The sequence below is a fragment of the Ruegeria sp. CI5 genome, from assembly GCF_056536885.1.
The window spans coordinates 842,335-1,069,161 of the sequence record NZ_JBQFQN010000001.1 but is presented as its reverse complement, the minus strand read 5'-3'; the positions used below and the strand labels follow the sequence as shown (position 1 = coordinate 1,069,161).

At 61.2% G+C, this 226,827-nt stretch carries 214 protein-coding genes, 3 tRNA genes and 1 pseudogene (2 of these 218 cut by a window edge); 104 read left to right on the top strand and 114 right to left on the bottom strand.

Going from position 1 to position 226,827, the window contains the following annotated elements; all coding sequences use genetic code 11:
• From ACR0BA_RS05330 to ACR0BA_RS05310, 5 genes are all read right to left on the bottom strand, one after another.
• Nucleotides 1–14, bottom strand: a tRNA-Glu gene (locus tag ACR0BA_RS05330); it reaches 61 nt to the left of the window's first position.
• A gap of 109 nt (nt 15–123) precedes the next feature.
• Nucleotides 124–1,866 carry a single-stranded-DNA-specific exonuclease RecJ gene (gene recJ / locus ACR0BA_RS05325; protein ID WP_480726793.1) on the bottom strand — a complete coding sequence of 581 codons (1,743 nt, stop codon included), beginning with the start codon at nt 1,864–1,866 and terminating at the stop codon, nt 124–126.
• 68 nt (nt 1,867–1,934) lie between these two features.
• Nucleotides 1,935–2,918 (bottom strand): class II fructose-bisphosphatase, encoded by a 984-nt coding sequence (gene glpX / locus ACR0BA_RS05320; RefSeq protein ID WP_170433255.1) that lies wholly within the window; start codon nt 2,916–2,918, stop codon nt 1,935–1,937.
• 72 nt (nt 2,919–2,990) lie between these two features.
• Nucleotides 2,991–4,277, bottom strand: a complete 1,287-nt coding sequence (locus ACR0BA_RS05315; RefSeq protein ID WP_170419341.1) for a homoserine dehydrogenase — start codon at nt 4,275–4,277, stop codon at nt 2,991–2,993.
• A 132-nt stretch (nt 4,278–4,409) separates the two neighbouring features.
• Entirely contained in the window at nt 4,410–4,658 is a 249-nt protein-coding gene (locus ACR0BA_RS05310; protein ID WP_480726791.1) for a hypothetical protein, read from the bottom strand.
• A 100-nt stretch (nt 4,659–4,758) separates the two neighbouring features.
• On the opposite strand from ACR0BA_RS05310, the gene ACR0BA_RS05305 reads away from it, so the two are divergent.
• Nucleotides 4,759–5,346: a TetR/AcrR family transcriptional regulator gene (locus tag ACR0BA_RS05305; RefSeq protein ID WP_480726790.1), complete on the top strand. Its 588-nt coding sequence runs from the start codon at nt 4,759–4,761 to the stop codon at nt 5,344–5,346.
• A gap of 31 nt (nt 5,347–5,377) precedes the next feature.
• Here ACR0BA_RS05305 and ACR0BA_RS05300 read toward each other — a convergent pair whose 3' ends face one another.
• The gene (locus ACR0BA_RS05300) at nt 5,378–6,289 is read right to left on the bottom strand and encodes a pirin family protein (RefSeq protein ID WP_480726788.1); all 912 of its coding nucleotides are present in this window, start codon (nt 6,287–6,289) and stop codon (nt 5,378–5,380) included.
• Between the two features lie 158 nt (nt 6,290–6,447).
• Here ACR0BA_RS05300 and ACR0BA_RS05295 point away from each other — a divergent pair, with 158 nt between their 5' ends.
• On the top strand, nt 6,448–6,918 hold the full coding sequence (locus ACR0BA_RS05295; RefSeq protein ID WP_170371479.1) for a hypothetical protein: 471 nt from the start codon (nt 6,448–6,450) through the stop codon (nt 6,916–6,918).
• A 3-nt stretch (nt 6,919–6,921) separates the two neighbouring features.
• Here ACR0BA_RS05295 and ACR0BA_RS05290 read toward each other — a convergent pair whose 3' ends face one another.
• The 3 genes from ACR0BA_RS05290 to ACR0BA_RS05280 are packed head-to-tail and all read right to left on the bottom strand — an operon-like array spanning nt 6,922 to nt 9,717.
• On the bottom strand, nt 6,922–7,506 hold the full coding sequence (locus tag ACR0BA_RS05290; RefSeq protein WP_480726786.1) for a TadE/TadG family type IV pilus assembly protein: 585 nt from the start codon (nt 7,504–7,506) through the stop codon (nt 6,922–6,924).
• Complete coding sequence (locus ACR0BA_RS05285; protein ID WP_254429306.1) at nt 7,493–7,999, bottom strand: TadE/TadG family type IV pilus assembly protein; 507 nt, start codon at nt 7,997–7,999, stop codon at nt 7,493–7,495. The genes ACR0BA_RS05290 and ACR0BA_RS05285 overlap by 14 nt, the downstream gene beginning before the upstream one ends.
• Before the next feature lie 50 nt (nt 8,000–8,049).
• Nucleotides 8,050–9,717 (bottom strand): Tad domain-containing protein, encoded by a 1,668-nt coding sequence (locus tag ACR0BA_RS05280; protein WP_480726784.1) that lies wholly within the window; start codon nt 9,715–9,717, stop codon nt 8,050–8,052.
• Between the two features lie 430 nt (nt 9,718–10,147).
• On the opposite strand from ACR0BA_RS05280, the gene ACR0BA_RS05275 reads away from it, so the two are divergent.
• The 9 genes from ACR0BA_RS05275 to rpoD all read left to right on the top strand — a co-directional run bounded on the left by ACR0BA_RS05275 (nt 10,148) and on the right by rpoD (nt 22,216).
• Entirely contained in the window at nt 10,148–11,578 is a 1,431-nt protein-coding gene (locus ACR0BA_RS05275; protein WP_093961747.1) for a Glu/Leu/Phe/Val family dehydrogenase, read from the top strand.
• A 93-nt stretch (nt 11,579–11,671) separates the two neighbouring features.
• Nucleotides 11,672–12,577: a hypothetical protein gene (locus ACR0BA_RS05270; RefSeq protein ID WP_480726783.1), complete on the top strand. Its 906-nt coding sequence runs from the start codon at nt 11,672–11,674 to the stop codon at nt 12,575–12,577.
• Nucleotides 12,578–12,711: 134 nt separating this feature from the next.
• Nucleotides 12,712–13,965 carry a sarcosine oxidase subunit beta family protein gene (locus ACR0BA_RS05265; RefSeq protein ID WP_480726782.1) on the top strand — a complete coding sequence of 418 codons (1,254 nt, stop codon included), beginning with the start codon at nt 12,712–12,714 and terminating at the stop codon, nt 13,963–13,965.
• A 53-nt stretch (nt 13,966–14,018) separates the two neighbouring features.
• Nucleotides 14,019–14,282, top strand: coding sequence for a sarcosine oxidase subunit delta (locus ACR0BA_RS05260; protein ID WP_149776784.1), 264 nt, complete (start codon nt 14,019–14,021; stop codon nt 14,280–14,282).
• Complete coding sequence (locus ACR0BA_RS05255; protein WP_480726781.1) at nt 14,279–17,212, top strand: sarcosine oxidase subunit alpha family protein; 2,934 nt, start codon at nt 14,279–14,281, stop codon at nt 17,210–17,212. Before ACR0BA_RS05260 ends, ACR0BA_RS05255 begins: the two co-directional genes overlap by 4 nt.
• Nucleotides 17,205–17,750, top strand: a complete 546-nt coding sequence (locus ACR0BA_RS05250; RefSeq protein WP_480726780.1) for a sarcosine oxidase subunit gamma — start codon at nt 17,205–17,207, stop codon at nt 17,748–17,750. Before ACR0BA_RS05255 ends, ACR0BA_RS05250 begins: the two co-directional genes overlap by 8 nt.
• Before the next feature lie 33 nt (nt 17,751–17,783).
• Entirely contained in the window at nt 17,784–18,080 is a 297-nt protein-coding gene (locus ACR0BA_RS05245) for a hypothetical protein (protein ID WP_170357503.1), read from the top strand.
• Between the two features lie 80 nt (nt 18,081–18,160).
• On the top strand, nt 18,161–20,113 hold the full coding sequence (gene dnaG, locus ACR0BA_RS05240) for a DNA primase (protein ID WP_480726778.1): 1,953 nt from the start codon (nt 18,161–18,163) through the stop codon (nt 20,111–20,113).
• A 114-nt stretch (nt 20,114–20,227) separates the two neighbouring features.
• The gene (gene rpoD / locus ACR0BA_RS05235; protein WP_170339724.1) at nt 20,228–22,216 is read left to right on the top strand and encodes an RNA polymerase sigma factor RpoD; all 1,989 of its coding nucleotides are present in this window, start codon (nt 20,228–20,230) and stop codon (nt 22,214–22,216) included.
• Nucleotides 22,217–22,403: 187 nt separating this feature from the next.
• Here rpoD and ACR0BA_RS05230 read toward each other — a convergent pair whose 3' ends face one another.
• Nucleotides 22,404–23,510: a helix-turn-helix domain-containing protein gene (locus ACR0BA_RS05230; protein WP_480726777.1), complete on the bottom strand. Its 1,107-nt coding sequence runs from the start codon at nt 23,508–23,510 to the stop codon at nt 22,404–22,406.
• A gap of 325 nt (nt 23,511–23,835) precedes the next feature.
• On the opposite strand from ACR0BA_RS05230, the gene ACR0BA_RS05225 reads away from it, so the two are divergent.
• From ACR0BA_RS05225 to ribD, 4 genes are all read left to right on the top strand, one after another.
• Complete coding sequence (locus ACR0BA_RS05225) at nt 23,836–24,237, top strand: hypothetical protein (RefSeq protein WP_480726775.1); 402 nt, start codon at nt 23,836–23,838, stop codon at nt 24,235–24,237.
• 22 nt (nt 24,238–24,259) lie between these two features.
• Nucleotides 24,260–24,673, top strand: coding sequence for a secondary thiamine-phosphate synthase enzyme YjbQ (locus ACR0BA_RS05220; RefSeq protein WP_170339147.1), 414 nt, complete (start codon nt 24,260–24,262; stop codon nt 24,671–24,673).
• A gap of 120 nt (nt 24,674–24,793) precedes the next feature.
• The gene (nrdR, locus tag ACR0BA_RS05215; protein ID WP_039534475.1) at nt 24,794–25,264 is read left to right on the top strand and encodes a transcriptional regulator NrdR; all 471 of its coding nucleotides are present in this window, start codon (nt 24,794–24,796) and stop codon (nt 25,262–25,264) included.
• On the top strand, nt 25,261–26,361 hold the full coding sequence (gene ribD / locus ACR0BA_RS05210; protein ID WP_170437163.1) for a bifunctional diaminohydroxyphosphoribosylaminopyrimidine deaminase/5-amino-6-(5-phosphoribosylamino)uracil reductase RibD: 1,101 nt from the start codon (nt 25,261–25,263) through the stop codon (nt 26,359–26,361). Before nrdR ends, ribD begins: the two co-directional genes overlap by 4 nt.
• Nucleotides 26,362–26,370: 9 nt before the next feature.
• Here ribD and ACR0BA_RS05205 read toward each other — a convergent pair whose 3' ends face one another.
• The 3 genes from ACR0BA_RS05205 to ACR0BA_RS05195 all read right to left on the bottom strand — a co-directional run bounded on the left by ACR0BA_RS05205 (nt 26,371) and on the right by ACR0BA_RS05195 (nt 30,899).
• On the bottom strand, nt 26,371–28,371 hold the full coding sequence (locus tag ACR0BA_RS05205; RefSeq protein ID WP_480726774.1) for a capsular polysaccharide biosynthesis protein: 2,001 nt from the start codon (nt 28,369–28,371) through the stop codon (nt 26,371–26,373).
• 3 nt (nt 28,372–28,374) lie between these two features.
• Nucleotides 28,375–29,508: a polysaccharide biosynthesis/export family protein gene (locus ACR0BA_RS05200; RefSeq protein ID WP_367646390.1), complete on the bottom strand. Its 1,134-nt coding sequence runs from the start codon at nt 29,506–29,508 to the stop codon at nt 28,375–28,377.
• 92 nt (nt 29,509–29,600) lie between these two features.
• On the bottom strand, nt 29,601–30,899 hold the full coding sequence (locus tag ACR0BA_RS05195) for a capsule biosynthesis protein (protein WP_480726773.1): 1,299 nt from the start codon (nt 30,897–30,899) through the stop codon (nt 29,601–29,603).
• Between the two features lie 152 nt (nt 30,900–31,051).
• Here ACR0BA_RS05195 and ACR0BA_RS05190 point away from each other — a divergent pair, with 152 nt between their 5' ends.
• From ACR0BA_RS05190 to ACR0BA_RS05160, 7 genes are all read left to right on the top strand, one after another.
• Complete coding sequence (locus ACR0BA_RS05190) at nt 31,052–31,639, top strand: riboflavin synthase (RefSeq protein ID WP_480726771.1); 588 nt, start codon at nt 31,052–31,054, stop codon at nt 31,637–31,639.
• A 116-nt stretch (nt 31,640–31,755) separates the two neighbouring features.
• Entirely contained in the window at nt 31,756–32,877 is a 1,122-nt protein-coding gene (ribB, locus tag ACR0BA_RS05185) for a 3,4-dihydroxy-2-butanone-4-phosphate synthase (RefSeq protein ID WP_005983875.1), read from the top strand.
• Nucleotides 32,878–32,879: 2 nt separating this feature from the next.
• Nucleotides 32,880–33,431: a 6,7-dimethyl-8-ribityllumazine synthase gene (locus tag ACR0BA_RS05180; RefSeq protein WP_480726770.1), complete on the top strand. Its 552-nt coding sequence runs from the start codon at nt 32,880–32,882 to the stop codon at nt 33,429–33,431.
• Nucleotides 33,428–33,910: a transcription antitermination factor NusB gene (gene nusB, locus ACR0BA_RS05175; protein WP_170363703.1), complete on the top strand. Its 483-nt coding sequence runs from the start codon at nt 33,428–33,430 to the stop codon at nt 33,908–33,910. The genes ACR0BA_RS05180 and nusB overlap by 4 nt, the downstream gene beginning before the upstream one ends.
• A 67-nt stretch (nt 33,911–33,977) precedes the next feature.
• The gene (locus tag ACR0BA_RS05170) at nt 33,978–34,274 is read left to right on the top strand and encodes a hypothetical protein (protein ID WP_170339706.1); all 297 of its coding nucleotides are present in this window, start codon (nt 33,978–33,980) and stop codon (nt 34,272–34,274) included.
• An 84-nt stretch (nt 34,275–34,358) separates the two neighbouring features.
• Nucleotides 34,359–35,741, top strand: a complete 1,383-nt coding sequence (locus ACR0BA_RS05165) for a PIG-L family deacetylase (RefSeq protein WP_480726767.1) — start codon at nt 34,359–34,361, stop codon at nt 35,739–35,741.
• A 349-nt stretch (nt 35,742–36,090) separates the two neighbouring features.
• Nucleotides 36,091–36,522 (top strand): MmcB family DNA repair protein, encoded by a 432-nt coding sequence (locus ACR0BA_RS05160; protein ID WP_170339701.1) that lies wholly within the window; start codon nt 36,091–36,093, stop codon nt 36,520–36,522.
• Between the two features lie 2 nt (nt 36,523–36,524).
• Here ACR0BA_RS05160 and ACR0BA_RS05155 read toward each other — a convergent pair whose 3' ends face one another.
• Nucleotides 36,525–36,713, bottom strand: coding sequence for a DUF6324 family protein (locus ACR0BA_RS05155; protein WP_093961768.1), 189 nt, complete (start codon nt 36,711–36,713; stop codon nt 36,525–36,527).
• 70 nt (nt 36,714–36,783) lie between these two features.
• Between ACR0BA_RS05155 and ACR0BA_RS05150 the strand changes: the two genes are divergently transcribed.
• The 7 genes from ACR0BA_RS05150 to ACR0BA_RS05120 all read left to right on the top strand — a co-directional run bounded on the left by ACR0BA_RS05150 (nt 36,784) and on the right by ACR0BA_RS05120 (nt 43,831).
• A complete protein-coding gene (locus tag ACR0BA_RS05150; protein ID WP_480726765.1) occupies nt 36,784–37,275 on the top strand; it encodes a GNAT family N-acetyltransferase in 492 nt (163 codons plus the stop codon).
• A 47-nt stretch (nt 37,276–37,322) separates the two neighbouring features.
• Nucleotides 37,323–37,399: transfer RNA gene (locus ACR0BA_RS05145), tRNA-His, on the top strand.
• Between the two features lie 364 nt (nt 37,400–37,763).
• Nucleotides 37,764–38,747 carry a glycosyltransferase family 2 protein gene (locus tag ACR0BA_RS05140; protein ID WP_170389751.1) on the top strand — a complete coding sequence of 328 codons (984 nt, stop codon included), beginning with the start codon at nt 37,764–37,766 and terminating at the stop codon, nt 38,745–38,747.
• 5 nt (nt 38,748–38,752) lie between these two features.
• A complete protein-coding gene (locus tag ACR0BA_RS05135; RefSeq protein WP_480726764.1) occupies nt 38,753–39,688 on the top strand; it encodes a hypothetical protein in 936 nt (311 codons plus the stop codon).
• Nucleotides 39,685–41,679 carry a hypothetical protein gene (locus ACR0BA_RS05130; RefSeq protein WP_480726762.1) on the top strand — a complete coding sequence of 665 codons (1,995 nt, stop codon included), beginning with the start codon at nt 39,685–39,687 and terminating at the stop codon, nt 41,677–41,679. The genes ACR0BA_RS05135 and ACR0BA_RS05130 overlap by 4 nt, the downstream gene beginning before the upstream one ends.
• 164 nt (nt 41,680–41,843) lie before the next feature.
• Nucleotides 41,844–42,848, top strand: a complete 1,005-nt coding sequence (locus tag ACR0BA_RS05125; RefSeq protein WP_480726760.1) for a glycosyltransferase family 2 protein — start codon at nt 41,844–41,846, stop codon at nt 42,846–42,848.
• The gene (locus tag ACR0BA_RS05120) at nt 42,848–43,831 is read left to right on the top strand and encodes a hypothetical protein (protein WP_480726759.1); all 984 of its coding nucleotides are present in this window, start codon (nt 42,848–42,850) and stop codon (nt 43,829–43,831) included. The genes ACR0BA_RS05125 and ACR0BA_RS05120 overlap by 1 nt, the downstream gene beginning before the upstream one ends.
• Before the next feature lie 18 nt (nt 43,832–43,849).
• On the opposite strand, the gene ACR0BA_RS05115 is transcribed toward ACR0BA_RS05120, so the two are convergent.
• Nucleotides 43,850–44,152: a DUF6476 family protein gene (locus ACR0BA_RS05115; protein ID WP_093961773.1), complete on the bottom strand. Its 303-nt coding sequence runs from the start codon at nt 44,150–44,152 to the stop codon at nt 43,850–43,852.
• On the opposite strand from ACR0BA_RS05115, the gene ACR0BA_RS05110 reads away from it, so the two are divergent.
• Nucleotides 44,151–45,194, top strand: coding sequence for an RluA family pseudouridine synthase (locus ACR0BA_RS05110; RefSeq protein WP_480726757.1), 1,044 nt, complete (start codon nt 44,151–44,153; stop codon nt 45,192–45,194). The genes ACR0BA_RS05115 and ACR0BA_RS05110 overlap by 2 nt on opposite strands.
• A gap of 124 nt (nt 45,195–45,318) precedes the next feature.
• A complete protein-coding gene (rpoH, locus tag ACR0BA_RS05105; RefSeq protein ID WP_170339682.1) occupies nt 45,319–46,215 on the top strand; it encodes an RNA polymerase sigma factor RpoH in 897 nt (298 codons plus the stop codon).
• 60 nt (nt 46,216–46,275) lie between these two features.
• Here rpoH and ACR0BA_RS05100 read toward each other — a convergent pair whose 3' ends face one another.
• Complete coding sequence (locus tag ACR0BA_RS05100) at nt 46,276–47,454, bottom strand: dipeptidase (RefSeq protein WP_480726756.1); 1,179 nt, start codon at nt 47,452–47,454, stop codon at nt 46,276–46,278.
• 147 nt (nt 47,455–47,601) lie between these two features.
• Here ACR0BA_RS05100 and ACR0BA_RS05095 point away from each other — a divergent pair, with 147 nt between their 5' ends.
• Genes ACR0BA_RS05095 through ACR0BA_RS05085 form a run of 3 tightly spaced genes read left to right on the top strand, consistent with a single transcriptional unit; the run spans nt 47,602 to nt 49,787 of the window.
• Nucleotides 47,602–48,576 (top strand): Gfo/Idh/MocA family protein, encoded by a 975-nt coding sequence (locus ACR0BA_RS05095; protein ID WP_480726754.1) that lies wholly within the window; start codon nt 47,602–47,604, stop codon nt 48,574–48,576.
• A 57-nt stretch (nt 48,577–48,633) separates the two neighbouring features.
• Complete coding sequence (locus ACR0BA_RS05090; protein ID WP_093961778.1) at nt 48,634–48,903, top strand: DksA/TraR family C4-type zinc finger protein; 270 nt, start codon at nt 48,634–48,636, stop codon at nt 48,901–48,903.
• Entirely contained in the window at nt 48,900–49,787 is an 888-nt protein-coding gene (locus ACR0BA_RS05085; RefSeq protein ID WP_480726752.1) for a DMT family transporter, read from the top strand. Before ACR0BA_RS05090 ends, ACR0BA_RS05085 begins: the two co-directional genes overlap by 4 nt.
• An 18-nt stretch (nt 49,788–49,805) precedes the next feature.
• Here the strand turns inward: ACR0BA_RS05085 and ACR0BA_RS05080 are convergent, their stop codons facing one another.
• From ACR0BA_RS05080 to ACR0BA_RS05065, 4 genes are all read right to left on the bottom strand, one after another.
• Nucleotides 49,806–50,042, bottom strand: a complete 237-nt coding sequence (locus ACR0BA_RS05080) for a hypothetical protein (protein ID WP_170339106.1) — start codon at nt 50,040–50,042, stop codon at nt 49,806–49,808.
• Nucleotides 50,039–51,859 (bottom strand): M3 family oligoendopeptidase, encoded by a 1,821-nt coding sequence (locus tag ACR0BA_RS05075; protein ID WP_480726750.1) that lies wholly within the window; start codon nt 51,857–51,859, stop codon nt 50,039–50,041. Before ACR0BA_RS05075 ends, ACR0BA_RS05080 begins: the two co-directional genes overlap by 4 nt.
• A 70-nt stretch (nt 51,860–51,929) precedes the next feature.
• A complete protein-coding gene (locus ACR0BA_RS05070) occupies nt 51,930–52,907 on the bottom strand; it encodes an alpha/beta fold hydrolase (protein ID WP_480726748.1) in 978 nt (325 codons plus the stop codon).
• Nucleotides 52,907–53,197: an SCP2 sterol-binding domain-containing protein gene (locus ACR0BA_RS05065; RefSeq protein ID WP_170403713.1), complete on the bottom strand. Its 291-nt coding sequence runs from the start codon at nt 53,195–53,197 to the stop codon at nt 52,907–52,909. Before ACR0BA_RS05065 ends, ACR0BA_RS05070 begins: the two co-directional genes overlap by 1 nt.
• A gap of 68 nt (nt 53,198–53,265) precedes the next feature.
• Between ACR0BA_RS05065 and ACR0BA_RS05060 the strand changes: the two genes are divergently transcribed.
• The 6 genes from ACR0BA_RS05060 (at nt 53,266) to ACR0BA_RS05035 (ending at nt 59,120) form a co-directional block, all read left to right on the top strand.
• Complete coding sequence (locus tag ACR0BA_RS05060) at nt 53,266–53,835, top strand: tetratricopeptide repeat protein (protein ID WP_480726745.1); 570 nt, start codon at nt 53,266–53,268, stop codon at nt 53,833–53,835.
• A 20-nt stretch (nt 53,836–53,855) separates the two neighbouring features.
• Entirely contained in the window at nt 53,856–56,657 is a 2,802-nt protein-coding gene (locus tag ACR0BA_RS05055; RefSeq protein WP_480726743.1) for a helicase-related protein, read from the top strand.
• 6 nt (nt 56,658–56,663) lie between these two features.
• Nucleotides 56,664–57,035: an RNA-binding S4 domain-containing protein gene (locus tag ACR0BA_RS05050; protein WP_480726741.1), complete on the top strand. Its 372-nt coding sequence runs from the start codon at nt 56,664–56,666 to the stop codon at nt 57,033–57,035.
• A 66-nt stretch (nt 57,036–57,101) separates the two neighbouring features.
• Nucleotides 57,102–57,440, top strand: coding sequence for a ferredoxin FdxA (fdxA, locus tag ACR0BA_RS05045; RefSeq protein ID WP_093961788.1), 339 nt, complete (start codon nt 57,102–57,104; stop codon nt 57,438–57,440).
• 282 nt (nt 57,441–57,722) lie between these two features.
• On the top strand, nt 57,723–58,232 hold the full coding sequence (locus ACR0BA_RS05040; RefSeq protein WP_093961789.1) for a CarD family transcriptional regulator: 510 nt from the start codon (nt 57,723–57,725) through the stop codon (nt 58,230–58,232).
• A 126-nt stretch (nt 58,233–58,358) separates the two neighbouring features.
• Nucleotides 58,359–59,120 carry an ion channel gene (locus tag ACR0BA_RS05035; protein ID WP_480726739.1) on the top strand — a complete coding sequence of 254 codons (762 nt, stop codon included), beginning with the start codon at nt 58,359–58,361 and terminating at the stop codon, nt 59,118–59,120.
• Here the strand turns inward: ACR0BA_RS05035 and cobS are convergent.
• Nucleotides 59,117–59,881 (bottom strand): adenosylcobinamide-GDP ribazoletransferase, encoded by a 765-nt coding sequence (gene cobS, locus ACR0BA_RS05030; RefSeq protein WP_480726737.1) that lies wholly within the window; start codon nt 59,879–59,881, stop codon nt 59,117–59,119. The two genes, ACR0BA_RS05035 and cobS, sit on opposite strands and share 4 nt — an antisense overlap.
• A 79-nt stretch (nt 59,882–59,960) precedes the next feature.
• On the opposite strand from cobS, the gene cobT reads away from it, so the two are divergent.
• Nucleotides 59,961–60,974 carry a nicotinate-nucleotide--dimethylbenzimidazole phosphoribosyltransferase gene (cobT, locus tag ACR0BA_RS05025; protein ID WP_480726735.1) on the top strand — a complete coding sequence of 338 codons (1,014 nt, stop codon included), beginning with the start codon at nt 59,961–59,963 and terminating at the stop codon, nt 60,972–60,974.
• A 27-nt stretch (nt 60,975–61,001) separates the two neighbouring features.
• Here cobT and ACR0BA_RS05020 read toward each other — a convergent pair whose 3' ends face one another.
• Nucleotides 61,002–62,879 carry a monovalent cation:proton antiporter-2 (CPA2) family protein gene (locus ACR0BA_RS05020; RefSeq protein ID WP_170339088.1) on the bottom strand — a complete coding sequence of 626 codons (1,878 nt, stop codon included), beginning with the start codon at nt 62,877–62,879 and terminating at the stop codon, nt 61,002–61,004.
• Nucleotides 62,880–62,898: 19 nt separating this feature from the next.
• On the bottom strand, nt 62,899–63,354 hold the full coding sequence (locus ACR0BA_RS05015; RefSeq protein WP_093961793.1) for an Lrp/AsnC family transcriptional regulator: 456 nt from the start codon (nt 63,352–63,354) through the stop codon (nt 62,899–62,901).
• Between the two features lie 145 nt (nt 63,355–63,499).
• On the opposite strand from ACR0BA_RS05015, the gene hppD reads away from it, so the two are divergent.
• A complete protein-coding gene (hppD, locus tag ACR0BA_RS05010; protein WP_170339652.1) occupies nt 63,500–64,597 on the top strand; it encodes a 4-hydroxyphenylpyruvate dioxygenase in 1,098 nt (365 codons plus the stop codon).
• A gap of 61 nt (nt 64,598–64,658) precedes the next feature.
• Here the strand turns inward: hppD and ACR0BA_RS05005 are convergent, their stop codons facing one another.
• Complete coding sequence (locus ACR0BA_RS05005) at nt 64,659–66,689, bottom strand: hypothetical protein (RefSeq protein ID WP_480726734.1); 2,031 nt, start codon at nt 66,687–66,689, stop codon at nt 64,659–64,661.
• A gap of 164 nt (nt 66,690–66,853) precedes the next feature.
• Here ACR0BA_RS05005 and ACR0BA_RS05000 point away from each other — a divergent pair, with 164 nt between their 5' ends.
• Nucleotides 66,854–67,549: an SIMPL domain-containing protein gene (locus ACR0BA_RS05000; RefSeq protein ID WP_480726732.1), complete on the top strand. Its 696-nt coding sequence runs from the start codon at nt 66,854–66,856 to the stop codon at nt 67,547–67,549.
• 8 nt (nt 67,550–67,557) lie between these two features.
• Here the strand turns inward: ACR0BA_RS05000 and ACR0BA_RS04995 are convergent, their stop codons facing one another.
• From ACR0BA_RS04995 to ACR0BA_RS04985, 3 genes are all read right to left on the bottom strand, one after another.
• The gene (locus tag ACR0BA_RS04995) at nt 67,558–68,262 is read right to left on the bottom strand and encodes a GNAT family N-acetyltransferase (protein WP_480726730.1); all 705 of its coding nucleotides are present in this window, start codon (nt 68,260–68,262) and stop codon (nt 67,558–67,560) included.
• A gap of 6 nt (nt 68,263–68,268) precedes the next feature.
• Nucleotides 68,269–69,561, bottom strand: a complete 1,293-nt coding sequence (locus tag ACR0BA_RS04990; RefSeq protein WP_170371240.1) for an O-acetylhomoserine aminocarboxypropyltransferase/cysteine synthase family protein — start codon at nt 69,559–69,561, stop codon at nt 68,269–68,271.
• 72 nt (nt 69,562–69,633) lie between these two features.
• Nucleotides 69,634–70,629, bottom strand: coding sequence for a hypothetical protein (locus tag ACR0BA_RS04985; protein ID WP_170371239.1), 996 nt, complete (start codon nt 70,627–70,629; stop codon nt 69,634–69,636).
• A gap of 151 nt (nt 70,630–70,780) precedes the next feature.
• Here ACR0BA_RS04985 and ACR0BA_RS04980 point away from each other — a divergent pair, with 151 nt between their 5' ends.
• The 3 genes from ACR0BA_RS04980 (at nt 70,781) to preA (ending at nt 74,282) form a co-directional block, all read left to right on the top strand.
• The gene (locus ACR0BA_RS04980; protein ID WP_480726728.1) at nt 70,781–71,413 is read left to right on the top strand and encodes a cupin domain-containing protein; all 633 of its coding nucleotides are present in this window, start codon (nt 70,781–70,783) and stop codon (nt 71,411–71,413) included.
• Between the two features lie 160 nt (nt 71,414–71,573).
• Nucleotides 71,574–72,908 (top strand): NAD(P)-dependent oxidoreductase, encoded by a 1,335-nt coding sequence (locus ACR0BA_RS04975; protein WP_170363675.1) that lies wholly within the window; start codon nt 71,574–71,576, stop codon nt 72,906–72,908.
• Nucleotides 72,909–72,977: 69 nt separating this feature from the next.
• Entirely contained in the window at nt 72,978–74,282 is a 1,305-nt protein-coding gene (preA, locus tag ACR0BA_RS04970) for an NAD-dependent dihydropyrimidine dehydrogenase subunit PreA (protein ID WP_170368317.1), read from the top strand.
• A 44-nt stretch (nt 74,283–74,326) separates the two neighbouring features.
• Here the strand turns inward: preA and ACR0BA_RS04965 are convergent, their stop codons facing one another.
• Nucleotides 74,327–74,935: a TetR family transcriptional regulator C-terminal domain-containing protein gene (locus ACR0BA_RS04965; protein ID WP_093961802.1), complete on the bottom strand. Its 609-nt coding sequence runs from the start codon at nt 74,933–74,935 to the stop codon at nt 74,327–74,329.
• A 171-nt stretch (nt 74,936–75,106) separates the two neighbouring features.
• On the opposite strand from ACR0BA_RS04965, the gene ACR0BA_RS04960 reads away from it, so the two are divergent.
• The 10 genes from ACR0BA_RS04960 to ACR0BA_RS04915 all read left to right on the top strand — a co-directional run bounded on the left by ACR0BA_RS04960 (nt 75,107) and on the right by ACR0BA_RS04915 (nt 84,405).
• Nucleotides 75,107–76,357, top strand: coding sequence for a Zn-dependent hydrolase (locus ACR0BA_RS04960; protein WP_480726726.1), 1,251 nt, complete (start codon nt 75,107–75,109; stop codon nt 76,355–76,357).
• A gap of 72 nt (nt 76,358–76,429) precedes the next feature.
• Nucleotides 76,430–77,884, top strand: a complete 1,455-nt coding sequence (hydA, locus tag ACR0BA_RS04955) for a dihydropyrimidinase (RefSeq protein WP_170339632.1) — start codon at nt 76,430–76,432, stop codon at nt 77,882–77,884.
• Nucleotides 77,885–77,935: 51 nt separating this feature from the next.
• On the top strand, nt 77,936–78,733 hold the full coding sequence (locus ACR0BA_RS04950; RefSeq protein ID WP_170339630.1) for an ABC transporter ATP-binding protein: 798 nt from the start codon (nt 77,936–77,938) through the stop codon (nt 78,731–78,733).
• Nucleotides 78,733–79,164, top strand: a complete 432-nt coding sequence (locus ACR0BA_RS04945; RefSeq protein WP_170339628.1) for a GNAT family N-acetyltransferase — start codon at nt 78,733–78,735, stop codon at nt 79,162–79,164. Before ACR0BA_RS04950 ends, ACR0BA_RS04945 begins: the two co-directional genes overlap by 1 nt.
• Nucleotides 79,161–80,078: an ABC transporter permease gene (locus ACR0BA_RS04940; RefSeq protein ID WP_170403668.1), complete on the top strand. Its 918-nt coding sequence runs from the start codon at nt 79,161–79,163 to the stop codon at nt 80,076–80,078. The genes ACR0BA_RS04945 and ACR0BA_RS04940 overlap by 4 nt, the downstream gene beginning before the upstream one ends.
• Entirely contained in the window at nt 80,075–80,920 is an 846-nt protein-coding gene (locus ACR0BA_RS04935; protein ID WP_480726724.1) for an ABC transporter permease, read from the top strand. Before ACR0BA_RS04940 ends, ACR0BA_RS04935 begins: the two co-directional genes overlap by 4 nt.
• Before the next feature lie 63 nt (nt 80,921–80,983).
• A complete protein-coding gene (locus ACR0BA_RS04930) occupies nt 80,984–81,973 on the top strand; it encodes an ABC transporter substrate-binding protein (RefSeq protein WP_093961809.1) in 990 nt (329 codons plus the stop codon).
• Nucleotides 81,974–82,126: 153 nt separating this feature from the next.
• Nucleotides 82,127–82,840, top strand: coding sequence for an ABC transporter permease (locus tag ACR0BA_RS04925; RefSeq protein WP_480726722.1), 714 nt, complete (start codon nt 82,127–82,129; stop codon nt 82,838–82,840).
• The gene (locus tag ACR0BA_RS04920) at nt 82,833–83,567 is read left to right on the top strand and encodes an ATP-binding cassette domain-containing protein (RefSeq protein ID WP_480726720.1); all 735 of its coding nucleotides are present in this window, start codon (nt 82,833–82,835) and stop codon (nt 83,565–83,567) included. The genes ACR0BA_RS04925 and ACR0BA_RS04920 overlap by 8 nt, the downstream gene beginning before the upstream one ends.
• A gap of 19 nt (nt 83,568–83,586) precedes the next feature.
• Nucleotides 83,587–84,405, top strand: a complete 819-nt coding sequence (locus ACR0BA_RS04915) for an ABC transporter substrate-binding protein (RefSeq protein WP_170339058.1) — start codon at nt 83,587–83,589, stop codon at nt 84,403–84,405.
• A 6-nt stretch (nt 84,406–84,411) separates the two neighbouring features.
• On the opposite strand, the gene ACR0BA_RS04910 is transcribed toward ACR0BA_RS04915, so the two are convergent.
• The 9 genes from ACR0BA_RS04910 to ACR0BA_RS04870 form a co-directional block, all read right to left on the bottom strand.
• Nucleotides 84,412–85,284, bottom strand: a complete 873-nt coding sequence (locus ACR0BA_RS04910; RefSeq protein WP_480726719.1) for a substrate-binding domain-containing protein — start codon at nt 85,282–85,284, stop codon at nt 84,412–84,414.
• A gap of 139 nt (nt 85,285–85,423) precedes the next feature.
• Nucleotides 85,424–86,686 (bottom strand): c-type cytochrome, encoded by a 1,263-nt coding sequence (locus ACR0BA_RS04905; protein ID WP_480726718.1) that lies wholly within the window; start codon nt 86,684–86,686, stop codon nt 85,424–85,426.
• The gene (locus tag ACR0BA_RS04900) at nt 86,687–87,895 is read right to left on the bottom strand and encodes a formate dehydrogenase subunit gamma (RefSeq protein ID WP_480726716.1); all 1,209 of its coding nucleotides are present in this window, start codon (nt 87,893–87,895) and stop codon (nt 86,687–86,689) included.
• A 71-nt stretch (nt 87,896–87,966) separates the two neighbouring features.
• Complete coding sequence (gene fdh3B / locus ACR0BA_RS04895) at nt 87,967–88,560, bottom strand: formate dehydrogenase FDH3 subunit beta (RefSeq protein WP_005983764.1); 594 nt, start codon at nt 88,558–88,560, stop codon at nt 87,967–87,969.
• 11 nt (nt 88,561–88,571) lie between these two features.
• Nucleotides 88,572–91,466 carry a formate dehydrogenase subunit alpha gene (locus ACR0BA_RS04890; protein ID WP_170371225.1) on the bottom strand — a complete coding sequence of 965 codons (2,895 nt, stop codon included), beginning with the start codon at nt 91,464–91,466 and terminating at the stop codon, nt 88,572–88,574.
• Nucleotides 91,467–91,595: 129 nt separating this feature from the next.
• Nucleotides 91,596–91,784 carry a twin-arginine translocation signal domain-containing protein gene (locus tag ACR0BA_RS04885; protein ID WP_005983760.1) on the bottom strand — a complete coding sequence of 63 codons (189 nt, stop codon included), beginning with the start codon at nt 91,782–91,784 and terminating at the stop codon, nt 91,596–91,598.
• A gap of 61 nt (nt 91,785–91,845) precedes the next feature.
• On the bottom strand, nt 91,846–92,457 hold the full coding sequence (locus ACR0BA_RS04880) for a TorD/DmsD family molecular chaperone (protein ID WP_170508648.1): 612 nt from the start codon (nt 92,455–92,457) through the stop codon (nt 91,846–91,848).
• 4 nt (nt 92,458–92,461) lie between these two features.
• Nucleotides 92,462–93,031 (bottom strand): DUF3306 domain-containing protein, encoded by a 570-nt coding sequence (locus ACR0BA_RS04875; protein WP_480726715.1) that lies wholly within the window; start codon nt 93,029–93,031, stop codon nt 92,462–92,464.
• Nucleotides 93,028–93,582, bottom strand: coding sequence for a DUF3305 domain-containing protein (locus ACR0BA_RS04870; protein ID WP_480726714.1), 555 nt, complete (start codon nt 93,580–93,582; stop codon nt 93,028–93,030). The genes ACR0BA_RS04875 and ACR0BA_RS04870 overlap by 4 nt, the downstream gene beginning before the upstream one ends.
• A 252-nt stretch (nt 93,583–93,834) precedes the next feature.
• Here ACR0BA_RS04870 and ACR0BA_RS04865 point away from each other — a divergent pair, with 252 nt between their 5' ends.
• Nucleotides 93,835–95,790, top strand: a complete 1,956-nt coding sequence (locus ACR0BA_RS04865; RefSeq protein WP_480726712.1) for a 4Fe-4S binding protein — start codon at nt 93,835–93,837, stop codon at nt 95,788–95,790.
• Here ACR0BA_RS04865 and ACR0BA_RS04860 read toward each other — a convergent pair.
• Nucleotides 95,784–96,512, bottom strand: a complete 729-nt coding sequence (locus ACR0BA_RS04860; protein WP_480632952.1) for a c-type cytochrome — start codon at nt 96,510–96,512, stop codon at nt 95,784–95,786. The genes ACR0BA_RS04865 and ACR0BA_RS04860 overlap by 7 nt on opposite strands.
• A 64-nt stretch (nt 96,513–96,576) precedes the next feature.
• Here ACR0BA_RS04860 and ACR0BA_RS04855 point away from each other — a divergent pair, with 64 nt between their 5' ends.
• The 4 genes from ACR0BA_RS04855 to ACR0BA_RS04840 are packed head-to-tail and all read left to right on the top strand — an operon-like array spanning nt 96,577 to nt 99,003.
• Entirely contained in the window at nt 96,577–96,774 is a 198-nt protein-coding gene (locus ACR0BA_RS04855; protein ID WP_005983748.1) for a DUF6494 family protein, read from the top strand.
• Nucleotides 96,771–97,832 carry an Mrp/NBP35 family ATP-binding protein gene (locus ACR0BA_RS04850; protein ID WP_480726710.1) on the top strand — a complete coding sequence of 354 codons (1,062 nt, stop codon included), beginning with the start codon at nt 96,771–96,773 and terminating at the stop codon, nt 97,830–97,832. Before ACR0BA_RS04855 ends, ACR0BA_RS04850 begins: the two co-directional genes overlap by 4 nt.
• Complete coding sequence (locus ACR0BA_RS04845; protein ID WP_480726708.1) at nt 97,829–98,527, top strand: biotin/lipoate--protein ligase family protein; 699 nt, start codon at nt 97,829–97,831, stop codon at nt 98,525–98,527. The genes ACR0BA_RS04850 and ACR0BA_RS04845 overlap by 4 nt, the downstream gene beginning before the upstream one ends.
• Nucleotides 98,524–99,003, top strand: a complete 480-nt coding sequence (locus ACR0BA_RS04840; protein WP_170437244.1) for a DUF6505 family protein — start codon at nt 98,524–98,526, stop codon at nt 99,001–99,003. Before ACR0BA_RS04845 ends, ACR0BA_RS04840 begins: the two co-directional genes overlap by 4 nt.
• On the opposite strand, the gene ACR0BA_RS04835 is transcribed toward ACR0BA_RS04840, so the two are convergent.
• The 8 genes from ACR0BA_RS04835 to acs form a co-directional block, all read right to left on the bottom strand.
• The gene (locus ACR0BA_RS04835; RefSeq protein ID WP_480726706.1) at nt 99,004–99,504 is read right to left on the bottom strand and encodes a flavin reductase family protein; all 501 of its coding nucleotides are present in this window, start codon (nt 99,502–99,504) and stop codon (nt 99,004–99,006) included.
• Between the two features lie 86 nt (nt 99,505–99,590).
• Nucleotides 99,591–101,003, bottom strand: a complete 1,413-nt coding sequence (locus ACR0BA_RS04830) for a 3'-5' exonuclease (protein ID WP_170339592.1) — start codon at nt 101,001–101,003, stop codon at nt 99,591–99,593.
• Between the two features lie 2 nt (nt 101,004–101,005).
• A complete protein-coding gene (locus ACR0BA_RS04825; RefSeq protein WP_480726704.1) occupies nt 101,006–101,524 on the bottom strand; it encodes a hypothetical protein in 519 nt (172 codons plus the stop codon).
• Between the two features lie 30 nt (nt 101,525–101,554).
• Nucleotides 101,555–103,378, bottom strand: a complete 1,824-nt coding sequence (locus ACR0BA_RS04820; RefSeq protein ID WP_480726703.1) for a DUF294 nucleotidyltransferase-like domain-containing protein — start codon at nt 103,376–103,378, stop codon at nt 101,555–101,557.
• A gap of 108 nt (nt 103,379–103,486) precedes the next feature.
• Nucleotides 103,487–105,271 (bottom strand): sodium:solute symporter family protein, encoded by a 1,785-nt coding sequence (locus tag ACR0BA_RS04815; RefSeq protein WP_480726701.1) that lies wholly within the window; start codon nt 105,269–105,271, stop codon nt 103,487–103,489.
• Between the two features lie 15 nt (nt 105,272–105,286).
• Nucleotides 105,287–105,571, bottom strand: coding sequence for a DUF4212 domain-containing protein (locus ACR0BA_RS04810; protein WP_093962930.1), 285 nt, complete (start codon nt 105,569–105,571; stop codon nt 105,287–105,289).
• Between the two features lie 183 nt (nt 105,572–105,754).
• The gene (locus ACR0BA_RS04805; RefSeq protein ID WP_170339585.1) at nt 105,755–106,438 is read right to left on the bottom strand and encodes an adenylate kinase; all 684 of its coding nucleotides are present in this window, start codon (nt 106,436–106,438) and stop codon (nt 105,755–105,757) included.
• Nucleotides 106,439–106,445: 7 nt separating this feature from the next.
• Nucleotides 106,446–108,410, bottom strand: coding sequence for an acetate--CoA ligase (gene acs / locus ACR0BA_RS04800; protein WP_480726700.1), 1,965 nt, complete (start codon nt 108,408–108,410; stop codon nt 106,446–106,448).
• 429 nt (nt 108,411–108,839) lie between these two features.
• Between acs and ACR0BA_RS04795 the strand changes: the two genes are divergently transcribed.
• The 3 genes from ACR0BA_RS04795 to ACR0BA_RS04785 are packed head-to-tail and all read left to right on the top strand — an operon-like array spanning nt 108,840 to nt 111,951.
• A complete protein-coding gene (locus ACR0BA_RS04795; protein WP_480727462.1) occupies nt 108,840–109,856 on the top strand; it encodes a C4-dicarboxylate TRAP transporter substrate-binding protein in 1,017 nt (338 codons plus the stop codon).
• A gap of 58 nt (nt 109,857–109,914) precedes the next feature.
• Nucleotides 109,915–110,544, top strand: a complete 630-nt coding sequence (locus ACR0BA_RS04790) for a TRAP transporter small permease subunit (protein ID WP_480726698.1) — start codon at nt 109,915–109,917, stop codon at nt 110,542–110,544.
• Nucleotides 110,545–110,547: 3 nt separating this feature from the next.
• Nucleotides 110,548–111,951: a TRAP transporter large permease gene (locus ACR0BA_RS04785; RefSeq protein ID WP_480726696.1), complete on the top strand. Its 1,404-nt coding sequence runs from the start codon at nt 110,548–110,550 to the stop codon at nt 111,949–111,951.
• A gap of 170 nt (nt 111,952–112,121) precedes the next feature.
• Here ACR0BA_RS04785 and ACR0BA_RS04780 read toward each other — a convergent pair whose 3' ends face one another.
• The 3 genes from ACR0BA_RS04780 to rocF are packed head-to-tail and all read right to left on the bottom strand — an operon-like array spanning nt 112,122 to nt 115,013.
• Complete coding sequence (locus tag ACR0BA_RS04780) at nt 112,122–113,162, bottom strand: ornithine cyclodeaminase (protein WP_260065778.1); 1,041 nt, start codon at nt 113,160–113,162, stop codon at nt 112,122–112,124.
• A 10-nt stretch (nt 113,163–113,172) separates the two neighbouring features.
• Complete coding sequence (gene ctlX / locus ACR0BA_RS04775; protein ID WP_480726694.1) at nt 113,173–114,093, bottom strand: citrulline utilization hydrolase CtlX; 921 nt, start codon at nt 114,091–114,093, stop codon at nt 113,173–113,175.
• Nucleotides 114,093–115,013, bottom strand: a complete 921-nt coding sequence (gene rocF / locus ACR0BA_RS04770) for an arginase (RefSeq protein WP_480726692.1) — start codon at nt 115,011–115,013, stop codon at nt 114,093–114,095. Before rocF ends, ctlX begins: the two co-directional genes overlap by 1 nt.
• Before the next feature lie 86 nt (nt 115,014–115,099).
• Here rocF and ACR0BA_RS04765 point away from each other — a divergent pair, with 86 nt between their 5' ends.
• Both ACR0BA_RS04765 and mprF read left to right on the top strand, forming a co-directional pair.
• Entirely contained in the window at nt 115,100–115,528 is a 429-nt protein-coding gene (locus ACR0BA_RS04765) for an Lrp/AsnC family transcriptional regulator (RefSeq protein ID WP_093961837.1), read from the top strand.
• A gap of 101 nt (nt 115,529–115,629) precedes the next feature.
• Entirely contained in the window at nt 115,630–118,239 is a 2,610-nt protein-coding gene (gene mprF, locus ACR0BA_RS04760; protein ID WP_480726690.1) for a bifunctional lysylphosphatidylglycerol flippase/synthetase MprF, read from the top strand.
• Nucleotides 118,240–118,242: 3 nt separating this feature from the next.
• On the opposite strand, the gene ACR0BA_RS04755 is transcribed toward mprF, so the two are convergent.
• The 6 genes from ACR0BA_RS04755 to ACR0BA_RS04730 all read right to left on the bottom strand — a co-directional run bounded on the left by ACR0BA_RS04755 (nt 118,243) and on the right by ACR0BA_RS04730 (nt 123,008).
• On the bottom strand, nt 118,243–119,835 hold the full coding sequence (locus ACR0BA_RS04755; RefSeq protein ID WP_480726689.1) for an efflux transporter outer membrane subunit: 1,593 nt from the start codon (nt 119,833–119,835) through the stop codon (nt 118,243–118,245).
• Nucleotides 119,836–119,837: 2 nt separating this feature from the next.
• Entirely contained in the window at nt 119,838–120,983 is a 1,146-nt protein-coding gene (locus ACR0BA_RS04750) for an HlyD family secretion protein (protein WP_170357580.1), read from the bottom strand.
• A gap of 21 nt (nt 120,984–121,004) precedes the next feature.
• Nucleotides 121,005–121,364, bottom strand: a complete 360-nt coding sequence (locus ACR0BA_RS04745) for a DUF3302 domain-containing protein (RefSeq protein WP_480726686.1) — start codon at nt 121,362–121,364, stop codon at nt 121,005–121,007.
• A 34-nt stretch (nt 121,365–121,398) separates the two neighbouring features.
• On the bottom strand, nt 121,399–121,968 hold the full coding sequence (locus ACR0BA_RS04740) for a disulfide bond formation protein B (RefSeq protein WP_480726685.1): 570 nt from the start codon (nt 121,966–121,968) through the stop codon (nt 121,399–121,401).
• 12 nt (nt 121,969–121,980) lie between these two features.
• Entirely contained in the window at nt 121,981–122,136 is a 156-nt protein-coding gene (locus tag ACR0BA_RS04735; RefSeq protein WP_170339565.1) for a DUF5993 family protein, read from the bottom strand.
• Nucleotides 122,137–122,246: 110 nt separating this feature from the next.
• Complete coding sequence (locus ACR0BA_RS04730) at nt 122,247–123,008, bottom strand: DeoR/GlpR family DNA-binding transcription regulator (RefSeq protein WP_170371205.1); 762 nt, start codon at nt 123,006–123,008, stop codon at nt 122,247–122,249.
• Between the two features lie 219 nt (nt 123,009–123,227).
• Here ACR0BA_RS04730 and glpD point away from each other — a divergent pair, with 219 nt between their 5' ends.
• On the top strand, nt 123,228–124,820 hold the full coding sequence (glpD, locus tag ACR0BA_RS04725) for a glycerol-3-phosphate dehydrogenase (RefSeq protein WP_480726683.1): 1,593 nt from the start codon (nt 123,228–123,230) through the stop codon (nt 124,818–124,820).
• A gap of 56 nt (nt 124,821–124,876) precedes the next feature.
• Here glpD and ACR0BA_RS04720 read toward each other — a convergent pair whose 3' ends face one another.
• From ACR0BA_RS04720 to ACR0BA_RS04675, 10 genes are all read right to left on the bottom strand, one after another.
• On the bottom strand, nt 124,877–128,014 hold the full coding sequence (locus ACR0BA_RS04720) for an efflux RND transporter permease subunit (RefSeq protein ID WP_170357584.1): 3,138 nt from the start codon (nt 128,012–128,014) through the stop codon (nt 124,877–124,879).
• A gap of 3 nt (nt 128,015–128,017) precedes the next feature.
• A complete protein-coding gene (locus tag ACR0BA_RS04715; protein WP_170339557.1) occupies nt 128,018–129,196 on the bottom strand; it encodes an efflux RND transporter periplasmic adaptor subunit in 1,179 nt (392 codons plus the stop codon).
• Between the two features lie 239 nt (nt 129,197–129,435).
• The gene (gene metG / locus ACR0BA_RS04710) at nt 129,436–131,154 is read right to left on the bottom strand and encodes a methionine--tRNA ligase (protein ID WP_170366967.1); all 1,719 of its coding nucleotides are present in this window, start codon (nt 131,152–131,154) and stop codon (nt 129,436–129,438) included.
• Between the two features lie 69 nt (nt 131,155–131,223).
• Nucleotides 131,224–132,447: an MFS transporter gene (locus ACR0BA_RS04705; protein ID WP_480726681.1), complete on the bottom strand. Its 1,224-nt coding sequence runs from the start codon at nt 132,445–132,447 to the stop codon at nt 131,224–131,226.
• A gap of 74 nt (nt 132,448–132,521) precedes the next feature.
• Nucleotides 132,522–133,118: a YceI family protein gene (locus ACR0BA_RS04700; RefSeq protein WP_480726680.1), complete on the bottom strand. Its 597-nt coding sequence runs from the start codon at nt 133,116–133,118 to the stop codon at nt 132,522–132,524.
• On the bottom strand, nt 133,115–134,329 hold the full coding sequence (locus ACR0BA_RS04695; protein ID WP_480726679.1) for an MFS transporter: 1,215 nt from the start codon (nt 134,327–134,329) through the stop codon (nt 133,115–133,117). Before ACR0BA_RS04695 ends, ACR0BA_RS04700 begins: the two co-directional genes overlap by 4 nt.
• Before the next feature lie 66 nt (nt 134,330–134,395).
• A complete protein-coding gene (locus ACR0BA_RS04690; RefSeq protein ID WP_480726677.1) occupies nt 134,396–135,016 on the bottom strand; it encodes an ImuA family protein in 621 nt (206 codons plus the stop codon).
• Nucleotides 135,017–135,067: 51 nt separating this feature from the next.
• Nucleotides 135,068–135,649: a retropepsin-like aspartic protease family protein gene (locus tag ACR0BA_RS04685; RefSeq protein WP_170338984.1), complete on the bottom strand. Its 582-nt coding sequence runs from the start codon at nt 135,647–135,649 to the stop codon at nt 135,068–135,070.
• Between the two features lie 42 nt (nt 135,650–135,691).
• Complete coding sequence (locus tag ACR0BA_RS04680) at nt 135,692–136,312, bottom strand: MarC family protein (protein ID WP_093961850.1); 621 nt, start codon at nt 136,310–136,312, stop codon at nt 135,692–135,694.
• A complete protein-coding gene (locus ACR0BA_RS04675) occupies nt 136,309–138,162 on the bottom strand; it encodes an ABC-F family ATP-binding cassette domain-containing protein (RefSeq protein WP_170598025.1) in 1,854 nt (617 codons plus the stop codon). Before ACR0BA_RS04675 ends, ACR0BA_RS04680 begins: the two co-directional genes overlap by 4 nt.
• Nucleotides 138,163–138,268: 106 nt before the next feature.
• Between ACR0BA_RS04675 and ACR0BA_RS04670 the strand changes: the two genes are divergently transcribed.
• Nucleotides 138,269–139,471 (top strand): multidrug effflux MFS transporter, encoded by a 1,203-nt coding sequence (locus ACR0BA_RS04670; protein WP_170528338.1) that lies wholly within the window; start codon nt 138,269–138,271, stop codon nt 139,469–139,471.
• A 119-nt stretch (nt 139,472–139,590) separates the two neighbouring features.
• Nucleotides 139,591–140,013 carry a nucleoside-diphosphate kinase gene (gene ndk / locus ACR0BA_RS04665; protein WP_027237357.1) on the top strand — a complete coding sequence of 141 codons (423 nt, stop codon included), beginning with the start codon at nt 139,591–139,593 and terminating at the stop codon, nt 140,011–140,013.
• A 60-nt stretch (nt 140,014–140,073) separates the two neighbouring features.
• Here the strand turns inward: ndk and ACR0BA_RS04660 are convergent, their stop codons facing one another.
• Nucleotides 140,074–140,421: a TfoX/Sxy family protein gene (locus ACR0BA_RS04660; protein ID WP_480726674.1), complete on the bottom strand. Its 348-nt coding sequence runs from the start codon at nt 140,419–140,421 to the stop codon at nt 140,074–140,076.
• Between the two features lie 142 nt (nt 140,422–140,563).
• Between ACR0BA_RS04660 and ACR0BA_RS04655 the strand changes: the two genes are divergently transcribed.
• Nucleotides 140,564–141,742 carry a cytochrome P450 gene (locus tag ACR0BA_RS04655; RefSeq protein WP_480727460.1) on the top strand — a complete coding sequence of 393 codons (1,179 nt, stop codon included), beginning with the start codon at nt 140,564–140,566 and terminating at the stop codon, nt 141,740–141,742.
• A gap of 25 nt (nt 141,743–141,767) precedes the next feature.
• Here ACR0BA_RS04655 and ACR0BA_RS04650 read toward each other — a convergent pair whose 3' ends face one another.
• The 9 genes from ACR0BA_RS04650 to ACR0BA_RS04610 form a co-directional block, all read right to left on the bottom strand.
• Complete coding sequence (locus tag ACR0BA_RS04650) at nt 141,768–143,093, bottom strand: sensor histidine kinase (protein WP_367647656.1); 1,326 nt, start codon at nt 143,091–143,093, stop codon at nt 141,768–141,770.
• Between the two features lie 37 nt (nt 143,094–143,130).
• Nucleotides 143,131–143,811 (bottom strand): response regulator transcription factor, encoded by a 681-nt coding sequence (locus ACR0BA_RS04645; protein ID WP_093961855.1) that lies wholly within the window; start codon nt 143,809–143,811, stop codon nt 143,131–143,133.
• 165 nt (nt 143,812–143,976) lie between these two features.
• Nucleotides 143,977–145,413, bottom strand: a complete 1,437-nt coding sequence (locus tag ACR0BA_RS04640; protein WP_480726673.1) for a DegQ family serine endoprotease — start codon at nt 145,411–145,413, stop codon at nt 143,977–143,979.
• Nucleotides 145,414–146,157: 744 nt separating this feature from the next.
• The gene (locus ACR0BA_RS04635; RefSeq protein WP_480726671.1) at nt 146,158–146,763 is read right to left on the bottom strand and encodes a nucleotidyltransferase family protein; all 606 of its coding nucleotides are present in this window, start codon (nt 146,761–146,763) and stop codon (nt 146,158–146,160) included.
• Between the two features lie 32 nt (nt 146,764–146,795).
• On the bottom strand, nt 146,796–149,213 hold the full coding sequence (locus tag ACR0BA_RS04630; protein ID WP_480726669.1) for a GcvT family protein: 2,418 nt from the start codon (nt 149,211–149,213) through the stop codon (nt 146,796–146,798).
• Nucleotides 149,214–149,307: 94 nt separating this feature from the next.
• The gene (locus ACR0BA_RS04625) at nt 149,308–150,615 is read right to left on the bottom strand and encodes an HlyC/CorC family transporter (protein ID WP_480726667.1); all 1,308 of its coding nucleotides are present in this window, start codon (nt 150,613–150,615) and stop codon (nt 149,308–149,310) included.
• 69 nt (nt 150,616–150,684) lie between these two features.
• Nucleotides 150,685–151,635: a site-specific tyrosine recombinase XerD gene (locus ACR0BA_RS04620; protein WP_480726666.1), complete on the bottom strand. Its 951-nt coding sequence runs from the start codon at nt 151,633–151,635 to the stop codon at nt 150,685–150,687.
• A 2-nt stretch (nt 151,636–151,637) separates the two neighbouring features.
• A complete protein-coding gene (locus tag ACR0BA_RS04615) occupies nt 151,638–153,164 on the bottom strand; it encodes a hypothetical protein (protein WP_480726664.1) in 1,527 nt (508 codons plus the stop codon).
• Nucleotides 153,154–153,303: a hypothetical protein gene (locus tag ACR0BA_RS04610; RefSeq protein ID WP_170338962.1), complete on the bottom strand. Its 150-nt coding sequence runs from the start codon at nt 153,301–153,303 to the stop codon at nt 153,154–153,156. The genes ACR0BA_RS04615 and ACR0BA_RS04610 overlap by 11 nt, the downstream gene beginning before the upstream one ends.
• Nucleotides 153,304–153,382: 79 nt before the next feature.
• Between ACR0BA_RS04610 and ACR0BA_RS04605 the strand changes: the two genes are divergently transcribed.
• Entirely contained in the window at nt 153,383–153,970 is a 588-nt protein-coding gene (locus ACR0BA_RS04605) for a shikimate kinase (RefSeq protein ID WP_170461954.1), read from the top strand.
• The gene (gene aroB, locus ACR0BA_RS04600; RefSeq protein ID WP_260065821.1) at nt 153,971–155,083 is read left to right on the top strand and encodes a 3-dehydroquinate synthase; all 1,113 of its coding nucleotides are present in this window, start codon (nt 153,971–153,973) and stop codon (nt 155,081–155,083) included.
• A gap of 9 nt (nt 155,084–155,092) precedes the next feature.
• Here the strand turns inward: aroB and ACR0BA_RS04595 are convergent, their stop codons facing one another.
• Together ACR0BA_RS04595 and ssb are read right to left on the bottom strand one after the other, a co-directional pair.
• Nucleotides 155,093–156,163 carry a site-2 protease family protein gene (locus tag ACR0BA_RS04595; protein ID WP_170538380.1) on the bottom strand — a complete coding sequence of 357 codons (1,071 nt, stop codon included), beginning with the start codon at nt 156,161–156,163 and terminating at the stop codon, nt 155,093–155,095.
• Nucleotides 156,164–156,181: 18 nt separating this feature from the next.
• Nucleotides 156,182–156,679: a single-stranded DNA-binding protein gene (gene ssb / locus ACR0BA_RS04590; protein ID WP_170338954.1), complete on the bottom strand. Its 498-nt coding sequence runs from the start codon at nt 156,677–156,679 to the stop codon at nt 156,182–156,184.
• A gap of 204 nt (nt 156,680–156,883) precedes the next feature.
• On the opposite strand from ssb, the gene ACR0BA_RS04585 reads away from it, so the two are divergent.
• Nucleotides 156,884–157,462, top strand: a complete 579-nt coding sequence (locus ACR0BA_RS04585; protein ID WP_093961864.1) for a lytic transglycosylase domain-containing protein — start codon at nt 156,884–156,886, stop codon at nt 157,460–157,462.
• Nucleotides 157,463–157,513: 51 nt separating this feature from the next.
• Here ACR0BA_RS04585 and ACR0BA_RS04580 read toward each other — a convergent pair whose 3' ends face one another.
• The 5 genes from ACR0BA_RS04580 to miaA all read right to left on the bottom strand — a co-directional run bounded on the left by ACR0BA_RS04580 (nt 157,514) and on the right by miaA (nt 165,264).
• Nucleotides 157,514–159,601, bottom strand: a complete 2,088-nt coding sequence (locus tag ACR0BA_RS04580; protein ID WP_480726660.1) for a dipeptide ABC transporter ATP-binding protein — start codon at nt 159,599–159,601, stop codon at nt 157,514–157,516.
• Between the two features lie 94 nt (nt 159,602–159,695).
• Nucleotides 159,696–161,159 carry an ABC transporter permease gene (locus ACR0BA_RS04575; RefSeq protein WP_093961866.1) on the bottom strand — a complete coding sequence of 488 codons (1,464 nt, stop codon included), beginning with the start codon at nt 161,157–161,159 and terminating at the stop codon, nt 159,696–159,698.
• 13 nt (nt 161,160–161,172) lie between these two features.
• Nucleotides 161,173–162,219 (bottom strand): ABC transporter permease, encoded by a 1,047-nt coding sequence (locus ACR0BA_RS04570; protein ID WP_093961867.1) that lies wholly within the window; start codon nt 162,217–162,219, stop codon nt 161,173–161,175.
• A 137-nt stretch (nt 162,220–162,356) separates the two neighbouring features.
• Entirely contained in the window at nt 162,357–164,027 is a 1,671-nt protein-coding gene (locus ACR0BA_RS04565) for an ABC transporter substrate-binding protein (protein WP_170419167.1), read from the bottom strand.
• Between the two features lie 340 nt (nt 164,028–164,367).
• The gene (gene miaA / locus ACR0BA_RS04560) at nt 164,368–165,264 is read right to left on the bottom strand and encodes a tRNA (adenosine(37)-N6)-dimethylallyltransferase MiaA (RefSeq protein ID WP_480726657.1); all 897 of its coding nucleotides are present in this window, start codon (nt 165,262–165,264) and stop codon (nt 164,368–164,370) included.
• Between the two features lie 98 nt (nt 165,265–165,362).
• Between miaA and pyrH the strand changes: the two genes are divergently transcribed.
• Together pyrH and ACR0BA_RS04550 are read left to right on the top strand one after the other, a co-directional pair.
• A complete protein-coding gene (gene pyrH / locus ACR0BA_RS04555; protein ID WP_480726656.1) occupies nt 165,363–166,115 on the top strand; it encodes a UMP kinase in 753 nt (250 codons plus the stop codon).
• Nucleotides 166,116–166,321: 206 nt separating this feature from the next.
• The gene (locus ACR0BA_RS04550; protein ID WP_480726654.1) at nt 166,322–167,908 is read left to right on the top strand and encodes a BCCT family transporter; all 1,587 of its coding nucleotides are present in this window, start codon (nt 166,322–166,324) and stop codon (nt 167,906–167,908) included.
• 50 nt (nt 167,909–167,958) lie between these two features.
• Here ACR0BA_RS04550 and ACR0BA_RS04545 read toward each other — a convergent pair whose 3' ends face one another.
• Nucleotides 167,959–168,342 (bottom strand): VOC family protein, encoded by a 384-nt coding sequence (locus tag ACR0BA_RS04545; protein ID WP_480726652.1) that lies wholly within the window; start codon nt 168,340–168,342, stop codon nt 167,959–167,961.
• A gap of 257 nt (nt 168,343–168,599) precedes the next feature.
• Between ACR0BA_RS04545 and ACR0BA_RS04540 the strand changes: the two genes are divergently transcribed.
• From ACR0BA_RS04540 to ACR0BA_RS04505, 8 genes are all read left to right on the top strand, one after another.
• Nucleotides 168,600–169,826: an aminotransferase class V-fold PLP-dependent enzyme gene (locus tag ACR0BA_RS04540; protein WP_480726650.1), complete on the top strand. Its 1,227-nt coding sequence runs from the start codon at nt 168,600–168,602 to the stop codon at nt 169,824–169,826.
• Between the two features lie 45 nt (nt 169,827–169,871).
• Nucleotides 169,872–171,296, top strand: a complete 1,425-nt coding sequence (locus ACR0BA_RS04535; protein ID WP_480726648.1) for a cryptochrome/photolyase family protein — start codon at nt 169,872–169,874, stop codon at nt 171,294–171,296.
• A 69-nt stretch (nt 171,297–171,365) separates the two neighbouring features.
• Nucleotides 171,366–172,574: an SAM-dependent methyltransferase gene (locus ACR0BA_RS04530; protein ID WP_170357606.1), complete on the top strand. Its 1,209-nt coding sequence runs from the start codon at nt 171,366–171,368 to the stop codon at nt 172,572–172,574.
• Nucleotides 172,575–172,591: 17 nt separating this feature from the next.
• Nucleotides 172,592–173,032: a TrgA family protein gene (locus ACR0BA_RS04525; protein WP_093961876.1), complete on the top strand. Its 441-nt coding sequence runs from the start codon at nt 172,592–172,594 to the stop codon at nt 173,030–173,032.
• A 21-nt stretch (nt 173,033–173,053) separates the two neighbouring features.
• Nucleotides 173,054–174,169 carry an NUDIX domain-containing protein gene (locus tag ACR0BA_RS04520; protein ID WP_480726646.1) on the top strand — a complete coding sequence of 372 codons (1,116 nt, stop codon included), beginning with the start codon at nt 173,054–173,056 and terminating at the stop codon, nt 174,167–174,169.
• Between the two features lie 69 nt (nt 174,170–174,238).
• Nucleotides 174,239–175,273 (top strand): cysteine synthase A, encoded by a 1,035-nt coding sequence (locus tag ACR0BA_RS04515; RefSeq protein WP_480726645.1) that lies wholly within the window; start codon nt 174,239–174,241, stop codon nt 175,271–175,273.
• Nucleotides 175,273–177,717 carry a DUF3772 domain-containing protein gene (locus ACR0BA_RS04510; RefSeq protein ID WP_480726644.1) on the top strand — a complete coding sequence of 815 codons (2,445 nt, stop codon included), beginning with the start codon at nt 175,273–175,275 and terminating at the stop codon, nt 177,715–177,717. Before ACR0BA_RS04515 ends, ACR0BA_RS04510 begins: the two co-directional genes overlap by 1 nt.
• Before the next feature lie 159 nt (nt 177,718–177,876).
• Nucleotides 177,877–177,966: transfer RNA gene (locus tag ACR0BA_RS04505), tRNA-Ser, on the top strand.
• Nucleotides 177,967–178,097: 131 nt separating this feature from the next.
• Here the strand turns inward: ACR0BA_RS04505 and ACR0BA_RS04500 are convergent.
• From ACR0BA_RS04500 to ACR0BA_RS04440, 13 genes are all read right to left on the bottom strand, one after another.
• The gene (locus ACR0BA_RS04500; RefSeq protein ID WP_480726642.1) at nt 178,098–179,159 is read right to left on the bottom strand and encodes a 2Fe-2S iron-sulfur cluster-binding protein; all 1,062 of its coding nucleotides are present in this window, start codon (nt 179,157–179,159) and stop codon (nt 178,098–178,100) included.
• 38 nt (nt 179,160–179,197) lie between these two features.
• A complete protein-coding gene (locus ACR0BA_RS04495) occupies nt 179,198–179,674 on the bottom strand; it encodes a hypothetical protein (RefSeq protein WP_480726640.1) in 477 nt (158 codons plus the stop codon).
• Nucleotides 179,675–179,762: 88 nt separating this feature from the next.
• Nucleotides 179,763–180,926, bottom strand: coding sequence for an aromatic ring-hydroxylating oxygenase subunit alpha (locus ACR0BA_RS04490; RefSeq protein ID WP_480726638.1), 1,164 nt, complete (start codon nt 180,924–180,926; stop codon nt 179,763–179,765).
• Between the two features lie 9 nt (nt 180,927–180,935).
• Entirely contained in the window at nt 180,936–181,205 is a 270-nt protein-coding gene (locus ACR0BA_RS04485) for a hypothetical protein (protein WP_480726636.1), read from the bottom strand.
• The gene (locus ACR0BA_RS04480) at nt 181,202–181,792 is read right to left on the bottom strand and encodes a TetR/AcrR family transcriptional regulator (RefSeq protein WP_480726634.1); all 591 of its coding nucleotides are present in this window, start codon (nt 181,790–181,792) and stop codon (nt 181,202–181,204) included. The genes ACR0BA_RS04485 and ACR0BA_RS04480 overlap by 4 nt, the downstream gene beginning before the upstream one ends.
• 152 nt (nt 181,793–181,944) lie before the next feature.
• Nucleotides 181,945–183,129 (bottom strand): glycosyltransferase family 4 protein, encoded by a 1,185-nt coding sequence (locus ACR0BA_RS04475; protein ID WP_480726632.1) that lies wholly within the window; start codon nt 183,127–183,129, stop codon nt 181,945–181,947.
• 63 nt (nt 183,130–183,192) lie between these two features.
• Nucleotides 183,193–183,837, bottom strand: coding sequence for a 3-oxo-tetronate 4-phosphate decarboxylase (otnC, locus tag ACR0BA_RS04470; protein ID WP_170366996.1), 645 nt, complete (start codon nt 183,835–183,837; stop codon nt 183,193–183,195).
• Nucleotides 183,834–185,063, bottom strand: a complete 1,230-nt coding sequence (gene otnK / locus ACR0BA_RS04465) for a 3-oxo-tetronate kinase (RefSeq protein ID WP_480726630.1) — start codon at nt 185,061–185,063, stop codon at nt 183,834–183,836. The genes otnC and otnK overlap by 4 nt, the downstream gene beginning before the upstream one ends.
• Nucleotides 185,060–185,857, bottom strand: coding sequence for an N-acyl homoserine lactonase family protein (locus ACR0BA_RS04460; protein WP_480726628.1), 798 nt, complete (start codon nt 185,855–185,857; stop codon nt 185,060–185,062). Before ACR0BA_RS04460 ends, otnK begins: the two co-directional genes overlap by 4 nt.
• Entirely contained in the window at nt 185,854–186,141 is a 288-nt protein-coding gene (locus tag ACR0BA_RS04455) for a putative quinol monooxygenase (protein ID WP_170586420.1), read from the bottom strand. The genes ACR0BA_RS04460 and ACR0BA_RS04455 overlap by 4 nt, the downstream gene beginning before the upstream one ends.
• Nucleotides 186,141–187,652, bottom strand: a complete 1,512-nt coding sequence (locus ACR0BA_RS04450; RefSeq protein ID WP_480726626.1) for a tripartite tricarboxylate transporter permease — start codon at nt 187,650–187,652, stop codon at nt 186,141–186,143. Before ACR0BA_RS04450 ends, ACR0BA_RS04455 begins: the two co-directional genes overlap by 1 nt.
• A 4-nt stretch (nt 187,653–187,656) precedes the next feature.
• Nucleotides 187,657–188,406 (bottom strand): hypothetical protein, encoded by a 750-nt coding sequence (locus ACR0BA_RS04445; RefSeq protein ID WP_480726625.1) that lies wholly within the window; start codon nt 188,404–188,406, stop codon nt 187,657–187,659.
• A 58-nt stretch (nt 188,407–188,464) separates the two neighbouring features.
• On the bottom strand, nt 188,465–189,472 hold the full coding sequence (locus tag ACR0BA_RS04440; RefSeq protein ID WP_480726624.1) for a tripartite tricarboxylate transporter substrate binding protein: 1,008 nt from the start codon (nt 189,470–189,472) through the stop codon (nt 188,465–188,467).
• A gap of 131 nt (nt 189,473–189,603) precedes the next feature.
• Here ACR0BA_RS04440 and ACR0BA_RS04435 point away from each other — a divergent pair, with 131 nt between their 5' ends.
• The 6 genes from ACR0BA_RS04435 (at nt 189,604) to ACR0BA_RS04410 (ending at nt 194,923) form a co-directional block, all read left to right on the top strand.
• Nucleotides 189,604–190,695, top strand: coding sequence for an isocitrate/isopropylmalate dehydrogenase family protein (locus ACR0BA_RS04435; RefSeq protein WP_480726622.1), 1,092 nt, complete (start codon nt 189,604–189,606; stop codon nt 190,693–190,695).
• A complete protein-coding gene (locus tag ACR0BA_RS04430) occupies nt 190,692–191,723 on the top strand; it encodes a Gfo/Idh/MocA family protein (protein ID WP_480726620.1) in 1,032 nt (343 codons plus the stop codon). Before ACR0BA_RS04435 ends, ACR0BA_RS04430 begins: the two co-directional genes overlap by 4 nt.
• Nucleotides 191,720–192,397, top strand: a complete 678-nt coding sequence (locus ACR0BA_RS04425; protein WP_170338904.1) for a GntR family transcriptional regulator — start codon at nt 191,720–191,722, stop codon at nt 192,395–192,397. Before ACR0BA_RS04430 ends, ACR0BA_RS04425 begins: the two co-directional genes overlap by 4 nt.
• A gap of 114 nt (nt 192,398–192,511) precedes the next feature.
• The gene (locus ACR0BA_RS04420) at nt 192,512–193,366 is read left to right on the top strand and encodes a glycosyltransferase family 25 protein (protein ID WP_480726619.1); all 855 of its coding nucleotides are present in this window, start codon (nt 192,512–192,514) and stop codon (nt 193,364–193,366) included.
• 133 nt (nt 193,367–193,499) lie between these two features.
• Nucleotides 193,500–193,868, top strand: coding sequence for a group I truncated hemoglobin (locus ACR0BA_RS04415; protein ID WP_170338900.1), 369 nt, complete (start codon nt 193,500–193,502; stop codon nt 193,866–193,868).
• Nucleotides 193,865–194,923, top strand: coding sequence for an adenylate/guanylate cyclase domain-containing protein (locus ACR0BA_RS04410; protein WP_093961896.1), 1,059 nt, complete (start codon nt 193,865–193,867; stop codon nt 194,921–194,923). The genes ACR0BA_RS04415 and ACR0BA_RS04410 overlap by 4 nt, the downstream gene beginning before the upstream one ends.
• Nucleotides 194,924–194,926: 3 nt before the next feature.
• On the opposite strand, the gene ACR0BA_RS04405 is transcribed toward ACR0BA_RS04410, so the two are convergent.
• From ACR0BA_RS04405 to guaA, 11 genes are all read right to left on the bottom strand, one after another.
• Nucleotides 194,927–195,541, bottom strand: a complete 615-nt coding sequence (locus tag ACR0BA_RS04405; RefSeq protein ID WP_093961897.1) for a TetR/AcrR family transcriptional regulator — start codon at nt 195,539–195,541, stop codon at nt 194,927–194,929.
• Nucleotides 195,542–195,664: 123 nt separating this feature from the next.
• The gene (gene ppk2, locus ACR0BA_RS04400; RefSeq protein ID WP_480726617.1) at nt 195,665–196,534 is read right to left on the bottom strand and encodes a polyphosphate kinase 2; all 870 of its coding nucleotides are present in this window, start codon (nt 196,532–196,534) and stop codon (nt 195,665–195,667) included.
• 49 nt (nt 196,535–196,583) lie between these two features.
• Complete coding sequence (locus tag ACR0BA_RS04395; RefSeq protein WP_480726615.1) at nt 196,584–197,513, bottom strand: alpha/beta fold hydrolase; 930 nt, start codon at nt 197,511–197,513, stop codon at nt 196,584–196,586.
• 13 nt (nt 197,514–197,526) lie between these two features.
• Entirely contained in the window at nt 197,527–198,444 is a 918-nt protein-coding gene (gene metA / locus ACR0BA_RS04390; RefSeq protein ID WP_480726614.1) for a homoserine O-acetyltransferase MetA, read from the bottom strand.
• Between the two features lie 37 nt (nt 198,445–198,481).
• Nucleotides 198,482–199,354, bottom strand: coding sequence for an ATPase (locus ACR0BA_RS04385; protein ID WP_170357629.1), 873 nt, complete (start codon nt 199,352–199,354; stop codon nt 198,482–198,484).
• Nucleotides 199,355–199,403: 49 nt separating this feature from the next.
• Complete coding sequence (locus ACR0BA_RS04380) at nt 199,404–200,300, bottom strand: DMT family transporter (RefSeq protein WP_480726612.1); 897 nt, start codon at nt 200,298–200,300, stop codon at nt 199,404–199,406.
• Between the two features lie 130 nt (nt 200,301–200,430).
• The gene (locus ACR0BA_RS04375) at nt 200,431–201,528 is read right to left on the bottom strand and encodes an OmpP1/FadL family transporter (RefSeq protein ID WP_480726611.1); all 1,098 of its coding nucleotides are present in this window, start codon (nt 201,526–201,528) and stop codon (nt 200,431–200,433) included.
• 142 nt (nt 201,529–201,670) lie between these two features.
• Complete coding sequence (locus tag ACR0BA_RS04370) at nt 201,671–202,564, bottom strand: DMT family transporter (protein ID WP_480727459.1); 894 nt, start codon at nt 202,562–202,564, stop codon at nt 201,671–201,673.
• A gap of 69 nt (nt 202,565–202,633) precedes the next feature.
• Nucleotides 202,634–203,647, bottom strand: a complete 1,014-nt coding sequence (locus ACR0BA_RS04365; RefSeq protein ID WP_480726610.1) for an O-fucosyltransferase family protein — start codon at nt 203,645–203,647, stop codon at nt 202,634–202,636.
• Nucleotides 203,644–204,420, bottom strand: coding sequence for a DUF268 domain-containing protein (locus ACR0BA_RS04360; RefSeq protein WP_480726609.1), 777 nt, complete (start codon nt 204,418–204,420; stop codon nt 203,644–203,646). The genes ACR0BA_RS04365 and ACR0BA_RS04360 overlap by 4 nt, the downstream gene beginning before the upstream one ends.
• Nucleotides 204,421–204,501: 81 nt before the next feature.
• Nucleotides 204,502–206,061 carry a glutamine-hydrolyzing GMP synthase gene (guaA, locus tag ACR0BA_RS04355; RefSeq protein ID WP_170339441.1) on the bottom strand — a complete coding sequence of 520 codons (1,560 nt, stop codon included), beginning with the start codon at nt 206,059–206,061 and terminating at the stop codon, nt 204,502–204,504.
• Between the two features lie 82 nt (nt 206,062–206,143).
• Here guaA and ACR0BA_RS04350 point away from each other — a divergent pair, with 82 nt between their 5' ends.
• Both ACR0BA_RS04350 and ACR0BA_RS04345 read left to right on the top strand, forming a co-directional pair.
• On the top strand, nt 206,144–206,581 hold the full coding sequence (locus ACR0BA_RS04350; RefSeq protein WP_480726607.1) for a GNAT family N-acetyltransferase: 438 nt from the start codon (nt 206,144–206,146) through the stop codon (nt 206,579–206,581).
• 140 nt (nt 206,582–206,721) lie between these two features.
• Nucleotides 206,722–208,266, top strand: coding sequence for a trimethylamine methyltransferase family protein (locus tag ACR0BA_RS04345; RefSeq protein ID WP_170357634.1), 1,545 nt, complete (start codon nt 206,722–206,724; stop codon nt 208,264–208,266).
• On the opposite strand, the gene ACR0BA_RS04340 is transcribed toward ACR0BA_RS04345, so the two are convergent.
• The gene (locus ACR0BA_RS04340) at nt 208,259–208,567 is read right to left on the bottom strand and encodes a DUF6477 family protein (RefSeq protein WP_093961906.1); all 309 of its coding nucleotides are present in this window, start codon (nt 208,565–208,567) and stop codon (nt 208,259–208,261) included. The genes ACR0BA_RS04345 and ACR0BA_RS04340 overlap by 8 nt on opposite strands.
• A gap of 238 nt (nt 208,568–208,805) precedes the next feature.
• Here ACR0BA_RS04340 and ACR0BA_RS04335 point away from each other — a divergent pair.
• Together ACR0BA_RS04335 and ACR0BA_RS04330 are read left to right on the top strand one after the other, a co-directional pair.
• Nucleotides 208,806–209,908 (top strand): annotated as a pseudogene (locus ACR0BA_RS04335) (DUF6456 domain-containing protein).
• A 60-nt stretch (nt 209,909–209,968) separates the two neighbouring features.
• Nucleotides 209,969–210,892, top strand: coding sequence for a LysR substrate-binding domain-containing protein (locus tag ACR0BA_RS04330; protein WP_480726605.1), 924 nt, complete (start codon nt 209,969–209,971; stop codon nt 210,890–210,892).
• 48 nt (nt 210,893–210,940) lie between these two features.
• On the opposite strand, the gene ACR0BA_RS04325 is transcribed toward ACR0BA_RS04330, so the two are convergent.
• Nucleotides 210,941–211,489, bottom strand: a complete 549-nt coding sequence (locus tag ACR0BA_RS04325) for a peroxiredoxin (RefSeq protein ID WP_170357637.1) — start codon at nt 211,487–211,489, stop codon at nt 210,941–210,943.
• Nucleotides 211,490–211,755: 266 nt separating this feature from the next.
• On the opposite strand from ACR0BA_RS04325, the gene lipA reads away from it, so the two are divergent.
• The gene (lipA, locus tag ACR0BA_RS04320; RefSeq protein ID WP_005983549.1) at nt 211,756–212,706 is read left to right on the top strand and encodes a lipoyl synthase; all 951 of its coding nucleotides are present in this window, start codon (nt 211,756–211,758) and stop codon (nt 212,704–212,706) included.
• Nucleotides 212,703–213,857 carry an amidohydrolase gene (locus ACR0BA_RS04315; protein ID WP_480726602.1) on the top strand — a complete coding sequence of 385 codons (1,155 nt, stop codon included), beginning with the start codon at nt 212,703–212,705 and terminating at the stop codon, nt 213,855–213,857. The genes lipA and ACR0BA_RS04315 overlap by 4 nt, the downstream gene beginning before the upstream one ends.
• Here ACR0BA_RS04315 and ACR0BA_RS04310 read toward each other — a convergent pair.
• The gene (locus tag ACR0BA_RS04310; RefSeq protein WP_170450157.1) at nt 213,847–214,020 is read right to left on the bottom strand and encodes a hypothetical protein; all 174 of its coding nucleotides are present in this window, start codon (nt 214,018–214,020) and stop codon (nt 213,847–213,849) included. The two genes, ACR0BA_RS04315 and ACR0BA_RS04310, sit on opposite strands and share 11 nt — an antisense overlap.
• 23 nt (nt 214,021–214,043) lie before the next feature.
• On the bottom strand, nt 214,044–214,586 hold the full coding sequence (gene hpt, locus ACR0BA_RS04305) for a hypoxanthine phosphoribosyltransferase (RefSeq protein WP_480726600.1): 543 nt from the start codon (nt 214,584–214,586) through the stop codon (nt 214,044–214,046).
• Between the two features lie 75 nt (nt 214,587–214,661).
• Here hpt and ACR0BA_RS04300 point away from each other — a divergent pair, with 75 nt between their 5' ends.
• Together ACR0BA_RS04300 and ACR0BA_RS04295 are read left to right on the top strand one after the other, a co-directional pair.
• Complete coding sequence (locus tag ACR0BA_RS04300; RefSeq protein ID WP_480726599.1) at nt 214,662–215,108, top strand: type II toxin-antitoxin system RatA family toxin; 447 nt, start codon at nt 214,662–214,664, stop codon at nt 215,106–215,108.
• A gap of 38 nt (nt 215,109–215,146) precedes the next feature.
• On the top strand, nt 215,147–216,442 hold the full coding sequence (locus tag ACR0BA_RS04295) for an MmgE/PrpD family protein (protein ID WP_480726597.1): 1,296 nt from the start codon (nt 215,147–215,149) through the stop codon (nt 216,440–216,442).
• Here the strand turns inward: ACR0BA_RS04295 and pyrC are convergent.
• On the bottom strand, nt 216,439–217,476 hold the full coding sequence (gene pyrC, locus ACR0BA_RS04290; protein WP_480726595.1) for a dihydroorotase: 1,038 nt from the start codon (nt 217,474–217,476) through the stop codon (nt 216,439–216,441). The two genes, ACR0BA_RS04295 and pyrC, sit on opposite strands and share 4 nt — an antisense overlap.
• A gap of 144 nt (nt 217,477–217,620) precedes the next feature.
• Here pyrC and ACR0BA_RS04285 point away from each other — a divergent pair, with 144 nt between their 5' ends.
• Together ACR0BA_RS04285 and ACR0BA_RS04280 are read left to right on the top strand one after the other, a co-directional pair.
• Entirely contained in the window at nt 217,621–218,529 is a 909-nt protein-coding gene (locus tag ACR0BA_RS04285) for an AAA family ATPase (RefSeq protein ID WP_480726593.1), read from the top strand.
• A gap of 37 nt (nt 218,530–218,566) precedes the next feature.
• Nucleotides 218,567–219,823, top strand: coding sequence for a vWA domain-containing protein (locus ACR0BA_RS04280; protein ID WP_480726591.1), 1,257 nt, complete (start codon nt 218,567–218,569; stop codon nt 219,821–219,823).
• Between the two features lie 2 nt (nt 219,824–219,825).
• On the opposite strand, the gene ACR0BA_RS04275 is transcribed toward ACR0BA_RS04280, so the two are convergent.
• Nucleotides 219,826–220,326 carry a hypothetical protein gene (locus ACR0BA_RS04275; RefSeq protein ID WP_170338859.1) on the bottom strand — a complete coding sequence of 167 codons (501 nt, stop codon included), beginning with the start codon at nt 220,324–220,326 and terminating at the stop codon, nt 219,826–219,828.
• A 256-nt stretch (nt 220,327–220,582) separates the two neighbouring features.
• On the opposite strand from ACR0BA_RS04275, the gene ACR0BA_RS04270 reads away from it, so the two are divergent.
• The 5 genes from ACR0BA_RS04270 (at nt 220,583) to ACR0BA_RS04250 (ending at nt 226,520) form a co-directional block, all read left to right on the top strand.
• Nucleotides 220,583–221,551: an XdhC family protein gene (locus ACR0BA_RS04270; RefSeq protein ID WP_480726590.1), complete on the top strand. Its 969-nt coding sequence runs from the start codon at nt 220,583–220,585 to the stop codon at nt 221,549–221,551.
• On the top strand, nt 221,548–222,552 hold the full coding sequence (locus ACR0BA_RS04265) for a molybdopterin-binding protein (protein WP_480726589.1): 1,005 nt from the start codon (nt 221,548–221,550) through the stop codon (nt 222,550–222,552). The genes ACR0BA_RS04270 and ACR0BA_RS04265 overlap by 4 nt, the downstream gene beginning before the upstream one ends.
• A gap of 148 nt (nt 222,553–222,700) precedes the next feature.
• A complete protein-coding gene (locus ACR0BA_RS04260; RefSeq protein WP_480726587.1) occupies nt 222,701–223,186 on the top strand; it encodes a (2Fe-2S)-binding protein in 486 nt (161 codons plus the stop codon).
• An 81-nt stretch (nt 223,187–223,267) separates the two neighbouring features.
• A complete protein-coding gene (locus tag ACR0BA_RS04255; protein ID WP_480726585.1) occupies nt 223,268–225,628 on the top strand; it encodes a xanthine dehydrogenase family protein molybdopterin-binding subunit in 2,361 nt (786 codons plus the stop codon).
• A gap of 100 nt (nt 225,629–225,728) precedes the next feature.
• Nucleotides 225,729–226,520, top strand: coding sequence for an FAD binding domain-containing protein (locus ACR0BA_RS04250; RefSeq protein ID WP_480726584.1), 792 nt, complete (start codon nt 225,729–225,731; stop codon nt 226,518–226,520).
• Between the two features lie 45 nt (nt 226,521–226,565).
• Here ACR0BA_RS04250 and ACR0BA_RS04245 read toward each other — a convergent pair whose 3' ends face one another.
• A protein-coding gene (locus ACR0BA_RS04245; protein WP_480726582.1) for a MurR/RpiR family transcriptional regulator crosses the window boundary here: on the bottom strand, nt 226,566–226,827 show its final stretch. 641 nt of this gene lie beyond the right edge of the window; 262 of the gene's 903 nt are visible here — the last part of the coding sequence; its start codon lies beyond the right edge, outside the window; its stop codon occupies nt 226,566–226,568.

The window sequence follows — 226,827 nt, the reverse complement described above, 5'->3', positions numbered from 1 at the left end:
TAGACGAACGGGCCACGCTGGCTTGTGGAGGGCCTTTTACGGATTACGCCCCCTACCCGCAAGACGAAAAACGCACGGCCGGGAAACTTTTTTGCGGGTCAAAAAAGGCAGTGGCGTCAGCGGTCAATTTGCTTCGGCCGCGTCTTCCAGGCGCAACTGCACGCTTTGCCTGCCACCCCATGTGTTGACCTCGAGCCGACCGGCAAAATGGAACCGCGCACCACCGTGATTTGACAGCCTTTCGCCCATCGGTCCGTCAAAGGCACCAAATGCAATCGCGTCCAGCCCACCGCCCATTCCGTCCGAGAGCGACAGCTTCAAATGGGTTTCTCCAACCCGCTTGGCAAAGCGGACCTGCAGGTCGGGCATTGCAAATCGAGGGGCAGGGGCCCCGGCGCCAAATGGGCCGGCCTGCTCGATCTTTTCGATCAGATCAACCGAGGCCGCCCCGGGCATCAACGCGCCATCCAGCTTGAGGTCGGCCGGACCGGCTTGGCCCGCACCCTGTTTCGCCAGCAACTCCGAGAGCCGCTCCATCGCCGGTTCCAACTGGTCGCGCATCACGGTCAGACCTGCGGCCATCTTGTGACCGCCGCCTTTGACCAACAATCCCTCGGCGGCCAGACGGTGGATTGATGCGCCAAGATCGACACCCGAGACCGAACGGCCTGAGCCTTTGCCCTCGTCACCGTCGAAACCAATCACGACGGCGGGACGGTTCGACGCCTCTTTCAGGCGAGCCGCCACGATCCCAACGACGCCGGGATGCCAGCCGTCACCTGCAGCCCACACCAGCGGCGCATCCAATCCACGTTCTTCGGCCTGTGCCAGCGCTGCGGCGCGGACCGCATTTTCGATGTCGCGCCGTTCGGTGTTCAGGTCATCAAGGCGCCGGGACAAGGCCTCGGCCTCGGTCACCGAGTCGGTGCTGAGCAACCGCGCGCCGAGGTCTGCCTGCCCGACCCGGCCGCCGGCATTGATGCGCGGCCCAAGCAGAAAACCCAGATGGTAACTGTTGGGCGCCGAATCCATGCGCGCCACTTCGGACAGCGCAACCAGTCCGGGGCGTTGCCGCTGCCCCATCACTTTCAAACCCTGCTGAACCAGCGCCCTGTTGACCCCGATCAGAGGTGCCACGTCTGCCACGGTCGCCAGCGCGACCAAGTCCAGCATCGCCATCAGGTCCGGACCTCGGGCGTTGGCCTCGCGCAGTTGGCGCCCGGCCTCGACCAGCATCAGAAAGACAACGGTTGCAGCACACAGTTGGGCCAGGTCACCGCTTTCATCCTGGCGGTTGGGGTTCACCACCGCCACGCAATCCGGCAGCGTTTCGGCGCCCAGGTGGTGATCGAGAACGACCACATCGGCCCCCTTGGCTGCGGCAATTGCTTCGTGGCTTAGCGTGCCGCAGTCAACACAGATGATCAGATCATGCGTTTCAGCAAGCTGGCTCATGGCGGGGGCGTTGGGGCCATAGCCCTCGTCGATACGATCGGGCACATATAAGGTCGCCTGACGCCCCATCTGCCTGAGCCAAACCAGCAACAGGGCTGCCGAGCTGCCGCCGTCGACATCATAGTCGGCGAAAACGGCGATGCGCTGGTTGTCCCGTACCGCTTTCAGGAACCGCGTTGCGGCGATCTCCATGTCGCGCAGGCTGCGAGGATCGGGAAGAAGGTCGCGCAGTTTTGGAGACAGAAAGCTCTCGGCCTCCATCGGCGGGACACCTCGCCGTGCCAGTACCTGGCACAGGGGGCGGGGCAGGTCGGTCTGCTGGGCCAGCATCTCGGCGGCCCGGTCCAATTCAGGCGATGGACCAATCCACCGGCGGCCCGTCAAAGACTGTTCAACACCCAGAAAGCTCAATCCACTTCTCCTGAAAAGGGCCGAATCCTGTCGGACCCGGCCCTTGAATGGTTGTGTCTGCGGGCCGCTCAGCCTTCGACATGCGGCCAAATGGGGGTGCGGTAGGACATGCGCCGCACCGATCCGGTTTTCGAGCGCATCAGCAGGGTCGTCGTCTCGACCCAACCCGGTTCCCGCTTGATCCGCGGCAGCAGCGACCCGCCGGTGACACCGGTCGCCGCAAAGATCACATCGGCGGTGACCATCTCGTCGCGGGCATAGACACGATCCAGATCGGTAATACCGGCTTTGGCCGCCCGAGCGCGTTCATCATCATTGCGGAACATCAGACGGCCAAAGATCTGGCCACCCATGCATTTCAGCGCGGCGGCCGCCAGAACGCCTTCGGGCGCGCCACCCTGGCCCATGTACATGTCGATGCCGGTCGTCTCGGACTCGGCGCAGTGCATGACGCCTGCAACGTCACCGTCGGTGATCAGGCGGATCGCTGCACCGGTTTCGCGCACCTCGGCGATCATCGCTTCATGGCGCGGACGTTCCAAAATGCAAACGGTAATGTCCTCGGGGGTGCAGCCTTTGGCTTTGGCCAGCGCCTCGACCCTTTCCCGCGGGGACATGTCCAGTGTCACCACGTTCTCGGGGAAGCCGGGGCCGATCGCCAGCTTGTCCATGTAGACGTCCGGCGCGTGCAGCATCGAACCGCGCGGACCCATCGCGATGACGGTCAAGGCGTTGGGCATATCCTTTGCCGTCAGCGTCGTACCCTCGAGCGGGTCCAGAGCGATGTCCACGCCCGGGCCGTTGCCGGTGCCGACCTCTTCGCCGATATACAGCATCGGCGCCTCGTCGCGCTCGCCCTCGCCGATGACGACCACGCCAGCGATATCCAGCAGGTTCAGCTGTTCACGCATCGCATTGACCGCGGCCTGATCGGCGGCTTTCTCGTCTCCGCGTCCGACCAGCGAGGCCGAGGCCAGAGCGGCCTGCTCAGCCACGCGCGCAAGTCCTAGGGACAGAAGGCGGTCGTTGAAATCGATTTTGGCAGCGCTCATGCGATGTAATCCTTTGGTAAAGCGAAGACGTCCTGACTGGCATAGCCTGCTCGTGGCGCAGGCCGCAAGGGTTCAAACCTGCTCGATACGCAGAGCTACCGGTTCGCCCGCAACCACATCCGTGGTGCGCAAGTCCTCCAACGCAACGTCCAGCGTGGCGCGTGTGGTCTTGTGCGTAACGATCAGTACCGGCGCCGTATCTTCGGCATGTGCGTATTGGCGCATCCGGTCGATTGAAACGCCGGCATTGCCCAGAATCGCGGCCACCTTGGCCAGCGCACCTGGTTTGTCCAGCAATGCAAGGCGCAGATAATAAGGGGCAGGCAGGCCGGTGATTGCGGGCTTGGAGTCGACCAGCGACGTGGCGGGTTGACCAAAGGTGGAAATCCGCAGGCCCCGAGCCAGGTCGCAAACATCCCCCATCACCGCACTGGCCGTCGGGCCTTCGCCAGCGCCGGGTCCGCGCAAAACGATCTGTTCGACGGCGTCGCCCTCAATGACCACCATGTTGGTGCCGCCTTCCAGCTGCCCCAAAGGCGAGTCACTGGGTACCAGGCAGGGTTGCATCCGTTGTTCAAGCCCGCGCGGCGTGCGCTGCGCAACGCCCAACAGCTTGATGCGGTAGCCCATATCGTCGGCCTGATGGATGTCATCCAAGCTGATATGCTGAATGCCCTCGATCTCGATCCCGTCGAAATTCGGCTTTGTTCCAAACGCGATAGAGGCCAACAGCGCCAACTTGTGCGCCGCGTCGATGCCGCCAACGTCAAGGTTGGGATCCGCTTCGAGATACCCCAACTGAGCGCACTCCTCGAACAAGGCGTTATAGCCCAGACCCTGCGACTGCATTCGGGTCAGGATATAGTTGCAGGTGCCATTCATCACGCCCATGACGCGCTTGATGTCATTCCCGGCCAACCCTTCGGTAAGGGATTTTATGACCGGAATTCCTCCGGCCACGGCGGCCTCGAACCGGATCACGCGGCTCGCGGCTTCGGCCTGTTCCGCCAATGCCTGGCCGTGAATGGCCAGCAGCGCCTTGTTTGCGGTGACCACATCCTTGCCGCTGGCCAATGCCGCCTCGACCGAGGCCTTTGCCGGGCCATTTTCACCCCCCATCAGCTCGACGAACACATCGATGTCGTCGCGCTTGGCCAAGGCCACAGGGTCGGTTTCCCACGCGAAGCCGGACAGGTTCACCCCGCGATCTTTGGCGGCGTCGCGCGCCGAAACGGCAACGATCTCGATCGGACGACCAGTGCGTGCTTGGAGCAATTGGGCATGACGGCGCACGATCTTGACGACGCCCACACCCACGGTTCCCAAGCCAGCAATTCCAAGCCGCAGCGCCTGTGTCATTCCGTGGGTTCCTTTCCGCTCGAAGTCTGCCTGTTGGACGCAAGGTCCTTTGTCGGCTGCCATAGCTGGTTCAACGCGGCGGTGCAATCCGTCAGGGGCAGAGTTGTTGGGCGCCGGGCGATCGTGCGGGGCTTACTGGGTCTCGGCGTTCTGGAGTGCCTGTGCCTTTTGCGACAGCCGCTCGGCCCGTTGTTCCAATTCTTCTTCCACGGCGGCTGCCTCGTTCACCGGGTCGACGGGCGGCACGTTGACCTGGGTCAACGGGATCAGCTTGGGGTAGGGCGCGGCCTTTACCGAGGTCGCTTCGCTTCCCTCCAACTCGGGAATATCTGCGCACGCGGCCAACAGGAGCAGCGGCAGGATGACGGAAACAGCTTTCATTTCGCGACCCGAACAGTGAGGAACCTGAACGTGATGCACTTTTTGCATGAACGGTTCAAGCGGGGTTCTATATGAACGTACGTTCATATACGATGGATCCATGGCACGTACTCAAGGCTCTCATTCCGATATCACCGGGCCCCGCATTCGCGAGGCCGCCCTGGGATTGTTTGCACGGCATGGCTATGCCGCTGTTTCCATGCGTCAAATCGCGGGGGAGGTCGGAGTGCAGGCCGGCGCGCTCTACAATTACACTCCGGACAAGCAAAGCCTTCTATTCCGTCTGATGCAGGACCACATGCAAGAGCTGCTGGCGGCCTATGAAGCGTTGGAACCACAGGCGGATGCATTGGGCGCCCTGCGGCAATTCGTGGGTTTCCACATCCGGTTTCACATGCGGCGACCGGACGAAGTGTTCATCGCCTACATGGAACTGCGAAACCTGACGCCTGAAAACTTCGCCGAAATTGAAAAGCTGCGCCGACGGTATGAGGATGCGTTGCAGAGCATCCTGCTGGCCGGCCAGAAGGACGGCCTGTTCTCGGTTCAGGATGCGAAGATCGCGACGCTGGCGGTGATTGCCATGCTGAATGGTGTCATGACGTGGTACCGGGCCGGTGGACGGCTGTCGCTGGACGAGGTCGAGCAGATTTATTGGGATATGGTACGCAAAGCGGTCGCGGCCTGACTGGCCGCGCCACGTTACCGGTTGTCTGGAGTCAGTGCGCCGGCTTGATGAAAGTACCGTTGCGCAACTCCCGAAACGCCTGCTCGAGTTCGGCGCGCGTGTTCATCACGATCGGGCCATGCCACGCTACCGGTTCATTGATTGGCGCACCCGAGATCAACAGGAATCGCACTCCTTCAGGCCCGGCCTGAACGGTTATTTCGTCTCCGGTACCAAACCGCACCAGCGTCCGGTTGCCCGACATGTCGCGAATGTTCAGCTCTTGCCCGGCGACTTCCTTCTCAAGCAGAACACCGGTCGGTTGCGAGGCGTCGGCGAAAGCGGCCTGCCCATCAAAAACATAGGCGAAAGCACGGCGATAAGTATCTATCTTGAATGTCTTTTTCACCCCTGCAGGAATCGATACGTCCAAGTATTGCGGGTCCGCGGCGATACCGTCCACCGGCCCGGTCTTACCCCAGAACTTGCCGACGATGACCCGCACCGTGGTGCCATCATCATCGATCACTTCAGGAATGTCCTTGCCCTGAACGTCCTGGTACCGAGGAGCCGTCATCTTTTGAGCCGAGGGCAAGTTGCCCCACAGCTGAAACCCATGCATCTGCCCGGATGCATTTCCCTTGGGCATTTCCTGATGCAGAATTCCGGACCCCGCCGTCATCCACTGGACGTCTCCGGCACCCAGTTGGCCGCTGTTGCCCAGCGAGTCGCTGTGATCGACGGTTCCCGACAGCACGTATGTGATGGTTTCAATGCCGCGGTGGGGATGCCAGGGAAAGCCGGCCTGGTAGTCCTGCGGGTGCTCGTTGCGGAAGTCATCAAACAAAAGGAAAGGATCCAGTTCGCACGGATCCTGAAATCCAAAAGCGCGGTGAAGCTTTACACCAGCGCCTTCCATCGTCGGAACGGCCTTGCGGGTTTCGAGTGTTGGTCTGAGCGACATTTGGATCTCCTGTCTCTGGACCCGTTATCTAATTTTCGCTGAAGTACGGTCAATTCGCGAGAAAGCACTGCCTCTGTGCAAAATTGCGCCGGATGAGTCTTGGCCTGTTGCTTGTCGCTGAAAGCGGGTATGGGGGGCAGGCAAAGGCGGAGTTGGAAATGCAAGAAGACGTACTGGCAACGATTCAGGCTTCATCGGCACGGCGGTGGATGGGCGTGGGAATGCTCGTCACCGTGGGCGTGTTCGTGACTTATGTCGCGCTGGCCGCACCGCCAGCGCCGGAATGGCAGCTGTTCCTGTTCGTGGTCGGAGGTGGAGCGCTTTGGCTTGCGCATCGCGTCTGGCATGCGACAGCGGACCGGATCGAGCTGACGCGCACGGAATTGCGGACAGGCAGCGGCAAGCTGATTGCCGAGGTTGGTGAAATCGAAGGGGTGGATCGGGGTGTGTTCGCCTTCAAACCGTCAAACGGCTTTCTGCTGACGACCCGTAGCAAACGGGGCAGGGCTTGGGCCCCGGGCCTTTGGTGGCGCGTCGGGCGACGTATTGGCGTCGGCGGCATGACGTCCGCCGCTGAGACCAAGTTCCTGTCAGAAATGCTTTCCGCGATGCTGGCCGAGGCCGAATAGCTCTCAGCACCCGCCCGGTGCGTCGATCTTGTCGTAGACGCGCGGGTGGGTGAATACGAAATTGTCCATGGCAAATTCGTTTTCGCCGTATCCGATGCGGAAGGGACGGCGATAGAAGTCCTTCACTTCGACCAGGATCATCTTGCCGTTGTCCGGCATGATGGGCAGCTTGTCCCGGATTTCGCTGATGGTGCCATCGGTCCACGCCTCAAAGCTTTCGCCGCGAACACAGGACCACTGCACATAGTGCCGGTCATCCGGCAGGTCGAAGCGAAGGAACGAGATGCGCATCGACACGTCGGAGCGGTCCGACATCATCTGCTGCAGCAGGTCGTACAGCGTATCCATATAGGTCGCGTTGATGTCATTGCGTTCGCGGGAAATGACATCGGCGATCGCATAAGACGCCTTGAGATTCCGCGAGCTCTGCTTGTACCCGTCGAAGAACGTATAGGACGCACACATGCCCCAGAAGAGCAGGGGATAGATCATCACGGCCTCGACACTGATCACGCCGGATTCCTTGCGCGAAAACCGTTTCAGATACCGGACAGCCAGCGAGAAGATTGAGCGATCAGGTCGGTTCATAGACAAACACCGTTGTTGCGTGCAGTTCGTACATACCGTTGGGCTTTTTCCGCGCGATGGCGCCCAGAATGGTGCCCCACCACAGCGGCTTTACCTCGACGCAGGCGCGGACGATCATCAGTTCGTCCGACGTGCCGGGCTCGAAGATCTGGCTGTTGCGGATCGTTGCCGGGGTATCGATGCAGTAGGGGTTGGGATCCAGCGTGGTCCCAATAAACGGGTCGACGCGGGTCATTTCCAGGATCAGGTTTTCCTTGCACTCAGGAATGTAGCCTGCCTTGTCGCAGACGATGTCCTTTAAAAGAGTGTGGGTCCAGCCGTCCTGAACGTTGGTGGTATACTTGTCCAGATTGTTCAGGCGAACGTCGCGGATCGTTTCGTCCAGTCCACGCTCGAGGTTGGCGTGGTTGAAGGCCCCGATCCCGACTTCGACGGCCGAATAGGTCGTCATGATGAAGATGGGGAACCAGAAGACGAACTCGATCGTCGCCATCCCATCTTCTTTCCGCCGGAACGTGCGGAATTTATGAAGCAAACGCTTGATCATTGGGTCAGCCTCAGATTGCGGATGGTCGATCCGATCGATGCAAATACGTCGACGATTTCGTCACCGGTCGCCTCGTAATAGGCGCCATCATCGCTTTTGCAGTCTTTCAAAAGGGCTTTACCCTGGCTGGGCGCCTCGAAGGCAATGGTGAAGACTACGATGCCATTGGCGCGAGCGGCGGCACACATCGCGCGCGCGCGCGGATCCTTGGTGCCCGACCCGATCGAAGTGACCGCGTTGTTGTACCAGGTGTTGCCTTTCGTGCTCCCCAGCGCTTCGCGGAACAGGTCGCGGATCGCGCGACGGGTCGTGCGTTCCCAGACCTGATCCCAGGTCAGGTTGACCGATGTCGCGGGGTCGCCATCGTTGTCCAGAACAGTGCGCGTCTCGCTTCTGCTGTAGTCAAAGTTGTAGCAGACGCCGCCGGACCTGTAGGTGCAGCGATAGACAGTATACTCGTCGTTGCCATAAGGATCGTCCTGCCAGATCTCGCGACCCCAGTACCAACCCTTGCTGCTGTCCCATTCGGTATAGTCGACATCGTGCCAGAAGTACTTCTCGGTCTCGTAGTCATAGGTCGAATAGGTCGACTTCTTGGCGTTCCACCACAGAATGGACGTACCCTCACGGTAGGGGTCGTTTACCATGTATTGAGTGGTGTTCGCGCCGTCCGTCATCAGCACCAGAACCTTCATCGAGTCGTTGCTAGAGTAGCTGTTGGGACGGGTGGCGAAGTCTGCAGGCACTTCGTCGCCCGCCAGACGTGCGATCACCGGCTGAATGCTTTCGTCAAGCAGGGCAAGGCCCCACTTCAGACCGACGTCGATCGAAGTGTTGCCGCCGGCCGTAAAGCTTTCGATGTGATCTTTGAGAACCTGCGGGTCCTTCTGCAGGACCGAGACCTCACGGTTGGCGAGTTCGTCACAGACTTCGCTGTAGACGTAGCCATTGCTGGGGCGCCGGTCATAGGTGCTCCACGGCGTGAAGTGCAGTGTGCGTTGGCGGATCGTATCGGGGTCCAGCGCGGTGGTGTTGAACTCGCTGCTGGTGAAGTTGATGCAGTTTGCCCGGTTATTGGTGCCGGTCGTGCTGAATTCGTCCATCAGATAGTCGGGCAGCGACACCTGAGTTGCGTAGGGGATGATCGAGATCGACAGCTTCCCGTCCTCGGTCTTGTCCGCCATCTCTTGCACGAAGTTTTTGGCCGCCACCTTTAGGTTGGCCAGGCGATTGTAGCTGTTCATCGAGCCAGAGACGTCGAGAACCAAAGAAATCTCAACGTCATCAATGGCTTCTTCGGCAACGCTGGTTGCTGCGCTCGCGATCGAGTCAACATCCCACCACTGCATGAAGTGCATGCCGACATCCATCTGGGCGCTCGCTTCGACCTTGCGGTAGCCTTCGATCGTAACGGCGGTCGCGCCGCAGACATTGGGTTCCACGATCGGGTCACCAACCAGGTACTGGTCCAAGCCTTCCTTCGCGAGGTAGTCGACAACCACGTCCTTGGGGCAAAGGTCCTGATCCAGGTCTGCCGCCGCCAGTACGGCGCGGTCCAGAGCATATTGCAGGCGCGCGCGTTCGCGATCGTACCGCATCACGTCCACGGCGAAGCCCGCCGCGGTGAAGATGATCATCAGAAGGAAGAGGGCGAAGATGGTCATCGTCCCGCTTTCCGAGGTCACGAAAGACTCGACGGCGCCCCGGCAACGGTCTGCCTGGCGCGGTTTCCCCGACCGTGTCGATGTCCATTCAAAATTGCGCATAACGAAATCCTTTTGCCGGCCAAAAGCAGCGAAGCCAGTTCTTCGGAACTTTAATAATTTAGATGTGGATCGTGGCGAGAATTGGGCGTGATCGTCACTATGGTGCTCTTTTTGAATGAAAAACGGCGGCAGTCTGGCCGGGAAGGGCGGCTTTGTTTCGTTGCTCGGGACAATTTCCGGAAATCGCAAACGTCCGCGACTCGGCTCGGTTGGTCGAAACGCGCTGTTCATAAATTGATGAAAAAAAGTGCAAATCGCGATTGCAGCTGCTTGCCAAGGGTGCGACAAAACGTCATGACGCTCGACGTCAACCGGCATGGAGGATTTTATGACGGCCATCAAGGAACCCAGCTTTCGGGAGAGTGTAGATCTGATGTTCAACAGGGCGGCTGCCCTGATGGATCTTCCGCCCGGGCTTGAGGAAAAGATCCGGGTCTGCAATGCGACCTACACCGTTCGGTTTGGCGTGCGTCTGCGGGGGCAGATCCATACTTTCACCGGCTATCGCTCGGTTCATTCCGAGCATATGGAGCCGGTAAAGGGCGGTATCCGCTATGCGATGGCCGTGAACCAGGACGAGGTCGAAGCGCTTGCTGCGCTGATGACCTACAAATGCGCGTTGGTCGAGGCTCCGTTTGGCGGGTCCAAGGGCGGTCTGCGTATCGACCCGCGCAAATACGAAGAGCATGAGCTGGAGCAGATCACCCGTCGTTTTGCCTATGAGTTGGCCAAGCGCGACCTGATCAACCCGTCGCAGAACGTCCCGGCCCCCGACATGGGTACCGGCGAGCGTGAAATGGCATGGATGGCTGACCAGTATGCGCGGATGAACACCACAGACATCAACGCGCGGGCCTGTGTGACCGGTAAACCACTGAATGCGGGCGGCATCTCCGGCCGGGTCGAGGCGACGGGGCGTGGCATCCAGTACGCGCTGCGCGAATTCTTCCGTCACCCCGAGGACGTCAAGAAAGCTGGTATGTCAGGCTCGCTGGACGGCAAGCGGGTCATCGTTCAAGGCCTGGGCAACGTGGGCTATCACGCGGCCAAGTTCCTGAGTGAGGAAGACGGCTCTCTGGTCGTGGGCATAATCGAACGTGACGGTGCGATCTATAACCCCGAGGGGATCGACGTCGAAGCGGTGCACCAGTGGATCGTCAAACATGGCGGCGTGAACGGCTACCCGGATGCAACGCACACCGCCGAGGGCACTGCTGTGCTTGAAGAGGAATGTGACATTCTGATCCCGGCCGCGCTGGAGGGCGTGATCAACCTGTCCAATGCCGAGCGCATCAAGGCGCCGTTGATCATCGAGGCCGCGAACGGCCCGGTGACCGCAGGGGCCGACGAAGTGCTGCGCAAGAAAGGCACCGTGATCATTCCAGACATGTATGCGAACGCTGGCGGTGTGACGGTATCGTATTTCGAGTGGGTCAAGAACCTCAGCCACATCCGTTTTGGCCGGATGCAGCGCCGTCAGGAAGAGGCGCGGCACGAGTTGATCGTGAAAGAGCTGGAGCGGTTGGACCGCTATCTTGGCGATGCATGGTCGATGTCTCCGGACTTCAAGGCCAAATACCTCAAAGGCGCGGATGAGCTTGAGTTGGTGCGCTCGGGCCTGGATGACACGATGCGCATCGCCTACCAGGCCATGAGCGAGGTCTGGCACGATCGCGACGACGTCGATGACCTCCGCACCGCGGCTTACATCGTGTCCATCGACCGAGTGGCCAAGAGCTATCGGGCCAAGGGCCTCTGACGTCTCGGAAACCAGGCAATCGGGCTTTGACAAAAAGTCCGGTTGCCGCACATCCTGCGCTGGAGTTCAGGCAGTGAAACCAGCGAGGATCTCATGCAAATTACCCGTTCTGTAGCTTGGGCCGCGGCGATAGGATCCGCGACCCTGGCGCTTCCGACTGCTGCCATCGCCCAACCCCGGCAGGGATGGACGCCGACTGTGGAAGGGTTGGCTGTCTATCAGGGCAGCGCCGATCTTGAGGACGGCGGTGATTTCAGCGCATCGCGCGCGTTTCTGCGGGCAGGCGGCATTTACAGCTATGGTGACGGGTCCTTTGTGGGTTTGCTGGCGAGTTTCGGTCAGTTTTCCTACGATTTCGGGTTGCCCGGAAACCAGCCGTGGGACGACATCCGCGACATTCGCCTGAGCGTTCCATTGCGTTTCACTCTGGACAACGGGGCTGCGGTGATCGTCTCGCCCCAATTGAGATGGGACTATGAGACCGGCGCCAGTGCCTCGGACGGCTTCACCTATGGTGCCTTCGCCGGTATTTCATGGGCGGTGAACCCCAATCTGCGCATCGGCCCGGCATTTGGCGTGTTCTCCGAGGTTGGAACCAATGATCTCGAAGTCTTTCCCGCGCTTCTGGTCGACTGGACCTTTGCCGAGCGCTGGCGTCTGAGCACCGGGCGCGCGTTGGGGGCCACTCAAGGCCCCGGGGTCACGCTGGAATACAAGGCTTCGGAAAGTGTCAGCGTGGGGCTTGCCGTTCGGTCCGAGAGGGTCCGCTTTCAGTTGAACGATAACGGGTTGGCACCGGGCGGCGTAGGCGAGGACAGCAGCATCCCGGTTGTTCTGTCGGTTGAATACGCGCCAAACCCCGGAGTTTCGCTGTCGGCATTTGCGGGCGCCGAGTTTGACGGCGAGTTGCGCCTGGACAACGCAGCAGGGCAAGAGGTCAGCCGGCAGGGCTATGATACCGCTCCGATCGTTGGCTTTGCCTTCCGTCTGCGGTTCTGAAGGCGATTTCGTTTGCGACCGGTTTGGTCGCGCGTTGACAAGTTCTTGTCGAAAACGGATGCGGAGCCCCGAGCCCGGATTGCTACTCCTGTTGGAAGTTGGTTTGATGCCAGCAAACCCGCAGGGAGATCTGAATGCGCTTTTCCGGCTTACGCGTCCTGAAGGAAGGACTGACGGGCAACAAGGGTTGGACGGCGCATTGGCGTGATCCCGAGCCCAAAGCCGAATACGACATCGTCATCATCGGCGGCGGGGGGCACGGTCTCAGCACCGCGTATTATCTGGCGAAAGAACACGGGCTGACCAATGTCGCCGTGCTGGAAAAGGGCTATATCGGCGGTGGCAATGTGGGGCGCAACACGACGATCGTGCGCGCCAACTATTTTCTGCAAGGAAATTCCGAGTTCTATTCGCATTCCCTCAGGCTGTGGGAGGGGTTGGAAGAGGACCTGAACTACAACGTGATGCATTCGCAGCGGGGCATCATCAACCTGTTCCATTCGGACGGGCAGCGGGACGCGGCCGCGCGGCGGGGCAACATGATGATCAGCCAGGGCGACGATGCCATCCTGCTGGACCGCGATGCGCTGCGCGAGATGCTGCCCTATCTGAACTATGACGACCTGCGCTTTCCCATCTATGGCGGCCTGTATCATCCGCGCGGCGGCACGGCCCGGCATGATGCCGTGGCCTGGGGCTATGCCCGCGGGGCGGACCAGCGCGGGGTGGATCTGATCCAGAATTGCGAGGTCATCGGCATCGACATCGAAAACGGCGCCGTGCGCGGGGTGCAGACGACGCGCGGGGCGATCCGGGCCAGGAAGGTCGGGATCGTGGTTGCGGGCCGGTCCAGCCAGGTCGCGGCGATGGCCGGAATGCGTTTGCCGATCGAAAGCCACGTGCTGCAGGCCTTCGTGACCGAGGGGCTGAAGCCCTGCATCGACCATGTCGTGACCTTCGGCATGGGGCATTTCTACATCAGCCAATCCGACAAGGGCGGGCTGGTGTTCGGCGGCGACCTGGATTTCTATGCCTCCTACGCCGCGCGGGGCAATCTGCCGACGGTCGAAAGCGTGATGGAGGCCGGCGTGGCCCTGATGCCGATGATCGGCCAGGCCCGGGTGCTGCGGTCCTGGGGCGGGATCATGGACATGTCGCCGGACGGATCGCCGATCATCGACCGCACCCCTATCGACGGGCTGTACCTGAACTGCGGCTGGAACTACGGCGGGTTCAAGGCGGTTCCGGGCTCGGGCAACGTGTTTGCCCACCTGATGGCCACCGACCGGTACCACGAGAATGCGACAGGGTTCCGGTTGGATCGTTTCCGCACCGGGTGCGGGATCATCGATGAAGAGGGCAAGGGCTCTCAGCACAATCTGCATTAGGGGCGGGCCGGGATGTTTCGTTCGAATATTCGTGAAAGCCAGGAGGCGCGGCCATGAGGATCACTTGTCCGTATTGCGGCGAGCGCGACCGCCGCGAGTTCTACTATCGCGGCGCCGCCGTCGATCTGGACCGGCCCGCCCCGGATGCCGGGCCTGACGCTTGGGACGATTTCGTCTATCTGCGCGACAACCCGGCGGGCGAGACGCGGGATCTGTGGTATCACGAGGGCGGCTGCGGCGCATGGATCGTCGTGACCCGAAACACGCTGACCCACGAAATATCGGCGACCGAACCTGCGTCCGGGGGCAAACGATGAGGGTCGCGGACAGGGGGCTGATCGACCGCGGCACTCCGGTCGAGTTTTCCTTTGACGGAATCCGGTATTCGGGCTTTCAGGGCGATACACTGGCCTCGGCGCTGCTGGCCAATGGCGTGCGCCTGATGGGTCGGTCGTTCAAGTATCATCGCCCGCGCGGCGTCCTGACCGCCGGCAGCGAAGAACCGAATGCGCTGGTCACCATCGGCCGAGGCGCCGCGCAGGACCCGAATGTGCGGGCCACGATGCAAGAGATCTATCCGGACCTCGAGGCGCGCAGCCAAAACTGCTGGCCCAGCCTGAATTTCGACATGATGGCGGTGAACGATCTGGCCGCGCCCTTCCTGGGGGCGGGCTTCTACTACAAGACCTTCATGTGGCCCCGCAGCTTCTGGGAGAAGCTGTACGAACCGATGATCCGCCGGGCCGCGGGGTTGGGCACGCTGTCCGGGCAGGCCAACGCCGACACGTATGAAAGCGCCTATGCCTTCTGCGACCTGCTGGTGATCGGGGCTGGCCCGGCGGGTTTGATGGCCGCCCTGACGGCCGGCCGGGCCGGGGCGGATGTCATTCTGGCCGACGAAAGCAACCGGATGGGCGGGCGGCTGCTGGCCGAAACGCTCGAGGTGGATGGCAAGCCGGGTCACGTCTGGGTGGACGAGGTTCTGGCAGAACTGCGGGCGATGGAGAACGTGCGGCTGATGACCCGCACGACGATTGCCGGCGCCTACGATCAAGGCACTTTTGCCGCGCTCGAACGGGTCTTGCACCATACGGGCGACCGCGCCGCCGGTGCGCCGCTGGAAACCTATTGGCGGATCGCCGCCCGCCGCTCGGTTCTGGCGGCCGGGGCGCTGGAACGCCCGGTGGCGTTTCGAAATAATGACCGGCCCGGCATCATGACCGCCGGTGCCGTGCGGGCCTATCTGAACCGCTGGGGCGTCGCGACCGGCCGGAGTGTCACGATCTTCGGCAACACCGATGACATTCACCAGACGGCCCGCGACTTGCTGGCCGCTGGGGTCCACGTTGCCGCCGTGATCGACAGCCGCCACGACGGGCCGGTGTCGACCGACTATCCGGTGTTGCGCGGGGCGCAGGTCTGCGGCAGTTCGGGGCGCAAGGGGCTGGAGTCGATCACCGTGCGCCGGGCCAGCGGAGAAGAGCGCATTCAGACCGATTGTCTGGCGATGACCGGCGGATGGAACCCCTCGGTCCACCTGACCTGCCACATGAACGGGCGACCGACCTGGCGGCGTGACATTGCCGCCTTCGTGCCCACGCCGGGTGCCGTGCCCGGGATGCGCACGGCCGGGGCCTGCAACGGCGCGTTCTCCACAGCCGCCTGTCTGCGCGAGGGCATTTCGGCTGCGACCGAGGCGCTGGGTGATCTGGGCCTCAAGGCGCCCAATCCCGAGCCGCCGCAGGCCGAGGATCAGCCCTATGAAATCGCGCAACTGTGGGCGGTGCCGGGCAAGGGCCGCGCGTGGCTGGATTTCCAGAACGACGTGACCGTCAAGGACGTCAAGCAGGCCGCGACCGAGAACTTCCGCTCGGTCGAGCACATGAAGCGTTATACCACGCAAGGCATGGCCACCGATCAGGGCAAGAACTCGAATGTCGTGGCGCTGGCCATTCTTGCGGATGCCACCGGGCGGGCGATCCCCGAGACCGGAACCACCACCTTCCGCCCGCCTTACGCGCCGATTGCCATCGCCGCGCTGGGCGCGGGGGCCGAGGGGGCGGGGTTCAAGCCGCAGCGCTTCACCACCTCGCACAAGGCGTCAGTGGCGCGCGGGGCGCCGATGGTCGAGGCCGGGCTGTGGTATCGGCCCAGCTATTTCCCGCAGCCGGGCGAGACCACGTGGCGCCAGTCCTGCGACCGCGAGGTGCAGATGGTGCGCACGGCGGTCGGCGTGTGCGATGTCTCGACCCTGGGCAAGATCGACATTCAGGGGCGCGACGCCGCGCAGTTTCTGGATTTCGTCTATACCAACACGTTTTCGACACTGAAGGTCGGGCGCGTGCGCTATGGGCTGATGCTGCGCGAGGACGGGTTCGTCATGGATGACGGCACCACCGCGCGATTGGGTGACAGTCATTTCCTGATGACCACCACGACCGCCGCCGCCGGTGACGTGATGAAGCATCTTGAATTCGTGCGTCAGGGTCTGCGGCCCGATTGGGACGTGTCGCTGGTTTCTGTGACGGAGCAATGGGCGCAATTCGCCGTGGCCGGCCCCAAATCGCGCGAGGTGCTGAACGGCGTTCTGGGCACTCCATTGGATGATGCCGCGTGGCCGTTCATGTCCTGCGGGCCGGTGTCGGTTATGGGGGTGCCGGGGCGGCTGTTCCGAATCTCGTTCTCGGGCGAACACGCCTATGAGATCGCCGTGCCTGCGCGGTATGGCACCAGCCTGTTCGACATCCTGACCCAACGGGCCGAGGCGCTGGGCGGCGGGCTTTATGGGATGGAGGCGCTAAACGTCCTGCGGATCGAGAAAGGGTTCATCACCCATGCCGAAATCCACGGGCGAACCACGGCCTATGACATCGGGATGGGCCGGATGGTGTCGCAGAAAAAGGACTGCATCGGCAAGACCATGTCCGAACGCCCGGGGCTTGAGCAACCGGGGCGCGAGCGGTTGGTCGGGCTCAAACCCATCGGGGAAAGCCGCCAGTTGCTGGCCGGCGCCCATCTGTACAACGAAGAGGCTGCGCCGGTGCGTACCAACGATCAGGGCTATGTAACCTCGGTCTGCTACTCGCCGACGCTGGGCAGCATGCTGGGGCTGGCGTTTCTGGCCGATGGCCCCGACCGTCATGGCGAGATCGTCAAAATGGTCGATCACCTGCGCGGCGTGACCACGCTGTGCGAGGTGACGGACCCGGTGTTCTTTGACCCAGAAGGAGAGCGTGTGCGTGGATAAGCTGATTGCTCAGACTCCGTGTGACGGGCTGCTGCCGCTGACCATCGGAACGGTCTTGGTCACCGAGGTCGACCCGGGCGCGATACATGCGGTTTCGGCCTTTCAAGGGCAGACCAAAGCACTGTCCGACGCGATGAAGGCGGCGCATGGCATGGCCTTGCCGGCCCCGAACCGCGCGACCGGGAAGTCGGGCGCGCGTGCGGTCTGGTTCGGCCCGGGTCAGTGCCTGCTGCTGGGGCCAACGCCAAACCCGTCGCTGTCCGCCCACGCCGCGGTTGTCGATCAATCCGACGCCTGGGCCGTGGTGCGGCTTGAGGGAGACGGGGCCGAGGATGTCTTGGCCCGTCTGGTGCCCGTCGATCTGCGCCCGCAGCACTTCAAGCGCGGACATACGGCGCGCACGCTGCTGTTTCACATGACGGCGTCGATCACTCGAGTTGGCGAAAAAGCTATTCAGATCATGGTGTTCCGGTCGATGGCCACATCGTTGGCGCATGATCTGCAGAGGGCAATGGAAGGTGTGGCAGCACGCGGTTAGACTGTTGCAAAGAACTGATTCCAAGGGGACCTTATGCTGCGCATCGCACTTGCCGCCACTCTGCTTGCCACACCGCTGGCTGCCGCTGAAACCAAGGAGCAAAGCTGCCGCTATCAAGCAGACGTTGTGGCGGCGGTACAAAAAGCCCGTCTTGATCGCGTGAAAGAACGGGACGTTCCTGAAGCGGTGGCCGAGGCCGGCCCAACCTGGCCCGAGAACTACAACGCTGCGATCCCGTTGATCACACCATGGGTCTATGAGCAGAAGATGCGCGACATCCGCAAAAAAGACCTTGGCGCCGCCTGGATGGAGCTGTGCCTGCAGCAGTAATCCACAGGGCCGCGAATTGGCTGTGGACAAAGGCCCGCCTCGCCCTTGGCGGGCGGCCCGGTTTCTGCCATGTATGAACCATGTCATTGCCCCCTGGATTTCTGGATGAGCTACGCACCCGTCTGAGCCTGTCTCAGGTCGTCGGGCGCAAGGTCATGTGGGACAACCGCAAGTCCAATCCGGGCAAGGGCGACATGTGGGCACCATGCCCGTTCCATCACGAAAAAACCGCCTCGTTCCATGTGGATGACCAAAAGGGGTTTTATTACTGCTTCGGGTGCCATGCCAAAGGCGACGCGATCAGCTTTGTGAAGGAAACCGAGAACGTCTCGTTCATCGAGGCGGTCGAGATCCTGGCGCGCGAGGCCGGCTTGCCGATGCCCGCGCGCGACCCAAAGGCGCAGGAAAAGCAGGACCATCGGGCGCAATTGGCCGATGTCATGGAGCAGGCGGTACAGTTCTTTCGCCTGCAACTCAAGACCGGGGCAGGGGCCGAGGCGCGCGCCTATCTGGACCGCCGCGGTCTGGACGCTCAGGCGTTGGACCGCTGGGAAATCGGGTTTGCGCCCGATGGCTGGCAGGCGTTGTGGGACCATCTGCGCGGCAAGAACGTGGCCGAGGACCTGATCCTGGGCGCCGGTCTGGCCAAGCCGTCGAACAAGGGCAAAAAGCCCTATGACACCTTCCGCAACCGCATCATGTTCCCGATCCGCGATCCACGCGGCCGGTGCATCGCTTTCGGCGGGCGGGCGATGGACCCCAACGACAACGCCAAATATCTGAACTCGCCCGAGACCGCGCTGTTCGACAAGGGACGAAGCCTGTACAACCACGGACCGGCCCGTCAGGCGGCGGGCAAGGGGCAACCACTGATCGTGGCCGAGGGCTATATGGATGTGATCGCCCTGTCCGAGGCAGGCTTCGGCGCCGCCGTCGCGCCGCTGGGCACCGCGATCACCGAACATCAGCTGCACATGCTGTGGCGCATCGCCGATGAGCCGATCATCGCGCTGGATGGCGACACTGCCGGCCTGCGCGCGGCGATGCGGGCCATCGACCTGGCGTTGCCGTTGCTGGTGGCCGGCAAGTCTCTGCGGTTCGCCCTGATGCCCGAGGGCAAGGACCCCGACGATCTGCTGCGCGCCGAAGGCCCGGCGGCGGTTCACGCGGTGCTGGACGCGGCAATTCCGATGGTCAGGCTTCTGTGGCGGCGCGAGACCGAGGGCAAGGTGTTCGACAGCCCTGAGCGCAAGGCGGCCCTGGACAAGGCGCTGCGCGAAAAGATCCAACTGATCCGTGATCCTTCGATCCGGTCGCATTACGGACAGGAAATCAAGGACCTCCGCTGGCAGCTTTTCCGCCCGCAGCGGCAAGGGGCAGGGGCTCGAAACTGGCAGCCGAAAGGCAAATGGCAACCGCCAAAACCGTCGGCAACTCCGGATGCGCGGGCCTCGTTCCTTGCGTCCTCGGAGAATGCGGATATCCAACTGCGTGAAGCGGCAATCCTGGCGATTGCAATCCTGAACCCCGAGGTGGTCGTGCAATTCGAGCACCAACTGGAAGAGATGGAATGCCTGAACCCCGATCACGCGGCCCTGCGCGATGCGATCCTGCGGCACGCGATCGACGATCCCGACAACCTAAAAGAGCACATTGTTCAGTCTTTGGGGCCGGCCCCTCTTGAAAACCTGCTGGCCCTTCGCCATGTCGCTGTAATCCCCTGTGTGCACAAACCGGGCGACGTCGAAAAGGCACAGATGACTCTGGCCGAGGAACTCGCAAAAATCAAAGCGCTCCGGGGGCTGGATGCCGAGATTGCTGAAGCCGAAGAGGAGTTGTCCGATCTGGCGGACGAAGCGTTGACGTTCCGGTTGGCCCAGGCCGCCGAAGAACGCAACCGCGCAAGCCGCAGCCAGAACGAGGACAGGGCCGTATTCGACATTGCCGAGAACGGGGCGCGAATCAATCGCGACGAGAAAGATGCGTTTCAGGCGATCATGTCGGGCATCAAGTTCGAGCGGAAACGCCGCTGAAGTGGTGTTTTCATAAAGCACTGGAAAAGAAAAACGGGTAAACGGGTGGCCGAATCACTTCTACGCGCTAATGATTCGGTTCCATCGAATCACCCATCCCTGCAGGAGCACTGAATGGCCGCCAAGGATACCAACGAGGAACGGAAGTCCGACGACCAGGAACAGGAAATCTCGCTGGACATGAGCCAGGCCCAGGTCAAGAAGATGATCGCCGAGGCTCGCGAGAAAGGCTACATCACTTACGATCAGCTCAACCAGGTCCTGCCGCCAGATCAGGTCAGTTCGGAACAGATCGAGGACGTCATGTCGATGCTGTCCGAGATGGGCATCAACATCATCGAAGACGAAGAGGCCGAAGAGGAAGAGCAGAAGGGCTCGACCGATCTGGTCACCACCGACAGCAACCGTGAGGTTGCGCTGGCCGGTGCACAAACCGAAAAGCTGGACCGGACCGATGACCCGGTGCGCATGTATCTGCGCGAGATGGGGTCGGTCGAACTGCTGAGCCGCGAGGGCGAAATCGCCATCGCGAAACGGATCGAAGCCGGTCGCAACACCATGATCCTCGGGCTCTGCGAAAGTCCGCTGACCTTCCAGGCGATCTCGATCTGGCATGACGAATTGTTGTCCGAGGATATCCTGCTGCGCGATGTCATCGATCTGGAAGCGACATTCGGCAATCAGATGGACGAGGATGGCGACGTAGAAGAGCCAGTGGTGGATACCTCGACTGTCGCGGCCGCCAAGCCCGCCAAGGACACGGGTCCCGAACTGGACGCCGACGGCAACCCGATTGCCAACGATGATGACGATGACGAAGACGATCAGGCGAACATGTCGTTGGCCGCGATGGAAGCGGCACTGAAAGATCAGGTTCTGACTCAGCTTGAGCGGATATCGACGGATTTCGCAAAGCTCTCGGAGATGCAGGACAGCCGGATCTCGGCAACTCTGAACGAGGATGGGTCGTTCAGCGACAAGGATGAGCAGACCTATCAAAAGCTGCGCGCCGAGATCGTTGAACTGGTGAATGGCCTGCATCTGCACAACAACCGGATCGAAGCCCTGATCGATCAGTTGTACGGCATCAACAAAAGGGTGATGTCGCTGGACAGTGCCATGGTGAAGCTGGCCGACCAGGCCCGCATCAACCGCCGTGAGTTCATTGACGAGTATCGCGGTCGTGAACTTGATCCCAACTGGCTGTCCGACATGGCCCAAAAGCCGGGTCGCGGCTGGCAGATGTTCATCGAACGCTCGTCCGACAAGGTCGAAGAACTGCGCAACGACATGGCGCAGATCGGTCAGTATGTCGGTCTGGACATCAGCGAATTCCGCCGCATCGTGCAGCAGGTCCAGAAAGGCGAGAAAGAGGCGCGTCAGGCCAAGAAGGAAATGGTCGAGGCCAACCTGCGCCTGGTGATCTCGATCGCCAAGAAATACACCAACCGTGGCCTGCAATTCCTTGATCTCATTCAGGAAGGCAACATCGGCCTGATGAAGGCGGTGGACAAGTTCGAATACCGCCGTGGCTACAAGTTCTCGACCTATGCGACCTGGTGGATCCGTCAGGCGATCACGCGCTCGATCGCGGATCAGGCGCGCACCATCCGTATTCCGGTGCACATGATCGAGACGATCAACAAGCTGGTGCGGACCGGCCGCCAGATGCTGCACGAGATCGGCCGCGAGCCGACGCCGGAAGAACTGGCCGAAAAGCTGCAGATGCCGCTGGAAAAGGTCCGCAAGGTGATGAAGATCGCCAAGGAGCCGATTTCTCTGGAAACCCCGATCGGGGACGAGGAAGACAGCCAGCTGGGTGATTTCATCGAGGACAAGAATGCCGTGCTGCCGCTGGACAGCGCCATTCAGGAAAACCTCAAGGAAACCACCACGCGTGTACTGGCCTCGCTCACCCCGCGCGAAGAGCGGGTTCTGCGGATGCGTTTCGGCATCGGCATGAACACCGACCACACGCTGGAAGAGGTTGGTCAGCAGTTCAGCGTGACGCGCGAACGTATCCGGCAGATCGAAGCCAAGGCGCTGCGCAAGCTGAAACATCCCAGCCGAAGCCGAAAGCTGCGGTCCTTCCTGGATCAGTGATCAAAAAGGCGCCTCGACCGAGGCGCCTTTTTTCATTTGAGCTGCGGTTTGGTTCACGACGGCCAAACGTGAATTCAATTTGGCGGGAATTCGCAAGTGGTCAGAGCCTTCGCGGGCCATATCGCTTGTGTCCACTCATGGGACAGGTCGGGGCGAGGCGGCAACGCTGATGACCCCCGGCCGCTTGTCAGGCAAGCTTTCTGCGCCGGGACTGATCCTTGAACGCGCTGGGAGATTGCCCGGTCCAGCGTTTGAAGGCAGTCGAAAATGCCGCTTGGTCTGCGTAGCCAAGGCTGTACGAGATCTCAGAAAGGCCCATGTCGTTCTTCAGAAACGTTCTGGCGAGGTCGCAGCGCAGGTCGTCGACAATTTGGCGAAAGCTGGTGCCTTCCTCGGTCAGGCGTCGACCGAATGTCCGCGGGCTCATGCCCAAATCCTTGGCAACCTGTTCGGCGCGGGCGATGGCCCCGGGAAGCGATTGGGTAATCCGCCCTTCGACCCGCGACCGTAGAGTCTGTTTTTCGTCACTGTTTTCATGCAGCAGACGGTCACCATATTCCATCAGGTGCTGTCGCAAGCTGGGGTCGTAGGTCGGGACGGGCACGTCGAGCGTTGATTGCGGCAAAATGATCTCCAGCTTTTCTGCGCCAAACACCACCGGGAATCTGCCGAGTTTCGAATAGTCTTCCTCTAGCGCGCCGACCTTGTGCTGAAACCGCAGTTCGATCGGTTGGATCGGGATCCCCGTGAGAGCACGCAGGCGGGCAATGCAGGCAAACATGAGGAACTCGGTTCGCCGGTGGTACCGCGAAAAGCTTGGGTCCTTCCACCTGGCCTCGATGGTTGCCGAATTGCCGGACTCGTGCAGCCTCACGGCGATGGCAGGATCAATCAGCCGGTGGAAGTGGTTGGCGTTCTCCAGAACCTGCCGCAGATCCCGGGAATACTTGCTGATATATGCCGTCAGGCTGGAGGTTGCACTGAACTGCAAACCCGTTCGCGCGCCGAACAGGATGTCGTTGAGTTCATCGCAAGCGTGGCGGGCGAACAATGCCTCGCTGTGGGCGCTGTACAGCTTTGCAGGCGGCGCGAGGTCTTGCGCACTCAGCCCGCTTTTCGTCAGGACACGAACGACCGTATCAGTATTCCCTGCCTGCGCCTGCAACGCGGACGCCAGCAACTGAATTCTGGCGATATCGACTTGCATGCCACGCTCCGGAACCCACTGAATTGGCCGGATTATGTAGCGAATTTTGTCATTTGCATAGTTTTTGTGAGGTGACAGTTCCCACACAGGTTCAGACACGGCGCAAGTATTTACGCCGGAAATGGCTTCAGATCACAAAGACGTGGCCGGGCAAAGAAAGACTCCGTGGTACGGCCGTCATAGATCAGCCGCGTGCCGGGTCAGTCCCGTGGGGATCGGGCAGAGCCGAAGGATTTGGTCACACCAACCGATCTGTGGCTCCCCGGCACACATTGAACGCATGTCCCGATTCCAAAGACGCAAGGCACCATTCGCATGCGCACCGTTCCTGAAATCATCGTGAACGGCGCTGTTCTGGGCTTGGTGGAAAACTAGGCTATGATGCGTGTCGAAATCAGGGAAGATATTTGCAATGAAACATATTCTGACATGCGCCGCGGTTGCGGCAATGGTTGCAGCCGCTCCGGTCGAGACTGATGCCGCCCCGAACGGGTACCGGACCGAGCCGATGAACAGCACCGAATTTGAGGTCATCCCCCGCGCCCGGCAGGACGTTGATGGGTATTGGTGCGCGGCGGCGGATTTTGCTCGGCGCAAACTGGGGGCCGGCTGGCAGCAGCGGATTTACGTTTTGCGCGGCTATGGGCCCAGTGTGACAACCGGGCGTCGGACCGCTGTGCAGTTTTCCATAAAACCGCCGACAGGCGGCGTGCCACAGCAACCCAGCGTAGTGGTTTCGGGATTTCAACCGGGCTACAGCATGTCGGTCCAAGGTGCGAACGCCCGATGCAACGTGCGCCCCTTCTTCAACTGACGCGAACAGGGCCACCCGGTTGATGCAGGCCGAATTCACCATCGAAACCCGAGGGCAGGGGCTGTACGAGTTCACCTCCGACATCCGTGACTGGCTGTCCGCAAGTGTGGCCGACGGATTGCTGACGCTGTTCGTCCGCCACACATCCTGTTCACTGTTGATACAGGAAAACGCGGATCCCGAAGTTCAGACGGACCTGCAGGCATTTTTCTCGCGGCTGGTTCCGCCCTCGGATCATCCATCGATGTCTTATCTGAAACATACGTATGAGGGGCCCGATGACATGCCGGCCCATATCAAGGCGGCGATGATGCCGGTCTCTCTTTCGGTCCCGGTCTTAAGTGGGCGCCCTGCCTTGGGAACATGGCAGGGTATCTACCTGTTCGAACACCGGACCGCGCCCCACGTTCGCCGAGTTGCGGCGCATTTTGGGTGACCCTGCATATAGCGGTTGAAATTTCCGACTACCCAAACTCTAGCGGCTGCCCTATAGTTGTGGATAAGTCGGCCACAGCGCTGACAAAAAGAGGCGGAACAAGGGACGAGGAGACGGCGGATGCGCTGCCCGTTTTGCGGAAATATCGATACTCAGGTCAAGGACTCGCGTCCGGCAGAAGATCACGTGGCCATCCGCAGGCGTCGGTTCTGCCCCGCATGCGGGGGCCGTTTCACCACCTATGAGCGGGTCCAGTTGCGCGACCTTGTGGTCATCAAGACAAATGGCAAACGCGAGGATTTCGACCGGGACAAGCTGGAACGGTCAATCCGTATTTCGATGCAGAAGCGCCCGATTGATCCGGACCGCATCGACCAGATGATATCCGGCATCGTGCGGCGCCTGGAAAGCATGGGTGAGACCGACATTCCGTCCAACAAGATCGGCGAGATCGTCATGGAAGCTCTGGCGCGGATCGACACCGTCGCCTATGTTCGCTTTGCGAGCGTATACAAGAATTTCCAGGCGGCCGATGATTTCGAGGAGTTCGTCCACGAACTGCGCCCGCCGCAGCCATCGACTGACGAGTGACCGAAACAGACAAGCGATACATGGCGCTGGCCCTGTCCTTGGGGCGGCGCGGACAAGGATCTTGCTGGCCCAACCCCGCGGTCGGATGTGTTCTGGTGAAAAACGGCCGGATCGTCGGGCGCGGGTGGACGCAGCCCGGCGGTCGCCCTCATGCGGAAACCGAGGCTCTGGCCCAGGCCAGCGAACAGGCGCGTGGCGCGACCGCTTATGTCTCGCTGGAGCCATGTTCGCATCACGGCAAAACGCCACCTTGTGCCCAGGCTTTGATCGACGCCGGAGTGGCCCGTGTGGTTTCGGCGATCGAGGACAGCGATCCGCGCGTCGCGGGGCAGGGTTTTGCCATGTTGCGCGATGCCGGGATTGAGGTCACGACCGGGGTTCTGAGCGATCAGGCGGCAATGGATCACGCGGGCTTTTTCATGAAGACCGAGCAAGGCCGACCCTTCGTGACGCTGAAACTTGCCAGCAGCTTTGATGGACGGATCGCAACCGAGACCGGGCAGAGCAAGTGGATCACCGGCCCCGAGGCCCGCCGGGCGGTGCATGCCATGCGTGCGCGGCACGATGCGGTGATGGTCGGCGCGGGCACCGCGCGGGCCGACGATCCTTCGCTGACGGTTCGTGATCTGGGTATCGACCGGCAGCCCGTGCGTGTCGTGGTTTCACGTCACCTCGAATTGCCTTTGCTCAGCCAGTTGGCCCGAACCGCCTCTGATATTCCCGTTTGGTTGTGCCACGGCCCGTCGCCCGATCCCGAGCGTGCCGCGGCGTGGCAGGGACTGGGCGCACGGCTGATATCCTGCGCTTTGCAGGATCACCGGATCGATGCTGCAGACATGCTCCACCAATTGGGGCAGGCCGGTCTGACCCGGGTTTTCTGCGAGGGGGGCTCGGCTCTGGCCGCGTCCCTGCTGGCAAATGATCTGGTCGACGAGTTGGTCGGTTTCAGCGCGGGCTTGGCCGTCGGGGCCGAAGGCTTGCCCGCAATTGGTGCCATGGGGCTTGAGGAACTGGGCGACGCGCCCCGTTTTTCGCTGGTTGAAACCCGGGACTTGGGTGGCGATGTTCTGCATGTCTGGCGCCGGCCAGTACGCTAGCGGGGAGCCCTAGCGCCACAGGTTCGCATGTGTTGCAAAAGCCCCCTGAAGCTTGGCCAGCAGCCGGATTGCCGGCCCAGCAGGTGCAATCGGGCCATGCGTCAAACGGTGTGCGACAACCTCCGCGGGGCAGGCATCGCGAGTGATTGGATCAAAATACCGTGGATAGTCGATGAGCGTGGCGTAGGCCAGGCCCAGCACCGTCGGTCGCGCGCCTCGTCGTGCCGGGACCGATCCAAGGTCCGTCGTCAGACCCCAGCCGGCGTAGAACGGGGCCCCAAGCGTAGTGACCTGTATCCCGCGCAGCAGAGCTTCGAACCCAAGCAGTGAGGTCATAGTCCAGACCTCCTGAACCTCCGGCAGAACCAGTGCCGGGTCGACCTCGTAGAGGACGACATCGGCCAAACCCTCGGCGTCTATTCGACCGTCCCGAAGCCCGGCCTCAACATCCGGATGCGGTTTGTAGATCAGAACTGCGTCGGGATTGGCCGCGCGAACGGTGCTCAGCAACTCGAGATTTGTGCGGACTGTGCTGGTGCCCAACCGGATCGAGGCGTCGTCCTCTACTTGGCCAGGTACAAGAATCCGGTGCCCGTCCGGCAAAGGGGGGCAACTGCCGCCCGTATTGTATTTGCTTAGCCCCGCGGCGGTGAGTTGCGTCACCAGGCGGCGTATCCGTATCTCCTGATCGGGTCGCAACTCTTCGCGAGCGGTGATCAGTTCTTCCAGACGGCTGGGTCGGGTGGGGTCGTAGTAAATTCCAAGGTCGTCGGTCACCAGCGAAAGCGGCGGCACAAGGTTGGCCCCCAACCCGCGCGAGCGCAGAAAACCGTCTTCGACGCGGACCACATCTTCGGCTTCCAGATCACGATTGGCCCAGACCATATGCGGCCTGTCGGACGCCGAAGGCGGTTCCGGCACGAAACGGACTTTTTTCCACTTCCCGAAGGTTTGCTGAATATGCCTGCGTTTCCACAGGCGCATTCCAGACGCTGTCCAGCCGTGCCTGTCCTGTCGCCAGGCGCGGCTCTGGGCCTCAAGCGTATCCAGCACCGTTTCAAGCTCACACAGCTGGTCGCGATAGGGATCGTACCACGTCGGGTACAGTATCATGGCGGCAGCGAATAGTTGAGCGCGGGTCAGATTGCGCTGCCGGCGCGGCAGAGGCATCTCGTCCTGCGTCAGACCCCACCCGGCATAGAAGGGTTGCCCAAAAACCCTAGGTTTGTGACCGGCCAGAATGGCCTCAAACCCCAGTTGCGAAGACAGGGTATAGACGCCAATCGCGCCTTCCAGCAACGACCAGGGGCTGATCTGATCCGCCAACAGGGAAACACGATCAGTTTCATCATCCTCCGAGAAGAAACCGCGCCGATGGCCCTGCAGCGTTTCCGGGTGGGTCTTGATGATCACACGCGCGCCGGGGTTTTCCTCTTGGGCCATGATCAGCATTTCGAGAAACCGCGCGGGGTCGCCCCGGCTTGCCGTAACCGCCGCGTCGCCCTGTATCTGATCGACAACCAATACATAGCCCGGATCCGGGGGCGCGATATCCGGGTCGCATGCCGAATACTTGCTCAGATGCGATTCCTTCAGCCGTGCGATCGCGCCGCGCGCCCGATCCAGCAGGGCGGTGTCATCCAGCGGATGCGTGGCCAGCAGAGTTTCGAGGTCCGACGGCTGTGACGGATCGAAATGCATCGCACGTCGTTCCAGAAGCAGGCCCAGCGGTGGCTCGTGATCGCGCCCCGGCAGCAGGGATCGCAGAAAAGCATCCTCGACCCGCAACAGCGGGATATTCCGGTCCTTCGCAACTCGAATTCCGCGGTGCGCGGTCGGGCTTTCGCCCCAGATGCCCACCATGTCGCCCGAACGCGGAAGCCCAACGCGAATGTCAAACCCCTCCAGCGACAGGATGCGTCGGACCCTGCGTTGGGTCAGAAACCCGCCATTGTAGACATACAGGCGCGTTCGATCCTCGGCGTCCGCGGTGTCGGCGCCGGGTTTCATGCCTCAGTTTCCGGTCAGCGTGGCGACGTTTGCAACGGGCGTCAGACCGCCGGCAATCAGCGAAATCGACTTCGTCCACTGTGCATATGGGGCTTCGGTCACGTAAATCGTGTCGTCGTCGCGGATCACGAAATCACGTGCAACAAACAGACCGTTGGGCGCCGTGAGGTTCAGCAGGTAGATCACGCGTTGTTCGCCCTGAAGGTTCGCCTGGCCCAGCACTTTGCGTGCAATGTCTTCGCGCTCGTCTCTCAGAACGAAGATACCTGTGGGATCCGAGGACAGCGATTGCAAGCCGCCGACCTGCGCCAGCGCTTCCAGCGCAGACAGATCCTGGCTGTCGAATGCGACGCGGGATTGCCCGCCCGTGGCCCCAAGCGCGATATACGACCGGGTGTCCTGTTCGACCAGGATGCGATCACCACCGCGCAGTGCGATGTCGGTTTCAGGATTGCGGAACAAATCGTCATACCACACGGTGCCACGCTGATTGCCGCGGATCACCGTGACCAGCGCAATATCCGGGGCGACCGCCACGCCACCGGCCCTTGCAAGCATCGTCGACAAGGTGCGGGTCGGGCGCTCGATCGGGTAGATGCCGGAGGCGCCGATCGTGCCGGTTACCGAGACCGTCGCACCGTCACCCGCCACGCGGCGGATCTGAACCTGCGGATCAGGCGTCTGCTCGCGCAGCTTTTCTGCAATCAGCGAGCGAAGCTGCTCGGGCGTATTGCCCGAGGCGCGCAAGCGGCCGGCATAGGGCACGAAGATAAAGCCTTCGCTGTCGACCTGAACCTCATCGAGATTGGTAGATGGGCCGGTTTCACCAGCCAGCAGACCGTCGTCGACGTTTTCCCAGATGGTCAGGCCAAGCACGTCGCCAGGACGAATGGTGTCAGATGTTACGCTTTGTGCTGACCGGAAGGCGGGCGGAAAGCCAAACTGTGGAACCGCAGAGGTGACATGGGCCACCCGGTCATCAACTTCGACCACGTGGGCGTTGCCGCCGTTGACTGTCGAGCCCGCAAGAATTTCGGTTTTGTTCGGCCCGGCCTTGGGCAGTTGGCACGCTGTCAGAAGGCCAATGGCTGCAACGAGGGACAACCCTCGTATCCATCGAGTAGGGAAACGCTGCACTGCCGAAATACCTCGAGTTTCGTATGTAGTCTTTTGGTTTGCGGTCAAACTAGCGGTTTCATACTTCAAGTTCCAGCCAGCGAAGCACCGTGTCATTCAACGATTTTCAACTGTGGCGTGATGGTCGCGATTCCGGTCAGCGCGGCCTGATAAGGGTCGCGAGCCTGCAACATCATGTCAGCAACCCGCCGCAGCAACTGGCGCCGTCCGCCGCGCGAGTAATAGCCGCCCGGCACTTGGCTGGTTTCCAACAGGAATTGGCGGTATGCCCGATAGGCCTCCGTGTCCGGTTTTTGCGGGTGCCTGAAGAATTCGTCAATCGGTTGATGCGAGACCAGTTCAGGCTTGTCGTAGACCGACTTGCCGAAGACACGCAGAGGGATGCCGCGCCACAGAGCCTGCTGTCCGGCGGTGGAGTTGATGGTCAGGGCCGAGCTCGCGTGATCCAGAAGGCGCGCCAGCTTTCCCCCGGGCACGTAATGCACGCGATCCGAAATGCCCAGTTCGCGCGCAAGTGCTTGGACGCGTCTTCTTAGCGGCTCGCGCTGGTTCTCAAGGGGATGTTCCTTGATGACCAGGCGGTGGTGGGACGGAGCGCCCTTGGCGAACCCCTCCATCACCGGGGTGATGAAATCGGCCATGCATGAAAAGTCTGAATGCGCCTGGACCGAACTGTCGTGCCCCAGTTGCAGCAGCACCAGATGATAGGGGAACCCGCCGCGCCTTACGCGCCAGGTGGCGAGAACGCGCTGCAGTCGATGGATCGGCATGAGCGCCAAACGTTTGAAATACAGTTTGAATTCCTTTGAGACAGGCACTTCTCGGTGCGGGCGGAAATTACGGTACCCACGGTTCGCACACAGAACGAACCAGTGGTACAGTGCGCCGTAGAAAATGTGTTGCCGCATATCCCCCCAATGTGACGGGGGTGGGGGCGTTTTGGCGCCCGAGCTTTGCAACGCTTGCTGCATCTGGGCGATTTCCAGATCCATCAGGCGAGAATGTCCGTTTGACCCATTGCGTTCATAGGTGACCCACCAAGGTCGAAGGTACCCTTCCTCGAACACATGAACACGGATGCCGTGGCTTCGCGCCGTACGGATCGCGTCGGCGTGCACCGGGCGAACATCGCCATAAAGCACGATGTCGGTTACACCGCGCGACAGGATGATGTTCGTCAGGCTTTCCGGCCAGTTTTCTAGCCCGCCGCGATAGGGGATATAGCTGGCGCGATCGAACCAAAAGGCCTGGTCCCCGGCGTTGAACCCGACACGCCACACCTGCGCGCCAGCCGCGCGCAACATGCGACCCAGGCCGCTGAAGAACGGCCCATGCGGCCCCTGCAGAAACAGGAATACGCGACTGTCGGAGTTGTCCTTCGGTTGCCTCATGCCAGATGCTCGAATTCTGGTTGCCCGTGTTTTATTGAACAAACTATGCCTTTTCGCGGCCAGCCGGGCAAGGCAGGGCTTGCTCCGCCCGCCACTTGGCCTTACCTCGGCGTGGATTGCATGGCACAGCTTAGGCGCAGAGGGTTAACGGAATGTTTACTGGGATCGTCACCGATATCGGCACAATTATCGAGTTGGAGCAGCAGGGCGATCTGCGTGCACGCATCCGGACAGGCTATGAAACATCCGGCATAGATATTGGTGCGTCGATCGCCAGCGACGGGGTTTGCCTGACCGTCGTCGCGCTGGGTGATGACTGGTACGATGTTCAGATCAGCGCCGAGACCGTTTCCAAAACCAATCTGGACGGCTGGAAGGTGGGCTCAAGGGTCAACCTTGAACGGGCCTTGAAGGTGGGTGACGAATTGGGTGGCCATATCGTATCGGGACACGTGGATGGCGTCGCAGAGATCGTCGCGATGGCCGAAGAAGGCGACAGCACCCGCGTGACCCTGCGCGCGCCCAACGATTTGGCGCGCTTCATCGCGCCCAAGGGCTCGGTTGCTCTGAACGGCACTTCGCTTACGGTCAACGATGTCGACGGTTGCGATTTCGGGATCAACTTCATTCCTCATACCAAAGAGGTGACGACTTGGGGCGCGGCCAAGGTCGGAGATCGGGTCAATCTGGAAATCGACACGCTGGCCCGGTACGTGGCCCGATTGGCCGAGGTTTCGTGATCGCCAGCGAAGAAATTGCGTCGCGTTAGGTACGGCCCACTTCGTTTGCGGACTGGCCTTTGCGCCCGTGCTGGTCTATCCCGCGTTGCAACACCTGCTCTGTGAAAGGCTGCCCCATGAGCTTTGAAACACCCGGACCGGTCGAGGCCCAACTGCGCGACGCGATCAGCCCGATCGAAGAGATCATCGAAGAGGCGCGCCAGGGCCGGATGTACATTCTGGTCGATCACGAGGACCGCGAGAACGAAGGCGACCTGGTGATCCCGGCGGAATTCGCCGATGCCGAGGCGATCAATTTCATGGCCACCCATGGCCGCGGGCTGATCTGCCTGCCGATGACGGCTGAGCGGATCGACCGTCTGGGCCTGCCGATGATGGCCGTGAACAACTCGTCGCGGCACGAAACCGCCTTTACCGTCTCGATCGAGGCGCGCGAAGGCGTCAGCACCGGGATCTCGGCCGCCGACCGGGCGCTGACCATCGCCACCGCGATCAACGAGCAGAACACCATGGCACATCTGGCCACGCCCGGCCATGTCTTTCCGCTGCGCGCCAAACGGGGCGGAGTGCTTGTACGCGCCGGCCACACCGAGGCCGCCGTGGACATTTCGCGCCTGGCCGGGCTGAACCCCTCGGGCGTGATCTGCGAGATCATGAAGCCCGACGGCACCATGGCCCGTCTGCCCGATCTGGTCGAATTCGCCAAAGAGCATGGGCTGAAGATCGGCACAATCAGCGACCTGATCTCGTACCGCGCGCGCCACGACAATCTTGTGGTCGAGACCGCGCGCCGGATGGTCACGTCGGAATATGGCGGCGAGTGGGAGATGCGGATATTCACCGATCAGACCCACGGGATCGAACATGTGGTGATGATCAAGGGCGACATCAGCACGCCCGAGCCCGTTCTGACCCGCACCCATGCGCTGCACGAGGCTTCGGACATTCTGGGCCTTGGTCCGAAGTCGCCGCAGGAACTGCCGCGCGCGATGGAAAAGATCGCCGCCGAGGGCCGGGGCGTGGTCTGCCTGTTCCGCAACCCGCGCAACTCGCTGTACGCGGCCGAGGACGAAGGCCCGCGCACCATCAAGCAAACCGGTCTGGGCGCGCAGATCCTGTCCAAGATGGGCATCAAGGAACTGGTGCTGCTGACCGACTCGCCGCAGACGAAATACCTGGGTCTGGACGCCTTTGGCCTGTCCATCGTCGGGACCCGCTCGATTCTCAAGGATGACTGAGCATGGCTGAGCAAGACAAACACGGCGTTCTGCCGACCCCGAAATTCGATGACCCGGTCAAGCTGCTGATCGTCGTGGCCCCGTTCTATCGTGCCATCGCCGACGACCTGGTTCGCGGCGCCAAGGCCGAGATCGAGGCCGCCGGCGGCAGTTGCGAGGTGGTCGAGGTGCCCGGCGCGCTCGAGATTCCGACCGCGATTGCCATGGCCGACCGCCAGTGCAACTTTGACGGCTATGTGGCGCTGGGCTGCGTGATCCGGGGCGAGACCACGCATTACGAAACCGTCTGCAACGATTCCAGCCGCGCGATCCAACTGCTGGGTCTGCAGGGGCTGTGCATCGGCAACGGCATCCTGACGGTTGAAAATGACGCGCAGGCCGAAGTGCGCGCAAATCCGGAAGAGATGAACAAAGGTGGCGGCGCGGCGGCTGCGGCCTTGCATCTGATCGCGCTCAGACGTAAGTGGGGCGCTTCGAAAAAGGGCGTCGGATTCAAGCCGCCGTCCGAGTCCATCCTCGTGGCGGGCGACAGCAACGGATCAACGACAGCATGACCCAGACAGACACGCCGAAACCGGCAAACCGGAAACGCCTGATGAAATCCGCCGCGCGGCTGTATGCCGTGCAGGCGCTGTTCCAGATGGAGCAGTCGGGCCAGACGACCGAGCAGGTGGTCAACGAGTTTCTGGATCACCGGTTTGGCGCGGTCTACGAGGGCGACGAGATGCTGGAAGGCGACAGCTCGGTCTTCCGCAAGCTGGTGGATGACGCGGTGAATTATCAGGCGCCGATCGACCAGATGACCGACCGGGCGCTGGTGGCCAAGTGGCCGATCTCGCGCATCGACCCGACCCTGCGGGCGCTGTTCCGCGCGGCCGGCGCCGAGCTGAGCCAGAGCGACACGCCGCCCAAAGTGGTCATCACCGAATTCGTCGACGTGGCGCGCGCCTTCTTCCCCGAAGGCAAAGAGCCAAAATTCGTCAACGCGGTTCTGGATCACATGGCCCGCGAAGCCAAGCCCGAGGCGTTCTGACGCGCCACGGGCGATTTTACCCGGCATGAAATTGCGCTAGACTCCTGCCGTGTGAAGGAGGTGCGTCATGCCGAAACTGATCCGTCTTTACATCACCCAGGTTGCGCTGGGGTTTGTGATATCGGCTGTGTTTGTCGCGGTGCTGCTGCTGTTGAACGTGGCCAACCTGCGCCACCTCATCACCGGGTCCGACATTGGCTTTATCGCGCTGATCATGATCTGGTTCATGAACGGGATCGTCTTTGCGGGCGTCCAATTCGCCTATGCGATCATGAGCATGGCCGAAAAGCCCAAAGGCCCGCGCGGGGGCACCCCGGTCGCGGTCAAGTTGGAGCCCGTGCGCGTCGAAGCGCGCCGGTCGTGATAGGTGGTTCCTGGCGCTTGCAATTGGTCTGCCCCTGACATTTGATGCGCAAGCGTATCGAATTGTCCATGAAAGACCGTTTCCTTGACCAAGCCAAGTTATGAAGACGTCATCAATTCGCCGGCGTTTCTGGATGATCTGTCAAGTTTGAATCAGGCGATTGCGGGCGGGCTGAAACAAGCAGGCCAGCCAGTCGCGATCAATGGAAACGTGTGCTATGCACACATGCAGGAAAACTTTCACAAATCCGATCTCGCGCCGTCGATGGAGCCGAAACGGCGTGCTCTTCACCGGCTGGCACAGGAAAGCCATTGCTTTGCCGAGGTCGGAGTGGCGGGCGGCCACGCGGGTCTGTTGGCGCTGCATTCGAACCCCGGTTTGAATTATATCGGCATCGACCTTGGACAGCGTTTGCGCGCCTCGTGGCCGCCGGTCGACATCTACGTGCCGATCGCATTCCGATGGTTCGAAAACCGCTTCTCGGATCGCGTGAAGTTCTACCTCAAGCCAGCGATCGAAGGGCTTGAGCAGGCAGTTCAGGATCGGCCGTTCGGCCCGATCGACCTGTTGCACTTGGATGCGCAGAAAAACAGCAGGATCGCCGAGCTGGATGCGGTCTGGTCTGGCCTGGCTGACAGATGCTACCTGATTCAGGGAGACAACCGAAACGGCCATGTGCAGGCAAGCTCGGCCCGTTTGGTCCAGCAAGGGCGCGCGCGGCCGGTCAACCTGATTGGACCGGAAACCCTGCACAGCGCGAATTTCGGCCTTTTGGAGATCGGTCCGGGCGTTGCGCGCAACGTACTCAGCCTGGACGGGCTTGCCCATCAGCGCATTCTCGTGTGCGTGTGCCATCAAGATGATGAAACGCTGTTTGCCGGCTCACTTCTGGCGCATCTCAAGGGACATGCCGAAATTGTCGTTGCAAGCTTCTTCCGGCCTGCATCCAACCGTCGAGACACCGATACGCGCGAAGCGGCGATGCAACAGGTGTGCGACATGATTGGGGCCACCCGGGTGCAACTGCCCTTTGCGGTCGAAAGTGATTACCCGAAGTTGCGCCGTTTTATTCGCATGCCAACCGGCGATGGCATGCCAGAACCTGAAATCGTCCGGCCATTGCGCCGCCATCCGTTGTTTGGGCTGTTATCCGGATCCGCCTATGCGTTGATGAAGCAGGTCACGCCGACAACCGTCATCACTCACAATCGAGTTGGCGAATACGGGCATATCGAACACGTGCTGTTACATCATGCGGTCAAGCAGGCATCTGCACGGTACACGGACGCCCAGATGTTGGCGTTTGGATTGAACTTGCCAACGGCAGATTTGACTGTGCCAAGCCTGCCGGATCAAAAAAACAGGATGTTTGACTGTTATATGCCGCAATGGAACGGACGCGGGCTTTATGATTTTGCTCTGGATGACGAAACCTTCGCACGGGTCGATCCGCAAGAAATCCCCTGATCGGAAGGCGGCGGGACCACCAGGCAACCGTGCGGTTTTGATTCCCGAGGACCTGTATGTACAGGTGGGCGCCAGGTAAACGGGCCAGGACCCGAACAGAGCCAGCTCCCTCGGAATTGCTTAAGGCCACCGGAATGCTACCAGTCACGAGAAGGGCAGAACCCGCCAAGGGCGTAAGTAGGGCGCAACACTGAGTTGCACAAGGGGCTTGCACAACAGTTTTTGGTCTGGGTCGTGCGGAAGTTGATTGTGGGGGCAGATTCTGGGGATGGGGGCCGGGTAAAATCCGGGATGATGAACAACCCCTGCCAACTTGACAATTTGTTCACTAATTGTTCACACTCTTCGCATGACAGTTGAACTTCAGCCCGGACAAAGATTGGCCAGGGGTGTCTCGCGACACCTTGTGACGCACGGCTTTGTTTCGATTGAGGAATTCGTCCCGACCCGCGGGTTGCGCGTTGACGTCATGGGGTTGGGGCCAAAGGGCGAACTTTGGGTGATCGAGTGCAAGTCCAGCCGGGCGGACTATATGTCCGATTCGAAGTGGCAGGGTTATCTGGATTGGTGCGACCGCTTCTTCTGGGCGGTGGACACGGATTTTCCCACCGAGCTGCTGCCCGCCGAAACCGGACTTATCATTGCGGATGCTTATGACGCCGAGATCGTACGCATGTCCCCCGAGACCAAGTTGGCCGGGGCAAGACGCAAAAAGATGATCCAGAAATTTGCCATGGACGCCGCGCGGCGGTTGCATGGCCTGCGTGATCCGCGGCTTTGATTTCAGCCTTTGACGGCGCGTGCGGCTTGTGCTGCGGCGCGGATCTCGTCGGCGATTTCCTCGGCTTCTTCCGGGTCGAAATCCATGGGGATTTCAAGCTCGCCCGCCTCGATGAACAGGCGCACCATTCCATGGTCGGTCGGACCGATCTGAAGGTTCGCTTCGATGTCACGTTCGGTATTGATGCCCATTCTCGCCTCCGGGGACTGAGCGTTTCTGCTAGCCTGCAACGCAATGGGAATCAAGCGGAGTGTGTGGCCGATGCTGCAAGGGGACAATGCTGAGATCCGGCCGTTTCGCGAAGATGACCGCGATTGGCTGGTCGAGCGCCACGGAACGCTTTACGCGCGGGATGAAGGATTTGACGAGAGCTTCGCCCTTCTGGTGGCCCGTATTCTGGACGAATTTGTCGCCGGGCATGATCCCCAACGCGAGAGGGGATGGATCGTTGAAAGTGACGGAAAGCGCCTTGGTAGTATTTTCTGTGTCGCGCAGGATGAAACTACCGCCAAACTGCGGCTTTTTTTGCTGGAACCCGACGCGCGGGGCAGGGGACTTGGGGCGCGGCTTTTGATGACATGCATGGATTTTGCACGATCCGCGGGCTATGCGTCGATGGTGTTGTGGACCCACGAAAGCCACAGGGCTGCCTGCAAGCTGTACCAAGCGTATGGATGGCGCCTGACCGACAGCAAACCGGTTCATTCCTTCGGCGTCGATCTCATCGAACAAAGCTGGTCAATTCGACTTTAAGGCTCTTGCAATCCCCGAACGCGTTCGTTAAATCGCCCCTCACGAGTGCCGCCTTAGCTCAGTTGGTTAGAGCGCTGGATTGTGGATCCAGAGGTCCCCTGTTCAAGCCAGGGAGGCGGTACCATCTCCCCTCGACAAGACTGCTCGACCGCCGCTTTTGACGTGCGCTGTTTTTCCGTTGGTAGGGTTGGGATTAACGAGGCCGGTCGCAAGAGATTTGCGGTGCAACTGGCGGAATTAGTTTGGTTTTTACTGTTCCCTTTTACGCCGTAACCCAAAATTCTGGGATTATTTGAGAGGGCAATCGACTCCAGATGGGACCTGTCGTCTGCTTCCGTGGTGCTTAGGGCGCTTGCGTCCGAAGGCCGGTTACACGTGTAGCGGTGCACCAGTGGGCCCAGACATTCCCTCGTACGGAATTCGACCCTCGCAGCATTGGTGCGGTTTGTGTAAGAAGAAGGTCAAAGGCAGTTCGGGAACAGGCGTAAATGTCTCAGACCATTACCGTATTCACGACGATGAAAAACGAAGGCCCCTACATGCTGGAGTGGGTCGCGTTTCATCGGACTTTGGGCGTCGATCATTTTGTGATCTTCACCAATGACTGTGAGGACGGTACCGATAGGATTGCACAACGGCTTGAGCAGATGGGTTTGGCATCCCACGTCCCGAATGCTGTGCCTGAGGGTGGAAACCCCCAGCACCAGATGCTCCGGCGGGCACGGCGACATCCTAGGGTCAAAGAAGCCGATTGGCTGATGTGCCTTGATGTCGATGAGTTTTGGAACATTCGATGCGGCGACAACAGCTTCGCGGCCTTGATTGATGCCGTCGAACAGAAGGCAGGACAATCGGTGGACGCCATTTCGTTCGCATGGCGGTTGTTTGGGACGTCGGGCAATATCAGTTTTGACGACACGCCCGTGACACGGTCATTTTGCATGGCCGATCAGGAGTTTCCCTATCATTCGGGTCGCGCATATGGTCTGAAAACGCTGTTTCGGAACAATGGCAAGTTCACTCGGTTCGGACCGCACAGACCCAAGGGCATTGAAGAGGGCAAAGAGGCCGAGGTCGCATGGTCGGACGCGGGCGGAAATCTGTTTCCGGCCGAGAATGTCGGTTGGCGCGCTTGGCGGAATTTCGACCATTCCTTCGGACGGCTCCATCATTATTCCGTTCGATCTCTGGATGGCTTTCTTATCAAGCGGGACCGGGGGCGGACCAACCACGTAAAGGTGGATCAGGGGCAATCCTACTGGTCGGACATGAATGCTAACAAGGTTCAGGACACCTCGATCCAGCCGATCGCCCAGCGTGCAGCACCGTTGCTCGACGAGCTCAAATCGGACCCCGAACTGCGCGAATTGCACGAACAGGCCTGTGACTGGCACCGCGCCAAGATCGCCGAGATCAAGATGCGCCCCGATTGGGTGGAGTTCCGGTCTTGGCTGGCCGACAATCTGGTGTGACGGCCATGGCGGACGATCTGACCAAAGCGCAGCTGCAACCTGACCACCCGGATCGGAAGACCGGCTATGAACGCATTCTGACCGATCCGCCCCCGCCTTGGTTTGTCGAGATTTACCCCGGCGGGGACGGGACGGGGTTTCTGCAAAAGCTCGACCGCCATTCGGTTATCTTCCACCAGCGTGACCCGGCGCGGCTGGTCATCAGTTTTGACAATATTGCAAATGCCAATGACCTGTCCTTTGCCCGCGAGCCGTGGGGCTGGAAGTTTTTCCGGGACGAGGGGTGGTCCCATCTGGGCGTGATCGCCCGCACAAAGGCATGGTATCGCGACCCCGAAATCATCGGTTATTTCGAGGACAAGGCGCGCGAGGGGTTTTTTGACAAGTTCGATCAGGTCGTGTTTGCCGGGGCGTCCATGGGAGGGTTCGCCGCGTTGACCTTCTCAGCACTGGTGCCGGGTGCGATCGTCATTGCTTTCAATCCTCAGACCACATTGGACGAGCGGCGGGTCCCTTGGGAAACTCGCTATCGATTCGGTCGTGTCCAGGACTGGGATCTGCCGCTGAGTGACGCTGTCGAAACCGTTCAGGCCGCCGCCCGGGCCTATGTGTTTTACGACCCGTTCTTTGACTTGGACAGGCAACAGGTCACACGGCTGCAGGGCGGCAATGTCGTTCTTCTCAAAACCTGGTTCGCCAACCACTTCGCCGCACCCATGCTGCGGAAACTCAATCTTTTGAAACCGGTGATGCAGCATGCGATGCGTGGGACCCTGGAGCCGTCCGAGTACTACAAGATGATGCGTGCCCGCCGGAGATTGCCGATCTACATGCGCGGTATTGAAGCCGTGGGCGAAGAACGTCACCCAAAGCTGGTAACGGCCGCCCGCCAGCGGTTCCGGGCCATGCGCCGGGCTATGGCGGCAGGGGACGCGTCATGACGCCCAAACGGGGCGTGTTCATCGGCCAGCGCAAGGACCGCATGGGTGCCCGACTGCTGATGATGCTGACCTGCATACGCCTGGCCGAGGATTTCGGCGCGGATTATCGGGTCAACTGGTTTCCACCGGGGGCCGATGCCCCCGAACTGGACAACCCGGAAGAGCTGTTCGATCCCGAATGGATCAAATCTCACTTTCTGGATCAAAAAAACCACGATCGGCTGTCGAAGAATGCGCTGCCGGTCTGGAGCTTTTTGGGCGACGCGACGCCCGATCGGCTGATGGCGCATCTGGCCGCTGGCCGCTCGGTCTTGGTCGAAGAGGGATTCGAGGTTCTTGCCTTTCCTTGGGAGGATATTGAAGCGATCCGCCCGCGCTACCGCGAGTTCATTCACCGTATCGGGTTCACTCCGCAAATCCGGCACATCATGGAGCTTGCCGATGCAAGGCTCTCGGGGCAGGGCGTTTCTGCCTACCATATCCGGCGCGGTGACATCCTGAACGCGCTGCCCTGGAAGCACACCACCTGGCCGGCAAAGGTCGAGCCGGAAGAACTCTACGATATGCATCTTTCCAAGAGGCTGGACCGGCCCGCGATCATGTTCTCGGACCAGCCCGAGCTGATTGCGCGGTTTCAAAAGCGTTATCCGAACCTGATGCAGATGTCCGACATTGCGGACCTGTCTGGAATGACCCGAGCACAGCGCGACTTTCTCGAGCTTTTTGCCATGTCCCGGGCCGAACAGGTGATCGCTCCGTTCATCTCGGCCTTTTCCATGGCGGCTGCACGGATATCGGGGCAGCAAAGACTGGTATTCCGCGATGTCCTGACCGAGGCCGAATTGGACGAGGCGAACGAAACCGTCATCCGGCGCGTGGCGCAAGGCCCCGAGACTTTTCTGAACCCATCCGAGGCCGCCCATGTTTATGCCAAGGCTGCGCAATATCTGTGCGCCCAGGATCGGTGCCAAGAGGCTTTTGATCTGGGCCAGCCGATCCTCGATGCCGGGGCGGACAACGCTTTTCTGCCCCTGCTGCAGGCGTTGAACGCGTTCTATCTGGGCAAGTGGAAGGAAAGCGAGCAACTGGCCCGGGACGGGTTGGAGAACCCGCATCTTTGGCCCGAAGATCACGCGGTTCTGACCGCATTGCGGGGGGCCATTCTTGGCGCCAGAAAGAAACGCTGGGCTGCCGGGCGTCACTTTGCAAAAGCGTTTTGGGCCAAGCCGTTGCGACCCGATGTTGTGGTTTTGGGTTCGCGCATGCTGTACCGCGACCAACTGCCCGTTCGACTGTTTCCGCCCGTGGATTGGGCCCTGCAGCGCAGGCTGCGCCAACGTCGGTTTCCGCCGTTCAACAACCTGTACCTTGTCCAGCACAAGGTGATCGTGAGGGCGCCCTGCAATTTCGACATGATCCTGCTTGATTGGTCCGATCTTTCCCTGGACCAGCGCGCCAGGCGGCTGCAGGACAGCGGTCCGCGCCTGCAAGCTTTGTGGGCCGGGCTGACTGCGATCGACGACGTGCCGGAACAGGACCCCGCTGTGGAAAGCCTGTCATCGTTGCTGCAATGGCGCATGGGCGAGGTTGCCGTCGAGACGGCAATTGATGCCGCCCGGGACGTGGTTCTGCGGTGCCCCGACAACCCCCTGTACTACAAACGTCTTGCCGAGCTCTATGCGGATGCAGGTGACCGACGTCAGGCGCGATTGACTATGGCCGAGGCGCTGGCTTGTGACCCTGACAGCGCGTTTCTGGTTTTCGCGATGGGGCAACTCTTGGTGCGCATCGGCGCCGAAGAGCAAGCCGAGGCGCAGATCCTGCACGCGGCCGAGCTGGACGACATCACCGCCGCCATTCAAGGGGCCGCGGGTCAGATTTGCCTGAAGCGCGGCGAAAAACAGCGGGCGCAGGTGTTTCTGCAACGGGCCAAGGCGTTGTGTCCAACCTACAAACGTTTTTCCAACCAGCTCAAAAGGGCAGAGGGGTAACATGCGGGCCTTTCACGATATCCAGCACCATTCAGGGTCATCTGTGTGCAAACACGCCCAAGGTTTCGGCTTGGTCATCGCCTGCAATGGAATTATTCTGGCGGGCAAACACTGGTCTTGCGTGCCCGCGTCCGGCCTGCATGGCACCAAAAACTGAGGCAAAAATGGTCGATCAGCCCCCCCGCTTTGTCAGCGTTACCCCGATGAAGAACGAAGGCCCGTTCGTTCTGGAATGGGTCGCGCACAATCAGGCTATTGGCATCGGCCAGATGGTCGTGATGACGAATGACTGCACGGACGGGACGGATGCGCTGCTCGAGCGGCTGGACCAGCGCGGGGTTCTGATCCATGTGGACAACAATTCCCGCCGCGCGACAAGCCCTCAGAAACGCGCGTACAAACGCTTTTTGCAGATGGACATCGCTGGTCCTGAAGACTGGGTGATCGTGATCGACGCCGACGAGCAGATCAATGTAAAGACGGGAAACAACACTCTGAAATCATTGGTTGATGCCGTGCCGGATGCCAAGATGATTTCAATGACCTGGCGGTTGTTCGGCAATGCCGGAGTGGTTCAATACGAAGACAGGTTCCTGTCCGACCAATTCCGCCATGCTGCCCCCGAGCGCAAACCTAGACCGGCGCAGGCATGGGGATTGAAGACGATGTTCCAGCGGCACTTGTGGGATGTGATCGGTGTTCACCGCCCCAAACGTCCGACGGTCGACCGCATGGAAGACTGCCACTGGTACAATGGTTCGGGCCAGCCAATGCCCGAGCGGTATTTTACAAGCAGTTGGCGGTCGGCGCGGGACTCGGTCGGATATGACCTTGTGCAGCTCAACCACTACGCTCTGAAGTCCTGCGAGAGCTACTTGGTCAAGAAAGTGCGGGGACGGGCTCATCACACGGGCGACAGCCTGGGCTTGGAGTACTGGAACATCATGAACCAGAATGCGGTGGTCGAGACATCGGTCGATGCGATTGCCGCGCGCAAGCGGGACTGTTTCGACGACCTGATGTCGGACCCCGAAACGGCCCGGCTGCACCGCCAGTCCTGCGAATTGCACCGCAAACAGATATCGGAACTGCTGGGCACGTCCGAGATGCAGGAGTTGATGCATCAGATGACCGCGCAGGCCGAAACCGTTACACGAGGCGCAACCTAATGCTGTGGTTGCATTTGGGGATGCCGAAGACAGGGACGACGGCCTTGCAGTCCTTTCTGCGCAACAATGCGTCGGCCTTGTCGGATTCCGGGCTCAGATACATGGAGGCCGGACGTCGCAGACCGGAAGGGGACGATCGCCCCAAGGTCAGCCATAACCTGTTGGCGTTCCACATGAACCAGTCCGCAGAACCGATGGACAAGTACCGTGAGGCCGTTGCGCGCGAGTACGAGGCACATGGCAGCAAGGCCTGCCTGATGTCGTCGGAAATGTTCTATTCGGCCGATCTGGAACGGCTTGCGCAGCTCTTCACCGAGATACCCGCACGCGAAATGCGTGTGGTATTCTATTGCCGCCGCTACTCCGATTTCTTTGAGGCGGACTACAAGCAGCGGGCCAAAAATGGCCGTTTGCCAGCCGACGGTTCAGCCTTGATTCGGGACCAGCTGGCGAAGATCAAGGCCGAGCCTCACTCGGTTTCTTTTTCCGGCGCGGTTTCCCGAATCCGCAACGCGTTCCCGGGTGTCACGGTTGTGCCGGCACTCTATGACCGCGACGAAATGCTGAATGGCAATATCGTCGATGACTTCCTGAACAAACTGGGCGTGTCGCGACCGGGAGGGGAGGTTGCCAGTGAGCCTGCCAATCCAACACTGTCCCGCGCCGCAAGTGAAGCCTTTGGCGTCGTCACGCGAGCCATCGGGCGCAAGCGCAGCCGCCAACTGCGTCGCCAAGTACCCAAAGAACCCATCATGTTCCGGCACCATGACGTTCTGGAACCCGAGGAACGGGCATGGCTTGATACCTATTTGACCGAAGCCGACGAAGGATTTCGGGCTGAGTTCTTTCCCGACCGGGACACTCTGTTCAAGCCGGTCTGGCTGAGCCCGGACGAAGTCAGGTTTCGTCGTGATGCGCCGGACGAGATCGTTGCGTTCAAACAAGCTGCAGAAATCGTGTTCAGAATAGCCTTGGGTGAATAGGCTGGCGGCGCCACAGGCTCAATCAAGCGAGATCTGCTGTCGTTGCTTCCCAGTGGTCTTGTCGAAAATCAGGATGCGGTTGTCATCGGTCACCACAGCGAACCAATTGTTTCCGATGGTCACGGCTTGGGCCTTTGCACCGTCCGGCAGTTCGATCTGATCGGGCAGGGTGGGGGTTCTGTCCGATAGACGGATGACAATCAAAGCGAATGTCACTAGAACCCCGCCAATCATCACCGCGGTCAGCAGCATGACCATGCGGCGCAGAAGGCGCAGTTGAGGCGTTTCCTGCGGTTCTTGGGGATCTGAAGGGACAGTCATGGGCACCCGGCAAATAGACTTCGTTATCGCGGACGCTCCGCCGCCCCGCCTTGATAAGGCGCTTTCGCGGGATGTTCCAGCATATGAAAACCTGTCGCGTACCCGGCTGGCCCGGCTGATCGAAGAGGGCGCGGTTCTGGTCGACGGCAAGGTCGTGCTCGACGCCAAAGCCAAAGTGCCGGAAGGCGCCGTTGTGTCCATAACCGTCTCCGAAGCGGACGAGAGTCACATCGGGGCCGAGGACATTCCGCTGGACATCGTGCATGAAGACGCTGACCTGATCGTGATCAACAAGCCTGCGGGCATGGTCGTCCACCCGGCACCGGGATCGCCCAACGGCACTTTGGTGAACGCCCTGCTGCACCACTGTGGCGAGGAATTGTCGGGGGTAGGCGGGGTCAAGCGGCCGGGCATCGTGCACCGGATCGACAAAGATACCAGCGGGTTGCTGGTGGTTGCCAAATCGGACCCCGCCCACCAGGGGCTGGCGGCCCAGTTCGAGGCGCACAGCGTCGAGCGCTACTATCGCGCGGTCTGCTATGGCGTTCCGGATGCCAATGACCCGCGGCTGCGCGGTGTCAAAGGCGTGAGTTTTGAGCCCGGCAACGTGATGCGCATCACAACGCAACTGGCCCGGCACAAACATGATCGGCAGAAACAGGCGGTGCTTTTTCATGGCGGGCGCCATGCCGTGACGCGTGCGCGCGTCGTTGACGTGTTCGGACAACCCGGCGCGGTATCATTGATCGAGTGCTGGCTGGAAACCGGACGCACCCACCAGATTCGGGTGCACATGGCACATGCGGGCCACGGCTTGGTGGGCGACCCGGTCTATGGCGGCAAGCGTAAACTGTCGGCCCGGTCGTTTGATGCAGACGCTGCGGAGGCGGTGCGTGCGTTTCCGCGCCAAGCCCTGCAAGCGGCTGTCCTGGGCTTTGTACATCCCGTCTCCGGCGAGGAAATGCGTTTTGAAGCAGCATTGCCGCAAGATATCGAGGCACTCATCTCGGTTCTGAAACAACCTGCAAAGTCTCGTGACTAAGACTTTCTTAGCTTTCCTTTATCGTTCCTTAATCCCAGACTGTTAATACCTGCTCTTGAATGGTCCTGAACGTGGCCCCATATCCATGTTAAGGGCGTAAACATTTGTCCAAGGGACGTGATACATGGCAAACTACAAAAATCTCCCCGTGCCTACGCCAGAAGGTGGGCTGAACCGGTATCTGCAGGAAATCCGCAAATTCCCTCTGCTGGAGCCGGAAGAGGAGTACATGCTGGCCAAACGTTGGGTCGAAGAGCAGGACACCGAAGCGGCGCACAAGATGGTGACATCGCATCTGCGACTGGCCGCCAAGATCGCCATGGGCTATCGCGGCTATGGTTTGCCGCAGGCTGAGGTGATTTCCGAGGCCAATGTGGGCCTGATGCAAGCCGTCAAGCGGTTTGACCCGGAAAAAGGCTTTCGTCTGGCGACCTATGCAATGTGGTGGATCCGCGCCTCGATCCAGGAATACATCCTGAGATCCTGGTCGCTGGTGAAACTGGGCACCACCTCGGCGCAGAAAAAGCTGTTCTTCAACCTGCGCAAGGCGAAAGCACGGATTGGCGCGTTGGAGGAGGGCGACCTGCACCCGGACAATGTCAAGCGGATCGCCAATGACTTGGGCGTGACCGAAGAAGAGGTCATCAGCATGAACCGCCGCATGTCGGGTGGGGATGCGTCGCTGAACGCCACGGTCGGGTCCGAGGGCGAAGGCACCATGCAGTGGCAGGACTGGCTGGAAGACGAAGATGCCGACCAGGCCGGCGACTATGAAGCCCGCGAAGAGCTTGAGGTGCGCCGCGAGTTGCTGACCGAGGCGCTGGACGTCCTGAACGACCGCGAAAAGGACATCCTGACCCAGCGCCGGTTGATGGATCAGCCTGTGACGCTCGAGGAACTGAGTACGCAGTACAATGTCAGCCGCGAACGCATCCGTCAGATCGAGGTGCGCGCCTTTGAAAAGCTGCAGAAAAAGATGCGTGAGTTGGCGCGTGAAAAGGGCATGCTGGCCACCGCCTGATCACGGCAATCCGATGAACAAGCGGCCCGGGGAACCCGGGCCGTTTTTTCTCGCCACGTCCTACTGCAGCTGTTGGCGGAATACCCGTACCATGTTTTCGCCCATGACCTTGCGGATCTGAGCTTCGGTCAGGCCCTCGTCCAACAAGGCCGAGGTCATCGCCGCCAGTTCCGATGTGTCGAATGCGGTCTCGACCGAGCCGTCATAGTCGGACCCCAGTGCCACATGGTCTTCCCCGACCGTCTCGATGGCTGCCTTGATCATTTTGGCAATTCCCGCCGGGGCGATGTCGCCGCAAGTGACGTCGGCCCAATATCCCATCCCGATGACACCGCCGGTCGCGGCGATTTCCTTCATCAGGTCATCGGGATAGTTGCGCTTGACCGGGCAGAACCCGTGAAGACCGCCATGGCTGACGATCAGCGGCTCGTCGGTCATAGCCAGCACGTCGCGCGCCACTTGCGGGCTGGAATGGGCCAGGTCGATCACCACCGGGCGCTTGGCCAATTCGGCCACCACCTGCCGCCCGAATTCGGTCAGGCCCGTGTTCCCGGTGCCGTGAAGCGAGCCGCCCAGTTCGTTGTCAAAGAAATGCTGAAGCCCGAACACCCTGTGGCCCGCCTCGAATATCGGGTCGAGATTGGCCAGATCGCCCTCCAGCGGATGGGCGCCTTCGATCCCCAGAATGCCACCCACGACCTGTTCGCCGCGCGCGCGGGCGTCGAGCACCGCATCCAGATCCGCGCGGGTCTTGATGACCTTGAGATGTCCGCTTGAGGCGGCCTCGAACCGGTGCAGTTTCTCAGCCTGATAAATCGCGCGTTCTTTCAAGCTGTCCCAGGTGCGCAGCGGCCATAGCTGACCGATGGCCAGCAGGGTGATGTTGTCGAACGCCTCGGCCGAGTTTGCCTCGTAATTCTGCCCGGCCGGTGATTTGGTCACGGCGGTGAACACCTGCAGGGCCACGTTGCCTTCGATCAGCCGGGGAATATCCACCTGGCCGCGGGTTCCGCGCTCGGTCAGGTCGCGGCTCCACAACAGTGGATCGGCGTGCAGGTCGCCCACGATCAGGGTTTCGTGCAGGGCAGCGGCAGTGTCGGACACCGGATATGGGTCGTGGTCGATCACGTTGTTGCGCGCGTTTTCGACATATGGCGGCACTACCACGAAAAATATCACGGCCCCGATGACGACCACAGCCGCCGTGAGGCCTACCAGCCATTTCAGAAATCTTCTCACGTTAGTCCCTCCCGTTTGTCATGCGCAGATTACGGGTGTCCCGCGCACAGAAAAGCCTGACTTGGCGTCGCTTGGCTGATACAGAGAGCGCAACAGATGTTGGCGCAAACATTTCGGCGCCCAACGTGGTCAGATACGGAGGACACCATGCACAAGCCGGTTCAATGGGGCATTCTGGGGGCGGCGAAATTCGCACGCCAATTCATGGGTCCGGCGATCCATGCGGCCTCGGGCGCGCGTTTGTCTGCATTGGCGACTTCGGATCCGGCGAAAGCCGGTCCATTCCAGGACTTCTGCCCGGACCTTACGGTCTTTGACGACTATGACGCGCTGCTGGCTTCGCCCGAAATCGAGGCGGTCTATATCCCTCTGCCGAACCACCTGCATGTGGAATGGAGTCTGAAAGCGCTGGACGCTGGCAAGCACGTTCTGTGTGAAAAGCCGATGACCATGCGCGCCGAGGAGTTCGACGCTCTGATCCACAAGCGCGACCAGACCGGGCTGCTGGCGGCCGAGGCCTATATGATCGTGCACCACCCGCAGTGGCAGCATGTGCGCGACCTGATCGCCGACGGCGCCATCGGTGATCTGGCGCATGTCACGGGCGCATTCAGCTTCGACAACCGCACCGACACCGGCAATATCCGCAACCGGGCCGAAACCGGCGGGGGCGGGCTGCGCGACATCGGCGTCTATGTCATCGGGTCGGCCCGTTTTGCGACGGGGCAGGAACCGGACACCGTGCAATCGGCCATCCGCTGGGAGGATGGCATCGACGCGTTCACGGAAATCCGCGCGCAGTTTCCGGGCTTTACCTATTCTGCCTATGTCTCGATCCGAATGCATCCGTATCAGGAAATGGTCTTTCACGGCGAGCGCGGCCTGATCCGCCTGACCGCGCCGTTCAACGCGCGAGTGTTTGGCGAGGCCCGGGTCGAGCTGCATCGCCCGGGGCTTGAGGTTCTGGTGCGGCGCTTCCCGGCCGACGATCACTACAAGCTGCAGGTCGAGGCGTTTTGCCGGTCCGTTCGCGCGGGTGACGAATACCCGTGTCAGCTCGAATTCTCGCGCGGGACGCAGGCGATGATCGACCGGGTGTTAGACGGCGCAACGCCGCTCTGACTTGCGTGATCAGCCGCCCCACGCCTAAACTGGTGAGCACCTGAACAGGAGGGGGCCATGGCCGGAGGCTGGGCGCGCGACGGCGCTGTAAGTGAACAGATCGAGGCTTCGATTTCAGACGAGCTGGCACGGATGCAGGCAAAAAAGCGTCCGGTCGGTGAAAGCCTGACCCATTGTGCAGAGTGCGAAGAACCGATCCCCGAAAAGCGCCGACTGGCGATCCCCGGGGTCAAGCTGTGCCTGGATTGCCAGCAAGAGCGTGATGGTGCTTTCAAGGCCCGCGGCGGTATCAATCGGCGCGGCTCCAAGGACAGCCAGCTCAAGTGAAGGGGCCCGGCAAAGACGGCGGTTCCCTTTTTCAGAATGGCTTGTTTCTTGGGTTCATGGCCGCATTTCTTTGGGGCACACACAGCGTCATCGTGCGCTACCTGACCGGAGATCTGGGTGGTATGCAAATTGCCACAACTAGGCTGTTCATAGCTGCTTTGGCCATCTACGGCATGTTGCGTGCGATGAATGCGCCGGTTTCCGTCCAGCTCCGGGATTGGAACTTCCGTCTTGCGGTTTTGGCGACCGTCATCAACTATATTCTGTTTCATATCGGGCTTGAACACACCGGTGCAGGCAGCGCGATGGTGTTGGAAAATACCGCGCCGTTCTTTGTTCTGGTTTTCTTGTATTTCTTCGCCGACACCCCTGTTGGAAAAGCCGATGTTCTGGCGACCCTTCTGGCCATCTTGGGGGTCTTTCTTACGGTTTTCCGCGATTTCGAAGGCGGCGGGGACCCGGTTCTGGGGGATATGATGGAAATTGGGGCCGGGGTCAGCTGGGCGGTGTTCCTGATCGCCAGCAGTCGGGCCATGCGCGCGTCGAAATCGACGGCCGAGCGTCTGAATTTCCTGTTTGGTGTGTTCCTGTGCTCGGCCGTAATTCTGCTTCCGCTGTCCGTTTTTGCACTGCGGATGCCATCCGGCAGCGATTTGGTGTTTTTGGTTTTGCTGGGCGTTTTCCCGACTGCGTTGGCCTATTACCTTTGGTACGAGGCCGCCGCGCGTGTATCGACGTTGACCGCGACCCTTTTGTTCGCCGCCTCGGTGGTGTTCACCTTCGTCAATTCGGCAATTTTTCTGGGGGCACCGATCACCCCAATGGCTGCGATTGGGGCGGGATTGATCGTATTCGCGGTGTTCCTCACGACCAGAAAAAACTAGGCGACAGCCGGAACGGGGTTATCGGCGGCGCCACCAGCGTCGCAGCAGGTTGACGTCCATGGCGGCAACCATGATGCCCAAGGGGATCATCCAAAACCCCAGAACAGGAAGGAAGCCGAAGACGCCTGCGACGATCAACAAAAGTCCCACGACAAACCGCAGCCCCCGCGGGACATTGCGGCGGATCCGGGCGAGAACAGGGCGCAGGCGGTCCTTGATGGCCCGCCAGCGCCCCTTGTCGGTTGGGTCTGTCACCCCTCCAGGGCCTCCAGTTCGTCGATCATCCCCGAGATCATCGACAGGCCCTTGTCCCAGAATTTCGGGTCGCTGGCATCCAACCCGAACGGGGCCAGCAGCTCTTTGTGGTGCTTGGAGCCGCCCGCGCGGAGCATCTCGAAGTACTTTTCCTCGAACCCGTCCGCGCCGCTTTCATAGACCGAGTAGAGCGCGTTCACCAACCCGTCGCCGAAAGCATAGGCGTAGACATAGAAGGGCGAATGAACAAAGTGCGGGATATAGGCCCAGAAGGTCTCGTACCCGTCCATGAATTCAAACGCTGGGCCAAGGCTTTCGGCCTGAACGCTCATCCACAGGGCGTTGATGTCGTCCGGCGTCAGTTCGCCCTCGCGGCGGGCGGCGTGCAGCTTGCATTCAAAGTCGTAGAAGGCGATCTGGCGGATCACCGTGTTGATCATGTCCTCGACCTTGCCGGCCAGCAGAACCTTGCGCTGCTCGGGCGTTTCGGCCTGATCCAGCATCTTGCGGAAGGTCAGCATCTCGCCGAAGACGCTGGCGGTCTCTGCCAGCGTCAGGGGCGTCGATGACAGCATCTCACCCTGACCGGCGGCCAGCACCTGATGCACGCCGTGACCCAGCTCGTGCGCAAGCGTCATCACGTCGCGCGGTTTGCCCAGATAATTGAGCATTACGTAAGGATGCACATCGGTCACGGTGGGGTGCGCGAAGGCGCCCGGGGCCTTGCCCGGTTTCACCGCCGCGTCGATCCAGCCTTTCGAGAAGAACGGCGCTGCGATGTCGGCCATGCGGGGATCGAAGGCGGCATAAGCCTCCATCACCGTCTTCTCGGCGTCTTCCCACGACACGGTGCGGGTGTCTTCCATCGGCAGCGGCGCGTTGCGGTCCCAAACCTGCATCACATCCAGACCCAACCATTTGCGCTTGAGCTCGTAGTACCGGTGGCTGAGCTTGGGGTAGGCGGCCACGACTGCTTCGCGCAGGGCTTCTACCACTTCGGGTTCGACATCGTTCGCCAGGTGCCGCGCGGTCTGCGGGGTCGGCATCTTGCGCCAGCGGTCGATGATTTCCTTTTCCTTGGCCTGCGTGTTGTGGACGCGGGCAAAGGTTTTGACGTTGTCTTGGAACACGCGGGCCAGTTCGCGGGCCGCAGCCTCGCGTTTGGACCGGTCCTGTTCGGTCAGCAGGTTCAGGGTGCCTTCGATGTTCAGCTCTTCGCCGTTCACGGTGAAGGTCAGCCCCGCGATGGTTTCGTCGAACAGCCGTTCCCACGCGTCGCCGACCACCCCCAGATCATGCAGGAATTTCTCCAGCTCGTCCGACAACTGGTAGGGCTTCATCGCGCGGATGCGGCGGAAGACGGGCTCGTACCGGGCCAGGTCCGCGTTGGTCTTAAAATGAGCGGCCAGCACGTCATCGTTGATGCGGTTGATCTCGAGCGTGAAGAACACCAGCGGCGTGGTGAAAAGCGTGACCTTTTCCTGCATGTCCGACAGGAACTTGGCGCGCTCGGCATCCGTGGTCAGCTGGTAATAGCGCAGCCCGGCAAAAGACATGATGCGCCCGGCGACGGCGTTGATCTTTTCGTTGCGCTGGACACAGGTCAGCAGGCCCTGCGCGTCTAGATCGGCCAGCTTGCCTTCGTAATCGGCGGCAAATGCCGCGCATTCCTGCTCCAGCCACTCAAGATCTCGGGTCAGTTCCGGCGCGTCCTGTCCCTTGTACAGATCGTCCAGGTTCCATTCCGGCAGGTTGCCAAGGTTGTCGGCGCCGCCACCGGCATTTGCGTCTCGGACGGGGAAGGGAAGCTCGTGCATGGAACACCTCTATTGTCTGCGTCGGATCACATCTAGGCGCAGGGCGCGCGGATCACAAGCAGCCGAGGTGTCAGCGCGTCATCGCAAGTTCGGGTGTCTGACCGTTGGCGGCGGCCGAGAAATGCGCGGCCATCTCCTCGAATACGGGGCCGCGGACCTCGGGCGGTTCCATCATCACCTCGTGTTCGCCGTCGGGGATCTCGACCAACCGGCCGCTGGGCCAATTCGCCATCCGCGCCCGGATCGCCTTGCGGTCCACGATCTGCTCGTGGCTGCCAAGATAGGTCAGACAGGGAATGTCGGGGGCGGTCTGCGCCATCAACCAGGCGCATTCGTCCAGTGCCTCGCGTAGCCAGATGGTCGACGGCGCACCCAGGGCCAGTTCGGGATGCGCTTTCAACTGATCCTGCATCATCCGGTACATCCCGGGATCGCGGGTCAGTGCGTTGCCCGCGAAAGGCTGGATCAGAACATAGCTTTCCAGTGACGTGGTCGGAGGCGTCTTTTCGCCCAGCCCGATCCGCGGCCCCCAATAGGCGGTCAGACGGCTGAGCGGTTTCATCAGTGGGGTAAAGAAAATGCCCCACATCGGGCCGGTGAAGGCACAAGAGGCAAACAGGCCGGTTTCCAGAACCGCGCGCATCCCGATCGCGCCGCCCATCGAATGGCCGATCACGTGCCAGGGTTTCGGCAGGCCAAGCTGCTCGGCCAGTTTCAGCGTTTCGCGCACGTCCTGCTGATAGTCGGTAAACTTGTCCACATGGCCAACGCGCGGATCTTCCAGCAACCTGTCAGCCAGACCCTGTCCGCGCCAATCCACGGCCAGTACAGCAAAGCCGCGTTGTACGAACTCACCCGCTGCATTGCCATATTTTTCAATATATTCCGTGCGGCCGGGAAAGATCATCACCGTCCCGATCGCCTCACCTTCGGGGCGCCAATGGCCCACGCGAATGCGTGTGCCGTCGCTTGTGGTCAACCAATGCGCGGCGCCGCCGGCGGGACCGCCGGCCACATCTTCAAAGAAAGGGGCCGGCGACAGATCCATCAGGCCAGCGCCGAGGCAAGCTTCATGGCAACACCCATGTCGCCGTCGACGCTCAGCTTGCCGGCCATGAACGCACCCGTAGGGTTCAGCTCGCCGCTGAGAATCTGCTCGAACGTTTCCGCGTCGGCGCTCAGGGTGACTTCGGCGTCCTCGTCGCTGACCCGCGCACCGTTTTCATCCAACACGATCGAGCCGAGGTCGGCGATGGCGAATTTTGCCGACGAATCGAAATCGCCACCCGACAGTTTTTCGTTCAGCGCGGCTGCCGCTTTTTCAAGAGTGTCGCTCATGGTCTTCCTCATTTGTTAGTGCGCCGTGAATGGACATCCGCGGTCGCAACGCTACACTGATCATTGTTATGAGCATTGCAATCAACAATCTCAAAGGTACCGTTGCGGCATTTGCCCTCCTAGTCATGTATTCCACCACTGGGATTGCGCAACAGGCCGATTTGCGGGACGAAGCCGAGCTGCTGGGGCAGCTTGCCGAAGCGTCGCCCGAGCAGGCAGCCGGTCTGGATCGGCAACTTCAGTCGCTGTGGTCGCAATCAGGGTCTGCCTCGGCTGATCTGCTGCTTGAGCGCGGACGCGAAGCACTGGACGAGGGCAATGTCGAAGCGGCGTTGGACCATCTGACGGCACTGACAGACCATGCACCCGATTTCGCAGAAGGTTGGCATGTGCGCGCCTCCGTGTTTTTTGGGCTGGAGCGGTTCGGCATGGCGGCTGCCGATCTTGAGCACGCGCTTGCGTTGAACCCTAACAATTACGAAGCCATCTACGGGCTTGGCCTGATCTTTGAGGTGCTGGGTCAGCCCGAACAGGCCTATGACGCCTATTCCCGCGCGCTGGCTATACATCCCCATCACGAAGAAGTAACCAATGCCGTGAATCGGCTGAAACCGCAGATTGCGGGCAAGGCGCTTTAAGGTCCGGGCAGGGGGCAAAGGTGAACGGGGCATCCCGAATCGTGGCCGTACTTGGCCCGACCAACACAGGCAAAACCCACTATGCCATCGAACGCATGCTGGGGCACCGGACCGGTGTCATCGGCCTGCCGCTGCGGCTGCTTGCGCGCGAGGTCTATGACAAGATCGTCGCCATCCGCGGCCCCTCGGTGGTGGCCCTGGTGACGGGCGAGGAACGCATCGTTCCGCCGCGCACGCAATATTGGGTCTGCACGGTCGAGGCGATGCCCGAGGGAATGGGCACCGATTTCGTGGTCATCGACGAAATCCAGCTGTGCGCCGATCCCGAGCGCGGTCATGTCTTTACCGACCGACTGCTGCGGATGCGTGGGACGCACGAGACGCTTTTTCTGGGTGCCGACACGATGCGCGGCCCGATCGCGGCGCTGGTGCCGCAGGCGCAGTTCGCTCGGCGCGAGCGGATGTCGCAACTGGTCTATACCGGGTCCAAGAAGATCAGCCGCATGCCCCCGCGCAGCGCCATCGTCGGGTTCTCCGTCGAGAACGTGTATGCCATTGCCGAGCTTCTACGGCGGCAAAAGGGTGGGGCGGCCGTGGTCATGGGCGCTCTCAGTCCGCGCACGCGGAATGCGCAGGTCGAGCTGTACCAGAATGGCGAGGTCGACTATCTGGTCGCGACCGACGCCATCGGAATGGGGCTGAACCTGGATGTGAACCACGTCGCGTTTTCGTCCCTGTCCAAATTCGATGGCCGGCGCATGCGGCCGCTGGCCCCGAACGAACTGGCCCAGATCGCCGGGCGCGCCGGGCGCGGCATGTCGGATGGCACCTTCGGCGTGACGGGCGAGGCATCGCCACTGGACGAAGGCGTGGCGCAGGCCATCATGGACAGCCGGTTCACGCCGATGAAAAAGCTGAACTGGCGGAATGCCGCCTTGCGGTTCGGCTCGGTCGATGCGCTGATCGACTCGCTCGAGGCCAGCCCGGACAACGAGCATTTGGTCAAAGCCCGGCCCGCAGACGACCTGAACGCGCTCAAGTCGCTGGCCCAGGTGCCCGAGGTTGCGGCCCGTGCCAGCGATGGTCCGTCGATCCGCCTGTTGTGGGATGTTTGCCGAATCCCCGATTTTCGAGGCATCAGCCATGCGGAACATGCCAGCCTGCTCGAATCGATCTTCGGACATCTGCACGAACGCGGCACGATCCCCGAGGATTTTCTGGCGCGCCAGATCCGCCGGATCGACAGAACCGACGGCGATATTGATGCACTGTCCAAAAGGTTGGCATATATTCGCACGTGGACATATGTTGCGCAACGAAACGGCTGGGTGCGCGACGAATCCCATTGGCGCGCGGAAACCCGCGCTGTAGAAGACAGGGTGTCAGACGCTTTGCATGAACGTCTGACGCAAAGATTTGTGGACCGGCGTACATCTGTTCTGCTGCGCCGGCTCAAACAGAAGGAGGCCCTTTTGGCCGAAGTGAATGACAAGGGTGAAGTGACCGTCGAAGGCGAATTCGTCGGTCGGTTGGAAGGGTTCCGGTTCATTCCGGACAAAAGCGCGCAGGGAACCGAGGCGAAAGCGCTCAAATCGGCCTCACTGCAAGCACTCGCGCCGCAATTCCATCTGCGTGCCGATCGCTTCTACAATGCGCCCGATACCGAAATTGATTTTACCGATCAGGGTGGCCTGATGTGGGGCGAATATGCCGTGGGCAAGCTGGTTGCCGGGGCCGAACCTCTCAAGCCGATGGTCGAAGTGTTCGTGGACGAGGCCGCAGGGCCGGAGGTTGAGCAGAAGGTGCAGCGCCGCCTGCAACACTTCATCGACCGCAAGATCGCGGCGCTGTTCGAACCTCTGCTGAACCTGTCGCGCGACGAAGAACTGACCGGGCTGGCCAAGGGATTTGCCTTCCGCATGGTCGAGGCGTTGGGCATCCTGCCGCGCGCCGGAGTCGCACAAGAGGTCAAGGACCTGGACCAGGACGCCCGTGGCGCGCTGCGCAAGCACGGCATCCGGTTCGGCCAGTTCACCATTTTCATGCCGCTGCTGCTAAAACCTGCCCCGACGCGCCTGCGGCTGGTGTTGTGGGCCCTGGCAAATGGACTTCAGGAGTTTCCCGAAGCGCCGCCGCCGGGCTTGGTGACGGTGCCCGTCGCCAAGGGCGCGCCCGAGGGCTATGACACCATGTGCGGCTACCGCAATGCGGGCGAGCGTTCGATCCGTATCGACATGTTGGAGCGTCTGGCCGACATGCTGCGCGCCGAAGACAGCCGGGGTGGTTTCGAAGCCAAGGCGGACATGTTGTCGATCACCGGCATGACGCTGGAACAGTTCGCCGACCTGATGCAGGGGCTGGGCTACAAGGCCGAGCGCGGTGAACGGACCAAGATCAAGCCGGCTCAGCCGACCGAGCAACCACCGGCGGCAACTGCCGAAGCTCCGGCCGAGACCGCCGAAGCAGAGGCGCAGTCGGATGTGGCCGTCGCCACCGAGGTGCCAGCCGAGGCTACCGACAGCACCGAGGCTGAGGCCGAGGCCACGGCCGCAGACCCGGCATCGGACGAACCCGAAGTCGAGGTGTTCTACACCTTTACCTGGGGCCGTCAGGCCAACCGGGGGCCACGTGGTGACCAACGGCAGGGTCGGGGCAAACCGGGCGGGAAGCCTCGGGATGGTCGCGGCAAGCCGCAGGGCAAGAAGGGTGGCAAGCCGCAAGGGGCCAAGACCTTCTCGTCCCGGCCGCCCAAAAAGGAAAAGGCGATTGATCCCGACAACCCGTTTGCCGCTGCGCTGATGGGTCTGAAGGACGGCAACTGATCGCTGATGGCCGACGCACCGGCCAAGCTGCGGATCGACAAGTGGCTGTGGCATGCGCGGTTTTTCAAGACCCGCAGCCTGGCCGCCAAACAGGTCAGCGGCGGGCATGTGCGCATCAACGGTGACCGGGCCCAGAAGCCGGCGCAAACCGTCGGGCCCGGTGACGTTCTGACATTCGCTCAGGGGCGCGTTATTCGCGTGGTTCAGGTCGAAATCCTGGGCGCGCGACGCGGCCCGGCGACCGAGGCGCGGACGCTGTACACGGATTTGACTGAAGAGAAGGATAATCCGCCACAAAATCCGGGTTTCGAAGGAAAAGGTCGTCCGACCAAGAAGGATCGGCGCGCGCTTGATCTTTCTCGCACCCCCAGGGGCTGATCTTCTCTTGAAGATGGGGGCAGACTGAATTAGCTAGTCGGCCAAACCTCTGACGGGAATTGGACCATGACCTACGTTGTCACCGAGAACTGTATCGCCTGCAAGTACACCGACTGCGTCGAGGTATGCCCGGTGGATTGCTTCTATGAAGGTGAAAATACCCTGGTCATCCATCCGGATGAATGCATCGACTGCGGCGTGTGCGAGCCGGAATGCCCGGCGGACGCCATTCGCCCGGATACCGAGCCGGGGATGGAGCAGTGGGTCGAATTCAACCGCAAATACGCCGAACAATGGCCGGTTATCGTAACCAAGAAAGACCCGCTTCCGGGCGCCGAGGAGCGCGACGGTGAAGAGGGCAAGATGGAGAAATACTTCTCCGAGGCACCGGGCGAGGGCGGCTGAGCGATTCGGGTCGCAAAACCCGTAAGACTGCCGTAAGTTTTTGCCCTAATGCGCTGAAAACCGTCACAAATCCCGAGCCGAAGGCCCCGTCCGCTTTCAGGTGTCTTAATTTTGTGATATACTCTTATGGCAAATGATGATCGAGATGGGGACGACTCCGTAAGTATGCTCACTTTGGAGTTTTGAGTTTTTGACATGTAATCAGCCTGACAGGGGTCGCGGGTGACCCCGGTTAGGTTTTTTGTCGCTTTTTTCCCGCTCTGCAACCAAGGAAACACGTGCATGACAAAGTCGAAGAAGCTTGAGTTCCGTCCGAACGACTATGTTGTCTACCCTGCACATGGGGTCGGGCAAATCATATCGATTGAAGAACAGGAAGTCGCTGGATACTCGCTCGAGCTGTTCGTCATCTCATTCGAGAAAGACAAGATGACCCTGCGGGTGCCGACCAACAAGATCACTGAATCCGGTCTGCGCTCGCTCAGCTCGCCCGATGTGATCAGCCAGGCGATGAAGACGCTGAAGGGCAAAGCCAAGGTAAAACGTGCGATGTGGTCGCGCCGGGCGCAGGAATACGAACAGAAAATCAACTCGGGTGACCTGATCTCGATCGCCGAGGTGGTGCGTGACCTGCACCGCACCGACGACCAGCGCGAGCAGAGCTATTCCGAGCGTCAGCTCTATGAAGCCGCGCTTGAGCGTCTGACGCGCGAAGTTGCGGCCGTGTCCGGTTCGGACGAAATCGCAGCGGCCAAGCAAGTGGACGAAGTCCTGACCTCGCGCGCGGCCTGATCGGGCTTTGAAGCAACACCAAAGGGCCGCTCTGGTTTCAGAGCGGCCATTTTCATGCCCGATCGCTTGGTTCGCGCCGCCTTTCCCGCTAATTTCCCAGTCATTGGAACCGTGTACGGGTCAGTCATGAAGCAGACGGTCAAGGCACTCTATATCGGCAGAGGGGCGGTTTCGGTCTGGTTCCGGTACTGTCTGATCCTGTTCGACCTTGCCTCGATCGTGTTTTTCGTGGCGACAGCGAACATTCCGCACGGCCCAGGATTGATTGCAGTCAGCTGGGCGGTGGGGCTGATCATTCTGCTGGATTTCTCGGCTCGGATGTGGATCGCGAAAGACCGCAAGAAGCTGCTGTTCAAAATCTACACGCTTGCGGATCTGGTCGTGATCGCCTCGCTGATCCTTGACCCGTTCCTGACCGGCAGCCTTGCGTTCCTGCGGATTCTGCGCGCGCTGCGACTGATCCATTCCTATCACCTGTTGCATGATCTGCGTCGCGACAGTGAGTTTTTCCGAACCCACGAGGATGCGGTCATCGCGGCCGTGAACCTGTTGGTGTTCATTTTCGCAACATCCACCGCCGTACTGGTTTTCTATATCCCCCAGGATAGCCAGAACCCGTATATCGATGCGCTGTATTTCACGATGGCGACACTGACCACGACGGGGTTCGGCGACATCACACTGAACTCTCCGGGCGGCAAGCTGTTTTCCGTCTTCATAATGGTGGTTGGTGTGGCGCTGTTCGTGCGGCTGGCTCAGGCCATTTTCATGCCGCAGAAAGTACGCCACAAATGTCCCAATTGCGGCCTGTTTCGGCACGACCCGGATGCCGTGCACTGCAAGCACTGCGGTGAGACACTGCGGATCAAAACCGGCGGTGCCGGCTAGAGCAGGGCCGCAACGGCCAGCAGGAAAGCAACCTCCGACAGCTGTTGAGAAGCCCCCAGGATATCACCGGTCTGACCGCCAATCTTGGCTTTGGCTATGATTGCCAGACCCACGGTTGCAGTTACCGCACAGGCGACGGGCAGAAGGGCGGTCCAACCCAGAAGAGCCAGAGAGAAAACGAAAGCCAGCCCGAGACCTGCTGCCACCGACAAAGGCGGAGGAGCGCCGACGCTATGGCTCAGCCCGCTGCCGCGGGCGTTCGGCAGGCCCGCCATCAATGGTGGCATCACCGCACGGGAAAACACAGCTGCCGCCAGTATTCCGGCCGGACTTCCTGCCGCCAGTAGTGTTGCGACCGCCGAGATCCTGAGCAGTTGAATGACCAACAAGGCCAACACTCCGTAGGTGCCGATATGGCTGTCCTTCATGATCTCGAGTCTGCGTTCGGGTGTATATCCGCCCCACAGCCCGTCCCCGGTGTCGGCCAGCCCGTCCTCGTGCATGGCTCCGGTCGCTGCGATCAGAACGGCGACAGCAAGGACTGCGCTGACTGTCCCGGAAAGGCCCACGGCCATCGCAGACCAGCCTACGGCACAGCCCAAGCCGCCAACAACCAGCCCGGCCGCAGGAAAGGCCCAAGCGGCTTTGGACTGTCGCTCGAAGAGCGATTTGGGCAGCACGGGCAATGGCAGCCGCGTCAAAAGAACCAGAACCAGCGGCACGTCCCATGGCGAAAAGGTTCGAGTGTCGTTTTTGTGCACTTGCGCGCCTTTCGAGGGGTTGTTGCTTTGCCTGCTTCGGTTAAACACGCAGGACCACTCCGATGCAACGAGGCTTTGAATGCTGCCTGAACTCAATGATCTGAATACCTTCCGCGACGCCCTGCGCAATGCTCCGGGGCCGGATGAGGCTGCAAGGCAAGGGGCTGCCGACCGCAACGGACAGCTGACCAAGCCGCCGGGTGCGTTGGGCCGGCTCGAGGATCTGGCGATCTGGTATGCCGGTTGGCGTGGGGATGCCCGGCCACAGATCGAGGCACCTCAGGTGATTGTATTTGCCGGCAATCACGGCGTGACGGCGCAGGGGGTCTCGGCCTTTCCGCCCGAGGTTACGGTTCAGATGGTCATGAACTTCGAGCACGGAGGCGCGGCCATCAACCAATTGGCCAAAGCGGCCGGGGCCAAGATGACGGTACACGCGCTGGACCTGGATCGGCCGACGGCCGACTTCACAATGGCCCCGGCAATGTCCGAGGACGAGCTTCTGACCGCTTTGCAGACCGGCTGGAACGCCGTTGACCCCACCGCAGACCTTCTAGTCGTGGGCGAAATGGGCATTGGCAACACCACCCCTGCAGCGGCCATCGCCTGCGCGTTGTTCGGCGGAGAAGCCGCCGATTGGACCGGGCGCGGAACCGGTGTGGACGATGCTGGCCTTGCCAACAAGACGCGCGTCGTGGCCCAAGGTGTTGCGCTGCACGGAGCATCGGACGACGGGCTTGAGATCCTGCGGTGTTTGGGAGGGCGCGAGATCGCGGCCATGGCAGGGGCCATTGCAGCCGCTCGAATTCTGCGCATCCCGGTCATTCTGGATGGGTTCATCTGTACCGCGGCTGCCGCTTGTCTCGATCGTCTGGCGCCGGGAGCGCTGGACCATGCCGTTGCCGGCCATCAGAGTGCGGAAGGTGCGCACGCGGCCATGCTGACCAAGCTGGACAAAGCGCCCTTGCTGAGCCTCGGGCTGCGGCTGGGCGAAGGGTCGGGGGCTGCGCTGGCCATCAACATCCTGAAAAGCGCCGTCGCTTGCCATTCGGGTATGGCCACCTTTGCCGAAGCCGGTGTGTCGGACGGTTGAGCTCGGCTGACCCGGGAGATCCCCGGGTCAGGCTGACTTCTTTTCGTTCTTTTCGGCCAGTTCCAGCAGCGCAGTCTCCAGGTCCTTCTCCAACTCGCGCGCGCGTTCGATGTACTTTTTGTTCTCGGCTGTCGGCATGCCGGGAACCCAGAGTTCAGCCAATTCGCGAATTGCCTGCCGATCGTGGTGATAGAAGGTCTGCTGTGCTTGCGCGGCCTCGTACTCGCTCAGACCAATGTTCTCCAGCACGTAGCGCCCGGCCCGCAGAGAGCTGTCGAACAGCTCACGCACGATGTCATCAGCGCCGGCCTGATACAGCTCGTACACATGGGTCCGGTCATGCGCGCGGGCGACGATGTGAAGGTCAGGGCGCTGCCGGCGGGCGTAGCCGACCAATCGGGTCACTTCCTTGCGGTTGTCCATCGCGGCCACCAAAACGGAAGCCTTTTCAAGGCCCGCAGCCCGCAGCAATTCGGGACGCGTCGGATCCCCCAAGAAGCCTTTGACGCCGAACCGACGCATCAGTTGGATCGTTTCGATATTGTGGTCCAACACCACCGTCTTGAACCCGCTGGCGCGCACGAGCCGGTTGACGATCTGTCCGAACCGCCCAATTCCCGCAATGATGACGGGACCTTTTTCGTCTATTTCCTCGGGTTCAACCTCGGGTGAGTTGTCGCGGATGTGGCGCGAAAGGTAGTCATAGATGATGAACAGAAGCGGTGTGATCAGCATGGTCAGGGCAATGATCATCAACAGCTTCTGCGACAGGGCCGGGGGAATGACATTCTGCTTGGTCGAAAAGGCCAGCAGCACGAAGCCGAACTCACCCGCCTGAGCCAAACCCAGCGTGAACAGCCAATGGTCGCGGCCGCGCAACTTGAATGCACGACCAACGGCATACAGGATCAGGCCCTTGACCAGGATCACCAGCAGGGCCAGTCCGATCAGGTCGAACGGGTCGTTGAAAAAGTACCCGACGTCGATCCCGGCCCCGACCGTGATGAAGAACAGGCCCAGCAGCAATCCCTTGAACGGCTCAAGGTCGCTTTCCATCTCGTGCCGGAACTCGGAACTGGCCAGGACGACGCCAGCGAGGAAGGCGCCCAACGCCGGGGACAGGCCCACCAGCGTCATCAGGAACGAGATCCCTACTACGATCATCAGGGCCAACGCCGTGTACATCTCGCGCAGGCGGGTGGTGTGGATGAACCGGAACAAGGGACGGGTCAGGTAGACGCCTACCACGATCACGAATGCGATCGCACCCAATGTCACCAGCGTCACCGCCCATCCGGGCAGGCCATCGACCAATGACAACGTATGGTGCGCGTCGCCGTGCCCGTCGCCGCCGCGCGTGATTGATCCGTCATCCTCGATGAAGATGCTGGCCGGCATGGCCAGCAGTGGCAGAAACGCCAGGATCGGAATCACGGCGATATCCTGAGTCAGCAGGACCGAGAACGTGGATCGCCCGCCGTTTGTGCGCATCAAGCCCTTTTCCGACAGCGTCTGCAGCACGATGGCGGTTGATGACAGGGACAGTGTCAGCCCCACGGCCAAGGCAACTGACCATGGTTGACCAGTGTAGAAGGTAACTGCTGCAATCACGACCGTAGAGAGCGAGATCTGCAGTCCACCAAGCCCCAACAACCGGTGCCGCATATCCCAAAGTGCGCGGGGTTCCAGCTCGAGCCCGATCAGGAACAGCATCATGACGACGCCAAATTCCGCGACATGCTGCAAGTCTTTGGTTTCCGCGCCCACGAGCCCAAGGATCGGACCGATGGCGATGCCGGCGGCAAGATATCCGAGGACAGACCCCAGCCCAAGTCGCGCCGACAGGGGGACGGCGATCACGGCGGCTGCCAGATAGATCGAAGCCTGGTACAGGAACTCGTTCATCTTCTTCCTTTCCTTGCCGTCAGGTCGGCAGCGGAGCGTCGCGTTTCAGCTGGTCCATCACGATCTGGCTTTGCACCCGTGCTACCGCAGGATGGGGCAGTATCACCTCGTGAAGCAAGGTGTTGAGCGCGGAAAGATCCTCGCAATAGACATGTAGCAGATAGTCTGCCTCGCCAGTCATCGTCCAGGCGCTGGTGATTTCCGGGCGGGTTTCCACCATGCGCGCAAAACTGGATGATTGTTCGGGGCCGTGGGTGCCGAGGTGAACTTGAACGAAGCCCTGGACCTGCAGGCCAAGTTTGCGCGGGTCAAGCCGAGCTGCGTAGCCGGTGATATAGCCCTCGGCCTCCAGCCGCTGACGGCGGCGCCCGGCTTGACTGGGGGACAGGTTCAGCATCTCACCCAACTGATGTGCGGTCAGGTGCGCGTCTTTTTGCAGCGCGGCCAGAAGGCGAGTATCGGTTGCGTCCAGCATGTGCGGAGATTCTCACATTTTTCGGGGTCTGGTGCGGAGTTTTCGCAGGCTTCTGTAGTTTACATGAAAAGAATGCGCAAAAACAGCGCTGAAAAAGGCGTATTCTTGAATCAGCAAAGAATTTCCTGTTTCAAGAGGACAAGCCATGGGCCCTTTCCCGCACAACGCCCCGAAATCCGTGATCAGCGCCGAGAACCCCGCCGGCACAGATGGGTTTGAATTTGTTGAATTCGCGCATCCCGAACCGCAGGAGCTGCGCGACCTGTTCGCCAAGATGGGTTTTGAAAAGGTTGCGCACCACAAGACCAAACCGCTGATCGAGCTGTGGCAGCAGGGCGATGTGACCTACATCCTGAACGCGGACCCCGACAGCTTTGCTGCGAAATTCGTGGAAGAGCATGGCCCCTGTGCCCCGTCGATGGGCTGGCGTGTCGTGGATGCGCAAAAGGCCTATGACCATGCGGTGTCGAAGGGGGCAGAACCCTATGATGCGGCCGACAAGACCATGGATGTGCCCGCGATCAAGGGTATCGGCGGGTCGCTGATCTATTTCATCGACCAGTATTACGAAACCTCGCCCTACAATCAGGAATTCGAGTGGCTGAAGCAGTCCAAACCGCGCGGCGTCGGTTTCTATTACCTCGATCACCTGACTCACAATGTCTTCAAGGGCAACATGGACAAGTGGTTCAAGTTCTACGGCGATCTGTTCAACTTCCGCGAAATCCGTTTCTTTGACATCCAGGGCAAATATACCGGCTTGCTCAGCCGTGCATTGACCTCGCCCTGCGGCCGTATCCGGATTCCGATCAACGAAGACCGAGGCGAGACCGGTCAGATCGTATCCTATCTGAAGAAGTACAAGGGCGAGGGTATCCAGCACATCGCCGTCGGCAGTGAGAACATCTATGACTCGACCGATGCAATCGCTGAACGTGGTCTGAAGTTCATGCCCGGTCCAAATGATGCCTATTATGATATGTCCTTCGACCGCGTGAAGGGCCATGACGAGCCGGTGGACCGCATGAAGAAGCACGGCATCCTGATCGACGGTGAAGGCGTGGTGGATGGCGGCGAGACCAAGATCCTGCTGCAGATCTTCTCGAAAACCGTAATTGGTCCGATCTTCTTCGAGTTCATCCAGCGCAAGGGCGATGACGGCTTTGGCGAAGGCAATTTCAAGGCTCTGTTCGAGTCGATCGAGCGTGAGCAGATTGAATCCGGAGAGATTTCTGCCGCCTGATGAAGATCCAGAATTTGGAACCCGGCCTGCCGGGTTCCATTTTTCCGAAACGCGGTGAGCTTTATCCGCGGGGCATCTTCAACGTGACGTTGCGGCCGCCTTTCTGATAACGAAGCTCGCTGTCGCCAATCGCGACGACTTTGCCGCCGTCAATCCGATCTCCCACTTTCAGCTTCTTGTACCGACCGCTTGGTAGCCGGACCAAGGCGCGCCGATTGGCCGGCGTACCGTAAACGCCGATCAGGTTCAGACGCCGCAGGTTCAATGCATTGTCAATCGTGGCCTGGCGCGCCACCGAGGCCCGGCTGGGTATCTTGGGGGCGACGGTTGTGGGTTTGAACGATCCCGCTTCATCGTCATCCGCCTTTGCTACTGCCGCTGTCGACCCCAGAGTGGCCGAGCCGGTTGTTGCTTTTCGGGCCGCCAGAGCGGCCACGGTCGACGGACGAACGCGGGGGCGAGGGACGCGCACCACGGCCAATGCGGTGGGCGTGCGGTCCACAGCCGCGCGCTCTTGGATCGACGCCGGCCTGGATTTCGGGCGAATGACCGCCAGCTCGTCCACCGTTCGGCCGCCCAACTGCCCACGCTCAAAGTTCTCAACCAGCGTTTCCGGGCGCAGGCGCGGACGCAGGCCGGCCAGCCGTGTGTCGTCGTCTGTGGCGGTTGGGTCGGTTTCGAACCTGACCGGCACCTGGGGGGGAACCGACGACGGGCGGCCGAGGAACACAAGGATGCCGTCGGGGTTCAATGTCCCCTCAGGTGTCGGAGTGACAAGGCTGCGGTCATCCAGCTCGAAACGGCTGCCCGCGGCATTGGGCAGACCAACCGTAGCCACCGGCTCGTCGGTATCAAAGCTCTCTTCGGCAGGAAGCGCCACAGCATCCTGCGACAGCGCCGCGTGATCAACGGACGACAGGTATACGTCCTCGGGCACCTCGGGATCTGGCAGCGGCAGCGGATCGGGCGCGGTGATCGCCAGGCCAGAGGCTTCTTCGAAATCCTCGACACTTTCCGGATCGCGTTCGACGTGCTCAACGGGCGAGGGCGCAACATTCAATGCTTCCAGAATTGCCTGATCCGTCGGCGTCAATTCGGGGGGTGTGGGTGTCTCCGGCTCGACCAGGGGTGTGCTGGCTTCAAACGTCAGGTCTTCGTCGGCCAATGCCTCGGGGTCGGGCGTGCCCTCGGGCTCAGGAGCGACTTCTGCAAGTCCTTCAGCGTCGGTCTCGGTCAGCGGCGGGGCGGCGATAGAAACTGGCGCAGGTGCCGTTTCGACGATCGGCGCAGTCGCCACCGGGCTGCCGGTTTCGTCTGAACTCGACCAGATCAATGCGACAACGGCCAGCACGACAGCGCCCGCCGCAGCGGCACCAATGTAGCGAACCGGTATGCCGGAATCTGATGCCCCAGAATTCTGTGAGGCGGTTTCAGTCGCTTCTATCGGCGATACGAATACTTCCGGCTGAGCGGGTTCAGCAATCGGATGCGCCTGAGGCGAGGGGGCCGGATCGGGTTCCGATGCCTGCGAAGCCTGAGGCACGGGTTCTGCGTCCGGGGCCGGCGGGACAACAGCTATCTCCTCGGCCGGTGGCACAGTTGGCAGTGTGGCGGATGTCGCGCGCTCGGCAAACTCGAACTCTCCGGTACCTGTCCAAGGCGCATCGGGGGCCAATGTTGCAGCAAACCGAACAGGCACGAACCCGTAGCGACTGGCAAAGGCTCGGGCCTCGTCTATCGTCTCTTTCGCCACGGCAGCGACCAGAAGATCCGACCCATCCGCACGGAGGTCATACATCAACTCGGCAATCTCACAGCCAGTGGCCTGAGCCAATTCCGCCTCGACCACCTGTGTCACGTCGGAGTCTTCTGGGCTGGCGACCGTGAGGTAGCGCACGTGGTCCGAAGGAATCACGACCGTACAGCTCAGGTCATTGGCCAGCGCGAAACCTCGACCGCGAAGCTCGTTCAGCTGTTCGGAAAAATCCGGCGCGTCCAGTGATACGGTGCCGATGCCAAACCATTCGTCATCCGAATGGTGCAGCAGAGTGATCCCGTTATCCGAAAGAGACAGCGCAAAAGCGGGTTTCATTATTCAAGGGTGCCGTAATTGTCTGAACCAAAGCAAACGCCCTTGCGTCCGCGCACCGAGATTAAAGCAGGAACCCGCCGAGGGAAAGGAAAAGGCAAAATCTCCCCTTGTCCGGCGAAGGCTTGCCAACCCATCTTTGATCTCAGAAAACAGGAGAGATCACATTGAAGACATTTGCTTTTTTGGCGGCGGTATTTGCGGCGACAGTTGCCGTGGCCGCCCATGCGGAAGAACGTCGCATCCAGGTTTACGGAACCGGAACAGCCGAGGCCGCGCCGGATATGGCAACCATCACGGTGGGGGTGACAAATCAAGACGCGCAGGCTTCGGCAGCAATGCAGGCGACCTCGGACGCGGTTGCCACCGTCCTGAGCCGCCTGAGTGAGATGGGGATCGAATCGCGCGACCTGCAGACCCGCGATCTGTCCCTGTCCCCGGTCTGGTCCGGGCGGGGCAACGCGGATGGCGAAGCGCCGAGGATCACGGGCTTCGTTGCGTCGAACCGTGTGTTCGTGCGGGTCAGAAATCTGGATGATCTGGGGCAGATCATGGATGCGGTCATTCAGGATGGTGCGAATGATTTTGGTGGTTTGACCTTCACGGTTCAGGATCCCAAGCCGCTTGAAGCGAAGGCGCGCGCCCAAGCCGTCGCCGATGCCACGGCCAAGGCCGAACAATTGGCTCAGGCCGCCGGTGTCACCTTGGGTTCAGTCGTGTCGATCAACGAGCAGGGCGGGGGCATTCGCCCAATGCCCCAGATGCGCGAGATGGCCATGGCCGATTCGGGCGGGGTACCGGTCGCCGGTGGCGAGGTTTCGGTTTCGGTCACCGTGTCGATGGAGTTTGATATTTCCGAGTGATGTCAGCTTTAGCTGCGGGCCATCAGCGGTTTACGTTGTTGGCCCGTGGCTTCGAAATTCTCGGGTGACAGCCAGGTTTCGAATGCCTGCCGGATGGTCGGCCACTCCGTATCGATAATCGAGAACCACGCCGTGTCGCGGTTGCGCCCCTTGTAATGGGTGGCTTGCCGAAATTCGCCTTCGAAGACAAAACCCAGCCGTTCGGCGGCCCGGCGCGACGGGGCATTCAGCGCATCGCATTTCCATTCGTAGCGGCGATAGCCCAACTCATCGAACACGAGGCGCATCATCAGGAACATAGTTTCGGTCGCGACCGGCGTGCGTTGCATCAACGGCGAGAAATGGATGTGCCCCACCTCAATCGCGCCGGCATTGCGGTCGATACGCAAGTAAGACGCCATCCCGACGGGCTGTCCGTCTTGGTCCAGAACCGTGTGGAACAGCGGATCGTCCCCCTTGCAGGTCCGGGCCAGCCAGGCGGCAAACTCACCCTGCGAGTCGAACGGGCCGTAGGGCAGGTAGGTCCAGTTGCGGCCGTCGGTATCGGCGGCAAACGCCCGGAACAGGCCGGGCGCATGCGCATTCACATCCAAGGGCACCACGCGGCAGAACCGCCCCTGCATGGGTGCGCGCGGTAGGGCCGGGCGCGGGAACTCCCCCGCAACCGGCAGGCCCACGGGCTGGCCCAATGCGTTGATCCTGTGCCCCGGCATTTCTGACTAGGCGCAGGCCTTGGACAGCGCCTGATCGAGATCGGCGATCAGATCGTCGGCATCCTCGATCCCGATCGACACCCGTACTACGTTCGGCCCCGCGCCGGCGGCCTCTTGCTGTTCGGGGGTCAGTTGCCGGTGCGTGGTCGAGGCCGAATGGATGATCAGCGACCGCGCATCGCCCAGGTTGGCGACGTGGCTGAAGATTTCCAGCGCGTTCACCAGCTTGACGCAGGCGTCATAGCCGCCCTTGACCGCAAAGGTGAACAGGGCCCCGGCGCCTTTGCGGTAATGCTTCTTGACCCGGTTGTGATATGGCGACGAGGGCAGGCCCGCATAGGTCACATAGTCCACGCGGTCGTCTTTCTCGAGCCAGGCGGCGATCTTTTCGGCGTTTTCGACATGGCGCTGCATGCGCAGGCTCAGCGTCTCGATCCCCATCAGCGTGTAATGCGCCGCCTGCGGGTTCATCGTCATGCCCAGATCGCGCAGGCCCACGGCGATACCGTGGAAGGTGAAGGCCAGCGGGCCGAAGGTTTCGTGGAACTTGAGGCCGTGATAGGCAGGCTCCGGCGCGCTGAGCGAGGGAAACTTGTCATTGGCGGACCAGTCGAACTTGCCCGAATCCACGATGCAGCCGCCGGTCACCGTGCCATTGCCGGTCAGGTACTTGGTGGTCGAATGCACGACCAGCGTGGCGCCATGCTCGATCGGGCGGCACAGATAGGGGGTGGCCGAGGTGTTGTCGACGATCAGCGGAATACCGGCGGCATCGGCCACATCGGCCAGTGCGCGGATATCGGTGACATAGCCGCCCGGATTGGCGATGGATTCGCAGAACACCGCGCGGGTATCGTCGTCGATGGCGGCCTTCACCGCATCCAGATCATCGGTATCGACGAACTTGGCTGTCCAGCCAAAGCGCTTGATGGTCTGGCTGAACTGCGTGACCGTCCCGCCATACAGCCGGGTCGAGGCGACCACGTTGCAGCCCGGCCCCATCAGCGGGAACAGCGCCATGATCTGGGCCGCGTGCCCCGAAGAGCAGCACACCGCGCCAACGCCACCTTCCAGCGTCGCCACCCGTTCCTGCAGAACTGCCACCGTGGGGTTGGTCAGGCGCGAATAGATATAGCCGACCTCTTGCAGGTTGAACAAAGCGGCCGCGTGATCGGCATCGCGGAACACATAGGCCGTGGTCTGATAGATCGGGGTCTGGCGCGCGCCGGTCGCCGGATCAGGGCGGGCGCCCGCGTGAATTTGCAGCGTGTCAAAACCATAGGTGGGGCCGTCGGACATCCGTCACTCTCCTGTTGGGAATATGCGTCGCAGAATCTCTAGGCGATTGCCGGGCCCGGCACAATGTCCGCGTCAGCGCAGCCACAGCCCCTTGTTCTTGATGACCTTGCGGATGGCCTGTTCGCGCTGGGGCAGGTTGTCCCGGTCGAACATGGCGCGGATCTTGGCGCCCTTGCCCTGATAGACCAGCCGTTTCAGCGGATCATAGTTCTTGAGCACCTTCTTGACCTTGTTGGGCGCGGCGACGGTTTCCAGCACCTCGACCACCCGGTCGCTTTCGCGCGCATAGAGCAGCGGGAACAGGCGATAGTGGCAGCTGACCGAGCCATCCAGCAGGCCCACGGGCAGAACATCGCGCCCGCCGCCAAGCGCGTGGACGACCAGCGGAAGCGCCGCCTGATCCAGCCACGGGTCCAGGTTCTGGCCGGTCAGGGCGGGGATCTCTTCATCCCGGATCGTGCGCGCATAGTCCAGAAACCGCGCGCCGAATTGGCGGGGGCATTTGTAGAAGAAATAGCCCGCATTGAAATACAGGTACCGCCGCCAGTATTCCGCCGGTTGGGTCGGGTCGATCGAGCTTTGGAAATCCAGCCCGAACCGGTCATAAAGCGCCCGCCAGATGCCGTCGAAGCCAGGCCCGTACAGGGTTGGCTTGGGCCAGGTGCCCTCGACCTTCTGCGATGCGCCGGGCCGGTCGAAATCGAACGGCACCGCGGCTAGGTCGCCGGTGATCAGCGTGTCGGTGTCGAAGAACACAAAGGGCTCACCCTCGGGCAGGGCAGCCAGCGCTTCGATCTTGTTGCCGTAGGGATAGCTTTCGCCGAACACCTCGGACGAAAAGGGCAGGATCTCGGCATCGAGCTGTTTCAGCGCCTTCAGAACATCCTCGTTGCGGATGCTCGGGTCCTGACTCCAGCGCGGGCCGGGTTGTGGAACGCCCACGAACAGGCGGCCCGAAAATCCGGGCGCGGAATGGCGCAGCGAGGCGGCGAACAGAACGGCTTCGTATTGTAGGCGGTTGTTCTGCCCGATGATCAGGATGTTGAATTTCTGCCGGTCTGCCTGCATCTGCGCCTTCCGTTCGGGGCGCTTGCCCGCCCCTTGCCGTTGGTTTCGACCTACAGCATCGCTGAACCTGCGTCAAAACCGTTGACGCCGCGTGTTTGAAATCGGGCCCGGCGCGCCCATGTTGATGGAGAGGATCAGACAGGAGCGCGACATGCGGATCAATGCGGATTTCACCCAGCGGGTGGCGGTTCACTTCGACCAGACCGAGTGGGCGGCCTCGCCCGCCGAGGGGGTCGAGCGCAAGATGCTGGACCGGATCGGCGACGAGGTGGCGCGCGCCACGACCATCGTGCGCTTTGCCCCCGGCAGCGCCTTTGCCGCCCACACCCATGACGGGGGCGAGGAATACCTGGTTCTGGACGGCGTTTTCCAGGACGAGACCGGAGATTTCCCGGTGGGCAGCTATGTCCGCAACCCGCCGACCTCGTCGCATACGCCCTCGGCCAGCCAAGGCGCGACGATCCTGGTCAAACTGCACCAGTTCGACCCGAACGACCGCACCACCGTGCGCCGCTCGATCAACGGTGCGGACCACGTGCCGCTGTTCAAGGACGACCATGAAGCGGTCGAAATGCGCAGTTGGTCGCCCGGTCAGGTCGTACCGATTGACGCACCCGGCGGGGCCGAGGTCTTTGTGATCGACGGCGGTTTCACCGAACAAGGCGAGGATTTCGCGCGATGGGACTGGCTGCGTCTGCCGCCCGGAACGCGCACCGAATTGCGGGCAGGACCGGATGGCGCCCGCGTCTGGATGAAGTCAGGCCACCTGGCCGGCATGGTCTGAGGCCGGTTTCGCCTGAAAAACGGGCAAATGCCACCAAAAAACCGGGTCATCCGGCCCGGTTTTCGCTTTTTTGACCATTTGGCAAATTTTACCAATTGATAAAATTTTTGTTTGTGGCAAGCTGGTCTCAATAACAAACATATCTACAGGGAGTAGAGTGATGGCACAGGGCCAGATGGCACCCGGCATCGTCGCCGGGCGGCTTTCCAGCGATGAGCTGACCTCGAATTTCACCGATCTGCATCCGCCTTTGGCGCCGCACGAGGCCGCCGTGGCCGCTGATCGGTGTTATTTCTGCTATGACGCGCCGTGCGTGACGGCCTGTCCGACCGATATCGATATTCCGCTGTTCATCCGGCAGATTCAGGCCGGGCAACCGGAATCGGCGGCGAAGACGATCCTCGATCAGAACATCCTGGGCGGCATGTGTGCCCGTGTGTGTCCGACCGAAACGCTGTGCGAGGAAGCCTGTGTGCGCGAAACGGCCGAGGGCAAGCCGGTCGAGATCGGGCGCTTGCAGCGGTATGCGACCGACACGCTGATGCAGGCCGGTGTGCACCCGTTCACACGCGCGGCCCCCACCGGCAAGACCGTTGCCGTCATCGGGGCAGGGCCGGCGGGGCTGGCCTGTGCGCATCGGCTGGCGATGCTGGGCCATGACGTGGTGATCCATGAGGCGAAACCCAAGCCCGGCGGGCTGAACGAATACGGGATCGCCGCCTACAAGGCGACCAATGACTTTGCCCAGGCCGAGGTGGACTGGCTGCTGAAGATCGGCGGCATCGCGATTGAAACCGGATCGGTTCTGGGCGACACGATCTCGTTGGACGGATTGTTGGAGGCCTACGACGCGGTCTTCCTGTCAATCGGCCTTGCAGGCGTCAACGCCTTGCGCGCGCAAGGGTCGGACAAGGACGGCGTCAGGAACGCTGTCGACTTCATCGCAGATGTTCGGCAAGCATCCGATTTGGCAAAACTGCCGGTAGGCCGAAATGTGGTGATTATCGGCGGTGGAATGACGGCCGTGGATGCCGCGGTGAAATCCAAGCTGCTGGGGGCCGAACATGTGACCATCGCCTATCGCCGCGGCCGCGACGCAATGGGCGCCAGCCGCTACGAACAGGATCTGGCCGCATCCCACGGCGTCCGAATTTTGTGCAACGTTCAGCCGGTGGCAATTCACGGAAACGGAGCGGCGGCCGAGATCGAATTGGAGTATACTGCCACCGTAAATGGCACGTTGACCGGCACGGGCGAAACCATTCGCCTGCCTGCGGATCAGGTTCTGAAGGCGATCGGTCAGACCTTGGATGGTGCGCCGGAAGGTTTGGAACTCGACGGCAACAAGATCGCCGTTGACGCAACCGGGCGCACCTCGGTTCCCGGGGTCTGGGCCGGCGGAGACTGTGCCGCGGGCGGCGAGGATCTGACCGTGACCGCCGTGGCCGAGGGCCGCGATGCCGCGATGGACATTCACGCCAGCCTGAGTGCCTGAGCAGGGCGTCGGCGCGTGAATATGTGTGACAAGACGAAGATGCATCTTCGCATCAGGGAGGCCGGATAAATGGCTGATTTGAAAACGAACTTTCTGGGTATCGAAAGCCCCAACCCCTATTGGCTGGCCTCGGCGCCGCCGACCGACAAGGAATACAACGTCCGGCGTGCCTTCGAGGCCGGATGGGGTGGCGTCGTGTGGAAAACGCTTGGGTCCGAAGGGCCGCCGGTGGTCAACGTTAATGGCCCCCGGTACGGGGCGATCTACGGGGCCGACCGGCGTCTGCTGGGCCTCAACAACATCGAACTGATCACCGACCGGCCGCTCGAGGTGAACCTCGAGGAGATGGCCCGCGTCAAGGCGGATTACCCGGATCGCGCGCTGATCGCCTCGATCATGGTGCCGTGCGAGGAGGAGGCGTGGAAAGCCATCCTGCCGCGTGTTGCCGAAACCGGCGCCGACGGGATCGAGCTGAACTTCGGCTGCCCGCACGGGATGAGCGAGCGCGGTATGGGCTCGGCCGTGGGGCAGGTGCCCGAATATATCGAAATGGTCACCCGCTGGTGCAAGAAATACTATGACCGTCCGGTGATCGTGAAGCTGACGCCCAACATCACCGACATTCGCAAGCCGGCGGCTGCGGCCAAGAACGGCGGGGCAGACGCGGTGTCGCTGATCAACACGATCAACTCGATCACCAGCGTCAATCTGGACACGTTCAGCCCAGAGCCCTCGATCGACGGCAAGGGCAGCCACGGCGGCTATTGCGGCCCGGCGGTCAAGCCCATCGCCCTGTCGATGGTCTCCGAGATCGCCCGCGCCGAGGCGACCCAAGGCCTGCCGATCTCGGGCATCGGCGGGGTGACCACATGGCGCGACGCGGCCGAGTTCATGGCGCTGGGCTGCGGTACGGTGCAGGTATGCACCGCGGCGATGACCTATGGGTTCAAGATCATCGACGAACTGACGGCGGGCCTGTCGCAGTGGATGGACGAGAAGGGCTACTCCGACGTCTCCGAAATCGTCGGGCGCGCCGTCCCGAACGTGACCGACTGGCAGTATCTGAACCTGAATTACGTCGCCAAGGCCAAGATCGATCAGGATCAGTGCATCAAGTGCGGCCGCTGCTATGCGGCCTGCGAGGACACCAGCCACCAAGCCATCTCCATGTCGTCCGACCGCGTGTTCGAGGTGATCGACGAAGAATGCGTGGCTTGCAACCTGTGCGTGGATGTCTGTCCGGTCGAGGGCTGTATTTCGATGGTCCCGATGGCGGCGGGTGAGGTCGATCCGCGCACCGGCAAGGTGGTGCAGCCGGACTATGCCAACTGGACGACCCACCCGAACAACCCGATGGCCAAGGCCGCCGAGTGACCGGCGTCAGATCACGCAAAAGGGGCCGCGCTGCGGCCCTTTTTTCATGGGGTCAGCAGTTTTCTGTACAGGGTGTCGATGAAGGGCGCGGCCCCTTCGAACGGGTCTTCGTCGCCCAGGATCGCGCGCACCTGAACATCAAAATCCGCGTAATGCTGGGTCAGCGCCCAGATCGAAAAGATCAGGTGATGCGGGTGCAGGCGTGCGATTTTGCCTTGGTCCATCCAGTGCGTCAGAACGGCCGCCTTCTGGTCGACCAGCGCCTTCAGATCGTTCGACAGGGCGTCATGTATGCGGGGCGCACCCTGCACCAGCTCGTTCGCGAACAGTCGGCTTTCACGCGGCAACTCGCGGCTCATCTGCAGCTTGCGCTTGATGTACGAGAGGATCTCCTCCATCGGCTCGCCGTTTTCGTCAAGGTCGTGCAGCGGCGCCAGCCAGGTGTCCAGCAAGCCGGACAGAAGCGCGGTGTGGATCGCCTCTTTTGACGGAAAATAATACAAAAGGTTCGGCTTGCTCAGCCCGGCCTCGGCCGCGATCTGATCGACGGTCGCCCCGCGAAACCCATGGGCCGAAAACACGTTCAGTGCGGCCTCGAGAATCGCGGCGCGGTTCTTTTTCTGAATTCGGGTCGGGGCGCGGTCTTTGGGCATGTATGCAGGGCGTCTCTTTTTCGAACAAGCAGGTGTTGAATATGCCGATTTTTGCATCGGTGCGATGCAATTTCTTGACTGATGTCGAACCCGTGATAGCGTGAGTTTGACCAGATGGTCAAATCAAGACACCAAAAGCGAGCCAAATCGCAAGCAACAGGGAAGACGAACATGGCAGCTCCGGCGCAGAATCTCAGGATCAATGGCGACAGGTTGTGGGACAGCCTGATGGAGATGGCCAAGATTGGCCCGGGCGTTGCCGGCGGCAACAACCGCCAGACCCTGACCGACGAAGATGCCGAGGGCCGCGCGCTGTTCCAGAAATGGTGCGAAGAGGCCGGCTGTACCATGGGCCTTGACCAGATGGGCAACATGTTCGCCATGCGCCCCGGTACCGATCCCGATGCGCTGCCGGTCTATGTCGGTTCGCACCTGGATACGCAGCCGACGGGCGGCAAGTACGACGGGGTGCTGGGGGTTCTGGGCGCGCTCGAGATCATCCGCACCCTGAACGATCTGGGCATCAAGACCAAACACCCGATCGTGGCCACCAACTGGACCAACGAAGAGGGCACGCGCTTCGCCCCCGCCATGCTGGCCTCGGGCGTGTTCGCGGGGATGCACACGCAGGACTGGGCCTATGACCGCGAGGATGCCGAGGGCAAGAAATTTGGCGACGAGTTGCAGCGCATCGGTTGGCGCGGCGATGAAGAGGTCGGAGGCCGCAAGATGCATGCCTTCTTTGAGCTGCATATCGAACAGGGCCCGATCCTCGAGGCCGAAGGCAAGGATATCGGCGTCGTCACCCATGGGCAGGGCCTGAGCTGGACCCAAGTGACCGTGACCGGCAAAGACGCGCATACCGGATCAACCCCGATGCCGATGCGCAAGAATGCCGGGCTGGCGATGGCGCGCATTCTTAAAAAGGTGGACGAGATCGCCTGGTCGCACGCGCCCCATGCCGTGGGGGCTGCCGGGCATATCGACGTCTATCCGAACTCGCGCAACGTGATCCCGGGCAAGGTGGTGTTCACGGTCGATTTCCGCTCGCCCGAGTTGGACGTCATCAAGGACATGGAGAACCGGCTGCGCGTCGCAGCCGAGGACATCGTGGATGAGATGGGCCTGCAGGTCGCGTTCGAGAAGGTCGGCGGGTTCGACCCGGTGAAATTCGACGAGACCTGCGTCGCCGCCGTGCGCAATGCGGCCGAGCGGCTGGGCTATTCGCATACCAACATCATTTCGGGCGCGGGGCACGATGCCTGCTGGATCAACCGCGTGGCGCCGACCGCGATGGTGATGTGCCCCTGCGTTGATGGCCTGAGCCACAACGAGGCCGAGGAAATCAGCAAGGAATGGGCAACCGCCGGGGCGGATGTCCTGTTCCACGCGGTCGTCGAAACCGCCGAGATCGTGGAGTAGCCGGGGCCGCGCGCCCCCAATCCGCTGGAAAACCAATAGAGGCGCAACAGACGCGCCCGCAGGGAGTTGAACATGAGCACAGTCATCAAGAACGGAACCGTCGTTACCGCGGATCTGACCTACAAGGCCGACGTCAAGATCGAAGGCGGCGTGATCACCGAAATCGGGCCGGATCTGAAGGGGGATGAGCAACTGGATGCGACCGGCTGTTACGTCATGCCCGGCGGGATCGATCCGCACACGCATCTGGAAATGCCGTTCATGGGAACCTATTCCAGCGATGATTTCGAAAGCGGCACCCGCGCGGCTCTGGCCGGCGGCACGACCATGGTGGTGGACTTCGCGCTGCCGAACCCGGGCGAAAGCCTGCTGGATGCGCTCAAACGCTGGGACAACAAATCGACCCGCGCCAATTGCGACTATTCCTTCCACATGGCCGTGACGTGGTGGGGCGAACAGGTGTTCGACGATCTAAAAACCGTGATCGAACAGCGGGGCATCAACACCTTCAAGCATTTCATGGCCTACAAAGGCGCGCTGATGGTCAATGACGACGAGCTGTTCGCCTCGTTCAAGCGTCTGGCCGAGCTGGGCGGAATCGCGATGGTCCATGCCGAGAACGGCGACGTGGTGGCCGAGTTGCAGGCCAAGCTGTTGGCCGAAGGCAATACCGGCCCCGAGGCCCATGCCTATTCGCGCCCGCCGCAGGTCGAGGGTGAGGCCACCAACCGCGCCATCATGATCGCCGACATGGCCGGTGTGCCGCTCTATGTGGTGCACACCTCGTGCGAAGAGGCGCATGAAGCCATCCGCCGGGCCCGGATGCAGGGCAAGCGGGTCTGGGGCGAGCCGCTGATCCAGCACTTGACGCTGGACGACAGCGAATACGCGCATCCCGATTGGGACCACGCCGCGCGTCGGGTGATGAGCCCGCCGTTCCGCAACAAACAGCACCAGGACAGCCTTTGGGCGGGGTTGCAGTCGGGCTCGCTGAGCGTGGTCGCCACTGATCACTGCGCCTTCACGACCGAGCAGAAGCGGTTCGGCGTGGGTGATTTCACCAAGATCCCGAATGGGACGGGCGGCCTGGAGGATCGGATGCCGATGCTGTGGACTCATGGCGTGGCGACCGGGCGGCTGACGCCGAACGAATTCGTTGCCGTAACTTCAACAAATATCGCCAAGATACTGAACTGCTATCCGAAAAAGGGTGCCGTGCTGGTGGGCGCGGATGCCGATCTGGTGGTGTGGGACCCGGAAAAGACCAAGACCATCAGCGCGGCGACGCAGCAGTCGGCGATCGACTACAACGTGTTCGAGGGGCACGAGGTCAAGGGCCTGCCGCGCTTTACCCTGACCCGTGGACAGGTCGCGGTGCATGATGGCGAGATCCGAACGCAGGAAGGCCACGGCAAATTCGTCGCGCGCGAGGCCAACACTACCGTGAACAAAGCGCTGAGCACCTGGAAAGAGCTAACCGCCCCGCGCCCGGTGGAGCGGTCAGGCATACCGGCGACGGGGGTGTGATGCGCGAAGGTTACCGAACGGGCGAAAAAGCCAAAACTTCAAGGCAGTAGGATGACATCGGAAAGCAATACCCAGCCCGTGATCGAGGCAAAGAATCTCGACCTGACCTTCCAGACCAATGACGGACCAGTGCACGCCCTCAAGGACGTGAACCTGGCGATCGACAAGGGCGAATTCGTCAGTTTCATCGGCCCTTCGGGCTGCGGCAAGACAACCTTTCTGCGCTGTGTCGCTGCGCTGGAGACACCTACGGGCGGCACGCTGACCGTCAACGGCATGACCCCGGACGAGGCTCGCCGAAACCGGGCCTATGGCTATGTGTTTCAGGCGGCGGGCCTGTACCCGTGGCGGACCATCGCCAAGAACATCAAACTGCCGCTCGAGATCATGGGATATTCGGCGCAGGAGCAGGAAGAACGTGTGAATAACGTTCTGGAACTTGTTGATCTTGCAGGTTTTGGTGGAAAATTCCCCTGGCAGCTTTCGGGTGGGATGCAGCAACGGGCCAGCATCGCCCGGGCACTGGCCTTCGACGCCGATATTCTGTTGATGGATGAGCCTTTCGGCGCACTGGACGAGATCGTGCGCGATCACCTCAACGAACAGCTTCTGGCGCTGTGGGCGCGCACCGGCAAGACGATTGGGTTTGTCACCCACTCGATCCCCGAGGCGGTGTATCTGAGCACCAAGATCGTGGTGATGAGCCCGCGCCCCGGGCGGATTACCGATGTTATCGACAGCCCGCTGCCTAGGGAACGGCCGCTGGACATCCGCGACACGCCCGAATTCATAGAGGTCGCGCATCGCGTGCGCGAAGGGCTGCGCGCCGGGCACGGGGACGATGTGTGATGGGCAGGGATGACATCAGACGCGCGACCGAGGCGGATGTGCCGGCCTGCGCGGCGGTGGTCTCGGCCTGGGTCCGCCAGACCGAGTGGATGACGGATGAATTGCCCCAGCAGGAATTGGAGTCGCTGATCGTGCAGGCCTTCCCGGACCGCGAGATGTGGGTCGTGGGCGAACCCGTCGATTGCTACATGTCGGTCGATCCCGCGGCGCAGAAGGTCGGGGCGCTGTATTGCCTGCGGACCAGGCAGGGCATCGGCAAGCGCCTGCTGGACCGGGCAAAACAGGGGCGCAGCTTTCTGTGGCTGACGGCCCATCAACCGAATGTCGCCGCGCAACGGTTCTATCGCCGCGAGGGGTTTGTCGAAACCGGGACCGAGGCCGCAACGCCGCCCGAGACCGTTCCCGTGGTGCGAATGGAGTGGCACGCATGAAGCAGCTTGTAGCCGTTCTGACCGTTTTGCTGGCCATCATCGTCATCTGGTACGCGGCCTGCATTCCGATGAACATCAAGGGCGTCCTGACCGAACAGGAACGCGCCGGGGCCGAGGTGGTTCCGCCCTCGGCCAAAGACCGCCGCGACATGGGTGAAATCGGTCTGGCGCTGCGCAACAGCTTTGCCGTTCCGGCGACCTGGGCGCAGGACCGGCCGCGTCTGCCCGCACCGCATCAGGTGGGCATCGAGCTGTGGGAGACCACGGTTCAAAAGAAGATCACCTCGAAACGGTCGCTGGTCTATCACGGCTGGGTGACGCTCAGCGCGACGATTCTGGGCTTTGCCATCGGCACGGGGCTGGGCATCCTGCTGGCCGTGGGGATCGTGCACAGCCGGGTGATGGACCTGTCGGTCATGCCCTGGGCTATCGTCAGCCAGACCATCCCCATCATCGCGCTGGCGCCGATGATCATCGTGGTGCTGTATTCGATCGGCATTCAGGGGATCATCCCCAAGGCGGTGATCTCGGCCTATCTGAGCTTTTTCCCGGTGGTCGTGGGCATGGTCAAAGGTCTGCGCAGCCCTGATGCGATGCAGCTGGACCTGCTGCGCACCTACAATGCAAGCAACGGGCAGGCGTTCTGGAAACTGCGCCTGCCAGCTTCGATGCCCTATCTGTTCGCCTCTCTCAAGATCGGGATCGCCGCGTCGCTGGTGGGGGCCATCGTCGGCGAACTGCCGACCGGCGCCGTGGCGGGGCTGGGTGCGCGTCTGCTGGCCGGCAGCTACTATGGCCAGACGGTGCAGATCTGGTCGGCGCTGTTTGCCGCGGCCATTCTGGCGGCCTGTCTGGTGGGCCTGTTGGGCCTGATCGAGCGCGCGGTGTTGAAACGCATGGGGATGGCGCAATGATGATGGTCGGTCTTGCAATCCTTTTGTGGCTGGCCGGTTGGTGGCTGAACACCCGCCTGGCCAGCGGACCTTATGCCGACGCGCGGGCGGTGCGCATTCTTGCGCCGCTGATCTTCGGCATGACCGTCATCGGGGTGTGGGAATTGCTGGTGCGCGGGCTCGAAGTGCCATTGGTCATCCTGCCCGCGCCTTCGGTGATCTGGGACCGGTTCTGGGACAGCTTGCCGATCCTGTGGGCCGATTTCGTGCAGACCATCATCAAGGGCGCGCTCAGCGGCTATGTGATCGGATGTGGCGCTGCCTTCCTGATGGCAATCGCCGTGGACCGGTGGGACTTCCTGCGCCTGGGCTTGCTGCCGGTGGGCAATTTCGTGGCCGCGCTGCCGATCGTGGGTACCGCGCCGATCCTTGTAATGTGGTTCGGGTTCGACTGGCATTCGAAGGCTGCTGTGGTCGTGGTGATGGTCTTTTTCCCGATGCTGGTGAACACGGTGGCCGGCCTGCGCGAGGCCACCGCAATGCAGCGCGACCTGATGGAGACCTATGCCGCAACCTATTGGCAGAGCTTTCTGAAGCTGCGGCTGCCCGCGGCCATGCCGTTTATTTTCAACGGGTTGAAAATTTCCACCACGCTGGCCCTGATCGGCGCTATCGTGGCAGAGTTCTTCGGCTCGCCCACCTTGGGCATGGGGTTCCGGATCTCGACCAGTGTCGGGCAATTGTCGCTGGACATGGTCTGGGCGGAAATCGTGGTCGCGGCACTGGCCGGGACCGCCTTCTACGGTCTGGTCGCCATGATCGAGAAATTGGTGACCTTCTGGCACCCGTCACAACGCAGTTAAGCGGAACAACAATTCAACAGACCCCGATAACGGGGCAGCACTAGCAACTAGGAGAAGATGAAGATGAACAAGCTACTGACCGGGGCCATAGCCGCCCTAGGATTCGCCGCAAGTTCGGCCTTTGCCGCAGACGAGGTGACGCTGCAGTTGAAATGGGTCACCCAGGCCCAGTTCGCGGGCTACTACGTCGCCAAGGACAAGGGGTTCTACGAAGAAGAGGGGCTGGACGTCACCATCCTGCCCGGCGGCCCCGACATCGCGCCCACGCAGGTGATCGCGGGCGGTGGCGCTGATGTCACCGTGGAATGGATGCCCGCCGCGCTGGCCGCACGCGAAAAGGGCCTGCCGCTGGTCAACATTGCGCAGCCCTTCAAGAGCTCGGGCATGATGCTGACCTGCTGGAAGGACGCGGGCATTTCCTCGCCCGAGGACCTCAAGAACCGCACGCTGGGCGTCTGGTTCTTCGGCAATGAATTCCCGTTCATGAGCTGGATGAGCCAGCTGGGCATCGACACCGGCGGCAAGAGCGAGAACGGCGTCGAGGTTCTGAAGCAGGGCTTCAACGTCGACCCGCTGCTGCAGCGTCAGGCCGATTGCATCAGCACCATGACCTACAATGAATACTGGCAGGTGATCGACGCCGGCGTCAGCCCCGACGAACTGGTGACCTTCAAGTATGAAGACCAGGGCGTTGCCACGCTGGAAGATGGCCTGTACGTGCTTGAAGAAAACCTCAGCGATCCGGCCTTCGTCGACAAGATGGAACGCTTTGTGCGCGCTTCGATGAAAGGCTGGAAATACGCCGAGGAGAACCCGGACGAAGCCGCCGAAATCGTGTTGGAGAACGATGCGACCGGTGCTCAGACCGAGGAACACCAGAAGCGCATGATGGGCGAAATCGCCAAGCTGACCGCCGGTTCGAATGGCGCGTTGGATCCGGCTGATTTCGAGCGTACGGTGAACACGTTGCTGGCCGGCGGCTCGGACCCGGTGATCACTAAAAAGCCCGAAGGCGCGTGGACCAGCCAGATCACGGATGCAGCCCTGAACTGATTGGCTGTACCATGGCAACAATTCAGCGTGGCCCCCTGTGGGCCGCGTTTGTTTTTGCGGATGTCGGAATTTAACTGTCTTCAGAGGCAGTTTCCTCTATTATTCCTGTAAGATTTTGCGATCCCTACGAAAATTGGTGGATTTGGGAATAAAATGCAGGATTTTGCATCACAATTCAGCCAAGCAGGCCACTTTATCCTGACCGGGGATCCGGACCTTTGGGCGATCGTGATGCTGTCGCTGCAAGTTTCGGTGCTGGCTGTGTTGATTTCAGCCGTGATCGGGATGCCGGTTGGCGCGGCCTTGGCGGTGGCCCGCTTTCCCGGACGGCGCGCGTTGATAATTCTGATGAACGCTCTGATGGGCTTTCCTCCGGTTGTCGTCGGCCTGCTGGTCTACCTGATGCTGTCCCGTTCGGGCCCGCTGGGCGTGCTGGAGCTTTTGTACACCCCGACCGCCATGATCATCGCCCAAACAGTGCTGGTGACCCCGATCGTCGCGGCGTTGACGCGGCAGGTGATCGAGATGCTGGCCGAGGAATATTCGGAACAGTTGCGTTCGTTGGGAGTGTCGCGGTTGGCCTCGGTGCCGGTGCTTTTGTGGGACGCGCGTCTGGCGTTGGTGACTGCCTTGCTGGCCGGGTTTGGACGAGCCATCGCCGAAGTCGGCGCTGTGATTATCGTCGGCGGCAACATCAACCACGTGACGCGGGTCATGACGACGACGATTGCGTTAGAGACCTCGAAGGGAAATCTGGCCCTGGCGCTGGCCTTGGGGACGATCCTGATCGGAATTGCCGTGGCCGTGAATGCGGCAGTCAGCGCATTGACGCTTCGGACCGAGCAGGAAGGGTTGCGCCATGCGTGATCTGATGCCGGACATGCCCAATTGTTTGCAGGCCGATGGGCTGCGAGTGGAACGCAATGGCAAGCTGTTGCTGGATGTCCCGCAGCTGATGATGGATGGTCCGGGGCCGACTTTGATCCTTGGGCCGAACGGTGCTGGCAAAAGCCTGCTGCTGCGTTGCCTGCATGGTTTGATCAAGGCGGATGCGGGGCAGGTTCTGCAGGATGGCGGAGTTCTGAATGCGGCCCACAAGGCCCGGCAGGCCATGGTGTTTCAGCAACCGGTTCTGCTGCGCCGCTCGGTGTCTGCCAATCTGGATTTTGTTTTGAAACGGCTGGGGCTCGGCAGGGCTGCTCGGAAAAACCGGATCCAAGAACTTCTGGCCGAAGGAGGGCTTGAGACAAAGGCCCGGCAGTCGGCGCGCTCGCTGTCGGGTGGCGAGGCACAGCGTCTGGCCATCCTTCGCGCGCTTGCGCTTGGCCCCGAGACCCTGTTCCTGGACGAACCCACCAGCGCCCTCGATCCCGCGGCGACCCAAATGATCGAGGCGATGATCCTGCGCGCCTCGGCCCGGGGGGTGCGGATCGTGATGGTCACCCACGACGTTGGGCAAGCCCGTCGGCTGGCGGCGGATATCGTGATGATGCAGGGCGGGCGCGTGGTCGAGCATGGCACCGCCAAACAGGTGCTGGAAGCGCCACAATGTCAGGCATCGCGCCAGTATCTGGCGGGATGGCTGGTCACATAACAATAACCGGAGGCAATCCATGTTTCGCGCAGCAATCAAAAGCGCAATGATCCTGTTCGGGCTGTTCGCAGGTCCGGCAGCGGCCGAAGAACCATTCATTGTCGTGCAGTCCACGACATCGACGCAGAATTCCGGCCTTCTGGACTTTATCCTCCCGGGGTTCGAGGCGGAAAGCGGGATCGATGTCCGTGTTGTGGCCGTGGGGACAGGGCAGGCGATCCGAAACGCGATCAACGGCGACGGTGACGTTCTGCTGGTGCATGCCAAGCCAGCGGAAGAGCAATTCGTGGCCGACGGCTGGGGTGTCGAGCGGCGGGACGTGATGTACAACGATTTTGTCTTGGTGGGGCCGAAATCGGACCCGGCCAAGATCAAAGGCGGCGACGACGCAGTGGCCGCGTTGGCAGCGATCGCGCAGGCCAAAGCTCCGTTCGCGTCGCGCGCGGATGACAGCGGGACCCACAAGGCGGAGAAGGCTCTTTGGAGTCTGTCCGGAACCGACCCGACGTTGTCTTCGGGCGAGTGGTACCGCGAGACCGGATCGGGCATGGGTGCAACGCTCAACCTCGCTGCGGGCATGGATGCCTATGCCCTGACCGATAGGGCCACATGGCTGTCGTTCGGCAACAAGGGAAACCTTGAGGTTCTGGTCGAAGGCGATCCTCGGTTGTTCAATCAATACGGAGTGATCCTCGTGAACCCCGAAAAGCATCCGCGGGTCCGGGCGGCCGCGGGAAGAAGGTTCATTGACTGGCTCACTGGCCCCGACGGTCAGGAAGCGATCGCAGCGTACAAATTGAACGGTGAGCAGCTCTTTTTTCCGAACGCGCAGCAATAGGGCCGGTCAGTCACTTGCGCCGTTGTGATGGATCTGTCCCAAGCCGGACAGATCGTATCCGCCCAATTCATCTGCGCGACGCTTGAATTTGTCCGTTCCCACAAAAGTCAGCAGTTTCTGCATCGGCGGATCGAAACAGGACCGCCGCCAGATGGCGAGGTCGAGACGTTCGGAATGGGTCGGAATGAAGCCCAACCCGTAGAGGCGCGCCAAGGCTCCGATGCCAAATCCAGCCTCGGCCTTCCGGTCATGCAGAGCGATTGCCAGTTCCTCTTCGGTGCGGGCGCAAGTCGGCAGGGCGTCAAGATCGGCGCGGCTCAGACCGCAGCTTCGCAACTGGGCATCGAACAAGTGCTGACTGGCGGCGCTGTCCTGGCGCAGCACGACACGGCGGCCTTTCAGATCACCAAAATCGGAAATACCCTGAACCCCGGGAGCCAGCAACAGGCCGCGCTGGCGGCTTGCGACCTCGTACAGAACCACGGGCGCCTCTCCCAGCGCATCGCGGACGGAATTGACGTTGAACCCGCCCGGTTCATGGATGTGCAGTACCGCGGCTTGTGCGTCACGTCGCGCAAGGCGGTTCAGCCCGTCGAATGAGCCGTCGTAATAGGTGGCCAACCCCGAGCCGCTTTCGCGGAGTGCCCAATCCAAAAGGGGGTCATGGCTGCCAGCCACGATGTCGGGCAGGGGCGGTTTGACCGTGTCCGGCCCGGTACGCGACGCATTGAGCCAGGCCAGTACCTCGGCCCGGGGAAAGAGAAGTTTGCCCATCGCTTTCACGCAGGGCACTTCGCCCGAAGACGCCAGATCATAGGCCTTGCGTTCGCCAATGCGCAGCAGGTCCGCCAACTCTCGTGTGGTCAGGAATTCGGACATTCAGTCTAGTCGCACCGAGGAGCCGGTCTGTGTCTCGGCCGCTGAGTGTCCGAGTTGCTGCAATACCATCGGTGCGGCGGCAGTAATGACGACCATTGCGGCGGCAGCTGCAAGAAAGGCTTTCATCTTATCCTCCGGCTTAGTCTGCGGGCGCTGTCGCGCTGCGCAGAAATTCAATCAGGTCGGTGCGGTCCTGCGCCTGCGCGATCCGCTGCATCGGCATCTTCGACCCCGGAATGTAGTGGTCCGGTCCCTGATCGAAAAGAGCGTTTATCGTCTGTTCGTTCCAAATGATATCAGACCCTTGCAGCGTTTCCGAGTAGATGTAGCCAGGCAGTGTCCCGGCCTGACGCCCGAATACGCCATGCAGGGTCGGTCCGGCCCGGCGCTGATCGTCCGGCGTCAGGCTGTGGCAGATCGAGCATTTCCGGGCGAACTGCCGTTCTCCGTTTTGCATTTCTTCGGGGTCCTTCAGGAAACTCGGCTCTTGGCTGGCCATCCGTTCCTGTGACCCCAGCGCGGCCACCGGCCAGCTGTACATGGCCTGATCCAGCCCGCCTGCGTGCAGGTTCTCTCCATCGGGGGAAAAGGCCAGTGCCCAGACCGGGCCGCGTAGCGTTGCCCGGAAATCCTGCGCAATCCGCCAGTTCTGCGTGTCGATGACCATGATGTAGCCCTCACCATCGCCCACCGCCAGCAGTGACCGATCCGGGCTGAGGGCGAGCGCAAGGATCGGGCGGCGGTCCAACGTGAAATCACGCTCGGCCCCGGTGGTCAGGTCCAGAATGCGGGTTACGCCATCGACCGCGCCATATGCGATCCAACCGTCTTGCGCGTTCAGGACCAGTTCGTTGATGCCGAAACCATGCTCGACCAGTCGCGCGGTTTCGGCCCCGGTCGTCACGTCCCAGACCCGCAAGCTGCCGTCGACCCCGGCGGAGTACAGCGACCGTCCGTCCGGCGCGAAGGCCACCGCGTTGACGCCGCTGCCCGTCGGGCCCAGCAGCTTGGCCGCACCGCCTTGGGTTGGCCACAGGCCGATGGTCCCATCCCAACTGGCAGTCGCCACAAGGATCTTTGAGGCAGCAAGGCCGACGACCTTGCCCTTGTGCTGACCAACGACCTGTCCACCGGGCCAACGGCGCAGGGTAAAGTCGTCGCCGGCCGAATAGATCGCGGTGCCGTTGAACACCACCGCGTTCACGGCAGCTTCGTGACCTTCCAGCCAGTCCGGCTGCTGCCCGGACCACAGGCCCACGGAATTGTCGAAACTGGCGGTGGCAATGCGCCCGTCCGGGGCTGCGGCGATGTCCATGATCGGCCCACCATGGCCCTTGAGCGTGTAGAAATCCGCCGCCAGCGGCAGCGGCAGCAGGGCCAGCGCCAAAGCCAGCCCGCGCATCTATTCGGCAGGCGAGGCCGCGCCGTCGCTGGCCTCCTGTGCCTTTACCTCTTCCAGCCACAGCGAATGGTGCTCGCGCGCCCATTGCTCTTCGACCTCGCCGGTGCCCATGGCGTCAAACGCGCCCTCCATGCCGACCGAGCCGAGGTAGATATGGGCCAGAATGATGGCGATGAAGGCATAGGCGACCATGACGTGCCAGATCTGGGCATATTGCATCTCTTCCTGCGGAGACATCTGCGTGGGCAGGTCCAAGCCCATCAGTTGGGGCAACCCGGTCGCGTTGGCGATCGAAAACGTCTTGGCGAACATCGGAAGCTCGAATGGGAACAGCAGCGACAGACCCGACAGGCTGATCGAGACGCCAAGCAGAATGCACAGCCAGAAAATGATCTTTTGACCGGCGTTGAATTTCTTGGCCGGGGGGTGGCTGCCTTTGGTGAACAATCCGCCGCCCGCCGCCAACCATTTCAGGTCGGTCCGGTTGGGGATGTTGTGGGCGATCCAGTTCACGGTGATGATGACCAATCCCAGCATGAAGGCCCAGGCCAGATTGTTGTGCAGCCACTTGCAGCCTTGCGCGATGGTGGCGAACCCTTCCTTGCCGAACAGGGGGATCAGGAAATCCCGGCCGTAGAGCGTCAGCAGGCCGGTCAATCCAAGTATCAGGAACGAGCCGGCAAACAGCCAGTGCCCGAACCTTTCAAATCCTGAAAACCGGGTGACCGTGCGGCCCGTTTTCTCGCCGTCGATGCGAATGCGGCCGCGGATCAGGAAAAACAGCAGCAGAACGACCAGCATCCCGCCCAGAATATAGGTTCCGTATTCGCGCAGGGGACCGGTGCGGAAAGTCCACCACCACATGCCGCCGTCCTGGATCAACACGCCGGCAGCCGGCCCCTTGGTCGAAACGGTCACATCGGCTGAGCCATAGCGGATGGCGCGATACACATCACTGTCCGAAGCCACACCGCGCGTACCCAACTGACCCAGCAACCCTTCGGCATTGCCTTGCCCGGTATTCTCGGAGCGATAGCTGTTGTCGACCTTCTCACCGCGTTGCCGGGCCAGAATATCCTCGAGCGTCGTGGCGCCACCGGTCTGCGCGCGCGGGGCAGCAGCTGGTTCGTCTGTGCCGGTCGTGTCCTGTGCAAGCGCGCCCTGCGCGATCCCAAGTGTCAACGTCAAAGCCAGAAAAATGCGCAGCATCGGAACCTCGGTATCAATCCAAAATCGGGTGACCCACCGGGGCGGGTCACCCGTGTTGTCAGGCTGAGGTCTCAGCCGTCCTTCTGGTCGTAGGCCGTGCCCCAACCCCAGGCGCCCGAACCAAACCCGCGCGCCACGACGCGTTCGCGGTAGATGGCCGATACCACGTCACCGTCACCGGCGAGCAGGGCCTTGGTCGAACACATCTCGGCGCAGATGGGCAGTTTGCCCTCAGCGATCCGGTTGCGGCCGTATTTGGCGAACTCTGCGGTCGAGTGCGTTTCCTCGGGGCCGCCGGCGCAGAAGGTACATTTGTCCATCTTGCCGCGCGATCCGAAGTTGCCGGCCTGCGGGTATTGCGGCGCGCCGAACGGGCACGCATAGAAGCAATAGCCGCAGCCGATGCACAGGTCCTTGGAGTGCAGGACGACGCCTTCTTCGTTCTGATAGAAGCAGTCGACCGGGCAGACAGCCATGCAGGGCGCATCCGAACAATGCATGCAGGCGACCGAGATCGAGCGTTCACCCGGTTTGCCGTCATTGATCGTCACCACCCGGCGGCGGTTGATGCCCCACGGGACCTCGTGTTCGTTCTTGCACGCAGTCACGCAGGCGTTGCACTCGATGCAGCGTTCAGCGTCGCAGAGAAACTTTGCTCTAGCCATTGTCGTCCTCCTTACGCTGCCCAGATCTTGCAGAGAGTCGCTTTGGTCTCCTGCATCTGGGTCACTGAATCATAGCCATAGGTCTGGGCGGTGTTGGTGCTTTCACCCAGCACGTACGGGTCGGCGCCTTTCGGGTATTTCTCCCTCAGGTCCGCGCCCTGGAAATGGCCGCCAAAGTGGAAGGGCATGAAGGCCACGCCGGCACCGACCCTTTCGGTCAGCATCGCCATCACCTTGACCTTGCCACCCTCGGGACCTTCGACCCAGACCTGCGATCCGTCGCGAATGCCAAGGTTGTTGGCGTCACGCGGATTGATCTCGACGAACATGTCCTGCTGCAGCTCGGCCAGCCACGGGTTCGACCGTGTCTCGTCGCCGCCACCTTCATATTCGACCAGACGACCTGACGTCAGGATTATCGGGTAATCCTTTGAAAAGTCGTTCTTCTGGATCGAAGCATACAAGGTCGGAAGGCGATAGGCCTGACGGTCCTCGTAGGTGGGATAGTCGGCCACCAGGTCACGCCGCGGCGTGTACAGCGGCTCGCGGTGCAGCGGGATCGGATCCGGGAAGGTCCAGACCACGGTGCGGGCCTTGGCGTTGCCGAAGGGCGCACAGCCATGCTTGATGGCCACCCGCTGGATGCCGCCCGACAGGTCGGTCTTCCAGTTGGTCTTGGGCCCGGCCACTGCGTCGATGGCCGCGCGTTCTTCGGCCGTCAGGTCGCCATCCCAGCCCAGATCCATCAGCATCTGCATCGTGAACTCGGGGTATCCGTCCTGGATTTCCGAGCCGACGCTGTAGACCCCTTCGGCCAGCAGGTTCTGACCGTCACGCTCGACGCCGAAACGCGCGCGGAAGGTCAGGCCGCCCTCGGCCACCGGTTTGGACATGTCATAGAGGTTCGGCGTCCCCGGATGCCCCATCTCGGCGGTGCCCCAGCAGGGCCACGGCAGACCGTAGTATTCGCCGTCATTCGGACCGCCCACCGCCTGCAGCGTCGTTCTGTCGAACGTGTGCTGGTTGGCCATATGGCTTTTGATCCGCTCTGGCGACTGACCGGTATAGCCGATCGTCCACAGCCCCGCGTTGAACTCGCGCGTGATGCTTTCGACATTCGGGGTTTCGGGGTCCTCCATCTCGATATTGCGGAAGAACCGATCCGCCCAGCCGAACTTGTTGGCGAACTTGGCCATGATGACCTCGTCCGGCAGGCTTTCGAACAGCGGATCGACCACCTTGTCGCGCCACTGAAGCGAGCGGTTCGACGCCGTGACCGAGCCACGCGTTTCGAACTGCGTACAGGCCGGCAGTAGATAGACGCCATCGGTCCGGTCATGCAGGACCGCGGAAACGGTGGGATATGGGTCGATCACGACCAGCATGTCCAGCTTTTCCATCGCCGTCTTCATTTCGACCATCCGGGTCTGCGAGTTGGGCGCGTGGCCCCACAGAACCATGGCGCGGACGTTGTTGGGCTGATCCATGTTCTCGGGATCTTCCAGAACACCGTCGATCCAGCGCGAAACCGGGATGCCCCGTTCGTTCTGCAGCGACTTGTCCTTGCCGTCCTTGTCCTTGACCATTGCGAACTGGCCAGCCAGCCACTCCGGTTCCTCGCCCCAGACGCGGGCCCAGTGACCCCATGCGCCTGCGGACAGGCCGTAATAGCCGGGCAGGGTGTGGGATAGAACGCCCAGATCGGTGGCGCCCTGCACGTTGTCATGGCCGCGGAAGATGTTCGTACCGCCGCCCGAGGTGCCCATGTTGCCCAACGCCAGCTGCAGCACGCAATAGGCGCGCGTGTTGTTGTTGCCGTTGGTGTGCTGGGTGCCGCCCATGCACCAGATCACGGTGCCGGGACGGTTGTTGGCCAGCGTCCGCGCCACGCGCTTGAGCTGCGATCCCGGCACGCCGGTAACGCGCTCGGTTTCTTCGGGTGTCCAGTTTGCGACTTCTTCGCGGATCTGGTCCATGCCCCAGACACGGGTGCGGATGAACTCTTTGTCTTCCCAGCTGTTGTCGAAAATGTGCCACAGGATGCCCCAGATCAGCGCCACGTCGGTGCCGGGGCGGAAGCGGACATATTCGTCGGCATGGGCCGCGGTGCGCGTAAAGCGCGGATCGCAGACGATCAGCGGGGCGTTGTTCTGCTCTTTCGCGCGCAGAACATGCAGCAGCGAGACGGGGTGCGCCTCGGCCGGGTTGCCGCCGATGATGAAGATCGCCTTGGAATTGTGGATGTCGTTGTAGCTGTTGGTCATGGCGCCGTAGCCCCATGTATTCGCAACACCCGCAACGGTGGTCGAGTGGCAGATCCGCGCCTGGTGGTCCACGTTGTTGGTGCCCCAGTAGGCCGCGAACTTGCGGAACAGATAGGCCTGTTCGTTGTTGTGCTTGGCCGAACCCAGCCAATAGACGCTGTCAGGCCCGCTTTCCTCGCGGATGCTCATCATGCCGTCGCCGATCTCGTCGATCGCCTGTTCCCAGCTGATGCGCTTCCACTCGCCACCCTCTTTCTTCATCGGGTATTTCAGGCGGCGTTCGCCATGGGCGTGTTCACGGACAGCGGCCCCCTTGGCACAGTGAGCGCCCAGGTTGAACGGGCTGTCCCAACCGGGTTCCTGCCCGATCCAGACGCCGTTCTGCACTTCGGCAACCACGGTACAGCCGACCGAGCAATGCGTGCAGACGGATTTGATGTTCTCGACAGCCGTGTTGGCTGCGGTCTGGGCGCTGGCGGGCGACACGGTTCCACCCGTGGCGCTGATCGCGGCCAGGCCGCCGATCGTCAGGCCCGAGCCACGCAGGAACGCGCGGCGATCGACGCTCTTTTCGCCGATTTGGGACAGGATACTTGTCCGCTGGGGGCGTCTCGCAACCCCGTTGGTCTTTTTCCTAAGCATTTCCTTCCTCCCTTGCTGGCCATGTTGATCATGGCTGGCTTGGTGTTTCGAAATCGACGTCAGGGCCAATCGCAACCGTCAGCCGAGTGTGACCACGTCCGGACTTGCGCCGGGCGTCGCCGGGGCGGCCTAGAAGCGCGCGCTGTCGAAATAGGCGCGGGTATGCGCCGTGTCCTGAATGCGGGTCTCGTCCGAGGGTTGCTCGGCCGCTTCCGCCTCGGTTCCCAGGCTGGCCGCTGCAACGGCTGCCGGGGCCGCGGTGCCCGCCAGTTTCAGGAAGTCGCGGCGGCTGGCGCCGGTCTCCTTGGTCTTGCTCATGGGATCCTCCTTTCCCATTTGCGGTTCAGCGCCCGCCGGGGCGCCAGCGAATGACGGCCGCCTAATGCGTCGTCATGCGGAAGGCCTCGCGTTCGATCTCCATGAAAACCCGGCCAGCGGTGCCGACCGAGGCATAGAGAACCGAATGCTCGGCTGCTTCCAGGTCCGAGAAAAAGTGCTCGGCCCAGGGGCCGATATGCTTGTTCCAGAACGTCTTTTGATCTTCCAACGCGGCCGGGCCGCCGAAACGGCCGACGATCATGCCGCCCATCATCTCCATCAACGAGGCGATGTTGTCTTCGGGTTCGAACACGTTTGCCGCTCGGGTGATACCCCGCGCCGCCATGTCGTTGCGCAGCTGCGCCAGCGGTTTCTCGTTCAGGAACCCGGTCAGGTAGAAGCTGGCATAGGGCAGCAGCTCTCCGCGCCCAAGTCCGATGAACAATGCGTTGAACTCGCGCTCGGCCGCTTCGGGCTTGGTCACTTTGGCCACGCGGGCCATGGCCTGAATGGCCTGGCCCAGATCTGTCTCGTCCCCCGACAACGCCGCGATCTGGTTCAGCAGGGTCTGGTCGGGCGGTGTGGCCAGAAGCAGGCCCAGAAAGTTGTAGAAATCCGCGCGCAGACGGTCCTCGGGGGAAATCTCGAACGTCTGCGGGTCGCGAATGTTCATCGTGTCATCCTTCGAATTCAAATTTCATGCGCCGCGGGGCCGGGGGGCGTTCGTCCTCATCCGGTTGGATGGCGTCTGCCACTTCGACAAGGGGCGCGGGCTCGGCTTCAGGCTCGGGCGTTTCGGTTTCCGGCTCGGCTTCGGCCTCGACCGGGTGTTCCTCGGCTTCCTTCTGCTCGGCCAACGCCTCGATATGGCGCAACATGCCTTTGCCCACCTGATAAGCCGTCTGCAGGTTTTCGATCACGCAGGCGGCGTCGGTGTAGTCCTCGCCGTAATCGACCAGCCCGTCCACATTCGCCAGCACAGGGTTCAACCGCCACAAGCGCCGCAAGGCGCGACGGCGCAGACGGTCCGGCACGGCCTTGGCCATGAAGCCCGAAACATCGTCGCCCGCCTGCAGAAGGTCAGGGTCGGGCAGGTCAAGCTCGGCCAAGATCTCGGCGTCGGTCTTTTCTTCCAGTTCGGCCTGCCGCGCGGCGATCTCCTGCGCGGTCAGGGCCTCTTGTTCGGAATACGCTTCGGCCTGCACGGCGGCCTTGCGGCGAGACCAGAAATCCTGACGAGCGCTCATTGCACGGCCCTCCGCGGGGCGCGGTAGACATCCGAGGCCTGCCGGATGCGCGCATCGCCCTTGCCGTCTTCCATAAGATCCACCCGTTTCTTGTCGCGGCGGCGTTTGACGAACACCTCATCGTGGTGATGGGCCAGAGTGAAATCGCGCACCCAGGCAATCAGGCCTTCGGTCATCGGGATCTTTTCCACGATCTCTTCACCGGTATCGGCATAGTCCTGCCCTTCATAAGGTGACGCTGTGATCAGAAACGCGTTCAGCGGGCGATCACCTTCGGCATCGTCACGCAGGACAAGATACAGCGATGGCTGGCTGTCCGAGAGATTGGCCATATAGGCCTCGGTTTCATCGGACCAGAGTTTCAAGGGCAGGGTGGCGGCGTGGTATTCGACCGCATCGCCCTCGCGCCGCAGTTCGACCCAGTCAGCCGGCGGGGCGCCAGGCAGCACCGCGACCGCGCGCCAATTCCACCGGGCCCAGCGTGTGACCCCCGGTGTCTTGCGCACGACGACGCCAACCGGCATTTCGATCTGTTTTGCGGCCTCGGCCACTTTGATCCTCCCCGGAAAAGCTCTCCCCTGCTTTCCCTTAGGTTCACTATGGTACACAAATGGGCCACGTGCCAAGTCCGCAGCGGCCTGAAATGGTCGTGATCTGGAAAAAAATCGTCGCAAATGGGTCGCGGCGACGATCAGCCGACTTTGGCGGGCGACACAGAGTTTCTGACCAGAACCGGCCGCCACACGTTGCATGGGCGGCTTTTGGGTCTAAGGTTAGGGGCAAGGGAAAGATGCGGGGGGAACATGGTCACCAAATTGGTCTTGTGCGATTGCGCCGGAAGTCAGGCCTTGGACGGGCAGGGGATCTCGGACGCCTGCGGTGCTGAATGCAGCAGGGTCCACACGGCGCTGTGCACCTCCGAACTGACCGCTGCGGCCAAGCTGATGCAGTCGGATGACCAGATCGTCATCGCCTGCGGTCAAGAAGCCCAAGTGTTTCAAGAACTGGCCGAGGAACTGGGCGTGGATCACCCCGGCTTTGTCGATCTGCGCGACCGGGCCGGCTGGTCCGAGCAAGGGCGGTCGGCGATGCCCAAGATGGCGGCGCTGGCGGCCGAGGCTCTGTTGCAACAGCCGATCACGCCCAGCGTGGATGTCATCAGCGAAGGCACCGCCTGCATCATCGGGCCGGGTGAGGTTGCGTTTGACCTTGCACAGCGACTGTCGGACACGATGGCGGTGACGGTGGTCGTCACCGATGAGGCGCAGCCTGACAGCCGGGCCTATGACGTGGTGCGCGCGCGGGTCCGGTCGGTCTCGGGGGCGCTGGGCGGGTTCAACCTGCGGTTAGATGCGTTGCAGCAGATTGATCCGGCAGGGCGCGGTGCGTTTGCCTGGACCCCGCCGCGCGACGGTGCGGCGTCGGCCTGCGATGTGCTGATCGACCTGGCGGGGGGTACGCCCTTCGTGACGGCCCCCGACAAGCGCGAAGGTTACCTGCGCGCCGATCCGCGCGATGCGGTGGCGGTTGCCCGGTTGGCCTTTGACGCGGCGCAGCTGGTCGGGACCTTCGAAAAGCCGCTGTATGTCCGGCTCGAAGAGACCCTGTGCGCCCATTCGCGGGCCGGCCAGGTGGGCTGTTCCAACTGTCTGGATATCTGCCCCACCGGGGCCATAACCCCGGCCGGAGACCACGTGGCCATAGACCCGATGGTCTGCGCGGGCTGCGGTGAATGCTCGGCCCTGTGCCCCTCGACCGCGATCAGCTACGAGGATCCGCCGGTGGCGGCCCTGCTGGCGCGGATGCAGACCTTGGCGGCGACCTACCGTCGGGCCGGAGGGAGCGCCCCGCGCCTGTTGGTACATGATGCCCACGGGGCCGAGATGATCCGGCTGGCCGCGCGGTTCGGGCGCGGGCTGCCCGCCGATGTGATTCCGCTGGAGCTGGGTGTGGTGTCCGGCTTTGGACATGCCGAGATGCTGGCTGCCTTGGCTCATGGCTTTGCCCGGGTCGACATCCTGCTGGCCCCGACGACCGAGCGGGATGCGTTGGACCGCGAACTGCCGCTGGCGCTGGCCATCGCCGGAGCGGACGTCGTCGGAGTGATCGACGAATCCGATCCCGATGCGCTGGCCGATCTGCTCTATGCGCAGGACGTGCCGCAGCCTCTGGCCCAACCGGTGCTGCCGCTGGGCAACCGGCGCCAGATCACGCGGTTGGCGGCGCAGGCGCTGCGCCCCGATGCGTCTCAGCCGCTGCCCCTGCCGGAACACGCGCCCTATGGCGCGGTGGCGGTGGACACCGAAGCCTGCACCCTTTGCCTGAGTTGCGTGTCGCTGTGCCCGTCAGGCGCATTGATCGACAACCCCGACATGCCTCAGCTGAACTTTCAGCAGGATGCCTGCCTGCAATGCGGGCTGTGCAAGACTATCTGTCCCGAAAGCGCGATCATCCTGGTGCCCGAACTGGACCTGAGCGACCGTGCGCTGTCGCCGCGTGTTCTGAACGAGGAAGCGCCCTTTGCCTGCATTGAATGCGGTGCTCTGTTCGGGGTGAAATCGACGGTCGAGCGGATCATGGAGAAGCTGGCCGGCAGCCACCCGATGTTCGCCTCGTCCGAGCAGGCGAAGATGATCCAGATGTGTGACGATTGCCGTGTGCAGGCGCAGTTCCACAGCGAGGACAACCCGTTTACCTCAAAGCCCAAGCCCAAGGTCGTTACCACAGATGACTACTTCAGCAAGCGCAAGGATCACTGAAACTTGAGCGGCGCCCCCAGGTCGGCCGCGCGGATGACCGAGACATAGGCCAGAATGGCCTCAAGTTCGTCTTGCGTCAGCATCAGCGGGTGAATGGGCGGGGGGCGTTCGGGGTTGAAGGGCGCAGTGATCCCTTCGATCTGGGTAAAGGACGGGTGCGGATTCAGGGCAAAGAATGCCTGGAACCGGTTCGACCAGTCCGGCATCGCGCGCAGCACCGCGAAGGACGGCGTGGAGCCCAACCCGTTCATCCGGTTCTGAGGGCCGATCACATGACAGCGCCCGCAATGGGTCAGCGACAGCTTTTCACCCAGCAAGGCGTCGCCTTCGATGGTATCCGACTCGGGCGCAGCGACCGTTTCGAAACTGGCCGAGAACGGGCCGCCCTCGGTCGGTGCAAAACTTTCGACGGTGCGTTTGCCCACGTCGGACAACAGCCAATCCTGAAAGCGGGCCTGCCGCGGGTCGTCCTGGATGCGCAGGTGATAGATGTCGCCGCCGCGCTGAAACACCGGCTGTCCCGGTGGCCCGACCGCCAGAACCATCGCGCCCCCTTCATCCGCGACAACGCGGATTCCGGTCTTGAGCGAGAAGCGCGGAAGAATATGTTTCAAAAGACCCGAGCGTGCGACATCCTCCGGCGCGGCCAGACCAATCTCCTCCTGCGACCAAGAGGGGCTGGCGAAGAGCGTCAGGCTCAGGCACAAAAGAACAAAGCGCATGGCCCAGCCTAACGGTGACAGGGCGAATGCGTCAAATGAACGAACAAGACGGAGACACACGGCGATGAGCGGCGATTACAACATGTCGATGCGCAAATTCCTCAAACAGGTTGGCGTGACCAGCCAGCAGGCCATCGAAGACGCGCTGCGCAAGGCGGGCGATCCGGCGGGCAAAAGCTTTGAGGCCAAGATGGTCCTGACGATCGACGGTCTGGATGTCGAACACGTGGTGACCGGCCAGATCAAGGACGGCGACGCATGAGCATCCGCGACGCGGTTCTGGCGAACCTGAAGAAGATCACCGACCCGGTTTCGGGACAGGACATCGTCAGCGCGGGCGTGGTCCGCGCGCTGAATGTCGAGGGCGACACCGTGCGCTTCGTTCTCGAGATCGACCCCAAGAATGCCGAGAAGATGGAACCGGTGCGCGCCACGGCCGAAAAGGCGGCGCAGATGGTCGACGGGGTGGCCAAGGTCTCGGCCCTGCTGACCGCGCATTCCGACAAGGCGCCGCCGGATTTGAAACCCAAGCCCAAGCCCTCGCAGACCGGGCCGCAGGCGGTGCCCGGGGTTGACCGGATCATCGCCGTGGCCTCGGGCAAGGGCGGGGTCGGAAAGTCGACCGTTTCGGCCAACCTGGCCTGTGCGCTGGCGGCCGAAGGGCGGCGTGTCGGTCTGCTGGATGCCGATGTGTACGGACCTTCGCAGCCGCGCATGCTGGGCGTGTCCGGACGGCCGGCGAGCCCCGATGGCAAAACCATCCTGCCGCTGCGCAACCACGGCGTCACCATGATGTCGATGGGGTTGATGACCAACGAAGGTCAGGCGGTGGTCTGGCGTGGCCCGATGCTGATGGGCGCGCTGCAGCAGATGATGAGCCAGGTGCAGTGGGGCGCGCTGGACGTTCTGATCGTCGACCTGCCGCCCGGCACCGGTGACGTGCAGCTGACGCTGAGCCAGAAGTTCAAGGTGGACGGGGCCATCGTCGTCTCGACCCCGCAGGACGTGGCCCTGATCGACGCGCGCAAGGGCATCGACATGTTCCGCCAGTTGAAAACACCGATCGTCGGCATGATCGAGAACATGTCCACGCATATCTGCTCGAACTGCGGGCACGAGGAACATGTGTTCGGTCATGGAGGCGTCGCCGCCGAAGCCGCCGAACTGGGTGTGCCGTTGCTAGGGGAAATCCCTCTGCATCTGGATATCCGCGTGGCCGCCGATGGCGGGTCACCGATCGTGGTTAGCAAACCCGACAGCCCGCAGGCCGAGGCCTTCCGCAAGATCGCCCGCGACCTGATCGCCGCGGGCAAGGCATGACGCAGCCGGTCTTTCCCCCATTGCTGTCCGGGCACCCGGTGCAGGGTGGGGAAGACCCTTTTGACCATGCACAGGCAATGGCGGCGCTGGGCTGCGATGCGGGCAGCGTCGTCTACAACATCCAGGCGGATCGCCTGCGCGCGGCCATCGTCTATGCGCCCGAGGTGCCCTTGCAGGACGCCATGGCCATGCTGCCGCTGTGCGCCGTCGGGTTCCAGAACGCGCTGGGCGCGCTGGCTCCGCCCGAGGTGGCGGTTCATCTGGGGTGGGACGGGCCGATTTTTGTCAACGGGGCCCGCTGTGGCCGGTTTCGTGTGGCCGCGTCGACCTCGGATCCGGAAACCTATCCCGACTGGCTGGTCGTCGGCTGGGAACTGGCCTTGCTGCAAACCGGGGACGAGCCCGGCAAGTCGCCCGATGTGACGGCCCTGTATGACGAAGGCTGCGCGGAAGTGTCCCCGGTGCAGCTGGTCGAAAGCTGGTCGCGTCACATGCTGACCTGGCTGAACCGCTGGTCCGAGGATGGCAACGCGCCGTTGCACGGGGAATGGATGGGCTTGCTGCAGGGCGTCGGAGAGCCCTATGGTGATCGCGGCGTGTTTCTCGGGGCCGATGAGCGGTTCGGCATGCTGTTGCGGAACGGTGCGGATACGCAGCTTGTTCCCTTGACCCGTCTGTTGGAGGACGCCCATTGAACCTGGCCCGTGCCATTCATTTCGACGAAAGCGACCTGAACGTCTTCCACTCGCCCGCCCGAACGGGCGAGTGGTGTATCTCGGGCGGGTTCGAGTTTTCGAACTGGGGCGAGGCAGACCTGGCCGGCAAGGCGCGTCAAGCCTTTGCCAATGGGTGGCTGGGGCTCGAGACCTTCGGGCGCGTGACCTTCGTGGCGGTGACGCAGATCGAGCCGGCCGAGATGGAGCGGCTGGCCACCAACCTGGCTGAGCATTTCGTGCGCCTATACGGCGCGCCCTCGGTCGAGGCGGCGCTGGACGTGGCCCGGGCCGAGCTGGCCCATATGTCCGAGATGTGTGACGATCATGCCCCCAACACCCTGCTGACCGTTGCCCGCAGCCTGACCGAGTCCGGCGTTCACGAGGCGTTTCGCGTGATCACGCCGCAAGAGGCCGAGTTGGAGGCCTTTGCCGTGCACGGGTCATTGGACGAGTAATTACAAAAGGTCGGCAAAACCGCCGAACTGTCCGCGCTTGAAGATCAAGCCTTTGCCGGTGCGGTACATGACCTGTTCGACCTCTCCCACGAGAATCAGATGATCCCCGGCCTCGTGGCGGGCAGACAATGTGCAGTCAAATCGGGCCAGACACTGGCTCAGCTGCGGCCGACCTTTGTGATCCGGGGACCAGTCTGCATGCGAGAAATCGAGGCCATTGCGGGCAAAACGAAGGGCCAGATCCTGCTGATCCTCGGCCACGACATGGATCGAGTAATGTTGCGCTGCTTGAAAGGCCCCGTAACGGTTCGACTCTTTTGCCAGACACCACAGGACCAATGGTGGATCCAGCGACACTGATGCAAACGAGTTGACGGTGATGGCTGAGGGACCGTCCGGGGTGCTGGTCGTGACGACCGTCACACCAGTGCCAAAGCACCCGAGAGCCTCGCGGAAGGCCATGCTTTGATCGAGTCCGGGTTTGAATGTTCTTTCGGTCATCGCGCGCTCGTTTGGTGGCCGGGCACGGGGTGCCATGCCGCAGCAGAATTGTCCACGAAAAGCTGTATCGCGATCAATAGGCTGATTCAGTTCAGGTCTTCCAGCAGCCGACCGTGCTTGCGGGTTTCTGCGATCACGTCGCCGAATGTCTGCATACCGCGCGCAGCCAGCATCGGCAGCATGCGCACCAATGCTTCAGCCGTCGCAACCGCATCCCCCAAGGCCGTATGGCGGAGCGTCTCGGGAATTTCCACGCCCAGTCTTTCGCACAAAGCGTCGAGCGTATGGGTTTCGCTGGCTCCGAAAAGGACCGCCGACAGCAGAACCGTGTCCAGGATGGGGTGATCCCACGTCACTTCCATGCGCTTGGCATGACGGCGCAGAAACGCCATGTCGAATGGTGCGTTATGCGCCACGATCACGGCATCACGGGCGAAGTGGTGGAACATGCGCCCGGCTTGCGCGATATCGGGCGCGTCCTGCACCATACGGTCACTGACCTTGTGAACCTTGGTCGAAGCGGGTGGGATCGGAATGCCCGGATTGACCAGCGTGTCCAGCCGCTCGCCCTCGACGATGCGCCCCTTGACGACACGGACGGCACCGATCTGCACGATCTCGTCCTTGTGCGGCAGCAAACCGGTGGTTTCGGTGTCGAAGACCACAAAGCACAGTTGCGATAGCGGGCGGTTTTCGAACGCCTCGTCGCCTGGGGTGTCCAGAAGATCGAAATCATAGACCAGAGGGCGCGCGGCCTCTGGCGGAATGCGGGCGACGCTGTCTTCGAAGATCAGCATATAGCCCGGCGCATCGCCCAGCGGTTTCATGCGTGCCGTGTAGGTTTGGCGCCCGTCCACGCTGGCGAGGGTGCAATAGACATCCATGCCGGTTTTCCCCAGCTTCTCATAAGCGTCCAGCAGAGGTTTGCGTTCGAGATAGTCGAACAGCGAGGCGTTCAAGCGGGGATGGGCGATCTGCGCCAGAACCTCGGCGGCCTGCGCGTCGTACAGAACGATCTGGTGGTTTGGCCCCGCCAGCAGCATCGCGACCGGGATCTCGGACAGAAGCGCGGTCAGACGTTCCTTCTCTGACGCGAGATGCGCGGTTTCGGCGGCAACGGCCTCAGCGGTCGACAAGGCGGTGCTGGCAAGCCGTTCGGCCAGGCTGGCGGCGGCGGGGGCCAGATCACCCAAATAGCGTGCCGCCTGCAGGTCGAGATCGGTATCCACCCCCGCATGTGCACGTGCGCGCAGCTGCGCCGACAGGCGTTCGATCGGTTTGGCCACGTTGTCGTCGAACAGCAACCAGACACCGACAACCAGCCCAAGCAAGCCAAACGAGATCAGCAGGCCGCTGAACACGAAGGCGCTGGTCATGTCCGCGGGATCGGCCCGGCGCAGGCCAAGCCAAAGGGCGATCAGGGTGATGGCGATGCCTCCCGCGGCAAGCAAGCAGAAGAACAGAAAAATTCTCAGGCGCAGGCTCAGGCGGGTCAGCATGGTCAGGCCTCACAAGTGGCTGAGACCACCGGATCATCCTGGCCAACCGGCACCCAATCGGCACCGACCAGACGCCCATCATCCGAGAACTCGGCCCCATCGGCCAGACTTGCCCGGCTGTGCTCGGCGCAGTTCACAGCGATCGGCATCTTGGATACCGGCGCCCAGCGGCCAAAGAAGTACAGGTCGATCAGGCGCTGATCCGGCACCTGCGCATTGGTCCGCAACGAAGCCGTATCGACGGCCGCGAACCGGTCGACATAGGGAACGGCATAGGTCCAGGGGCGATAGAGCGCGCGGCTTTCGACCTCTTGCACGACGGTCAGGCCCTCGGGCAGGGCATCCCGGGTGCGGTCGTACCAGGAATACTCGCTGATGATCGTGACCGCGATCATGCCCAAACCGGCCGCAACCGGAGCCGACCATTTCGGCAGGCGGCCACCGGTCAGCCGGTTCAGCCCCATCACGAGGCCCGCGATGGCAAAACCAGCAAAGATCGTGCCGATCAGCTCAAGAAACATCTTCCTCCTCCGTTCTTATTGGCCGGAGCCTTACCCCAGCATTCCCTTGCCGTGCCCGACCGCGGATTGCATCGTCTTTACCACGACAAACGCGTCCCGAAGATGACTTCGCTCAAAGTCCGACAATTCAGACGGCGCAAGATAGTTGTCTGGCTTGTCGCCATTCCTGATCTGTTTGACCTGATGGTTCAACCGGGTTTCCGCGATCAGGTCATAGGCATCCATCAGGTCCCGCGCGCCAGACGGGCTGAGCACCCCGGCGGCCTCGGCGGCCTTGAGGCGCGCGCGGGTGTTCACCTCGGTCAATTCACCCTGCAGGCTGTAGACGCGGCCCAGATCGACCACCGGGACCACGCCGTTGTGTTTGAGATCCAGCGTGTTGCGATGCTCGCCCGAGCGGATCGTGGCGATCCCGCGCAGCAGGCCCAGCGGCGGCGTGTGCTTCAGAGAATTCGAAATCATGTGCGCCACGAAGATCGAGTTGGCCCGCGCCGCGCGCAGGGTTTCGGCCTGCAGGTCGGAAAACAGCTCGAACCGGCCGCCGATGGGGCGCAAGTCGAACATGACCGAGGCCAGCATCTGCGCCTCGGGGTTGGGCTTGGCGATCCAGCCGTTGAAATAGTCGCGCCAGACCCGGACCGGCTGCCGCCAGCGCGGATTGGTCGCCATCATGTCGCCGGGGCAATAGAAATACCCGCAGGTATCCAGCCCGTCGGACACGAATTTGGCCAGCGCCTCGAAATAGGGCAGGTCGGCATCGGTGACGCTGTCATCCAGCATCAGGCAATTGTCCTGATCGGACACGCCCGTCTGCTCCTGCCGCCCCTGCGAGCCGCAGGCCAGCCAAAGATAGGGGACGGGCGCCGGGCCGAGTTTCTGCTCGGCCAGCGCCAGCAGCCGGCGCGTCGCGGCGTCAGCGATGTCGGTGATCAGGCGGGTGACGATTTCGTGCCGGTTGCCCGCCGCCACCAGTTGCACCAGCAGGTTCGGGATCTCGGCCGTGACCGCGGCCATCTCGGTCGCCGACCCGGCCTGCGCGATGCGGCCGACCAGCTCGGCCGAGCTGACGGCCTGGAACCGGGTCAGGTCGGTCTGGGTGACCATTCCGACCAGACGCCCACCCTCGGTGATGGGGATATGGCCGATACCGCGTTCCAGCATCGCGTGCAGCACGTCCGAGCCGATGTCGCCGGGCGACAGGGTCAGCGGGTCCGGGGTCATGATCTGTGACACCGGGGTCGTCGGGGGCAGGGCGCCCGCCACGACCTTGCCCGACAGGTCCCGAACCGTGGCAATGCCGCGCAACGCGCCGCGCTGGGTGATGCAGACCGACGAAATGCCCCGGTCGCGCATCAGGCGCGCGGCTTCCTGAACGGTCGTGTCCGGGGTGCAGGTGGCCGGCTTGCGCGCCATCAGAGTCTCGACACGGGTGGTGGCCAGTGATTGCTGTTCAGGTCGCGCGGGGCGGGCCCGGTTGAAGAATTTGGCGACGACGACGTGACGCTGGAGCAGATCGGAAAACAGGTCGGTGGGGATGATCAGCAGAACCGAGGGCGCGTCAGCCGTTGCCGTGGTCACCGCCCGCCCATCGCGCATCAGACCACGCTCGCCAAACGAGTTGCGCAGGCCCAGATGGGATACGACCGCGCCGTTTTCGTCGGTGATCTCGACCTGGCCTTCGTAGATGATGAGCAGGCCGGGCAACTGCGCGCCGCGGTGATAGATGACGGTGCCCTTTGGGATTGCGCGCGCTTCGATCCGGGCTGCGATGTCGGCCAGTTCCTCGACCGGCAGCGCGTCATAGGGGTGTACGGATTTCAGAAACCGGGTGATCTGATCAGGTGAAAGCGCCATGGGGTCGCCCGTCCGCTTGAATGAAAAGCCCCGCCCGGGGTTTAGCCGGGCGGGAAAAGTTGGCCGAGGGAAGCGGCCCGTGATGCATCATCGCGGACCGCATCCGGCTCAGTGATCCTGAGCCGCGCCCGCACCACGGGGAATGCGCACGCTTTCGACCAGATCCTTGATTTCCTGCGGGGTTTCCTTGGTCATGCCGGCCACCACATAGGCGACGCCGAAGTTGACCATGGCGCCGATCGCACCGAACGAGGTCGATTTGATCGGACCTAGCAGCGGGTCTGCATCGGTGAACGAGTTGGTGCCCGGAATGAACAGCCAGCCCTTGTGCAGGAAGATGTAGACCAGGGTGACGGTCAGACCAGCCAGCATGCCCGCGACCGCACCGGTGTTGTTGATGCGGGTCGAGAAGATCCCCATCATCAGCGCCGGGAAGATCGAGGCCGCCGCCAGACCGAAGGCCAACGCGACGGTTTGCGCCGCAAAGCCCGGAGGGTTGAGGCCCAGATAAGTGGCAACCACGATGGCCACGGCCATTGCGATCCGCGCCGCCAGAAGCTCGCCCTTTTCCGAGATGCCCGGGTTGATCGAGCCCTTGATCAGGTCGTGCGACACCGCCGACGAAATCGCCAGCAGCAGGCCCGCAGCGGTCGACAGAGCAGCCGCAAGACCACCGGCCGCGACCAGACCGATCACCCAACCCGGCAGGTTGGCGATTTCGGGGTTGGCCAGAACCAGGATGTCGCGGTTGAACTTGGTCAACTCGTTGCCGACCCAGCCCTTTTCTTCGGCAAGCGCCTGCATGTCGGCGTTCTTGTCGTTGTAGTACTGGATCTTGCCGTCGCCGTTCTTGTCTTCCCAGTCCAGCAGGCCGGTTTTCTGCCAGGTGGCCATCCAGTCATAACGGGCATCGTTGTCGATCTGCTCCAGCGATACAGCGCCGCCTTCGATGCCGCCGTTCGGCCACATCATGTCGGTGATGTTCAGACGAGCCATGGCGCCAACCGCGGGGGCGGTCAGGTACAGCAGCGCAATGAACACAAGCGCCCAACCGGCCGACCAGCGGGCGTCCGACACTTTGGGAACGGTGAAGAAGCGCATGATGACGTGCGGCAGGCCGGCGGTGCCGATCATCAGCGACAGGGTGAACAGAACCATGTTCAGCGTGTTCGAATGATGAGCGGTGTATTCCGCAAAGCCCAGCTCGGCCACGATGGCGTCCAGCTTGGTCAGCAGCGGCTCGCCACCGGCGGTGTCGCCGAACAGGCCCAGGGCCGGGATCGGGTTGCCGGTCAGCTGCAGCGAGATGAAGATCGCCGGAATGGTGTAGGCGGTGATCAGAACGCAGTACTGAGCGACCTGGGTGTAGGTCACGCCCTTCATGCCGCCGAACACGGCATAGGCAAACACGACGCCCGCGCCAATCAACAGACCGGTGGTGTTCGACACTTCCAGAAAGCGGCCAAAGGCCACGCCCACGCCGGTCATTTGGCCGATCACGTAGGTGACCGAGGCTACGATCAGACAGATCACCGCCACGACGCGCGCGGTCTGGCTGTAGAAGCGATCGCCGATGAACTCGGACACGGTGAACTTGCCGAACTTGCGCAAATAGGGAGCAAGCAGAAGCGCCAGCAGCACGTAGCCGCCGGTCCAGCCCATTAGGAACGAGCTGTTGTCATAGCCGGTAAAGGCAATCAGGCCCGCCATCGAGATGAACGAGGCCGCCGACATCCAGTCTGCTGCCGTGGCCATGCCGTTGGTGACCGGGTGAATGCCGCGCCCGGCGGCGTAGAATTCCGATGTGGATCCCGCGCGGGCCCAGATCGCGATGCCGATGTAGAGCGCAAAGGACGCGCCCACAAACAGCAGGTTGATGGTAAACTGATCCATTGTCCCCTGGCTCCCTTATTCTTCTTCGACGCCGTATTCGGCATCCAGTTTGTTCATGCGCCAGGCGTAGAAGAAGATCAGCGCCAGAAAGACCAGGATCGATCCCTGTTGCGCGAACCAGAAGCCCAGGTCGGTGCCGCCGACGGCGATACCCGACAGCAACGGGCGCAGCAGAATGCCGAACCCGAAAGACACCAGCGCCCAGATGATGAGGCTGATGTAGATGAGACGCAGGTTTGCCTGCCAATAGCCCTTGTCGGACTCGGCAGTCTGCGCGGAGTTTGTTGAATTATCCGCCATTGCGGTTTCCTCCTTGGTTCCTCCAGGGCAGCCCGGTGCATTTGTCCTCCGGCGTAGGGCCGCCATTCGATTGCGCCGAGCGCCGCGATGGCGCCAGGCAAAGCTTCTCCGGTCCGCCAGAGCGGTTCCGTTGAAGAAACTCGTGTCGGGGTCAGTGCCCGCTTTTGGGGAGTCCTCTTCCCCTTACCGCATCGCGTCGCCCACGATGCTTTCCAGGCCACGGGCGATCTGATCGATCTGCCCCATGGCATCCAGTTTTCTGAGTACGCCGCGATCCTTGTAGTAGTCGATCAAAGGCGCGGTTTGTTCGTGATAGGCCTCCAGCCGGGACGCCACGGTTTCGGCATTGTCATCGGCGCGGCGGCTGAATTCCGTGCTGCCGCACTTGTCACAAACACCGTCCACCTTCGGCTGCTTGTACTGATCGTGGTAGCCTTCACCGCACATTGCGCAGGTGTAGCGTCCGGCGATCCGGGTGACCATCTCGGCGTCCTCGACCTCGAGGCTGATGGCCGCATTCACCTTCTGCCCGTTTTCGGCCAGCAGCTTGTCCAACGCTTCGGCCTGAACCGTGGTACGGGGAAACCCGTCCAGGATGACACCGCGCGCGCAATCGGGCTCGGCAATGCGATCGCGCAGGATTGCGATGACGATGTCGTCGCTGACCAGGTCGCCGGCTTCCATCACTGCTTTCGCGGCCTTTCCGGCCTCGGTTCCGGCAGCAACCGCGGCGCGCAGCAGGTCGCCCGTGCTGAGTTGCACAAGGCCGAATTTCTGTTCCAGCATTCGCGCCTGTGTGCCCTTCCCGGCGCCCGGAGGGCCGAGAAGGATCAGGACAGCGGGCTTTGTGATTGTTTCAGCCTGCATCACGCCCTCACTTGTTGGCCCGGTTGGCGATCAGATCTTCGACGACGGACGGGTCGGCCAGGGTCGAGGTATCGCCCAGCGAGCCGAAGTCGTTCTCGGCGATCTTGCGCAGAATGCGGCGCATGATCTTGCCCGAACGGGTCTTGGGCAGGCCCGGAGCCCATTGGATCACGTCAGGGCTGGCGATCGGTCCGATTTCTGTCCGGACCCATGTGCGCAGCTCTTTCAGCAATTCATCCGAGGGCTCTCGGTCATTCATCAGGGTGACGTAGCAATAGATGCCTTGGCCCTTGATTTCATGGGGATAACCAACGACGGCCGCTTCGGCGACGGCGGCGTGAGCCACCAGTGCGCTTTCGACTTCGGCGGTACCCATGCGGTGGCCAGACACGTTGATGACGTCATCGACGCGGCCGGTGATCCAGTAATCGCCATCTTCGTCGCGGCGGCAGCCGTCACCGGTGAAGTAATACCCCTTGTAGTCTGAGAAATAGGTCTTCTCGAACCGCTCATGGTCGCCCCATACGGTGCGCATCTGGCCCGGCCAGCTGTCCTTGATGCACAGCACGCCTTCGACCCCGTTGCCGGTGATCTCGACGCCCGACTGCGGATCCAGCACGACGGGTTGAACGCCAAAGAAGGGTTTCATCGCCGAACCGGGCTTGGTCGCATGCGCGGCGGGCAGGGGGGTCATCATGTGGCCGCCGGTCTCTGTCTGCCACCAGGTGTCGACGATCGGGCATTTCCCCTTGCCGACCACCTCATTGTACCAGTTCCAGGCCTCGGGGTTGATGGGTTCGCCCACCGTGCCGAGCGTTTTCAGGGAACTCAGGTCGCATTTTTCTACGAACTCGTTGCCCTGACCCATGAGCGCGCGGATCGCGGTGGGGGCGGTGTAGAACTGGTTGACCTTGTGCTTCTCGCAAACCTGCCAGAACCGCGAGGCGTCGGGATAGGTCGGCACGCCTTCGAACATCAGTGTGGTCGCGCCATTGGCCAGCGGGCCATAGACGATATAGCTGTGGCCGGTGACCCAGCCCACGTCCGCCGTACACCAGTAGATGTCGCCGTCATGATAGTCGAAGGTGATTTCGTGGGTCATCGCGGCATAAACCAGGTAGCCGCCGGTGGTGTGCACCACGCCTTTCGGCTGTCCGGTCGAGCCCGAGGTGTAAAGGATGAACAGCGGATCTTCGGCGTTCATCTCGGCCGGCGCACAATAATCGTCGGCCTCCAGCGCCATTTCGTTGTAGTCGAAGTCGCGCCCGTCGATCCAGGTCGTCTGGCCACCGGTGCGCTTGACCACCAGACACTTTACCGTGTCCTTGCAGTGCAGCAGGGCGGCGTCGGCGTTCGATTTCAGCGGAGTCTTGCGGCCGCCGCGCGGGGCCTCGTCGGCGGTGATGATGACCTTGGCGTCACAACCGTTGACCCGAGCGGCCAACGCGTCGGGCGAGAAGCCGGCAAACACGATCGAGTGGATCGCGCCGATGCGGGCACAGGCGAGCATGGCATAGGCGGCCTCGGGGATCATCGGCAGATAGATAACGACCCGGTCGCCTTTGCGCACGCCCATCGATTCCAGAATGTTCGCCATACGGCAGGTGCGGCGGTGCAGCTCGGCATAGGTGATGTGCTGGGCTTCGTCGTTCGGATCGTCCGGTTCCCAGATGATCGCGGTCTGATCGCCGCGGGTCTTCAGGTGACGGTCCAGACAGTTGGCCGAGACGTTCAGCGTGCCGTCGGCATACCAATTGATCTTGACCGAGCCGAAATCGTAGTTGACGTCCTTGACCTGAGTGTAAGGCTTGATCCAGTCGATCCGCTTGCCATGCTCACCCCAGAATTTCACGGGGTCGTTGACAGATGCCTCGTACATCTGGGTGTATTTTTCGGCATCGACATGAGCGCGGGCGACGGTTTCTGCGGATGGCGGAAATACCTTGGCTTCTGCCTGGGCAGCGGTGGTCATTCTGAGGCTCCTCCCTCTGACTGGACTTCAGGTGGACCGAGTTTGCCCAATTGATTGGCATTGTCGATCCGTTTCCTCCCCGGTCGGGATAATACGCCTTCGAGAAAAGAAAGAAATAAATTGCCGTAATACTTGGATTTGTTTGTAAACAACTTTCCGTTTCAGGGGGAATTTTGTAAATTAGACAGAGTTGAGCTTGCGATAACATGATAAAAAACAATAATTTAAAGACCCAAGAACTGTTAACGGTCCAGGGCGACGTCTTTTCTCCTGTGGGTCGAACGTGTCGGCCTGGCTTTCTGGGCCGTGCAGAAATCACCGCTTGCGCGGGTGTACCATTCGGGCAGCGGGGCTTGGCACGTGTCGATGTTGGCGCTAGCTTGACTCGCAAGCGCCCCGGGAGGGGGTGCACCAATGGGAGAGATCATTATGAACAAGATGTTGAGCGGAGCGGCCATCGCCGCCCTTGGCGTTGCTTTTGTCACCGAGGCGGCTGCGACCGAGTGGAATGCCTCGGTCTGGGGCAAGCGCCGCGCCTTCACCGAACATGTTGAGAAACTGGCCGAACTGGTCAGCGAGAAAACCGATGGCGCGTTCACCATCAACGTCAGCTATGGCGGCCTTTCCAAGCCCAAGGAAAACCTCGACGGCATCGAAATCGGCGCCTTTGAGATGGCCCAGTTCTGCGCTGGTTACCATCGCGACAAGAACCGCGCGATCACCGTTCTGGAACTGCCGTTTCTGGGCGTGAACACACTGGATGAGGAAGTGGCCGTCAGCCACGTGGTCTACGATCACCCTGCGGTCAAGGAAGAGATGGCTCAATGGAACGCTCGTATCCTCATGACCTCGCCGATGCCGCAATACAATCTGGTCGGGACAGGCGAGCCGCGTGACGAACTGGCCGAGTTTGAAGGTATGCGCGTTCGTGCGACCGGGGGTCTTGGCCAAGCGTTCGAGGCCGTTGGTGCCGTTCCGACATCGGTTCCGGCGACCGAAGCCTATAATGCGATGCAGTCCGGTGTCGTGGACACCGTCGCTTTTGCTCAGCACGCGCACCTGTCGTTCGGCACCATCAATGAGGCCGACTGGTGGACCGCGAACCTGAACCCCGGCACGGTGAATTGCCCGGTGGTCGTGAACATCGACGCCTATGAGGCGCTGCCGCCCGAGCACCGTGAGGCGCTGGACAGCTCGATCGACGAAGCGATTGACCACTACCTGACCAACTACGGTGAGCTGCTGAAAAAGTGGGATGGTGTACTCGAAGAAAAGGGCGTTCAGAAAGTCATGATCGATGACTCGGTTCTGGACGAGTTCCGTGCCAAGGCGGCCGACCCGATCCGCGACCAGTGGATTGCCGACATGTCCGCCCAAGGCCTGCCGGCGCAGGATCTTTATGACCTGGTGCAGGCAACGCTGAAGCAGCAGCGCGGCGGCAACTGATAAAAAACAGCCGGGGGCTGAAACGCCCCCGGAATCATCTGGAACAGGGGACAACCGGATGGCAGGACACGCCACGGTATTGGAGGACGGCAGCCTCCTGAGCCGTCTCGACCGGCAATTGCTGCGACTTGAACGATTTCTGGCCCTTCTCAGTGGCATCGCCGTTTTCGGTTTGATGGTGTTGGCTGTTGTGTCCGTCAGCGGACGCAACGCGATCAACGCGCCATTGCCGGGCTATGTCGACTGGATCGAGCAGGCCATGCCTCTGATCGCGTTTCTTGGCATTTCCTACGTTCAGCGGGACGGCGGGCACATCCGCATGGACATCGTGATTGCACGTCTGCACGGGCGCGCAATGTGGTTGTTCGAGCTGATTTCGGTCGTTTTGATCCTGATCCTGATGTTGGCGTTGGTCTGGGGCAGCTGGTCCCATTTCGATCGATCGTTTGATTTCGGCGCACCGATGTGGAGCCGCGACAGCTCGATCGACATCGGTATTCCGATCTGGCCCGCCAAGCTGTTGGCGCCAGTTGCCTTCTCCGTTTTGTGTCTGCGGTTGTGTCTCCAGATCTGGGGGTATGGTCGGGCGTTCCTGTTGGGGCTGGAAACTCCGGTTGCGGTGCCGCTGATCCAGGACGCCGCCGCGCAGGCCGCGGCCGAAGCCGAGCAGTTTGAGAGGCAGGACTGACAAATGGACACGATTGAAATCGGCCTGTGGGTCACGGGCGGCCTGCTGGTTCTTGTCGTCGCGGGCATGCGCGTTGCGTTTGCCGCAGGCCTCGCAGGGTTGGTGGGGCTGGTCTGGATATTCTGGGCCAAGTTCGGATATGACCCGGATCGGTTTGGCAAGGCTTTGACCGTTGCCGTCAAGACGGCGGGGCAGGTGCCGCATTCCAAAGTGGCCTCGCACACGCTCAGCCTGATCCCAACTTTCATCCTGATCGGATACTTGGCCTATTACGCGGGTTTGACCCGGGCTTTGTTCGACGCGGCCAAGCGCTGGGTCGCCTGGGTGCCGGGCGGTTTGGCAGTGTCCACGGTTTTCGCGACGGCTGGCTTTGCAGCCGTGTCAGGCGCGTCGGTGGCGACGTCGGCCGTCTTTGCCCGCATTGCCATCCCCGAGATGCTGGACGTCGGCTACAACAAAAGGTTTGCCGCAGGCGTCGTGGCCGCAGGCGGTACTTTGGCGTCGCTGATCCCACCTTCCGCGATCCTTGTGATCTATGCGATCATCGTTGAGCAGGACGTGGGTAAACTGCTGCTCGCCGGGTTCATCCCAGGTGCGTTTTCAGCGGTGATCTACGGATTGCTGATCATCGGTATCGCGGTTTTCTTCAAAAACGTGGGTCCGCCGGTGCGGGGCTTTACCTGGAAACAGCGCTTTGCCGCGTTGCCCGGTGCGCTACCGATCTTCGCGGTAATCCTGATCATCATCTGTTTTGTCTACAACCCATTCGGTGACAAGGCGTGGGGAACGCCGACCGAGGGCGGCGCAATCGGTGCATTCATCGTATTCTGCTTTGCGCTGTTTCACGGCATGCGCTGGACCGAGCTGAAGTCGGCGTTGCTGGAAACCGCCAAACTGACGGCGATGATCTTCTCGATCATCTGGGGTGTCTTGATCTACGTGCGCTTTCTGGGTTTCGCCGACCTGCCTGGGGCGTTCTCGGATTGGATCACCTCCCTCCATATGTCACCCATGCTGATCCTGATCTGTATCCTGTTGGCCTATGCCGTGCTTGGCATGTTCATGGATGCAATCGGGATGCTGCTGCTGACTCTGCCGGTGGTCTATCCTGCGGTCATGGCCCTGAACGGGGGCGAGGCGGTAAGCGCGGCCGACAGCACATTCGGCATGTCGGGCCCCATGTGCGCGATCTGGTTTGGTATTCTGGTGGTCAAGATGGCCGAGTTCTGTCTGATCACGCCGCCAATCGGCCTGAACTGCTTCGTGGTCGCTGGCGTGCGCCCGGACCTGAGTGTTCAGGATGTGTTCAAGGGCGTGGCCCCGTTCTTCGTCGCTGATGCGGTGACGATTGCGCTGCTGGTCGCGTTTCCGGCGATCGTTCTGTATCTGCCATCGCTTGCCGGCTGAGGTTTTGGGCAATCCAGGCACGGGCTTTGATGCATGGCTCTGCCGCGCGCATAGAAAATTCGGGCGGCACGAAATCTCGGTGCCTAAGTGGACCCAATACCTCAGTGTCGCAAAGACTGAGCGGGGGCAGCGCCCCCATCCGGCCTAACCGCAAAACTGGGCGATACGGCTCACTTGGCCCGCATGAGCATGCCAAACAGGTCGCGCGGATCGTCCGGGTCCGCCAGCATGTCCAGTGGCTCGAAGAACTCGGTTCCCTCGATCGCGCGCTTGACGTAGCGCAGGGCTGAGAAGTCCTCGATCGCGAAACCGACGCTGTCAAACAGAGTGATCTGCCGCTCGTCACGCCGACCTTCGGCCTGACCGGTGATGACCTGCCACATCTCGGTGACCGGGTGGTCGGGGTCCAGAGCTTGAATTTCACCTTCGATCCGGGTCTGCTCGGGGTATTCCACGAAAATGTCGGACCGCAGAAGAATGTCGCGATGCAATTCGGTCTTTCCGGGGCAGTCGCCTCCGATCGCGTTGATGTGCACGCCCGGGCCGACCATGTTGTCGGTCAGGATGGTGGCATATTTCTTGTCGGCGGTGCAGGTGGTGATGATCTGCGCGCCCTCGATCGCCTCTTCGGCCGAGCGGCACGAAACCACCTTCAATCCGGTCCCTTGCAGGTTGGCCGCGCATTTCGCGGTGGCGTCGGGATCGATGTCATAAAGGCGAACGGTAGTGATCCCGCACATGGCCTTGAAGGCCAGGCACTGGAACTCGGACTGTGCGCCATTGCCGATCATTGCCATGGTGGTGGCGTTCTTGGGAGCCAGGTATTTACCGACCAGCGCCGAGGTTGCCGCGGTGCGCAGCGCTGTCAGCATCGTCATCTCGGTCAACAGGGTCGGATACCCGGTGTACACGTCCGCAAGCAGGCCGAATGCGGTGACGGTCTGCAGGCCTTCGGACGTGTTCTTGGGGTGGCCGTTCACATATTTGAACCCATAGGCCTCACCGTCCGAGGTCGGCATCAGTTCGATCACACCATGCGGGGAGTGGGCCGGGATGCGTGGGGTCTTGTCGAAGCTCTCCCACCGTTTGAAGTCGTCCTCGATCTGGGCGGCGATCTCGGTGATCATTCTTTCGACACCGATGTGGTGGATCAGCCGCATCATGTTGTCGACGGATACGAAGGGAACAAGCGCCTTGTCGGAAGGTTGCATGGGGTCTCTCCTAGCGGCGTGACAGGTGGATGCCTGCGATCATGCAGCGCACCGACCCGCCGGCGGTTTCGATGGTGGGAACGGACAGCGGCAGGGGCGTCGCGCTGTCCTGGATGATGTCGATCTGATCAGGGCGCAGCGAGGCCAAAGCCCGGCTGGACAGCGCCAGAACCAGCCCGTCGCGGCCCGTCAGTTCGATGGCGTTTCCGGAAAATTCTGCGATCTGGTCGTGGGTCAGGTCGATCACCGTGCGGCCGGATTCCTCGAGCCGCGCCTTCACGGTCGCGCGCCGCTCGGGGTCGGTGATCATGTCCAGACAGATCAGGGCGTAGTGTGTGCCGATCCCCATCAGAACATTGGTGTGATAGACATCTCGGCCCTGCGCGTCGCGGGCCTCGAAGGCGATGGGCTCATAGTTGAAATGGGTGCAGAACCGTTCCAGCAGCACCGGGTCGGCGCGGTTGGATTTGACGGTATAGGCAATGCGCCCGACGTGATCGAGCACCATCGCACCGGTGCCCTCCAGCGCAAGGTTGTCCTGCTCGAGCCCGGAATAGTCGATCACGTCCTGTACGCGATAGTCGCGTTTCAGCATCTCGATCACATCCATCCGCCGTTCGCGCCGGCGCGAGGGGACGAACATCGGATAGATCGCCACGTGTCCGCCCGGTTGGGTCGAGAACCAGTTGTTCGGAAACACGCTGTCGGGCGTGTCGTTGTCACCGAAATCGTCGAACACATGCACGGTCACGCCGGCGTTGCGCAGTTGCTCGACCGCGCGGTCATGCTCGTCGCGGGCGGCGGCCGAGGTCGCCTCGGCCGAGCGGTTGGCCAGCGTCTGGAACGCATTGTCGTCGCGGGTCTCGGGGTTCGAGGCAAAGGCGTGTGGCCGGATCATGACCACCGCCGAAGGGGCCTGAAGGGAATGCATCAGAAGCTCCGGGTAATGCGGTCGAAGATGCGGCGCCCAAGCAGCGAGGCGGCCAGGTCGACCATCAGTTTCGCGGTACGGCCGCGCTCATCCAGGAAAGGATTCAGCTCGACCAGGTCCAGCGAGCAGACCAGCCCGCTTTCGTGCAGCAGTTCCATGGCCAGATGCGCTTCGCGTTCGGTCGCGCCGCCGGGAACGGTGGTGCCGACGGCCGGCGCGATGGCGGGGTCAAGGAAATCCACGTCCAGCGAGACATGCAGAATGCCGTTTTCGGCGCGGACGCGGTCAAGGAAGGCCATCAGCGGGGCCTTGATGCCGTGTTCGTCGATGCTGCGCATGTCGGCCAGCATGGCGCGGTCTTTCTCCAGCGCGGCGCGCTCGGCCGGATCGACCGAGCGCAGGCCGATCATGCCGACGCGGTCCGTGGGTATCGGAGCATCCAAAGCTGGGAAAGCGTCGAACCCGGGCTGGCCGGTGAAATAGGCGACCGGCGTGCCATGCAGGTTGCCACTGCCGGTGCTGTTGGGCGTGTGGAAATCGCTGTGCGCGTCCAGCCAAAGCACGAACAACGGGCGCCCGATCTGCTGCGCATGGGCGGCCATGCCAGAGACCGTGCCCATCGACAGGGCGTGGTCCCCGCCCATGAAGATCGGCAGACCCTGTTGAGCCGCCTGTTGCGCGACCCGTTTCAAAGCACGCGTCCAACCTACGCATTCGGGTAGGGCAAAGAGGTGATCATGTTGCGGCATGTCGACAGAGTCCGGGCGGGTGTCGCCAAAGTCTGTGACCGTGTGCCCGAGGTCGGACAGAGCCTCGGCGATTCCGGCCACCCGGTACGCGTCGGGTCCCATCCGGCAACCCTGTCGCCGCTTGCCGACGTCCATGCCGGCACCAACGAGAATGACTGATTTGGTATCCATACGTTCATTTAGCGGTGCAATGCGGGTTGCGTGAAGGAGGCAAAATGCTCAAAATGAAATCCGAAAATCCAAAATGGAAACATGGAATGGACGATCTGGACAGCCGCTTGCTCAGCGCCCTTCACCGAGACGCTCGCGCGTCCCTGTCAGAGCTTGCAGAAGTGTTGGGTGTAACGCGAACGACCGTGCGCAGCCGGCTGCAGCGACTCAAGCAATCGGGTGAGATTGTGGGCTTTACTGTCCTGACCCGTCGGGACGTCGCGCAAAGCCCGGTGCGCGGGCTGATGATGCTGGAAATCGAAGGGCGCGGGACCGAGCGCATCATGGCCCGGATCGCTGCGATGCGGCAGGTGCGGGCGGTGCATTCCACCAATGGCGGATGGGACCTGATCGCCGAGATCGGGACCGAGACCCTGGCCGAACTGGACGAGGTTCTGTTCCAAATCCGCCGCATCGAAGGTGTCACCAGATCCGAGACCAATCTGCTTCTGTCCACCCGAAAAGGCCGCTTTTGAACCGCCCGCCATTCACCGGCGCGGCATAGCTTTGAATACCAAACGATTTGTGCAAGAGTTTTCCCGCAGGCTTGATCAAGCCCATGGGCAGGGAAATCAATATGAGCACAGCAGACCCAGGCGAAAACTCGCGGGCGGAAATCCTGATTGCCCGGGTGACCGGTCTGTTGGAGCAGCCGATCGTCAGGTTGGCGATACCTGTTGTGATAACGCTGATCGCGTTGACGGTGCTGCACGACCTGTCGAGCCATGTGAAATGGTCGGACGTTCAATCTGACATTGCCGGAACACCCTGGCGGGTGATGTTCCTTGCCGTGTTCTGGACGGCTTTCAGTTTTCTGTCTCTGTCCTTCTATGACGTCTTCGCCGTGCAGAGCGTGGCGGGGGGAACGGTCCCCCTTCGCATCGCGGCCATGGCTGGTGCCAGCGGCTATGCGGTGTCGAATTGCCTTGGTTTTTCGTACATCACGGGCACGGCGATCCGCTATCGGATCTATGCGTCGCTGGGGTTGGATCTGGGACGGGTCGCGGGCGTGATCGCCACATCATGGGTGGCCTTCTGGATGGGCCTTATCCTGATCCTCGGCGGAATGATGACGCTTCATCCGGACGGGATCGCCCAAGCGCTGCCGATCAGTGGAACGCTTGAAACGGTCATCGGGGTTGCCCTGCTGGTCGGTCTACTGGTTCTGTTTGTATGGCTGGCCAAAGGCGGGCGTCGGCTGGCCTTTGGCGGAGTGGGATTTGACCTGCCCGGAGGCAAGTTGGCCAGCCTTTTGACACTGGCCGCAATCGGGGATCTGTTCGGCGCGTCGATGGCTCTTTATGTTCTGATGCCCGACGATCTAGGCGTCGGTTATCCGTATTTCTTCACCATCTATATCTGCGCAATCGCAGTTGGGATTCTCAGCCATGCGCCGGGCGGAATCGGTGTGTTCGAAGCCACTTTGATCGCAGGGCTGGGGGCCTCGGGTCGGTCGGACGTGATTGCCGCCTTGCTGCTCTACCGGGTAGTCTACACGTTTTTGCCATTTGCCATCGCAAGCCTGTCGATCGCCGTCGCTTCGGCGCTGGCACACCGGCATCACATCAGCGGCGCGGCTACTTGGTTCTATCGGGCCGTCCGGCCAATCGTGCCGATGGTGGCTGCCGGTATCGCGGCAGTGGCCGGTGTGGTTCTTCTGGTGTCCGGCACCTTGCCTGCCAGCTCGACGAAGCTGGGGATCCTGCGCGAGTTTCTGCCCCTGTCCTTCGTCGAGGCATCGCATCTGGCCGGAAGCGCCATTGGCGTTCTGCTGCTGCTTGTGGCGCGGGGGCTGTACCGCAAGCTCTACCGGGCATGGATCGTTGCCATGATCCTGATGCTGGCCGGGTTCTTCGCGTCGCTGGCCAAGGGGCTGGATACGCATGAGGCCATCGGAATGCTTGCAGCCATCGGTTTGTTGGCCCTGTTTCGGGGGGCTTTCTACCGGGTCAGCGGCGCATCCATCTTCCGACTGAACATTCCCTGGCTGGTCAGTCTGATCGCGTTGCTGGCGGTGATCTTCTGGATCGGGTTGTTCGCCTATTCCCATGTCGAATACGAAAACGCGTTGTGGTGGGAGTTTGCATGGAATGGCGATGCCTCGCGGTTCCTGCGCTCCAGCATGGTGGTGGCGGTCATCGTCGGGGTGGTGGCCGTGAACTCGTTGTTCGGACGTACGATCCCCCCACGTCACCGCACCGAGATCCCTGCGGCGGTCGGACGTCTGGCGCTGGCCAGCGAAGACACCGAGGCGCAGATCAGCCTGACCGGCGACAAGCAGTTCCTGATCGCGCCAGATGAAAGCGCCTTTCTGGCCTATGCCGATTCCGGCAACGCGTTGATCAGCAAGGGCGAGCCTGTCGGTGATGAGGCCGCCGGCCAGCAACTGATTTGGCAGTTGCGCGAAATGGCCGATGCCGAAGGCAAGCTCTGCGCTTTTTACAGCGTGTCCACCAAGTACCTGCCTACGTTTCTGGACCTCGGGTTGTCGATCCTCAAGATCGGTGAAGTCGCCCGCGTTCCGCTGAAGGACTTCACGCTGGACGGCAAATCCCGCAAGCGGTTCCGTCAGGCCCGGAACCGGGCCGAGCGTGAAGGATATGTCTTCGAGATCATTCCCAAAGAACAGCTAGCACCAGTCCTGCCCGAGCTGCGCCAGATCTCGGATCACTGGCTGGAAGGCAAGGCGGGCGCGGAAAAGGGTTTTGCCCTGGGCGGGTTCGACGAGCAGTATTTGTCCTATTTCGATCATGCGGTTCTGAAGAACGGCGAAACAGGCAAGATCGTGGCTTTTGCCAACCTGTTTCAGGGCGGCAACAAGTCGGAATTGTCGCTGGATCTGATGCGGTACGAGCCCGACTGCCCCAGCTTTGTCATGGACGCTCTGTTCGCCGAGATGATGAACTGGGGCGCCGGCCAAGGGTTTCATTGGTTCTCATTGGGGGCCGCGCCGTTTTCCGGGATCGAGAACCGGCAACTCGCCTCGCTCTGGAACCGGATCGGCGGCTTCGTGTACGAGCACGGCGAGCAGTTCTATCACTTCGAGGGTCTGCGCGCCTTCAAGCAGAAGTTCGACCCGGAGTGGAGCCCCAACTATCTTGCCAGCCCAGGCGGTCTGGCCGCGCCGCGCATCCTTTACGAGGTGAACATCCTGATCTCTGGAGGCCTGACGGGCCTGACGAAATAGCGCCTAGTTCAGACTCGCCCGTGTAGGGTCCTGCTGCAGCAGGTCACCCCAATCGGTGCGATAGGACATCTCGGCCAGTACGGTTTCCGGCAGGAATTCCTGGTTCTGACGGATCTGCCAGCCCCCGCCCAGCCCCTTGTAGACCGCGACCAGGTTCGACGACACCTGCTGGCGCGCCTCGATCAGGTTGGCTTGCGAGCGCAGAAGCGCTGTCTGCGTGTTCAGCACGCGGGAATAGTCTGCGATGCCGTCGCGATACTGGCTGACGGCAATGTCGGCGGCCTTGCTCGCTGCGTCGACGCTGCGTTGGTAGAACGTCACCTGCTTGCGCGCCTGGGCATAGGCAACCATGGCGCTTTCGACCTCGGAATAGGCGGTCAGCACGGTGTTCTGATAGTTGGCGATCAGCGCCTGATAGGCGGCGTCCTGCGCGCGCACGTTGTTTTTGATCCGCCCATAGTTCAGAACGTTCCAGACCACGCCGGCGCTGGCCAGACCCGTGGTACTGTTCGAGCTGAACAGGTCGCGCCCGCCCGACGCCTGCAGGCCGATCGAGCCCGACAGGATGAACTGCGGATACAGGTCCGCCATGGCAATGCCCACCTGCGCCGATTGCGTGGCTGCGGCCAGTTCTGCGGCGCGAACGTCGGGGCGGCGGCGCAGCAGTTCGGCCGGAACACCGACGGCGACGTTCGATCTTGCTGACGGGATCCGCCCGGACGTTCCCAGAAGGCCGGTCATGCGCGACGGTGTCGTGCCCAACAGAACCGCCAGCGCGTTCTTGGCCTGCTGCAGATCGCTTTCCAGCGTCGGCACCAGCGCCTTGGTGTTGTTCAGCAGGGCGGTGGATTCCTGCACATCCAATTCCGTCGTCACACCATTGTTGAACCGCAACTGGGTCAGATCATTGGCTTCCTGCTGCAGCTTGATGTTCTCGCGCGCGACGGCCAGCGACTCCTGCAGGGCGCGGATGTTGATGTACAGCGCGGCCACATCGCCCGTCAGCGTCACCAGCGCATCGTCATAGTTGGCGACCTGTAGCGCCAGGTTCGATCGCGCCGCCTGCACGCCGCGCCGCTGCGCGCCCCAGACGTCCAGTTCCCACTGGGCGTCAAATCCCACCTGCGACGTCGAAAACTCGGTATCCAGCGGAATGATCCGGTTGATATCGGCAATGGGACCGAGGTTGTCGCTGATCCGGCGCCGCTCCAATGATCCGCCCACGGCCTGAGATTGCGGATAGAGCTCGCCGAAGGCGATGCCCAGTTGCGCGCGGGCCTGCAACACGCGCGCGCCTGCGACCTGAAGCGTCAGGTTCTGGGCATAGGCCTCGGCCACCAGCTTGTTCAGGGTCGGATCATTGAAGCTCTGCCACCATTTGACCACGGGGGCGCTGCGTGATGTCAGACCGCTGGCCTGGCTGGCGCTGGGGCTGTTGGCCTCCATCCACTGTTTCACGACCGGCGAGTTGGGGCGCACGAAATCCGGCCCGACCGGGGTGCATGCAAACAGCAACGCGGCGCTCAGCGCGGTGCCAACTAACATGCGGCGGCGGTTTCGTGGCCTGCGCGGATGGTCCGGGTTCATGTGTGTCATGCTCAGATATCCAACGGTCGGATGAAGTTGGCGAAGGAATAGAGGCGGATGTTAATGCGGCGCAGAAACTCGAAGCTTGTGCCTTGCCCGGTATAGATGGCCACGGCCGCGTGCCCGCCAGCGGGGAAGGTATGCCCTTCGGGGACGTCGACTGAAACCTGCACCGCGATGCGCCCGGGAATTTTAGGCAGCTCGAACCCCGGCAGGCGGCCAGAAGGCAGGTATTGCCCCTGCCGGGTGGCCCACCAGATGGCCTCGACCCTGCCGGTCAGAATTTCACCCGGGTACAGGTCCAGCGCGACCTCGACAGGCTGACCGGGTTCGACGAATTTCAGGTTCTGCTGGCGGTATGTGGCCAGGATATAGGGCGAATCCTCAGTCACGAAGCTGGCGATGGCCCCAAGTCGGATATCACCGACCACAAGGCCGGGACGGGCCTGTTGCGAGACGATCATACCGTTCTCAGGAGCGTAGATCGTTGTATTGTCGAGGAAATACTGTGCTTCGGCCAGCTGCGCCTTGGCCTGAAGGATACCGGTGTTCACTCCGTCGATCTGTGATTCCTGCGCAAGTTGCGCCTTTCTTAGATTGGCCTCAGCCTGTTTGACCGCAGCCTGATCTTCGGTCACTTGTTCGTTCCAGCGATCCAGCTCGTCCTGACGCGCACCCCCGGCAGGCACCAGGTTTTCATAGCGCGCCTTCTGCGTCATCGCATAAGCCAGCTGGGCATTGGCGCGCTCCACCGCCTCGGTCGAGGCGATCACGTCCTGTTCAAGGATTTTGGCGTTCTGCTCCGCAGCCACCAGTTGGGCCTGCGCGTTCTCGACGGCCAGCTTGAACACCGTGTCATCAAACCGGTACAGCGGATCACCCTTGGTGATGGGCGTGTTGGGTTCGACCAATACCTCGGTCAGGATGGTCGGTTGGGTCAGTTTCGGGACGATCTGGATGGTGGACCGCACTACGTGGCTGTCGATCGAGAAGGGTTGGAAGAACCGGAGCGCGACTAGGAAGATCAACAGCAGATGGGCGCCGACCCAGAACGACACGATCCCCCAGACAATGTTGAACTTGAGCCATTGTGCTTTGAAGAAAATGAACCAGACAAAAATGATGTAGAAAAGCGTGATGCCGAGGGCGACGAACATAGTGGTGGATTTCCTTCGGCGTCAGGTTTTCTGTGGGTCGTCTGCAGCAGGGGCCCGGTACTCGTCCTTGACCTGCCCGCCAAGGCGCTCGATCTCCTTGCGGATCGCTTCGCGCTCGCCCTCGGGCAAGCGGCGGATGTCCACGGTCATGCCATCATGGTAGGCCCAGATAAAGGCGTGCACCCAGGGGATGATCGCCAGAAACCCCATCCATCCCATCAGTTTGACGGCTTCGGCATGGGGGTGGTTCCGTTTGATTGCGATGCGGCCGGGCAGGCCCATGATGAACAGAAACAAGGCCATGACCGCCGCCAGCAGCAGGACCAGTGCTACGAATGTCAGGTAGTCATAATAGCCCAGCGGCTGCCCCAGTAGTCCCATCGTCGCGCCTCCTGTCTGGACGGTTGCCCCATCCTCAGTTGTTGGTGTCCAGTTCGTCAATCAATTTGTAGCTGGTCGGCGGGTCGGCGCAGATGCCCGGACCGCATTCCAACAGCGTCGAACCGGCGTTCAGCACCGCAAGACCCAGCATGATGAAGAACGCGACCTTTGCCAATGTGCTGCCGCCAAAGCGTGGTTCCGCGCGCGTGTCCGAGACATACTGTTTCTCGAACATCAGCATGATGGCGGTGCCCAACAGGATCAGAAAAAAGCAGATGGCAGCCCAGGTATAGTAGTGCAGGCCCAACACCGGAGAGCCATAGTGCCCGGTTCCCGGCACGATGTGCAGAAGGATCTGCCGCACCGACACGCTGCCGCCGTAGAGGGCCGCAATCAGCATGATCGCATAGTGTTGGGGCCGCGGGCCATAAAGCAGGTTCAGGCCCAGACCAACACCAACCGCAACGAAGCCAACTCGCTGCAACAGGCAGAGCGGGCAGGGCAGTTCGTACAGCTTGAGCTGGTAGACATAGGCCAGCAGCAGAACAAGGCCGACGGCCAGCATTCCCAGGGCATTCAGAGTACGGGACAGTTCAGGTGTCATGATCGTCCCTTTCTACAACTGAATTGTCAGTTGGCTGGTGGCGTGAAACTTGAGCCAATAGACGCTCAACGCCAGCGTGAGAAAGAAAACCACGTTTCCGGCTTTTGTCCGTCCAAAGTAATTCAGCGCCATAACGGCTGTAAGTAACGCAAATAAAAGCGCGATCATGGCTCGGTCCTCCCCTCCCGTGCAACGATTGCAATGGTGGTGATACTGTCAGGCCCGCTGCCATCTGGCAAGTTTTGGGATCGTCCGTTCGCCTTAAGTGCGAGCGAAGCCTAGCCGCACACCGCCAATTGGGTCTGCCATTCGCGGCAGCGCGCCGCCAGTTCGGATGTGACGGGAGCGTCTGTGTAGAACGTGTCGATTTCGGACAATGACGTGATGCGGGCCGGGGCCGACCGCTGGAACTTCGAGTGGTCTGCAACAAGGCTGGTATGCCGCGCCTGCGCGATGATTGTCTGGCTGACGTTCACTTCCTGAAAATCGAAATCCAGCAGATCGCCTTCGCTATCCAACGCAGAACACCCTATGACCGCGTAGTCAAACTTGAACTGACGAATGGTCGAGACAGTCAGATTTCCGATCAGGCCCCCATCTGATCGGCGCAGAACACCACCAGCGACCACGATCTCGCATTCAGGGTTTTCGACCAGAATGTTGGCCACGTTCATATTGTTGGTCACGACCATCAGGTTCTTGTGGGTCAGAAGTTGCCGCGCCACGGCCTCGGTCGAGGTGCCGATATTCATGAACACCGATGCTCCGTCCGGAATGTCGGCGGCACACCGTTTGGCAATGCGTTTCTTGGCTTCGTCGTTCAGTCCGCGGCGGTCTTCGTAACCGATATTCGAAACGCCCGACCTCAGAACCGCGCCGCCGTGAACGCGGTCCAGCATCCCGGAATCGGACAGTTCCGACAGGTCCCGACGAATGGTCTGGACGGTGACATTGAACCGCTCGGCCAGATCCTCGACCGCGACACGTCCGTTTTGCTTGGCAAGGCTCAGGATGTCGGATTGGCGAAAGGACAGGGACATATTCGGCTCCGCGGGTGTGGCTCTGTTCGTTTTTGTTCTTTTTGTACATCGAGCGCAAGCGTTATGTTTTCTTGACTGGGTGCCAAAGAAGATAGAAGTGAACGACAATTAAGTTGCACGAGATGCGACAAAGCGAATAAAAACGAAAATCGAAATTGACTAAACGAGTGTCGGTCGCGTTAATGCGCGCGACCCTTTTGCAAATGGAATCATCAGACCATGGAACAGTCGGACACTCAGATCACCGATCTTTTCATCATCGGTGGCGGCATCAATGGCTGCGGCATCGCGCGCGACGCCGCAGGGCGCGGGTTGAGCGTCACGCTCGCCGAGATGAACGATCTGGCCTCGGCCACTTCGTCAGCCTCGACCAAGCTGTTTCACGGAGGGCTGCGCTATCTGGAGTATTTCGAGTTCCGTCTGGTCCGCGAGGCCCTGATCGAACGTGAAACGCTTTTGCGTGCCATGCCGCATATCAGTTGGCCGATGCGGTTCGTTCTGCCTTATCACCCGGACATGCGGTTTGACTCTGAAACGCCCACGTCGCGCCTGTTGGGGGCGGTCATGCCGTGGATGAAGGGGCGGCGGCCTGCCTGGCTGATCCGTTTGGGGCTGTTCATGTATGACAACCTGGGCGGCCGGAAGATCCTGCCGGGAACAAGTTCATTGAACCTGCGCACGGCGCCCGAGGGTGCGCCGCTGAAGGACAAGTTCGAAACCGCGTATGAGTATTCCGATTGCTGGGTCGAGGATTCAAGGCTGGTGATCTTGAACGCACGCGATGCAGAGGCACGCGGCGCGCGGATCTTGGTGGGCACCAAGGTTCTGTCGGCCGAACGCAGCGAAGATGTCTGGCGGATCACCGTGCAGGATTGCGAAAGCGGCGAAACCCGTGAACTGCGCGCGCGGATGCTGATCAATGCGGGCGGGCCGTGGGTTGGAGACATCATCCGGACCAAGATCCGTTCGAACTCACGCGAGGGCGTGCGGCTGGTGCGCGGCAGCCATATCGTGACGCCGCGCCTCTACGACCATGATAAATGCTACTTCTTCCAAGGTGAGGACGGGCGCATCATCTTCGCCATTCCCTATGAGCAGGACTTCACTCTGATCGGGACCACTGATCAGGACCACCCCGATCCGTCCGAGCCGCCCGTCTGCACCGAGGCCGAGCAGGATTATCTGTGCGCCTTCGCGTCCAAATACTTCAAGAAGCCGGTCTCGCGTGACGAAATTGTCTGGACCTATTCCGGTGTTCGCCCGCTGTATGATGATGGCGCGCAAAGCGCCACGGCCGCCACGCGGGACTACACATTGAAAGTGGACGCCGAGGGAGGTGCGCCGGTCCTCAACGTGTTTGGTGGCAAGATCACAACCTTTCGCCGCCTTGCCGAAAGCGCGATGGAGAAGGTGGCCGAGCACTTCCCAGACCTGTCTGGCCCTTGGACTGCGGGAGTTGCTCTGCCGGGCGGGGATTTCCCGGTCGACGGGGTAGAGGCATTGGTTGCCGGGTTGAAGGCCGACTACGGGTTCCTCACCGACAAATGGGCGCACCGTCTGGTACATGCGTACGGAACCGAAGCACGCATCATCCTCGGGAACGCGGTCCAGGCCGATGATCTGGGCGTCGATTTTGGCGCGACCCTGACCGAGCGTGAGCTCGAATGGCTGATCGACAAGGAATATGCCCGTACAGCGCAGGATGTGATCTGGCGTCGAAACAAACTGGGACTGCGCCTGAAACCCGAGCAGGTTGAGCAGATCGAGGCCTGGATGCAGAAGCGTCGTCAGCAACAACGGAAAACCGCTTAATTACCCACCAAAGAAAAACGCCCCGCGGATGTCGCGGGGCGTTTCTTTTTTCTCGGTCAGGCCGCCTTTTCGGAGGGGTCGGGATCCTTGTTCGTGCCCTTGATCCACTCTCGCATGCTCTGCATCACCGCATAGAGGACCGGCACCAGGATCACCCCGAACAGGGTCGCGGCGAGCATCCCGCCAAATACGGCCACACCAATCGCCTTCTGGCTGGCGGCACCAGCACCGCTGGCTGCCAGCAGGGGCACAACGCCCAGCAGGAAGGACAGCGCGGTCATCATGACGGCCCGGAAACGCTGATGCGCGGCCTCGGCGGCAGCGTCCTTGACAGACAGACCCTTGGCCCTCTGCTCCATCGCGAATTCCACGATCAGGATACCGTTCTTTGACGCAAGCCCCACCAGCATGATCATCCCGATCTGCGTGTACAGGTTGATGTCACTGCCCACGATCGCCACCGCCGCAACCGCGCCGAACAGGGCTACGATCACCGACAGCAGGATCGAGACCGGCATCGTCCAGCTTTCGTATTGTCCGACCAGGAACAAATACCCGAATAGGATCGCCAGCCCCAGGATCACCACGACCAGCCCGCCGGATGCCAGCTGTTGTTGGGCGGTTCCGGTCCATTCAAAGGCATATCCCGGGGGCAGGGCGGTCGCCGACTCTTCTGTCATCACGGTGATTGCGTCACCGGTCGACAGACCCTCTGCCGGAACCGCCGTCACCGTCGCGGAACGGAACAGGTTGTGGCGTTTCAACAGAACCGGGCCAAGCACGTTTTCGACGTCGATGAGCGTTCCCAGCGGGACCATCTCACCGGTGTTCGAGCGGACGTACAGGTTCGAGATGTCCTCGACATTGTCACGATACGACCCTTCGGCTTGGATCATCACGCGATAGACGCGACCGAACAAGTTGAAGTCGTTCACATAGTACGAGCCAAGCTGAGCCTGCATGGTCTGGAAGATTTCGGCGACCGATACGTTCAGAGTTTTTGCCTTTTCCCGATCCAGATCCACGAACAGCTGCGGGACGTTGGCCCGGAAAGTCGTGTAGGCTTGGCCGATTTCAGGCCGCTGGTTGGCCGCGTAGACAAAGGATCCCACGGCCGAGGCCAGATCCTGCGGCGAGCCGCCTCCGGTTTGCTGAACCTCCATTTCGACGCCCGCCGACATGCCAAGACCTTGGATCGGCGGCGGGTTGAATGCGACGATCGAGGCGGCGGATTCGCCGTTGGCGATGGCCAGTACCTTCTGCAGGATGGCGTCCGCCGTCAGATCCTCGTCTTGCCGTTCGTCCCAGTTGTCGAGGTTGACGAACACTGCCGCACCGTTGGTGATGGTTCCGTTCAGCAGTGAGAAACCGTTGATCAGAACGGTATTCGCCACGCCCGGGATCTCGCGGATCTGGTCATCCACGCGTTTGGATACCGCCTCGGTTCTCTCCAGTGTGGCCGCGTCGGGCAATTGGATGTCCACGAAAAGATAGCCGTTGTCTTCAAGCGGCAGGAACCCGCTGGAGGTGTTCGACATGATAGTCACGCCGCCAAAGGCAAAGCCCGCGATGATCCCGAGCGAGACCACGGGGACGATCAGCAGCTTGCGCACGATGGACACATAACCTGCGCGCATCGTCCCGATGAATTTCTCGAACACCGCCAGCAGACCCTTGGGCGGGCCTGAACGCGCCTGAAGGACCAAACCGCACAGCGCTGGCGACAAGGTCAGCGCATTGATGGACGAGATGACGACGGCGGTCGAGATCGTAACCGCGAACTGTGAATACAGCCGCCCCGAGATACCGGGCATGAAGGTCACGGGGACGAAGACGGCCAGCAGAACCAGAGTTGTCGCAATGACGGGGCCAGTAATCTGCCCCATGGCCTTGCGGGTCGCCTCAGCCGGCGGCAGGCCTTCCTCGGCGATGATCCGTTCCACGTTCTCGACGACCACAATCGCGTCGTCAACCACGATCCCGATGGCCAGCACGAGTGCAAAAAGCGAGATTGTGTTCAGCGACATCCCGAACAGCAGCAGGAACGCAAATGTCCCGATCAATGAGACCGGAATCGCCACGGCCGGAATGATGGTCGCCCGCCAACTGCCCAAGAAGATGAACACGACCGAGATCACCAGAATGAAGGTCAGGATCAGCGTCGACACCACGTCGTTCAGCGACTGTTCGACGAAGTCCGTAGTATTGAACGGAACCGCATACTCCACATCGGTCGGGAACGACCGTGAAAGACGCTCCAGTTCGGCTTCGACGCGGTCGGACACGGCCAGCGCGTTGGCGCCCGGCGCTTGGTAGATGCCGATTACCGTCGCCGGAACGGCCTGAAAATAGCCTGATGCGGCATAATATTCCGCCCCCAGTTCGACGCGCGCGATGTCACGGACCCGCACGATGGACCCAGCATCGCCGGTCCGAATGACGATATCGCCAAACTCTTTGGCCGATGTCAGGCGGCCTTTGGTCTTGATCGTGTACTGAAAGGTCTGGCCTTCAGGCACCGGCGGGGCGCCGATCGAGCCAGCGGAAACCTCGATGTTCTGTTCGCGAATGGCCGAGATCACGTCACCCGGCGTGATGGAAAGGGCGGCCATCTTGTCGGGATCCATCCAGATCCGCATCGCGTATTCCAGGTTGGTCAGAACGTCGGCCTTGCCCACGCCCTGCACCCGTGCCAGCGCATCCTTGAGGTTGATCGACGCGTAGTTCGACAGGAACACGCTGTCATAGGTGCCGTTGGGCGAGGTCAGGGTGACCAGCAACAGCATGTTGGTCGACGCTTTCTGCGTCACCACCCCCGACGAGGTGACTTCGGTCGGCAGCGAGGACATGGCCTGCGCCACACGGTTCTGCACATTGACCGATGCGATGTCGGGGTCGGTGCCCACCTCGAACGTGATGTTCAGCGAATACGAGCCGTTGTCCGAGGATGTGGACGTCATGTAGATCATGTCATCCACGCCGTTGACCTGCGCTTCGATCGGCGCGGCAACCGTGTTTTCAACGGTTTCGGCGTTAGCGCCAGTGTACGTCGTCGTGACGCTGACCACCGGCGGGGTAATGTCCGGGAATTGGGCAACCGGCAGGACCATGTAGCCGATCGCCCCCATGATTGTCAGCACAAGCGAGATCACAAGTGCCAGCTTGGGCCGGCTGATGAACAGGGCGGAAAACATCAGTTATTCTCCCGGCTGTTCAGAGGCGACAACGGCGTCAACGGCAACACCCGGGCGCACCCTTTGCAGCCCTTCCACGATGACGCTTTCGCCCTCGCGCAGACCTTCCTTGACGATCACGGCAGAACCGACCGTGTCGCCGGTCGTGATGTAGCGCTGTTCGACCATCTGCTTGTCGTTGACGACCAGCACAAACTCTCCGCGTTGATCTCGCTGCAGGGCAGCTTGAGGGATCAGCACTTCAAGCGTGGGTTCAAGCGCTTCGATGTGAACGTTCAGAAAGGCGCCATCCACGATCAGACGTTTGTCGTTTGCAAACTCGGCGCGCAGGGTGATCGCGCCGGTCAACGGGTCGATCCGGTTGTCCACGAACACGATCTTGCCGGTTTCTTCCAGCTCGGTACCATTGGGCAGCGTAAGCCGGACAACCGGGCTCTTGTTGCTCTCAGCAAGGGTGGAGGCGGTCTCACCGACGGTCTGAAGAACGGAGGTGAACTGCTTTTCATTCAACGAGAAATTCACGTAGATCGGCGCTTCGCTGATCAGGTTGACCAGCGGTTCCGTGTTGGGGCCGACCACGTCGCCGACGCTGGTGCTGATCCGACCGATCCGGCCGGAAAACGGCGCGTGGATCTGCGTGTAGTCCAGATCAAGCTGCGCCTGTTGAATGGCTGCGTTGGCCGCTTTGACTTCGGCTTCGGCGACCAACTCGTTCGCGCGGGCAATGTCGCGCTCGGATTCCGGCGTTGCGTCGCGCCTGTACAGTTCTTCCTTGCGGGCCAGGTCGACCTTGGCCAGTTCCAGATTGGCTTCGGCCCGATCAAGATCCGCTTTTCGGGCGTCCAGCGTGGCCTGGTACAGGTCGGGCTCAATGGTAAACAGCAGATCACCCTCGTTGACCAACGAGCCTTCTTCGACATTCCGGCTTTCCAGGAAACCGCTGACCCGTGCGATGATGTCCACGTTGTCCGTGGCTTCGGCCCGCCCGATGAAAACAGCCTCCTCGGTGATTTCCTGTGTGTATGCGGCCGCAATCGAAACCTTGGGCGGCGGTGCATCCGACTGATCCTGGGCAAATGCGACCGGTGTAAACGCAAGGCATGCCAGCAGTGTCGCGCAAAGGCCGAGACGCGAGAGCGTTCGATTGCTGGTCGTGTGGGTAAGCGTCTTTTCAACGGTCATTGCGAGTGCCTCATTCAAACCGGGATTTGGGTCGAGCCGGACCGTTCCTGAAGCCCGAGTCGACTAAACTCCAAGTCAGGATGGAGGCATTGTTGAAAATTCTCAAGTATTTGAATTTTAAACGCTCGAACCCTGTCCGGGGATGTCTCGGCCGTCGAACCAATTTCGTCCGACGATTTCATCGGATCGGTCGGGTCAGTTGGCTGAAAAAAAGGGGGCCGCCGGCCCCCTTGCTGTACTCAGCTCCGCACTCCGGCAAAGCGTGTTTGCCAATCTTCGCGCTGTTCGTCGGTGATCTTGGCGAACAGAACGTCCGGCACCGTGAACGCGTGTCCGGCGGGCAGGGCGCTCAGCGCGGCCTCCACGTCCTCGGGCCAGCTGGTATCGAGCGTGTTCATCGCGCTCAGCATTCTGGCCGAAGTTTCAGGGATGAACGGCGCGCTGAGTACTGCATAAAGCCGGATCAGGTTCAGGCCCAGCCGCACCTGCGCGGCGGCCTGTTCCGGGTCTTCTTTGAAGGTGGACCAAGGCGCAGCGGCCTGCAGGTATTCGTTGCCCGCAACCCAGATCGCACGCAGTTCCTGCGCCGATTTGCGGACCTCCATCGCCTCCATGTGCGCCTCGTAGGCGCGAATGCGCTTGGTCAGTTCCTCGATCAGCGCCTGTTCGCGTTCACCGTATTCGCCACCGGACGGAACCTCTTCACCGAATTTCGAGCGGCAGAACTTGGTGATCCGGCTGACGAAATTGCCCAACACGTCCGCCAGGTCCTTGTTGACCGATTGCTGGAAGTTCTCCCAGGTGAATTCGCTGTCGCTGCTTTCGGGCGCATGGCTCAGCAGCCACCAGCGCCAGTAGTCGGCGGGCAGGATGTCCAGCGCCTGGTCCATGAAGACGCCGCGGCCCTGGCTGGTCGAGAACTGTCCGCCGTCATAGTTCAGATAGTTGAACGACTTCAGGTGATCGACCAGCTTCCACGGCTCACCCGAGCCGAGGATGGTGGCCGGGAAGGACAGGGTGTGGAACGGCACGTTGTCCTTGCCCATGAACTGCACATAACGCACGTCGTCGGCGCCCTTGTCGGTGCGCCACCAGCGTTCCCATTCCGCATCCGGCTTGCCGTGGGCGTCGGCCCATTCCTTGGCGCAGGCGATGTATTCGACCGGCGCGTCGAACCAGACGTAGAAGACCTTGCCCTCCATGCCGGGCCAGTCCTCGTCGCCCTTCTTGACCGGGATGCCCCAGTCCAGGTCACGGGTGATGCCGCGGTCCTGCAGGCCGTCGCCGTCATGCAGCCATTTCTTGGCGATCGAGGTGGTCAGCACCGGCCAGTCAGTCTTGCTGTCGATCCAGGCGTCCAGCTGATCCTTCATCGCCGACTGGCGCAGATACAGGTGCTTGGTCTCGCGCACCTCAAGGTCGGTCGAGCCGGAAATCGCGCTGCGCGGGTCGATCAGGTCGGTCGGATCCAGCTGCTTGGTGCAGTTTTCGCACTGGTCGCCGCGCGCCTTTTCGTAGCCGCAGTTGGGGCAGGTGCCTTCGATGTAGCGGTCGGGTAGGAAACGGCCGTCGGCGTTGGAATAGACCTGCTTTTCGGTCACTTCGCGGATCAGCCCGGCCTCGGCCAGCTTGCCGGCGAAATGCTGGGTCAGCTTGTGGTTCTGCGGGCTGGACGACCGGCCGAAGTGATCGAAGCTGAGGCCAAAGCGTTTGGCGATGTCGGCCTGCACCTCGTGCATCTCGGCGCAGTATTCGGCCACCGGCTTGCCCGCCTTGGCGGCGGCCAGTTCGGCCGGGGTGCCGTGTTCGTCGGTGGCACACAAGAACATGACCTCGTTTCCGCGGCCGCGCTGGTAGCGCGCGAACAGATCCGCCGGCAGCTGCGAGCCGATCAGGTTGCCAAGGTGCTTGATCCCGTTGATGTAGGGAATTGCCGAGGTAATGAGAATCCGAGCCATGTTTGGTTTCCGCCTAACTGTCTGCGCGCGCTCTATCAAACCGGATCGGGAAATCCCAGCCCCAGAATGCTATCGCCCTTCGCGCGAGCGTTTCAGCAGGCGGCCGATGGTGAAGGACGTGCGCGGCGCGTAGACGTAGTTGGTGCGTTCCTCGGGCGTCGGGCGCGAGCGCATCCGGGCCAGTCCAAAGATGATCAGGACCGCGTGGCCCAATGCCACGAAGGCAAACAGCGCGCCGGGGCCGAATTGCTCGATCAGCGTGGAGGACACGAAGGGCGAGGCGATGGCCCCCAGCGCGTACCAGAACATCAGCGCGGCCGACAGTTCCACCCGTTGTTCGGTGGTGGCAAAGTCGTTGGCATGGGCGGACGAGATCGAAAAAATCGGGAAGGTGGTGATGCCGAACAGCCCGGCGGCCAGCATGACGCCCACGGTACCGGTCCCGCTGGCGGCCATGGTCACGCCGCAGCTGGCGACGGCGGCGACGGACATCCAGATCAGCACCCAGCGCCGGTCGTATTTGTCGGCCAGCCAGCCCACCGGGTATTGCGCCAGCGCGCCGCCCAGGACGAAGGCCGCCAGGAAGAAGGCGATCTGGTCGACGCCCAGCCCGACCCCTTGCCCATAGACCGGCCCGACCATGCGGAACGACGCCGAACTGAGCGCCGAGACGATCACCCCGGCCACCGCCAGAGGCGAGCACTGCCAGGCCAGGTTCGGACGCAGGCGCGGGGCCTCGGGCGTTTTCGGCTGGCTGGCGCGGGTCAGGGTCAGCGGCAGCAGCGACGCACAGCACAGGATGGCCAACAGGTTGTACGAGACATACGAGGCCGGCGGCAGCACCGCGATGATCAGCTGCGCGCTGAGCGATGCGCCCATGTCAACGATCCGATAGGTGCCCATCGCGCGGCCGCGGGTTTCGTTGGTCACCTTGTCGTTCAGCCACGCCTCGATGACGGTATAGCACCCGGCGACGCACAGGCCCGAGGCGACCCGCATGGCCGCCCAGGCATAGGGGTTTTCGGTCAGCGTGTGGCCGATCAGCCCCATCGCGCCCAGTGCGGTGCAGGCCGCGAAGGCGCGCGAATGACCAACGCTGCCCATCAGGCGCGGTGCCCACCAGCAGCCCACGAAGAACCCCAGGAAATGGGCCGAGCCCAACAGGCCGATCTGTTCGGTCGAGAACTCGAGCGTCAGGCCGGAAATGGCATCCAGCGGGCCGACGCCACCGGTGGAAAGCTGCAAAAGAACGACCGACAGGAAAAGGGCGGCAAATGAAATGATCGTGCGCATGATGTCCCTGTTTGAGCCTATCTGTCCGCGATGCGCGCGCCTATTCGACGCGCCGATGTCGTTTTCCGCCCGCCTCAGGTTTTTCTTTCGATTTCCGCGCGAATATCCAGCCCGACCATCGGTCCGACCAGATCGGCATGGCCCGAAGCCTCGAAGTCGTGCCGGTTCAGCGCCCCCGTCAGGTGAATCGACAGACGGTCGAGTTCGTCCGGTGCCGTGCCGGGCGGACGATACAGCGCGGCCTGCAGGGAGATCGGGCGGGTGACGTCACGAACGGTCAGATCTCCGGTGATGGTGGCGCCGTCAGAGATGCGTCCACCCCGGCCCAGGCGGATGCGGGTCGAGCGGAACTGGATCGTCGGAAAACGGGCAGCGTCCAGTACCTCGGGGCTCAGCATCGGTTCGCGCGCGAAGGGCAGGCGGGTTTCGGCCCGCGTCACGTCCAGAACGACCGTGGCGCGGCTGTTCTGCAGGCGGCGCGTGTCTACCCATACGTCCGCCGTCCGGATCGGCATGGTGCCGGTCTGCGGCGTGCCCGACAGCTGGAACGTGAAGGCGATCAAGGTTTTCGAGCGGGCAAGCGCGTAGGGAACGGGTGCGGCGAGGGTCGGGGTCGTGACCATCAACGCCGCGAGGGCGGCCACCAAGTCTCGGCGGCGCAACCGGGTCATGCCACGGCCTGCTGCCGGCGCGGGCGGGACCGGTGCAGCAACGTCAGGATGATGGCGATGTTCAGCCCGTTCCACAGGATGCCGTTCACGAAGGCCAGTGTGTACTGCCCGGTCACGTCATAGATCCAGCCCGACATCCAGCCGCCCAGCGCCATGCCCAGGATGGTCATCATCATCACGAACCCGACGCGCGCGCCGGCCTCTTGCGGGGGCATGTATTCGCGCACCACCAGCGCATAGCTGGGCACGATGCCGCCCTGCGCCAGTCCGAACAACAGGCTGATGACATAGAGCGACACCATCCCGTCATAAGGCAGGAACAGGAACAGGGCGATGCATTGCAGGATCGACCCGATCAGCAACGTGTGAACGCCGCCCAACTTGTCTGCGACCAGCCCCGAGATGATCCGGCTGACGACACCGCCCATCAGCATGAGCGACAGCATCTCGGCCCCGACCGCCGGGCCATAACCCAGCCCCACGCAGTACGAGACGATGTGGACCTGCGGCATCGACATGGCGACGCAGCAGCCGATTCCGGCGAGGCCCAGCACATATTGCAGGGTCCGCGGCGACAGGCCGACGCTGCGCGCGTTGATCTGCGCGGCGGCTGCGGCGGTGCCATGCGCCTCGGCCGGGACCTGCCGGCGCAGCAGCAGCGACAGCGGGATAACCACGATCAGGGTGATGACCGCCAATGTCAGATAGACCTGCTGCCACCCGTCGCGGGCAAGGATACCGGACAGGAGCGTGGGCCAGATCGCGCCGGACAGGTAGTTTCCGCTGGCCACCAGCGCCACGGCGATCCCGCGTCGGCGCAGGAACCAGTGTGATATGTCGGCGATCAGCGGGCCGAACCCGACGGCGGTGCCCAGGCCCAGCAGCAGATGCGCCACCGACAGCATCGTGATCGTCGGCGCCCATGTCGCCAGCAGATAGCTGAGCGCGCTGAGGCCTGCGGCACCGATCAGCGCCTTGGTCACGCCCAGCCGGTCCACCACCTGACCCAGCCACATGTTGCCAAGCGCAAATCCGATCATGGCCAGCGTATAGGGCATCGAGGCCTCGGCCCGGCTGGCGCCGAACTGGGTCTCGATCGCGGGCATCACCACGATCACCGCCCACATGCCCACATTGGCCACCGCCGCGATGGCCAGCGTGACCAGAAGGCGAAGCCAGGAATAGCGGCTGTCGTGGATCGGGTGGGTCATTTCGGCACGCTAGGGGGCGGGATGCGGTTTGACCAGTCACAACTTGCGTGATCCGGGGCCGTTCGGTCAGGCGCAGGTTTCCTCGGCGCCGATCCGTTGTAGGTGCAGCCCGGCGCGCGGCGCGGTCTGGGTGGCGTGCCAGCTGACCAGGGGCAGGGCGCGGGCGCGGCGGCGGGTCAGGGTCCAGCGGCGGGTCTGGCCCGTGTGCGCCGGGGCCATGTGCCAGCGCGTCTCGATCCCCTGCGCGCCGCCGTCGCCCGGGGTCAGCAGCAGCCCCAGCGGGGCCTGACCCATCGTGCCCCCCTGTTCGGCGGCCAGATGCATCCGGCGCACCGGCGTCAGGCCCGGTGCCCCCGGCAGATCGCCGACCACCAGCGGCACCGCCCCGCTGCGCAGCGCCTCTTCGATGCACCACAGCAGGTCCTCGGCCCGGGTGGGGCGGACGAACAGGAACCGGGCGGGATCGGCAAAAGGCATCATGCCGTCGGGGTTCAGCTGATCGGCCTCCCACGCGGGCGAGATCCACAGAACCGGCCCCTGCGCCTGACCGGCCAGCCACATGGCAAAGCTGCGCCGCGCGGGGCCGCAGGCCTCGTGCACGCGGGCCAGTTGCAGTGAAATCTCATCATGCAGGGTCAGCCCCGGCGCCGCGCGCGCCAGTTTGCGGCCAAGAAGATGCGTAGACATGGCCGAAAGTTAGCATGTTCCTATTTTGTCCTCAATCCCGAAAGCCGCCATTCAGCGCGACAGGATCATCCGGCCGTCAGAAAACTGGATGTTGGAAAAACGGTGCAGGTAATCCATGCCCAGCAGGGACTGGTCCAGATCTCCTCCGTTGATCCATGCCGCAACATTTCGGTCCGTGATGGGCCCCAACGCCAGGCTGTCGAGGCGCACAGGCGCAGTCTGGACCACCCCATTTGCGGTCGAGGCACGCCCGTGAAAGGTCAGCTGACCGGTATCGAATCCGACGCGCTCCGCGTCCTGCGGGCTCAGCACGATCTGGCTGGCCCCGGTATCCACCAGGAATGTCACCGGTTTGCCATTCACCAGCATCGGCAAGTAGTAGTGCCCGTCGAACGAGCGGGGTACTTCGATCACATCTCCGGTCACGGACATCTGCGGAGATACGCCAACGGTCGAGCGGATGTCGCCCCAAAGGCCGACAACGGCAATGATCCCGATGAAGATGAAGACCCAGGCCATGGCCATCTGCAGGGTCTTCCCCAACGACTGCCGATTGTGAGTGAAGAACCACATCAGCAGTGCGGCTCCCAGCAGAACCAGATAGGCCAACCGTCCAAAATCGTTACCATCCATGCGGGCACCCGAAACCTTCTTTCATAAGGTCAATATGGGGTTTCAGGACGCGAACCCAAAGGCCTTGAGCCCGTCAAGAATGAACTGAACCGACAGCGCGGCCAGCAACATGCCCAGAAGGCGGGTCAGCACGGTCAGGCCGGTCTTGCCCAGAATGCGCGCGATCAGGCCGCTGGACAAGAAGAACAGCAATACAACCGCCATCACGGCAAGCATCACGCCGACAGCGGCAGCGATGCCCTGAATGCCGGGGTGCTCACCGGCCAGCAGGATGATCGTTGCGATCGATCCGGGCCCGGCCACCAGCGGAATGGCCAGTGGAAAGACCGAGGGGTCAGGGTGCTCTTCTTCTTCCGCTCGGTCCTCGCGCCGCTTGTTGCGCCGCTCGAACAGCATGTCGAGCGCGGTCAGAAACAGCAATGCGCCGCCAGCGACCTTGAAAGCCTCCATCGAGATGCCGACAAAGCCGAGAACCGCCTCTCCGAAAGCGGCGAAGGCGATAAGGATGCCCGAAGCGGTCAGGCACGTGCGGTAGGCGACGCGGCGACGGGTGGCCGGGTCCATTCCTTGTGTCAGCGCGACGAAGATCGGTGCGGTGCCAAAGGGATCGATCACAACGAACAGGGTTGTGAACGCGGTTATGAAGAATGCCATTTCGATCATGCGGCGGCCTCTGCGCTTTCCAGCCGCTCGGCGGCGGCGACCCACAGCGCCTCGGCGCGGGACATGGCCTCGACCACCTCGGCGAATTTTCGGTTCCAGGTTTCCAGATCAGCGATCCGGTCATCTTCGTACAAGGCCGGGTCGGACAATTTGGCCGAGAGCTTTTCGTGCATGTCCGTCAATTTCTCCAGCCGTTCCTCGCATTTCCGCAGGTCGGCCCGTAGCGCGAGAATGGTATCGCGAGAGGCGCGTTTGGGTTTGGCGGCCGGTTTTTCCCGGGCCGGTGGTTTGTCGCGCGCCAGCAGCATCTGGCGATAGGCTTCCAGGTCGCCGTCAAAGGGTTTGACCGTGCCGTCCGAGACCAACCACAGCCGATCGGCCACCAGCCCCAGCAGGTGCATGTCGTGGCTGACCAGAACCACAGCACCGGAATAGGCAGTCAGCGCCTCGACCAGGGCCTCGCGGCTTTCGATGTCCAGATGATTGGTCGGCTCGTCGAGGATCAGCATGTGCGGCGCGTCGATCGTCGCGATCAGCAGCGACAGGCGCGCTTTCTGGCCGCCTGAAAGCCGGCCCACCTCGGTTTCGGCCTGATCCGCGCCCAACCCGAAACCGGCCAGACGCGCGCGCAGCTGGGCCGGGGTCTCGGTCGGGCGCAGGCGCCGCAGGTGATCCAGCGGTGTTTCGTCCACATGCAGCTCGTCCACCTGATGCTGGGCGAAATACCCGATGCGCAGCTTGCTGCTGCGGGTCATCTTGCCCGCCATCAGCGGCAGCCGGTCCGACAGCAGCTTGGACAGGGTCGATTTGCCCTGACCATTCTTCCCCAACAGCGCGATCCGGTCGTCCTGATCAATGCGCAGGTTCAGCCGGCGCAGCACCTCGGTGTCGCCATAGCCGGTGACGCCGCCCTCAATCTGAATGATCGGCGGCGACAGTTCCTCGGGCTCGGGGAACGAGAAGGCGCGCAAGGCGGCCTCCTGCGGGGTCGAGATCAACTGGATCCGTTCGATCATCTTCAGCCGCGATTGTGCCTGAACGGCCTTGGACGCCTTGTAGCGGAACCGGTCAACGAAGCTTTGCAGATGGGCGATGCGGGCCTTGGCCTTGGCGTTTTCGGCCTCGGCCTGAGCCAGACGTTCGGCGCGGCGTTCGGCGAACTTGTCGTAGGGCACCGCGTAATAGGTCAGCTGGCGGTCTTCCAGATGCAGGATCGAGCCGACCGCCCGGTTCAGCAGGCCCCGGTCGTGGCTGATGACGATGACCGTATGCGGATATTTCGCCAGATAGCTTTCCAGCCACAGCGCGCCTTCAAGGTCCAGATAGTTGGTCGGTTCGTCCAGAAGCAGCAGGTCGGGCTGCGAGAAAAGAACCGCCGCCAGAGCGACCCGCATCCGCCAGCCGCCCGAGAAATCGGAACAGGGCCGCTGCTGATCTGCATCGTCAAAGCCCAACCCCTTGAGGATCGTGGCCGCGCGGGCCTCGGCCGACCAGGCATCGATATCGGCCAGCCGGGTCTGAATCTCGGCAATCCGGTCGGGGTCGGCGGCCTCCTGCGCTTCGGCCATCAGGGCGCTGCGCTCGGTGTCGGCGGCCAGGACCGTGTCGATCAGCGACACGTTGGACGAGGGCACCTCTTGTGACACACCGCCGATCCGCGCGCGGCGGGGCAGGGTGATGCTGCCCGATTCCAACGCCAACTCGCCCCGGATCAGGCGGAACAGAGTGGTCTTGCCGGTACCGTTGCGGCCGACCAGACCCACCTTGTGGCCTTCGGGAATGGTGGCGCTGGCGCCCTCGAACAGAGGGCGGCCTTCGACCGAATAGGTGATGTTCTCGATCCGTAGCATGGGCCGCTCTTAGCAGAGCGATACTGGCACCGCCAGACGCAAGCCATGTGCAAACCACATGTGCTGTGCTAGCGCTTTTGCAGATGAACGAAATTCGGATGTTGAGATGCGGGCGGCACAAACTCCACCCTCTTTGGTGACCCTTGTTCTGGCGACGGGGCTGTCCGTGCTGTCGCTGAACATGTTCCTGCCGTCGCTTGCGAACATGGCGGTCGATTTTCGGGCGGATTATGCGCTGGTGAACCTGTCGATCGCGGCCTATCTGGCCGTATCCGCCGTGCTGCAACTGATCCTGGGCCCGATGTCCGACCGGTTCGGGCGCAGGCCGGTTCTTTTGACCTGCATGGCGGTCTTTGTAACGGCGTCACTTGGCTGTGTTCTGGCGGAGTCGATCTGGACCTTTCTGGGGTTCCGTCTGATGCAGGCCGCCGTGGTCGGGGGCTCGGTGCTGTCTGCCGCGTCGATCCGCGACCAGTTTCCGCCCAACGAGGCCGCAAGCAAGCTGGGATATGTCGCCATGGCAATGGCTTTGGCGCCGATGCTGGGCCCGATGCTGGGTGGCACTTTGGACATGCTGTTCGGGTGGCGGGCCGGGTTCGTCTTTTACACGGTTGCAGGGGCGGCGCTGCTGACGCTGCTCTGGGCGGATATGGGCGAGACCAACCACAACCGGTCCGCCACTTTTGCCGCGCAGATGCGCGAATACCCGCACCTGTTCCGTGCCCGGCGGTTCTGGGGCTACGCGTTGTGCGCGGCATTCTCGATCGGGGGGTTCTACAGTTTCATCACCGGAGCGCCCCTGGTGGCCGCCGCCTGGTTCGATCTGAGCCCCGCCACACTGGGCCTGGGGATCGGCATCATCACCGGCGGTTTCATGGTCGGCAATTTCGTAACGGGTCGGATCGCCGCGCGTACTCGGCTGACGACGATGATTCTGGCCGGGCGCATCATCGCCTCGGTCGGGCCGTTCTGCGGGCTGTTGCTGTTTTTAGGGGGGATGGGGTCGGTCTGGGTGTTTTTTGGATCAGCGATCTTTGTTGGTTTTGGAAACGGTTTGACGAACGCCAACGCGTCTGCGGGCGTCATGTCGGTTCGACCGCAACTGGCCGGCAGCGCAGCGGGCCTGTCGGGCGCTCTGATCGTCGCGCTCGGTGCGGTCATCACTTCGATCACCGGAGCTGCGGTCAGCCCCGAAAACGGCCCGTATCTGGTGCTGTCGATGATGGCAGGCAGCAGCTTTCTGGGCCTTTTGGCCGTTCTGTATGTCCGTTGGGTGGATGCACGGGACCCGCTTCCCGACGCAATCTGACGCCCAAAGGCGCGATCGCGCCATCATTCCACTTTTCACGGGCGAAATACCGTGTTAGGCGGCGCGCGATGAATTTCGCGCGGCCCAGCCCGCGCCGTCAGACCAAGGAGAGGCCCGATATGGCACTGGAACGCACTTTTTCGATCATCAAGCCCGATGCAACCCGCCGCAACCTGACCGGCAAGATCAACGCCAAGTTCGAGGAAGCCGGCCTGCGCATCGTCGCGCAGAAGCGCATCCACATGACCAAGGAACAAGCCGGCAAGTTCTACGAAGTTCATGCCGAGCGTCCGTTCTATGACGAACTGTGCGAGTTCATGTCGTCCGCACCGGTTGTCGTTCAGGTTCTGGAAGGCGAAAATGCCATTGCCAAGAACCGCGAAGTCATGGGTGCAACCAACCCCGCCGATGCGGCACCGGGCACCATCCGCGCCGAGTTCGCCGAGTCCGTCGGTGAGAACTCCGTTCACGGCTCGGACGCGCCGGAAACCGCAGCGGTTGAGATCGCATATTTCTTCTCGGGCATCGAACTGGTCGGCTAAGCCGTACCACGATACCTGTCGAGATTGCCGCGTCCGATTTCGGGCGCGGTTTTTTGTTGGTCAGACGGATTTCAGATCGTCAGGGCCGACACGTACACCGATGGCATCCAGATCCGCGACGATCCGGGACGCCGGAGCCCGGTTCGTTGACGATTTCAAAGCATCGAACCTTGCGCGCAGGGCTTTCTTTTCTTCGCCCTTGCAATCGTTCCAGGGGCGGCCTTGCAAGCCCATGACCAACACGTAATAGCCGATGAAATGGGGCCGGGTTCCGGCCTGTATCAGCCGGGCATAAGCCGCATCGGCACCAAGCTCGCGCAACTCTTCGGCCGAGTGGATGCCCGCACGAGCACAGGCCTGTTCGAAAGCAGGTCCAAGGTTGCGGATGGAAGACACAGGCTCGGGCATGTTTCTTTCTTAGCTTTGCCGGGGCGTGCTGTCACTGCCCGCCGGAACGTTGTGCGACGAATTCCGTTGCGCTAGGCATTGAGCGACGGGTCCATGCAGGAGGGGGAAGGAATTGACAAGCGACATCAGCAATCTGGACCTGATGAACCCGCCTGAGGGCTTCATCGACAATCCCTTCCCGTTTTATGATGCGCTGCTGTCTTCGGCGCCGGTTCTGGCGCAACCCGATGGCTCGGTTCTATTGTCGCGGCATGCTGATCTGGACCGGATCTATCGGGACACGACCCTGTACTCGTCCGACAAAAAGGCCGTGTTCGGACCAAAGTTCGGTCCGGGATCACCATTGTTCGAGCATCACACCACCTCGCTTGTGTTCTCGGATCCGCCATTGCACACGCGAGTTCGCAAAATCATGACTTCGGCCCTGACCCCGCGCGCCATCGCCCGGATGGAGCCCGGTTTGATCCAGACCGTCGATCTCTTGCTAGATCGCCTGGAAGACAAGCGGCAAGTGGATCTGATCGAAGACTATGCCGCCACCATCCCGATCCAGATCATCGGAAACCTTCTGGACGTACCGGTGGACGAGCGCGAACCGCTGCGCGACTGGTCACTCGCCATTCTTGGGGCGCTCGAACCGGCACTGAGCGCCAAGCAACTCGAGGACGGCCATGCGGCCGTTCGGGACTTCAAGGAGTATCTGGCAGATCTGGTGACCCGGCGCAGGGCCGCGCCCGGCGACCCCGAAACCGACGTCCTGACGCGGTTGATCCGCGGTGAAGGGGCCGACGAAAAGTTGAGTGAACTCGAACTGCTTCAGAATTGCATCTTTATTCTGAATGCGGGTCATGAAACCACGACGAACCTGATCGGAAACGGGTTGGCCCTGCTGCATGACCACCCGGAGCAGCGTCAGCGGCTTATGGATGATCCAAGCCTGATCAATTCGGCGGTCGAAGAGGTTTTGCGGTTCCGTTCACCCAACCAGTTCGGCAACCGGGAAACGACGGCTGACGTCGTGATTGACGGGCGTTCGATTGCCAAGGGCACCAACCTTCATCTGTGTATCGGCGCTGCAAACAGGGATCCGGCCGTGTTCCCAGACCCGGGCCGGTTCGACATTTCGCGCAAACCGAACCGTCACCTTGCCTTTGCCGGCGGGCCGCATGTCTGCGCAGGCCTTACACTTGCGCGCCTTGAAGGACGGGTTGCCCTGTCGCGGTTCGTGACACGGTTCCCAGATTTCCAACTGTTCGATGAACGTGTCAGAGGTGGGCGTATGCGGTTCCGCGGATATGCTTCCTTGCCCGCGTCCCTTTGATCGACAAAAGGGGTGGGGCGTTAACCTAGGGTTTTTGCGCCAGCTTCAGAACTGCCTTCAGCCCGGGATCCGCATTCTGGGCACTGAAGCCCCCGCCATGCATGCGGGTGATGGCCGCCACCAGAGCCAGTCCGAGGCCTGAGTTTCGGTCCGACCGCGCGGGATCGAGCGTTACGAAGGGCAGTTGAAGCTGCGACAGCATCTCGGCAGGCACACCCGGGCCGCGGTCGCGGACACTCAGCAGGGCAAACGGGCCGTCTTCGCGCAGTTCGATGGAAATTGCAGTTCCTTCAGGGGCATAGCGCATGGCGTTTTCCAGAAGGTTCGACAGGGCCTGCGACAGCAAAGGGCGGTGCCCCATGATCGGAGCCGCCCGACCCGTGACCTCGAGGCGCACATCCTTGTCGGCCGCGACCGGTTCGTACAACTCCACGGCATCGTTGACCAAGCGCTCAAGATCCACAGGTTCAAACTGCTCCCGCCCCAGCCCGGCCTCGGCGCGTGAGATCTCTGTCAGCTGCCCGAGAACTCGCAACACGTGATCGATTTCGGCCGTTGCCCGGGCGATGTCGACCTCACGATCCAAGTCGCTTTTGCCCGGCTCGGCCAAGGCGACCACCCGCTGCTTCAACCGGGATAGAGGTGACCGCAGATCATGCGCGATCGAATTCGACGTGGTGCGCAAGTTGCTGACCAACTCTTCGATCCGATCCAGCATGTTGTTCAATGTGCCTGCCATCTGGTCGAACTCGTCGCCGGTACCACGCTGTGGCATTCGTTGGGATAGGTCGCCGGACACGATGGTTTCTGCGGTGTCGGCGATATCCTTCAGCCGCGAAAACACCAGACGGGTCAAAAGCCAACCGGTCAGAATGCTCAGCGCAAGGGCCGCGCCTAGGGCCAGCGCCACCGAATGAAACAGCACCCGGTCGAACTGTTGACGGGCGAGGGCGTCGCGGCCAACCAACAGCCTTTCGCCGCCGGGCAGCAGGATCGATGCGGCGGAGATCGGGACCAGCTGATCCGTCTCGGTTCTGCGCAGTTCCAGATCCACCCACCCACTGCCAGCGGCGATGCCTTCGGGCCATCGCTTGAGGTTGCCGGCCAAGGTTTTTCCCGAGCGGTCAGCCAACAGATAAAGTGCATCACGCTCGGACGCGGTCGGAAGCCGGCGTTCGATGGCCACCATCAGGCCGACCAGCCCGAGGCGTTCGTACTCATCCGCCAGCCCGGTCAGTTCGGCGGACACGACAGATCGGGTTTCGCCTTCGATCGTGCGGTTGGCGGTGATATAGACCAGCAACAATACGGCCGCGGTCAGCAATGTGCTGAGCACCATGCTCGCCAGCACCAGCCGCGTCCTGGAGTCCTTGAACGACAAGGGCGACTTAACCATCAGAAACCATGTAACCGGCCCCGCGCACGGTTTCGATCAGCGGTGGTTCACCACCTTCGTCCAATTGCCGACGCAGTTTGGAGATATGAACGTCGACGACGTTTGTGTTCGGGTCGAAATGATAGTCCCAGACACCTTCGAGAAGCATCGTCCTCGACACCACCCGGTTTTTCCGGCGAAGGAAGAATTCCAGAATCTGGAACTCTCTGGGCGTCAGGGTGATCTCGCGACCGTTGCGCGTGACCTTTCGGGTCAGCAGATCCATTTCAAGGTCGCGGCATTTGAGGGTTGGGGTTTCCTCGGATTCCTGAGGTCGGCGCAACAGGGCTTCGATCCGGGCATGAAGTTCCTGAAATGAGAAGGGCTTGACCAGATAGTCGTCGGCACCCGCATGCAGTCCTTTCACCCGCTCGTCCACGGCGCTCATGGCTGTCAGCATCAGAACCGGTGTCTTGACCCCAGCGGCGCGCATTGACTTGATCAGGGCCAGACCGTCCAGCCCGGGCAGCATCCTGTCCAGAACGACCGCGTCAAATCCGCCGTCGGTCGCGTGGTACAAACCTTCGCGGCCGTCTTCGGCGCATTCGACGACATAACCTTCTTCGCCAAATCCCTTGGCGATGAAGTCCCGCGTGTCTTCATCATCCTCAACGATCAACAGACGTCTGCTCATGGTCGGATTTCCTTTCACTCAGGATATAATCACGTATGGACAGGTAAAAAAACTGCCGGGTGCGAAATCCGCACCCGGCAATCCCGACAGCACGTGGACAAATCGTGTCCGTCAGGAGATGCGCGCACCGGATATCCCCATCATGCGGTGCGCGCGGGACGCAGGTCAGGCGATCTCGACGGCGACGAAGATCTGATTGCCACCGCGGTTGATCAGCATCAGCGCCGGATCGGTCTTCTGGTCTTCGAGCGCGGATTTGAGCGCCTCGGGTGTTTCCACATCCTGGTTGCCCAGCTTCACGATCACGTCGCCCTGCCGCAGACCGGCCTTAGCCGCCGGGCTGTCCGGCTTGAGCGAAGTGACGACCACGCCGTGCACGTTCTCGGGAACTCCGATCTGCGCACGAGTCGCTTCGGACAGCGGTGCTACGGTGACACCCAGCGTCTTGCCCGCCACCGCGTCATCGGTCGGTTCCGCGTTTGCCGCCATCTGTGCCGAATGCTGCCCGATCGTGACGTTCAGGGTCTCTTCCTTGCCATTGCGCAGGACGGTGACCTTGCTGTCGGTTCCGACGGCCGTGGTGCCAACAAGCACCGGCAGTTCACTGCTTGAGTCGACCTGTTCGCCGTTGAAGGCGATGATCACGTCGCCCTGTTGCAGCACGCCTTGAGCGGGGCTGTCCGGCAGAACCTCGGAAACCAGTGCGCCGACAGTGCCATCGACACCCATTGCTGCGGCCAGCTCGGGGCTGATGTTCTGGATCGACACACCCAGCCAACCGCGGCTGACCTGGCCATCGTCACGCAGGTCCGCAGCGATGTGCTCGACGATGTTCGAAGTCACGGCAAAACCCAGTCCGACCGAACCGCCACTGGGCGAATAGATGGCCGAGTTCACTCCAACGACTTCGCCGTCCATGTTGAACAGGGGGCCGCCCGAGTTGCCTTTGTTGATGGCTGCATCGGTCTGAATGAATTCAGCATAGGGGCCTTCCGAGATATTGCGTCCCTTGGCGGACACGATGCCGGTCGTGACGGTCGAACTCAAGCCGAACGGGTTGCCGATGGCGACCACGTCTTCGCCCACGCGGATGTCGTCGCTATCCCCCAGCGGGACCGGCTGCAGCGCCTCATCCGCGTCGATCTTGAGCAGCGCGATATCGGTCAGGGGATCGGTCCCCACGACTTCAGCCTCGTACGAGCGATCATCGTTCAGGCGCACGGTAATCTTGCTGGCTTTGTCGACGACGTGGTGGTTTGTGATGATATAGCCATCTTCATCCAGTACGAACCCGGACCCGAGGCCCTGACTGGGACCACGGCGCGGGGAGTCAAAGCCTTCGGGAATCCCGAAACGTTTGAAGAACTCATCAAAAGGCTGGCCTTCGAAATCAAACTCCTGGCCGCTCGCCGGCGACGGGGCCGCGTCGATCGAGGCAATGACGGTTACTACCGACGGTGAAACGGTTTCGACCAGATCCGCCAGGGCTTCGTCGGCCTGCGACGGAATGGCGGTCGCGGCCAGCAATGCCGCGCTCAGCGCAGTGGCGCCAAACAGCCCTGAGGTGCGAGGAAGAATAAGGGGGGATTTGCGGATGCTCATGTTGACTAGGTCTCCTTGGTTCGGCGCTTGTTGATGTGCGCTTTGCAGGGAACATGAGCCGTCAGTCTTTGCGTTTTCTGACTGATCAATTAATAAATCTTAATTTTGCCACATTGCAGGCGTCTGGTAGCGCTCGCAATCCCGGGAATCGGCCGGGGGAGTTGTCGGTCGAATCGGTGGATTGTTGCCGAAATGAGGGTCAAATTCGCAAAAGCATTGAATTGAATCAAATTTGTTAACAGTCCAGCGGCGGTTTTTTACTGAATTTTTAGGGACACTCACAGGTTGCGCCACCGCCCTTTCAGAAGGTGGTATTTGTCTAATAGGTCTTTGCAAAAATGTCATTTTGATCGTTTAGCGTTAAAAAATTCTTGTCGTCGGTCAGCAATGGTAAAGCGCACGAACAACCTTGGGTAGATTTCCATGACGCGCGTTGTTGCGGAAATACCATCACGAATCCGGCAAAATTAACCGATTCAACCAATTTTACGTTGTTTGCACTGAACTTATCGGTGACGATGAACGTGCCCAAGTGAAAGGGGGGCCTGACAGCATCAAGGGGGTGCTTGAAGGCAGATCTCAGTCACCGGAAGCGCTGAGCGGCATGTTAACGAGGGGGTCTTGTTTCGGTTCGGCAGCACATTGGTCTGATGTTTTGACGACATCCGGGCCGCGTTTTCGGGATTGGTGAAAGTGGTAGTCCTGTTTTGGGCAACCGGCCCGGTCGTTCTCGACCGGGCCGCGTTACTTTTGGGATCTTTGCTTTTTACGCCATTCGGCCCACGCTTGGGGCGTATCCAGATCCAGAATAGCGTTCTGACCCGGCAAAGGCTGTCGGTGCACCTGGTCCAGATGCGCGCGTACGATGGCCTGTGCGCCGCCATCTCCGCTCAAATGCGCCAGATCAGCAAAGAGACTGCGGTCGAAGATCACAGGATGGCCTGGTACGCCGTCCGAGGACGCTCCGCGCCAGATCAGCTTGTCAGGATTTTCGGTGACCGACCGGAGGACCGCGCGCAGATCGTCTGATGTCAGCTCTGGCAGATCGGCCAGCAGGATCATCGCTGCCCGGGCTGATACCGGCAGCTGCGCGACCGCCCTGCGCAAACTGGCATTCATGCCTTCATCCGCATCGGGAACAGAAACGATCTCCAAGTTCATCCCACTCAGGGCGGTGTATCGCGGGTGAGGTGCCGGCGGCAGGGCGACGATGACCGGCCCGACAGCTCGCGCGGTTTCAGCCGAGCGTCGGATCAGTGGTTGACCGTCGACAATTTGCATCAGTTTGTCCACTCCGCCCATACGGCGAGAGCTACCGGCGGCCAGCAAGATGATGGGGATATCCTCCATGCCGGCCACCTTGCCGCCAACCGGAACGGCTGTCACCCCCGCATACGCGCACCGTCGGGGTCAAATAGTGGACTGGTCAGTACGCGCGCCTTGCGCATCTGGCCCAGGATTTCAATTTCGACCGCCAAGCCGTCGGCCGCCAGTCCCGTTGGCAGGAAGCCCATGGCAACTGATTTCTGTGCGAAATGCGAGTACCCGCCGGATGTACAAAACCCAACCACTGCGCCGTCATACCAGATGGGTTCGTAGGCGTTCACATCTGCGTCCTCGGCTTCGACCTCAAAGGCCACAAGCTTGCGGGCTGTTCCTTCAGCCCGCTCGGCCTCGGCGGCAGCGCGCCCGATGAAATCGACGTTCTTGGAGAACGAGATGAAGCGGTCCAGCCCGGTTTCAGCGGCTGTGTAGTCGGGCGAGAACTCGCGCATCCACGAGCCGAAGAACTTGTCGAGCCGCAGGCTCATCATCGCGCGCATGCCGAAGGGCGTGATGCCGTGCGGTTGACCGGCCTGCCACAGCGTCCACCACAGCTGGCGCTGCGCCATCGGATCGCAGTAGATCTCGAACCCCAGATCGCCGGTATAGCTGACCCGCTGCACGATGCAGTCGGTCATGCCCACGACCATGCGGCGTACGTCCATGAAGCGCATGTCGCTGATATCGGTGCGGGTGCAGGCGGCCAGAACCTCGCGGGCCTTGGGGCCTGCAATCTGGAAACCGTTGCGTTTGTCGCTGATATTCTCGACGGTTACGCCGTCTTGTTGATGCTGCAGGAACCAGCGCATGTGGAAGTTTTGTGCGCCGTAGGAGGCGGTGAGTTGGAATTCCTCCTCGCCCAGGCAGGACACGGTATAGTCACCGATCAGCTTGCCTTTGGGCGACAGCATCGGGGTCAGCGACAGGCGGCCCGGCTTGGGGATGCGACCGGCCATGATCCGATCCAGCCAGTCGCGGGCGCGTGGACCTGTTACAAGGTATTTGCCGAAATTGTGCACTTCGTTGATGCCGGCGCCTTCGCGCACAGCGCGAACCTCGCGGCCCGTTGCCTCGAAGGCGTCCGAGCGGCGGAAGGAAGGGGTTTCATAGCCCGGCTCGCCCTCTTGCGCGAAATAGTTCGGCACTTCCAGCCCGTATTGCTGGCCCCAGACCGCACCCAGATCGCTGAAGATGTCATACATCGGCGTGGTGCGGTTGGGCCGCGCGGCCGGCAGTTCCTCGTTGGGGTAGGCGACGGAGAAACGCTTCTGATAGTTCTCGATCACCTTGGGGCGGGTGTAGCCGGGGGTGATCCAGTCGCCGAAGCGGGCCACGTCCATGGCAAAGACGTCGCGCTCGGGTTCGCCCTCGATCATCCATTGCGCCAGCGTCAGGCCGACGCCGCCGCCCTGGCTGAACCCGGCCATCACGCCGCAGGCCGACCAGTAGTTGCGCACGCCGGGCACAGGCCCGACCAGCGGGTTGCCGTCGGGGGCAAAGGTGAAGGGGCCGTGGATCACCGATTTCACCCCGGCTTCGGCCAGAACCGGGAAGCGGCGATAGGCGAATTCGATCGAGTCGGTGATCTTGTCGAAATCGTCGGGCAGCAGCTCGTGCCCGAACTCCCACGGCGTGCCGTCCACGGCCCAGGGTTTGCAGGGTTGTTCGTAGAAGCCGATGCAGAGACCGCGGCCTTCCTGCCTCAGATAACTTTCGCCGGCCGGGTCCATGACGTGCGGATGCTCGCTGCCCGCGTCGATGATCGCCTCGATTTCGGGGATGGTGTCGGTGACGAGGTACTGGTGCTCCATCGGGTGCAGCGGGAAGTAGATGCCCGCCATCGCGCCAACTTCGCGTGCCCAGAGGCCGCCAGCGTTGACGATATGCTCGGCGTGGATGGTGCCCTTGTCCGTCACAACGTCCCAAGTGCCGTCGGGGCGCTGGTTGGTTTCGCGCACCATGCAGTGGGTCTCGATCGTGGCGCCGCCCATCCGCGCGGCCTTGGCATAGGCGTGGGTCGTGCCCGAAGGGTCGAGGTGCCCGTCCAGAGGATCATAGAGCGCGCCGATGATCCCGTCGGTGTTGGTGATAGGGGCGATCTGCTTGATCTCGTCGGGGCCGACGATCTCGGTCTCCAACCCCATGAAGCGATGCTTGGCGCGTTCGGCCAGCAGCATGTCGAACCGGTCCTGGTTGTCGGCCAGCGTGATGCCGCCCACATGGTGCAGCCCGCAGGACATGCCGGTGATCTCTTCCAGTTCCTTGTACAGCCGGATGGTATAGCCCTGAAGGGCGGCCATGTTGGTGTCGCCGTTCAGCGTGTGGAACCCGCCCGCCGCGTGCCAGGTCGATCCGCTGGTCAGTTCCGACCGCTCCAGCAGCATCACATCCGACCAGCCCAGCTTGGTCAGGTGATACAGCACCGAACACCCGACAACTCCACCGCCGATCACGGCAACCTGACACGTCGATTTCATCCGCACCTCCTTGCGTCTGGCCCGAAGGTGCAGGGGTGCCGCGCCGGTATCTGTCACGAAAACGACCGAGTTTGTCGTTTCCGCCAGCCGTCCGTCAGAGCGGCCGCACCTTCAACCAGGTGATCCGGTTGCCCTCGCGTTCGACGACCTCGAACCGGAATCCGTGGAACGAGAACACCTGACCGACGGTCGGGATCATCTGCGCTTCGTGGATGACCAGCCCGGCAATGGTGTTGGCCTCGTCATCGGGCAGGGACCAGTCCATCGCACGGTTCAGGTCGCGGATCGTCATCGAGCCTTCGACCAGATACTGACCGTCTTCGGTTCGCGTAACCGTCACATCTTCGTCCACGTCGAATTCGTCGGCAATCTCGCCGACGATTTCTTCGAGGATGTCCTCGAGTGTGATCAACCCGCGCAACGAGCCGTATTCGTCTACCACCAGCGCAAAATGGCTGTGCATGCGCAGGAATTCCCGCATTTGGTCGTCCAACGTGGTGGTCTCCGGTACGAAATAGGGGTCATTTGCTACCTTGAGGATGTCAAATGCCTTCAGTCTTTCCGCCCCACCATCGCTACCACCTGCCTTTGCGTACATGGCACGGAACAGATCCTTGGCGTGCACGACGCCCACGATGTTTTCGGGCTGGCCACGGAACACCGGCAGGCGCGTGTGACGGCTTTCGAGGCATTGTTTGAGGATTGATTCAGGGTCTGCGTCCGCGTCGATCATCTCGATATTCGAGCGATGCAGCATGATTTCCTCGACCGTACGGTCGCCGAGATCAAGCGCACCCAGAATGCGGTCGCGGTCCTCTTTTTCCACGACGCCTTCGGAATGGCCCAGTTGCAGGGCACCGGCGATCTCCTCGCGCACGGCAAGGATGTTGCTGTCGGGGTCGATCTGAACCCCGAACAGGCGGAGGACCCCGCGCACCAGCAGGCGTACGGCGGCCACCACCGGCGAAAACACCGTAACGACGACACCGATCACCGGGGCGACCGCCGCGGCGGCCTTTTCGGCATTGGTGATCGCATAGGTCTTGGGAAGCACCTCAGCAAAGACCAGAACAAGCAGGGTCATGACCAAGGTGGCCAGTGCCACGCCGCTTTCTCCGAAAAGTCGGGTGAACAACGCCGTGGCCAGCGAGGCTGCAAGGATGTTGACGAGGTTGTTGCCCAGCAGAACCGAGCCGATCAGACGTTCGTTGTCATCAGTGATCTCCAGCGCCTTTTGCGCGCCGCGCGATCCCTTGTCGGCTTGCGCCCGCAGTTTGCCCCGCGAAGACGCCGTCAGCGCTGTTTCAGACCCCGAGAAGAAGCCGGAGAGAACCAGCAGAAGCAGAATTGAGGCCGTAGTCAGCCAGAAGGCGCCATCGAGAAGAGAAGGGTCAGAGTCCATCGGTCCGTTTCAGGTATTGTTGATGCAATGGTTATGGGGGCGCAGATGCGCGCGATCAAGGGTTTGGCCCTAGTCTCGACCGTCATCCTTGGCAAGCGGGTGATGCTGCAACACCAGCTCCGACAAGCGCTCGTCAAGGACATGCGTATATATTTCGGTCGTCGCGACGTCGGCGTGACCAAGCAGGGTCTGGATCGAACGCAAATCGGCCCCATTGGCCAAAAGATGCGTCGCGAAGGCATGGCGCAGCGTGTGTGGCGTGACTTTGTCGGGAGAAACGCCGCCTTGCACGGCCAGTTCCTTTATCAGTGCAAAGAACCGATGCCGGGTCAGGTGCCCTGATTTTCCGCGCGAAGGAAACAGGAACCGGGACCGCTGGCCTCCGTTGGCGACGGCTGCATCTTCGGCTTCGTCCCGGATGGTCAGCCATGCCGCCAAAGCATCGCGCGCAGGAGGTGACAAGGGCACCATGCGCTCCTTTCCACCTTTGCCGAGAACCAGCAGCATGCGTGGGTCGCCCCGGGCGGATGATACCGGCAGGGAAACAAGTTCGGTCACACGCATCCCGGTCGCATACAGAATTTCCATCAGGCAGGTGTTGCGCAGCTTGTCTGCCGTACTGCGCCCTGTTTGCCTGGCCGCCTCAAGCAGGCGGTCGACTTCTGCCACGTCCAGCGTCTTGGGTAACCTTTTCTGGCGTCCCGGACCTTTGATCTGGATGGCCGGATTGGACGAGCGCCAGCCTTCTTCAAACGCGAAACGGTACAATTGCTTGATGGCAGAGAGGCGGCGGGCGCGGGTCGCGCGCGAAAGGCCTTGTGCGTCACAGTCAATCAGGTAGGCCTCGATCATATCCTGGTCGGCGGCCTCGAACCCGGCATTTCGCCGAATGAGCCATGCGCCAAAGTCCTTTAGATCCCGCCCATAGGCCAGCAAAGTGTTGGTTGCCGCCCCGAGTTCTGCGGCCTGCGCCTCGAGAAACGCGGAAATCCACAAGTCTTGTGTCGCCGGAGCGGACACTGTCAGGCCCCCTTCAGAACAAGCAACTGCAAGGCGGCGCGGCGCGCCGTGTCTTCCAGGCCGACATGTCGGAACACCGCGATGGCCGCAGTCAAGTCAACCAGATTGCCGCGCGCGCCATGCGCGAACATCTGCATGGCCTCAAGAATTGCCTCACCCAGACGGTTTGCTTCCAACATCGCGCGGATATCGGACGGGATCGGCGCCGACCATGCAAACCCTTCGGCAATGGCGTCAGCCATCGGTGAGGGCGAGTTCGAACGCTCGGGTTGGCCCGATGCCAAAGCAGCCAGAAAGGCATTGGCCTTGGGTCCGTCGGGGACAGATCGTGCGGCATCCTCGTACAACTCGGACAACAGCAGGATGCGCCAGCGCAGATTCTCGGTGGTCGGGTCGGACAGCTTGATCGGCATCAGGCGCTCGGCGAACAGTTCGGCAAAGGGCACTTCGAGCCCGACCGAACCCATTTCTGCCCAGACTTTCGGCAGGGTCTTGGATATTGCCTCGGGGCTTCCGGTCTCCAGCGCCGTTTCGAAACGCTGAACAGCCGAGACGCGATCCCAGACCGCGCCCGAAGCCGCAGGCGCGCGCTCGGTATAAAGGCCCAGCAGATGGTTCGGCGTAAGCGCGCCGATGCGGGTCAGACGCTCGGCCGCTTCGATCTGGGCCTTCCAACCGGCAACATCGCGCAGGTCGGCATTGGCAAAGGCTCGCGGCAACGAGGCGGTCGGAAGTCGCTCGCCGATCGCTTCGAACAGGCGAAACGTCAGCGGGTCAGGGTCTTCGGGCTGCGGCAAATAGGCGGCGCCTTCGAACATTTCTGGGCTTAGGAAGCGATCCAGCAGATCGAGTTGCTCGGGCGGCAGTAATTCGAGCGCATGCGCCGCTTCGAGTGTCAGTGCGGCCGAAGCCCAGTCACCTCTGCGGGCCTTGCAGAAGACCTGCGCGGAATAATCCCGCGACAAATGCGGTTGCGCGATCAGCGCAGTGCAGCTGCGGTCTTCGTCGCCGGTCAATAGAGTTGCGTCAAACCATCGTTTGAACCGCTCAGGCGTATCGGTGGGGCCGGCTAGCTGCACCAAGGATTGCGTCGGATCGGCGGCACCCAGCTGCATCAGACGATCCAGCCGCGCCAGCAGAAGTTGGTCTGGCTCATTGGAATTCGCCGGGGCGCGGGCCTCGGTCAGCAAAAGTGTGAACAACAGCCGCTGCATGGCAGGGTTCGATTTGACCGGCACGCGCGCGATGAGTTCGGCCAGCCGGGCCGGATCGCTGGGCAGCCACAGATCAACCGGCAGACCGGTCGCTGACCCATCCACCAATCCCAACGGCGGCGACAGCGCCTCGAGCGGAGACACCTGGATGTCGGGCTGCAGGCCCGTATCGGTAACCGGCGGCTCGAGCAATACGGTCCCCGGCAACAGGTCAGGGGCCGTCTCCAGCCAGTCGATCGCGGATAGCGGCTGTTCGGTTTGTGCGGCGGCTTGGCCGGTCAGTGCAAGCGCCAGCACGACGGCCCTAGTTGACATCCAGAATTACCGGTTCGCTGATTTCGCTTTGCGGGGCCGAGAAGTCGGCGCCGAAGAATGGGCCAAGATACGCATAGGCCACCAAGCCGATGAAAAGCAGGCAAATTAGGTACAACAGGAATTTGATCAGACGGCCCATGGCTCAACGCTGCCTCAATTTTCGATTTTGGCCAAGTTATAACTGGCATTTTTCCCAAGATCACGTCATTCACAGGGAAATGAGCGAAATTAAGCATAACGTGGCGCCGGCCGGACAACGGCAGGTCTTTGACCTGCACAAAACGGTGGTTTTGGTCGGCATGATGGGCGCTGGCAAGACGGCCGTGGGGCGCGCTCTGGCCGCGCGCCTTGGCGTTCCTTTCCTCGACAGTGACAGCGAGATCGAATCGGCTGCCAACATGACCATCCCCGAGATCTTCGAACGGGACGGCGAGCCGTTCTTTCGCGCCAAAGAAAGCCAGGTCATCGGCCGTCTGCTGGACGAGAAAAAGGGTATCTTGTCGACCGGTGGCGGCGCTTTTCTGAGCGAAGAAAACCGGACGATGATTTCGGACCGTGGGGTTTCCGTATGGCTGTGCGCCGACCTGGAAGTATTGTGGAACCGGGTGCGCCACAAAGACACGCGACCCTTGCTGCGCACGCCGGATCCGTATGCAACGCTGCGTGACCTGTACGAGGCCCGCGTGCCGTTGTACGCACAGGCTGATCTGGTGGTGAATTCGGACGGCGACACCGCCATCGAAGATATGGTTGACCGGGTTCTGGAAAAGCTGATGACGCGCCCGGATGTATTGGAAGTCAAATAGATGCATCAGACAGTTAATGTTGATCTGGCCGAGCGGTCCTATGACGTGGAAATCGGGCCGGACCTGTTGGCTCAGGCCGGTGCGCGGATCAAACCCATGCTGCACCGTCCGCGCGTCGCGGTTCTGACCGATGAAACCGTGGCCGGTTTGCATCTGGATGCTTTGCGCAGCGGCCTGGCGTCCGCCGGGGTGGAAATGACCGCATTGGCTCTGCCCGCAGGTGAGGCGACCAAAAGCTGGCCGCATTTCGAGCGCGCCGTCGAATGGCTGCTGGCCGAAAAGATCGAACGGCGCGATATCGTCGTAGCCTTCGGCGGTGGAGTGATCGGAGATCTGGGGGGCTTTGCCGCCGCAGTGCTGCGTCGCGGTGTGCACTTTGTGCAGATCCCAACCTCGCTTCTGGCGCAGGTCGACAGTTCCGTGGGGGGAAAAACCGGTATTAATGCTCCGCAAGGCAAAAACCTGATCGGTGCGTTTCATCAACCTTCGTTGGTTCTGGCTGACACCTCAGTGCTTGGCACGCTGACGGCGCGTGATTTTCTGGCGGGATACGGTGAAGTCGTAAAATATGGCCTTCTGGGGGATGCCAATTTCTTCGAATGGTTGGAGCGCAACGGCCCCGCGCTGTCGGCCGGGGACATGGCGACCCGGGTTCAGGCGGTCACCCGTTCGGTTCAGATGAAGGCCGACATCGTGGCCCGCGACGAGACTGAACAAGGCGACCGGGCGCTGTTGAACCTCGGGCATACGTTCTGCCACGCGCTTGAGGCGGCGACGGGCTATTCCGACCGGCTGCTGCATGGCGAGGGTGTTGCCATTGGCTGTGCCCTGGCGTTCGAGCTGTCGGCCCGCATGGGGCTGTGTTCCCAGGAAGACCCAAGCCGCGTCCGCGCTCACCTGAAGGCGATGGGCATGAAGACCGATCTGTCTGATATTCCGGGTGATCTGCCGAGCGCCGAAGATCTGGTCGAGCTTATGGCTCAGGACAAGAAGGTCGTTGACGGCCAGCTGCGTTTCATCCTGGCGCGTGGGATCGGGCAGGCCTTCGTCACGTCGGACGTGCCACGCGATGCAGTTCTGTCCGTTCTGCAGGATGCATTGGCAACGTGCTGATAAGCGGAGTCAGCGGCCCCGTATCACCATCAATTCGCCAATGTTTTCGCGGGTGATGTATCCGACCATCTGACCGGTCTTGGTGCAGACCGCCACGGCCGGTGCGCCACCATGGAGACCATCCAGAACGGCTTCGAGCCCACTGGTCAGGGCCACCCGGGGGATTTGCTCTTCCATGACCGAGGTCGCGGGTTCCGACCGGGGGTGATCGCCAGCTAGCGCGGCAAACAGCCGATTGCGGGTCACAAAGCCCAACAGCTGCCCGTCTGCGCCCAAAACCGGAAACTCGTGCTGCGTTGTCTGGATCACGGCCTGGGCTGCCGTTGCCAACGTGTCTTGGGGGGTAAGTGCGTGGAACTCGGTAATCATCGCGTCGCGAGCCAGCACGCGGCGCGCCACCGAGCGCATTGCTACATCCTGACTTTCGGCATTTGCCGCGATGAAGACGAAAACCGCGATCAGAACCAGGATCGGGTTACCGGTGCTGAGCCCCAGAAACCCGAACCCGACGGCCACGGCCTGGCCCGCAAAGGCCGCGGCCCGTGTGGCCTTGACCCTGTCCATCTTCAGGCAGAGCAGGGCGCGGAACACGCGGCCGCCGTCCATCGGAAACGCGGGGATCAGGTTGAACACCGCGAGGAACAGATTGACGTAGGCCAGCCGGCTCAGCAGGTCGACGCGGGTCGAGTCGATTTGCGCCAGCGTTTCAACCTGCATTCCCGCGCCCAGAAGGACCAGGATGCCCCAGATGACGACGTTGACCGCTGGACCAGCCAATGCAACGGCAACTTCTTGCATCGGCTTTTCCGGCATCCTCTCCAGGCGGGCCAAGCCGCCGATGGGCAGCAGAGTGATGTCAGGAGTGCGAATGCCATACCTGCGGGCCATCAGCGCATGACCGAACTCATGGGCAACCACGCAGGCAAACAACGCCAGAACAAAAACGATGTTGTCGATGGCTGCTGGCCACCCACCGTCAGAGTAGGCGGCAAAGCCGACCCAGGCCAGCAGCAGGAAGAAGGTGACATGGACCCTCAGTTCCGATCCGAGCAATCGGCCGACGGCGAAGGACCAAGTCATGACGTGCCTCGCTGGAGATTAGAACGGGATTTCGTCGTCGTCGATGCCGCCTGATGCCGGTGCCGGTGCGCTGGACTGTGCGGCGTAGGGCTCGGAGTATCCGCCGCTGTCCTGGCCTCCTCCGTAACCGCTGCTTTGGCCGCCACCGTATCCGCCGCCCTCATTGCGACTGTCCAACAGGGTCAGTTCACCGCGGTAAGGGCGCAGAACGACTTCGGTGGAATAGCGATCCTGTCCGGACTGATCCTGCCACTTGCGCGTTTCCAGTTGGCCTTCGATGTAGACCTTTGACCCTTTGCGCAAATACTGCTCGGCGATGCGGACGAGCGGTTCGGAAAAAATAGCGACTGTGTGCCACTCGGTCCGTTCGCGGCGTTCACCGGTATTGCGGTCTTTCCAGTTCTCCGAGGTCGCGATCCGTAGGTTGCAGACCTTGCCACCGTTCTGAAACGACCGCACTTCGGGATCGCGCCCGAGATTGCCGACCAGAATGACTTTGTTGACTGAACCTGCCATGGATTTCCCCGTTTTTTGACTAGCTTGATGGCGCCCGAATCTGACGCTGAGTTCACCTGAAACCCTATACGTCCTGCGCCCGGGTTGGAACACGGTTGATGCCCGGAATGCCACCTGGAAAATCAGTGTTTCCTTAACCAAGCTTTCATTTCTGCCTGAAATACCTATAATCCGAATGATTGCTGAACGAGCGGGATTGCTTGAATGCGTTGTCTGTTAAGTGGTTTTTCAATTGCATGCCTCGTTCTGGCGTCGACGCCGCTGAGCGCAGATGTGCTGTCGACCAAGAATCGCAAAGATATCTTTTTGAAGCAGGCCAAGATTCTGGACACGCGGGCCGCCAGCCAGTATCGCGACTCTGAACGGCTGAAACCGAAAACGCCGGACGGCAGTTTCAAGAAGCGCTATTCCGGCAAGTACCGCGGTGAATACCTTGCCATGGCGCGCCAGGCTGCGCGCAAGCACAATGTCCCGGAAGAACTGTTCCTGCGTCTGGTTCAACAGGAAAGCGGTTGGAACCCTCACGCCAAGTCGCATAAGGGCGCTTTGGGCCTCGCGCAGCTGATGCCGCAAACCGCCAGGCTGCTGAACGTGAACCCGCATGACCCGAAGCAAAACCTTGAAGGCGGTGCGCGGTATCTTTCGTGGCAATACCGCAAATTCAAGTCCTGGCGCCTCGCGCTGGCAGCTTACAACGCCGGCCCGCAAGCGGTGGAAAAGCATGGGGGCGTGCCGCCCTATGCCGAGACGCAGAATTACGTCAAAGTCATCTGGGGCGGCTGATACAATAGCTGCTCAAAAAAACCGGCCCAAGGCCGGTTTTTCTTTGGGCGATCACTCAGCCGCTATTTTGATAACCGGCTCCATCTTCGCCAGTGTTTCGGTGGACAGATGACACTTGACCTGGTGTCCGTCAGCCAGCGTCTGGACCGGCGGAACCTCTTTTTCGCACAATCCGCCCGCAACCTCGGACTTCCACCGACACCGGGTTTGGAACGGACATCCGGGCGGCGGGTTCATCGCCGAAGGAATGTCGCCTTCAAGGACAATGTGTTTCTTTTCGACCGAGGTATCGGCGATTGGAACCGCGCTCAGCAGTGCCTCGGTATAGGGGTGATAGGGCGGCGAGAAGACTTGATCGGTCGTGCCCAACTCGACCACGTGGCCCAGATACATAACCATGACGCGGTCGCTGAGGTAGCGTACGATCGACAGGTCGTGGCTGATGAAAAGCAGTGTCGTCTTGTGTTCGCGCTGGATCTCCATCAACAGATCGGTCACGGCTGCCTGCACCGACACATCCAATGCCGAGACCGGCTCGTCCGCGACGACGATCCGGGCGTCCCCGGCAAAGGCACGGGCTATCCCGACGCGCTGTTTCTGGCCGCCTGACAGTTGGCGCGGCATACGGTCGGCAAACGCGCGCGGCAGCTTCACCAGGTCCAGCAACTCGAGCATCCGTTGCTTGCGTTCGGCCTCCGAGTTTCCGACGCCGAAGATCTCCAGCGCGCGGATGATCTGACGTCCGACCGTCATCGACGGGTTCAGCGTATCGAACGGGTTCTGGAACACCATCTGGACTTCGCCGACGGTCTTGGCATCCCGTTCTTCGATCGGCAAATGCTCGATATTGCGGTTGTCCAGCAGGATCTGCCCGTCGGTCGCTGTCTCCAATCCCATGAGGACCTTGGCAAACGTGGATTTGCCGCAGCCGGACTCGCCAACGATGGCCAGCGTTTCCGATTCATGTGCGTCGAAGCTGAGGGTTTCGTTGGCCTTGACCACTTTCTTCTCGCCCCCACCGAACAGGGCGTTTGCGGCCACCTCGTAATATTTCTTGAGGTTGTCCATCTTCAGAACGGTCTTGCCGATCGGCGCTTTTTCTTTTTGCTCTGCAACCGTGATGGGCGCGTTCCAGTCGATTTCCTGGAACTTCAAGCAGCGCGTATGGTGGCGGTCATTACCGGGGACCGGGAACATCTGAATGTCCTGCGCATCACAGCGCCCTTCCTCGAAATAGTCGCATCGCGGGCCGAAATTGCAGCCCGGTGGGCGTTCGTGCGGCAACGGGAAGTTGCCGGGGATAGCAACCAGCGGGCGCGAATTCTTGTCCGCGCCGGGCAGGGGGATCGAGCGAAACAGCGCCTGGGTATAGGGGTGCTGCATCTCGTCAAAGACATCGTGGATCGAGCCACGTTCGACCGCCTCGCCGGAATACATCACGCACAAACGGTCACATGTCTCTAGAACCAGGCCGAGGTTGTGCGAAATGAACAGCATCGATGTGCCGTATTTCTTGCCCAGATCCTTGACCAGTTCCACCACGGCGGCCTCGACGGTCACGTCCAGCGCGGTTGTCGGTTCGTCCAGGATCAGAAGCGACGGCTTGGACATCAGCGCCATCGCGATCACGATGCGCTGCTGCTGGCCACCGGACAGCTGATGCGGGAAACTGTTCAGCATCCGTTCGGGGTCCGGCAGGCGCACATCGGTCACCACTTCCAGGGCGCGGGCATAGGCCTCTTCTTTGCCGACCCCTTCGTGGATCATCGGCACTTCCATCAGCTGTTTGCCGATCTTCATCGCCGGGTTCAACGAAGCCATCGGCTCTTGATAGATCATCGCGATCTCATTGCCGCGAATGTCCCGAAGTTCTTCCTTGCTCATCTCGCTAAGGTCGCGGCCCTTGAATTTGATCGAACCGCCGACGATCCGACCATTCTTGCCAAGGTCCTGCATGACACCCAGGGCGACCGTCGACTTGCCGCAGCCGGATTCACCGACCAGGCCGACAGCTTCGCCGGGCTGCACACTGACCGAAAAATCCATTACGGCTGGTATTTCCCGCAAGCGGGTAAAGAACGAAATCGAGAGCTTGTCGATTTCGAGGATCGGCCCGTCATAATCCGCCAGTTTGTTCATCTTGCGTGCTCCTCGCCAGCATTCAGGGGATCCCCTTCATCTGGCTAAAAATATCCTGGTGGGGGCCGGGGGCAGTCCCCCGGCTGCTTTCACATCAGTCCTTCAGGCTTTCTTCTCGCAGGCCATCCGCCAACAGGTTCAATCCCAGAACCAGTGACAACAGCGCCAGTGCCGGCGGCAGTGCAGGGTGCAGGTAGATCGACAGCAGCTTGCGCCCTTCGTTGATCGTGGATCCCCAATCCGGGCTTTCCGGCGGCAGACCCAACCCAAAAAACCCCAAGGTCCCCAAGAGGATGGTCGTGTAGCCGATGCGCAGGCAGAAATCGACGATCAGCGGCCCGCGCGCATTGGGCAGGATTTCCCAAAGCATGATGTACCACGGGCCTTCGCCGCGCGTCTGCGCCGCGGCTACGTAGTCGCGTGTCTTGATGTCCATGGCCAGGCCGCGCACGATGCGGAACACCGTGGGCGAGTTGACGAACACAACCGATACGAACACGACCAGGATCCCGCCCGGAATGTCGAACAGATCCAGATAGGTCGGGAGACCCCAGATGCTGTAATCGTCCGTGCGGATGACGTATCCCCCGGTCGAGATCAGCGACAGGTACAGCCAGATCGCGATACCCAAGACGCCGGTCAGCAGCGGCGTGCGAAATTTCGGCCGGGTGTAGTAGCGCGAATTCAAAAGGACGCCGATGAAAAGGATCGGGAACACGAACAGGACCGCGGCCATATAGTTCGGCACGCCGGTCGCGACGATTTCCGGTGTGACCAGCAGGTAGAACAGCAGGATGACCGGGAACGCCAGGATCAGATTGGCGAGGAACGACAGAAACGTGTCCAGCCGTCCGCCATAGTATCCGGCGGGCAAGCCCAGCGTGATCCCGACCATGAAGGCAAACATTGTGGCCAGCGGAGCAATCTGCACGACGATCCACGCACCCTTGACCATGCGACTGAATACGTCGCGGGCAAGGTTGTCGCCGCCCAGCAGATACCAGGCGAACTCACCGTCCTCGGCATTGGGCAGGGGGGTGCCGGGCACCTTGTTCTTCATGCCGGAAACCTGGACCAATGGATCGTGTGTCACGATCAGGTCCAAAGCCCCGAAGATGCCGGTGAAAACCCAGAACATGACCAGTCCAAAACCGATCATGCCGATCGGGCTGTCGAAAAGCTTGCCGTACAGGCCAAGGCGCCGTTTGAAGGCAACCGACATCGCGAACAGAATGATCAGCGACAGCCAGACCGGCAGAAACTGTTGCGAGATCGCGCCGATAATGCCGGCCCCAGTGCCCAGGAATATTCCCAGAAGCAGGTAGGCGACCACCGTCGCGATGCTGGCCAGGAAAGAATACCACAGCGCGGATTGCGTCAGGTTTCTGAGGCCGCCGCCCGAACTGACGGTGCCATCCGCATTCACGCTGACCTGCGTCTCGGGCAGCAGAATGCTTGCCAGGATCCAGGCAATGACGGATACGACCAGCGCAGCCAGGGCGATCATCATGATCGGGTTCAGAAAGGCGATAGAGCCAGTCCAGCTCAGAGGTTCCATGGTCTATCCTCCCTTATGAAATGCGGATGCGCGGGTTGAGGTAGACATAGCCGATATCCGAGATCAGCTGCGTCACGAGCACCACAAAGACCGACACGACCGAGATCGCCAGCAGAAGCTGGATGTCGTTGTTGCCGGCGGCCTGCACCAGCGCCCAGCCAAAACCTTTGTAGTTGAACAGGGTCTCGACGATAACGACGCCGTTCAGCAACCAGGGAAACTGCAGCATGATGACGGTGAAGGGCGCGATCAGCGCGTTGCGCAGGGCGTGCTTCAGAACGATATTCCCGAAGGACACACCCTTCAGGCGCGCAGTCCGTATGTATTGCGCGGTCATCACTTCGGTCATCGAGGCTCGGGTCATCCGTGCAATGTAACCCATGCCGTAAAGGGCAATGGTCAGGACCGGCAGGAAGAAATTCTCGAAGGTCGGGTTCTCCATGGCCTGTGTGGCGGTGCCCTTGAACCATTTCAGACCCACGGTTGACGAGGTGAAGATGGCGATGAAGATCACGCCCGACACGTATTCCGGCGTGGCTGTCGTGATGATCGAAAACGTGGACAGGGACCGGTCCAGGGCAGACCCCTCGCGCATGCCGGCTAGCACACCAACCAACAGGGCGGTCGGGATCATCAGCACCAGCACCCAGAACATCAGGTAGCCGGTGTTGCCCAGACGCTTGCTGACGATCGTTCCGACTTCGTCCTTGAAGACGGTTGAATAGCCCCAGTCGCCCTGAAGAACGCCGCAGTAGCGCGGTGTCGTTTCCGGAGTAGAGCCGGGACGGGTGCAACTTCCTACGAACTGACCATCCGGTAGCGTGTTGGTGAAACCGGGCACCACCCCAAGCCATTGGCCGTATTTGACCAGCGTGGGCTGCATGTATCCGCGGTTCTCAAGCCAGGTGACGACCTGTTCATCGGACATACGCTGGTTGCCCTGCGTCTTGGCCAGTTTTTCCAGGTTTGGATAGAGGTTGGTCAGGAAGAAGACAACGAAGGTCAGGCAAAGTGCCGTCAACAGCATCACGCCCAATCGTCGAAGGATGAAGAGTCCCATGTTGGCCCCTGTTGTTCGGGTTCTCCGCAGATCAGTGGACCATTTTCTGGCGTCGGACGTCCGACCCCGCGTCGGTGTGTCTGCGGCTGGAAAGGGGCGCCCGCATTCGGGCGCCCCTTGAAAGGTTCAGGTCGGGATCAGGCCGCCCAACCCCATTTGTAGTGATGGTGTTCGAACGACACATGCATGTCGGTTCCGACCAGACCGTCCTTCATGTGACGGTACAGCGACCGCCAATAGGGCTGGATGGTGACGCCTTCTTCCTGGATCATTGCTTCGCCCTTGGCCACGATTTCGCGGCGCTTGTCGGCATCGGCAATGGCCAGAGCTTCGGTCAGAAGGGCGTCAAACTCGGCATTGGACCAGCCGAATTCGTTCCAGGCCTCGCCGGTGCGGTAGGCCAGTGCCCAGATCTGAACGCCCAGCGGACGGTGGTTCCAGTTGGTCGAGCTGAAGGGATATTTTGCCCAGTCGTTCCAGAACGTGTTGCCCGGCAGAACCGTCCGCTTGACCTTGATGCCCGCGTCGCGCAGCTGGGCTGCCACGGCATCGGTGGTGTTGCGGCGCCAGTCGTCGTCGATCGAGATCAGCTCGTGTTCGAAATCGGCCATGCCGGCCTCTTCCATCAGCTTGCGCGCACCTTCCGGGTCAACTTTCTGCGGCGGCAGTTCGTAGTAATCCGGGTGGATCGGACCAACGTGGTGGTTTTCTGCAGGCGAGCCGCGACCACCGTAGCCAAGCTCGAGGCAGACCGAGTTGTCCACGGCCATCTGCAGCGCCTGACGCACACGTTTGTCGGCATAGACCTTCTTGCCGTCCACTTCCGCAAGCTGGTTCGGGCGGATCACGATGGTGTTCATCGTGACAACCTCGGACTTCACGTAGCCAAGGCTGTCCATCACGTCGATGAATTCACCAACCGATTCATACAGCATGTCGACTTCGTCCGATTCCAGAGCTGCCAGCCATGCCGACGGATCGGTGCCGTAGTCGATGTACTCAATGCGGTCCAGGGCCGGACGACCGAATACGGCTTCGCCCCACCAGGTGTGGTTTTCGTTACGCACAAGCGCGGCTTTCACACCCACTTCCAGCTCTTCGATCAGGTAGGGGCCCGTGCCGACATTGTTTGTCAGGTCCGTTTCGCTGAACGAGCTGTGGATGATCGCGGCCGGATAGTCTGCCATGCCCGGGATCAACGAGATGTCCGAGTTCGGCAGGTTCAGCTTGACGGTGTGCGAGTCCACAACCTCGATCGCGCCTTCGATTGCCTGGCCGGTATCTGCGTCGACCAGCGTGGCAAAACGGCCCGCCATCGAGTTCGTTTCCGAGCTCTTGTCGCACCAGCGCGCGATGTTGCGTGCCACGTCTTCGGCGGTGAAATCGTCGCCGTTGTTCCACTTGACGCCCTGACGGACCTTCAGCGTGTAGACGGTCGCATCGTCGTTGACTTCCCAGCCCTCCAGCAGCATGCCGCGGAATGTGCCGTCCGAGTTGTATTCGACCAGGTATTCCAGCGTGCCACGAGTTACGTTGGCGATCTGCGACCAGTCATAGGTGCGCGGATCCTTCAGCGCCCGAACTTCCTGCTGAACGCGCAGGGTGCCACCTTCTTTCTTGGCGTCTTCGCCCGCGGCCTTGGCGGGTGCGGTCAGGCCGACCATGCCGTAGGCGGCCGCGGCAGTGACACCAAGGCTGGTCGTGCGCGTCAGAAACTCGCGGCGGCTCAGCTTGCCGTCCCGATATTCCTGGGCGTGCATTTCGGCAGCCCAGTGCATCGGCGCTCCGGTCAATGTCTTGGTTTTCATGGATGTCTCCCTGTGAGATTATTATGGGTGTTTGTTGGTCCCCGTCGAAGCCAGACAGCGCCGAGCAAGGTCATTTTGGATGTGGTTTTTCGAATTCTGTGCATCCCCATGGGTTCATTCGGCACCAGATTCCAATTTAGGTCAATGTTCGAAATCGTCATCAAGTGCACAAAAACGACATTTGCAGAGAAACCTGAACCGTGGCCGCCGGGGCTGGTACCGGCAAGTCTGATTCTGGAACTTGTGATTCCCTTTTCCGACGGGTTTCGGCCGAAAACCCCTTATCTGGCTGAAAATAAAATACTTCGGACGAGGTTTTGGTGTGATGTCAGTGATTCACTCAGCCTTGGCTCGGATCGACGTTATGCCAGTGCTTCATCCGGGCACGGCACCAAGTGCGCTGGCGTTTGGCGTACTGGCGTGTCGCAATCGTTGCTCTTTCGCGGGCATCGGCCAAGGTCATCCGCCCCTCGATATGGGCCATCAATTCAGGTACTCCGATGGCCTTGCACGAAGGCAGGTTCGGGTCGTAGCTGCCCCGCATCGCCGCAACTTCGTCCAGGGCACCCGCCTGCAACATCTGGTCAAAGCGCGAATTGATGCGCGTGATCAACCAGTCTCGCTCGGGAGTCACGACGATCGGAAACGCTTGATCCAGGGGCAGCAGCGGTGGCGGCGTGTCGTCCTGCCAATCAGCTAGGGTCCGGCCCGTGGCTTGCTCGACCTCCCAGGCCCTTTGCACACGGGCGCGGTTGCGCGTGTCGATCCGGTCCCGTGTCCTTGGATCAATCCCGGCCAGAAGCTCGGGCAGGGGGATCGCGTCGGCTGTCTTGCGCAACTCGGGCGGCGTTGCCGGGATGTCTGCCATACCTTCCGTCAGCGTCGAAAAGTAGAGACCTGTTCCGCCCACGATGATCGGACGCTGCGGCCCTGACAAATAAGTCCGCACCTCGCGCAGCCAGTGGCCGGCCGAATAGTCTTGATCAAAAGCGACATGGCCATAGAGAGCGTGTGGAGCCCGAGCTTCTTCGTCGATCGAGGGTCTGGCGGAAATGATGCGCCAGCAGTCGTAAATCTGGCTGGCATCCGCATTGACGATGATCCCGCCCGCGTGTTCGGCAATCTCCAGTGCAAGGGCTGATTTGCCCGATGCGGTCGGCCCCATGATGAGGACCGGCAGATCGTCGGGAATGGGCGGCAGACTGTTCAGCAAATTGCGCGCTGTGTTTTCAGCCATGAGTGTTTGCCCTGTTCCTTGACCATCCGCATTGAACCCGCAGTGGTTTTGCTTCATTTTGCGCCGGAAAACAAACCCGTGCCAGCCCGGAGCGCAACATGAGCCTTTCTTCCACCAACACAACCGCCGAAACCCCCAAGACAACGTACAAACGCGTCATGTTGAAAATCTCGGGCGAGGCGCTGATGGGGGATCAGGGATTCGGGTTGCATCCCCCGACCGTTCAACGCATCGCGCAGGAAGTGAAGTCGGTGCATGATCTCGGCGTCGAGATCTGCATGGTCATCGGCGGAGGGAATATCTTTCGCGGCCTGTCCGGTTCGGCTCAGGGGATGGAACGGACCACGGCCGACTACATGGGCATGTTGGCGACCGTGATGAACGCGCTGGCCATGCAATCCGCGCTTGAGGGCCTAGGTGTCTTCACCCGGGTGATCTCGGCCATCCGCATGGACGAGGTGTGCGAGCCCTATATTCGCCGCCGCGCTGTGCGCCACTTGGAAAAGAAACGGGTGTGCATCTTTGCGGCTGGAACCGGCAACCCGTACTTCACCACCGATACCGCCGCGACGCTGCGCGCCAACGAAATGGCCTGCGAGGCGATTTTCATGGGCAAGAACGGTGTCGACGGCGTGTATGACAAGGACCCCAAGATCCATGCCGATGCCGTCCGCTATGACTCGGTGACCTATGACGACGTTCTCGCCAAGCGTTTGAAGGTCATGGATGCTTCGGCTATCGCTCTGGCGCGCGACAACAATCTGCCGCTGATCGTATTCGGGTTGGACGAGCCCGGCGGGTTCCGCGGAATTCTGGCAGGCGAGGGGACCTATACCAAGGTTCAAGGCTAGCCAAAGGTCCGACCGAACAGCCCACATTAGTTTGCCTGGCGCCCGACTCGGTTCGGACGTTAGGTAACCCAACGCCTTCCGGTCTGCTGAAAATGCTCGGTGTGACCGGTATGCGTGTCGCTTTTGCCCGCCGGAAAGTCTCTGGCGGCTGACCGAAAAAACGATCTTTCCCCGATCAAAAGCGCATTAAAATGAGAGGAGAGAGAATGTCCGACAATTCAGATGCCGACTACGAGGTCGGCCAGGACAATATCCAGATCATGGGGCTGGATATTCATAACCCGGTATTTGCCGTGTCTGGCCTGACCATCATCGCCTTCGTCTTCTTTTCGTTGGTTTTCCGCGAGCAGGCTGCCGACTTCTTCGGCTGGTTGCGCCCCGCGCTGACCAACCAGTTCGACTGGGTATTCATGCTTTCGGCCAATATCTTCGTCGTGTTTTCGTTGCTGTTGATCGTGACGCCGCTGGGCAAGATCAGGTTGGGCGGCGACGATGCGAAACCGGACTACAGCTATGCGGGTTGGTTCTCGATGCTGTTCGCCGCTGGCATGGGGATCGGGCTTGTTTTCTGGGGCGTGGCCGAGCCGATCTCGCACTATGGCGCATCACTTGGCGGTGTCGCCGTGGGAGAGGACGGCCTGCGCACCGACTGGGCTCCGTTGGGCGCCGGGCTGGAGGATCCCGACGCATCGCGGAAGCTGGCGATGGCAGCCACGATCTTTCATTGGGGCATGCACCCCTGGGCGATCTATGCGGTTGTTGCGCTGGCCTTGGCATTTTTCAGCTTCAATCGCGGGCTGCCCCTGACGATGCGCTCGGTCTTTTACCCGCTGTTCGGCGAGGCCACTTGGGGTCCGCTGGGGCATGTCATCGATGTGCTTGCGGTCTTTGCGACCATCTTCGGTCTGGCGACCTCGCTCGGCCTGGGGGCGACACAGGCGCTGGCCGGTTTGAACTATCTGTTTGATGTCCCGGTGACAGACGGGATGAAAGTGCTGCTGATCGGCTTGATCACGGTCTTCGCCCTGATTTCGGTGATCGCCGGACTGGACAAGGGGGTCAAACGCCTGTCCGAGGCCAACATGGTGCTGGCGGCGCTGCTTTTGTTGCTGGTCCTGATCGTGGGGCCGACCATGGCGATCCTGATCGGGTTCTTCGACAGCATGATCGAATATGTCGTTGCGCTGCCGGGCCTGTCCAATTGGGTTGGGCGCGAAGACACGAACTTCATGCAGGGCTGGACCACCTTCTACTGGGCTTGGTGGATCTCCTGGTCACCGTTCGTCGGCATGTTCATCGCACGTATCTCGCGCGGGCGCACGATCCGCGAGTTCGTGACCTGTGTCATCCTTATCCCGACGCTGGTCGGCGCCCTTTGGATGAGCGTTTTCGGCGGAGCTGCCCTGGATCAGGTCATGTCCGGCAATGGACAGGCTCTGACCGATGCGGCGCTGGAACTGAAGATGTTCAAGATGTTCGAGGCTTTCCCGATGGCTGGACTGCTGTCGTTCGTCGGTATCGTTCTGGTGGTTGTGTTCTTCGTCACAAGCTCGGATTCGGGTTCGCTGGTGATCGACACCATCACGGCAGGCGGCAAGACCGATGCTCCGACGGCTCAGCGCGTATTTTGGTGCGTGCTGGAAGGGGCCATCGCGGTCGTACTGCTGCTGGGCGGTGGGCTCGGCGCATTGCAGGCCGCGGCCATTGCCACCGGCTTTCCCTTTGCGATCGTGCTGGTCTTGATGTGCGTGTCCATCTTCATCGGTCTGGTGAACGAACGCCGACGCAACTGAGCGTACCGCCACTGACAGTGGGCCCCGGTTACATCACCGGGGCCTTTCATTTATTTCGGACTGCCTTCGAAGAAGCCGACCGAATTGCCATCGGGATCGACCGCATAGAAGAACCGACCGGCCGGGATTTGGATCGGATCAGAGACAACCTGACCTCCGGCAACCTTGACCCTGGCCATGATCTCTTCAGCCGTGCCCTTTGCGGCCAGATGAAGGGTCGGGCCGGTACCATCTTTTACTGGCTTTCCCGGATACAGATGCAAGGCAACGCCCGTTGCCGGGTCAGCGGGGCGGAACATGGCCATGGGGTTCGGGCCGGATGTGTCGACCGCAAGTTCTGCCCCTGTGGCGTGGGCATAGAATTCTACCGCCTTGTCCAAGTCGGAAACAGGCAGTTCGCCCCACACCAGAAAATCCTTTGGAAGATAACTCATCTGAAACCTCTCTTGTCTTGAGTGCCGTGAGTTTGGCATGTGCTGATGACAGAAGCTGGCATCAGACGCCCGGCTTGACCGCGCGGGGTTGGCCGGGCTAACTGACGGCGTTTGGTCCCGTCATCCTCGTGCGGGCGGCCGAACTGCCGCGGCGATACCCGTGGCTGGCTGGAAGACCTGCCATGTATCGGAGTTGTCCGGTGTCATGCGCGGGCGGAACTTCGGAACATTGGGCATGACAACAGAAGGATTGTGCGATGGGCACTCTGGATATTGACTTCGTTCGGGCGCAGTTTCCGGCTTTTTCCGAACCCAGCCTGAAAGGGCAGGCATTTTTTGAGAACGCGGGCGGCTCCTATACCTGCAAACCCGTTCTGGATCGGCTGACCCGCTTCTATACCCAGCGCAAGGTACAGCCATATGCGCCCTACGAGGCCAGCCGTCTGGCGGGCGAAGAGATGGATGAGGCACGTGTCCGGATGGCGGCTCTGCTGGGCGTGGACACCGACGAACTCAGCTTTGGCCCTTCGACCACGCAGAACACCTACGTACTGGCGCAGGCCTTTCGGCAGTGGATGAAACCGGGTGAAGCGATCGTGGTAACCAACCAGGACCATGAAGCCAACTCGGGGCCCTGGCGGCGCCTTGCCGAGGACGGCATCGAGGTTCGCGAATGGGAAATCGACCCGGAAACCGGTTCGTTGAATCCGTCCGATCTGGAAAATCTGCTGGACGACAAGGTGCGGCTGGTTTGCTTTCCCCACTGTTCCAACGTGATCGCCGAGATCAACCCGGTCACCGAAATCACGGCGATCGCGCATGCGGCCGGGGCATTTGTCTGCGTGGATGGTGTGTCCTACGCACCGCACGGCTTCCCGAACGTGGGGGACCTTGGGCCGGATATCTACCTGTTCTCGTCCTACAAGACCTACGGACCGCATCAGGGCTGCATGGTGATCCGGCGCACGCTGGGCGAGCTGCTGCCCAATCAGGGGCATTTCTTCAACGGAGACGTGCTGTACAAGCGGTTCACACCGGCCGGCCCGGACCACGCTCAGATTGCCGCCAGCGCCGGCATGGCCGACTATGTCGAACAACTCTGCGACCACCACGGCGGCCCATCTTCGGGGGCTTCCGCGCGTGGTGCTTTTGTCCACGACCTGATGCGTGGGCACGAAGTTGAGCTTCTGCAGCCGGTTCTGGACGCGCTCAAGGATCGCAACGCGGTGCGCCTGATCGGCCCGTCCGATGCCGAACGCCGGGCTCCGACCGTGGCCTTGGCCGTCAACCGCGACGCGGAAAGCGTGGCGGCTGATCTGTCCAAACACGGCATCATGGCCGGCGGTGGTGATTTCTATGCGGTTCGCCCGCTGACCGCCATGGGTGTCGATCTGGAGCAAAGTGGTCTACGGGTAAGTTTCACCCACTACACCTCGCGAAACGAGATCGACCAATTGCTCGAAGCATTTGACCGGGTTTTGTGATCCGGTAACAGTTCCGCCCCGTAGACATATGAAAACGGGGCGGAAATGGACAAAGAGCAGTCACCAATCATTTTGTGGTTTCGGCGTGATCTGCGCCTGAGTGACCATCCGGCTTTGGCTGCGGCCGCGCAGACAGGGCGACCTGTGATTCCTGTTTTCCTGCGCGATCAGCTGGTCGATGACTTGGGCGCGGCTCCGAAATGGCGGCTGGGCCTCGGCCTTGCCGCATTGTCTGACGGCCTCGAGCGCAAGGGCAGCAAGCTGATCCTGCGAAGCGGCCCGGCGCTGGCCGCGCTTGAAGACCTGATACGGGAAACGGGGGCAACTGATGTCTATTGGTCGCGGGCCTGTGATCCCGAATCCATCGGGCGTGACATTCGGATAAAGGCTGCATTGTCCGCGCAGGGCGTAACCGCCAAGTCTTTTGCCGGGCATCTCTTGTTCGAGCCCTGGACGGTCGCCACACAGGCGGGTCAGCCCTTTCGTGTTTTTACGCCCATGTGGCGGGCTGTGCGCGGGAGAGAGGTCGACGCTCCCAAGCCTGCACCGTCGCGGATCGCGGCACCCCGATCATGGCCGCAGTCGGACGTGCTTGAGGCCTGGAACCTTGGCGCGGATATGCGTCGTGGCGCGGCGGTCGTTCGGGCTCATGTCGAACCGGGCGAGGCCGCCGCATTTGCGCAGCTGGACGAATTCACCGAACGGCTCGACGCGTATCCCGCAAAACGCGACGATCTGGGCGATGACGGCACATCGGGACTGTCCGAGTACCTTTCGTTGGGCGAGATCAGCCCGGCAACCATCTGGCACCGGGTCCAGAGCGCAGGGTTTTCCGGTTCATCCGGGGCCGAGGGCTTCTTGCGCCAACTCGTCTGGCGCGAGTTCGCATATCACCTGATGTACCACACGCCGCATCTACTGAGCGCGAATTGGAAGCCGGAATGGGATGCGTTTCCGTGGAACACCGACACGGACACCCCCGAAGTTCGAGCCTGGACAATGGCGCGAACGGGGATACCGGTGATAGATGCGGGCCTGCGGCAGATGTATGTCACCGGCCGGATGCACAACCGCGTCCGAATGATCGCCGCCAGCTACCTGACCAAGCACCTGATGACGCATTGGAAGATCGGCATGGATTGGTTTGCGGACTGTCTGGTCGATTGGGATCCGGCAGCGAATGCCATGGGGTGGCAGTGGGTTGCCGGGTCGGGGCCGGATGCCTCGCCGTTCTTTCGTATCTTCAACCCGCAGACCCAAGCCGAGAAGTTTGACCCCACGGGCGCCTATGTCCGCCGGTGGCTGGCCGAAGGACAAAAGAACCCACCCGAGACGGCGCTTGCCTATTTCGATGCGGTGCCGGTGTCATGGGGACTGTCTCCGACGGATGCCTATCCTGATCCGGTCGTTGATCTGAAGGTTGGGCGACAGCGGGCGCTTGCCGCCTACGAAGGCCGAAAACACCAGTAAGGAATTGAAAACTTGCCAGAAACGGAATCCCGTCCTAGCCTGCTCCGACCACCGCACAGGGGAGAGCGGATGATCCTGACGACGACAGAGGGGCAGAAAAGCCTGCCCAGATATTTTTCGCAGGTCTTCAAGATGCTGCAGCGAATGGAGTCCGGACGGCTGGACATCGCGCTGCCGGACGGGCGCATTTTTCGCAACGAAGGCGCCAAGCCCGGACCTGTCGCCCGCGTTGATATTCACGACCCGGATGTATTCGCGCGGCTGATCCGTGAAGGCGAGCTCGGATTTTCCGACGCCTACCTTGAGGGTGGGTGGAGCACACCTGACCTGCGCGCCTTCATGGATCTTGTCCATCTGGGCACCGAGACGGTGTATGATGATTTCACTGGCAAGTTTTTGGTTCAGGCCTATGAGCGCCTGCGGTTCTGGCTGCACCGGAACAACCGAAAGCAGGCCAAAAAGAACATTTCGTACCACTACGATCTGGGCAATGATTTCTACAGCCTTTGGCTGGACGAGACGATGACCTACTCCAGCGCGCTGTTCGAAACCGGTCAGGAAAGTCTGGAAAAGGCTCAGACGGCCAAATATGCCAGCCTGGTGGACGAGATGGGAGCAAAGCCGGGCGACCACATCCTTGAAATTGGCTGCGGTTGGGGTGGCTTTGCTGAATACGCCGCTAAAGAAAGAGACCTGAGGGTCACAGGCCTGACCATCAGTCAAGAGCAGTTGAAGTATGCGACGCAACGCATAGAAAAAGCTGGGCTTTCCGACAAGGTGACCTTCAAGCTGCAGGACTATCGCGACGAGCGTGGGCAGTATGACGGCATTGCGTCGATCGAGATGTTCGAGGCCGTTGGGCAAAAGTACTGGCCGGTCTATTTTCAAACGGTCCGCGACCGGCTGAAGCCCGGCGCACGGGCCACGCTTCAGATCATAACAGTGGCCGACCGCCGCTGGGACGTCTACAAGAACGGTGTTGACTTTATCCAGAAATATATCTTTCCGGGCGGCATGTTACCGGCTCCGACGGTGCTGAGGCAGGAAATCCAGCAGGCCGGTTTGGATGTGGTCAAGTCGAAGGAGTTTGGCCCAAGCTATGACCTGACCTTGCGGCGCTGGTACGACACGTTCAACGACAAATGGGACCAGGTGGCTGCGATGGGCTTTGATGAGCGTTTCCGCCGCATGTGGAATTATTATTTGACCGCCTGCGGCGCAGCCTTTGACACGGGCAATTGCGATGTGACACAGATCACCGTAGCAAAACCCAACTAACACACGGAAATACCGGAATGCCGACAGCCTCACGTCTTGTTGCCGCGCTCAGTCTTATGGTGGTGGCTTTCCTTGTGTCTGGCATGATCATCGACAACGGCGAAGAGGGAAAGGACTACGGCTACTTTACCTATGTGAACCTGGTCCTTGGTTTTTTGTGTGGTTGGGTCATCATGGGGAAGCGGGCCGGCCGCGGCTGGACTGCAGCCGTGAACAATGGCCTGACCGGAGTGGTTTCTCTGGTGTTTTGGGGCCTGTTCGTCCAGGGCACGTACGAGATGTTCCGGCTTGCGATGCGTCACCGCTATGACGGGCCATTCGAGGCATTGCTGGCCATCTTCCAGATCGGTGTGGATTTCGGCAAGCAACTGATCTCGCCCGAGATCATCGCAACTTTGGCGATTGGTGCGCTGCTGTCCGGCCTGTTTACCGAAGGCGCCTCGCGGCGCTGGAACTGACGCCCTAGTCACGAGCCTACGATGACCAATCTGTTTTTCTACGGCACATTGCGGTATTTGCCGCTTCTTGAACTTGTTTTGGGTCGCTCGGGACAGGATCTTGCGGCCGAGCCGGCGATGCTGCCGGACCATGCGGTTCACGCGGTGCAGGACCAGGCCTTTCCGATGATCCTTGAGGCGCCCGGCGCAGCGGCACGGGGTATCTTGGTGCAGAACCTAACTGCGCAAGACATCGAACGGTTGGCCTTCTACGAAGGTGGGTTCGACTATGACCTGCACGTCAAAGAGGTCGTCCTTGAAGGCGGATCGACCGTTTCCGCCCAAGTCTTCTTTCCCGCCCCGGGGCTATGGACGCCAGCCGATCCCTGGTCGTTGGAACAGTGGGTGTCCGAGTGGGGCGCGATGACCCTCTTGGCTGCGGATGAGGTCATGGGGTATTTCGGCAAGGTCGATGCCTCTCGGATCGCGCGCAGCTTTCCTGCCATTCGTACCCGGGCGTGGGCCAAGCTTGCGGCGCAGCAACGGAGAACCGGGGATGGTCGCAGTGTCCGCGATGATGTGATCGTGCACCGCCACACGCGCGTATACATCGACTATTTCGGGATGGAAGAAATCGAACTGCAGCACCGCCGATACGATGGGTCGATGGGGCCGGTTCTCAATCGGAATGGTTTGATGCAGGGTGCGGCGGTCGTGGTGCTGCCGTATGATCCCCTGCGCGATACGGTCCTTTTGGTTGAGCAGTTCCGAACCCCGGTATTCCTGATCGACGACCCCGAACCGTGGATGTGGGAACCGGTCGCCGGCATGATCGATCCCGGAGAAACCCCTGAACAGGCGGCCCACCGGGAAGCCATGGAGGAGGCGCAGGTGTCGTTCTCGCGGCTCGAATATGCAGGCGGTGCCTATTCTTCGAGCGGATCGTCCACTGAATACATCCACCTTTATGTTGGGATTGGAGACCTGACCGCCTCGATCAACAATGGTGGCTTAGCAACCGAGGGGGAGGACATTCGCAGCAGGATTCTGCCGTATGCCGAATTCATGGATATGGTTGACCGGCATGTCTTCAAGGACCTTCCTCTTTTGTCCCTGGCGCATTGGTTGGCACGCAACCGCGATCGGTTGCGGGGATGACTATCCCGCCTTGTGGTTGGCGCAGGGCACCTGTACATCTGCGAAAACGCCAATTTACAAGAGGGTGCCATGCGCATTGCACGAGACCTTGCTGACGCCGTAGGAAAAACTCCGTTGATCCGGCTGCGCCGTGTCAGCGAAGAAACCGGGTGCGAAATCCTTGGGAAGGCCGAGTTCATGAACCCCGGTCAGTCGGTCAAGGATCGCGCGGCGCTGTTCATCATTCGCGACGCCATTGCGCGCGGCGATCTCAAGCCCGGCGGGACGATTGTCGAGGGGACCGCGGGCAACACGGGTATTGGTCTGGCGCTGGTCGGCGCGTCGATGGGGTTCAAAACCGTGATCGTCATCCCGGAAACCCAATCGGAAGAGAAGAAGGACATGCTGCGCCTCGCCGGGGCTCAACTGGTTCAGGTTCCCGCCGCACCTTACCGGAATCCCAACAATTTTGTGCATTACTCGCGGCGGCTGGCCGAGCAGTTGGCCAAGACCGAACCCAATGGCGCGATTTGGGCAAACCAGTTCGACAACGTCGCGAACCGTCAGGCGCATGTCGAGACCACTGGGCCGGAAATCTGGGAGCAGACCAACGGCAAGGTCGACGGATTCATCTGCGCGGTCGGATCGGGCGGAACGCTGGCCGGAGTGGCCGAGGCTTTGCAGCCCAAGGGCGTCAAGATCGGTATCGCCGATCCGATGGGTGCCGGTCTCTATTCCTATTACACGACGGGTGAAATCGCGATGGAGGGTGGCTCAATCGCCGAGGGGATCGGCCAGGTCCGCATCACCAAAAACCTTGAAGGGTTCAAGCCCGACCACGCCTACCAGATTACGGACAACGAAGCGTTGCCCTATATCTTCGACCTTCTGCGCGAAGAGGGGTTGGTCATGGGTGGGTCCACCGCAATCAACATTGCCGGCGCTGTGAGACTGGCCAAGGAAATGGGTCCGGGTCACACCATCGTCACCGTGTTGTGCGACTATGGCACGCGCTACCAGTCGAAACTGTTCAACCCCGACTTCCTGCGTGAAAAGGAATTGCCGGTTCCAGAGTGGATGACCGAGGCCCCGCGCAGTATTCCGGGTGTTTTTGAGGACGTATGATGCTGCGGCAGTTTCTGGTTTTACTGGCATTTGCGTTTGTGGTCGCCATTGGGGTCGCAGGCGGAGCCTCGGCGCAGCTGACCGACCGTCAGAGCGAGTACTACCAGGGATGGCTCAGCACCGCCGAGCGTGCTGAGAAGGTGATCGAAGCCAATCGGGCATCCAATGCTTCGATGGAGAAATTGCGTTCTGAAATAAGTGGTTATCGGGACGACTTCAATCGCGCGCGAAGTGCGAATACAGACCGCATTCAAACGCTGGAAAGCCAGCTCAAGGCATTGGGGCCCAAACCCGATGACGGATCTTCGGAATCCGAAGATATCGCCAGCTTGCGAGAGAACCTCGAGCAGCAACTCAACAGCCTGAAGGTACCGCGGATCATCTCGGAAGAGGCCTACAGCCGCGCCAACGGCCTGATCAGCGAAATTGATAAGATCATCCGTGAACGGCAGCGGAAAGAGTTTCTTGAGCGCGGGCCATCGCCGCTCAACCCGGCGCATTGGGCACCTGCCTGGGTGGACGTGACCGAAGCGGGCCGTGCGTTGATCAACGAGACGAAGGCCAACATGCGTTCGGCCCTTGTCCGCGAAAAGCTGAAAGAGAGCGGACTTGCCATCGGTATTCTGCTCGCGGTGGCCGCGATCCTGCTGCTGTTCGGGCGATCATGGTCAGAGAAAGCTGGGGACTATCTGCGGCGGTTCGGAGGCTCCGGGCGTGGCGTATGGACATTCGTCGTGTCGCTGTTCCGGATCATCCTGCCATGGTTCGGGGTTGCCATCATCGTTCAGGCGGTGGTCATGACCGGAATTCCGGGGTTGCGCGGCACATTGCTGATCCAGGAAATTCCGTATTGGGCCGCGATCATCCTGTTTTACGACTGGATCGGCCGTCAGGTCTATTTGATGGGCGAAGAACGGGGTTTCAAAGTCCTGTCGGCAAATACGATCAAGGAACTGCGGGTTTATCTGGATCTGCTCGCGCTGATGCTGATTCTGCATGAACTTGGCCAATTGTTCGAACGGATCGAAAACACCTCTGAGGCTACTCGCGCCGTCGTCAGTTTCCCTGTGATACTCGTGACAGCCCTGTTGCTGCTGCGGATCCGCCAAATCCGCCGCCCCGAAGGTTCCGAGGATGAGACTGACCAGGGCCAGTCAGCACGGGCGGCCGGGTTTAGTCAGCTGGTCGAACTGCTCCGCCGTGCGCTGTTTTTCCTGGGCATCGCAAGCGTTGTTCTGGCTGCCATTGGCTATACCAATGCCGCCGAAGCGATCGTGTTCCCATCGGTCAAAACGCTGGTCCTGATAACGGCCATCGTCATCTTCCAGCGGTTCATCAGCTCGATCTATGGCTGGCTGACGGGGCAGGGCGACGCGGCCAGCGACTCGTTGTTCTCGGTGCTCGTCGGGTTCGTTCTGGCCATTCTGTCGTTGCCCATTCTGGCGCTGTATTGGGGCGCGCGCGACTCGGACCTGCGCGAGGCGTGGTCCCGGCTTCTGATGGGTTTTGACATCGGCGGCGTGACGGTCTCGCCCAGCAACTTCCTGACTTTCGTGGCCGTATTCGCGATCGGTTACATGCTGACCCGACTGCTGCAGAGCGGTTTGCGCAACTCATTGCTGCCAAAAACCAGCATCGATCCGGGTGGGCAGAACGCGATCGTCGCAGGCACGGGCTATGTGGGAATTTTCCTTGCGGCGCTGGCCGCGATCATTGTCGCGGGCTTTGATCTGTCGTCACTTGCCATCGTCGCGGGTGCGTTGTCTGTGGGCATCGGTTTCGGATTGCAGACAATCGTGTCGAATTTTGTATCGGGCATCATCCTGTTGGTCGAGCGGCCGATTGCCAAAGGGGACTGGATCGATGTCAACGGGATGATGGGTTATGTGCGCGACATCTCGGTGCGCTCGACGCGGGTGGAAACTTTTGACCGGACCGATGTGATCGTTCCGAACTCGGACCTGATCAGCGGTGTGGTGACCAACTATACCCGCGGCAATACCATCGGACGTGTCATCGTCCCCGTTGGCGTCGCCTATGGGACCGACACCCGAAAGGTCGAGAAGATCCTGGGCGAAATCGCGAATGCGCATCCGATGGTGTTGGCCAACCCGGCACCCAACGTCGTGTTCCAGGGGTTTGGCGCGGACTCGCTGGATTTTGAAATCAGAGCGATCCTGCGCGACGTGAACTGGGTCTTGTCCGTAAAGTCGGACATGAACCACGAAATCAACCGGCGCTTCACCGAAGAAGGGATCGAGATTCCGTTCGCACAGCGCGATCTCTGGCTGCGGAATCCCGAGGTTCTGGTGCAACCGGCCAACAAGGCAGCGAAGCCCCAACAGCCGGATCAACAGGAACCTGTGAAGACCGACGACGCAAGCTCGGCGCCGATGGGCCTGACTGAGGCGGACATGGACACAGACAACGGCGAAGAGCTGTAGTCAGAGGACTACAGCAACATCTCGCCGGCTGGCCGAGACCGAGGCGACCCCGCCCAATCGTTTGGGGTGGGGGCGCTATAAGCAACTTGCGTATCCCTTGGATTTCCGCGCAATCGGCCCTTGCAAATCCCTGTTCGTTGGTCCAAATATCGCCGGCACGGAGAGGTGGCCGAGTGGTCGAAGGCGCACGCCTGGAAAGTGTGTAGGCGGGAAACCGTCTCCAGGGTTCGAATCCCTGTCTCTCCGCCATTCACCTTGAATACCCACAGTTTTTGCGCACCGCGCGGGATCGGCAGTGTTTTGGCCCGGACACCTTGGGCGAACATGTGTTGTGCGCTGGGATCCGTACTGCCGGGCGGTGAGGCGGTGTACCGGGATTGTTACGTATCGGGGAACTGCACGGCCAGTTCTGTGCTTTTAGGGACGGCTTGGCAGGTCAGAACTTCACCGCGTGCGATGTCGTTCTGATCGAGGGCCATGTGCGCCCGCATTTGAACCTGACCCTCTGTCCGAATTGCGCGGCATGCGCCGCAGACGCCTGACTGGCAGCTGAAGGGCGGCGCCAGTCCCGCTGCAATGGCGGCCTCAAGGATCGTTTGCCCAGCCTCGATAGGCACCTCACGGGTTTCCCCATCCAGCGTCACCCTCGCTGTGGCCGCCATGCCGGATTGACTCGTGTCTTGAACAGGGCTGGCACCGAAGCTTTCCATGTGGATGCGAGCATCGGGCACATCCAGCGCCTTCAGGGCCGCCCGGACGTCTGCGTTCATGCTGCCAGGGCCGCAGATCCAATACTGGACGTCCTGTGCGATAGGGGGCGTCTCGTCGATTGCCGCCTTGATTGCATCCGTGTCAACGCGGCCCGTTCGCCAGGGGCTGAACGAGCTCAACAGCGATCGGGCTGACAAGACATGGCGCAGGGTGAACCGGTATGGGTTGGCCTCGACGAGGGCGTCCAGCGTTTCCCGAAACAGAATATCGTTCTCGGACCGGTTGCCGTAGATCAGATGGGCGACGGAATGTGGCTCGTGATCAAGCACGGCTCGGATCATCGCATAAAGCGGCGTCAGCCCGCTGCCCGCGCCAAAAAAGTAGTGGGTGCGTCGTGCAGTTGCGTTGGGTTCCAGCGTGAAGCGGCCAAAGGGTGGCATCGCCTCGACCGTATCTCCGGCGCGCAGGGTGTCGCCGATATGGTTCGACACCAATCCTTTGGAAACGCGTTTCACGGTGATCCGCAGCGCCTCGTTTGGCGGGTTGGAGATGGTGTAGCAGCGTCGCTGCTCTTTCCCGCTCAGGCCGAAGCGTAGTGTCAGATGTTGGCCGGGGGACCAGCGAAACAGCTCGGTCAGGGCTGGTGGTACGTCCAGCACGACGGTAGTTGCTTCGCCACCGATTTCAGGCCGGATTTCAGCCACGGACAAGGGGAAGAATTTACGGGTCACGAGTGGTCCTTTCCTGAGCAAAAGACGGCCATCTTCAGTCAGCGATAATCCATGGTGGTGTGCAGTGAGCGGATCACCCATTTTCGGCCTTTGCGCGTGAGCGAAAAACGGTCGATTTGCGCCATCGTACCTGCGTGACCCTGCCAGTCGTACTTGACTGTGGTGACCGCTGTTGCCGTGGCGCTGCCCGGCTCTTCCGTGATCACGATCCGCGGGGGTGAGCGGTCTGTTTCCACATATCCCTGCAGCGCTAGGACAGATTCAAAGCCGGTGTCGCCCTTTCGCTGGGCCCAATCGGCCACCGAATAACGAAAGTGATCATCCGGCTGGCCCTGACCATATTTTACGGTGATCGTGTGGATCGCTTCGGGATCCCAGTCGCTCCAAGCGATCTGGGAGTCGGGGGCAGAGAGCTGACGTTCGGCAACCGCCTTCGGGTCGCTGCCGGGCGCGGCGAGAGCCAGTCCGCCTGCCAAGGCGATCCCAACCAAGCTGGCGAGTATGCGGAGTTTCACATGATGACCTTTGTGTTCTGGGCAATTGGGCGCAGGATGATTGGTGCCGGCCCAGGGATGGCGTTTGGGGAGAGTGTTTTGGGCCTGGTCATGTCTCGGCCTCAGCTTTCGCCATGAAGTCCATAACAACTTGCTGATGCTGCAAAACCGGGCCTTCTCCGACAGAGGCGGGGCCAACTTCAAACAACGGGCTTGCCAAGGATTTCTGTTGCTGTTCGCAGGCATAGACATCTTCGGTTGTGAAATCGCCCGAGGTCATCGGGTCATCTTTACCCAACGCATCGTCGCCTTTGTATTTCGGGCCACCGAAGTCACGCCAGAATGCGTAAGATGACCATTGCTGCCGTGAGTACTCCCACGCCGACGCGCTGGCCAATCGGGTGCGGTTTTCCACTCGCGTTCGGTCGGGCGCGAGTGGCGTGATGATGAAGATGTTCCAGCTGTCTTCACTGCCAGCCAAGCCAATGCCCGGAAACAGCATCGGCACCCAGGCGCCAACATGCGGTTTCGGGATTACCCGCGGAGTGGGCAGGTTTTTCTCGAGCGCGCGGGCATAGTCTGACGCGGGCGGCTCCCAAAAATGATAGTGTGGACCTTTCCAGCCATATTCTGCGCGACCGTGGTCATACATGTGAAGCGTGCTCGAATGCAGGTGGCTCAGGTGGTAGACGTCGATGTAGTTCTCAACCACGATCTTCCAGTTGGCGCGGATCTCATAGCTTTGGCGGGCTTCGCCGTATTCGACCAATTCTTCGGGCTTGTGCGGGCCCAGCAGCGGATCCACGGGTCCGAACCACTCCGCAAGGCTCGGCGCCTGTGGGTCAGGGTGCACGAAGATCATCCCGCGCCAGAGATCGACGCTTGCAGGTTTCAACCCGAGGCAAGATTTGTCGATGCCGTCAGGATATTCGCGGTCTTCATCCGGGACCGAGATCAGGTTGCCTTCCAGATCGTAGGTCCAATCGTGATAGGGGCAGGTCAGTGCCTTCTGTGTTTTGCCCACTGCACGGATCAACTGGGTTCCGCGGTGACGGCAGATGTTGTGGAACGCCCGCAGCTGACGGTCACGCCCCATTACCACGAAGATGTTGTTCAAACCCGCCTGGACCGAGATGTAATGTCCAGGCTCGGGTACATCCTCGGCAAACCCGGCATATCGCCAGGTGCGAGAGAAGATCAGTTCTTGCTCGCGGTCGTACCAGTCCTGCGCTGTATAGGCAGAGGCGGGGAGCCGGTGATACATTCGTGTCATAAAAACCTCTCAGACCAGCCAGGCCGGATAAACGGCCGGTGCGATGTCGGCGGTAACCATCAGGCCGCCGAAGACCATCCAAAGAACATTAACGGTCCAGAACAGGAGTGGATCGGTTTCGCGGGTGACGGTATCGATCAGGAAAGCTTGGCCGCTGCGGATCGATGGTACGGCCCACCAGAGAAATACCAGCCCCCAGGGCCACTGGAGCCCCAGCCATGTGGCCACCAAAAGAACGGGTAGGGCTGCGTAGTTGATCAGTCTGGGAAGATTGATCATGCGTCACCCTCCAAGCTTGCAAACAACGCCAGCGCCGCCGCCTTCAGATCGTCGCGCCACTGAACTGGCGGTGAAATCGGGACAAGCGCGTCGATGTTTTGAGCGCAAGCGGTTACTCCATGGGCGACCGCCCGAATGCGTTCGGGAGGTGCCGATGGATATGCGCGTGCCAGAACACCTTCGATGACTGCCAGAAAATCTGCGTAGCTGTGAGTCAGTTTGGGGCCCAGGTCAGGAATGCGTTCTGCGGCCGTTGCCAAAGCCTGCCAAGCCAGCATCAGCCGGGGATCATGGCCCTGGCCGTCGTCAAACAGGGCATCAATCAACTCAGATGGCTCACCCTGCGATCCGAATTGAGCCGAGACCGCCTCTGTAACTTCGGCAAAAGCGTTGATCACGTGGTCTGCCAGTGCCGCCGCCATGTCATCACGGTTTCCCAAATAGTGGCGCAACAAGGGCCGTTTGACACCAGCCTCTGCCGCTATGCGTTCTTGTGTTGCGCCTTCCAGTCCGAAACGGGCCACACAGGTCAGGTAGGCATCGAGTATTTCAGCGGATCGTTGGTCTTTGAGCGTGGGTCGGGGCATTGGGGCTCCTTTATTGTCAAATTTGACAAATAACTGCAACGTGTAAGTTGTCAATAATGAAAATTAACAAAACAGGGTTGAGGACAGGCCAAAATCAGCCTGTCCCTGCTCAGGATTTGGCATGATGGGATGGTCGTCCGTGTCGGGTCTCGTCAGATCATACGACCGTTTCGCGCAACTGCGTCCGCGACGACGTTCTCCCACGCGGAGTAGACCCTCTCTGGAGAAAGAAGCGCCCTTAACTCATCGGATTCGTTTGCCATTCCGGCGCGGGCCGTCGGGTCGTTGATCAGACGAATGGCGGCTTCTGCCAGTCCAGTGACGTCGCCGGTCGGTACCAGATAGCCATTTCGCCCGTGGCGGATGAATTCGGACGGACCATAGTCACAATCGAATGAGACGACCGGGATCCCGCTGACGACGGCTTCGGCGACAACATTGTGAAACCCTTCATACAGCGAAGACCCAACCACGATATCGGCGTCGTTTGCCCATTCTCCGACCCGGGCCGTATTGCCGGGCAAATGAACGCAATTCTCAAGACCGAGACACTTGCGCAACCGCTCGAGTGAGGGACGCTCGGGGCCTTCACCATAGATCGTCAGGGTGATCCATGGGCACGCGGCATGGATCTTGGCCATGGTCTCCAGAAGAAGGTGAAAACCTTTCTGCGGCACCAGGCGACCAACCGAGACCAGGTGACGCGCTTTTTCGGAGTTCGACACCTGCGCCCGTGTGAAGGGCTCGATCGGGTTCGGTATGACCCGACCGCGACGGCGGAGCGGGCCAGGCAGATCCTCCAGACCTTTTTGTGTCAATGCAACGACAGCCTTCGACCTTCGGCCCAGAACGGATTGCAATCGCGCCCATCCGGGGTGTGCGTCCTGTAGACGTGGGTTGTTCCGCTCCGAAATGATGACCGGCAGCTTGGAGTCCAATGTGGCGATCAGGGTAACTACATTCACTTTGGTCAGAAACGAAATCACGACATCGGGTCGTAGGTCGCGAATGACCGAACGTACGTGCGTGATCCTATTGAACTGTCCGCGCCTGCCTGATAGCGCACTGGTCCGCACTTTTTCATTCATCGAGAAATAGGGACCGTTTTCCGGCATGCTGAACGCCGTTGCGTGAACCTCGCAACCGCGTTCCACGAAATGGTGCGACAACATGGCGATGACTTTTTCCGCACCACCCGGACCGAACCCTGCCTGCACAAAAAGCAGCTTTAAACCATTCAACGACACATTCCCCCGCCGAAAATGGTAATTTACGCAGGGTAATTGAGCAAGCTTGAGGTGATCTTTGCCAGAAACGTGCGCAAAATCTGGCGGCAATAGCCGTACTCCGGCCGATTGGATCGCAAAGCGTGTTGTCAGAGCAGTAGGTGTTCGAACCGGTTACTTGCTGTGGCCTGTCATGTCGTACAGGGCTGAAATCTGTTCGGCGCTCAGCTGTCGAGGGTTCAGGCCTCGGGTCAGCAGGGCGAGTTTTGCGGTTTCCTCCAGTTCTTCCATTGCGAAACTGGCCGCCCAAATGTCTTTGCCGGCAACCACAGGGCCATGATTGGCCAGCAGCACCGCGCTGCGCTGTCCAGCCAGTCCCCGGACCGCATTGCCCATTTCAGGGTCGCCGGGCAGGAAGAATGGCAGCAATTTCACCCGACCGACCCGCATGATTGAATACGGGGTCAGCGGCGGCAGAACGTCCTCGGGGTCAACTTCGGGAAGCATGGACCAGGCCACCGAATGCGTCGAGTGGAGGTGGACCACAGCCCCGGTCTGCTGCCTTGTGTCGTAGAAGGCCGAGTGCAGCGGGACTTCCTTGGTCGGTAAGTCGCCATCAATGTGCTGAAACCGGGCATCCAGATGGCTGATCCGCGCCGGGTCGAGAAACCCCATCGAACTGCCGGTCGGCGTAACCAGGATCGTTCCGTCGGTCAGCCGGGCCGAGATGTTGCCCGACGCACCGCAGGTCAGCCCCCGGTCGAACATCGACTTTGCAAGCAGACAGATTTCTTCCCGCAGCTTCGCCGCCTCGCTCATTGTTGCCGCTCCATTCTGTTCAAGGCGTCCGCAAAGAAATCGGGGCCGCCGAAATTGCCCGATTTCAGCGCCAGTGCAATGGACGGGGTGCCGGGCAGGAGTACCATGGGAACGCCGGCGGCCAAGCGAGGGCCGATCTGCAACTGCTGCGCGCGCAGTCCCTGGACAACCGCGCCCGAAGTCTCACCCCCAGCAATGACCATCCGTCGGAAGCCCGCGACCCGCAGGCTGCGGGAGAGATCGGAGAATAGGTTTTCGATCGCTGCAGATGCCTTTTCCTTGCCGAAGGAGTCCTGTGCTTGCCTCACGACTTGTGGATCGGCCGAAGAATAGATCAGCGGCGGTTGTTTCTGCTCGAGCGCCCAGTTGACCAATTCTTCCACCGAGATCGAGCCGCTGACCGCGTCCCGCGCCGTGACCTCACGGTGTGGGGCGACGTCCCGGAAGCGCGCGACTTGCTCTCGGGTGGCGCGGCTGCAGGATCCTGACAGCACGATGCCGGGTCCGGACACTCCGTCCCACTGTGGGTGTTGCGGTTCAAACCCAAAATTTGCCGGCAACCCAAGCGCGATCCCGGACCCGCCGCAAAGAAGCAGGGTATCGCGGGCAGCCTTGCCGATTTCCAGCAGGTCTGCGTCGCGGATCGCGTCGACAATCGTATGACCTTTGGCAGGCAGGGCAGACTGAATGGCTGCAGCCCCCTGCATGACCAACAAGGCGGCCACATGATGGACCGGACGGGCGGACTGAGCGGCCAGCAGACGCCGGAGATCAGGGTCGGTCATCGGAGTCAGTGGATGGTTCTGCATGCCGCTTTCATTCAACAGCTTGTCCTGCACGAACAGGTGCCCTTGGTAAACACTGCGCCCATTTTCGGGAAAAGCCGGACAGACGATCGTGGTCGGAGCGTTCAGCCTTTCCGTCAGCGCATCCAGAACCGGACCGATATTGCCCTTTGCGGTGCTGTCGAAGGTCGAACAGACCTTGAAGACGATTTGCTGCGCACCTTGGGATAGCAGCCAGTCACAGGCTGCCAGACTGTCGCGCACCGCCTCGTCAACCGGGGCCGTGCGTGACTTGAGCGCAACCACGGCCGCATCCAGATCCTGGTCCGTGTGGCCCTTTGGGATGCCAACAAACTGGCTGACGCGCATGCCGCCCTCAGCGAGGGTCAGGCCAATGTCGGATGCGCCGGTGAAATCATCGGCAATGACTCCGATCTTCATAGTTTGATCTCTCTGATTGGCCCCGTGTCCAAACGGTTGATGTGGTCGGCTGGTCCCGGGGCAAAAACGGACCGGACCAGCGGATCGTGGCCTGGGATGATCAGGCCAGGGGCAGACGCGAGGCTTTGCAGCTTGTCAAAGCCGTCCAGCATGTCCTGCAGGTCGACCACAATGGGAAATGGTTTTCGGGCCATGAAGTTCTCGTAGTAATGCGATGCGTCCGACGCCAAAACCATCCAGCCGCTGGCAGTTCGGACCCGTACGCATTGCAGCCCGCGGGAGTGGCCGCCGATGCAGTGGACCGTGACACCGTCGGCCAACTCGGCGTCGCCGTCGTGGAAAACCACTTTGCCGGAATAAAGCCGCTTGACCGCCTCGCAGATATGACCGGCCGAAAATGGCGCGCGCATAGTGTCGTGGCACATGCAGGGACCCGTGGCAAAGGCCATCTCGGCCGACTGCATATGCAACGTGGCGTTTGGAAACAGGTGCAGACCCCCTGCGTGGTCATAGTGCAGGTGCGTGACGATCACTTGCTGAATGGCCTCTGGCGCGATCCCGAAAGGCAGCAAGGCTTCACGCGGATCCATGGCAATAGGCCGTCCGCGGCTCAGCCCTTCGTCGGTGTCATACCCGGTATCCACCAGAATGACCTGCGTGCCGCGCCTGAGCAGCCACAGGTAGTAGTCCATGGCATGAGGAGCCGCGTGATCGTCATCCAAAATGAAGCTGTCGGCGCGGGTGCGGGCATTTCTGTCCGCATATTTGATGGCATAGACTTCCCAGTCGTTCATCGCATGACCTCGGAGAATGTGTTGACCTGCTTTCGGACCACCATATCCGAAACCGCCAGATCGAATTCCTTGAAATGCGGACTGTCCAAGTGGATCCTGAACGCGTCGGCGTTCGCGTAGATCTCATACAGAAAGACGATGGCCGGATCGTCCCCTGCGCAGACGTCGAATTGCAGGCACTCGGGTTCGTCGCTCAACGACGTGCGTGCGTTGTCCAGCATCAGAGACAGGAAACGATCGCGTGTCCCGGGCTTCAACTCGAAGGTTACGGTGACGGCATACATCAGGCGGGCGCTCCTTTCAGACGGGCGAACAGGCGTTTTACCGGAGGCAATTGGCTGAGGATCAGCGCCACGTTCAACACCAGCAGAATTGCTGCTCCGGGTCGAGACACAAATACCGACAGATCGCCATCCGACAGGAACAGTGACCGGCGGAATGTCTCGTCGAACAACCCACCAAGGATGACGCCAATGACCAGCGGCGCAATCGGATACTTCATCAGGTTCATGAAATACGCCACGAAGCCGACCCCCAGCATAAGGTAAAGGTCATTGATACCGCCACCCACACTGAAGGAACCAATCGTGGTCAGAACCATCACGACGGGCAAGAAAACGGTTTGCGGGATTTTGAGAATCTTGATGAAGACCCGCGCGGTGAAAAGGCCCATCAGGAACATCGTCAACGATGCCAGCACCAGGATGGCCACGACCCGCAGGATGATTTCGGGGTCGATCGTGGGGCCGGGGATGACGTTGTTGATTTTGAAAGCCCCCAGCAGCGCGGCCGCAGGTGGCGAGCCGGGGATGCCCAGCACCAACAGGGGGATCAGTGCGCCGCCGATACAGGCGTTGTTGGCGGTCTCTGAACACAAAAGCCCGTCCAGTGAACCTTTGCCGAAGTTCTTCCCATCCTTCGAAACGGTTTTGCCGACACCGTAGCTGACCCATCCGGCAACATCCTCGCCGACGCCCGGCAGGGCACCAACGCCAGTGCCGATCACGCCGGACCTGCCGATGGTGGGCAGGTGACGGCGGACCGTCGAGAGATTTGGTAGGATCGACCCTTTCAGAGCCATAACTTTGCCGGCTTCGACATGGCGCAGGCCTTCGATGATCTGAGGGATCGCGAAGGCCCCCATGAGAACGGGCACCACCTGGAACCCGCTCAGCATGTAGGACCAGCCGAAGGTGTAGCGGGGTTCGGACAGCAAGGGGTCAAGTCCGACCATGGCCATGGCAAGCCCGATCAGACCAGAAATCCACCCTTTGAGCACCAGGTCCTCGCTCATGAGCGTGCCAGACAGAAGGATACCGAACAGGGCTAGTAGCGCCTTTTCCGGGCTTGCGATGTTCTTTGAAACAAGCAGCAGTGCCCAGACGAAGATCAGGAGCGTGAGTGTGCCGATGATGGTCCCGATGAAACTGGCCGTCGTCGTCAATCCAAGGGCCTCACCGCCGCGTCCGGCCTTGGCAAGTGGGTGACCGTCCATTGCGGTGGCGGCGCTGGCGGCGGTGCCGGGGATGTTCAGCAGGATCGAGGGATAGGACCCGCCGTAAATCGCCCCGACATAAGCGCCCAGCAGCGCGATCAAAGAGTAATCCAGCGGGATCTTGTTGCCGAAGAAACCGGTCAGAATGGTCACGGAAAGGGTTGCGGTCAGGCCGGGCAATGCACCGAATGTGATGCCCAGAAAGACCGAGAAAACCAGATAGAGGTAGGTCAGCGGATCGGCGACCAACGCAGCGAAGGCATGGCCGAATCCCGCCAGCTGAGACAAGACGAACTCCATGGTCTTAGCCTTTCCAGATCGGGCGGAGCGTCACGTAATAGTGGTACTCGATTTGTTGAAACAGCAGGCCACCGCGCGCCGGAACATTCTGGCGAAACCCGAAGGCCATGGCGCAAACAAGAATAAACGGGGCCAGGACGGCAATGTAGGGAACAACCCGCAAAAGCCGCTCGGACTGGGCTTTGATCAAAACCGGGATCGTCAGGGCAACCCAAATGCCCAACGTGATCCAGTCGTCCGCATGTGCGTTCCAGTCGGCTTGAGCAGGGTAGAGCAACCAGGACGTGAACCCAGCCAGGCAAACGGCGCCGCAAGCGATCATCGCGCGCCGCGGGTGCCCACCGTAGTACCCAAATATGAGAGCGGTAATCAGAAGGCCGGAACACAGGATGAAATCGACGCGCGGGACCAGCCCGCACACATAGGCCAGAAGGATCAGGCCAATGGTGGAAAACCGAAATGCTTGGTCAGGGTTCCAGCCGATGCCAGCCGCACCAAGGGCGTGCCGCGCCCCGCCGGACCGGACCGAGATCACGAACAGCGCCGTCGAGAGGCACAACAGGCCCACAAAGATGAACAACGGAACAATGGCTGCTGAGTCGTACCATTGGGTACCGCTGACCCCCGCCTTGTTTTCACCCCACAGGGGGATGTCCATGGTCTTCCACAGGAAGAACACCGATGTTGCCCCCAAAACCAGCGACGCCCAGAAATCCCGTGCGCGCAGGACCAGAATGTCCTCAGCCTTTTCCAACGTTGCCCTCCCGTGCAAAAAAGGGGCGCGGAAACGCGCCCCCAAGATCGTTTGTCGCTCAGGGCTTCTCGATGCCCAGAGAGGCCGGATCGACGGTCGTCGCACCCAGATCCTGCAGGGTGTACGCAAAGGTGGATTCCAACGTCGAGAACAGCTTCTGCGCCTCGGGTCCGTACTGTCCGCCGATGTCATAATTGTTTGCTGCGGCCCAATCGGCCACTGCTTGCGACGCCATGGCTTTCTGGAATGCTTCGGCCAGTTTTGCCTTTACATCGTCGCTTGCCGAATTGTGGACCGCAAAGCCGATTGCCTGTTTCAGCGGCAAATATTGGTCGAGCCCGTCATAGATGCCAAGGGCCGAAGGAACGGTCATTCCTGCGATTCCCGCGTTTTCAGGCGTCAGCATCGCCAGAGGGCGCAACTGTCCGCCTTCGATCAGCGGGGCCTGTTCCGCCAGCGAGGTCACGACCAGCGCAACTTCACCGGCGATGGCGGCCTCTTGCCCCGGAGCTGAGCCTTTGTAGGGGACGAATTTGAACTCGGCGCCCGAGCCCTTTTCAATGGCCAGCAGGTTCAGGTGGTGGATGGATCCCGCACCCGAGGCTGCCGCGGGGATGGTTCCGGGCGCGGCCTTCGCCGCGTCCACCAGCTCTTCAAGGCTGTTGTAGGGGCTGTCGGCGGGAACCGAGATCAAATCAGGCGAGCCGCCAACGATGAACGGATACCAGTAGTCGAACTTTTTGTCCCAGCCGCCCTGGACGGCGGCGGTCACGTTCGATTCGGAAAGTCCGACCAACGTATAGCCGTCATCAGGCTGGTTCATGACGTAGACCATTCCGTTTGAACCCGCCACGCCTCCGGTCTGGTTGATCACGTTGATCGACACCGGCAGATGTTTCTCCATCTCGGCCATGATCATCCGGTTGATGGTGTCGGTACCGCCTCCGGCGCCCCAGACGACGGCGGTGGTAATGTCCCGGTACGGATATTCCTGTGCGCTGACGAGCCCTGCGGCACCTGCCGACATTAGGGCGGCCGCTGCCAACCTTGCGATTTTCGACTTCATCTTTTCCTCCCAGATGCAGTGATGTGTTTGTTGTTGCATTTAATTGCGTATACGTTACACAATGCGTTGTCAACGACCGGAATTGATTTAAGGTCGAACGCAAGAACACAGGAAAAGGACGCAGGGCGCAGATGGCCGAGAAACTAGAGATTGCAGTGTTCCACGGGGACGGGATCGGCCCGGAAATCATGGCTCCGACGCTAAGCATCCTTGCGCAGCTGTCTGAGCAGACCGAGGACTATACACTTGAGTTTCGGGAGGTTCCGGCCGGGGCAGCCCACTATGCGCAAACCGGAGAATCATTTCCGAAAACGTCAATGGATGCGGCGCGGCAGGCGGATGCCATTCTACTGTCCGCAATGGGTTTGCCGGACGTTCGGTACCCGGATGGGACCGAGATTTCACCTCAGATCGACCTCCGTAAGGCGTTGGGGCTGTTTGCCGGTGTGCGCCCTGTGCGGGTGAGAGCTGGGCAAGCAACACCGTTGGCCCTGCCGCCCGGCAAGGAAATTGACTTTGTTCTGATCCGCGAAAGCACTGAGGGGTTGTTTCACACCCAGGGGTGCGGAGAAGTGACCGAGGACGAGGCGCGCGAGACGCTGCTGATCACCCGAGAGGTCTGCGAAAAGCTGTTTCGGTTTACCTTCCAGTTGGCGCATGACCGAAAGGCATCCGGGCAGGGTCGGGGTCGTGTCACCTGTGTGGACAAGGCCAACGTCTTCCGTGCCTTTGCATTCTTCCGGGATCTGTTCGATGCCGAGGCTGAGCGTCACCCGGATTTGGTTGCGGATCATGCCTATGTGGATGCAACGGCCTTGTGGATGGTTCAGAAGCCTTGGGAATTTGATGTTCTTGTCACGGAAAACATGTTCGGAGACATCCTGTCTGACCTTGGGGCCGGTCTGATGGGAGGGCTGGGGCTGGCGCCCTCGGCTGACATTGGTCTGGATCGTGCGGTGTTCCAGCCCTGTCACGGATCCGCCCCTGACATTGCCGGGGAAGGCATCGCCAATCCGTTTGCCATGTTCCAGTCGGCGGCGATGATGCTGGAATGGCTTGGGTTGCGGCATCAAAACCCCGCGTTGTCGCGCGATGGGCAACGGCTACACGCGGCAGTCGACAGCGTCGTATCCGAGGGCCGAATTCTGACCCGTGATCTTGGCGGAGAAGCCGACACGCTGGCCGCAGCGCGGGCGGTGGCGGACAGGGTGTTTTCGGCGTGAGCAGCCAGCAGTTCATTCGTGTCGCCTGTGTCGGCGCCGGCTATTTCAGCCAGTTCCACTATGGCAGCTGGCGCCGCATACCGCAGGTTCAACTGGTCGCCGCATGTGATCGCGATCTCGAGAAGGCGGCCGCCACTGGGTTGCCTGCCTATGATGATCTGCCGTCGATGCTGGCCCGGGAATCTCCCCAGCTGTTGGACATAATCCTGCCGCCTGAGGGTCATGCCGACGCAATTCGTGCCGCGCTGGACGCAGGTGTGAGTTGGATCCTGTGCCAAAAACCGTTTTGTCGATCTCTGGCAGAAGCAGAGGCTGTTCTGCAGGATGCTCGGGATGCCGGAGCCACCGTCGTTGTCCACGAGAATTTTCGCTTTCAGCCGTGGTATCGGGTGATGAAGGACGCCCTGACACGCGGGGATATCGGGACGCCGTTGCAGGCCACGTTCCGGCTGCGCCCGGGCGACGGGCAGGGGCCGCGCGCCTATCTTGATCGGCAACCCTATTTTCAGAAAATGCCGCGTTTTCTGATCCACGAAACGGCGGTGCATTGGGTCGATACGTTCCGGTTCTTGTTCGGCAAGCCAGTCTCGGTTTATGCGGATCTGCGGCGGATAAACCCGGTCATTGCCGGAGAGGACGCAGGCTATGTCATCTTTGAGTTCGAAAACGGCTTGAGGGCCGTATTCGATGGCAACCGGAACCTGGATCATGCCTCGGACAATCTGCGCCGCACCATGGGGGAGGCCTTGATCGAAGGCACTGGCGGAACACTGACGATGGATGGCTTTGGCGCCGTTGGGCTGCGGGAATTCGGCAGCCAGAGCAAAGAGCAGTTGCTTGCACCCGATAAATGGGAGGGCTTTGGTGGCGATTGCGTGCACGCATTGCAGCAGCATGTCATATCCGGTCTTCTAAATGGAACGCATTTGGAAAATACTGGCCCGGACTATCTGGACGTTATCCGCATTGAACAGGCGATCTACAGATCTGATGCGGAGGGCAGGAAAATCGTTTTGGAGGCCGAATGAAAAACGAGACCGGCAAGGCTCTCTCGAATACCCAGCGTGCGGTGCGGGACTTGCGGCGGATGATCCTGACCGGAGAGTTGGCCGCGGGCACCGACCATCTGGAAACCGAACTGGCCGAGCAGTTGGGGATGTCGCGCACGCCGGTTCGCGAAGCAGCGCTTATGCTGGAAAGCAAGGGCCTGTTGGAAATGCGGCCGCGCAAAGGGGTGCGGATCCTGCCGGTATCTCCGGATGACATGCGCGAGATCTATGACATTCTGACCGAGTTGGAGAGCCTTGCAGCCGAACGCGCGGCCGAGGCCGGATTTTCCGAACAAGACCTTCAGCCGTTGGCGGACTCGATTGCCCAAATGGATCGCGCCATCGGTGAGGAAGACCTGGAGGCGTGGGCCAAGGCCGACGACCTGTTCCACCGCGAGCTTGTCCGGTTGGGTGGCAACCGCCGAGTGGAAAGCATCGTGTCCATGATGAGCGACCAGGTCCGCAGGGCGCGGGCCTCGACCCTGTTCATCCGCCCGTTGCCGGTCAAGTCGAATGAGGATCACCGTGCGGTCTATACCGCAATCCGCGACGGCAAACCTGATGTGGCGCGCGACCGGCATCGTCAGCACCGGCTGCATGCCAAATCCGTCATCATCGACATTTTGGAAAAGCATCGGCTGAACAAGCTGTAGCCACGCAGTTCGCTCAGCCCGCTGGCCGTAGATCTGCCGGCGGTGCAATCTGGACTTCGGGTCCCAACTGGGGATATGGCCAATAAAGCGGCGCGCGATGCGAAAGGACTTCCGGTGCAGATAACCCAGCAGATGGCAGGCGACAGCGTCTACTACATCAATCTGGACCGTGTGCCCGAGCGCCGGGCGTTCATGGAGGCGCAGTTTCTGAAGGCGGGCCTTGTGGGTGCACATAGGATCAGCGCCACGGATGCCAGTCAGTCAGGCGCGTTGGAGCAAAACGGATATGTCGCGGGAACGGGAACGCGCTGGGGTCTGACGACCAGCGAAATCGCCTGTTTCGAAAGCCATAGATCGGTTTGGGAGCGGATCGCCGATCGGAACCTTCCAGCCGCTGTCGTCTTTGAGGATGATGTGGAAATGTCCTCTGACGCTGGCCGGGTGATCACCGAAGTGCTGAACCACCCGGAAGCCTATGATTGCGTCAAATTGGATTACTCGCCCCGGTCACTGCGTTTTGGGCCGGAGACCGGGATCGGAAATGTCCGCGTGCGCCCAATGTTGGAAATGGCGCCAAGTGCGGCGGCCTATGTTCTGTCACAGGCAGGCTGCCGCAAATTGTTGGCCTGGTCGCAGAGATATTCTGACCATCTCGATGATTTTCTGTCCTTGCCGCGCAGGGATTGGAACATGTTTCAGTGCTTTCCGGCTGTTGGTGTCCAGATGATCTGGTCGGGACGGCAGGAGCAGATCGACGAACCGGTCAAAAGCAGCGAACGAACCCAAAGCGCAGCCACAAACAGCGGATTGGACAAGGGCCCCACGTGGTTTCGGCTGCGGCGCGAGCTTCAGTCGGCCGGCCGAAAACTGAAATGGAAGCTGGGCGGTCAGGCGCGGCTTGTCCAGCGCGGCGGTATGGTGGACTTCATTCCCTGTGCCGACGATCTGATCGTGCGCCCTTGGTCCTGAAGTCTTTGTGCCAGTGGTAAAAAACCAAGCGGTTCCAACCATCGGCGCCAGTCGCAAAGTGCATAAACGTTAACAAAACTCTCGATTTGATATAACCTCACAGTGTTATTGCGCGATTTTTTGGGGTTTTGGTGTGGGTCAAACGATTTACGAGAAATACGGCGGGTTCAAAACCATCAGCCGGATCGTGATGACATTTTACGAAATGGCATTGGAATCGGATGAGATCGGAGGCTACTTCGAAGACATCGACATGCCACGGTTGATTGATCACCAAACCAAATTCGTTTCGTCTCTGGTGGGTGGTCCCGCGTCTTTCAGTGATGATCGGATCGAGGCCGTGCATCGGCACCTCAACATCAGCCACGATGATTTCGACGAGATGGCTACGCTGTTCGGCGAAGCCCTTTCAATTCATGGAATGACCGAAGATGACGTGCAGGTCGCGCTGGCTGCGATCGAAGGCAAAAGAGCGATCATCGTTGCCCGGGATGCGGCATGAGCATCCTGGCCATCAACGAGCATCTGCTGCGTGCCATCGGGGTCGGTGTAGCGGTACTGCGGGCCTCGGACCTGACCTTCGTGTTCCACAATGGTCCATTTGCCGAATGGTTCGGCAAACCCGAGCCCGGCCAGACACTATTGGATATATTGCCGGATCTCGACCAGCGCGAACTGGATGACGTCAAACAATCGGGCCTGCGATACTCGGCCGAGCTGCAGATGAAGCCCAAGCGCCGCACGCTGATCTTCGCGGTGACGATTTCCTTGGCCAACGGGATGGATGAGCAGGTTCTGGTTGTCGAATGTCAGAACATAACGAAAATTCGTGAGCTGGAAAGCATGATCGACAGCTATTCGACCATGGTCGAGCGCAACACCCGCGAGTTGGAAAGAGAAAAGGAACGGGTCGAACGGCTTTTGCTGAACCTGATGCCGCGTGCGGTTTATGAAGAGTTCAAAACCTTCGGCGTAGTAACGCCTCAGCTGTATGATCAGGTTTCCGTGGTCATGCTGGATTTCGTCGGCTTTACGGATTTTGCGGCAAAAACAGACCCTACGGTCACCCTCAGCGAGTTGAATGACATCTTCACCGCCTTCGACCGGATCGTCGAACAGTTCGGGTGTGAACGGATCAAGACGATCGGAGACGCTTATCTTGCGGTCTCAGGCATGCCCGACGCCACGCCCGACCATGCCACGGCGGTTGCGCATTGTGCGGTCCGATTTCTGCGGTATCTGGAACGGCGCAACGAAAGTCATCCGCACAAATGGCAGGCCAGGATCGGGCTTGGCATGGGGCCCGCCGTAGGGTCAGTGGTAGGGATCCAGAAATACGTCTATGACGTTTTCGGACCGGCCGTGAATATCGCATCGCGGTTGCAGGTCTTTGCAAACCCCATGAACATCGTTGCCCCGGAAGAGATGAAATATGCACTGATCGATGAATTCCAGGTCTCGGACTTGGGTCCGGTCGACATCAAGGGGATGGGCATGATGGATCTGATCAATGTCACCTCACGGCTGAACGCACCGCATGCCAGCCGGATGTTTTGACGATCATTCGTCGGGCGGAACCAGCCCCAACCCTCTGAGGTAAATGCCGATCCCGGATTCCAGCAGGTCTTCGGGCGGGAAGGGCGAACTGGCCCCCGCATTGCGGGCATAAAGCTCCACGACACCATGGCTCATCGCCCAGATATGCGCGCTGAACATAGACGCCGGTGGGCGCTTTTCCGGCGGGATGTGTTCTGAAAGATCGGCCGCAGCCATTTCCAGCACCTCCTTTGCCCGGTTGGCGGCCAGCGCCAGCTCGGGCGTCCGGTTGACCGAGATTCCGCTTTCGAACATCGAGATGTAGTGGCCGGGATGCTTGCGCGCAAACGCCAGATATGCGCGCCCGGTCGCTTCGAAAGCGGCCAGCGCCGAGGGCTGCCCCTTGTCGTAGGCATACTGCATGAGGTCCGCGAACATCTCGAACCCCTGACGGGCCGCCTCGGCGATCAGATCCTCGCGACCCTGATAGTGCCGGTAAACCGCGGCTGGGGTGACACCGGCCCGTTTCGCGGCCTCAGACAGGGTAAAGCCGGTCGGACCTTTTTCTTCGATCAGCGAGAGGGCGGCGTCGATCAGCGCCTGTTTCAGATTTCCATGGTGATAGCCGCGTTTGGTCATTCCGACGGCACCTGCCTGTGGTTGCGTGCTCTTTTACCAACCAGACATAATGCACGCGGCGCAGCAGGTCCAATCCCCGGGGCATGATCGGAGGGGCCACCGCTTGACCAAAGGCGCCCTAGACTACGCATCCCAGATTTCCGGTCCGCCACAAATCATCGGGTCGGGCTCTCCAACGGCTTCGGCGTCCTTTTCGTCATAGTCCAAGGTCGACAATACCGCCCGGATTGCCGCAAGCCGGGCGCGCTTCTTGTCGTCCGAACGGATGATCGTCCAAGGGCACAGATCGGAATGGGAGCGTGTCAGAGTTTCAGAAATCGACTGCGTGTATTCATCCCATTTGCCCAGACCGGCGATGTCTATAGGGCTCAGTTTCCATTGTTTCAGCGGGTCGTTCTCGCGCGCGAGAAACCGGCTGAGCTGTTCTGTGCGCCCGACGTTGAGCCAGAATTTGAACAGGTGAATGCCGTCATGAACAAGCCCGTTCTCCAGTGGCATGACCTGCCTGAAGAAGCGTTCCCGCTGGTCTGCGGTGCAAAATCCAAAGACGTTTTCGACGACCCCCCGGTTGTACCAGCTGCGATCGAAGAAAACGATCTCGCCAGCCGATGGCAGGTGCTGAATGTACCGCTGGAAGTACCATTGGCTGCGCTCGGCGTCGGAGGGCTTGCTGAGGGCGACATTGCGGGCGCCACGCGGGTTCAGGTTTTCCCGGAACCGCTTGATGGTACCGCCTTTGCCCGCTGCATCTCGACCCTCGAACACGATCGCGATGCGTTGTCCGGTTTCCTTGACCCTTGCCTGCATCTTGACCAGTTCGATCTGCAGGGCCTCCATCTGCTTGTCATAGTCCTTGCGCTTCATCCTCTCCTGATATGGGTAGCTGGGGTTCAGGATGTCGCCTTTTTCAGCGTCTTCGATGGCCTTTCGCACGCTCTCGGGAGCGTCGTTCCGAAAGTAGCTGTTGATTGCTCGGTCCGCTGCACGGGTCATGAGTTGCCTCGCCATAAAATCCAGTTTCTACTATGGATTACGGGCGGGGTTAACGCAAATCCGCTCGTTCCGCGGCGCGTTCGATCGCAGCAGCAACTTCTGGAGCGGCCACCACTTGAGGCATGTGACCCATACCTTCAAGTTCGATCAGCTCAGCGCCGGGGATTTGTTCGATCAACCGCTCGGAATGCCAGCCCAGCCCAACTGTGGTGTCTGCCGTACCATGCACAATTTCGGTGGGCACCGAAATCTCGGGGTAGCGCGGTTGCAGCTCGGCAACTTCGTTCAGGAGGTTGGCCCTTTGTTTTGCGTTGGCATGCATCGACGACCGGCGGAGCGTCAGGGGCGGGCCAAAGTGCTCGGCATAGCCTTCGGGTGCCGTCTGGGGGGCAAAGACCGTATCCAGGGCCTTGTTGACGTACCAGTCCGGAACGTAGGCGGTGATCAACGGCAGGACGAGAGCATTTCCCCAGGCGGTCGAGGTAATCCGGTTGAAGGAATCGAGCGGAGTTTCCCATGGCACCGCGGCCGGGGCGATCAGGACCAGAGCCGAGATGTTGTCAGGTCGCGTCACAGCCCAGGCCAGCGATACCGACCCGCCATAGCTTTGACCGGCTACGATGGGTTTGTCGGCCCCCAGCATCGCGGCAGCTTTCTGCAGGATTTCTGCCTGCTCAACGATGGTTTCGCCCTCCGCCGAGAAGCTCTGAGAATAGCCCAGCCCCGGCCGGTCGAATACAATGACCCGAAAGGACTTTGCCAGCAACGGCGCCAGAGCAAACGTCATGTCCCGGGTATTGCCGCTGGACCCGTGGATCAGGACGACATCCGGGCCTTCGCCCATGACGACGGCATGTACAGCAACGCCGTCGACATCCAATACCTGACCCTCTGGCGGAAACGCGGCCTCGGCCCGTGCCTCATGGCGTACGGCAAGCCAAGCCGTCAAAGCCCCAAAAAGGGCCGCAAACAGGCCCATGTATATCAACGACTTAATGACCAATTTTCGTCATGTCGAATGGAGTGGTCTGGTAGATCTCGTTGATCCAGTTCCCATACAGCAGGTGCGCATGGCTACGCCACCGGTTCTGAGGCGTGCGGGACGGGTCATCGTCGGGGTAATAGTTGATAGGCACATTGATCGGAGTGCCGTTGGCCACGTCCCGGTCGTATTCCTGTTTCAGCGTGTCACTGTCGTATTCGAAGTGATTGAAGATATACAGCGCCCGGTTCTGCCGATCTTCAACAAGACACGGACCGACCTCGTCGCTGCCCATAAGGGTCACAAGCCCTTCGGCAGCATCTATTTCATCCTGGCGGACTTCGGTCCAGCGACTGACCGGGATCACGCAGTCATCCGAGAAGCCTCGCAGGAAGGGTGAGGCGGGTGACAGGTTCCGATGCCGGAAACACCCAAAAGCCTTGGAGTCCAACATATGCTTTTTGACGCCATGAAAGTGATAGATCATCGCCATACCACCCCAGCACACGCCGAAGGTCGAATGCACATTGGTTCGGGTCCATTCGAAAACCTCGGTCAGTTCGTCCCAATAGGTGACGTCCTGAAACTCCAGATGCTCGATGGGGGCGCCGGTGATGATCAGGCCGTCAAATTTCTGGTCCTTCACGTCCTGAAAGGGGCGGTAGAACTCTTCCATGTGTTCGGCCGCGGTGTTTTTGGTCTGATGCTCGGTCATGCGGATCAGGGACAACTCGATCTGCAGAGGCGTCGCGCCGATCAATCGGGCAAACTGGTTTTCGGTCTGGATTTTCTTCGGCATCAGGTTCAGCAACCCGATCTTCAGGGGCCGGATGTCCTGCCGTGCGGCCTGATCCTCGGCCATGACCATGACGCCCTCTTTCGTCAGAACGTCAAAGGCCGGGAGGTCGGACGGAATCTTGATAGGCATGAGGCGGGTTTTTCCAGTTTCTTCTGAAGCGTTCTAGTTAGGACGCCGCGGCGCGGGTCTCAAGTGTGCTCTCGATCAACTCATCGAAATCACGCGCATCCCGCACCTTTCCGATTGCGTCGGCGGTAACAGTGACCCCCCAATTCTCAGCCATGGATTGGTATCTGGGCTGACGGTGGGCCAGGGCGCGGGCATAGGTCCAGCGGATGAAGTCGTCGGGATTGACCTCTGCCTCGGCGCAGCCGTGCTGATCAAGGTATTCCTGCCAGGTGCGCGTCAGGAAATCGGCCTGATAAGACATCGGTTTGGGGGCCTTGTCGAACCGTCGGATCAGTTCGGCGGTGTGGTCGTCGTCGCCCTTGATCCAGACCATCAGGGTCTGGCGGGAGAGTTCCGACAAGACGTGGTCGGAAGGATTGTCAGGGTCCACCCATTCGCAGATTGACCCGCCGGTGTCACAGATGAAATGCGGGTACCCGTACAGACGCTGAGCGCGGTCAATGAAATATTCGGTGTCCAGCAGAGCGTGGATTTCGGCCTGCCGGAACTGCTCTTGTCTACGCCGATATTCCGGCATCGCCAGCCCACCCAGCGCCGGGTTTCCGGGCTTGCCCAGATAGGCGGCGACCGGCGTCAGGTTTTCGAACGAAATGTTGGAACCGATATAGATCGAGTCAGAGAGCAGCAGATCCCGCAGAAAGGGAACCTTCATTGCCTCAGCCTTGGCGTTGTCGGTGATGTATTCACCCATGTAACGCGTGCCAATTCGATAATCGATCGAGTAGTGGAACCAGTCGCCCGAGTCGCGAAGGATGTTCGACACGTAAGTCTTGCCCAAGCCGGACATGCCGAAAAACAGCACCTTTTTGCGCGCCGCTTCGCGCCAGTCCTTTGCCGAACTGTAGATCATGTGCAACCGTCCCTTGTTTTGTCCTAGCTAAATCGGCCCGGCGATGGCGTCAATCTCGGCCGCGGGCTCGGCTTAGGATCAATAATCCCAATGCAAGGATTGCAAAGCCGATGAAGGCATTCGGGGCAAGGGTTTCGTGCCGGACATAGGCGCCTAGCAGAATGGCAACCGGAGGGATGATCAGGGTGACCAGCAGCAGGTTGCCGCTGCCGGCAGCGGCCAGAACCCTGTAGTACAGCAGGTAGGCCCCAGCCGTAGCGACGAGTGCGTAATAAGCTACGGCGAGCCAAGTTGTCATAGGCAGGTCGAACGATGGCACACCGTCGACGACCAGCATTACCGGCAGCATGACGATGGTTGACCCGCTCAGCATTCCCGCCGCCGCAACCTGCGGCGCCAGGCCTGACAAGCGCAAACGGGCCCAGACAGCCGCCAGCGCATAGGATAAGGTCCCCGCCAGAATGGCCAACTGAGCAGCGCTTTGCAGGCTGAACCCAAGGAAATTGTGCAATCCGATTGCGGTGGAAACTCCGCCAAAGCCAAGTGCAACGCCCACGGCTCGACGTTTGGTCAGTCGCTCGTCGGGAAAGAACGCAGCAGCAACCAGAACACCGAAGATTGCCGTGGCAGCGTTCAAGATCGAGGTCAGACCGGTGTCGACATACAATTGGCCCCAGGCCATCAGCGAGAAGGGCAATACGTTGTTCAACAGACCCATGACCAGAAAAGCGCCCCAAATACGCGGGTCCCTCGGTATCGTTTCTCGGCGGAGGAGAACGACGGCCCAAAGCGCAAGCGCGGCCCAGAAAACGCGATGAAACACGGCCGTCATCACAGGTATCGTGTCCAGTGCGACGCGGATCGCAAGGAAGGACGCGCCCCAGATCAGTCCAAGAAGAATGAGCTCGAACCAAGCAAGGGCGGAGAGGGATTTTTGTTGCGTCATGGCTATTTCTTGCATGTTTCTGTTTGCCTCACGCGGAATACTTGCATTCGGCAATTCGGTAAGCGACCCGGATCATGCGAAAAACCCCGCCACAAGGGCGGGGTTTTCCAATTCTGTATGAGCGTATCCCTTAGTTCAAGGCGTAGGTCACCTGAATACCAACGCTCCACGCGCTGTTTCCAGAGAAGTTCGCCCGCGCCGCGGGGCCAGCACCGTCAGCGGTTGCGTCGCCCAGATCGGTATAGCGAACGCCGCCCGAAATCTTGGCGCGTTCCATCGAGTAGGTGCCGCCAAGGCCAATGCTCCAGAACCCGTCGGTCGGACCCAGGTTGGAAACGGGCTCATTGGTTGCCGATTCATAGCCAAGGGTCACAGCGCCCGAGAATTGTTCAGAGAACTGGTAGCCAAGACCCAGCGAATAGGTCCAGGTCGGATCGTCATAGTCCACCAGCGCGCTGGTCGGCGGATAGTTTGGGGGATCGTAAACCGTTTGCGGCCAATCGACCCAGCGGATGGATCCAAACAACAGTGTTCGTGGAGCAACGCCGGTTTGAAAGTCCAAGTTGACCGATTGTGGAGTTTCTATTTCGCTAGAAGAGTTAACCGTTCCAACGAGCAAGCTCGACTCGCTTTGTGAGAGGTCATGCGAAATCTTCGAGTTGTAAGTCAGGGCAACGCGGGCAGCAATCTCCGGCTTTTCCCATGCAACACCAATCACGTAACCAAAGTCCGTTGCGGAGTCGGTGTTAACAACATAGTCAGCTGCCACCGGTACCGAAACACTTGCTTTTACACGTTGAACCCGTAATCCCCCGAGCGCACTAAAGCCGTTTCCAAACTTGTACCGCAGCAAGGCTGTAACGGCATCAGTATCAGCTTTTGCGCGCAGAACATCATTTGTCAGAGTTCCGGCCGATAGCGGATAGTTCGAAGCGTACGCGATGTCGGCGCCATAGGGCTCATCATAAATAAGCGCGAAATCCAACTTCTCATTTAGAGACGTCTTAAACCCCAGATGCGGCGAAAAGAAGTCTTTGGCAACATCACCGGAGTCGACTCCAAGCATCGTGCCGCTTACATCCGGGTCGGTGTAGCCCAGACGAAACTGGACAACTGAGCCCTCTTCAAAAATCAGGTTGATGCCCTGACCGCTTCGGTCAAGCCCGCCGGCATGAGCGGCGGTCGCCCCTGCACAGAGCACGCACGCCTGTAACAGCGCTTTCTTCATGTATTCCTCCCTTTTCACTATCCGGCGCCACAGTATTGTCTTGTGAGTGTCAGTGGCGGTGATTTCTGTGACCATTATTCACGGGGAGTTTAAAAAAACGTCAACCACTGACCATACGTTAGTTTCTGCCAGTGACCGAACGTCAGTTTTTGTGTGTGGTTTTTGCCAGAGTGCCCGATCCCGCGCGGCCTTCGGACCAGACATTCAGGAAGATGCCCGAGAAAATCACGACGGCGCCCAGCATGGTCCACTGATCCAGGGGTTCGTGATACAGCAGCATCCCAACAATGGCGATCGTCGGCAGGCGCGCGAAATCAAAGGGAATAACGACCGTGGCCGGAGCGATGGCAAGCGCGTTTGTAATGCAGAAATGGGCCAGCAGGCCGGCCAGCCCGACCAGCAACAACAGGGGCGCGCTTTGAGCGGTTGGCAGGACGATCTGCCCGTCCGCTCCGGCAACAGCAAGACCCATTGCGGCCTGCATCGTAGTCAGCCAGAAAACGATGCATCCGATGCTGGCGAACCCTGTCAGTTTCTTCGTCGAAATCGTTGTAAGCGCAAAGAAAACAGCCGAGGAGGCCGCTGCAAGAACACCGGGCGTGAGCGGTGTGGCTCCGGGTCGGGCGACGATCAATATGCCTGCGAAACCTATGATTGCCGACATGACCCGCGTGGGTGTCAGGCGTTCGCCCAGCAGAAGCGGAGACAGGAGTACGACCCATATCGGTTGCGTAAATTCCAACGCAAAAACCTGCGCCAGCGGGATGACGCTGACAGCGTAGAACCACAGGTTTTGGCCCGCAAAATGCAACGAGTTTCGAACCGCGTGCAGGCCCAGACGTTGTGTCGACACCTGGTACCATTTGCCGGTTGCCGTCAAAACTGCCGAAACGACGATGACGCCCACAATGCTGCGGTACATCATGATTTCAAACGTGTCGTGCGTCAGGCTAAGCTCGCGCCCGGCAACGGCCATTGACGAGAACGAAGCGATCGCCCCGGTCATCCACAGCGCGGTTTTCCAGCTATCAAAAATCGGTTCACCTTTTTTAGTTTGAGGGCCGCTCACACGTGAAAATTTGCAAAGACACTGTCTTCTTCTTTCTCATACCTCTATATCCAAATGTGTCCACCATTGCGCGTCTCCATCAACGTCGGGCTTGTTTTCATCTACTTGAATGACGGCGGATTGCGGGAGCGTGACCATCAAATTTAGCTGCTCTTCAGTGCCCTTCCACTCGCCGACGCGTGGATAGATGCCCGAGATATCATCATAGACTGTCAAGTTCTTTAGTGTGGAAAACTTGGAGTAGGCATAGCCGCTGGGCCCAAAAACGTAAATGGATTCAGACACTTTACTCAAGAGGCAGATTCCAAGGCCGAACGTCCCATACCCAAAGACCAAATTCGGAGCGGATAATAAAACTGCGACATCTTCAAGCAAAGTGCCACATTGAATCTTCAGTGAAAGACCTAAGTGCTTTATGTATTCTTCCAGTGCCTGAATACACGGGTTTTTGCGATCTTCAAAAACGAGTTGAACTTGGGTTATTCCTAATTTTTTTTGCGCGTCTTCGATGGCTTTTTTGTAGAATGACAAGGGAGGTTGGGGATATCCGGGATGCGGATTTAGATCAAACACATCTCCTGAACGAATGTGTATCGTTAGACAGTTCCGTGCTTCGGGTAGAGTAGGGGCACAGTTTAAGTACGGAACGACGTACTTTTGAATGACCCTACGCCTTGTTTCCATCGTGCATCCAAGACGTTCGAGCCTAGTTTCGCGGAAAAATCCACTCGTCAAAAAGCCACCATAGCCCTTTATTCCGTGTCCTGCGGGCAAGAGCGTCAATCCGTTTATTTTTGCCGGTCCAGGTAGTTTCAAAATCTGCGTATCGGGCAGTCGTAAATAGTTTAACCCGAGAGCGCGGGCCAGAAGGATCGCGTTTGAAATCTGAAGCAAGTTGTTTCCCATACGACCGTATGGCTGGACGCTCAATCCCACGATTTTGCCCGCTTCGGATGGAAAAGGCTTGCCAAAGAATAACCCCAAATCACTTACGGTTTGTTCACGCCATCTAAGTGATTCAAAAAGTTTTGACCTGGGAATTCTTTTCATTTTTTTCTCGTGGGAAGACAGTTAACGCTCTTTTGGAGTGTGTATATGCCACATCCGAATCTAAAGCGGCCTATCGTTTCTTTGATGGTCCCGTTTGTGTGCAAGTCACCTTTGTCGTCTACGTAATCAAAGCGTTTCAGCTTCATTTCATTCTTAATTGCCGGATGTTCCAGAATATATCTGGGATCCATGACGCGATGAGCATTGAAATGAACTTCATTACCTTTTCCAATCGGAACGCTAATGTACAGGGTTCCGCCGGGTTTGAGCATTTTCACAAGATTGCTAATGCCCTTTACGTGGCCATCTACGGCTATGGGATCGCCATAGCGTCCAAGGCCGAAGTGTTCAATTGCATGCAGGCATGAAATGGAGTCGGCTAACTCTACTTCAGCTTCACTCATCAGATCCATTTGCAAAAACCTGATGTTGTTGTGCGCTGTGGGAGGCAATGGGCGAATGTCGATGACTTCAATCTCTCTAAAAGAAGCTACGTGGGCGACAAAACCGTCAATTCGAGACCCTACGTCAACGTGCCGTGTTGGCCTGCTAGCATGGATCAGCGAAGCTACCAGCAAATCTTGATGAAAGTAGTGCCCGTTTGCCTGGCCCGCGCTTTCCAAGAAGTCAGTAATAATTGGGAAAGAATGTGTTATTTCTCCCCCTTGTCTCAGCCAGGTGGCGCGATCGCGGTGGAAACGCTTTATTGCTTGTCTATGCGCTCCAAAAGCCCACGAACGTAGTCTCTTGTAGGCCCTGCTCGCGTTTCCCATTTCTTTGCCTCAGTGCTTCAATGCTATTACCAAAGTCTTAACGATGGTTCGCGCAAATTGGAATAATCATGGCAAACAGGTTTATTCCCACTCGATCGTGCCCGGAGGCTTGGAGGTGATGTCATAGGTGCAACGGTTGATGCCCTTGACCTCGTTGATGATCCGGGTGGCGGTTTCGCCCAGGAATTCGTGGGTGAACGGGTAGTAATCGGCCGTCATTCCATCAACCGAGGTCACCGCCCGCAAGGCGCAGGCATAGTCATAGGTGCGCCCGTCGCCCATCACGCCGACTGTGCGCACCGGAAGGATCGCGACGAAGGCCTGCCAGATCTCGTCATACAGGCCGTGCTTGCGGATCTGGTCGATATAGATCGCGTCGGCCTCGCGCAGGATTTCCAGCTTTTCGCGGGTGATCTCGCCCGGGCAGCGGATGGCCAGACCCGGTCCGGGGAAGGGGTGGCGGCCGATAAAGCTGGGCGGCAGGCCCAGTTCACGGCCCAGCGCACGCACCTCGTCCTTGAACAGTTCGCGCAGCGGCTCGACCAGTTTCAGGCCCATCTTCTCGGGCAGGCCGCCGACGTTGTGATGCGATTTGATCGTGACTGACGGGCCGCCGGAAAACGACACCGATTCAATGACATCGGGGTAGAGCGTGCCTTGGGCCAGGAACTCGGCGCCCTCAATCGTGTCGGCGTGTTTCTGGAACACGTCGATGAACAGCTTGCCGATGATCTTGCGCTTGGTCTCGGGGTCCGAGACGCCCTCTAGCTCGCCCAAGAACAGCTCGCTTTCATCTGCGTGGATCAGTTGGATGTTGTAGTTGTCGCGGAACATCGAGACGACTTCCTGCGCCTCGTTCTTGCGCAGCAGGCCGTGATCGACGAAGACGCAGGTCAGCTGGTCGCCGATCGCCTCGTGGATCAGGATCGCCGCGACCGAGCTGTCGACGCCGCCCGACAGACCGCAGATCACCTTCTTGTCGCCGACCTGTTCGCGGATCTTGCGGATCATCTCGTCGCGATAGGCGCCCATGGTCCAGTCGCCCTTGAACCCGGCCAGTTTCACGAAATTCTCGTACAGTTTTGCGCCCTTGGGGGTGTGGTGCACCTCGGGGTGGAACTGCACGGCATAGAAATGACGGCTGGTATCGGCGGTGATCGCGAAAGGCGCGTTGGGCGAGGTGCCGAACACCTCGAACCCCGGTGCGATTTGGCTCACATGATCACCGTGGCTCATCCAGACCTGTTCGTCGCCATCGGTGAACCAGCCCTCGAGCAGGTCGAGCTTGCCGCGCGGCGTCACGAAAGCCCGCCCGAACTCGGCGGTGCCGTGGCCGCTTTCGACCTTGCCGCCCAGCTGGTGCATCATGACCTGCTGGCCATAGCAGATGCCCAGGATCGGAACGCCATACTCGAATATCTCTTGCGGGACGCGCGGTGATCCCTCGCGGGTCACGCTGTCCGGCCCGCCGGAAAAGATGATGGCGCGCGGGGCCATGTCCCGCACGAAATCCATCGTGACGTTCTGGTAGGGGTGGATTTCGCAATAGACGTTCAACTCGCGCAGGCGGCGGGCGATCAGCTGCGTTACCTGGCTGCCGAAGTCGATGATCAGAAGGCGGTCATGGGATGTCTCGGTCATACCCGGCCTTTAGGTCGGAAGCCTTGCATGTGCAAGCGCCTTGACGTCATTTGGCGGGAAAGAGTGACGCGGAGCGCATTGAATGACCGGAATTTCGCTCAGAAGGGCTGTGGCAACCGATGCGGAGCCCATCCGCCGATGTATCGAAGCGGCCTATGCCGCAGCGCGCCAGTCCATTCCCGACCTGCCGGATGTGACCGAGGGGGTCGAGGAGGACATTCGCGACCGGAACGTCGTTGTGGCCGTGGATGAAACATCCCTGCAGGGTGTCGTGGTTTTTGGTTTCGAAAGAGAAACCGCGATGATCTTCAATCTGGCCGTTTCACCGGATGCGCAAGGGCGGGGCATTGCTCGTCGGCTGCTCGATTTCGTCGCGACAGAGGCTCGCGAAAACGGAGTTCGGAACATGCGCCTGACAACCCACCGCCTGATGACGGGCACCCGCGCGATGTACCGCCATCTTGGGTGGCAGGAGATCGAGCACGAGGGGAACAAGGTTTATTTCAGCAAGCCAACCTGACGCCCCGTAAGGCCTGTTGCTGGTGCTGGACAGCGCGGAATATGTCGCTTTTCCCCCTATTGCGCCGGAATCCACATCTGGTGAAGTCGCGGCATCTTGTAACAAGCAATCCAATCTAAACTTTCACACGGGATCATCTCATGACAGAGGCAAGCACCCGACGCAGAGCGCGTGGTGGCGGAGGCGCCGCCCGCCGGGCCGAGCGTACCGCGGTTCGGATCGAAACGGCGAAGTATATCGAACGCAACATTCCGAACTTCGAGATCCTCAATGACGAAGCGTTGGAGATCATCGAGGCCAATGCGGAAACCGTGCTGGAGGAGGTCGGCGTCAATTTCGTCGACAACCCTGCGGCGCTGGAACGATGGCGCGATGCCGGGGCCGACATCGATGGTGAGCGCGTTCGCATTCCGCGAGGTCTGGCCCGCGAACTGATCAAGACCGCGCCCAAGGAATTCACGCAGCACGCGCGCAACCCCGAAAAATCGGTGGTAATCGGCGGGCGCAACCTTGTGCTGGCGCCGGTCTACGGACCGCCTTTCGTGCGGGACGCACAGGGTGGCCGCCGCTATGCCACGATGGACGATTTCAACAAGTTCGTGAAACTGGCCTACATGTCCAAGTGGCTGCACCACTCGGGCGGCACGGTCTGCGAACCGACGGACGTTCCGGTGAACAAGCGGCACCTCGACATGCTGATGGCGCATATGACGCTGTCGGACAAACCCTTCATGGGGTCGGTAACCGATCCCAGCCGGGCGCAGGATTCGGTCGAGATGTGCGAGATCCTGTTCGGCAAGGAGTTCGTGCAGGAAAACACCGTGATGACCTCGCTCACCAACATCAACTCGCCGATGACGTTCGACGACGTGATGATGGGGTCGCTGGAAGTCTATGCGCGCAACAATCAGGCCTGCATCATCTCGCCCTTCATCGTGGGCGGCGCGATGGCCCCGGTTTCGGTTGCTGGTACTCTGACGCAGGTGCTGGCCGAGGTGCTGGCCGGCATCGCCTACAGCCAGATCATCCGCCCGGGTGCACCGGCCATTTTTGGCGCATTCGTGTCGTCGATCGACATGAACTCTGGTGCACCGACTTTCGGCACGCCCGAAGCCGCGCACATCACCTATGGCGCCGGTCAGTTGGCGCGCCGTTTGGGTGTTCCATACCGCTCGGCCGGGTCGTTCTGCGGGTCCAAGCTTCCGGACGCGCAGGCGGCTTACGAGACTGCGAATTCGCTGAACATGGGTCTGCTGTCAGGCGTCAACTTCATGTTGCATGCATGTGGCTGGCTCGAAGGCGGTCTGGTTGCGGACTTCGAAAAATTCGTCATGGATGCCGATCAGTTGGGAGCGCTTCATGCGTTGGCCAAAGGGGTGGCCTATGATGAAAACGCGCAGGCCATGGACGCGATTCGTGAGGTGGGGCCGGGTGGTCACTATCTTGGTTGTGCGCACACCCAGGCCAATTTCCAAAGCGCCTTCTGGAAGACCGACCTGCTGGACTACAAACCCTTTGAAACATGGGAAGAAGAGGGTGCGCGGGACACGCGCATGCTGGCCTCGGCCCGGGTCGAGCATCTGCTGGCCAACTACCAGCAACCGCAACTCGACCCGGAAAAACTGGCGGCGCTAACCGCCTATGTCGAGGAAAAGAAAGCGTCCATGCCCGACGCCTTCACTTGACGACATGAAGTTCCGGGGCGCGGCTGGCTTGATGCAGTCGCGCCTCACCAATCAAAGCGATCAGTAGGTCCAGGTGGCGAACCAGCGAATACGCGGCGTCGCCCGAGCGTCGTTGGTCGTCGACGCTCCGCTCCATCTCCAACAGTCGCATCAAGGCCGCTCCGGTTCCCGGTAGCGCGCCATAGCCAAACAGGCGCTGCAAGTGGCGGTCACGGTCGTATTCCTGTGCTCCGACCTTGGCTGCCCGAGACAGCAGCCGCGGGCGGCGGAGGGCGGTGATCATAGTCATCAGGTCCTGCATTTCGGCGTTCCTCTGTTCAATTTTGCCTGCAGCAATTTTGCACAACCCAAGCGGGTGTTGCCGTGATCGGGCTCGCGCCGAACGATGGTTTCACGACTGTTTATCTTTTTGAATCAATTCTGGTCAGAGCCGTTGGAGGTTAACGAACGAGTAACGAAAGCAACTCTAGGTAGATTTGGTTAACACTTTATCCGACGGCGGACAGTGGCAGTTTGATTGTCGACGAGGGCGAATAACGATGGAAAACAGCACCGCATTCACCGTTCCAGCTTGGGTTCCCGAAGGGGCACAGCGATACCTGGCCCATACCGAGGCGGGACGGTCGATCCGGGATCTGGCGCGGTCGGCAGGGTGTCACGCGTCAACCATTCTGCGACAGATTCGAAGGATCGAAATGCGCCGCGACGATCCCTTGGTGGATGCAGCATTGCAGTCGCTGGCTGAAACACACTTTCCAGGTGCGGGGAATGAAGCGGCCTCTGGTCCCTTGTTCGGCGTCGGCGATGATCCTCATCGCATTCCCAATGCCGAAGACCAGGCGTTCGAGCGCGAGGCTTTGCGGGTGCTGCGGCGCCTTTGCGAAACGGGTGCGGTTCTGGCCGTGGCCGAGGACATGGAAAAAGCGGTCGTTGTCCGCGACAGCGGCGAGGGCGGTACAACTCGGACCGCCGTTGTTGATTGCAAGCCCGCTCAGGCTTTGGCTCTGAAGGACTGGATCGTTTGTGACAATCCTGGGCGTGTGTCGCGTTACCGGATCACGCAAACGGGCCGGACCGCATTAAGCCAGTTGATTGCCGATGCCGAAAACCGCGCGCGGACACAGACTGAATATGGCATGGCCGAGGCACCGGCGAAGTTCAAAACGCGCAGTCAAGCCGACGAGAAGCGTCCACGGCGCATCCGTTATTGCGCAGCGGAGAGCCCCTGATTGCCTTGTCGCGCCGGCGCGACCGGGATGGAAAGCCGTTTCTGGACGAAAGCCTGGTGCGCGCCGGAGAGCGACTTCGCGAGGATTTCGAGCTGGCCCAGATCGGACCGCGGGTCACGCAGAACTGGGACCGGTTCCTTACCGCTGGCGGTCGTGCGGGTTTCGAAGGCGACGCGCAGGTTGCGCGCGGGTCGTCCGAGGCGCGTGATCGCGTGGCTCGGGCTTTGTCGGATCTGGGTCCGGGGCTGAGCGACGTTGCGCTGCGGTGTTGTTGCTATCTGGAAGGCCTGGAACTGGCCGAGAAACGGATGGGCTGGTCAGCACGTTCTGGGAAGATCGTGCTGCGCATTGCGTTGCAGCGCCTCAAGCGCCATTACGAGAAGCAAGCAGAGGGTGACAGATTGATCGGTTGATCCACCTTGAATCCGATTGGCCGGAGTTGCGGAAAACGCAGCAGGTGATAATCAGGGGTTATGAATTTTACCCTCAGACAGCTGCAATACTTCCGCGCCGTGGCCGAGCAGCGCAACTTTGGCCGGGCCGCTCAGGTGTGTCATGTGTCTCAACCGGCACTATCGGTGCAGATCCGGGCTTTGGAAGACATCATGGGCGGGCCGCTATTTGAAAGGCGCGCCCGAGATGTTCTGCTGACACCGTTGGGGCGCGACGCGCTTGAGCACGCACGGCGCATTTTGGGCGCGGCCGAACGGTTGGATCGGTTTGCGCGTGACAACTCCACCGGGCATAGCAGTCTGTCGGTCGGCTTGATCCCGACGGTCGCACCGTATCTGCTGCCGGGTGTCTTGGCTGGTCTGCGGTCGGCGGATGTGTCCCTGCGCGTACAGGTACGCGAGGCACGCACCGAGCGGTTGCTGTCGATGCTGAAAGCGGGCGAGATCGACGCCGCCGTGCTGGCCCTGCCGGTGGGCGCGCGCGGCCTGGACGAGGTACCTCTGTTTGAGGATCGTTTTCTGCTGGCTGGCAGCGAGACGCGCCTGAACAGCCTGACCGTCAGCCCCGACGCTCTGCGCCCGATCGACCTGAACGCGGCCCAACTGATGCTGCTGGAAGACGGGCACTGCCTGACGGATCAGGCACTTGAGGTGTGCGGGCAGGACCGGACCAGCGCCCATATCAACATGGGCGCGTCGTCTTTGGCCACGCTGTCGCGGTTGGTGGCGGAGGGGTTCGGCCTGACCTTGATTCCGGAATTGGCGGCGCGTTCCGAGGCCGATGCCGTGCCGGGGCTGAAACTGCTGCGGTTCGGCGCCCCGGAGCCCGCGCGGCAGATCGGCCTTGTGCGGCGCGATTCGTCGGATGGGGCGGTGTGGTTCGATCAACTGGCCCAGGTGATCCGGCAGGTCGGCGAAAACATCGTGTCGGAAACCCGGAACTGAAAAGGGCCCGCACTCGGCGAGCCCTTCGAATGGAGGCTGGGAGACGGCTCAGGCCATTTCGGGCTGTTGCGCTTCTTCCAGGTGCTTCATCAGGTTTTCGGGCGACGAAACGCCATAGGGGTCCTCGGGGCAGTTGTCCATCAGGCCGGGCTCTTCGAACCACGCCTCGACCACACCGTCGTTGATGATGGCTGCATAGCGCCACGAGCGCATACCAAATCCCAGATTGGACTTGTCGACCAGCATACCCATCTTGCGAGTGAACTCACCCGACCCGTCGGGGATGACCTTGACGTTCTTCAGCCCTTGATCCTGCGCCCATTTGTTCATGACAAAGCTGTCATTGACCGACATGCAGTAGATCTCGTCGACGCCCTTGGCCTTGAACGCCTCGTAGTTGTCCTCGAACCCCGGCAGTTGGTAGGTCGAGCAGGTGGGTGTGAATGCACCGGGCAGCGAGAACAGGATGACCCGCTTGCCTGCGAAGTAGTCGGTCGTGGTCTTGTCTTCCCAGCGGAACGGGTTGGGCCCTTCGATCGAGTCGTCGCGCACGCGGGTGTGGAATGTCACGTCGGGCAGCTTGGCGCCGGTTTTCATGGGGCATCTCCTGTTATTCACATTTGTTCGGCCCGTGGGTTAAAACGATTCCAAACCGGCTTCAACACGGGATGTGCTGCGTTTGCGAATATCCTCTTATCTATCGAAATCATGTAGAAATTTGCGTTGATCTCCTAGAAGATCGCCCTCCTATTTTGCATCTGCGAAACGCTGACGCATGGCTGCTATGCACGGCTGGCGTAATACATCCGACCGGTTTATGTTATGCACCAACCAAATTGACCCAAAGTCAGGAAACCGGCCCCGTGCGCGATCTGAAAATCCCTGAACAACGTCACCCGGAAAAGGCGCATAAGCCCGACAATGCGCAGCCGAAAAAGCCCAACTGGATCCGGGTGAAAGCGCCCGGCGGCAAGGGCTATGCCGACACGCGCCGGATCATGCGCGACAACAACCTGGTCACCGTCTGCGAAGAGGCCGGCTGCCCGAATGTGGGCGAATGCTGGAGCCAGGGCCACGCGACCATGATGATCATGGGCGAGATCTGCACCCGCGGCTGCACCTTCTGCAACATCGCCACCGGTCGCCCCGATGCGTTGGATGCGTTCGAACCGGGCCGGGTGGCCCATGCGGTGGAAAAGCTGGGCCTGAACCATGTCGTCATCACCTCGGTCGACCGTGACGACCTGGCTGATGGCGGGGCCGAGCATTTCGCTCAGACTATCCGCGCGGTGCGTCACCGCTCGCCCAAGACCACGATCGAGATTCTGACCCCGGATTTCCTGAAATGCGATCCGTCGGTTCTGGAAACCGTGGTCGCGGCCAAGCCGGACGTGTTCAACCACAACCTTGAAACCGTGCCGGGCCTGTACCCCGAGGTGCGCCCGGGCGCGCGCTATTTCCACTCGCTGCGTCTGCTGCAGAGGGTCAAGGAACTGGACCCGTCGATCTTCACCAAGTCGGGTATCATGGTCGGACTGGGCGAGAACGAACAGCAGGTGCGCCAGGTCATGGACGACATGCGCGCCGCCGATATCGATTTCCTGACCATCGGCCAGTATCTGCAGCCCACGCCGAAACACCATCGCGTGGACCGCTTTGTCACGCCCGAAGAGTTTGCGGCCTATGAAAAAGCCGCCTACGGCAAAGGGTTCCTGATGGTTTCGGCCACGCCCTTGACCCGGTCGTCTTACCATGCGGGCGATGATTTCGCGCGCCTGCGGGCGGCGCGGCAGAAAAAGCTGGGGCAGGCGTGACGCCCGAACCGCTCGCGCAACTGACTGCGCTGCGCCACGCTTTGCACCAACGCCCCGAGGTTTCGGGTGAAGAGGCTGAAACAGCGGCATTCATAGCCGAGCAATTGCGCGGTGTGACCGGCCGGGTTCTGACCGGGATCGGTGGGTACGGGGTCGCGGCCGTGTTCGACACGGGCCAGCCGGGGCCCACCGTGGGCATTCGCTGCGAACTGGACGCGCTGCCGATTTTGGAGATGCCGGGCAAACCCTGGTACTCGCAGGTTCCGGGCAAGGGTCATCTGTGCGGGCATGACGGCCATATGGCCATGGTTCTGGGCGTCGCGCAGGACCTGGCGCAAACGCCCGTGACACGCGGTCGGGTCGTGCTGATCTTCCAGCCCGCCGAAGAGACCGGACAGGGCGCGCGCGACTTTCGGAACGACCCGCAATACGCTGAAATGCAGCCGGATTTCCTGTTCTCCCTGCATAACCTGCCGGGGCTGGACCTGGGAGCGGTCGAGCTGTGCTCTGGCCCGGCCAATTGCGCCTCGCGCGGGATGCGGGTGCGGCTGACGGGCAAGACCTCGCACGCGGCGGCTCCGCAGGACGGCCTGTCGCCGGCCTCGGCCATGGCGCAGTTGATGCCGGCCCTGACCGCCTTGGGGCCGGGCGGAGAGCTGACCGAGGATTACGCACTGACCACCGTCACCCACGCCCAACTGGGGGCCCCGACATTCGGGGTGGCGCCCGGCGAGGCCGAGATATGGGTCACGCTGCGCACCGTCTCAGACGCGCGTATGGGACAACTGGTCGATCAGGCCCAGGCGCTGGTCCGCAAGGCCGCCGCCGACGAGGGACTGGGTGTCGAGATCACCTATGACGACGTGTTCGACGCTTGTGTCAACCACCCCGAGGCCGTGCAGATCCTGGCTCATGCCTGCGCCCAGGCCGGGGTGCAACCGCGCCTGACCCCCGTGCCGCAACGGTTCTCGGAGGATTTCGGGCAGTTCGCCAAAGGGTCGAAAACGGCCATGTTCTGGCTGGGGGCCGGGGTTGACCATCCGCAACTGCACAACCCCGACTATGATTTCCCCGATGCGCTGATCCCTGTCGGCGCGGGTATCTTTCTGGCGGCAATCCGTCAGGTGTTGGACGCGCCGGTCACGGCCTGAGCTTGCGCGGCTGGCTGGTTGCCCAATCGGGCCACCAGCCCATGTATTCAACGCCGGCAATCACCAGACACAGCAGGATCAGGCCCAGCACCAGCTTGACCCGCTGGTCCGAGGGCGGATTGCGCGCCCATCGGGACATTCGCAGAAGGTGGCGCAGGATCATGGGGCCTCGAATCCGCGGCGGGATCAGTCTTCGGTAATGCGGACCTTGCCGATGAAGGGCAGGTTGCGGTTGCGTTGGGCATAGTCTATGCCATAGCCCACGACGAATTCGTCCGGGATTTCAAAGCCGATCCAATCGGCGCGGAAATCAACCTCGCGGCGGCTGGGTTTGTCCAGCAGGGCAATCGATTTGAGCCGTTTCGGCTGGCGGCTGCGCAGCAGGTTGGTGACGTGGTTCAGCGTGTGCCCCGTGTCGACGATATCTTCGACCACCAGAACGTCGCGGCCTTCAATTGCGCCACGCAAGTCCTTGAGAATGCGCACTTCCCGGCTGCTTTCCATTGAATCGCCATACGAGGACGCCTCAAGGAAATCGACCTCGATCGGCAAGTCCAGTTCGCGCACCAGATCGGCGATGAACACGAAGCTGCCGCGCAGCAGGCCCACGACCACCAGCTTGTCGGTATCGCCGAATTCGCGTGTGATTTCGCGGCACAGTTCCTCGATCCGCGCCGCGATGGCCTTGGCCGAGATCATCTCATCTATCACATATGCGCGCTGGCTCATGGCTGCCCCCTTGATCTTTGGCGCGCAACATACGACATGACGCGCCATTGTCACGTTTCAAATGCCCAGGTTGCCATGCCCACTCATTCGGAAGCCCGCCACCTCCCATACAGCGCGCAGCAGATGTATGATCTGGTTGCGGATGTGGCGAAATACCCCGAGTTTCTGCCCTGGTGCGCGGCCGCGCGGATCCGACGGACTTATGCGGCGGGCGAGGCGCAGGTGATGGAGGCCGATCTGGTGATCTCGTTCAAGGTGTTCCGCGAACGGTTCGGCAGCCGGGTGACGCTGTACCCCGAGCAGAAGAAGATCGACACCGAATACCTGGACGGCCCGTTCAAATACATGAAATCCGACTGGCATTTCGAAGACGCCCCCGAGGGCGGCTGCAACGTATCCTTCCACGTGGATTTCGAGTTCAAGAACGCCGTTTTGCAGGGCATCATCGGCGTGGTCTTCAACGAGGCGATGCACCGGATTGTGCGCGCCTTCGAGCAGCGCGCGGCCAACCTCTACGGCTGAGGGTTTACCCGGCGCGGGCGCACGTTAGACTGCGCCGCATGACTGATTTCACACGCGCTCTTTCCGAATTCGCCGCCGGCCCGGTATCGACGACTGCGCAGGCGCGGATCGTCACGTCTCTGTCCGCGCTCGACTGGCTGGCGGTTGGGCGCGCAGGGGTCAACGATCCGGTCTCGCGCATCCTGCGAGAAATGGTGCTGGACGAAGGCGGGGCCGGACAGGCCACCCTGTTCGGCGGCGGGGCTGCGCCGATGCGCGCTGCGGCTTTGGTCAACGGCACGGTGTCGCACGCGCTGGACTATGACGACACGCATTTCGCCCATATCGGCCACCCCTCGGTGGCGGTGTTTCCCGCCGCGCTGGCCGTGGCCGAATGGCAGGATCAGCCCATCGTCGATTTGCTCGAGGCGGCCTTGGTGGGGATGGAACTTTCCATCCGTGTCGGCCTCTGGCTGGGGCGGGGGCACTATCAGGTCGGGTTTCACCAGACTGCGACGGCGGGTGCCTTCGGAGCTGCCGTGGCGGCCGCCCGCCTACTGGGATGCGAAGCGGCGGACATGCGCCGGGTTCTGGGGCTGACCGCGACCCGGGCGGCGGGCCTCAAGGCGCAGTTTGGCACCATGGGCAAGCCCTACAATGCGGGGCAGGCGGCTTCGGTCGGGGTCGAGGCCGCGCTGTTGGTACAGCGGGGGTTCGTTCCCAATCCCGATGCCCTGACCGGGCAGTTCGGGTTTGGCGTGACGCATCACGGTGCCGATGACACCGCTGCAGCTCTGTCGGGGCTTGGGGATGAGTGGCTGTTCGAAAGCGTCAGCCACAAGTTCCACGCCTGCTGCCACGGGCTGCACGCCGCGCTCGAGGCGGCGCGCGATCTGGACATCGCCGAACCCGAGGTGGCCGAGATCAAGATCCGCACCCATCCCCGATGGATGAGCGTCTGCAATCAGACCGCGCCGACAACCGGGCTGGGTGCCAAGTTTTCCTATCGGACTGTGATCGCGATGCAGTCATTGGGATACGATACCGCCCTGCCTGAAAGCTACACGGAAAAGGTCTGCGCCGATCCGCGCCTGCAATCCCTGCGCGACCGGATCACGGTCGAAGCGGATGAAACGCTGTCCGAGACTGAGGCCCGCTTGGCGCTGCTGCGGCGGGACGGGGTGCGGCGCGAAGCGACCCACGATCTAGCCGCGCCGATCTCGATTTCCGAACGCGAGGACCGGGTCCGTGACAAGGCCGCCAAAGTGATCGGCGCGGACGACGCGGATGCGATCTGGTCGATGCTGCGCACCGGAGGGCGCGCAGCGGATCTGGCGAAGCGGCTGGTTGACTAGACGACGCGCCAGTGCAGCGGGAAGCCGGGGTCGAACACGGTGACCGGGCCATCGCGCGTTTCGATCTTGTCGGGGTAGGTGACCGGTTCGCCCTTCTGCAAGGTGATGGTCTGATCGTTGACGGGCAGCCGGTAGAACCTTGGCCCGTTGACCGACGTGAACCCTTCCAGCTTGTCCAGCGCACCCGCGCGGTCAAAGACCTCGGCCACAAGCGACATGGTGTTGGTCGCTGTGAAACATCCCGCGCAGCCGCAGGCCATTTCCTTGTTGGCGTCCGTATGCGGGGCGCTGTCAGTCCCCAGAAAGAACCGTTCGTCGCCCGAGGTCGCGGCATCGACCAGAGCCTTGCGGTGCTCTTCGCGTTTGGCAACGGGCAGGCAGTAGTAGTGCGGCTTGATCCCGCCCACAAGGATGTGGTTGCGGTTGATGATCAGGTGATGCGCGGTGATCGTGGCGCCCAGGTCGGTTTCGTTCGCGCGCACATACTCCACGCCGTCGCGGGTGGTGATATGCTCCATCACCACGCGCAGGCCCGGCGTGGCCTTGCGGATCGGGTCCAGAACGCGGTCGATGAACACCGCCTCGCGGTCGAAGATGTCGATCTCGGCATCGGTGACCTCGCCATGCACGCAGAGCGGCAGGCCGATCTCGGCCATCCGTTCCAGCACGGGGCGCACCTTGTCGAAATCCCGCACGCCCGAGGCCGAGTTGGTCGTGGCCCCTGCCGGGTACAGCTTGACCGCCTTGACCAGACCGCTGGCATGGGCCGCGACCATGTCGTCGGGGTCGGTATCCTCGGTCAGGTACAGGGTCATCAACGGCTCAAAGCTCATGCCGTCGGGCAGGGCGGCCAGGATACGGTCGCGATAGGACGCGGCCTGAGCGCCGGTGACCACCGGGGGCACCAGGTTGGGCATGATGATGGCCCGCGCGAAATGGCGGGCGGTTTCGGGCAGGACGGCCTGCAGCATGGCGCCATCGCGCAGATGCAGGTGCCAGTCATCGGGGCGGCGGAGCGTCAGAGTATCGGTCATGGCGCCGGGCTAGCACAGGCAGGCCGCACGGGAAAGTGACAACAAACCTTGCCAGGCGACCAGATTGCCGCAAGTCCCGGAAAGATCACGGTCTTGACGCGCAGCGGCAGCCATGACCTGTTGTGCCAAGGGAGATTGAGACACATGAGCCAGCCAGATTCCATCGACGCCGTTCAGCAGATGCTGGGCGAACAGGGCTATGTCTGTGGTCGCGCCTTGGCCACTGTGGTGTTCCTGTCGCTGAGACTGGGTCGGCCGCTGTTTCTGGAAGGTGAAGCGGGCGTCGGCAAGACCGAGATCGCCAAGGCCCTGGCCTCTGGACTTGGCCGCCGCCTGATCCGGCTGCAATGCTATGAAGGGCTCGATGCGTCTTCGGCCGTCTATGAATGGAACTTTCCCGCCCAGATGGTGGCCATCCGCACCGCCGAGGCGGTCGGCGGGTCCGACCGGAAGGGCCTGCAGGAGGAACTGTTCAGCGGCGACTATCTGATCCGCCGCCCGCTGCTCGAGGCGATGGAGCCCGACCCGGCTGGCCCGCCGGTGCTGCTGATCGACGAACTGGATCGCACGGACGAACCATTCGAGGCCTTCCTGCTGGAGGCGCTGAGCGATTTCCAGGTGACGATCCCCGAGATCGGCACGATCAAGGCGCCCGAACCGCCCATCGTCATCGTCACTTCGAACCGCACGCGCGAGGTGCATGACGCGCTCAAGCGCCGCTGCCTGTATCATTGGGTCGATTACCCCGATTTCGACCGCGAGTTGGAGATCCTGCACGCCCGCGCGCCCGAGGCAGCCGAGGCGCTGAGCCGCGAGGTTGTGGCCTTTGTCCAGCATCTGCGCACCGAGGACCTGTTCAAGAAACCCGGCGTGGCCGAGACCATCGACTGGGCGAAATGCCTGCTGGCGCTGGACGTGATCAACCTCAGCCCCGAGGTGATCGGCGACACGCTGGGCGCGATTCTGAAATACCAGGACGACATCCAGAAACTGCAGGGCTCCGAAGCCAAGCGCATTCTGGATCAGGCCAAAGCCACGCTCGAACCGGTCTGATGTCATCGCGGCGCCAAAACACTCCGGGGGCCTAGCGATGGCCGAACAGCTTCCGCTGGATATCCCGGCCGATCCGAAACTGGCGCAAAACATCACCCATTTCGCGCGCGCTTTGCGCAAGGCCGGGCTGCCGATCGGCCCCGGCCGCGTCGTTGACGCCATCCGCGCGGTGCAGGCGGCGGGCTTTACTCGCAAGCAGGATTTCTACTGGACCCTGCACGCCTGTTTCGTGAACCGGCCCGAGCATCGCACCGTGTATGCCCAGATCTTCCGCCTGTACTGGCGCGACCCGCGGTACCTGGAGCACATGATGTCGATGATGCTGCCGGCCATTCGTGGCGTTCAGGAGGAACGCATGGCCGAGGCGGGCGAAAAACGCGCGGCTGAGGCCCTGCTGGACGGTGTCGAACGGGACGAGCCCAAGGGCGTCGAGCAAGAAGGCGAAAGCGAAATCGAGATTGACGCCACGCAGACCGCGTCGTCCGAGGAACGGCTGCGGTCGCTGGATTTCGAACAGATGAGCACTGCCGAAACCGCGCAGGCCAAGCGCATTCTGGCGCGGCTGCAACTGCCGGTGGACCCGATCGCCTCGCGCCGGGGTCAGGCCAGCCATCTGGGCCAGCGGATCGACCGGGCGCGCACCCTGCGTGCGGCCATGCGTCAGGGCGGCGAAATGCGACAGATCGCGCTGGTCAAACCGAAACCGCGCTGGCCCAATCTGATCGCGCTGTGTGACATCTCGGGGTCGATGAGCCAGTACAGCCGGATTATACTGCACTTCCTGCACACGGTCTCGAACGCCAAGGGGGCCGGCTGGGCCAAGGTGCACGCGTTCACCTTCGGCACGCGGCTGACGAACATCACGCGGCACCTGCATCAGCGCGACGTCGATGCGGCGCTGGCCGCCGCCGGGGCCGAGGCGCAGGATTGGGAGGGCGGCACACGCATCGGCGAATGCCTGCACCAGTTCAACCGCGACTGGTCGCGCCGGGTTATGGGGCAGGGGGCTGTCGTGCTGCTGATCACCGACGGGCTGGAACGCGGTGACCCCGATCTGCTGGAAAAAGAGATCGAACGCCTGCACCTGTCGGCCCGGCGGCTGATCTGGCTGAACCCGCTGCTGCGCTGGGACGGGTTCGCGCCCAAAGCCCAAGGCGTCGCCACCATGCTGCCGCATGTGGACAGCTTCCGTGCCGGTCATTCGATTGCATCGCTTGAGGATCTGGCTACCGTGATTTCACGACCCGACGACCAGGGAGAGAAAGCGCGGTTGTTGGCCGCGCTTTCAGGCTGACGTCACTGCAGCTGCTTTTCGTTGCACTCGCGCGCCATTTCCATGGCCTTGTAGGTGCCGGTCAGATCGACGGTGAAGCCAAAGGACTTCTCGGGAAACACCGCCATGACCTTTTGCTTGGCCAGGTCGTCGGCGAATTGCGGGTCGTCCGACAGGACATAGCCGCCCGAATACCCCTTGGTGATGTTGCCCTTCATGCCGGTCGCCTCGCCGACATACAGGTTGTCGCCCAACAGGATCGCGACGGCCTCCTTGTCTCCGCGCTTGATGTCGGTTTCCGCCTTGGTAAACACACCGACATATCCAACGCTGCGGTCTTCGGTCAGACCCATCTGCACCACGTTCTCGGCATCATCGACCGCTTCGATCAGGCATGACTTTTTGTCCTTGTCGACAAAGACCTTCCAGCCCTCGACCTCTCCGTAGCGTTCGAAAGTGTCGGCCCAGGCGCTGCCTGCAATCAATGCCGCTGCGCCGATGGTTAGTGTAAATATCTGTTTCAAGACATTGTCTCCTTTACGAAATCTCTTGCGTCAATTCGGCCGCAAGTCGGGCCTGTCCGCAGGCTAGTCGGCGTCCGAAAAACAATCAAATGTTTGATTGTCTGTCGCGGACTTCGGCCGAAACCTGCCTTCTGCGTCACGTGAAGAACCAAGTTGGCAGGGTCGGTGCTCGAGATAATCCACCCGAGAACGCGCTCCTTGCTTTTCATCGCGTCAATCCTGCTTATGTTGATGCGAACCACCGCGGGAGGGTCCGATGGACAGATTTGACAACAGTCCGGAAACGGCATTGGCGTGGGTTCGCGAGGGTCGCGGCGCGGTTCTGGCGACGGTCGTCGAAACCTGGGGCAGCGCACCCCGGCGGGTGGGGGCCCAGCTGGTCATTGCAGGCGACGGCCGGATCGAAGGCTCGGTCTCGGGCGGATGTGTCGAAGGCGCGGTGATCGTCGAGGCGCTTGAAGCCATCGAAGAAGGCGAAGCGCGCCTGCTGGAATTCGGGGTCAGCGACGAGGATGCCTTTGCCGTCGGGTTGGCCTGTGGGGGCACGATCCGGGTTCTGGTCGAGCCGGTGGGCTCCGTCCTACCCGAACCGATGCTGGCCGAACTGGTGGCGGCGCGGGCGCGGCGCGAGGCGCTGGCCTATGAGGTCAATGTCGAGACCGGCCACCGCGCGCTGCGGCGCAACGCTTATGCGGACCGGTTGCGCATGGATCGTTCAGGGTTCGAAGAAGACGGTCAGACCTTCGTGGCCGTGCACAACCCGCCCTTGCGGCTGATCGTGGTGGGCGCGGTCCATATCGCGCAGGCGCTGGTGCCGATGGCGCGGATCGCGGGCTATGACCCGATCATCATCGACCCGCGCGAGGCGTTTGCGTCGCAATCCCGCTTTCCCGGTGAAAAGCTGCTGACCGACTGGCCGGACGAGGCCGTGGCCAGCATTGGACTGGATGCGCGTACGGCGGTGGTGCTACTGACCCACGACCCCAAGCTGGATGATCCGGCCCTGCAGGCCGCGCTGAATTCGGACGTGTTCTACATCGGCGCGCTGGGGTCGTCGCGCACCCATGCCAAACGGGTGCAGCGGATGACCGAGGCGGGCTTCTCGGCATCGCTGTTGCAGCGCATCCACGGGCCGATCGGTCTGGATATCGGCGCAGCCGGACCGGCCGAGATTGCAGTTGCGATCATCGCGCAGATGACGGCGGTGCTACGGGGCAAAGCATGAAGTTCGGCACTGTACCGGTTGCGGACGCAAAGGGCGCGATCCTTGCGCATTCGGTCATGGCTGGCACGAAAAAGCTGCGCAAGGGAATGATGCTGGACGACACGCATGTCGCCCTTTTGGCCGAGGCGGGCGTGTCCGAGGTGGTCGTCGCGCGGCTGGAACCCGGCGACTGTCACGAGGACGAGGCCGCGCGCCATTTGGCCGCGGCACTGACCCCGGATCCGAAGGGAGCCAACTTGCGCGTGACCGATCCGTTTACGGGGCGCGTCAACCTGATTGCCAATCAGGCGGGCGTAGCCGTTCTGGATGTTGAGGCTCTGCTGGCGTTCAATCAGGTCAACCCGATGATCACAGTGGCCACCGTTCCTCAGCATCAGCAGATGGGTGCGGGTGGCATGGTTGCCACGATCAAGGTCATTTCCTACGCAGTGCCGCTGGCGGACGTCCAGCAAGCGGCGAAGCAGGCAAAGGGGGCCATTCGCCTGGCGCCGCCGATATTTGGCAGCGCCGGGTTGGTGGTGACCGACATTCCCGGCGGGCCGCCGAACGACAAGGGCATCGCCGCGATGCGCGGCCGGGTCGAGGCCCTGGGTCTGAGCCTGGACGACGTGCAGATCGTTCCGCATGCGGTCGACGCTCTGGCACAGGCATTGTCGCAGATGAACACCGAAATCGTGATGATCCTAACCGGCTCGGCCACGTCCGATGTCGAGGACGTGGCGCCGCAGGCCGTTCGGCGCGCGGGAGGGCAGGTGGACCGTTTCGGCATGCCGGTTGATCCGGGCAACCTGTTGTTTCTCGGGGTTTTGGGAAAACGGCCGGTCATCGGTTTGCCGGGATGCGCACGTTCGCCCGCCTTGAACGGGGCCGACTGGGTGCTGTCGCGGGTCGCCTGCGGCATCCCGACCACGGGTGCCGATATCGCGGCGATGGGCGTCGGTGGTCTGCTCAAGGAAATCCCGACCCGTCCGCAACCCCGAGCGAAACGCAAAGTGACGTGACGGCAGTTTCGCCCCGCTGGCGACCCGCAATACATGTTGGTGACTTGCCCCCGAGCGACAGGTTCGAAACGGCCAAGATTTTTGTTCTCAAACGACTTTTCCCGTGTTTAACTCGGGCCAAGGATAAATACGAAAATGGGAGGAACTTATGACACAGGTCTCAATGACCGTGAACGGAAAGACCGTGAGCGGTGATGTCGAGGGCCGGACACTGCTGTCCAGCTTTCTGCGTGATCACCTGTCGCTGACCGGTACCCATGTGGGCTGTGACACGGCCCAATGCGGCGCCTGCGTGGTTCATGTGAACGGCGAGGCGGTGAAGTCCTGCAACATGCTGGCGCTCGAGGCGGATGGAACAGAGGTTGACACCATCGAGGGGCAGGCCAACCCGGACGGATCGCTGAACGTGATCCAGCAGGCGTTTCAGGATCATCACGGCCTGCAATGCGGTTTCTGCACGCCCGGCATGGTGATGTCGGCGGCAGCCCTGCTGAAGGAGAACCCGCGCCCGACCGAGGCCGAAATCCGCAAATACCTGGAAGGCAACCTGTGCCGCTGCACCGGGTACCACAACATCGTCAAGGCGATCATGGCCGCGTCCGGCCAGGACGTCAGTCACATCGCCGCCGAGTGATGCCGCTGCGGGCGTGACTGAGAACGCCCGTGGGTTGAAAGGGATGCGCCCAAGCATCCGTTTATGGGAGGAGAACAAGCAATGCCCAAAGACAGTGGCATCGGAGCCAGTTCCAAGCGCCGCGAGGACGTGCGCTTTTTGACCGGAGCAGGCAATTACACCGACGACATCAACGTACGTGGTCAGGCCTATGTGTATTTCCTGCGATCCGACATCGCGCATGGCCGGATCAAAAGCATCGACACGTCCGCCGCCGAATCCATGCCCGGCGTGGTCCGGGTGTTCACCGGCAAGGATTTCGAAGGCGTGGGCGGCATGCCCTGCGGCTGGGAGGTGACCGACAAGCACGGCGCGCCCATGCAGGAACCGCCGCACCCGATCCTGGCGCAAGGCAAGGTACGCCATGTGGGCGACCCGATCGCGGCCGTCGTGGCCGACAGCCTGGAACAGGCCCGCGACGCGGCCGAGGCGATCGACGTGGATATCGAGGAACTGCCCGCCGTTCTGGACATGAAAGCCGCCGCCGAAGAGGGCGCGCCGCTGGTCCATGACGATCTGAAAAACAACATTTGCTATGACTGGCAGCTGGGCGAGGCCGACGATGCCAAGGTGAACGAGGTGTTCGCTAATGCGGCGCATGTCACCACCTTGGAACTGGTGAACAACCGTCTGGTCGCCAACCCGATGGAGCCGCGCGTGGCCGTGGCAGAATACAGCCGGGGCACGGATGAATACACGCTCTATACCACCTCGCAGAACCCGCATGTGATCCGACTGCTGATGTGTGCCTTCGTGCTGGGCTTGCCCGAGCACAAGGTCCGCGTCGTGGCTCCGGATGTGGGTGGCGGTTTTGGCACCAAGATCTTCCACTACGCAGAAGAGGCGTTCTGCACCTTCGCCGCCAAGGCTTGCAACCGCCCGGTGAAGTGGACGGCCAGTCGGTCCGAGGCGTTCATGTCGGATGCACAGGGACGCGACCATGTCAGCAAGATCGAGCTGGCGCTGGATGCCGACAACAATTTTGTCGGGCTGCGGACAAATACTTTTGCCAATCTTGGCGCGTATCTGTCGACGTTTTCCAGCTCGGTGCCGACCTGGCTGCACGGGACGCTGATGGCGGGCAACTACAAGACGCCGGTCATTCAGGTGAATGTGCGGGCGATGTTCACCAACACCGTGCCGGTGGATGCCTATCGCGGTGCAGGCCGCCCCGAGGCGACCTATCAGCTGGAGCGCGTGATCGACAAAGCCGCGCGCGAGCTGGGTGTCGATCCGGTGGCGCTGCGCCGGCAGAACTTCATCACGCAGTTCCCCTATGACACGCCGGTGGCGCTGACCTATGACACCGGCGACTACAACGGCACCATGGACAAGCTGGAACAGGCCGCCGATTTCGCCGGCTTCCCGGCACGTCGCGCCGAAAGCGAGGCGCGGGGCAAGCTGCGCGGCCTGGGCGTGAACTGCTATATCGAGGCCTGCGGCATCGCGCCCTCGAACATCGTGGGGATGCTGGGTGCGCGTGCGGGCCTGTATGACGCCGCAACCGTGCGGGTGAACGCCACCGGCTCGATCAGCGTCATGGTCGGGGCGCACAGCCACGGGCAGGGGCACGAGACGGCCTTTCCGCAGGTCGTGGCCGACATGATCGGCATCGACGAGTCGATGGTTGAAATCGTGCACGGCGATACCTCGAAGATCCCGTTCGGCATGGGCACCTATGGGTCGCGCTCGCTGGCGGTTTGTGGATCGGCGATGGTCAAGGCGACCGAGAAGGTGATCGCCAAGGCCAAGAAGATCGCGGCGCATCTGCTGGAAGCCTCCGAGGCCGATATCGAGCTGAAGGATGGCCAGTTCACCGTGGCCGGCACCGACAAGTCGGTGGCCTGGGGCGATGTGACCCTGACGGCCTATGTGCCGCACAACTTCCCGCTGGAGGTCGAGCCGGGGCTGGAGGAGACCGCGTTCTATGATCCGGCCAACTTCACCTTCCCGGCCGGTGCCTATGCCTGCGAGGTCGAGGTTGACCCCGAGACCGGGCAGGTGACCATCGAACGGTTCACCGCGGCGGATGATTTCGGCAACATCATCAACCCGATGATCGTCGACGGCCAGGTGCATGGTGGCATCGGACAGGGGATCGGTCAGGCCTTGTTGGAGAACTGCGTCTATGACGAGAATGGCCAGCTGCTGAGCGCGTCCTTCATGGACTATGCCATGCCGCGGGCCGATGACGTGCCGTTCTATACCGTCGATCATTCGAGCCAGACGCCGTGCACGCACAATCCGTTGGGCGTGAAGGGCTGCGGCGAGGCCGGGGCGATTGGATCGCCGCCTGCGGTGGTCAATGCCGTGATCGATGCGCTGAACTCGGGTGGCAAGGCGGTGGACCACATCGACATGCCGGTCAGCCCGTCGCGCGTTTGGGCAGCGATGAACAGCTGAGTGGAGAGGTTGGACCGCGAGGGGTCAGCCCCTCGCGCTCCCTGGTCAATCAAATGCCAGATGAAGGGCGGTTCCGCGCCTTTCGGAAAGGAAAAGCGAAATGTACAATTTCGAGTTCAAGAACCCCTCGACCATTGCTGATGCGGTTGCCGCGTTGGCGGGAGAGGATGCACAGGCGTTGGGGGGCGGTCAGACCCTGATCCCGACGATGAAGCAAAGACTGGCCTCACCCGCGACGCTGGTGAACCTGGGTGCCATTCCCGAGTTGAAGGGCGTCTGCATCGAAGATGATGGGTCGATTTCGATTGGAGCGGCGACCACGCATGCCACGGTAGCAGCAGAAGTTGCGGGCAAGTATCCCGCGCTGGCTGATCTGGCGGGGCATATCGGTGATCCTGCCGTTCGCAACAGAGGCACGATAGGCGGGTCACTGGCCAACAACGATCCGGCGGCCTGCTACCCCGCAGCTGCATTGGGGTCAGGCGCGACCATTCGTACGAATGCGCGCGAAATCGCCGCGGATGACTTCTTTCAGGGCATGTTCACGACAGCGCTGGACGAGGGCGAGCTGATCACGACGGTCCGGTTCCCGGTACCGCAGGCAGCGAGTTACCAGAAGTTTCTGCAGCCTGCCTCGCGCTTTGCGCTGGTGGGTGTTTTCCTTGCCCGCTTCGCGGACGGGGTGCGCGTTGCCGTGACCGGAGCCAGCGAAGACGGCGTGTTCCGTTGGAGCGAAGCCGAGCAGGCGCTGAGCAAGGAGTTCCGGCCCGATGCCCTTATGGATCTTCGGGTCAACCCGATGAACATGATCGGAGATCTGCACGGCAGCAAAGACTACCGTGCCCATCTGGTTGGTGTCATGACCCGGCGGGCGGTTCAGGCCTGCATGTGACGCGGTCGCAGTGACTGCTTTGGGCCCCGGACGTGTTTCCGGGGCCTATTTCTTTTTCGCCACACGCGGAAGCCTTTTGGGCTGCCAGTAGGCTCCGGCATCCTCGCGCGCTTTCTGATAGTCCTGAACCCGGTGATAAGCCGCGTCGCCCTTGATTGCGAAAAGGTGGCCCAGAAGAACTTCGAGAACGGCCATCGCTCCGGAGAAGCTGGAGAACTGATGCTGAGATCGGGTGCTGATGGTCAGCGTTACGTCCGCTTCGACGCCTGGGGCGATGACATCGCTGTCGGCCAGCAGAACAACGCGC

Bases quoted from the DNA above. Each gene is read 5' to 3' on its own strand.
- glpX (WP_170433255.1), bottom strand. From the start codon at position 2,918: ATGAGCGCTGCCAAAATCGATTTCAACGACCGCCTTCTGTCCCTAGGA.
- ACR0BA_RS05315 (WP_170419341.1), bottom strand. From the start codon at position 4,277: ATGACACAGGCGCTGCGGCTTGGAATTGCTGGCTTGGGAACCGTGGGT.
- ACR0BA_RS05310 (WP_480726791.1), bottom strand. From the start codon at position 4,658: ATGAAAGCTGTTTCCGTCATCCTGCCGCTGCTCCTGTTGGCCGCGTGC.
- ACR0BA_RS05305 (WP_480726790.1), top strand. From the start codon at position 4,759: ATGGCACGTACTCAAGGCTCTCATTCCGATATCACCGGGCCCCGCATT.
- ACR0BA_RS05300 (WP_480726788.1), bottom strand. From the start codon at position 6,289: ATGTCGCTCAGACCAACACTCGAAACCCGCAAGGCCGTTCCGACGATG.
- ACR0BA_RS05295 (WP_170371479.1), top strand. From the start codon at position 6,448: ATGCAAGAAGACGTACTGGCAACGATTCAGGCTTCATCGGCACGGCGG.
- ACR0BA_RS05290 (WP_480726786.1), bottom strand. From the start codon at position 7,506: ATGAACCGACCTGATCGCTCAATCTTCTCGCTGGCTGTCCGGTATCTG.
- ACR0BA_RS05285 (WP_254429306.1), bottom strand. From the start codon at position 7,999: ATGGCGACGATCGAGTTCGTCTTCTGGTTCCCCATCTTCATCATGACG.
- ACR0BA_RS05280 (WP_480726784.1), bottom strand. From the start codon at position 9,717: ATGACCATCTTCGCCCTCTTCCTTCTGATGATCATCTTCACCGCGGCG.
- ACR0BA_RS05275 (WP_093961747.1), top strand. From the start codon at position 10,148: ATGACGGCCATCAAGGAACCCAGCTTTCGGGAGAGTGTAGATCTGATG.
- ACR0BA_RS05270 (WP_480726783.1), top strand. From the start codon at position 11,672: ATGCAAATTACCCGTTCTGTAGCTTGGGCCGCGGCGATAGGATCCGCG.
- ACR0BA_RS05265 (WP_480726782.1), top strand. From the start codon at position 12,712: ATGCGCTTTTCCGGCTTACGCGTCCTGAAGGAAGGACTGACGGGCAAC.
- ACR0BA_RS05260 (WP_149776784.1), top strand. From the start codon at position 14,019: ATGAGGATCACTTGTCCGTATTGCGGCGAGCGCGACCGCCGCGAGTTC.
- ACR0BA_RS05255 (WP_480726781.1), top strand. From the start codon at position 14,279: ATGAGGGTCGCGGACAGGGGGCTGATCGACCGCGGCACTCCGGTCGAG.
- ACR0BA_RS05245 (WP_170357503.1), top strand. From the start codon at position 17,784: ATGCTGCGCATCGCACTTGCCGCCACTCTGCTTGCCACACCGCTGGCT.
- dnaG (WP_480726778.1), top strand. From the start codon at position 18,161: ATGTCATTGCCCCCTGGATTTCTGGATGAGCTACGCACCCGTCTGAGC.
- rpoD (WP_170339724.1), top strand. From the start codon at position 20,228: ATGGCCGCCAAGGATACCAACGAGGAACGGAAGTCCGACGACCAGGAA.
- ACR0BA_RS05225 (WP_480726775.1), top strand. From the start codon at position 23,836: ATGAAACATATTCTGACATGCGCCGCGGTTGCGGCAATGGTTGCAGCC.
- ACR0BA_RS05220 (WP_170339147.1), top strand. From the start codon at position 24,260: ATGCAGGCCGAATTCACCATCGAAACCCGAGGGCAGGGGCTGTACGAG.
- nrdR (WP_039534475.1), top strand. From the start codon at position 24,794: ATGCGCTGCCCGTTTTGCGGAAATATCGATACTCAGGTCAAGGACTCG.
- ACR0BA_RS05205 (WP_480726774.1), bottom strand. From the start codon at position 28,371: ATGAAACCCGGCGCCGACACCGCGGACGCCGAGGATCGAACGCGCCTG.
- ACR0BA_RS05195 (WP_480726773.1), bottom strand. From the start codon at position 30,899: ATGAGGCAACCGAAGGACAACTCCGACAGTCGCGTATTCCTGTTTCTG.
- ACR0BA_RS05190 (WP_480726771.1), top strand. From the start codon at position 31,052: ATGTTTACTGGGATCGTCACCGATATCGGCACAATTATCGAGTTGGAG.
- ribB (WP_005983875.1), top strand. From the start codon at position 31,756: ATGAGCTTTGAAACACCCGGACCGGTCGAGGCCCAACTGCGCGACGCG.
- ACR0BA_RS05180 (WP_480726770.1), top strand. From the start codon at position 32,880: ATGGCTGAGCAAGACAAACACGGCGTTCTGCCGACCCCGAAATTCGAT.
- nusB (WP_170363703.1), top strand. From the start codon at position 33,428: ATGACCCAGACAGACACGCCGAAACCGGCAAACCGGAAACGCCTGATG.
- ACR0BA_RS05170 (WP_170339706.1), top strand. From the start codon at position 33,978: ATGCCGAAACTGATCCGTCTTTACATCACCCAGGTTGCGCTGGGGTTT.
- ACR0BA_RS05160 (WP_170339701.1), top strand. From the start codon at position 36,091: ATGACAGTTGAACTTCAGCCCGGACAAAGATTGGCCAGGGGTGTCTCG.
- ACR0BA_RS05155 (WP_093961768.1), bottom strand. From the start codon at position 36,713: ATGGGCATCAATACCGAACGTGACATCGAAGCGAACCTTCAGATCGGT.
- ACR0BA_RS05150 (WP_480726765.1), top strand. From the start codon at position 36,784: ATGCTGCAAGGGGACAATGCTGAGATCCGGCCGTTTCGCGAAGATGAC.
- ACR0BA_RS05140 (WP_170389751.1), top strand. From the start codon at position 37,764: ATGTCTCAGACCATTACCGTATTCACGACGATGAAAAACGAAGGCCCC.
- ACR0BA_RS05135 (WP_480726764.1), top strand. From the start codon at position 38,753: ATGGCGGACGATCTGACCAAAGCGCAGCTGCAACCTGACCACCCGGAT.
- ACR0BA_RS05130 (WP_480726762.1), top strand. From the start codon at position 39,685: ATGACGCCCAAACGGGGCGTGTTCATCGGCCAGCGCAAGGACCGCATG.
- ACR0BA_RS05125 (WP_480726760.1), top strand. From the start codon at position 41,844: ATGGTCGATCAGCCCCCCCGCTTTGTCAGCGTTACCCCGATGAAGAAC.
- ACR0BA_RS05120 (WP_480726759.1), top strand. From the start codon at position 42,848: ATGCTGTGGTTGCATTTGGGGATGCCGAAGACAGGGACGACGGCCTTG.
- ACR0BA_RS05110 (WP_480726757.1), top strand. From the start codon at position 44,151: ATGGGCACCCGGCAAATAGACTTCGTTATCGCGGACGCTCCGCCGCCC.
- ACR0BA_RS05115 (WP_093961773.1), bottom strand. From the start codon at position 44,152: ATGACTGTCCCTTCAGATCCCCAAGAACCGCAGGAAACGCCTCAACTG.
- rpoH (WP_170339682.1), top strand. From the start codon at position 45,319: ATGGCAAACTACAAAAATCTCCCCGTGCCTACGCCAGAAGGTGGGCTG.
- ACR0BA_RS05095 (WP_480726754.1), top strand. From the start codon at position 47,602: ATGCACAAGCCGGTTCAATGGGGCATTCTGGGGGCGGCGAAATTCGCA.
- ACR0BA_RS05090 (WP_093961778.1), top strand. From the start codon at position 48,634: ATGGCCGGAGGCTGGGCGCGCGACGGCGCTGTAAGTGAACAGATCGAG.
- ACR0BA_RS05075 (WP_480726750.1), bottom strand. From the start codon at position 51,859: ATGCACGAGCTTCCCTTCCCCGTCCGAGACGCAAATGCCGGTGGCGGC.
- ACR0BA_RS05070 (WP_480726748.1), bottom strand. From the start codon at position 52,907: ATGGATCTGTCGCCGGCCCCTTTCTTTGAAGATGTGGCCGGCGGTCCC.
- ACR0BA_RS05065 (WP_170403713.1), bottom strand. From the start codon at position 53,197: ATGAGCGACACTCTTGAAAAAGCGGCAGCCGCGCTGAACGAAAAACTG.
- ACR0BA_RS05060 (WP_480726745.1), top strand. From the start codon at position 53,266: ATGAGCATTGCAATCAACAATCTCAAAGGTACCGTTGCGGCATTTGCC.
- ACR0BA_RS05050 (WP_480726741.1), top strand. From the start codon at position 56,664: ATGGCCGACGCACCGGCCAAGCTGCGGATCGACAAGTGGCTGTGGCAT.
- fdxA (WP_093961788.1), top strand. From the start codon at position 57,102: ATGACCTACGTTGTCACCGAGAACTGTATCGCCTGCAAGTACACCGAC.
- ACR0BA_RS05040 (WP_093961789.1), top strand. From the start codon at position 57,723: ATGACAAAGTCGAAGAAGCTTGAGTTCCGTCCGAACGACTATGTTGTC.
- ACR0BA_RS05035 (WP_480726739.1), top strand. From the start codon at position 58,359: ATGAAGCAGACGGTCAAGGCACTCTATATCGGCAGAGGGGCGGTTTCG.
- cobT (WP_480726735.1), top strand. From the start codon at position 59,961: ATGCTGCCTGAACTCAATGATCTGAATACCTTCCGCGACGCCCTGCGC.
- ACR0BA_RS05020 (WP_170339088.1), bottom strand. From the start codon at position 62,879: ATGAACGAGTTCCTGTACCAGGCTTCGATCTATCTGGCAGCCGCCGTG.
- ACR0BA_RS05015 (WP_093961793.1), bottom strand. From the start codon at position 63,354: ATGCTGGACGCAACCGATACTCGCCTTCTGGCCGCGCTGCAAAAAGAC.
- hppD (WP_170339652.1), top strand. From the start codon at position 63,500: ATGGGCCCTTTCCCGCACAACGCCCCGAAATCCGTGATCAGCGCCGAG.
- ACR0BA_RS05005 (WP_480726734.1), bottom strand. From the start codon at position 66,689: ATGAAACCCGCTTTTGCGCTGTCTCTTTCGGATAACGGGATCACTCTG.
- ACR0BA_RS04995 (WP_480726730.1), bottom strand. From the start codon at position 68,262: ATGCCGGGGCACAGGATCAACGCATTGGGCCAGCCCGTGGGCCTGCCG.
- ACR0BA_RS04990 (WP_170371240.1), bottom strand. From the start codon at position 69,561: ATGTCCGACGGCCCCACCTATGGTTTTGACACGCTGCAAATTCACGCG.
- ACR0BA_RS04985 (WP_170371239.1), bottom strand. From the start codon at position 70,629: ATGCAGGCAGACCGGCAGAAATTCAACATCCTGATCATCGGGCAGAAC.
- ACR0BA_RS04980 (WP_480726728.1), top strand. From the start codon at position 70,781: ATGCGGATCAATGCGGATTTCACCCAGCGGGTGGCGGTTCACTTCGAC.
- ACR0BA_RS04975 (WP_170363675.1), top strand. From the start codon at position 71,574: ATGGCACAGGGCCAGATGGCACCCGGCATCGTCGCCGGGCGGCTTTCC.
- preA (WP_170368317.1), top strand. From the start codon at position 72,978: ATGGCTGATTTGAAAACGAACTTTCTGGGTATCGAAAGCCCCAACCCC.
- ACR0BA_RS04965 (WP_093961802.1), bottom strand. From the start codon at position 74,935: ATGCCCAAAGACCGCGCCCCGACCCGAATTCAGAAAAAGAACCGCGCC.
- ACR0BA_RS04960 (WP_480726726.1), top strand. From the start codon at position 75,107: ATGGCAGCTCCGGCGCAGAATCTCAGGATCAATGGCGACAGGTTGTGG.
- hydA (WP_170339632.1), top strand. From the start codon at position 76,430: ATGAGCACAGTCATCAAGAACGGAACCGTCGTTACCGCGGATCTGACC.
- ACR0BA_RS04950 (WP_170339630.1), top strand. From the start codon at position 77,936: ATGACATCGGAAAGCAATACCCAGCCCGTGATCGAGGCAAAGAATCTC.
- ACR0BA_RS04945 (WP_170339628.1), top strand. From the start codon at position 78,733: ATGGGCAGGGATGACATCAGACGCGCGACCGAGGCGGATGTGCCGGCC.
- ACR0BA_RS04940 (WP_170403668.1), top strand. From the start codon at position 79,161: ATGAAGCAGCTTGTAGCCGTTCTGACCGTTTTGCTGGCCATCATCGTC.
- ACR0BA_RS04935 (WP_480726724.1), top strand. From the start codon at position 80,075: ATGATGATGGTCGGTCTTGCAATCCTTTTGTGGCTGGCCGGTTGGTGG.
- ACR0BA_RS04930 (WP_093961809.1), top strand. From the start codon at position 80,984: ATGAACAAGCTACTGACCGGGGCCATAGCCGCCCTAGGATTCGCCGCA.
- ACR0BA_RS04925 (WP_480726722.1), top strand. From the start codon at position 82,127: ATGCAGGATTTTGCATCACAATTCAGCCAAGCAGGCCACTTTATCCTG.
- ACR0BA_RS04920 (WP_480726720.1), top strand. From the start codon at position 82,833: ATGCGTGATCTGATGCCGGACATGCCCAATTGTTTGCAGGCCGATGGG.
- ACR0BA_RS04915 (WP_170339058.1), top strand. From the start codon at position 83,587: ATGTTTCGCGCAGCAATCAAAAGCGCAATGATCCTGTTCGGGCTGTTC.
- ACR0BA_RS04910 (WP_480726719.1), bottom strand. From the start codon at position 85,284: ATGTCCGAATTCCTGACCACACGAGAGTTGGCGGACCTGCTGCGCATT.
- ACR0BA_RS04905 (WP_480726718.1), bottom strand. From the start codon at position 86,686: ATGCGCGGGCTGGCTTTGGCGCTGGCCCTGCTGCCGCTGCCGCTGGCG.
- ACR0BA_RS04900 (WP_480726716.1), bottom strand. From the start codon at position 87,895: ATGCTGCGCATTTTTCTGGCTTTGACGTTGACACTTGGGATCGCGCAG.
- fdh3B (WP_005983764.1), bottom strand. From the start codon at position 88,560: ATGGCTAGAGCAAAGTTTCTCTGCGACGCTGAACGCTGCATCGAGTGC.
- ACR0BA_RS04890 (WP_170371225.1), bottom strand. From the start codon at position 91,466: ATGCTTAGGAAAAAGACCAACGGGGTTGCGAGACGCCCCCAGCGGACA.
- ACR0BA_RS04885 (WP_005983760.1), bottom strand. From the start codon at position 91,784: ATGAGCAAGACCAAGGAGACCGGCGCCAGCCGCCGCGACTTCCTGAAA.
- ACR0BA_RS04880 (WP_170508648.1), bottom strand. From the start codon at position 92,457: ATGAACATTCGCGACCCGCAGACGTTCGAGATTTCCCCCGAGGACCGT.
- ACR0BA_RS04875 (WP_480726715.1), bottom strand. From the start codon at position 93,031: ATGAGCGCTCGTCAGGATTTCTGGTCTCGCCGCAAGGCCGCCGTGCAG.
- ACR0BA_RS04865 (WP_480726712.1), top strand. From the start codon at position 93,835: ATGGTCACCAAATTGGTCTTGTGCGATTGCGCCGGAAGTCAGGCCTTG.
- ACR0BA_RS04860 (WP_480632952.1), bottom strand. From the start codon at position 96,512: ATGCGCTTTGTTCTTTTGTGCCTGAGCCTGACGCTCTTCGCCAGCCCC.
- ACR0BA_RS04855 (WP_005983748.1), top strand. From the start codon at position 96,577: ATGAGCGGCGATTACAACATGTCGATGCGCAAATTCCTCAAACAGGTT.
- ACR0BA_RS04850 (WP_480726710.1), top strand. From the start codon at position 96,771: ATGAGCATCCGCGACGCGGTTCTGGCGAACCTGAAGAAGATCACCGAC.
- ACR0BA_RS04845 (WP_480726708.1), top strand. From the start codon at position 97,829: ATGACGCAGCCGGTCTTTCCCCCATTGCTGTCCGGGCACCCGGTGCAG.
- ACR0BA_RS04835 (WP_480726706.1), bottom strand. From the start codon at position 99,504: ATGACCGAAAGAACATTCAAACCCGGACTCGATCAAAGCATGGCCTTC.
- ACR0BA_RS04830 (WP_170339592.1), bottom strand. From the start codon at position 101,003: ATGCTGACCCGCCTGAGCCTGCGCCTGAGAATTTTTCTGTTCTTCTGC.
- ACR0BA_RS04825 (WP_480726704.1), bottom strand. From the start codon at position 101,524: ATGTTTCTTGAGCTGATCGGCACGATCTTTGCTGGTTTTGCCATCGCG.
- ACR0BA_RS04820 (WP_480726703.1), bottom strand. From the start codon at position 103,378: ATGGCGCTTTCACCTGATCAGATCACCCGGTTTCTGAAATCCGTACAC.
- ACR0BA_RS04815 (WP_480726701.1), bottom strand. From the start codon at position 105,271: ATGGATCAGTTTACCATCAACCTGCTGTTTGTGGGCGCGTCCTTTGCG.
- ACR0BA_RS04810 (WP_093962930.1), bottom strand. From the start codon at position 105,571: ATGGCGGATAATTCAACAAACTCCGCGCAGACTGCCGAGTCCGACAAG.
- ACR0BA_RS04805 (WP_170339585.1), bottom strand. From the start codon at position 106,438: ATGCAGGCTGAAACAATCACAAAGCCCGCTGTCCTGATCCTTCTCGGC.
- acs (WP_480726700.1), bottom strand. From the start codon at position 108,410: ATGACCACCGCTGCCCAGGCAGAAGCCAAGGTATTTCCGCCATCCGCA.
- ACR0BA_RS04795 (WP_480727462.1), top strand. From the start codon at position 108,840: ATGAACAAGATGTTGAGCGGAGCGGCCATCGCCGCCCTTGGCGTTGCT.
- ACR0BA_RS04790 (WP_480726698.1), top strand. From the start codon at position 109,915: ATGGCAGGACACGCCACGGTATTGGAGGACGGCAGCCTCCTGAGCCGT.
- ACR0BA_RS04785 (WP_480726696.1), top strand. From the start codon at position 110,548: ATGGACACGATTGAAATCGGCCTGTGGGTCACGGGCGGCCTGCTGGTT.
- ACR0BA_RS04780 (WP_260065778.1), bottom strand. From the start codon at position 113,162: ATGCAACCTTCCGACAAGGCGCTTGTTCCCTTCGTATCCGTCGACAAC.
- ctlX (WP_480726694.1), bottom strand. From the start codon at position 114,093: ATGCATTCCCTTCAGGCCCCTTCGGCGGTGGTCATGATCCGGCCACAC.
- rocF (WP_480726692.1), bottom strand. From the start codon at position 115,013: ATGGATACCAAATCAGTCATTCTCGTTGGTGCCGGCATGGACGTCGGC.
- ACR0BA_RS04765 (WP_093961837.1), top strand. From the start codon at position 115,100: ATGGACGATCTGGACAGCCGCTTGCTCAGCGCCCTTCACCGAGACGCT.
- mprF (WP_480726690.1), top strand. From the start codon at position 115,630: ATGAGCACAGCAGACCCAGGCGAAAACTCGCGGGCGGAAATCCTGATT.
- ACR0BA_RS04755 (WP_480726689.1), bottom strand. From the start codon at position 119,835: ATGACACACATGAACCCGGACCATCCGCGCAGGCCACGAAACCGCCGC.
- ACR0BA_RS04750 (WP_170357580.1), bottom strand. From the start codon at position 120,983: ATGTTCGTCGCCCTCGGCATCACGCTTTTCTACATCATTTTTGTCTGG.
- ACR0BA_RS04745 (WP_480726686.1), bottom strand. From the start codon at position 121,364: ATGGGACTACTGGGGCAGCCGCTGGGCTATTATGACTACCTGACATTC.
- ACR0BA_RS04740 (WP_480726685.1), bottom strand. From the start codon at position 121,968: ATGACACCTGAACTGTCCCGTACTCTGAATGCCCTGGGAATGCTGGCC.
- ACR0BA_RS04735 (WP_170339565.1), bottom strand. From the start codon at position 122,136: ATGATCGCGCTTTTATTTGCGTTACTTACAGCCGTTATGGCGCTGAAT.
- ACR0BA_RS04730 (WP_170371205.1), bottom strand. From the start codon at position 123,008: ATGTCCCTGTCCTTTCGCCAATCCGACATCCTGAGCCTTGCCAAGCAA.
- glpD (WP_480726683.1), top strand. From the start codon at position 123,228: ATGGAACAGTCGGACACTCAGATCACCGATCTTTTCATCATCGGTGGC.
- ACR0BA_RS04720 (WP_170357584.1), bottom strand. From the start codon at position 128,014: ATGTTTTCCGCCCTGTTCATCAGCCGGCCCAAGCTGGCACTTGTGATC.
- ACR0BA_RS04715 (WP_170339557.1), bottom strand. From the start codon at position 129,196: ATGACCGTTGAAAAGACGCTTACCCACACGACCAGCAATCGAACGCTC.
- metG (WP_170366967.1), bottom strand. From the start codon at position 131,154: ATGGCTCGGATTCTCATTACCTCGGCAATTCCCTACATCAACGGGATC.
- ACR0BA_RS04705 (WP_480726681.1), bottom strand. From the start codon at position 132,447: ATGCGCACGATCATTTCATTTGCCGCCCTTTTCCTGTCGGTCGTTCTT.
- ACR0BA_RS04700 (WP_480726680.1), bottom strand. From the start codon at position 133,118: ATGACCCGGTTGCGCCGCCGAGACTTGGTGGCCGCCCTCGCGGCGTTG.
- ACR0BA_RS04695 (WP_480726679.1), bottom strand. From the start codon at position 134,329: ATGACCCACCCGATCCACGACAGCCGCTATTCCTGGCTTCGCCTTCTG.
- ACR0BA_RS04690 (WP_480726677.1), bottom strand. From the start codon at position 135,016: ATGTCTACGCATCTTCTTGGCCGCAAACTGGCGCGCGCGGCGCCGGGG.
- ACR0BA_RS04685 (WP_170338984.1), bottom strand. From the start codon at position 135,649: ATGGATGGTAACGATTTTGGACGGTTGGCCTATCTGGTTCTGCTGGGA.
- ACR0BA_RS04680 (WP_093961850.1), bottom strand. From the start codon at position 136,312: ATGATCGAAATGGCATTCTTCATAACCGCGTTCACAACCCTGTTCGTT.
- ACR0BA_RS04675 (WP_170598025.1), bottom strand. From the start codon at position 138,162: ATGCTACGGATCGAGAACATCACCTATTCGGTCGAAGGCCGCCCTCTG.
- ACR0BA_RS04670 (WP_170528338.1), top strand. From the start codon at position 138,269: ATGCGGGCGGCACAAACTCCACCCTCTTTGGTGACCCTTGTTCTGGCG.
- ndk (WP_027237357.1), top strand. From the start codon at position 139,591: ATGGCACTGGAACGCACTTTTTCGATCATCAAGCCCGATGCAACCCGC.
- ACR0BA_RS04660 (WP_480726674.1), bottom strand. From the start codon at position 140,421: ATGCCCGAGCCTGTGTCTTCCATCCGCAACCTTGGACCTGCTTTCGAA.
- ACR0BA_RS04655 (WP_480727460.1), top strand. From the start codon at position 140,564: ATGAACCCGCCTGAGGGCTTCATCGACAATCCCTTCCCGTTTTATGAT.
- ACR0BA_RS04645 (WP_093961855.1), bottom strand. From the start codon at position 143,811: ATGAGCAGACGTCTGTTGATCGTTGAGGATGATGAAGACACGCGGGAC.
- ACR0BA_RS04640 (WP_480726673.1), bottom strand. From the start codon at position 145,413: ATGAGCATCCGCAAATCCCCCCTTATTCTTCCTCGCACCTCAGGGCTG.
- ACR0BA_RS04635 (WP_480726671.1), bottom strand. From the start codon at position 146,763: ATGGAGGATATCCCCATCATCTTGCTGGCCGCCGGTAGCTCTCGCCGT.
- ACR0BA_RS04630 (WP_480726669.1), bottom strand. From the start codon at position 149,213: ATGAAATCGACGTGTCAGGTTGCCGTGATCGGCGGTGGAGTTGTCGGG.
- ACR0BA_RS04625 (WP_480726667.1), bottom strand. From the start codon at position 150,615: ATGGACTCTGACCCTTCTCTTCTCGATGGCGCCTTCTGGCTGACTACG.
- ACR0BA_RS04615 (WP_480726664.1), bottom strand. From the start codon at position 153,164: ATGTCAACTAGGGCCGTCGTGCTGGCGCTTGCACTGACCGGCCAAGCC.
- ACR0BA_RS04610 (WP_170338962.1), bottom strand. From the start codon at position 153,303: ATGGGCCGTCTGATCAAATTCCTGTTGTACCTAATTTGCCTGCTTTTC.
- ACR0BA_RS04605 (WP_170461954.1), top strand. From the start codon at position 153,383: ATGAGCGAAATTAAGCATAACGTGGCGCCGGCCGGACAACGGCAGGTC.
- aroB (WP_260065821.1), top strand. From the start codon at position 153,971: ATGCATCAGACAGTTAATGTTGATCTGGCCGAGCGGTCCTATGACGTG.
- ACR0BA_RS04595 (WP_170538380.1), bottom strand. From the start codon at position 156,163: ATGACTTGGTCCTTCGCCGTCGGCCGATTGCTCGGATCGGAACTGAGG.
- ssb (WP_170338954.1), bottom strand. From the start codon at position 156,679: ATGGCAGGTTCAGTCAACAAAGTCATTCTGGTCGGCAATCTCGGGCGC.
- ACR0BA_RS04585 (WP_093961864.1), top strand. From the start codon at position 156,884: ATGCGTTGTCTGTTAAGTGGTTTTTCAATTGCATGCCTCGTTCTGGCG.
- ACR0BA_RS04580 (WP_480726660.1), bottom strand. From the start codon at position 159,601: ATGAACAAACTGGCGGATTATGACGGGCCGATCCTCGAAATCGACAAG.
- ACR0BA_RS04575 (WP_093961866.1), bottom strand. From the start codon at position 161,159: ATGGAACCTCTGAGCTGGACTGGCTCTATCGCCTTTCTGAACCCGATC.
- ACR0BA_RS04570 (WP_093961867.1), bottom strand. From the start codon at position 162,219: ATGGGACTCTTCATCCTTCGACGATTGGGCGTGATGCTGTTGACGGCA.
- ACR0BA_RS04565 (WP_170419167.1), bottom strand. From the start codon at position 164,027: ATGAAAACCAAGACATTGACCGGAGCGCCGATGCACTGGGCTGCCGAA.
- miaA (WP_480726657.1), bottom strand. From the start codon at position 165,264: ATGGCTGAAAACACAGCGCGCAATTTGCTGAACAGTCTGCCGCCCATT.
- pyrH (WP_480726656.1), top strand. From the start codon at position 165,363: ATGAGCCTTTCTTCCACCAACACAACCGCCGAAACCCCCAAGACAACG.
- ACR0BA_RS04550 (WP_480726654.1), top strand. From the start codon at position 166,322: ATGTCCGACAATTCAGATGCCGACTACGAGGTCGGCCAGGACAATATC.
- ACR0BA_RS04545 (WP_480726652.1), bottom strand. From the start codon at position 168,342: ATGAGTTATCTTCCAAAGGATTTTCTGGTGTGGGGCGAACTGCCTGTT.
- ACR0BA_RS04540 (WP_480726650.1), top strand. From the start codon at position 168,600: ATGGGCACTCTGGATATTGACTTCGTTCGGGCGCAGTTTCCGGCTTTT.
- ACR0BA_RS04535 (WP_480726648.1), top strand. From the start codon at position 169,872: ATGGACAAAGAGCAGTCACCAATCATTTTGTGGTTTCGGCGTGATCTG.
- ACR0BA_RS04530 (WP_170357606.1), top strand. From the start codon at position 171,366: ATGATCCTGACGACGACAGAGGGGCAGAAAAGCCTGCCCAGATATTTT.
- ACR0BA_RS04525 (WP_093961876.1), top strand. From the start codon at position 172,592: ATGCCGACAGCCTCACGTCTTGTTGCCGCGCTCAGTCTTATGGTGGTG.
- ACR0BA_RS04520 (WP_480726646.1), top strand. From the start codon at position 173,054: ATGACCAATCTGTTTTTCTACGGCACATTGCGGTATTTGCCGCTTCTT.
- ACR0BA_RS04515 (WP_480726645.1), top strand. From the start codon at position 174,239: ATGCGCATTGCACGAGACCTTGCTGACGCCGTAGGAAAAACTCCGTTG.
- ACR0BA_RS04510 (WP_480726644.1), top strand. From the start codon at position 175,273: ATGCTGCGGCAGTTTCTGGTTTTACTGGCATTTGCGTTTGTGGTCGCC.
- ACR0BA_RS04490 (WP_480726638.1), bottom strand. From the start codon at position 180,926: ATGACACGAATGTATCACCGGCTCCCCGCCTCTGCCTATACAGCGCAG.
- ACR0BA_RS04485 (WP_480726636.1), bottom strand. From the start codon at position 181,205: ATGATCAATCTTCCCAGACTGATCAACTACGCAGCCCTACCCGTTCTT.
- ACR0BA_RS04480 (WP_480726634.1), bottom strand. From the start codon at position 181,792: ATGCCCCGACCCACGCTCAAAGACCAACGATCCGCTGAAATACTCGAT.
- otnC (WP_170366996.1), bottom strand. From the start codon at position 183,837: ATGAGCGAGGCGGCGAAGCTGCGGGAAGAAATCTGTCTGCTTGCAAAG.
- otnK (WP_480726630.1), bottom strand. From the start codon at position 185,063: ATGAAGATCGGAGTCATTGCCGATGATTTCACCGGCGCATCCGACATT.
- ACR0BA_RS04460 (WP_480726628.1), bottom strand. From the start codon at position 185,857: ATGAACGACTGGGAAGTCTATGCCATCAAATATGCGGACAGAAATGCC.
- ACR0BA_RS04455 (WP_170586420.1), bottom strand. From the start codon at position 186,141: ATGTATGCCGTCACCGTAACCTTCGAGTTGAAGCCCGGGACACGCGAT.
- ACR0BA_RS04450 (WP_480726626.1), bottom strand. From the start codon at position 187,652: ATGGAGTTCGTCTTGTCTCAGCTGGCGGGATTCGGCCATGCCTTCGCT.
- ACR0BA_RS04440 (WP_480726624.1), bottom strand. From the start codon at position 189,472: ATGAAGTCGAAAATCGCAAGGTTGGCAGCGGCCGCCCTAATGTCGGCA.
- ACR0BA_RS04435 (WP_480726622.1), top strand. From the start codon at position 189,604: ATGGCCGAGAAACTAGAGATTGCAGTGTTCCACGGGGACGGGATCGGC.
- ACR0BA_RS04425 (WP_170338904.1), top strand. From the start codon at position 191,720: ATGAAAAACGAGACCGGCAAGGCTCTCTCGAATACCCAGCGTGCGGTG.
- ACR0BA_RS04410 (WP_093961896.1), top strand. From the start codon at position 193,865: ATGAGCATCCTGGCCATCAACGAGCATCTGCTGCGTGCCATCGGGGTC.
- ACR0BA_RS04405 (WP_093961897.1), bottom strand. From the start codon at position 195,541: ATGACCAAACGCGGCTATCACCATGGAAATCTGAAACAGGCGCTGATC.
- ppk2 (WP_480726617.1), bottom strand. From the start codon at position 196,534: ATGACCCGTGCAGCGGACCGAGCAATCAACAGCTACTTTCGGAACGAC.
- ACR0BA_RS04395 (WP_480726615.1), bottom strand. From the start codon at position 197,513: ATGGGCCTGTTTGCGGCCCTTTTTGGGGCTTTGACGGCTTGGCTTGCC.
- metA (WP_480726614.1), bottom strand. From the start codon at position 198,444: ATGCCTATCAAGATTCCGTCCGACCTCCCGGCCTTTGACGTTCTGACG.
- ACR0BA_RS04385 (WP_170357629.1), bottom strand. From the start codon at position 199,354: ATGATCTACAGTTCGGCAAAGGACTGGCGCGAAGCGGCGCGCAAAAAG.
- ACR0BA_RS04380 (WP_480726612.1), bottom strand. From the start codon at position 200,300: ATGACGCAACAAAAATCCCTCTCCGCCCTTGCTTGGTTCGAGCTCATT.
- ACR0BA_RS04375 (WP_480726611.1), bottom strand. From the start codon at position 201,528: ATGAAGAAAGCGCTGTTACAGGCGTGCGTGCTCTGTGCAGGGGCGACC.
- ACR0BA_RS04365 (WP_480726610.1), bottom strand. From the start codon at position 203,647: ATGAAAAGAATTCCCAGGTCAAAACTTTTTGAATCACTTAGATGGCGT.
- ACR0BA_RS04360 (WP_480726609.1), bottom strand. From the start codon at position 204,420: ATGGGAAACGCGAGCAGGGCCTACAAGAGACTACGTTCGTGGGCTTTT.
- guaA (WP_170339441.1), bottom strand. From the start codon at position 206,061: ATGACCGAGACATCCCATGACCGCCTTCTGATCATCGACTTCGGCAGC.
- ACR0BA_RS04350 (WP_480726607.1), top strand. From the start codon at position 206,144: ATGACCGGAATTTCGCTCAGAAGGGCTGTGGCAACCGATGCGGAGCCC.
- ACR0BA_RS04345 (WP_170357634.1), top strand. From the start codon at position 206,722: ATGACAGAGGCAAGCACCCGACGCAGAGCGCGTGGTGGCGGAGGCGCC.
- ACR0BA_RS04340 (WP_093961906.1), bottom strand. From the start codon at position 208,567: ATGCAGGACCTGATGACTATGATCACCGCCCTCCGCCGCCCGCGGCTG.
- ACR0BA_RS04330 (WP_480726605.1), top strand. From the start codon at position 209,969: ATGAATTTTACCCTCAGACAGCTGCAATACTTCCGCGCCGTGGCCGAG.
- ACR0BA_RS04325 (WP_170357637.1), bottom strand. From the start codon at position 211,489: ATGAAAACCGGCGCCAAGCTGCCCGACGTGACATTCCACACCCGCGTG.
- ACR0BA_RS04310 (WP_170450157.1), bottom strand. From the start codon at position 214,020: ATGATCCTGCGCCACCTTCTGCGAATGTCCCGATGGGCGCGCAATCCG.
- hpt (WP_480726600.1), bottom strand. From the start codon at position 214,586: ATGAGCCAGCGCGCATATGTGATAGATGAGATGATCTCGGCCAAGGCC.
- ACR0BA_RS04300 (WP_480726599.1), top strand. From the start codon at position 214,662: ATGCCCACTCATTCGGAAGCCCGCCACCTCCCATACAGCGCGCAGCAG.
- ACR0BA_RS04295 (WP_480726597.1), top strand. From the start codon at position 215,147: ATGACTGATTTCACACGCGCTCTTTCCGAATTCGCCGCCGGCCCGGTA.
- pyrC (WP_480726595.1), bottom strand. From the start codon at position 217,476: ATGACCGATACTCTGACGCTCCGCCGCCCCGATGACTGGCACCTGCAT.
- ACR0BA_RS04285 (WP_480726593.1), top strand. From the start codon at position 217,621: ATGAGCCAGCCAGATTCCATCGACGCCGTTCAGCAGATGCTGGGCGAA.
- ACR0BA_RS04280 (WP_480726591.1), top strand. From the start codon at position 218,567: ATGGCCGAACAGCTTCCGCTGGATATCCCGGCCGATCCGAAACTGGCG.
- ACR0BA_RS04270 (WP_480726590.1), top strand. From the start codon at position 220,583: ATGGACAGATTTGACAACAGTCCGGAAACGGCATTGGCGTGGGTTCGC.
- ACR0BA_RS04265 (WP_480726589.1), top strand. From the start codon at position 221,548: ATGAAGTTCGGCACTGTACCGGTTGCGGACGCAAAGGGCGCGATCCTT.
- ACR0BA_RS04260 (WP_480726587.1), top strand. From the start codon at position 222,701: ATGACACAGGTCTCAATGACCGTGAACGGAAAGACCGTGAGCGGTGAT.
- ACR0BA_RS04255 (WP_480726585.1), top strand. From the start codon at position 223,268: ATGCCCAAAGACAGTGGCATCGGAGCCAGTTCCAAGCGCCGCGAGGAC.
- ACR0BA_RS04250 (WP_480726584.1), top strand. From the start codon at position 225,729: ATGTACAATTTCGAGTTCAAGAACCCCTCGACCATTGCTGATGCGGTT.